This is a genomic window from Lachnospira intestinalis, from assembly GCF_040095895.1.
Classification (GTDB): Bacteria; Bacillota; Clostridia; order Lachnospirales; family Lachnospiraceae; genus Lachnospira; species Lachnospira intestinalis.
On sequence record NZ_JBBMFS010000006.1, the window covers coordinates 1 to 178567 of the forward strand.

Annotated in this window: 168 protein-coding genes, 18 tRNA genes, 4 pseudogenes and 1 riboswitch; of the genes and pseudogenes, 164 read left to right on the plus strand and 26 right to left on the minus strand. The window is 41.5% G+C overall.

Annotated elements, in window-relative coordinates:
- Positions 1–148 precede the first annotated feature (148 nt).
- From WMO37_RS07995 to WMO37_RS08105, 23 genes are all read left to right on the plus strand, one after another.
- Positions 149–220: transfer RNA gene (locus WMO37_RS07995), tRNA-Asn, on the plus strand.
- A 31-nt stretch (positions 221–251) separates the two neighbouring features.
- Positions 252–323 (plus strand) — tRNA-Glu (locus WMO37_RS08000).
- A gap of 29 nt (positions 324–352) precedes the next feature.
- Positions 353–424 (plus strand) — tRNA-Thr (locus WMO37_RS08005).
- A 5-nt stretch (positions 425–429) separates the two neighbouring features.
- A tRNA-Ile gene (locus tag WMO37_RS08010) sits at positions 430–503 on the plus strand.
- Positions 504–523: 20 nt separating this feature from the next.
- Positions 524–597: transfer RNA gene (locus tag WMO37_RS08015), tRNA-Asp, on the plus strand.
- A 34-nt stretch (positions 598–631) separates the two neighbouring features.
- Positions 632–704, plus strand: a tRNA-Val gene (locus WMO37_RS08020).
- A 7-nt stretch (positions 705–711) separates the two neighbouring features.
- Positions 712–798 (plus strand) — tRNA-Leu (locus WMO37_RS08025).
- Between the two features lie 43 nt (positions 799–841).
- A tRNA-Arg gene (locus WMO37_RS08030) sits at positions 842–915 on the plus strand.
- A gap of 195 nt (positions 916–1110) precedes the next feature.
- Entirely contained in the window at positions 1111–1677 is a 567-nt protein-coding gene (lepB, locus tag WMO37_RS08035; protein WP_349154762.1) for a signal peptidase I, read from the plus strand.
- Between the two features lie 212 nt (positions 1678–1889).
- Positions 1890–2111: a hypothetical protein gene (locus WMO37_RS08040; RefSeq protein WP_022431220.1), complete on the plus strand. Its 222-nt coding sequence runs from the start codon at positions 1890–1892 to the stop codon at positions 2109–2111.
- A 233-nt stretch (positions 2112–2344) separates the two neighbouring features.
- Positions 2345–2758, plus strand: a complete 414-nt coding sequence (locus WMO37_RS08045) for a rhodanese-like domain-containing protein (RefSeq protein WP_022431221.1) — start codon at positions 2345–2347, stop codon at positions 2756–2758.
- A 180-nt stretch (positions 2759–2938) separates the two neighbouring features.
- Positions 2939–4087, plus strand: coding sequence for a THUMP domain-containing class I SAM-dependent RNA methyltransferase (locus WMO37_RS08050; RefSeq protein ID WP_022431222.1), 1149 nt, complete (start codon positions 2939–2941; stop codon positions 4085–4087).
- Between the two features lie 29 nt (positions 4088–4116).
- Positions 4117–4713: an XTP/dITP diphosphatase gene (locus WMO37_RS08055; protein WP_022431223.1), complete on the plus strand. Its 597-nt coding sequence runs from the start codon at positions 4117–4119 to the stop codon at positions 4711–4713.
- A 21-nt stretch (positions 4714–4734) separates the two neighbouring features.
- Entirely contained in the window at positions 4735–5217 is a 483-nt protein-coding gene (locus tag WMO37_RS08060; protein WP_349154763.1) for a metallophosphoesterase family protein, read from the plus strand.
- Positions 5218–5368: 151 nt separating this feature from the next.
- Positions 5369–5443 (plus strand) — tRNA-Pro (locus WMO37_RS08065).
- Between the two features lie 17 nt (positions 5444–5460).
- Positions 5461–5531 (plus strand) — tRNA-Gly (locus WMO37_RS08070).
- Between the two features lie 4 nt (positions 5532–5535).
- Positions 5536–5609 (plus strand) — tRNA-Arg (locus WMO37_RS08075).
- Positions 5610–5623: 14 nt separating this feature from the next.
- Positions 5624–5697 (plus strand) — tRNA-His (locus WMO37_RS08080).
- A gap of 11 nt (positions 5698–5708) precedes the next feature.
- Positions 5709–5781 (plus strand) — tRNA-Gln (locus WMO37_RS08085).
- A 47-nt stretch (positions 5782–5828) separates the two neighbouring features.
- Positions 5829–5901, plus strand: a tRNA-Lys gene (locus tag WMO37_RS08090).
- Between the two features lie 415 nt (positions 5902–6316).
- Entirely contained in the window at positions 6317–6514 is a 198-nt protein-coding gene (locus WMO37_RS08095) for a hypothetical protein (protein ID WP_227089045.1), read from the plus strand.
- Entirely contained in the window at positions 6511–6741 is a 231-nt protein-coding gene (locus tag WMO37_RS08100; protein ID WP_227089046.1) for a response regulator, read from the plus strand. The genes WMO37_RS08095 and WMO37_RS08100 overlap by 4 nt, the downstream gene beginning before the upstream one ends.
- The gene (locus tag WMO37_RS08105) at positions 6690–6830 is read left to right on the plus strand and encodes a hypothetical protein (protein ID WP_081458329.1); all 141 of its coding nucleotides are present in this window, start codon (positions 6690–6692) and stop codon (positions 6828–6830) included. The genes WMO37_RS08100 and WMO37_RS08105 overlap by 52 nt, the downstream gene beginning before the upstream one ends.
- A 111-nt stretch (positions 6831–6941) precedes the next feature.
- Here WMO37_RS08105 and WMO37_RS08110 read toward each other — a convergent pair whose 3' ends face one another.
- Positions 6942–7349 (minus strand): hypothetical protein, encoded by a 408-nt coding sequence (locus WMO37_RS08110; protein ID WP_012740519.1) that lies wholly within the window; start codon positions 7347–7349, stop codon positions 6942–6944.
- Positions 7350–7477: 128 nt separating this feature from the next.
- Between WMO37_RS08110 and WMO37_RS08115 the strand changes: the two genes are divergently transcribed.
- From WMO37_RS08115 to WMO37_RS08135, 5 genes and pseudogenes are all read left to right on the plus strand, one after another.
- Positions 7478–8233: a DUF6033 family protein gene (locus tag WMO37_RS08115; protein ID WP_171029228.1), complete on the plus strand. Its 756-nt coding sequence runs from the start codon at positions 7478–7480 to the stop codon at positions 8231–8233.
- A gap of 47 nt (positions 8234–8280) precedes the next feature.
- Positions 8281–8823 (plus strand): hypothetical protein, encoded by a 543-nt coding sequence (locus WMO37_RS08120; protein ID WP_008116573.1) that lies wholly within the window; start codon positions 8281–8283, stop codon positions 8821–8823.
- A gap of 412 nt (positions 8824–9235) precedes the next feature.
- Complete coding sequence (locus WMO37_RS08125; protein ID WP_008116575.1) at positions 9236–10450, plus strand: ATP-binding protein; 1215 nt, start codon at positions 9236–9238, stop codon at positions 10448–10450.
- Positions 10451–10528: 78 nt separating this feature from the next.
- A pseudogene (locus WMO37_RS08130) lies at positions 10529–10723 on the plus strand (LysR family transcriptional regulator); the annotation flags it as partial.
- A gap of 648 nt (positions 10724–11371) precedes the next feature.
- Positions 11372–11974, plus strand: coding sequence for a Type 1 glutamine amidotransferase-like domain-containing protein (locus WMO37_RS08135; RefSeq protein WP_227089047.1), 603 nt, complete (start codon positions 11372–11374; stop codon positions 11972–11974).
- A 145-nt stretch (positions 11975–12119) separates the two neighbouring features.
- Here WMO37_RS08135 and WMO37_RS08140 read toward each other — a convergent pair whose 3' ends face one another.
- Together WMO37_RS08140 and WMO37_RS08145 are read right to left on the minus strand one after the other, a co-directional pair.
- Entirely contained in the window at positions 12120–13415 is a 1296-nt protein-coding gene (locus tag WMO37_RS08140; protein ID WP_173793351.1) for a tyrosine-type recombinase/integrase, read from the minus strand.
- Positions 13416–13501: 86 nt separating this feature from the next.
- Positions 13502–14131: a helix-turn-helix domain-containing protein gene (locus tag WMO37_RS08145; protein ID WP_003505395.1), complete on the minus strand. Its 630-nt coding sequence runs from the start codon at positions 14129–14131 to the stop codon at positions 13502–13504.
- 174 nt (positions 14132–14305) lie between these two features.
- Between WMO37_RS08145 and WMO37_RS08150 the strand changes: the two genes are divergently transcribed.
- The 7 genes from WMO37_RS08150 (at position 14306) to WMO37_RS08180 (ending at position 19246) form a co-directional block, all read left to right on the plus strand.
- Complete coding sequence (locus WMO37_RS08150; RefSeq protein WP_003505382.1) at positions 14306–14536, plus strand: helix-turn-helix domain-containing protein; 231 nt, start codon at positions 14306–14308, stop codon at positions 14534–14536.
- Positions 14537–14680: 144 nt separating this feature from the next.
- Entirely contained in the window at positions 14681–14995 is a 315-nt protein-coding gene (locus WMO37_RS08155; protein WP_041254741.1) for a hypothetical protein, read from the plus strand.
- The gene (locus WMO37_RS08160) at positions 14995–15300 is read left to right on the plus strand and encodes a hypothetical protein (protein WP_215691972.1); all 306 of its coding nucleotides are present in this window, start codon (positions 14995–14997) and stop codon (positions 15298–15300) included. Before WMO37_RS08155 ends, WMO37_RS08160 begins: the two co-directional genes overlap by 1 nt.
- Positions 15276–16997 (plus strand): MobA/MobL family protein, encoded by a 1722-nt coding sequence (locus WMO37_RS08165; RefSeq protein WP_349154764.1) that lies wholly within the window; start codon positions 15276–15278, stop codon positions 16995–16997. The genes WMO37_RS08160 and WMO37_RS08165 overlap by 25 nt, the downstream gene beginning before the upstream one ends.
- A complete protein-coding gene (locus WMO37_RS08170; protein ID WP_003505369.1) occupies positions 16975–17685 on the plus strand; it encodes a DUF6040 family protein in 711 nt (236 codons plus the stop codon). Before WMO37_RS08165 ends, WMO37_RS08170 begins: the two co-directional genes overlap by 23 nt.
- A gap of 88 nt (positions 17686–17773) precedes the next feature.
- Complete coding sequence (locus WMO37_RS08175; RefSeq protein ID WP_003505367.1) at positions 17774–18367, plus strand: type IV toxin-antitoxin system AbiEi family antitoxin domain-containing protein; 594 nt, start codon at positions 17774–17776, stop codon at positions 18365–18367.
- A complete protein-coding gene (locus WMO37_RS08180; protein ID WP_055167140.1) occupies positions 18368–19246 on the plus strand; it encodes a nucleotidyl transferase AbiEii/AbiGii toxin family protein in 879 nt (292 codons plus the stop codon). It abuts the gene before it with no gap.
- On the opposite strand, the pseudogene WMO37_RS08185 reads toward WMO37_RS08180, so the two are convergent.
- From WMO37_RS08185 to WMO37_RS08195, 3 genes and pseudogenes are all read right to left on the minus strand, one after another.
- Positions 19189–19545 (minus strand): annotated as a pseudogene (locus WMO37_RS08185) (relaxase/mobilization nuclease domain-containing protein); the annotation flags it as partial. The gene WMO37_RS08180 and the pseudogene WMO37_RS08185 overlap by 58 nt on opposite strands.
- Positions 19506–19835, minus strand: a complete 330-nt coding sequence (locus WMO37_RS08190; RefSeq protein WP_002584958.1) for a plasmid mobilization protein — start codon at positions 19833–19835, stop codon at positions 19506–19508. The pseudogene WMO37_RS08185 and the gene WMO37_RS08190, both read right to left, overlap by 40 nt.
- A gap of 201 nt (positions 19836–20036) precedes the next feature.
- Positions 20037–20393 (minus strand): helix-turn-helix domain-containing protein, encoded by a 357-nt coding sequence (locus tag WMO37_RS08195; protein WP_349154765.1) that lies wholly within the window; start codon positions 20391–20393, stop codon positions 20037–20039.
- Between the two features lie 398 nt (positions 20394–20791).
- On the opposite strand from WMO37_RS08195, the gene WMO37_RS08200 reads away from it, so the two are divergent.
- The 7 genes from WMO37_RS08200 to WMO37_RS08230 all read left to right on the plus strand — a co-directional run bounded on the left by WMO37_RS08200 (position 20792) and on the right by WMO37_RS08230 (position 25777).
- The gene (locus WMO37_RS08200; protein ID WP_003431289.1) at positions 20792–20977 is read left to right on the plus strand and encodes a cysteine-rich KTR domain-containing protein; all 186 of its coding nucleotides are present in this window, start codon (positions 20792–20794) and stop codon (positions 20975–20977) included.
- Positions 20978–20993: 16 nt separating this feature from the next.
- Positions 20994–21977, plus strand: coding sequence for a 23S rRNA (adenine(2503)-C(2))-methyltransferase RlmN (gene rlmN, locus WMO37_RS08205; protein WP_002584956.1), 984 nt, complete (start codon positions 20994–20996; stop codon positions 21975–21977).
- Positions 21978–22450: 473 nt separating this feature from the next.
- Complete coding sequence (locus WMO37_RS08210; RefSeq protein WP_002604474.1) at positions 22451–22888, plus strand: sigma-70 family RNA polymerase sigma factor; 438 nt, start codon at positions 22451–22453, stop codon at positions 22886–22888.
- Positions 22872–23114, plus strand: a complete 243-nt coding sequence (locus tag WMO37_RS08215) for a helix-turn-helix domain-containing protein (RefSeq protein ID WP_002604473.1) — start codon at positions 22872–22874, stop codon at positions 23112–23114. Before WMO37_RS08210 ends, WMO37_RS08215 begins: the two co-directional genes overlap by 17 nt.
- A gap of 458 nt (positions 23115–23572) precedes the next feature.
- A complete protein-coding gene (locus tag WMO37_RS08220; protein WP_002604472.1) occupies positions 23573–23746 on the plus strand; it encodes a transposon-encoded TnpW family protein in 174 nt (57 codons plus the stop codon).
- A 77-nt stretch (positions 23747–23823) separates the two neighbouring features.
- Complete coding sequence (locus tag WMO37_RS08225; RefSeq protein ID WP_349154766.1) at positions 23824–25497, plus strand: DUF4368 domain-containing protein; 1674 nt, start codon at positions 23824–23826, stop codon at positions 25495–25497.
- A 52-nt stretch (positions 25498–25549) separates the two neighbouring features.
- Entirely contained in the window at positions 25550–25777 is a 228-nt protein-coding gene (locus tag WMO37_RS08230) for an IS3 family transposase (protein WP_055167138.1), read from the plus strand.
- A gap of 211 nt (positions 25778–25988) precedes the next feature.
- On the opposite strand, the gene WMO37_RS08235 is transcribed toward WMO37_RS08230, so the two are convergent.
- Complete coding sequence (locus tag WMO37_RS08235) at positions 25989–26228, minus strand: DUF6061 family protein (RefSeq protein ID WP_003505342.1); 240 nt, start codon at positions 26226–26228, stop codon at positions 25989–25991.
- 564 nt (positions 26229–26792) lie between these two features.
- Between WMO37_RS08235 and WMO37_RS08240 the strand changes: the two genes are divergently transcribed.
- The 5 genes from WMO37_RS08240 (at position 26793) to WMO37_RS08260 (ending at position 32755) form a co-directional block, all read left to right on the plus strand.
- Entirely contained in the window at positions 26793–28016 is a 1224-nt protein-coding gene (locus tag WMO37_RS08240) for an SGNH/GDSL hydrolase family protein (protein ID WP_349154767.1), read from the plus strand.
- A gap of 40 nt (positions 28017–28056) precedes the next feature.
- Entirely contained in the window at positions 28057–29547 is a 1491-nt protein-coding gene (locus WMO37_RS08245; RefSeq protein ID WP_227089049.1) for a sensor histidine kinase, read from the plus strand.
- A 41-nt stretch (positions 29548–29588) separates the two neighbouring features.
- Positions 29589–30272, plus strand: coding sequence for a response regulator transcription factor (locus WMO37_RS08250; protein ID WP_349154768.1), 684 nt, complete (start codon positions 29589–29591; stop codon positions 30270–30272).
- A gap of 82 nt (positions 30273–30354) precedes the next feature.
- Positions 30355–31842: a sodium-dependent transporter gene (locus WMO37_RS08255; protein WP_349154769.1), complete on the plus strand. Its 1488-nt coding sequence runs from the start codon at positions 30355–30357 to the stop codon at positions 31840–31842.
- 79 nt (positions 31843–31921) lie between these two features.
- Entirely contained in the window at positions 31922–32755 is an 834-nt protein-coding gene (locus tag WMO37_RS08260; protein ID WP_022431943.1) for an Mrp/NBP35 family ATP-binding protein, read from the plus strand.
- 271 nt (positions 32756–33026) lie between these two features.
- On the opposite strand, the pseudogene WMO37_RS08265 reads toward WMO37_RS08260, so the two are convergent.
- The 3 genes and pseudogenes from WMO37_RS08265 to WMO37_RS08275 form a co-directional block, all read right to left on the minus strand.
- Positions 33027–33272, minus strand: a pseudogene (locus WMO37_RS08265) (site-specific integrase); the annotation flags it as partial.
- A gap of 17 nt (positions 33273–33289) precedes the next feature.
- Positions 33290–34447 carry a HAMP domain-containing sensor histidine kinase gene (locus WMO37_RS08270; RefSeq protein WP_349154770.1) on the minus strand — a complete coding sequence of 386 codons (1158 nt, stop codon included), beginning with the start codon at positions 34445–34447 and terminating at the stop codon, positions 33290–33292.
- Positions 34444–35124, minus strand: coding sequence for a response regulator transcription factor (locus WMO37_RS08275; protein WP_022024520.1), 681 nt, complete (start codon positions 35122–35124; stop codon positions 34444–34446). The genes WMO37_RS08270 and WMO37_RS08275 overlap by 4 nt, the downstream gene beginning before the upstream one ends.
- A 93-nt stretch (positions 35125–35217) precedes the next feature.
- On the opposite strand from WMO37_RS08275, the gene WMO37_RS08280 reads away from it, so the two are divergent.
- The 58 genes and pseudogenes from WMO37_RS08280 (at position 35218) to WMO37_RS08565 (ending at position 90002) form a co-directional block, all read left to right on the plus strand.
- A complete protein-coding gene (locus tag WMO37_RS08280) occupies positions 35218–35361 on the plus strand; it encodes a CD1871A family CXXC motif-containing protein (protein ID WP_349154771.1) in 144 nt (47 codons plus the stop codon).
- On the plus strand, positions 35354–36241 hold the full coding sequence (locus WMO37_RS08285) for a 4Fe-4S binding protein (RefSeq protein ID WP_009263529.1): 888 nt from the start codon (positions 35354–35356) through the stop codon (positions 36239–36241). The genes WMO37_RS08280 and WMO37_RS08285 overlap by 8 nt, the downstream gene beginning before the upstream one ends.
- A 41-nt stretch (positions 36242–36282) precedes the next feature.
- A complete protein-coding gene (locus WMO37_RS08290) occupies positions 36283–37185 on the plus strand; it encodes a TlpA family protein disulfide reductase (protein ID WP_349154772.1) in 903 nt (300 codons plus the stop codon).
- Between the two features lie 58 nt (positions 37186–37243).
- Positions 37244–37405 (plus strand): annotated as a pseudogene (locus WMO37_RS08295) (radical SAM mobile pair protein B); the annotation flags it as partial.
- 262 nt (positions 37406–37667) lie between these two features.
- Entirely contained in the window at positions 37668–37985 is a 318-nt protein-coding gene (locus tag WMO37_RS08300; protein ID WP_227089427.1) for an ArsR/SmtB family transcription factor, read from the plus strand.
- A gap of 26 nt (positions 37986–38011) precedes the next feature.
- Complete coding sequence (locus WMO37_RS08305) at positions 38012–38230, plus strand: cation transporter (RefSeq protein WP_022431448.1); 219 nt, start codon at positions 38012–38014, stop codon at positions 38228–38230.
- Positions 38231–38239: 9 nt separating this feature from the next.
- Positions 38240–40123, plus strand: coding sequence for a heavy metal translocating P-type ATPase (locus WMO37_RS08310; RefSeq protein WP_349154773.1), 1884 nt, complete (start codon positions 38240–38242; stop codon positions 40121–40123).
- Positions 40124–40246: 123 nt separating this feature from the next.
- On the plus strand, positions 40247–40480 hold the full coding sequence (locus tag WMO37_RS08315; protein ID WP_349154774.1) for a hypothetical protein: 234 nt from the start codon (positions 40247–40249) through the stop codon (positions 40478–40480).
- Positions 40481–40588: 108 nt separating this feature from the next.
- Positions 40589–40668: transfer RNA gene (locus WMO37_RS08320), tRNA-Leu, on the plus strand.
- Between the two features lie 225 nt (positions 40669–40893).
- A complete protein-coding gene (locus WMO37_RS08325) occupies positions 40894–41787 on the plus strand; it encodes a DegV family protein (protein ID WP_227089061.1) in 894 nt (297 codons plus the stop codon).
- 203 nt (positions 41788–41990) lie between these two features.
- Positions 41991–42911: an AEC family transporter gene (locus WMO37_RS08330; RefSeq protein ID WP_022431452.1), complete on the plus strand. Its 921-nt coding sequence runs from the start codon at positions 41991–41993 to the stop codon at positions 42909–42911.
- A gap of 29 nt (positions 42912–42940) precedes the next feature.
- Positions 42941–44116: an MFS transporter gene (locus WMO37_RS08335; RefSeq protein ID WP_022431453.1), complete on the plus strand. Its 1176-nt coding sequence runs from the start codon at positions 42941–42943 to the stop codon at positions 44114–44116.
- Positions 44117–44191: 75 nt separating this feature from the next.
- Positions 44192–45058, plus strand: a complete 867-nt coding sequence (locus WMO37_RS08340) for an aldose 1-epimerase family protein (protein ID WP_227089062.1) — start codon at positions 44192–44194, stop codon at positions 45056–45058.
- A 213-nt stretch (positions 45059–45271) separates the two neighbouring features.
- Entirely contained in the window at positions 45272–46213 is a 942-nt protein-coding gene (gene pfkB, locus WMO37_RS08345) for a 1-phosphofructokinase (RefSeq protein ID WP_227089063.1), read from the plus strand.
- Positions 46210–48126, plus strand: coding sequence for a PTS fructose transporter subunit IIABC (locus WMO37_RS08350; protein ID WP_349154775.1), 1917 nt, complete (start codon positions 46210–46212; stop codon positions 48124–48126). Before pfkB ends, WMO37_RS08350 begins: the two co-directional genes overlap by 4 nt.
- Positions 48127–48285: 159 nt before the next feature.
- The gene (locus WMO37_RS08355; RefSeq protein WP_227089065.1) at positions 48286–48543 is read left to right on the plus strand and encodes an HPr family phosphocarrier protein; all 258 of its coding nucleotides are present in this window, start codon (positions 48286–48288) and stop codon (positions 48541–48543) included.
- 31 nt (positions 48544–48574) lie between these two features.
- Positions 48575–50224, plus strand: coding sequence for a phosphoenolpyruvate--protein phosphotransferase (gene ptsP / locus WMO37_RS08360; RefSeq protein ID WP_022431458.1), 1650 nt, complete (start codon positions 48575–48577; stop codon positions 50222–50224).
- 2 nt (positions 50225–50226) lie between these two features.
- On the plus strand, positions 50227–50970 hold the full coding sequence (locus tag WMO37_RS08365; protein ID WP_022431459.1) for a DeoR/GlpR family DNA-binding transcription regulator: 744 nt from the start codon (positions 50227–50229) through the stop codon (positions 50968–50970).
- 182 nt (positions 50971–51152) lie between these two features.
- Complete coding sequence (gene glnA, locus WMO37_RS08370) at positions 51153–52487, plus strand: type I glutamate--ammonia ligase (RefSeq protein WP_349154776.1); 1335 nt, start codon at positions 51153–51155, stop codon at positions 52485–52487.
- Between the two features lie 45 nt (positions 52488–52532).
- A complete protein-coding gene (locus tag WMO37_RS08375; RefSeq protein ID WP_022431461.1) occupies positions 52533–53084 on the plus strand; it encodes an ANTAR domain-containing response regulator in 552 nt (183 codons plus the stop codon).
- A 167-nt stretch (positions 53085–53251) separates the two neighbouring features.
- Positions 53252–54139 carry a diaminopimelate epimerase gene (gene dapF / locus WMO37_RS08380; protein WP_349154777.1) on the plus strand — a complete coding sequence of 296 codons (888 nt, stop codon included), beginning with the start codon at positions 53252–53254 and terminating at the stop codon, positions 54137–54139.
- Position 54140: 1 nt separating this feature from the next.
- Positions 54141–54767 carry a cyclodeaminase/cyclohydrolase family protein gene (locus tag WMO37_RS08385; RefSeq protein WP_349154778.1) on the plus strand — a complete coding sequence of 209 codons (627 nt, stop codon included), beginning with the start codon at positions 54141–54143 and terminating at the stop codon, positions 54765–54767.
- An 88-nt stretch (positions 54768–54855) separates the two neighbouring features.
- Entirely contained in the window at positions 54856–55695 is an 840-nt protein-coding gene (locus tag WMO37_RS08390) for a bifunctional 5,10-methylenetetrahydrofolate dehydrogenase/5,10-methenyltetrahydrofolate cyclohydrolase (RefSeq protein ID WP_227089070.1), read from the plus strand.
- 27 nt (positions 55696–55722) lie between these two features.
- Positions 55723–56436, plus strand: a complete 714-nt coding sequence (locus tag WMO37_RS08395) for a LytR/AlgR family response regulator transcription factor (protein ID WP_349154779.1) — start codon at positions 55723–55725, stop codon at positions 56434–56436.
- Positions 56437–56449: 13 nt separating this feature from the next.
- Entirely contained in the window at positions 56450–57742 is a 1293-nt protein-coding gene (locus WMO37_RS08400) for a GHKL domain-containing protein (protein WP_349154780.1), read from the plus strand.
- A gap of 473 nt (positions 57743–58215) precedes the next feature.
- The gene (locus WMO37_RS08405) at positions 58216–59583 is read left to right on the plus strand and encodes a methyl-accepting chemotaxis protein (protein WP_227089072.1); all 1368 of its coding nucleotides are present in this window, start codon (positions 58216–58218) and stop codon (positions 59581–59583) included.
- Between the two features lie 495 nt (positions 59584–60078).
- Positions 60079–61824 (plus strand): aspartate--tRNA ligase, encoded by a 1746-nt coding sequence (aspS, locus tag WMO37_RS08410; protein ID WP_022431470.1) that lies wholly within the window; start codon positions 60079–60081, stop codon positions 61822–61824.
- 466 nt (positions 61825–62290) lie between these two features.
- On the plus strand, positions 62291–62584 hold the full coding sequence (gene gatC, locus WMO37_RS08415) for an Asp-tRNA(Asn)/Glu-tRNA(Gln) amidotransferase subunit GatC (RefSeq protein ID WP_022431471.1): 294 nt from the start codon (positions 62291–62293) through the stop codon (positions 62582–62584).
- A 40-nt stretch (positions 62585–62624) separates the two neighbouring features.
- Positions 62625–64067 carry an Asp-tRNA(Asn)/Glu-tRNA(Gln) amidotransferase subunit GatA gene (gatA, locus tag WMO37_RS08420; RefSeq protein WP_349154781.1) on the plus strand — a complete coding sequence of 481 codons (1443 nt, stop codon included), beginning with the start codon at positions 62625–62627 and terminating at the stop codon, positions 64065–64067.
- 4 nt (positions 64068–64071) lie between these two features.
- Positions 64072–65505, plus strand: coding sequence for an Asp-tRNA(Asn)/Glu-tRNA(Gln) amidotransferase subunit GatB (gatB, locus tag WMO37_RS08425; protein ID WP_349154782.1), 1434 nt, complete (start codon positions 64072–64074; stop codon positions 65503–65505).
- A gap of 78 nt (positions 65506–65583) precedes the next feature.
- Positions 65584–66942 carry a glycoside hydrolase family 28 protein gene (locus WMO37_RS08430; protein WP_227089074.1) on the plus strand — a complete coding sequence of 453 codons (1359 nt, stop codon included), beginning with the start codon at positions 65584–65586 and terminating at the stop codon, positions 66940–66942.
- Positions 66943–67099: 157 nt separating this feature from the next.
- Positions 67100–67894 carry an ATP-binding protein gene (locus WMO37_RS08435; protein WP_349154783.1) on the plus strand — a complete coding sequence of 265 codons (795 nt, stop codon included), beginning with the start codon at positions 67100–67102 and terminating at the stop codon, positions 67892–67894.
- An 83-nt stretch (positions 67895–67977) separates the two neighbouring features.
- Positions 67978–69420, plus strand: coding sequence for an amidophosphoribosyltransferase (purF, locus tag WMO37_RS08440; RefSeq protein ID WP_022431477.1), 1443 nt, complete (start codon positions 67978–67980; stop codon positions 69418–69420).
- A 177-nt stretch (positions 69421–69597) separates the two neighbouring features.
- Complete coding sequence (purB, locus tag WMO37_RS08445) at positions 69598–71031, plus strand: adenylosuccinate lyase (protein ID WP_496111647.1); 1434 nt, start codon at positions 69598–69600, stop codon at positions 71029–71031.
- Positions 71032–71157: 126 nt separating this feature from the next.
- On the plus strand, positions 71158–71904 hold the full coding sequence (locus WMO37_RS08450) for a CPBP family intramembrane glutamic endopeptidase (protein ID WP_022431479.1): 747 nt from the start codon (positions 71158–71160) through the stop codon (positions 71902–71904).
- A gap of 44 nt (positions 71905–71948) precedes the next feature.
- Positions 71949–72593, plus strand: coding sequence for a DUF1287 domain-containing protein (locus WMO37_RS08455; RefSeq protein ID WP_349154785.1), 645 nt, complete (start codon positions 71949–71951; stop codon positions 72591–72593).
- A gap of 184 nt (positions 72594–72777) precedes the next feature.
- Positions 72778–74037, plus strand: coding sequence for an ATP-binding protein (locus WMO37_RS08460; protein WP_349154786.1), 1260 nt, complete (start codon positions 72778–72780; stop codon positions 74035–74037).
- Positions 74038–74169: 132 nt separating this feature from the next.
- Positions 74170–74673 (plus strand): AAA family ATPase, encoded by a 504-nt coding sequence (locus WMO37_RS08465; RefSeq protein WP_227089080.1) that lies wholly within the window; start codon positions 74170–74172, stop codon positions 74671–74673.
- Positions 74674–74948: 275 nt separating this feature from the next.
- Positions 74949–75782: an alpha/beta hydrolase gene (locus WMO37_RS08470; protein ID WP_227089081.1), complete on the plus strand. Its 834-nt coding sequence runs from the start codon at positions 74949–74951 to the stop codon at positions 75780–75782.
- Positions 75783–75882: 100 nt separating this feature from the next.
- Positions 75883–76245 (plus strand): hypothetical protein, encoded by a 363-nt coding sequence (locus tag WMO37_RS08475; RefSeq protein ID WP_349154787.1) that lies wholly within the window; start codon positions 75883–75885, stop codon positions 76243–76245.
- A gap of 102 nt (positions 76246–76347) precedes the next feature.
- Complete coding sequence (locus WMO37_RS08480; protein ID WP_349154788.1) at positions 76348–76935, plus strand: helix-turn-helix domain-containing protein; 588 nt, start codon at positions 76348–76350, stop codon at positions 76933–76935.
- 246 nt (positions 76936–77181) lie between these two features.
- Positions 77182–77502, plus strand: coding sequence for a TfoX/Sxy family protein (locus WMO37_RS08485; RefSeq protein WP_349154789.1), 321 nt, complete (start codon positions 77182–77184; stop codon positions 77500–77502).
- A gap of 62 nt (positions 77503–77564) precedes the next feature.
- The gene (locus WMO37_RS08490) at positions 77565–78044 is read left to right on the plus strand and encodes a hypothetical protein (RefSeq protein WP_227089083.1); all 480 of its coding nucleotides are present in this window, start codon (positions 77565–77567) and stop codon (positions 78042–78044) included.
- Positions 78045–78451: 407 nt separating this feature from the next.
- Positions 78452–79108, plus strand: coding sequence for a hypothetical protein (locus WMO37_RS08495; protein WP_349154790.1), 657 nt, complete (start codon positions 78452–78454; stop codon positions 79106–79108).
- Between the two features lie 36 nt (positions 79109–79144).
- The gene (locus tag WMO37_RS08500) at positions 79145–79948 is read left to right on the plus strand and encodes a hypothetical protein (protein WP_349154791.1); all 804 of its coding nucleotides are present in this window, start codon (positions 79145–79147) and stop codon (positions 79946–79948) included.
- A gap of 142 nt (positions 79949–80090) precedes the next feature.
- Positions 80091–80163: transfer RNA gene (locus tag WMO37_RS08505), tRNA-Val, on the plus strand.
- 16 nt (positions 80164–80179) lie between these two features.
- A tRNA-Met gene (locus WMO37_RS08510) sits at positions 80180–80253 on the plus strand.
- 159 nt (positions 80254–80412) lie between these two features.
- Complete coding sequence (gene ispF / locus WMO37_RS08515) at positions 80413–80955, plus strand: 2-C-methyl-D-erythritol 2,4-cyclodiphosphate synthase (protein ID WP_022433029.1); 543 nt, start codon at positions 80413–80415, stop codon at positions 80953–80955.
- 31 nt (positions 80956–80986) lie between these two features.
- Positions 80987–81649 (plus strand): serine O-acetyltransferase EpsC, encoded by a 663-nt coding sequence (epsC, locus tag WMO37_RS08520; protein WP_349154792.1) that lies wholly within the window; start codon positions 80987–80989, stop codon positions 81647–81649.
- 121 nt (positions 81650–81770) lie between these two features.
- Positions 81771–83177: a cysteine--tRNA ligase gene (gene cysS / locus WMO37_RS08525; protein ID WP_349154793.1), complete on the plus strand. Its 1407-nt coding sequence runs from the start codon at positions 81771–81773 to the stop codon at positions 83175–83177.
- Positions 83162–83635 (plus strand): Mini-ribonuclease 3, encoded by a 474-nt coding sequence (locus tag WMO37_RS08530; RefSeq protein ID WP_022433026.1) that lies wholly within the window; start codon positions 83162–83164, stop codon positions 83633–83635. The genes cysS and WMO37_RS08530 overlap by 16 nt, the downstream gene beginning before the upstream one ends.
- Positions 83632–84375, plus strand: a complete 744-nt coding sequence (gene rlmB, locus WMO37_RS08535) for a 23S rRNA (guanosine(2251)-2'-O)-methyltransferase RlmB (RefSeq protein ID WP_227089086.1) — start codon at positions 83632–83634, stop codon at positions 84373–84375. The genes WMO37_RS08530 and rlmB overlap by 4 nt, the downstream gene beginning before the upstream one ends.
- 97 nt (positions 84376–84472) lie before the next feature.
- Complete coding sequence (gene sigH, locus WMO37_RS08540; protein WP_349154794.1) at positions 84473–85084, plus strand: RNA polymerase sporulation sigma factor SigH; 612 nt, start codon at positions 84473–84475, stop codon at positions 85082–85084.
- A 181-nt stretch (positions 85085–85265) separates the two neighbouring features.
- Positions 85266–85940: an extracellular solute-binding protein gene (locus WMO37_RS08545; RefSeq protein WP_349154795.1), complete on the plus strand. Its 675-nt coding sequence runs from the start codon at positions 85266–85268 to the stop codon at positions 85938–85940.
- A 74-nt stretch (positions 85941–86014) separates the two neighbouring features.
- The gene (locus tag WMO37_RS08550; RefSeq protein ID WP_349154831.1) at positions 86015–86518 is read left to right on the plus strand and encodes an extracellular solute-binding protein; all 504 of its coding nucleotides are present in this window, start codon (positions 86015–86017) and stop codon (positions 86516–86518) included.
- 48 nt (positions 86519–86566) lie between these two features.
- Positions 86567–88297 (plus strand): methyl-accepting chemotaxis protein, encoded by a 1731-nt coding sequence (locus tag WMO37_RS08555; protein ID WP_349154796.1) that lies wholly within the window; start codon positions 86567–86569, stop codon positions 88295–88297.
- 116 nt (positions 88298–88413) lie between these two features.
- Positions 88414–88485: transfer RNA gene (locus tag WMO37_RS08560), tRNA-Thr, on the plus strand.
- A 221-nt stretch (positions 88486–88706) separates the two neighbouring features.
- Positions 88707–90002 (plus strand): adenylosuccinate synthase, encoded by a 1296-nt coding sequence (locus WMO37_RS08565; protein ID WP_022433021.1) that lies wholly within the window; start codon positions 88707–88709, stop codon positions 90000–90002.
- Positions 90003–90074: 72 nt separating this feature from the next.
- Here WMO37_RS08565 and WMO37_RS08570 read toward each other — a convergent pair whose 3' ends face one another.
- Entirely contained in the window at positions 90075–90281 is a 207-nt protein-coding gene (locus tag WMO37_RS08570) for a hypothetical protein (RefSeq protein WP_022433020.1), read from the minus strand.
- Between the two features lie 388 nt (positions 90282–90669).
- Between WMO37_RS08570 and WMO37_RS08575 the strand changes: the two genes are divergently transcribed.
- From WMO37_RS08575 to WMO37_RS08625, 11 genes are all read left to right on the plus strand, one after another.
- A complete protein-coding gene (locus WMO37_RS08575) occupies positions 90670–92199 on the plus strand; it encodes an amino acid adenylation domain-containing protein (protein ID WP_349154797.1) in 1530 nt (509 codons plus the stop codon).
- Positions 92192–93436 (plus strand): alanine racemase, encoded by a 1245-nt coding sequence (locus WMO37_RS08580; RefSeq protein WP_349154798.1) that lies wholly within the window; start codon positions 92192–92194, stop codon positions 93434–93436. The genes WMO37_RS08575 and WMO37_RS08580 overlap by 8 nt, the downstream gene beginning before the upstream one ends.
- 108 nt (positions 93437–93544) lie before the next feature.
- Positions 93545–93772 carry a phosphopantetheine-binding protein gene (locus WMO37_RS08585; protein WP_022433017.1) on the plus strand — a complete coding sequence of 76 codons (228 nt, stop codon included), beginning with the start codon at positions 93545–93547 and terminating at the stop codon, positions 93770–93772.
- 87 nt (positions 93773–93859) lie between these two features.
- Positions 93860–94645, plus strand: a complete 786-nt coding sequence (locus tag WMO37_RS08590; RefSeq protein ID WP_349154799.1) for a flagellar filament capping protein FliD — start codon at positions 93860–93862, stop codon at positions 94643–94645.
- Positions 94646–94672: 27 nt separating this feature from the next.
- Positions 94673–95179, plus strand: coding sequence for an SEC-C metal-binding domain-containing protein (locus WMO37_RS08595; protein ID WP_022433015.1), 507 nt, complete (start codon positions 94673–94675; stop codon positions 95177–95179).
- A gap of 82 nt (positions 95180–95261) precedes the next feature.
- On the plus strand, positions 95262–96032 hold the full coding sequence (locus tag WMO37_RS08600) for a class I SAM-dependent DNA methyltransferase (protein ID WP_349154800.1): 771 nt from the start codon (positions 95262–95264) through the stop codon (positions 96030–96032).
- Positions 96033–96237: 205 nt separating this feature from the next.
- Positions 96238–97116 (plus strand): Hsp33 family molecular chaperone HslO, encoded by an 879-nt coding sequence (gene hslO, locus WMO37_RS08605; protein WP_227089093.1) that lies wholly within the window; start codon positions 96238–96240, stop codon positions 97114–97116.
- A gap of 24 nt (positions 97117–97140) precedes the next feature.
- Positions 97141–97668, plus strand: a complete 528-nt coding sequence (locus tag WMO37_RS08610; RefSeq protein WP_349154801.1) for a shikimate kinase — start codon at positions 97141–97143, stop codon at positions 97666–97668.
- 194 nt (positions 97669–97862) lie between these two features.
- The gene (locus WMO37_RS08615; RefSeq protein ID WP_349154802.1) at positions 97863–98804 is read left to right on the plus strand and encodes a magnesium transporter CorA family protein; all 942 of its coding nucleotides are present in this window, start codon (positions 97863–97865) and stop codon (positions 98802–98804) included.
- Entirely contained in the window at positions 98801–99481 is a 681-nt protein-coding gene (locus WMO37_RS08620; protein WP_349154803.1) for an HAD family hydrolase, read from the plus strand. Before WMO37_RS08615 ends, WMO37_RS08620 begins: the two co-directional genes overlap by 4 nt.
- Before the next feature lie 25 nt (positions 99482–99506).
- On the plus strand, positions 99507–100160 hold the full coding sequence (locus WMO37_RS08625; RefSeq protein WP_022433009.1) for a potassium channel family protein: 654 nt from the start codon (positions 99507–99509) through the stop codon (positions 100158–100160).
- Positions 100161–100229: 69 nt separating this feature from the next.
- On the opposite strand, the gene WMO37_RS08630 is transcribed toward WMO37_RS08625, so the two are convergent.
- Positions 100230–100391: a hypothetical protein gene (locus tag WMO37_RS08630; RefSeq protein ID WP_022433008.1), complete on the minus strand. Its 162-nt coding sequence runs from the start codon at positions 100389–100391 to the stop codon at positions 100230–100232.
- A 161-nt stretch (positions 100392–100552) separates the two neighbouring features.
- Here WMO37_RS08630 and WMO37_RS08635 point away from each other — a divergent pair, with 161 nt between their 5' ends.
- From WMO37_RS08635 to thiC, 6 genes are all read left to right on the plus strand, one after another.
- Positions 100553–101686, plus strand: coding sequence for a metallophosphoesterase family protein (locus WMO37_RS08635; protein WP_349154804.1), 1134 nt, complete (start codon positions 100553–100555; stop codon positions 101684–101686).
- A 40-nt stretch (positions 101687–101726) separates the two neighbouring features.
- The gene (locus WMO37_RS08640; protein WP_349154805.1) at positions 101727–103406 is read left to right on the plus strand and encodes an ATP-binding protein; all 1680 of its coding nucleotides are present in this window, start codon (positions 101727–101729) and stop codon (positions 103404–103406) included.
- Positions 103407–103512: 106 nt separating this feature from the next.
- A complete protein-coding gene (locus tag WMO37_RS08645) occupies positions 103513–105318 on the plus strand; it encodes a sensor domain-containing diguanylate cyclase (RefSeq protein WP_022433005.1) in 1806 nt (601 codons plus the stop codon).
- Positions 105319–105463: 145 nt separating this feature from the next.
- The gene (gene nrdD / locus WMO37_RS08650; protein WP_022433004.1) at positions 105464–107644 is read left to right on the plus strand and encodes an anaerobic ribonucleoside-triphosphate reductase; all 2181 of its coding nucleotides are present in this window, start codon (positions 105464–105466) and stop codon (positions 107642–107644) included.
- A gap of 112 nt (positions 107645–107756) precedes the next feature.
- Positions 107757–109475 (plus strand): methyl-accepting chemotaxis protein, encoded by a 1719-nt coding sequence (locus WMO37_RS08655; protein ID WP_349154806.1) that lies wholly within the window; start codon positions 107757–107759, stop codon positions 109473–109475.
- Between the two features lie 34 nt (positions 109476–109509).
- Positions 109510–109630: riboswitch (TPP riboswitch) on the plus strand.
- Between the two features lie 197 nt (positions 109631–109827).
- Positions 109828–111147, plus strand: a complete 1320-nt coding sequence (gene thiC, locus WMO37_RS08660; protein WP_227089098.1) for a phosphomethylpyrimidine synthase ThiC — start codon at positions 109828–109830, stop codon at positions 111145–111147.
- A gap of 209 nt (positions 111148–111356) precedes the next feature.
- On the opposite strand, the gene WMO37_RS08665 is transcribed toward thiC, so the two are convergent.
- Entirely contained in the window at positions 111357–112025 is a 669-nt protein-coding gene (locus tag WMO37_RS08665) for a phosphatase PAP2 family protein (protein ID WP_022433001.1), read from the minus strand.
- 382 nt (positions 112026–112407) lie between these two features.
- Between WMO37_RS08665 and WMO37_RS08670 the strand changes: the two genes are divergently transcribed.
- The 6 genes from WMO37_RS08670 to WMO37_RS08695 all read left to right on the plus strand — a co-directional run bounded on the left by WMO37_RS08670 (position 112408) and on the right by WMO37_RS08695 (position 121050).
- On the plus strand, positions 112408–113085 hold the full coding sequence (locus WMO37_RS08670; protein ID WP_022433000.1) for an ATP-binding cassette domain-containing protein: 678 nt from the start codon (positions 112408–112410) through the stop codon (positions 113083–113085).
- The gene (locus WMO37_RS08675) at positions 113072–113890 is read left to right on the plus strand and encodes a hypothetical protein (RefSeq protein ID WP_349154807.1); all 819 of its coding nucleotides are present in this window, start codon (positions 113072–113074) and stop codon (positions 113888–113890) included. Before WMO37_RS08670 ends, WMO37_RS08675 begins: the two co-directional genes overlap by 14 nt.
- A gap of 93 nt (positions 113891–113983) precedes the next feature.
- The gene (locus tag WMO37_RS08680; protein ID WP_022432998.1) at positions 113984–115456 is read left to right on the plus strand and encodes a WD40/YVTN/BNR-like repeat-containing protein; all 1473 of its coding nucleotides are present in this window, start codon (positions 113984–113986) and stop codon (positions 115454–115456) included.
- A gap of 119 nt (positions 115457–115575) precedes the next feature.
- Complete coding sequence (locus tag WMO37_RS08685) at positions 115576–116649, plus strand: carbamoyl phosphate synthase small subunit (protein WP_022432997.1); 1074 nt, start codon at positions 115576–115578, stop codon at positions 116647–116649.
- A 3-nt stretch (positions 116650–116652) separates the two neighbouring features.
- Entirely contained in the window at positions 116653–119865 is a 3213-nt protein-coding gene (gene carB, locus WMO37_RS08690; RefSeq protein WP_022432996.1) for a carbamoyl-phosphate synthase large subunit, read from the plus strand.
- A 150-nt stretch (positions 119866–120015) separates the two neighbouring features.
- Positions 120016–121050: an SseB family protein gene (locus WMO37_RS08695; RefSeq protein ID WP_349154808.1), complete on the plus strand. Its 1035-nt coding sequence runs from the start codon at positions 120016–120018 to the stop codon at positions 121048–121050.
- Positions 121051–121263: 213 nt separating this feature from the next.
- Here the strand turns inward: WMO37_RS08695 and WMO37_RS08700 are convergent, their stop codons facing one another.
- On the minus strand, positions 121264–121587 hold the full coding sequence (locus WMO37_RS08700; protein WP_022432994.1) for a cupin domain-containing protein: 324 nt from the start codon (positions 121585–121587) through the stop codon (positions 121264–121266).
- 187 nt (positions 121588–121774) lie between these two features.
- Between WMO37_RS08700 and WMO37_RS08705 the strand changes: the two genes are divergently transcribed.
- The gene (locus tag WMO37_RS08705) at positions 121775–122578 is read left to right on the plus strand and encodes a YdcF family protein (RefSeq protein ID WP_349154809.1); all 804 of its coding nucleotides are present in this window, start codon (positions 121775–121777) and stop codon (positions 122576–122578) included.
- Here the strand turns inward: WMO37_RS08705 and WMO37_RS08710 are convergent.
- Complete coding sequence (locus tag WMO37_RS08710; protein ID WP_022432992.1) at positions 122540–123391, minus strand: patatin-like phospholipase family protein; 852 nt, start codon at positions 123389–123391, stop codon at positions 122540–122542. The two genes, WMO37_RS08705 and WMO37_RS08710, sit on opposite strands and share 39 nt — an antisense overlap.
- A gap of 162 nt (positions 123392–123553) precedes the next feature.
- Here WMO37_RS08710 and WMO37_RS08715 point away from each other — a divergent pair, with 162 nt between their 5' ends.
- The 14 genes from WMO37_RS08715 (at position 123554) to WMO37_RS08780 (ending at position 145497) form a co-directional block, all read left to right on the plus strand.
- Positions 123554–124372, plus strand: a complete 819-nt coding sequence (locus tag WMO37_RS08715) for a DNA alkylation repair protein (protein WP_349154810.1) — start codon at positions 123554–123556, stop codon at positions 124370–124372.
- A 12-nt stretch (positions 124373–124384) separates the two neighbouring features.
- A complete protein-coding gene (locus WMO37_RS08720; RefSeq protein ID WP_349154811.1) occupies positions 124385–125038 on the plus strand; it encodes an ECF transporter S component in 654 nt (217 codons plus the stop codon).
- A gap of 68 nt (positions 125039–125106) precedes the next feature.
- On the plus strand, positions 125107–125895 hold the full coding sequence (locus tag WMO37_RS08725) for a type III pantothenate kinase (protein WP_227089428.1): 789 nt from the start codon (positions 125107–125109) through the stop codon (positions 125893–125895).
- A gap of 9 nt (positions 125896–125904) precedes the next feature.
- Positions 125905–127116: a bifunctional phosphopantothenoylcysteine decarboxylase/phosphopantothenate--cysteine ligase CoaBC gene (coaBC, locus tag WMO37_RS08730; protein ID WP_349154812.1), complete on the plus strand. Its 1212-nt coding sequence runs from the start codon at positions 125905–125907 to the stop codon at positions 127114–127116.
- Between the two features lie 22 nt (positions 127117–127138).
- Positions 127139–128827: a CvpA family protein gene (locus tag WMO37_RS08735; RefSeq protein WP_349154813.1), complete on the plus strand. Its 1689-nt coding sequence runs from the start codon at positions 127139–127141 to the stop codon at positions 128825–128827.
- Between the two features lie 445 nt (positions 128828–129272).
- The gene (locus tag WMO37_RS08740; RefSeq protein ID WP_349154814.1) at positions 129273–130256 is read left to right on the plus strand and encodes an RpnC/YadD family protein; all 984 of its coding nucleotides are present in this window, start codon (positions 129273–129275) and stop codon (positions 130254–130256) included.
- A 488-nt stretch (positions 130257–130744) separates the two neighbouring features.
- The gene (locus WMO37_RS08745; protein WP_349154815.1) at positions 130745–137737 is read left to right on the plus strand and encodes an FMN-binding protein; all 6993 of its coding nucleotides are present in this window, start codon (positions 130745–130747) and stop codon (positions 137735–137737) included.
- An 89-nt stretch (positions 137738–137826) separates the two neighbouring features.
- A complete protein-coding gene (locus tag WMO37_RS08750) occupies positions 137827–138861 on the plus strand; it encodes a heme-binding Shp domain-containing protein (RefSeq protein WP_349154816.1) in 1035 nt (344 codons plus the stop codon).
- Positions 138862–138873: 12 nt separating this feature from the next.
- A complete protein-coding gene (gene isdE / locus WMO37_RS08755; RefSeq protein ID WP_349154817.1) occupies positions 138874–139788 on the plus strand; it encodes a heme ABC transporter substrate-binding protein IsdE in 915 nt (304 codons plus the stop codon).
- Between the two features lie 103 nt (positions 139789–139891).
- Positions 139892–141028: a glycoside hydrolase family 88/105 protein gene (locus tag WMO37_RS08760; RefSeq protein ID WP_022432983.1), complete on the plus strand. Its 1137-nt coding sequence runs from the start codon at positions 139892–139894 to the stop codon at positions 141026–141028.
- A 268-nt stretch (positions 141029–141296) separates the two neighbouring features.
- Positions 141297–141632, plus strand: a complete 336-nt coding sequence (locus WMO37_RS08765) for a cupin domain-containing protein (RefSeq protein WP_349154818.1) — start codon at positions 141297–141299, stop codon at positions 141630–141632.
- Between the two features lie 33 nt (positions 141633–141665).
- Positions 141666–142181 (plus strand): hypothetical protein, encoded by a 516-nt coding sequence (locus WMO37_RS08770; protein ID WP_349154819.1) that lies wholly within the window; start codon positions 141666–141668, stop codon positions 142179–142181.
- A gap of 166 nt (positions 142182–142347) precedes the next feature.
- Entirely contained in the window at positions 142348–143562 is a 1215-nt protein-coding gene (locus WMO37_RS08775; RefSeq protein WP_022432980.1) for an LL-diaminopimelate aminotransferase, read from the plus strand.
- 306 nt (positions 143563–143868) lie between these two features.
- Positions 143869–145497, plus strand: coding sequence for a glycoside hydrolase family 43 protein (locus tag WMO37_RS08780; protein WP_349154820.1), 1629 nt, complete (start codon positions 143869–143871; stop codon positions 145495–145497).
- 95 nt (positions 145498–145592) lie between these two features.
- Here the strand turns inward: WMO37_RS08780 and WMO37_RS08785 are convergent, their stop codons facing one another.
- Positions 145593–146732 (minus strand): cell wall hydrolase, encoded by a 1140-nt coding sequence (locus WMO37_RS08785; RefSeq protein ID WP_349154821.1) that lies wholly within the window; start codon positions 146730–146732, stop codon positions 145593–145595.
- Between the two features lie 370 nt (positions 146733–147102).
- Between WMO37_RS08785 and WMO37_RS08790 the strand changes: the two genes are divergently transcribed.
- The 4 genes from WMO37_RS08790 (at position 147103) to WMO37_RS08805 (ending at position 151983) form a co-directional block, all read left to right on the plus strand.
- Positions 147103–149757, plus strand: a complete 2655-nt coding sequence (locus WMO37_RS08790; protein ID WP_349154822.1) for an ABC transporter ATP-binding protein/permease — start codon at positions 147103–147105, stop codon at positions 149755–149757.
- A gap of 49 nt (positions 149758–149806) precedes the next feature.
- A complete protein-coding gene (locus tag WMO37_RS08795) occupies positions 149807–150853 on the plus strand; it encodes a transglutaminase domain-containing protein (protein ID WP_022432976.1) in 1047 nt (348 codons plus the stop codon).
- Positions 150854–150877: 24 nt separating this feature from the next.
- Entirely contained in the window at positions 150878–151582 is a 705-nt protein-coding gene (locus WMO37_RS08800; protein WP_022432975.1) for a phosphatase, read from the plus strand.
- Positions 151583–151668: 86 nt separating this feature from the next.
- A complete protein-coding gene (locus WMO37_RS08805; RefSeq protein ID WP_349154823.1) occupies positions 151669–151983 on the plus strand; it encodes a YerC/YecD family TrpR-related protein in 315 nt (104 codons plus the stop codon).
- Between the two features lie 179 nt (positions 151984–152162).
- Here WMO37_RS08805 and WMO37_RS08810 read toward each other — a convergent pair whose 3' ends face one another.
- Complete coding sequence (locus WMO37_RS08810; RefSeq protein ID WP_022432973.1) at positions 152163–152855, minus strand: DUF1836 domain-containing protein; 693 nt, start codon at positions 152853–152855, stop codon at positions 152163–152165.
- 241 nt (positions 152856–153096) lie between these two features.
- Between WMO37_RS08810 and WMO37_RS08815 the strand changes: the two genes are divergently transcribed.
- The 10 genes from WMO37_RS08815 to WMO37_RS08860 all read left to right on the plus strand — a co-directional run bounded on the left by WMO37_RS08815 (position 153097) and on the right by WMO37_RS08860 (position 162995).
- Positions 153097–153780, plus strand: a complete 684-nt coding sequence (locus WMO37_RS08815; RefSeq protein WP_022432972.1) for a PspA/IM30 family protein — start codon at positions 153097–153099, stop codon at positions 153778–153780.
- A 29-nt stretch (positions 153781–153809) separates the two neighbouring features.
- The gene (locus tag WMO37_RS08820; RefSeq protein WP_022432971.1) at positions 153810–154781 is read left to right on the plus strand and encodes an SPFH domain-containing protein; all 972 of its coding nucleotides are present in this window, start codon (positions 153810–153812) and stop codon (positions 154779–154781) included.
- A gap of 242 nt (positions 154782–155023) precedes the next feature.
- A complete protein-coding gene (locus WMO37_RS08825; protein ID WP_349154824.1) occupies positions 155024–157546 on the plus strand; it encodes an ATP-dependent helicase in 2523 nt (840 codons plus the stop codon).
- 58 nt (positions 157547–157604) lie between these two features.
- The gene (locus WMO37_RS08830; protein WP_349154825.1) at positions 157605–157883 is read left to right on the plus strand and encodes a DUF4366 domain-containing protein; all 279 of its coding nucleotides are present in this window, start codon (positions 157605–157607) and stop codon (positions 157881–157883) included.
- Positions 157873–158013 carry a hypothetical protein gene (locus WMO37_RS08835; RefSeq protein ID WP_349154826.1) on the plus strand — a complete coding sequence of 47 codons (141 nt, stop codon included), beginning with the start codon at positions 157873–157875 and terminating at the stop codon, positions 158011–158013. Before WMO37_RS08830 ends, WMO37_RS08835 begins: the two co-directional genes overlap by 11 nt.
- Positions 158010–159662 (plus strand): 23S rRNA (uracil(1939)-C(5))-methyltransferase RlmD, encoded by a 1653-nt coding sequence (gene rlmD, locus WMO37_RS08840; protein WP_349154827.1) that lies wholly within the window; start codon positions 158010–158012, stop codon positions 159660–159662. Before WMO37_RS08835 ends, rlmD begins: the two co-directional genes overlap by 4 nt.
- 31 nt (positions 159663–159693) lie before the next feature.
- Positions 159694–160065: a TnpV protein gene (locus WMO37_RS08845; RefSeq protein WP_005348469.1), complete on the plus strand. Its 372-nt coding sequence runs from the start codon at positions 159694–159696 to the stop codon at positions 160063–160065.
- Between the two features lie 170 nt (positions 160066–160235).
- Positions 160236–161567 (plus strand): AAA family ATPase, encoded by a 1332-nt coding sequence (locus tag WMO37_RS08850; RefSeq protein WP_148486446.1) that lies wholly within the window; start codon positions 160236–160238, stop codon positions 161565–161567.
- 276 nt (positions 161568–161843) lie between these two features.
- Positions 161844–162770 carry a hypothetical protein gene (locus WMO37_RS08855; RefSeq protein WP_055195118.1) on the plus strand — a complete coding sequence of 309 codons (927 nt, stop codon included), beginning with the start codon at positions 161844–161846 and terminating at the stop codon, positions 162768–162770.
- Positions 162771–162995: a DUF2188 domain-containing protein gene (locus WMO37_RS08860; RefSeq protein WP_349154828.1), complete on the plus strand. Its 225-nt coding sequence runs from the start codon at positions 162771–162773 to the stop codon at positions 162993–162995.
- Positions 162996–163087: 92 nt separating this feature from the next.
- On the opposite strand, the gene mobQ is transcribed toward WMO37_RS08860, so the two are convergent.
- The 6 genes from mobQ to WMO37_RS08890 all read right to left on the minus strand — a co-directional run bounded on the left by mobQ (position 163088) and on the right by WMO37_RS08890 (position 168220).
- Positions 163088–164797: a MobQ family relaxase gene (gene mobQ / locus WMO37_RS08865; protein ID WP_055195116.1), complete on the minus strand. Its 1710-nt coding sequence runs from the start codon at positions 164795–164797 to the stop codon at positions 163088–163090.
- Between the two features lie 137 nt (positions 164798–164934).
- Positions 164935–165156: a DUF3847 domain-containing protein gene (locus WMO37_RS08870; RefSeq protein ID WP_005362330.1), complete on the minus strand. Its 222-nt coding sequence runs from the start codon at positions 165154–165156 to the stop codon at positions 164935–164937.
- 170 nt (positions 165157–165326) lie between these two features.
- Positions 165327–166184: an ATP-binding protein gene (locus tag WMO37_RS08875; RefSeq protein ID WP_055195114.1), complete on the minus strand. Its 858-nt coding sequence runs from the start codon at positions 166182–166184 to the stop codon at positions 165327–165329.
- Positions 166181–166897 carry a replication initiator protein A gene (locus WMO37_RS08880; RefSeq protein ID WP_349154829.1) on the minus strand — a complete coding sequence of 239 codons (717 nt, stop codon included), beginning with the start codon at positions 166895–166897 and terminating at the stop codon, positions 166181–166183. Before WMO37_RS08880 ends, WMO37_RS08875 begins: the two co-directional genes overlap by 4 nt.
- Before the next feature lie 18 nt (positions 166898–166915).
- Positions 166916–167299 carry a hypothetical protein gene (locus WMO37_RS08885; RefSeq protein WP_015560111.1) on the minus strand — a complete coding sequence of 128 codons (384 nt, stop codon included), beginning with the start codon at positions 167297–167299 and terminating at the stop codon, positions 166916–166918.
- 3 nt (positions 167300–167302) lie between these two features.
- On the minus strand, positions 167303–168220 hold the full coding sequence (locus WMO37_RS08890) for a ParM/StbA family protein (protein ID WP_349154830.1): 918 nt from the start codon (positions 168218–168220) through the stop codon (positions 167303–167305).
- A gap of 220 nt (positions 168221–168440) precedes the next feature.
- Between WMO37_RS08890 and WMO37_RS08895 the strand changes: the two genes are divergently transcribed.
- From WMO37_RS08895 to WMO37_RS08915, 5 genes are all read left to right on the plus strand, one after another.
- Positions 168441–169115, plus strand: a complete 675-nt coding sequence (locus tag WMO37_RS08895; protein WP_118737430.1) for a response regulator transcription factor — start codon at positions 168441–168443, stop codon at positions 169113–169115.
- Positions 169103–170281 (plus strand): HAMP domain-containing sensor histidine kinase, encoded by a 1179-nt coding sequence (locus WMO37_RS08900; RefSeq protein WP_174087650.1) that lies wholly within the window; start codon positions 169103–169105, stop codon positions 170279–170281. Before WMO37_RS08895 ends, WMO37_RS08900 begins: the two co-directional genes overlap by 13 nt.
- Positions 170282–170397: 116 nt before the next feature.
- A complete protein-coding gene (locus WMO37_RS08905; RefSeq protein WP_009265790.1) occupies positions 170398–171468 on the plus strand; it encodes an ABC transporter permease subunit in 1071 nt (356 codons plus the stop codon).
- The gene (locus tag WMO37_RS08910) at positions 171465–172121 is read left to right on the plus strand and encodes a hypothetical protein (protein ID WP_008705633.1); all 657 of its coding nucleotides are present in this window, start codon (positions 171465–171467) and stop codon (positions 172119–172121) included. The genes WMO37_RS08905 and WMO37_RS08910 overlap by 4 nt, the downstream gene beginning before the upstream one ends.
- 3 nt (positions 172122–172124) lie before the next feature.
- The gene (locus WMO37_RS08915; RefSeq protein ID WP_005348496.1) at positions 172125–172997 is read left to right on the plus strand and encodes an ATP-binding cassette domain-containing protein; all 873 of its coding nucleotides are present in this window, start codon (positions 172125–172127) and stop codon (positions 172995–172997) included.
- 37 nt (positions 172998–173034) lie between these two features.
- Here the strand turns inward: WMO37_RS08915 and WMO37_RS08920 are convergent, their stop codons facing one another.
- A complete protein-coding gene (locus WMO37_RS08920) occupies positions 173035–175281 on the minus strand; it encodes a tetratricopeptide repeat protein (protein ID WP_055287785.1) in 2247 nt (748 codons plus the stop codon).
- Between the two features lie 250 nt (positions 175282–175531).
- Between WMO37_RS08920 and WMO37_RS08925 the strand changes: the two genes are divergently transcribed.
- On the plus strand, positions 175532–175666 hold the full coding sequence (locus tag WMO37_RS08925; RefSeq protein WP_005348500.1) for a hypothetical protein: 135 nt from the start codon (positions 175532–175534) through the stop codon (positions 175664–175666).
- A 47-nt stretch (positions 175667–175713) separates the two neighbouring features.
- Here WMO37_RS08925 and WMO37_RS08930 read toward each other — a convergent pair whose 3' ends face one another.
- Together WMO37_RS08930 and WMO37_RS08935 are read right to left on the minus strand one after the other, a co-directional pair.
- Positions 175714–176322: a hypothetical protein gene (locus tag WMO37_RS08930; RefSeq protein ID WP_005348504.1), complete on the minus strand. Its 609-nt coding sequence runs from the start codon at positions 176320–176322 to the stop codon at positions 175714–175716.
- A complete protein-coding gene (locus tag WMO37_RS08935; protein ID WP_014080774.1) occupies positions 176315–176500 on the minus strand; it encodes a hypothetical protein in 186 nt (61 codons plus the stop codon). The genes WMO37_RS08930 and WMO37_RS08935 overlap by 8 nt, the downstream gene beginning before the upstream one ends.
- 337 nt (positions 176501–176837) lie before the next feature.
- Between WMO37_RS08935 and WMO37_RS08940 the strand changes: the two genes are divergently transcribed.
- A complete protein-coding gene (locus tag WMO37_RS08940) occupies positions 176838–178523 on the plus strand; it encodes a recombinase family protein (RefSeq protein WP_117738697.1) in 1686 nt (561 codons plus the stop codon).
- The last annotated feature ends 44 nt before the right edge of the window (positions 178524–178567 follow it).

Genomic DNA, 178567 nt, shown 5'->3' on the forward strand with positions numbered 1-178567 from the left:
CTTAACCGAAGAAGGTTAGGTTTGCAAAAAGAAACGGATAGAACGAGAGTTATCCAGAGGATAATCGGATGAAAAAGGTATTGCAAAAGCAGTTCCTGTATGATATATTTAATGTGCAGTTTTGAAAGAACAGTTTATTCTTTCATATTCCTCGATAGCTCAATGGTAGAGCACTCGGCTGTTAACCGAGTTGTTGTAGGTTCGAGCCCTACTCGGGGAGTTTATAAGAAATTTTATATTCTTATAAGTCTGGCTCCATGGTCAAGCGGTTAAGACACCGCCCTTTCACGGCGGTAACAGGGGTTCAAATCCCCTTGGAGTCATAAGTAGATTTTAGATTTAGGTACCATATGCCGACATGGCTCAATGGCAGAGCAGCTGATTTGTAATCAGCAGGTTGTTGGTTCGACTCCGACTGTCGGCTTCTTTGGACCTTTAGCTCAGTTGGTTAGAGCAACCGGCTCATAACCGGTCGGTCCTGGGTTCGAGTCCCCGAAGGTCCACTAAAATCTACTATATATATGGCCTGGTGGCTCAGCTGGTTAGAGCGCCGCCCTGTCACGGCGGAGGTCGTGGGTTCGAACCCCATCCGGGTCGTTTTATTTGTAAATAATTTGTAGATTAGAATTTTGGGATCATAGCTCAGCTGGGAGAGCATCTGCCTTACAAGCAGAGGGTCATAGGTTCGAGCCCTATTGGTCCCACTTATTTGCCGGCGTGGCGGAATTGGCAGACGCACAGGACTTAAAATCCTGCGGGACTTATACTCCCGTACCGGTTCGACCCCGGTCGCCGGCATTTATCACAACAGCAGTTGTGATTATTATGGAATATTCCATACGTACGTGTAGCTCAGCTGGATAGAGCGTCTGGCTACGGACCAGAAGGTCGCGAGTTCGAATCTTGTCACGTACATGAGTCCTATCTAAAGTGATTTAGGTAGGGCTTTTTTGTTATATATTTTGTTATATAAAAAGGGGATATTTGTCAAAAACAGAGTAAAAAAGAGGCTCTTTGTTAAGAATGGGGGTAAAAAATGGTGTTTTTTCAAGAGTGGTTTTAAAACTTACCCCCAAGTAAAGCATAGAATTGGAAATGGAGGGAAAAGCTATGGGGAAATTTTTTAAAGAATTGAAAAATCAAAGCCGCCCAAAGACAGTATTGATGGAAATGTTTTCCTATATTAAAATTTTTAGTGCTGCGATTCTCATTGCATTTGTGCTTACAAGATGTGTAATTGTCAATGCAGAAACGCCGACAAGTTCAATGGAAAATACGATTATGACCGGAGACAGATATTTTGGATTGAGAATCTCGTATCTTTTTGAAGAACCACAAAGACAGGATATTATTGTTTTTAAATTTCCGGACGATGAAAGCCGCGTATTTGTAAAGCGGATTATCGGTATACCGGGAGATATTGTTGAAATAAAAAATGATACGGTATATGTAAACGGAGAGCAGTTAGAGGAACCATACTTAAAAGAGCCGATGGCTTTGGGGCAGAATATGGTATTTGAAGTGCCTGCAGATTCTTATTTTGTTATGGGTGATAACAGAAACATTTCAAATGATGCACGGTATTGGAATAATACTTATGTAAAAAAAGAACAGATAATAGGCAAGGCAATGGTAAAATATTATAGCGGAAAAGTTACATTTGAAGTGCTGAAGTGATATTGCGGTAAAAGATATTAAACGATATTTTAGTTTTAGTGTTATATCCAACAATTCTGAAAAGGTACATTTGGGTTTTAAGTGATTTTTGAAAGAATGTCAGGAATTTTTTTATGATAACACCATATTGTTGTCATTCTGTTTATGAATAATTTCAAAAAAATAAGAGATACTATGCAATGTAATCTAATATAAAAGGAGGACATTTCAGTATGTCTAAGAATTATTCTAACAGCACAAATTCATCAAATGCATCAAACAGTTCAAAGAATTCAAGCAACGCATCTAACATGAGCAATGCTTCAAATTCAAGCAACGCATCAAATGCATCAAACAGCTCAAAGAACGCATATAACAAGAATTCTTCAAAGAATTCCTACAGCAATGCTTCTGATGAAAGCAACATGTCTGATGCAACAGACTGCCACAGATAATTCGTAAAAGTAATGCAAAGACCGGCGGAAACAAATCTGCCGGTCTTTTGTCATTTATATAATAGCAGATTTTGTATCGGAAATATAATCACTTTAATATAATCAGAAGGCAATTTTGAAAATTCAGGCAGGAAAGACCAAAGTCAGCAGGCTTAAAATTCACATCAGACAGGCACGGGACACGCATCATCGAATATACTAGAGTAAGCACTTGATTAAAGGTTTAAGAAAATATGAGATGCGAAAATATCAGTACCGGGCGGCTGGATTACTATGTGGAAAATTCAGGAGCCGTTTTTATAGATTTAAGAAGCAGACAGGAATATGAAAAAATGCACATTAAAGATGCAGTCAATATTCCGTTCGAGGAAATGGAGCGGCAGCTCCAGAATAATTACAGCAACAGGAATGCAGGTTTTTATGACAACAGTAATGATCGCAGCCGTGCAGGCGGAATCGTTTTAAATAATATATTTTATGACAGAAATACGGTTTTTATCGTGTATTGTGACAGGGGTTCCAAAAGTATGATGATTTGTCCGAAGCTGGCGGCAAGAGGATTTCAGGTGAAGACAGTTGTCGGCGGGATTCATCAGTATCACGGAAAATATCTTGTCTATCATACAGATTTTTATAAGGATTTTTAAAAGGGTTGTGAAAGACTGTTATAAAGATTAAAAAAATTTCAGGAGAGGCTTTTCAAAGATTTCAGAAGAAAGGAAAGGGATTCTGAAAGAAATCTGAAAGCCGTAATATTATTGTAAAGCACCGGAATATATGGTATATTGAAGAAAAGAGGTAAATGATTATCGGAAATGAGGAACAGTATGAATACATATGAGTTAATTGCACCGTGCCATTTTGGACTGGAGGCAGTTTTAAAGAGAGAAATTTACGATCTGGGATATGAAATCGTTTCGGTAGAAAATGGTAAAGTGACCTTTACAGGTGATGCAGAAGCCATATGCAGAGCCAATATTAATTTAAGAACAGCAGAGAGAGTTCTTTTAAAGGTAGGGCAGTTTAAAGCGGTGACATTTACAGAACTTTTTGATAATGTTGCAGAACTGCCGTGGGAAGAATTTATACCGGAGGACGGAAAGTTTTGGGTTACGAAAGCAAATTCTGTAAACAGTAAGCTGTTTAGCAGTTCCGATATTCAGTCCATTGTCAAGAAAGCGATTGTAGAGCGGTTAAAGAAGAAATACCAGACGGGCTGGTTTAAGGAGAATGGCAGTGACTATCCTCTGCGTGTCACGATTATGAAGGATATTGTTACGATTAGTCTGGATACGACAGGGGATTCACTGCATAAGCGCGGATACCGTCCGGCATCGGGCAAAGCACCGATTTCAGAAACGCTGGCGGCGGCGCTGATTATGCTGACACCGTGGCATAAAGACCGCATTTTTGTGGACCCGTTCTGCGGAAGCGGTACATTTCCAATAGAGGCGGCCATGATGGCGGCAAATATTGCACCGGGCATGAACCGGGAGTTTACGGCAGAGCAGTGGGAAAATCTGATACCGAAAAAAGAGTGGTATATGGCGATAGAAGAAGCAAATGACAATATCTGCATGGATATTGAAACAGATATTCAGGGTTTTGATTTAGATGAAAATGTGATTAAAATTGCAAGGCAGAATGCGGTCAATGCGGGTGTAGACAAGCTGATTCATTTTCAGGCACGAGATGTACGCCAGTTAAGCCATGCGAAAAAATACGGCTTTGTGATTACCAATCCGCCATACGGTGAGCGTCTAGAGGAAAAAGAAGCGCTTCCGGCATTATATACGGCGCTGGGACAGCAGTTTGCAAAATTAGATTCATGGTCGGCGTATGTGATTACTTCCTATACGGATATTGAAAAATATTTCGGCAGAAAAGCTGACAAAAACAGAAAGATTTATAACGGTATGTTAAAAACGTACTTTTACTCATTTTTAGGCCCGAAGCCGCCGAAAAAGAATGTATAATGCAGTGTGCCTGCGGAATGGAGATTAAAATGACAAAGATTATTCTTGCATCGAATAATAAGGGGAAAATTAAAGAAGTGAAAGAAATCTGCAAAGATATGCAGGTTGAGATTGTATCCATGAAAGAAGCCGGAATTGACATTGATATTGAAGAAAATGGTACGACATTTGAAGAAAACGCACTGATTAAAGCGGAAGCGGTCATGAAATTGACAGGGGAACTTACGATTGCAGATGATTCGGGACTGGAAGTAGATTATCTGAATAAAGAGCCGGGTGTATATTCTGCAAGATACATGGGACATGATACATCGTATGATATCAAAAATCAGGCGATTATTGACCGCCTTGCGGGGGTAGAAGACAAAGACAGAACGGCTCGTTTTGTATGTGCAATGGCGGCTGTATTTCCGGACGGAAGACATTTTACCACAAGAGGAACAATGGAAGGGATTATCGCTCATGAAATCAAAGGGGCAAACGGCTTCGGTTATGATCCGATTGTGTATCTGCCACAGTACGGAAAGACTTCGGCAGAACTGACGCCGGAGGAGAAGAACAAAATCAGCCACCGCGGAGAGGCATTGGAAAAATTGAAGGCACAGCTTGCACAATATTTAAATTAGCGTGAAATATGGAGGTCAGATATGCAGAGAATTCTGATTGTAAGTGATACGCATAAGCGCCTTGGCAATCTTTATGAGGCATTGGAAAAAGAGGGCAGCGTAGATGCAATGATTCATCTTGGGGATTTGGAAGGTGATGAAGATATTGTCAATGAGATGATACCGGGACCGGTCTATATGGTGCCCGGCAATAACGATTACTATTCGCAGGCACCGCGCGAACTGGAAATACAGATTGCCGGAAAAAATGTACTGCTCACGCACGGACATTATTATTATGTATCGCTGGATTTGCAGACCATCCGTCAGGAAGGAATTGCAAGGGGGATGGATATTGTGATGTTTGGACATACCCACCGTCCGGTGATTCAGGTGGAAGATGAGATTACATTAATTAATCCGGGAAGCATTTCTTATCCGCGCCAGCAGGATGGAAAATGTACGTATATTATAATGGAAATTTCAGATTCCGGGGAATTTACATTTGAGTTAAAAAGCGTGTAAGGCCGTATTTATGCGGCTTTGCGCACTTTGAAACTACGTGTCGAAAAAAAATGAAAAAAATTCAAAAAAAGTGTTGACATTATGCAGATCATATAATATAATAATCCATGTCGTTGCGGAACAGACAACAAACGGCAACACAAAACACCAACGGGGTGTGGCTCAGCTTGGCTAGAGCGCTTGATTTGGGATCAAGAGGTCGCAGGTTCGAATCCTGTCACCCCGACTTTCAACTGAATATCTGCGGGTGTAGTTCAATGGTAGAACACTAGCCTTCCAAGCTAGATACGTGGGTTCGATTCCCATCACCCGCTTCGTGTGTTCGTAGCTCAGCTGGATAGAGCAACGGCCTTCTAAGCCGTGGGTCGAGGGTTCGAATCCCCCCGGGCACACTTCTTTTTATATGGTGGGTATAGCGCAGCTGGTTAGCGCGTCAGATTGTGGCTCTGAAGGCCCAGGGTTCGAATCCCTGTACCCACCCTGGCTATTATTGGGCTATCGCCAAGCGGTAAGGCACAGGGTTTTGATCCCTGCATCACGCTGGTTCGAATCCAGCTAGCCCAGCTGGATTCCAAAAGTAATCCAAAGTAGACTTACAATTTATTCAATGAGGGCTCATAGCTCAGTTGGTAGAGCACTGGACTTTTAATCCAGGTGTCCCGGGTTCGAACCCCGGTGGGCTCATTAAGATGGGAATGGTTGAAAAGCCATTCCCTTTTTTTCGTGCCTAGTGACTAGGAGGGGAACGGTCGTCTTGTGAAGAAATTCATTCTTTATTATTTCCATGCATTAATTATTGTGATTTTGAAAACCCGCATAAACACTGGGAATGTTTGTGGGCAAGTTGGGCACTTTTGTGGCACTTGGTGTCAGAGGGAGAGGGATGATTGAGAATAGGAGTTTTAACTTGGTTGAGTTTTGTGTTATAATGGGTAAAACAAATCGCGATTTGTCGTTTTATTAATTTACATATATGCCTTTTACATAAAAAAGTGTTATTTTAGTTCCGCAACCGTTCGCAACCAAAGAAATATCGTGATAGTTGGTGGTAGCAACCATGAAATTTCGCTATTATGAAGTCACGAAAGGAGGTAATTAAGTGAAATATGATTTTTTAGGAGTTATTGTTTTTGGTATTGTACTGCTAATCGGGGTGGCTGTGATAGCGGCATTTATCACTGTGGGAATTTTCCTCATAAGAGCATTGAGTAGATATGTCAAATCAGGCAATGTCAGAAAAGAAAAGTCCAGCATCAAGAAATCTCTCGGTGAGGTTTTGAAGGACTATAATTCATGAGCAGAATACTTTTGTTGGAAGATGACACAATGATTGCTTCGGGGATTCTGTATGCACTTGAGTCAGAAGGTTATGAAACAAATCATGCCACACGTATAAAAGATGCCAGAAGTTTAATTGAATTCTTAGAACTGATAGGGTATCTCCAGAAACTGCAAATCATGATGCATGCCGGATGGAACATACAATCAGCGAAGAATCTTTCCAGAAGATTCAGGAACTGGTGAAGAAGATAAAAAAGAAGATTCATCAAAGGAACAAATGGAAAAACAATGGCAATGCCATTAAGTCAGTTGTTCGAAGTTTTGTTCGATAGCTCAGTTGTTGTCAAATATCCGATATTTTGAACTCAAAAAGCCAAAAACAGGTATGCCAAAAAGACAGATGCTATCCATCTGCCAAAAAGAAGGATATTCAGTTGCAGAACTTACCGATATCCAAAATGAATTGCGCTGATTCCACGGAGAGGCCGTTGAAACTGCCGGAACCTGTCTTTCACTGCGTGGACATATTTCATCATCAGCCGGATAATATCGATGTGCCTTCCAGAATCCCTGCGCATGAAGAACTTTCTGGCTGTTTTTAATGCTGAAGAAAAGTCAAGTTCATAGAGATACTTGTTGCTGCCATCCCGTTTCTTTTTCAGGTTTTCTTCTGCCGCTTCGTTTGCGATAAAAATGCCGAAATTGCATTGGAACAATTGGTGCCTGACACAATAAACTTGCAATAGGCTGCTTTTTTCTGTTGAGCAAGAAGTATCTTTTAATTCATATTTAGGTGGTTTGTCAATAGCAATAATATTTAATGCATAATCTGATTTAAGAGTGAATTTCAAATTTTAGATTTTCAATAATCATGGGATAAAAATAACAGGGAGGATTATAGTTTTCGGAATAAAGCCGATATATAATATTAGAAACAATAAATAATAAAGAACGGATTCAGAGAAGGAGGACAAAGGATATGTCAATGAATGTGAATACAACGGGTACTGTTTATGGAAGTTATCAGAATACCTACAAGGCAGGTACAGTAGATAAGAAAAAAGAAACAGCGAAAACAACAGAAAATGATAAGGTCAAGAAAAATGTGACAGAAAGTATAGCCGAAAAAAATCTAAGTAAAGAGGCACAAAAAATGCTTAAAGATATGCGTGGCTCAAGAACAGATATGGACTTTATGGTTGCAGATTTTGAAAATGGTGATAATGCTAAAGATATTTTAGCACAAAGTGATAAAGAGTTTACGGTTATTTTCTCAAAGGAAGAAATGGAGAAGATGGCATCCGATCCCAAATATTATGCTGAAAAGATGCATAGTATTGAAGGTGCTTTGCGTATGTCGGATGAAATCAATGCTCAGTTTGGATTTGAAAGAGCATTTGGTAAGACAAACGGAATAGAAAACAGTGCAGATACTGATACAAAAATAACAAAGTTTGGTATTTCTTTTAATAGTGATGGAACTACAACATTCTTTGCTCAATTAGAAAAAACATCAGCTAGTCAGAAAGAATATCTTGAAAAAATTCAGGAAAAGAAAGCTGCGGAGAAGAAAGAGGCGAAGAAAAAGGAACAATTAAAGCAAATTGAAGTAAAAAAAGCTACTGTTCAAGCAAATTCAAAAGATGAACTTTTGGATAAAATTAAAAATATTGAATGGAATTCTATCAAACCAGAGGATAATAAAATCGGTGGAAGATTTGATTTTTCAATTTAGTATATTTAGATGGGGATGATTACATAAAGTATGGAGGTAGATTCATTATGAGAAAACGTTTTTTTTCTATTATTGTATGTGTTGTCATGCTTTTTACAATGAATGTCACAGCTTTTGCGGCAGAAACTCAGGAAAATTATTCGGAGACGGAGAAAACAATGACATTTGAAATAACTCCGACAGCATTAACTTCTGGATCATCACGACATTCTGTTGGAATGTTAAATTCCTTTTTTGGAACAAATGATACAGTGGCAACTTCCGCTCTTGGTTCTTTTACAATCAGCAGCACATCTGTTCCGTCAGGCTCCACAATCAGTAAAATAGTGGTTACATCCACAAAAAGTAGTGGAAGTAGTGGAAACATCGAATTATTTGTTGCTAAAGATGAGGATAATGGAGATGGCACATTTGACAGATATACAGACAGCAAAAGTTGGAATAGTTCTCTTACTTTTGCAGATTTTGGCAATTATAATTTAAGCCCTGTTGGAAATTATTATGTTCAATTTGAATCTACAAGGTATTCAACGGGAACTGTTGCAGCAGCAACATTAAAAAATATTTATGTCACAGTATACTATCATTAAAATTTTATAATCCCCATTCTAAACAAGCAAAGATGTTGTTATTCAGTTAGCAGCATCTTTGCTTTTAATTGTATAATTGATATGACTATTGAGTTAGAATGACATTGATAGCGATAGAAAGCTATATATTACAGAAGCAGACTTTGATAAAAAAGCATTTGAGAGATTATATAAATTGAATATTATATAATCAGAGGTATATAGAACATGCACAGAGACACTATATTTCAATATGAAACAATGGTGCCTGACACAATAAAAACGCATAGCCAAACTTCGCTCGGTATAACTGCCTGATTGTGTCGAAATTCGTATTTTATCAATTATATCTGATAAAACTGGATTTGCGGTATTGAAAATCAGTTATAGCCGTGGTACCATATAGACAGTTTCAGAAGGGAGGCTGGTCTACATGATTAAACGAGAAATTTATATGAGCCGTATCCGTCCTTTTATCGGAAATGAGCTGATAAAGGTTCTGACAGGGATTCGCCGTAGTGGAAAATCTGTCATGCTGAGCCTGATCCAAGAGGAACTTGCCCAAAACGGGGTCCAACCAGAACAGTTTATTTCCCTGAATTTTGAGAACATGAGCAATGCACACCTTTGTACGGCTGTTGCATTGCATGATGAAATCCTTCGCAGAACAAAAGAAATCAGCGGCAAGGTTTATCTGTTCTTCGACGAAATCCAAGAGGTGGCTGATTGGGAAAAATGTATCAACTCTTTCCGGGTGGAGCTGGATTGTGATATATACATTACCGGTTCCAACGCCAAGCTGCTTTCCGGTGAGCTTGCCACTTATCTTGCCGGACGGTATGTGGAGTTCGTGATTTACCCGTTTTCATTCAGAGAGTTTATGGAGCTGTATCACACCGTTTACGAAGGTGCAGACGAAAGACAATGCTTTACAAAATATCTGACGCTGGGAGGAATGCCCTATTTGAGCAACCTTCGCTACGACGATGCCGCCAGTCGTCAGTATTTGCGGGACTTGTTCAACTCCGTAGAGCTGAAAGATATTATCAAGCGAAACAATATCCGTGATGTGGATATGCTGGAGAGAATTATTGCTTATATAACTTCCAACATCGGCACTACCTTTTCTTCCACAGCCATTTCCAAGTATCTGAAAAGTGAAGGGCGCTCCGTTTCACCAGAAACGGTACTGAACTACATCAAAGCCTGCACGGACGCATTCCTGTTTTATCAGGTGAAGCGCCAAGACCTCCAGGGAAAGAAAATCCTGACCGTCAACGAGAAATACTATGTTGCAGATCATGGTGTCCGGGAAGCCGTGTACGGTGGCAACATGAAGGACATTAACCTTGTCCTTGAAAATGTTGTCTACATGGAGCTGCTGCGCCGTGGTTATTCTGTGACTGTTGGGAAAGTCTCTGACAAGGAGATTGACTTCGTATGTGAAGATCATGGGAAAAAGCTGTATGTTCAGGTTTCCTATCTACTTGCCTCGGAGGAAACCATCCAGCGTGAGTTTGGGGCGTTTGCCGGTGTTCGTGACAATTTCCCGAAATACGTTGTAACGATGGACGAACTGGATATGAGCCGAGATGGAATCAAACACCGCAATATTCGTGACTTCCTGCTGGCAGAGGAATGGAACTGAAATGTTCTTCTTTCACCAGAAGATATGCAGAAGTTCTTCCAATGCCGAGAATGAAAAAACAATGGTGCCTGACACAATAAATATTATGATATGTCTGTATTTAACCGCTGTATAGAAACCGGGAATGTTCTCTTAATACTGGAATGTTGGCAGGATGTCCACCCGGCGCTTGTCAGTATCCCAGTGAAATGGGAATACAGCTCGCCGTATGGACTTTTGTATGCTCTGAATCCGCCGGATGATGTTATGCAGTTTGAAAACAATGGTGCCTGACACAATAAATATTGTATAAATGTCAATGCTGTTGTGGTACATGTTGTATTCTGCGTAAATGGTATTCATGTTGTGTCTCCTTTAAACCAATAAAAATATAGAAGCATTTCAATCAGTTCACAATGTCACTTTTATTTTGTGTTATACTGTTTTATATAATTTTCTTGCCCTTGTTTTTGCCCTTATCAGAGTTCGTAAACACTGGTGGGACGATATAACGCAAGGGAAACAATAAGGGAAAGCTCACCTGCGATAAACTTTGTGTTTTCAAGGGATTGAGAGATATTTGATAATAAAATATAACAGTTATTAAATCCCTTGGAATATATGAAATCTCAATTCAAGTTTGTCGCACTGATAAAATCCCTTTAGGAACTAAAGGGCGCACTTCTATACTCTCCTATCGGGAGTATGTGCGTCCTGCGGAGCTTCATTCCCAGTCAGCAGAAGAAAACTGCCCGACCGAGAATGTTTCGTCACTTCGTTCCGTCAAGGGAGCTACACTCCCTTGCGCCGCTTATGCGGCTATCCCTTGTGGACTTGCCGTCTGCAAACAGCATAAAATGCTGTTCGCCGCCAGCAAGTTTGAAGGCGAATAAAATGAATTTTATGGAACAAGCAAATCGGAATTTATAAAGGAGAATATTGATGAAACTATTTTTATGTTCGCACTTTTCAAGTGTAGGAAGTCTGATAAAGGAAGAAATTGAAAATAAGAAAGTCGCATTTATTCCAACAGCTTCGTTGCGTGAAGGCTACACCGGTTATGTCGGCTCGGCTCGAAAATTATTCAAAAAGTTGGGAACAATCGTAACTGAAATTGATATTTCAACGGAGGCTTATTCAACGATACAGTCCGTTTTTGAAGATGCGGATGTGATCTATTTTACTGGTGGAAATTCTTTCTTCCTTATGGATCAGCTCCGTAAAACGGGAACGGATGAGCTATTGAAGAATGAATTGGAAAAGGGAAAACTGATGATCGGTGAATCTGCGGGTGCGATTATATGCGCTCCAACTATCCAATATATTGAACAAATGGATGAAAAGCCGGAGGACTACTCACAAGAAGATGATGCAGGGCTTGATTTGATTGATTTCTATGTTCTTCCGCATTATCTTACAGCACCATTTAAGAAAGTTACTGAGAAAATAATGACTGAATTTTCGGATTTGAATCTATGCCCAATTAACAACCGTCAGGGAATTGTAATCGATGGTGAAGGTTCAAAGGTTATTTGCAAAGACTAATTTGAAAATTCCAGTTTGCCGAAATATATTTCTAACTTTCCCTATTTTATAGGCTTTCCAGCCTGTGCATTAGCGAAACGATATGTATTTTCCCTTATTTTTGCCCTTATGAGATAATCGTAAGGGAAATAAGGGAAAGTTTTATTTAGTCATTGCCTGCCACTTTATCAAGTAACCTTGCAGATTCCCGCTTGGCTTTTCTTGTAGAGTGTGCATAGACATTCATGGTGGTACTGACATCTGAGTGCCCTAACAGTTCCTGCACATCCTTTGGTGCTGCTCCATTTGCCAGAAGGTTGCTTGTGTAGGTGTGTCGCAACTGGTGAAAATGAAATCCTTCAAATCCATCCAGTTTCTGAGCAATCTTCCTGCAAACAATTCCTAACGTGCTTGGCAGTTCCAAACTTCCATCCGGTCTTAAGCAGACAAAGGATATTTCCTTATAATCTTCTGGAACATTCTCTGTTCCGTCCAGATGATAGAACTCATAGTAAACTCTGTTTTTGTCTTTTACTTCTCTGTAGTAGTTTTTATGGTAAAGTTCTCCGTACTGCATTCGGTTTTTAAGTTGTTCCTTTCGGGCATTGCGAAGAATCTCTGCCAGTGTATCTCCAAAATCAACAATCCTTACCTTTTTTCGTTTGGTTGGTCCGATGATATTCTTGTGCCTTGAACCATCATATCGGATACTGCGTCTGATTGTAAGGCACTGTTCTTCAAGATTCACATCCTGCCATGCCAGACCACAGGCTTCACCGATACGAAGTCCTGCATAATAAGCTATCTGGATTGGAAGTATTGCCGGTGGATTGTAGTTCTGTAGAAATTCAATCAGTCTTTCATAATCCTCTCGTGGAATTGGCTGTATATCGCCATCCATGTCATCATCGGAAAACAGGTCAACCTCATCCGTCTGGTATTTCAGCTTAATATACTGCATCGGATTGAAAGTGATATATTGCTTTGGTGATACTGCAAACCGGAATGACTGCTGTAATACTGCCGAGAAAGAACGAATGTAATCTTTGCTATAACCTTTTCTTTCTGAACCATCTGGATAAGTGCCACCAAAGGAAAGCAGATCGAAGAAGGCTTGTAAATGCTCAGATGTTACATTTTTCAACTTTCTCTCTGAAATTGGATGCTTCTTGATGTTGGTAATTGCACCGAGGTAATTCTGGACTGTCCCATTACTGAGAGTACCGGTCTTTAATTCTTCCTCTGCCCATATATCAAGTAATTCTCCAACTGTAATATTTTCCGACTTTGCAATGAATTTTTTGCTTTCGTAATCGTCCATTGCCTGACGGAGCAGTTTTTCCGTTTCACTTTTGCTTTCTGTTCCAGCGTATTCTTTCTGAACTAGATTGCCGCTTGCATCTTCTACATAGAAGCGGTAGTACCATTTCTTTCCTTTTTTTCTTACAGATCCTTTTGCCATAATCGTGTGTCTCCTTTCGATATCAGACAATCGGAACTGATGAAATGCTTCTTGCGTGTAAGTATATCATAACTCCGGTTGTCGTTCTATACCGAATCGGAATCCTCATACAAAACTTCTGATAAAAGATTTTCAAGCCTTTGTTCTGCCATTTCCGGTTTCTTGGAATAAAGCCTTACGATATCTGCCATGTCGTTAAAGGCATTAACAGTGTGGGTGATCTCCCGGAGAAACATAATCTCGTTATATTCATCATTCGATTCAAACCCCATTACTTTTGCAATATCAGCTTCATTCGTGTTGCCCTTGTAATTCTTGCAGGCAAACTGGAATGATTCCAGAAACAGGTTATATTGCTTTAACATCAACAGCAGTAAATCTTTGGAAAAAGCATCTTCCTTTTTACTAAGGTCGAGAGGTAACTGTTTGAGAATATCGCCCATTGCATCACGAATCTGTAATTCTTTCTTATCCGTAATATCGGTTTCGTATTCATCGGTTTCCCCTCTGAGCCATTCAATAGATACATGAAGTGCTTCCGAAAGACCTTCCAGCACCATCTTTTTGGTATTGTCAATCGAACCATTCTCATAACGCAGGATTGTGGAAGCTGTAACTCCCATCTTCTCTGCAACATAAGGCTGTGTCAGATTTAATTCCAGACGACGCTGTTTTGCCCTGCTGCCTATCAGCTTGCGTAGTTCTTTATCTTTCATGCTGATTGCCTCCTTTTTCGGTATGTATGAATTATAGCATGTACCTCACATAATTGCAATATGCAATATAATAATTATTTTTAAAATTTCATAACGCTTGACAACACAATATAAAACCGCTATACTAACAGCACAACATAAATTGCATAATGCAATTTAATAGGAGGTGACAAGATGACGGAAAGAAAGATTGCATTATCCATCGAGGAAGCAGCCGACTATACAGGAATTGGCAGAAATACTTTGAGAAAGCTGGTTGAATGGAAGAAGCTTCCGGTATTAAAAGTCGGAAGAAAAGTCCTTATTAAAACTGACATTCTGGAAAAGTTCATGGAAGCCAACGAGGGGCGAGATCTGAGGGATAAAGGAAATGTAAAAGCTGTCACAAGAAATGTGGCAACTTAAAAAGGCGGCTTCCTACGAAACCGCCAAAGGTTCTATCAGACCGAAGCCATGATATACCTACACGCAAGAGGATTATACCATGTGCTTCTCCTGATATGCAACCGGGAACTGTTGTTTATCGGAAAAAGAGAGGATGAAGACGATATGGCGAAATCAACAAAGACTTATGAAGAAAGAATACGTGCATTAGAGAAAAAGGAACAGGAAAGCATTGAAGCTACAAAAAAGCTCATAGCACAGCGGAAGGAACTGGAAAAGAGAAAGAAAGCGGAAGAAAGTAAAAAACGAACCCACAGGCTCTGTCAGATTGGAGGAGCGGTGGAATCGGTTCTTGGCTGTCCGATTGAGGAGGAAGATTTACCAAAGTTGATAGGATTCTTAAAAAGGCAGGAAACAAACGGGAAGTTTTTCTCAAAAGCGATGCAGAAAGAATTAGTTACAGACATGGAGGAAGTGTAATGGCGGAGGGAGTGGGTTTTCCATTCCCTTCATTGCCTTTGAATGAAGGGCGCACTTATGGACAACCAGAGGTCGTCCTTATAAGTTTGCCACAAGTGGCAACCGGTCTGCGCTTACGCTTGCCGGGCTCGTTCCGTCGGCGGGGCTTTCAGCCAGACCTGCTCATGCCGCAGGTGGCACTCTTGTGCAGAGGGCGTTCCGACAGCTTCACTCCTGCAAAACCAGAAGAAGATGCTGTCGGAAATCAATGCCGGATACGGCAGAAAGGGGGAATCGTATCATGGCGATATTTCACTTTACAGTAAAGATTGTCGGGCGCAGTAAAGGAAAATCTGTCATATCCGCATCGGCATATCTTAATGGAGATGTGATGAAGAATGAGGAAACAGGCAGAACCAGTTACTATACTTCCAAAAAGGAAGTCGTCTACACCAGTCTGATGATGTGCGAAAATGCACCTCCTGAATGGCTGCATGTACCGGAAGAAAATATAAAAAGGTTTCAACAGTCTATCCGTTATAAAAGAGCGGATGATAAAGATGCCGCACTGGAAAAGTTTAAAATCACATTTCAGAAACAGCGTCTATGGAATGAGGTATTGAAGATAGAAAAAAATGCAGATGCACAGCTTGGACGCTCATTTGAATTTTCCCTGCCGAAAGAATGGAGCAGACAGGAACAGATTGATTATACAACCGAATATATTCAAAAGACTTTCGTGGATAAGGGAATGTGTGCCGACTGGAGCATACACGATAAGGGCGATGGAAACCCACATGTGCATTTACTTGTAACCATGCGACCATTCAATCCGGATCATTCATGGGGCAGCAAAGAAGTCAAGGACTGGGATTTTGTCAGAGATACTGACGGAAATATCGTGGTTGATGAATCCCACCCGGACTGGTGGCAGGATAAGAAAAATCCTGACCGGCATGGAATCCGTATTCCGGTACTTGATGAAAACGGAGTACAGAAAGTCGGGGCAAGAAACAGAAAACAATGGAAACGTGTTCTGACCGATGCTACCGGCTGGAGTAATCCAAAGAATTGTGAGTTATGGCGAAGCGAATGGGCTAAGACGTGTAACCGACATTTATCCATAGACAATCATATTGACCACCGCTCTTATGAAAGACAGGGTAAATTAAAAGTTCCTACTATCCATGAGGGTGCAGATGCAAGAAAGATTGAGGAAAAATATCTCACCGGACAGATAAGGAAAGGTTCATGGAAGGTTGAGGAAAACCAGATGATTAAAAAACAAAATGCACTATTGCAAAAGGTAATTGAAACCTTTGGTAAGGTATCCGGTGCATTGTCGATGTGGAGGGAGTGGTTGAATGACATTAGAAGAAAGCAAAGAAGTAATTCCCATGATGGAAGCAATGATTACACAGATAGAGGAACAGCAGAATATCATGGCAGAGATGCTTCAGGAGATACAGGAAAAGGACGAGAAGCTGATGTGTTTTCAGGAGCAGGAAGAACGATTGCAGCAATTAGAGAGCGAATTATCAGAGCTGCTACAAATCTTACCGAATACAGAAGAACTGTTGATGCTTCTGGAAGAAAAGACAGACCAGATACAGAAACTCACAGACGAAAATCAGCAATGGCAGGAATTGGCACAGAAATTAAACAGCGAGAACCGGCTATTGCAGAAACAGAACAGCGAATTGTTGAACTTGAACAGCAATTAGAGAAAGGAAGGTCGATTGATGAACGAATTAAGAAACTCAAAGAGCGACGATCAACTGGAAGAGTTGCTTCTGCTGACAGAGCAGATGCAGGAAGAACTCGACCAGAAAGACAGGACTATCCGGGAACTGAAAATGTAGCTCGACGAATCGCTGACCTTGAACGAGAGGTTAAACAGCGAGAACAGAGCAGGGAACATTCAAGCCTTAAAGAACGACTTGAGGAAAACAAAAGAATTGTTGCAGAGCGAGAAAGAGAAAACGCACGCTGCCGAAATCATGACAGAGGAATGTCAAGATAAGCTAAGGCAGGCAGAACAGGAACGGGACTATGCACTCTCTCATCAAAAAAAAGTAGAGATACCGGTTGAAAAGCCGGTACTCTATCAAAAGTGTGGGAACTGTAACCTGACAGCTTATCTGAAAGCAAAGGAAAAGTATGATACGCAGAGAGAAAAACTGGCAGGCAGATATAAAACAAAAACAGCCATGTATGAAGCATTGATGTTTCTGCTGATATGGTATTCCGTATCAACTACTCTTTTTCAGATGATACGGTCAAAAATATTTATTTCTGATTGCGTGGTATTCTTTGATACAATCGCCACTTTTATACAGACCATTGCAGGGTGGATTATACTGACAGGAAAGAACATGGCACAGATTAGTAATGGAATATCCAATCCTGTCGTTGCCGGAATTGTATATTGGCTGATAAGAATACTGATCTGCGGTGGATGTTTGGTGGGTGCTGGAATACTTGTAGCATTTATAGAGATAAAGATTGCAGAGTTATATAAGAAGTGCTGTTGGGATATGATTACCATAATGGTAATACTTATAAGCATGGCAACAGCTATCTACTTTGGGAAGTGGATAAAGACAACATTGCCAATCAATCTGCTATTTCTCTTATTATTCGTGCAACTGGTATATGTTGGAATCAGGTGGTATGTAAAGGGATGGCGAGAAACAAGGGGATATCATTAAAACAAAAATACCGATATTTTATTGGTACTATATGTCTTTACTTTCGTGCTAATATATATTATCATATTAGCACGAAAGGAGAAAGCATATGACTCAGTTTGAAAAATTAGATTTGTTGTTGCGTGAATGTGGAGGGACAATTCAGACATTTCAAGTTCTAAATAATGGAATTAGTAAGTCTGTGTTTTATGCATATGTGAAGGAACGAGGATTAGAACAAGCTGCTCATGGTGTGTATGTATCGCCGGATACGTGGACAGATGCAATGTACCTTTTGCATTTACGTTGTGGTCAAGCTGTATTTTCTCATGAAACTGCATTGTTTTTTCATGATTTAACGGACAGAGAGCCTTTGAAATACACCATAACAGTAAGAACTGGATATAATCCAAGTCGTTTGCAGGAAGACGGTTTTCAAGTGTACACAGTAAAAAAGGATTTACATGAAATAGGAATCATAGCTATGCAGACATCATTCGGACATTCCGTTCCCGTTTATGACATGGAGAGAACAATTTGTGATCTGCTTCGTAGCAGAAAAAATGTTGAAATGCAGGTCTTTCAAGACGCATTGAAACAATATGCAAAACGTAAGGATAAAAACTTACGGATGCTTATGAAATACGCAGCTATGTTTCATGTTGAAAACATACTTAGACCATATTTGGAGGTGTTACTTTAGATGATAACAACGGCAAGACAATTAAAGGATTTAATTCGTAATATGTCAAAGAAAAAATCCGCAGATGCACAGATTTTGATGCGGAATTATATGATGGAACGTTTTTTAGAACGAATTTCTTTATCAGAGTATAAAAACCAGTTTATATTAAAAGGTGGAATGCTTGTGGCGGCAATGGTTGGTCTGGATGCCAGAGCTACTATGGATCTGGATGCTACCATAAAAGGCACTAATGTTAGTGTGGAGGATGTAGAAATGATTATATCCCAAATTATATCAATTCCACTGGACGATGGTGTTTCATTTCGGGTCAAACGGATATCGGAAATCATGGAAGAAGCAGATTATCCTGGTGTTCGTGTAAGCATGGAAACGAAATTTGATGGTGTAATCACACCATTAAAGATTGATATTTCTACAGGGGATGTAATTACACCAAGAGAAATCAAGTACAAATTTAATCTTATGCTTGAAGACCGCACTATTGAGGTATGGGCATATAATCTGGAAACGGTATTGGCTGAAAAATTGGAAACTGTTGTTAGTCGAAACGTTACAAATACACGAATGAGAGATTTTTATGATATTTATATTTTACAAAAGTTGTATGGAGAACAACTCCAAAAACAAGTTTTATGGACTGCACTTGTGGCTACAGCCAAAAAAAGGGGAACATTAGACCTGATAGAAGCTGAGGATATAAGAGAAATATTTGATGAAATTGAATCAAGTCCGGTTATGGAGACCTTATGGAAAACATATCAAAAAAATTATTCTTATGCTGCTGATATTTCATGGCATGCAATTGTGAAGTCAATCTGTGCATTATATGGAAGTATATTGGAGAATATGTATGACACATGGTCTTTATCGACGTGAGTTGTCAAAACAAACTCATACTTGCCGCCTAATACCGCCCCGGCAAGTTCCATGCCGATTTTGTGCGCTTCTTCCGGTGTGGTTTCTCCCACCGCAAAGGATTGTATCAAGTGCCGCCCTAAATGTGTGCCGCGATCTCCGGCAGCTTCCCGCGTCCATGCAAACTCAATATCGGCGGTTTCCAGCCCGCAGCCGAAAGAGGACGCAAGCAGCTTCCCGTCTGTCTTTTCGGGATTTAAGATATAGTCTATCGCAGCCTTTAAGGTTGATTTAATAGGGTGCGTCTTTGTAACCGCCATATCTCGTCCACCGCCTTTTTAATGTCCTCTATATCCTGCCTGTAAACCGTCCCCGTCGCATTGGCGCGTTTTGCAATTTGGTTGATGTTCCGGCTCACCGCTTGCAGTTCCCGGATATATGCTTTTGTGTCGCTTCGGTCAACGACAAGAATATACCCGTCTATCGCCATTTTACGGAAGTATGCCCCATACTGCTTTATGGGAAGCTGCTTCATCTTCTCGTCGATCAGCCGCTTTTCTTCTTCCGTAACGTAAAACTTCATCTGTATATTTCTCTTTCGGTTTTCCATTTCCGCACCGCCTTTCGGTATAAGGGTTTGGGATTATCCCAACAAGCATTTTCCGCAAACGGGTACTCGTTTGCTGTGCTTGCTATCTACTCCATACCCCCACCGAAAGGCGGTATTTGTTGCGCGTTCCTTTGATTTTGGACGCAAAAAAAGATTGCAGCCGCCATGCGCTGCAATCTCCCGATTTCTCATATTGTGAGGTTAATCCTCTGCTTTTTCGACTTCCGTTATCTCCCTTGCTGTTGCGGTTACAATCCGTATGCCTTTATCGCTCATACCGTCCAGCAGCGCGTCAAGCTGCCGCCGCCCGGTGGATTTCTCCGCATTGCTGTTCGGGAAGAAAAATTGATCTACCGAAATATGATACCGGGTTACAAGGTCATAGAATACCTGTAAACTCGGCTGTTGTCCCTTGTTCTCGATATTCGCAAGGTAGCGCGGGGAAATATATAACTCGTCGCTTACCTTTTTGCGGCTCTCGCCGTATTCATTTCTCGCGGCTTTTATAGCTGCCCCGAAAGCCTTAAAGTCGTACAATGGTACGGGTTTTTTTGCCATTTTCATTCACCCTGTTACATTTTACAGTTCACCTTTCTTTTTGGATATGTCCACACAATTCATATCATTAGGTTAAATACTTCCTGTTGTGTATTGACAGTAGACTGATTTTCTGATAAAATAAAATTCATGTAAAAGGAGGCGGCGTTTATGTTGCATAGCATGCGTATTAGATAAGCATTGAAAAAAAGGATTTTCCCATTTTCAACATGGGCTTTTTTGTCATGCTTATTTTGCGGATGCTATACAAAAAACTAACGACGTATAGATATAGTATAGACATAGTGCAAGCTATGCCTTAGTTTTGTTGTACTGCTCTGTGCATTATAAATGCAGGTCAATGCTCATGTTGAGGATTGACCTGCATTTTTTTGTGTAAAAAGGACGAGTGAAATATAATGCTTAAAAAATATTGGATAAAATGTCCGATTTGTAACGGAAAGACGAGAGTTCAAGTATTTCATAATACTGTATTAAAAGATTTTCCTCTTTTCTGCCCTAAATGCAAATTGACGCATATCATTGATGTAGAAAAATTAGAGATTGTAATCAAAAATACAGAAAAACAAACTTTTATTATTTAGAAGAAAGGATATAAAAATGAAACGTTTACCTAAATATACGCCTGCGGAAGTACGGAATGATCCATACGGATTTACTTACAAAGAAATGTCGGAAGTTATTGGCGAGAATGAAGCAAAAGCCTTATATGAAGAATTATATAAGCAATTACCACGCAAAAAAAATCTATCAATGTTGGTAAAAAATATTTGCAAAAGCAGTGATACTGAAAAGTATGTTTACGAACTGAAAGACAACAAATACATTGAAACGGTTTTTATCAAGCGGCGAGATGGTGGAACTGTTTGCGTGAGCACACAAGTCGGTTGTCCTGTTGGTTGTATTTTTTGTGAGTCCGGGCGAAATGGCTTTGTTCGTAATCTAACATCGTCAGAAATCGTACAACAGATTATATTGTTGCGTCGAAAAGTAAACCGTATCGTTTTTATGGGTATGGGAGAGCCTTTATTCAATTATGACAACTTGATAAAAGCAATCCATATTCTCCGAGATAGATATGGGCTCAACTTTCCAACCGACGGCATTACCATATCAACAGTTGGTCCGGTCGATCAATTAAAAAAATTGCGCGAGGAACATCTTAAAATTCAGTTGACAATATCTTTACACGCAGCAACACAATCTGCAAGAAATCGTATTATTCCTCACATGCGCATATATGCTATTGAAGATGTTGTTAAGCAAGCCTTATCCTATTCTGAAAGGCATAATCGCAAAATTGTCTTTGCGTATTTGCTTTTACCGGGTATAAATGACCGGCCCTCAGATGTAAGACAACTTGCAAAATGGTTTCGGGGCAAAAAAGTTATGATTAACGTGTTACAATACAACCCAACAAGCAATTCAAGAATTAAAGCACCACAGAAACGGGAAATAGTTGCATTCAAACATCAATTAGAGCAAGCAGGACTTGAAGTTACTATGAGAGTTTCTCATGGCAGAGAGATTAACGCGGCTTGTGGACAGTTAGCTAACACATATAATAAATTCAAAAAAAAATGATTAAAAGTGCCAGACGCATAGACGCAGAGCCGATAACGCATTAGGTCAAAAAACCTATGTGTTATCGGCTTTTTTATTTAATATTGCGCAAAAGCCGCTGTTCCCTATTATAGAATGGATTGCGGGTAGTGTATTAAAGTCGCCCTTTTTTAAGGATACGGCGGTATCGGGGAGGTATCGCCGTGTCCATTTTTATTTACTGTAACCCGCCTAATGCTTTGCGGTCAAAAAAAGCTATGCTCCGCAAGCGGGATATTCCGGCTATGAATGTGAACTGTCAATACATTTAGCTACTGCTTACATTTCCTTTGCGCCCGTCCGCGTCTTGCGGACGGGCGCATTTTGCTTTTTTCAACTTTTTTCTGAAAAGCGCACTCAAGAGCCATCTCCCGAACGGGTACGGAGCGAAAGGGGCAGAGAGGACAAGCCCTTAACTCCCGTCCTCTACTCCACGCGGGAAGGAGGTGAACTCTATGGAGCTATCTTCTTCCGACAAGGAAAGAATACAACATCAGTACGACGCATTAGCAAAGAAAACTTTGGTCGGCGAAGCGAAAAGCCACCGCCGCACTCTTGCGAAACGCGCAGCACGCGAAGTTACTTTTTCGGATTTGAGCGAAAGCGAACTCGCGCAGCTTTTCACAACGGACGAATACGAAAGCGATTATTTCCGTTTTCAAGTGTCCGGCTTTGATGTACTCGTCAAAAATGAACTGCTTGCCGAAGCCCTTAACGCTTTGCCCGAAAGGAAACGCGACATTATCCTTTTGTCCTACTTCTTGGATATGAGCGACGCGGAAATTGGCGAACTGCTGAATGTTGTACGCACGACGGTTTTCCGGCACAGGAAATCCGCGCTTGCGAAAATCAAACAGTATTTGGAGGGAAAAGCAGATGATGAATACCGTTAGGAAGTCTGAAAATCTGTTGCCGTTCCCTGTCATTTCCGCAGCGGCAAACGGCGACACAACCGCCATGTGCGCGATCTTGAAGCACTACGAGGGTTACATAGCGAAACTTTGTACCCGCACGCTGAAAGACGACGCGGGCAATACCTATTCCTATGTGGACGAGGAAATGCGTAACAGGCTGCAAGTGCGCCTTATTACCCGCACCCTTGCTTTTCATGTAGGATAATCTTTTAGCCCATGCGGGGAGCGTGTCCCCTTTCCACGCTTCCCGTTATGGGCTATTTGTCGTTCCGCAAAAGCATATCCGCTGTTGATGTGCTTTTGCAGGCCGACAAAGCCTATTGTTCTTTGACAAAGAAAGCGGCCTTTGGTGCGCAGCATAACAGGCAAACGGGTACATTCCGTCTGTACCGAGCCAGTCGGCGGGTACGCCATGACAGCTTTTCCCCATAGGGGAAAAGCCGAGCGAGAACTACCGCGCCGTAAAACAGGTTTAGCAGCTTGTGGGCGACGACATACAAGGCGGCACAATGATACTCCCGCGTTGAACACCCTCAAAGTATTGCGCGGCGCACCCATAAGCATGGGCCGGGGTGAAACTCCCGTGAGGTTGCAGCTAACAACCGCCCGTTTTTGCCTTTTGACGAATATAGTTTATCCATACAGGAAAAGGAGGTTTTTCTAATGGATAAAAAACAGACAATTACAACCGAACGCAAAATAGGGAAAATCACCTATCTTGTTCAAGCGTTGCCGAGTGAAAAGGCAACCGATACAATCCATAAAAAGATTGAGAAACTCATTGTAAAGGATTTGCAGAAAAAGCCCGGAAATCCGGGATTTTTAGCGTCCGAGTAGTGCATTAGGCGGCGGGATATGGTATAATGATAGCAACACATTATACCTGTTTATTCGGCTGTCGGAAAGGAGGACTAATGTTACAGTCGAATAAAATCACCGCCCTTTACTGCCGTTTAAGTCAAGAGGATATGCAAGCCGGAGAAAGCGGAAGCATACAGCACCAAAAAATGATACTTCAACGCTATGCGGACGAACACCATTTTTTGAACACAAAGTTTTTTGTGGACGACGGATTTTCCGGCGTGAGTTTTGAGCGCGAGGGGCTGCAAGCGATGTTGCAGGAAGTGGAAGCCGGACGAGTGGCGACGGTCATTACCAAAGACCTTTCCCGTCTTGGCAGAAACTATCTGAAAACGGGCGAACTCATAGAGATTGTATTTCCCGAAAACGGAGTACGCTATATCGCGATCAACGACGGAGTTGACACAGCGCGGGAGGATAACGAGTTTACCCCCTTGCGGAACTGGTTTAACGAGTTTTACGCCCGCGACACAAGCAAGAAAATCCGCGCAGTTAAACAGGCACAGGCGCAAAAAGGCGAGCGCGTCAACGGGGAATATCCATACGGCTATATCCCAGACCCGAACAACCGCCACCACCTTATACCCGACCCGGAAACCGCGCCGATTGTCAAACAGGTTTTCGCTATGTTTGTTAGCGGCGTGCGTATGTGCGAAATCCAAAAATGGCTTGCGGAAAACAAAGTCTTGACGATTGGAGCGTTGCGCTATCAGCGTACAGGACAGGCGCGGTATCAGCGGGCAATGATCGCCCCCTATACTTGGCCGGACAAAACGCTCTATGACATATTAGCAAGGCAGGAATATTTAGGGCATACCATAACCGCGAAAACTCACAAGGTATCCTACAAGTCGAAAAAGACCCGGAAGAACGAAGAAGAACAACGCTATTTCTTCCCAAACACCCATGAGCCGCTTGTTGACGAGGAAACCTTTGAACTTGCGCAAAAGCGGATTGCTACCCGCCACCGCCCGACAAAAGCAGCGGAGATTGATATTTTTTCCGGCTTGCTGTTTTGCGCTGGTTGCAGACATAAGATGTATTACCAACAGGGCGTAAATATCGAGCCGCGCAAGTTTTCCTATTCTTGCGGCGCATGGCGCAACAGGGCAAGGACAGGCAGCGAGTGTACCTCTTATTATATCCGCAAAAACGTACTTCTTGATTTAGTGCTGGAAGATATGCGGCGGGTTTTGCGGTATGTTAAGGAACACGAACAGGACTTTATCTGTAAAGCTACCGAGTACGGCGACATGGAAGCGAGAAAGGCATTAGCGCAGCAGCAAAAGGAACTTTTCAAAGCACAGGCGCGTATGACCGAACTTGACACGCTTTTCCGCAAGCTGTATGAGGACAACGCATTAGGCAGACTGACAGATGAACGGTTTGTGTTTCTAACTTCCGGCTATGAGGACGAAAAGAAATCCCTTGCCGCAAGGATAGACGAGTTACAACAGCAGATCGCAACCGTTACCGAGCGAAAAAGGGATATATCAAGGTTTATTCAGATTGTCGGGAAATACAGCGACATACAGGAATTGACCTATGAAAACGTCCATGAGTTTATCGACCGTATTTTGATACATGAATTAGACCGGGAAACCAACACCCGGAAAATCGAAATCCATTATAGCTTTGTCGGACAGGTTGATACCGAGCAGGAGCCGACGCAAGTTGTCAACCATGACCGCCGCAACATGGTAGATGTAAAAAGTATCGCTATCTAACCCCAGCAAATATACGTCCAGGGCATTTCATCATAAACTGGAACAAGCTGGAATGACTCAAAGTATGTCACGTGTTGCTCATTGTACAGACAATGGTCCAATGGAAGGGTTCTGGGGAATTTTAAAACGAGAAATGTATTACAAGAAGAAATTTCATAGTAGAGAAGAATTAGTCTCCGCGATTGTTGAATATATAGATTATTACAGAAATGACAGACCTCAACGAGGTCTCGGTATTCTAACGCCAATGGAATACCATGACATGCTTATGGCAGCATAAAAATGCTACCCAGCATGATCTGGGTAGCAAAAAACCTATATTTTTTTAATTGTCTACTTGACGGGGCGCACACCACACATTTTCACGCGCCTATGAAACGGCGGCTTTGATTTTCAGAGCCGCCGTTTCTTTGCATTTGCACAAACCTATGATGAATTTTCCGGAAATATTGTGGTTAATAGCGATTTAAACTGTTGTATTTGTTTAAAAATTAAAAAATATCTAATGAGTCTTCCGCATCTACCCACATCTGCAAATTTCCATCAAGATATAATTTGGCATATTCAAGAGGTTCATCAATGGCGAGTGCGTTTAATGCACAGTCTGATCCTGGTGTGGTTTTTAAGTTCTTTTCAGCTTCCCAACAGTCAATGCGGAGCATATAGCCAACAGAGGTGTAAACATCAATACTGTTGCGCTTGGGATTGTATTCTGCAAATATTGTTCTCATCGTATCAAATCTCCTTATCGTTAAATCAATCATTTGTTGCAAAAATCAGAAGCATTTCAATCAGTTCACAATGTCACTTTTATTTTGTGTTATACTGTTTTATATAATTTTCTTGCCCTTGTTTTTGCCCTTATCAGAGTTCGTAAACACTGGTGGGACGATATAACGCAAGGGAAACAATAAGGGAAAGCTCACCTGCGATAAACTTTGTGTTTTCAAGGGATTGAGAGATATTTGATAATAAAATATAACAGTTATTAAATCCCTTGGAATATATGAAATCTCAATTCTAGTTTATAGATTACATCTTACAGAATATCCGTAAACAACCCACATACAACCATATATAATAACTTTGATACAAAGAAACAGAGCAAGTACTTGAGTAACAAAACTTAAGTGCATGCTCTTATTTTATTTAATAGAAGCGAAACACCCCGCATCCTCCTTCGTATAAAGAAGTAAGAACAAAAATACTTCTTAAGAAATCTAAAGATTTATACTGAATAAATTTTTATATTTGGCTGTTAAGATAAAGCCACCAAAACGGAGGAGGGATGCGTCATGAAAAGGAATATAAAATTAATCGTCAGCTGCATTGCGTTTATTGGATTGGGAATCGGTATCATCGGTGCCGGTGTTAATTATTTTTTTAATCATTCTGTTTTAGGAATGGAACAGGGACTTGCAGGCAGCACTCAGAACAGTAATGAAGCAAATCAAGTCTGCTATATAACACCGGAAAATCCGGATGCTGACATGACCTTAGAAGATACTACAGAAGCGGATTTGCAGGCGGAACAGTACGCACAGCCGGAAACACTGCTGGGACAGCACACAGTTTCACTGGGAACGTGCGTGTTTCAGCAAAAAAAGATTGCGTGCTGGGGCGATTCGATTACATTTGGATATGGATACAGTGATGAAGCACAGCTTACAAATGGCGGACAGATTATGGATATTTCCGGCTGGACTTATCCGGATACATTACAGTATTACACAGGAATGGACGTATACAATCTCGGTGTGTCAGGCGAAACTTCTTATGAAATAGCCACGCGTGAGGGTGGACTTACGATGTTTGTCGCAAAAAATGTTACGGTAAAAGCAGGCAAAAGCGTTGAAATCAGTATTGTAGACGCAGATGGTAACAGTGTTATGCTGGACAATTTTAACGGATATGGTGGAGATAATAATCAGGCAGAAAATCTGGTGTATATTAATGACCAGTTATTCCAGCTGGAAAAAAGAGATGAAAAGCTTTATATTAAAACTTACGGAAACACACAAAAAGGCAGTGTTAAGTTAAAGAAGGGCATGCAGGTGGTTACACAGGCGGCACATGATGTAAATGCCGATATACTGGTGATTCAGATGGGCAGTAACGGCGGCTGGGACAGCTATGATGAATTGATTGCACAGTATCAGGCAATGATTGAAAAGTCCGGTACACAATGTTATATTATTATTGGTGATACAGATAACCCGACAGAGGCATATGATTCCGAACAGTATGAGAGTGATATTGAAGTCGGAACAAAGGATAATGTGTGGGAAACGGCATTGAGGGAAGCATTTGGCGAACACTTTATCAATATGAGAGCCTTTATGATAGAACATGGACTTGAAACGGTCGGATTAGAGCCGACAGAACAGGATTTGGACGACCTGGCAAACGGCAGGGTGCCGGAGCAGTTAAAGGACGATTATACACATTTTAATTCATATGGATATTATGCAATGGGTGCGGCTGTATACCAGAAGGGCGTGGAATTGGGATACTGGTAAAAGGTATCCGATTACTGCCGGATAAGGAGTCAGAGGTGTCATGGGTCATAATCAGACGGGCAGAAAGATAGGAATTTATAAAGAACTGGCAGTTGGCATTTTAGTGTCGGTTGCGATTGCGATAGCGGTGGCAATGGGCGTATTTTATATCTGTAAAAGCAGGGGAATCCTTATTGAAGTGGAGGAAGACTGTTCGCAGTATAAGAAAAAATGCGATTTACAGGTTATGGAACTGGTGCGTGAGTTAGACAGTGCGTTAAATACAGCGATGGAAGAAATTGAAAGCACGGAATCGCAGGAAGAAAATATTACCGATGCGATGCGCTATCTCATGCAGAATGATAAAATGCCGTTTGTATCCGTACAAGACGGCGAAAATATGTTGATTACGATTGCGAGTAAAAAGGGCACGGTGCTGTGGAAGAATAACAGTGATGACGAAACCATGCCGGGAAAGGGCGGACACATTGAGGTTGACGAACTGGTGTCTGATTCGTATGATGAGGAATGTGGCGAATATATTTTCGTGTATACAAAGAGCGTGGAAAAGGTGCTGTACTACATTGTATTCCGGACACCGGCGTATCCCGAATACATTTATCATGATATGCAGTTACGGGCAGCCTGTCTTGCATTGGCGGCGGTGCTGTTTTTGATACTGGTACTGATATTTTCAAAGAGCAGAATCAGTTACATACGGTATTTATCCGGTGTGGTTGACGAAATTTCGAAGGGGAATCTGCATACACAGATTGATAAAAAGGGGTATGACGAGCTGACGACGATTGCGGAAAGCATTGACGATATGCAGCATAACCTTGATAAAATGATGAAAGAAGAAAGGGAGAATGAGCGGAAAAACAGAGAGCTGATTACGAATCTTTCCCATGATATTAAAACACCGATGACCATTATTACAGGGTATCTTGATGTGGTTATCAGCGGAAAATATGAAGATGAATCCGAGCGGGATTTATATATAAAAAAAGCATTTGCGCAGGTAGAGAAAATTAACGGAATGATTCAGAAAATATTTCTGCTGGCAAAAAATGAAATTAAAGTAGAACAGGACAATACGGTGCGATGCAACTTTTCTATGATGGTTAGTCAGGATGTAGCGGAGTTTGAAGGTATTGCACAGAAACAGAATAGAAATTTTGTGACCGATATACCGGAAAAGCCGCTTTATGCCAATATTGTCATTGAAGATATGCGCGAAGTCCTGGATAATATTCTGATGAATGCTATCAAATATTCAAAGCCGGAAACCGATATTCTGGTAAGCATGGAAGAAGAAGAAAGTACGATACACATTATTGTCAGCAATGTGTCAGAAGAAGTAAAAGAAGCAGACTGTACGCGGATTTTTGATAAGTTTTACAGGGCAGACCATGCAAGAGGTTCTGATATTGCCGGCAACGGGCTGGGGCTGTCGATTGTGCGTGAAACGGTGGAACGCAGCAAAGGAAAGGTCTGGGCAGAGTATGCACAGGGGTATTTCAGCCTGCATATCCGTCTGCCGAAAGCGTAAAAGATAAGGCTGTAGAACATAAATTACAGAAAGGAGTAAACATGTCAGTCATATTGGTAGTGGATGATGAGGAAGACATCCGGGAACTGGTTGGAATTTATCTGAAAAATGAAGGCATGCAGGTCTGTAAGGCGGCAAACGGCAAAGAGGCGCTGGAATGTCTGGAGAAAATGGATATTGATCTGGCAATTTTAGATATTATGATGGCAGATATGGACGGCATTACGCTCTGCATGGAAATCCGCAAGAAAAGTAATCTTCCGATTATTATGCTGTCGGCAAAGGATCAGGATATGGACAAGGTGCTGGGACTGACGGCGGGGGCAGACGATTATCTTGCAAAGCCGTTTAATCCCATTGAACTGGTGGCAAGGGTCAAAGCGCAGCTGCGCCGCAGTAAGGAATTTAATCACAGTGTGGCAAAAAATGTTCTGGAATATCTGGATTTATCCATGAATCTGGAAACACACCGTGTCTTTTTAAATGCAAAAGAAGTCTTTTTAACACCGAAAGAATTTGCCATTTTAGAACTGCTGTGGAAGAATAAGGGAAATGTATTTTCCACGGAACATATTTATAATACACTGTGGAGTGAGGAAGAAGCATATGATACGAATAATGTGGTGATGGTGCATATCCGGAATCTGCGCAGCAAAATTGAAAGTGATGTGAAAAATCCCCGGTATATTAAGACAGTATGGGGTGTCGGATACAAATTTTCTTAGGTTGCTTTTCTTGTTCAAAATCGGTATAATATAGCTATTATGCTTATATGAAAAAAGGTTTTCCAAAACAGATGGGAGGATTATGCAGGAGAGAGAAAAATTTCAGTCACGGCTTGGCTTTATACTGGTATCGGCAGGCTGTGCGATTGGATTGGGGAATGTATGGAAGTTTCCGTACATTTGCGGTGAAAATGGCGGGGCAGCATTTATTATGATATATCTGCTCTTTCTGGCAGTTTTAGGCTGGCCGATTCTGATGGCAGAATTTGCCGTGGGACGAGGCAGCAGACGAAGTATTGCGCAGTCATTTTCAATATTAGAATCAGAAAAGAGCAACTGGCATTGCTTTAAATGGTTCGGCATTGCAGGAAATTATCTGCTGATGATGTTTTATACCATGGTAACAGGCTGGATGATGTATTATGCGTGGCTTGCCGTATCAGGGCAGCTTGAGGCAAACAGTAAGGTGCAGAGTACGACAGAACAGTTTGCAGATATGCTGGCCAATCCGGGTACCATGATTTTATGGACAGTGATTGCAATTGCGATTGCGTTTGGCATTTGTGCGTTAGGATTGCAAAACGGTGTGGAAAAGGTGACGAAGGTCATGATGCTGCTGCTCATAACATTGATGATTGTACTGGCAGTCAACTCTGTTATGCGGGATACAACAGGTGAAGGTCTGCGTTTTTATCTGATACCGGATATTGAAAGAGCCGGTCAGAAGGGCTGGGGAAATGTAATTTTTGCGGCGATGACTCATGCATTTTTTACACTGAGTGTCGGCATGGGTTCGATGAGTATTTTCGGCAGTTATCTGGAAAAAGACCACAAGATTACAGGTGAAGCGTTAAATGTCGTGATTTTGGATACTTTGATTGCGATTATTGCGGGCATTATCATTATTCCATCCTGCTTTGCTTACGGAATTCAGCCGGATGCGGGACCGTCACTGTTATTTATCACACTGCCGAATGTATTTCGTCATATGCCGGGCGGCAGGGTATGGGAAACGCTGTTTTTCATATTTATGACATTTGCGGCACTGTCAACAGTTATTGCCGTATTTGAAAATATTATTGCGATTACCATGGAAATCTGGAACATCGAAAGAAAGAAGGCAGTTAAAACCAACATGGTGATGCTGATGCTGCTTTCAATGCCTGCGGTTTTAGGATACAACCTGTTGTCGGGAATCCAGCCGATGGGCGCAGGCACAACGATTATGGATTTGGAAGATTTTTTGGTATCTTACAACATTTTGCCGCTTGGCGGACTGGTCTTTGTCCTGTTTTGTACAAAGAAAAATGGCTGGGGCTTTGAAAATTTCAGAAAAGAAGTCAATACCGGTGTGGGCTTTGCACTGCCGGGCTGGATTCGCGGATATATGAGTTATGTACTGCCGCTGATTATTATTTTAGTTTATCTGAAAGGCTATTATGATATGTTTAGCAGTCGTGAACCTGCGGTATTCTTATTCTGGATGCTGGTGGCAGTTGCATTTTTACTGCTGGTTATCAGCTTCTCGCTAAGAGCCGGAAAGCGTGCGGGACAGAAAAAACAGGCATAAATATATATTGGATATTTGTGTTATAATAAAATGCCGGGGATTAAAGTCTCCGGCTATGATACAGGAGGAATAAGGTAAAATGAGTGAAGCATGTACACATGACTGCGGAAACTGTAGTTCAGACTGTGGAGAACGTACAGCACCGCAGAGTTTAAATAATGCCAATAATAAAGGTGTAAAAAAGGTGATTGCGGTTGTCAGCGGAAAGGGCGGTGTCGGTAAATCGTTAGTGACATCGATGCTGGCAGTCAGCGCGGCAAAGAAGGGCTTAAAGACGGCGATTCTCGATGCGGATATTACAGGTCCGTCTATTCCGAAGTCTTTCGGCGTGCATGAAAAGGCAACCTGCGATGAGGCGGGAACGGTGATGTATCCGCCGGTTACAAAATCCGGCATTAAGCTGATGTCGTTAAATCTTCTGGTTGAAAATGAAACAGACCCGGTTATCTGGAGAGGACCGGTCATTGCAAGTGCCGTTAAGCAGTTCTGGGAAGAAGTTGACTGGGGCGATGTGGACTGTATGTTTGTAGACTGCCCGCCGGGAACAGGTGATGTGCCGCTGACGATTTTCCAGTCCCTGCCGGTGGACGGAATAGTTGTAGTGACATCTCCGCAGGAGCTGGTATCCATGATTGTCGATAAGGCAGTGAAAATGGCACAGATGATGGATATTCCGGTACTGGGCATTGTTGAAAATATGTCTTATTTTAAATGTCCGGACTGCGGCAATGTGCATTACATTTACGGAAAGAGCCATGTGGACGAAAAGGCTGCTGAGCATGGCATTGACACGGTTGCCAAGCTGCCGATGGACCCACAGGTAGCCGCAAAGGTAGATGCAGGCTGTGCAGAGGACTTGGACGTATCCGAGCTGTCAGCCATTGCACAGAAAATTGAAGATATTCAGAAGTAATAAAAATGAAATGTGAAGCGGCGGAAGACTGCAACAGATCGGAATTTGTGGAGAGATTTCCTGAACTTTCCTTATTTTTCAAGGCTTTCAGCCAATTAGATAGTGAAATGATATGTATTTTCCCTTATTTTTGCCCTTGTGAGATAATCGTGAGGGAAATAAGGGAAATTTCTTTTAGTCATTGCCTGCCACCTTGTCGAGAAGCCTTGCTGAATCACGCTTAGCTTTTCTGGTGGAGTGAGCATAGACATTCATAGTGGTACTTACATCTGAGTGTCCCGGTTTTTAGTTCTTCTTCTGCCCACATGTCCAAAAGTTCACCTACGGTAAGGTTATCTGCTTTTGCAACAAATTTATTATCTTCATAATCTTCCAGTGCCTTGCGGAGAAGTTTTTCCGTCTCACTTTTGCTTTCGGTTCCGGCATATTCTTTCTGAACCATTTTGCCGCTTGCGTCCTCTACATAGAAGCGGTAGTACCATTTCTTTCCTTTCTTTCTAACAGATTCTTTTGACAAATGTGTAAAATGGAACGCTACATTGAATGCTGTGCAAAAGTCACCTCGAAAATCGTTCCCCCAGTCTTGCCTGATTTGATACAAATACTGCCATCATGTACTTTAACGATTTCACGGACAAAAGCAAGACCTAGTCCTACGCCACCCAGCTCCCGGCTTCTGGATTTATCCACACGGAAGAATGGCTCGAACACTCTCTCCCTAAGCTCCTTTGGTATTCCGCTTCCCGTATCTTCTACAGACAGATAAACATGCTTGTTTCTCTGATATGCGGTTACTGTAACCTGTCCGAGCGGATGATTATATTTGATGGCATTCTCAACCAGATTGTATACAAGCCTGTAAATAAGGATATCACTGCCTATCATAGTGGCATCCTCACATTTTCCAATCAGCTTTATATTCTTTTCCACGGCAAGAGGCTCAAGGTCTGCCAAAACCTCTTCAACAATAGCATCCAATATAATTTTATCATCCCTTCCCACCGTCTGAAGCTCACTCATGTCAAGAAGAGTCTTTACCATCCTGTTTAATTTATCATTTTGTTCCGTAACCATTTTTATGGTCTGCAAAGTGTCTGCATCATTTCCCGGGTGAGAGGCAGAATTATATAAATCAAGCTGTACCTGCATTAACGCTAATGGAGTACGCAGCTCATGTGCTGCATTTGCAGTAAACTGTCTCTGTATCTCAAATGCTTCCGACAGACGCTCAAGCATCTTATTATAAGAAATACCCAGCTGGTTCAGTTCCTTAACATTGTTTTCCTCTATTCTTGAATCAGACAGATTCTGAGCCTGTACCTCTTCAATTTTATCTGAAAACTCCCTGATTGGTCTGAGTGCATGCCCGCTTATAAAATAAGTGACGACACCTCCCAAAAGCGCCAGCAAAATCGTGATTATCAGACTGTTTCTTTTATAGTCGGCCTTATTATTGTACACCTGAACCGAAAATTCATCCGCAAACTCATCCCACTTATCGTCCGGTATGCTGATATATATTTCATCTGATTTGTTTCCTTTTTCATCCCCCTGTGACTCTACCGCATCCTGCAGAGAATCGATGTAATGCACACCATTTTTATAGACAAATATAGTCAGGCAGCCACATATAATAGCAATACACAATGTAGTAATGCACGTAAGTCTCCACTGTAGCGACATTCTTTTCATCTGTCAGACTCCTCCCGTATTTTATAGCCTTCACCTACCTTGTTCTGAATGGGATCATATCCCAGCTTCGCCTTAAGCTTTTTTCTAAGTGAAGACATATGTACCCTGATTGCTCCGCTAAAGCTGTCTGCCGTGGCATCCCACACATGCTCTATCAGCTCCTCCTGACTCACCGGTCTGCCTATATTGATAAGTAAATATTCCAAAATACCATTCTCTTTTCTTGTCAGTGGAACCGGCTCTTCCTTTGCATATGCCTCGCGTTTAATCGTATCAAACTTTATTTCTCCGCATTTAAGACATATATCATTCTGTACAAATTTCCTTCTTGTCAGGCTTCGGATACGTGCCTCAAGCTCCTGCAGATGGAATGGTTTTTCCATGTAATCATTTGCTCCTGCATCCAGTCCCTCTACCTTATCAGCAATCTGACCTCTTGCAGATAATATCAAAACCTTAGTTTCATCATTGTATTTTCTAAGCTCCTTAAGAAGCTCCATGCCATCCATCCCCGGCAGATTCAAATCCAAAACTATCAGATCATAATTCTCCGACAGTATACATTCAAGAGCCTCTTTCCCATCATAACAGGTATCCACCTCATAACCGGCAGCATACAGACTCTTTGCAACCATATCACATATTTGTTTCTCATCCTCAACAATTAATAATCTCAAAATGTTCTCCTGATTCTTAACAATAATTTTACAACCTATATTGTATAATACCAAAGTCAGCTGGTCAACAATACAACAAAAAGGAGCAACATTATGTTGAAATACCAAAGAACATGTCAAATCATTCTGCTTATCCTTGGTGTATCCATGATAAGCTATGGTGCAGTCAGAGGTGAGGCGGCTACAGTGCTTGGTAAAGCAATAAAACTATGTCTGGAGTGTGTCGGAATTGGATAAGGAGAAGAAATTACTATCAAGAAAACTGGCAAAAATACGTGGCTGGATACAGGCCGCAGCAACGCTGCTGACCAATATTCATATTCCAAATTTATTTAAGGGTAAAATATATCAGGGCAATGCAAAAACAGTATGCGTACCCGGATTAAACTGCTACTCCTGCCCTGCCGCGACAGGAGCCTGTCCAATAGGGGCATTTCAGGCAGTTGTCGGATCATCAAAATTTAAGTTTTCATACTACATAACCGGATTTTTTATTTTACTCGGTGTAACTCTCGGCAGATTTATATGTGGTTTTTTGTGCCCATTTGGATGGTTTCAGGATTTACTTCATAAAATCCCCGGAAAGAAATTATCCACAGCCAAACTAAAGCCTCTTAGGTACCTAAAATATGTCATTCTTATTGTTTTCGTTATACTTCTTCCGATGCTTGTAACGAACTCTATAGGAATGGGAGACCCGTTCTTTTGCAAATATATCTGTCCTCAGGGCGTTTTAGAGGGTGCTATACCGTTATCTATTGGAAATGCTGCTATCCGTTCTGCGCTGGGAAAGCTTTTTTCTTTCAAGTGTATGATTTTAATTGCAGTAATTGTACTAAGTATCTTATTTTACAGGCCCTTCTGTAAATGGATTTGTCCGCTTGGAGCAATCTACTCATTATTTAATAAGGTCAGCCTGCTCAAAATCACCGTTGATAGCAGCAAATGTGTCGGATGCGGTCAATGCTCAAAGGCATGTAAGATGGATGTGGATGTGTGTAAGACACCGGATCACCCCGAGTGCATACGCTGCGGTGCCTGCATAAAGGCCTGTCCGAAGGACGCCATCTGCTACCGGTTTATGGGAAAATCATGTCAAAAAAATGACAACAGATAACTATTAAACATTTTACTATTATTTTAAAGGAGAAATTACTCATGAAAAACAAATTATCATTTATTTCTATTTTTACACTCTGCATAGCATTATCACTTACAGCATGTGGCGTAAAGCAAGCTTCCACAACAGATTCTAAGAACACTCAGACTGAAGCCGGCTCAGAAGCATCCGGCAAATCAGATTCCAGGCTTGATGATTTATATCAGCAGGAAAATCAGCTTTTTGCAGATCACGCTGATGTGTGGAACAAGGCATTTGGCATGATGAACAAAAGTGCCGCCAATCCAAATGGAAATTATGCTGATTATCTTGCCGGTACCGTAGAATCAAACAAGAATTCATTCACAGACGATGAGCTTAAAACACTTAATGAGGATATTGAAACCATACGAAAAATCGAGGAACAGATAGCAGAGCTTGAAAACAAAAATACATCATCAGACGATAACAAGAAGGACAGCTCTAAAGCCTCATCTGTATTCAGTGATTTTTCCGGTGAGGATTTTGATGGCAATAAGGTTGATGACAGCCTGTTTTCCGGTAATGCAGTAACAGTCGTCAATTTCTGGTTTACCGGCTGCAAACCATGTGTCGCTGAATTATCCAAGCTTAACGAATTAAATGATGCTATCAAATCAATGGGCGGAGAAGTTGTTGGCATCAACACTGAGACCTTCGATGGCAATAAAACAGCTATCAAAGAGGCTGCCTCTGTTCTTGAAAGCCAGGGTGTCAAATATCGTAATCTGTCAATTGACTCCTCTAGTGCTGCCGGTAAATATGCCTCAGAAATCATGGCCTTTCCAACAACTATACTTGTTGACAGAAATGGCAATATTGTAGGCAAACCAATGCTCGGCGGAATTGATAACAAGGACAACTATGATGCCCTTATGAAGCAGATTCAGTCTGTAATTGATGCAGACAGCACAAATAAATAGAAGCCTGCATATAAAAAGCTCCTGTGCATTGCACAGAGAGCTTTTTTTGAACATTAATGTTGAAGTAAAAGCTGAGGAAATGGCTAAGAAGTATGATTGTCCCTTTGTGGATAATGAAATGCCTTATGGCAGAGACCCGCAGGGACATCCGGTGATCGTGGATTATTTCTATCATGAGGAAATCCGAGGGTCAGAAAATACAGGAATAAGAAATTGTTAAATAAAGCCTTAAATAGAACTAAAAACAGTAGGTGTCTTTTCAAATTACAATGGAGGGGAGATATATTTTGGCATTGACGAATTATGTTAAAAATGTTATTTAGTGTTGCATTTCCACATAGACTATGATATAGTGAACATATGAACAGATATTCATATGTTCATAAGATAATAACAGGAGGCGTTCAGACGTGAATACCGAGGGAAATAAGGCTCTGGAAGCAGAGGCAGAATGTTGTGAAAGTTTTCAAGTGCATAGTGATATGGTAGAGGCCGTGCGGTGTCATATGCCGGAAGATGAGCTGCTGGACAGTATTTCAGATACCTTTAAGGTATTTGGCGATAAGACGAGAATTAAAATACTGTATGTATTGCATACATGTGAGCTCTGTGTATGTGATATTGCACAGCTTCTGGATATGAACCAGTCGGCGATTTCCCACCAGCTGCGTGTGTTAAAGCAGGCAAAGCTGATTAAAAGCAGACGGGAAGGCAAATCTGTATTTTACTCGCTTGATGACTCTCATGTGCGAATGATTTTAAGCATGGGTATGGAACATGCAAAAGAACAAATATTATAATAAAAAGTAGAAAGGTGGAAAAAGTTATGAAAAAGAAATTTAAGTTACAGGATTTAGATTGTGCAAACTGCGCAGCAAAAATGGAGGATGCAATTAAGAAGATTGACGGTGTACAGGATGCAACTGTAAGCTTTATGACTCAGAAGATGACAATAGAAGCAGATGATGCACGCTTTGATGACATCATGAAGGAAGTTGTATCTGTATGTAAGAAAGTAGAACCGGATTGCGTTATTTTAATGTAGGAGTTGCGTATGACAGATAAGCAGAAAAAAGTTTTATACCGTATTATTGCTACAGCACTGCTGTATGCGGTGCTGCTTGTAATGGAACACATCGTAAAGCCTGCCTTTATGGAACAGTGGTATGTGACACTGGTATTATTTCTGATTCCGTATTTTGTAATCGGCTGGGACATTATGTACAAAGCCGTGAGAAATATATCACACGGACAGGTATTTGATGAAAATTTCCTGATGCTGATTGCAACAATCGGCGCGTTTGTGGTCGGAGAATATTCCGAAGGTGTTGCGGTAATGCTGTTTTATCAGGTCGGTGAACTGTTCCAGAGTTATGCAGTCAACCGTTCCAGACAGTCTATTACGCAGTTAATGGACATTTGTCCGGAATATGCCAATCTGGAAGAAGACGGCAAAGTCAGTCAGGTTGACCCGGATGATGTAGAAGTCGGCAGTATTATTGTTGTAAAGCCGGGTGAGCGTGTGCCGCTTGACGGGATTGTCATCGAGGGTGAATCCATGGTGGATACTTCATCCCTGACCGGTGAATCCGTGCCGCGCCGGGTGGCAAAAGACAGTGAGATTATCAGTGGCTGTGTGAATGGCAGTGGGCTGTTGCGTGTAAAGACGACAAAAGAGTTTGATGATTCTACCGTTACAAGAATCCTTGAACTTGTTGAAAATGCAAGCAGTAAGAAGGCAAAGGCAGAAAACTTTATTACAAAGTTTGCAAAATATTATACGCCGGTCGTTGTAATCGGTGCGCTGCTTCTGGCAGTGATTCCGCCGATAATCTTTGGTGGAAATTTCTTTGACTGGTTACAGAGAGCCTGCATTTTTCTTGTAATTTCATGCCCGTGTGCGCTGGTTATTTCAGTGCCGCTTAGTTTCTTTGGCGGAATCGGTGCGGCATCTGCGTCCGGTATTCTGGTAAAGGGCGGAAATTATCTGGAAGTGGCAGCAGATTTGGATACGATTGTATTTGATAAGACCGGTACGTTGACAAAGGGTGAATTTGAGGTCAATGAACTGCTGACGGCAGACGGCGTGTCCGAGGCGGAACTGCTTGAAGCTGCCGCATATGCGGAAAATTTTTCAGACCATCCGATTGCTGCTTCAATTAAGCGTGCATTTGCAAAGGAAGGAAATGAAATTGCCGCAGAGCGCATTTCTGATGTAAAGGAAGTGGCAGGTCACGGTATCCGCATCCTGCTTGACGGTGCAGAAGTATTTGCGGGAAATGAAAAGCTGTTAAGTGACAACAGCATTGCGGCAGTACCGACTGAAAAGCCGGGAACGGTTGTTTATGTGACAAAGAGCGGCAGCTATATGGGCTGTGTAATTATTTCAGATACGATTAAGCCGGAAGCAAGGCAGGCAATTAAGAGCTTAAAGCAGGCAGGTGTAAAGCAGACGGTTATGCTTACGGGCGACCGCAAAAAAGCGGGGGAAGCCGTTGCAAAGGAACTTGGAATCGATACGGTTTATACCCAGCTTTTACCGGCAGATAAGGTGGCAAAGGTTGAGGAACTGTTAGCACAACACACGGATGGAAAAGGCAAGGTTGCCTTTGTCGGTGACGGTATTAACGATGCGCCGGTGCTTTCCAGAGCGGATATCGGTATTGCAATGGGCAGTATGGGTTCCGATGCGGCGATTGAAGCGGCGGATATTGTGCTTATGGACGATGACACCACAAAGATTGCCAAGGTTGTAACAATCGCAAGAAAGACTCTTGTGATTGTAAGACAGAATATCGTATTTGCACTGGCAGTAAAGGCATTTATCCTGATTCTCGGTGCATTCGGACTTGCCAACATGTGGGAAGCGGTTTTTGCAGATGTCGGTGTATCCGTGATTGCGATTTTAAATGCAATGCGTATGTTGCGTGTAAAATAAAGCTTTCATTAAGCTTCAATTAAACTTTAATAAAGTTTGTGTTCTTTTCCAGACATCTATTGCACAATGAAAGAAAGTGTATTATAGTGTAACCTCGAACAGGAAAAATGGAGGAAAAGAACAATGAGAAATTTTAAGAAACTTGCACTTGTCGGTGTATTTGCAGTAGTAACAGCATTTTCCGTAACAGCATGCGGTTCATCAAACGGCACTACACAGGAAGCAACAACTGTTGACAGCCAGGCAGAACAGGACAGCAAGAGAGCAGCTTACAGAGAAGAACAGTCAAGACTTGCAGAGTCTAAGGCAGCAGCTGCTGCAGAAGCAGAAGGCACAGCAACAGAAGCTGCAAAGTAATATAAATTAAAACAGGCAGACAACCGGAATAAGGGGACAGTCCTGCGCAGTGGCGTGGGGCTGTCCCTTGACTTTGTCTGTAAAAATATGGTACTATATACATTGTCTGCGGGTATGGCGGAATTGGCAGACGCGCCAGATTTAGGTTCTGGTGGGAGACCGTGCAGGTTCAAGTCCTGTTACCCGCATTAAAATAACAATTAGGTGTGATAAAGACGGCGGTATCGAAATATAAAGATGCCGCTGTTTTGTTATTTTAAAAACTTATAAAAAGTTTATAGATTTATCCGGTAAAAAGTGGATTTTTGACTTGAAATATAGTAGTATATGTAATATAGTATTTAATACTACGTAATGCAGATTGGCATTACATGATATGAAGTTAATGTGATACACGGAAATGAGGATGAATTATGGAATATAAAATTATAGCAGACGGGGCATGTGATCTTTACGGTGAAAATGCAGATAAAATCGGAGTTCAGATTGTACCGTTTTATGTTGCGTTTGAGGAAAATGTATATAAAAAAGAGGGTGCGGAAATTGAAGTCCGCCACTTCTATAAAGAAATGGTAGAAAATCCGACGGTTTTCCCAAAGACATCCATGCCGTCCGTACAGGACTATGTAGATGTTTTTACACCGATTGTTAAAGCAGGCGAGGGCGTGCTTTGTATCTGTATTACCACAAAGTTCAGCGGCTCTTATAATTCAGCGGTCAATGCCAGAAATATGCTCTTGGAAGATTATCCGGATGCAAAGATTGAAGTGATTGATTCTACATTAAATACGGTTGAGGAAGGAATTTTTGTCAGGGAAGCTGCGCGGATGAAAGCGGCAGGACTTTCGCTGGAAGAAAGTGTGCAGGCACTGGAACGGATTAAATCAACCGGCAGAATTATCTTTACGGTAGGCAGTCTGGATTATCTGATTCACGGCGGAAGAATCGGCAAGGTGCTTGGCGGTGCGGTCAATATGCTCGGCATTAAGCCGATGATTGTCATGCAGGACGGCGAGATTTTCTCAAGCGGCATGGCAAGGGGCAGAAAGAAATCCATTGACAAACTGCTCGTGCAGATTAAAGAGCATTTTACGAAAAACAACATCAATGCCAATGATTATGAAATTGTGGTGGGTTACGGTTATGACTATGATGAAGCGGTGTCCTTCAGGGACAGACTGCTGGAATCCGTGAAAGAATATTCGGATATTACATCAATCGACATTTATCAGATAGGTGCAACAGTCGGCGTGCATACAGGACCGTATCCACTGGGTGTCGGACTGTTAAAGAAATATGATGCGTAAGGTAGAAAATGCATACCGATAACCGAAAGGCATATCGGGCAGAACGAACAAAACAGGCAGTGCCGCAGGAGAATTCTAAAAAGAAAAGTCCTGCGGCACTTTTTGTATAAAAGAAGACTGGACAACCATGCTTTCGGGTGCTATACTCACATTGCAAACAAATATATAACAAACAATGAAATATATAACACAAGGAGATTATTATGGAACTGGCGTTGATTACAGTGAAACAGGTGGTTGTTTTATTTATTTTGATTTTTGCGGGATTTGTCTGCGTAAAGACCAAAGCGGTTAAAATGGAAGGGAAAAAAGCATTTTCGGATTTACTCTTATATCTGATTGTACCGGCAATGGTTATCAATTCGTATATGATGGAATTTAATATTGACATTCTCCATAATCTCTTGAAAGCGTTTGAACTTAGTATTTTACTGCTGCTTATCGGACTTTTTATTACGCTGGCATTGACGGCAAAGCACAAAAGTCCCGATTTGCCGATTATGCGGTTTGCCTGCATTTTTTCCAATGCGGCATATATGGGATTTCCACTGATTCAGGCGCTGTTTGGCTCGGAAGGACTGCTTTATGCCAGCGCATTTGTGACGGTTTATAATATTTTACTGTGGACGGCCGGATACGGCATTGTCAGTAAAAAGGTTCGTGCAAAAGAGGTTTTGCGTACAATCTTTACCAATCCGGTGCTGATTTCAGTTGTGGCAGGACTGCTTATTTATCTGTGTCAGATTCCTGTGCCGGACATTATAAAACAGCCGGTCAGTCTGGTTGGCAATATGAATACACCGCTGTCGATGTTTATTACAGGCATGATTATTGCGGGAAGTGACGTAAAAGGACTGGTTTATAATAAAAATATATGGTATATTATTCTGGTGCGTCAGCTGGTGATTCCGGCGGTGTGCTTTGGCGTATTTTCGCTGTTTCATGTGACAGGCATGGCGGCGCAGGTGGTACTTTTGCTGGAAGCCTGCCCGAGCGCGGCGATTACGTCTGTGTTTGCAGTGCAGTTTGGGTATGATGAAAATCTGGCGGCAGGAGCAGTGGTTATCACTACATTTTTTAGTATCCTGACACTGCCGGTCTGCGCAATGCTGCTGACAGCTTAAATAAAAGGAAATGGAGATAGAAACAAGAGATGAAATCAAAATGGAAACTATTTTTTCCGTGCTATTTTGCATTTTTTGTAAATGGCGCGATGGTGCTTCTGGTAGGGGCAATTCTGCCATATCTGATTGAAGAAGCGGGTATCAGCTACAGTGTGGCGGGCGGACTGCTCTCCGCATTTGCAATCGGAAATCTGCTGGCAAGCTTTGTCAATCCTCCGCTTGCGGGTAAAATAGGCAGAAAGGCAACGATTGTGAGCATGTCGGCACTGATTCCGCTGATGTGGCTTATAATTACATGGATTCCGCCGGTGCCGGTATTATATGCGGCATTTGTACTGCTTGGTATTGGCAGGGGTTCGGTCAGCATTATCAACAATGCGGTTGTCAACGATAATTCGGATGGAAAACCGGCGGCGTTAAATCTTTTGCATATGACATTTGCAGTCGGTGCATTTTTATCGCCGTTTTTAACATCACTGTATATCGGTGCAGGCATGGGATGGCGTGCGGTTGCGTACACGGTTGTTACAGGTTCGGCGCTTGCCTGCCTGTTTTATGCATTGATGGAGCTGGATTATAACTGGCCGAAGGAATCCAAAAAGGCACAGCAGGAAAATAAGGAGCAGTCGAAAGAAACATTTTATAAAAATCCTGTATTTTATATTATGGGATTTCTACTGTTTTTGTATCTGGGACTGGAAAACTGTGTCAACGGCTGGTTTGTAACGTATTTTAAGAGTATGGGCATTATGAGCAGTGCGTATGCGACAAATCTTGTATCTGTCACATGGATTATGGTAATGCTCGGAAGGCTGCTTACGGCAAAGCTTTCCACAAAAATTGATAAAAATAAGCTGATTTTTTCATATTGTATTGCTACAGCCGCATTTTTTATCCTGTTATTAGCGACACACAATCTTGCAGTCATTACCGTAGCGATTGCGGGACTCGGATTTTTCTTTGCGGGCATTTATCCGACCAGCGTATCCAGCGCCGGTGCGGTATTGAAAGGCTCAAACACAGGAATGTCCATGTTTCTTGCGATTGCAGCACTCGGCGGTATCGTAACACCGCAGATTGTCGGCGTGCTGGCAGATTCTTTTGGCATGACGGCGGCAATTTTGGTGCTGTTGTTTAATGCGGCAGGCATGTTTGTATTGTCATTGGTGAATTTAAAGGTAAACAGTAAAAGCAGACTGTTTTGATGACAGATGAGAAATCGCCTGCGCGAATTTCTCATCGTCACTTCGCGATATAAAATCACTCAGTATGGAGGGTATATGGAATATAAAATTGAAAATGAATTTTTAGAGGCGGTGGTTTGCAGTAAGGGCTGCGAACTGGTTTCCGTAAAGACCAAAAAGGACGGCGCAGAGCATATCTGGCAGGGGGATCCCGATGCGTGGAAGCGCCATGCGCCGGTGCTGTTTCCGTTGGTCGGAAAGTATAAGGACAACAAAACAGAATATCAGGGAAAGACGTATGAAATGTCCCAGCACGGTTTTGCACGGGATATGGAATTTGTACCGGTGTCAAAGACGAAAGATTCGATTGTGATGAATTTAACAGATACCAAGGAAACACTTGAAAAGTATCCGTTTCATTTTGAATTACAGTGCAGTTTTACGTTAAAGGGCAGCAGTATTGAAGCAGGATGGAAGGTCATCAATTCCGATGCGGAAACGATGTATTTCAGCATTGGCGGACATCCGGCATTTATTTGTGACGACAGACAGTCGATGGCAGGCTGTGAGGTGGTTTTTGGGACGAAAAAGCCGGCATTATCCTATAAGCTGTTAAATGAAGACGGTTTGGTGGAAAATGAAGCGCATGAAATGAAGCTGGATGAAAGCAAAGTCACCGTCACGGAAGACTTTTTTGACAAAGACGCATATATTTTTGAAAACAGCGGCTGTCGGGAAGTTTCAATTCAGGCAGACGGTAAAGCGGCTGTCACCGTGACCTTTGATGCGCCGGTATTCGGGCTGTGGTCGCCGGTCGGTAAAAAAGTGCCGTTTATCTGCATTGAGCCGTGGTACGGCAGAGCCGATGCGGCGGATTTTGACGGAAACCTTCAAAAACGTGCATGGCAGAATGAATTAGAACCGGGAAAAATTTTTGAAAAAGCGTATACAATCGCATTTTAAGTATATAATAAATACAAGGCAAAGGCAGAATTGTAAAGAAATATTTACGGTTCTGTCTTTTTTTTGTGCAAAATACACTAAAAACGGTCAAAATTTTTGCGGTTTTGGCTGATTGATTTTGACTGAATTTGACGGTATAATCAGATTAACAAAAGGAACAGTGAATGAACAATTAAAAAGGCAGCGCAGGACGTTTGCAGAATGGAGAAGAATATGATTTATACAGTGACGTTGAACCCTTCGCTGGATTATATCGTTTCTGTAGAGCATTTTAAACTGGGGCTGACAAACAGAACCGGTTTTGAACAGATTCTGCCGGGTGGCAAAGGCATTAATGTGTCAATTGTGTTAAAGAATCTCGGAATTGCCAGTACGGCACTGGGATTTACGGCAGGCTTTACAGGGGATGAAATTATCCGTGAACTGGAAAATACCGGAATTTCACAGGAGTTTATCCGGCTGGAGGAAGGCATTTCAAGAATTAATGTAAAGTTAAGGTCCATTGACGGAACGGAAATCAATGGCAGAGGCCCTGAGATTAAAAAGGAACGGTTAAAGGAACTGACGGACCGGCTGTGCCGGTTACAGCGGGGCGATGTATTATTTTTGTCCGGCAGCATTCCCGTATCGGTGCCGGAAAATATTTACAGCACGATTATGCAACAGTTGAAAGACAAAGGTGTGATGATTGTTGTTGATGCGACAAAAGATTTACTGATGAATGTACTTCCATATCACCCATTTTTAATTAAACCCAATAATCATGAATTAGGAGAAATATTTGGCGTAGAATTAAAGACAAGGCAGGAAGTTGTGCCATACGGAAAGAAACTTCAGGAACTTGGCGCGGAAAATGTACTGATATCCATGGCAGGAGAAGGGGCTGTACTGATTACAAAGCACGGTGCGGTTTACAAAAAGGAAGCACCGGAAGGAAAACTGGTAAACGGCGTTGGTGCAGGGGATTCTATGGTGGCAGGATTTATGGCAGGATGGCTTGAAAAACAGGATTATGAATATGCATTTCATATGGGGATGGCGGCAGGAAGCGCCAGTGCATTTTCAGAAAATCTGGCGACAAAAGCAGAAATTCAGGCAGTATATGAGCAGGTAACAAGGATAAATTTACAGGAACAGACAGGAGGGATTTTATGAGAATTACGGATTTACTTGATGCAAGAAGCATTTCCTTACAGGCAGCACCGGGGAATAAGGAAGAAGCACTCAATCAGGCAGTAGAACTGATGACACAGCGGGGAAATATTTCAGATAAAGCAGCATACCGCAGACAGGTTGGGGAACGTGAAAAGGAAAGTACAACGGGAATTGGTGAAGGCATTGCGATTCCACATGGGAAATGTGCAGCGGTATCTGCTCCGGGACTGGCAGCGATGGTGATTCCGGGCGGTGTGGATTTTGATTCGTTAGACGGAGAACCGGTTACACTGCTGTTTTTGATAGCAGCACCCGATACAGAAGACAATATCCATCTGGATGTACTCGGTAAGCTGTCCATGCTGTTAATGGATGAAGAATTTACACAGCGGTTACGCGGTGCGGGCAGTGTAGAAGAATTTATAAAAATTATTGACGAAGCAGATGAAGAAAAAGCGGGAATTGAAGAACGGCTTGAAACAGCAGGAGAAACCAAAAAGAGCAGTGAAGGCGGCGTAAAGATTCTGGCAGTAACATCCTGCCCGACAGGAATTGCACATACGTACATGGCAGCAGAGGGGCTTGAAAAGGCGGCAAAAGGGAAAAACTGCACGATTAAAATCGAAACGCGGGGTTCGGGCGGTGCTAAAAATGTGCTGACAGAACAGGAAATCAAGGAAGCCGATTGTATTATCGTGGCGGCAGATGCCAAAGTGCCGATGACACGTTTTAACGGCAAAAAAGTGATTGAGTGTCCGGTATCAGACGGTATCAGTAAGGCAGATACATTAATTGACCGGGCAATAAAGGGGGACGTTTCCATATACCATGCGGGGGAAGAAGAGCAGGATACAAAAAATGAAGCAAAAGGCGGGATTGCACATCAGATTTATACACAGTTAATGAACGGTGTATCGCATATGCTTCCATTCGTAGTCGGTGGCGGAATCTTAATTGCCATTGCATTTTTAATTGATGGTCTGTGTGTGGATGTCGGTGCATTGACCGCAGAACAGCGTTCTAATTTCGGTACGATTACACAGGCGGCAGCACTGTTTAAAGGTATCGGTGGTGTTGCCTTCGGATTTATGCTTCCGGTGCTGGCAGGGTATATCGGCATGGCAATCGGGGACAGACCGGCACTGGCAGTCGGTTTTGTCGGCGGCATGATGGCGGCAAACGGAAAATCGGGATTCCTTGGCGCACTGGTTGCAGGCTTTGCGGCAGGATACATTATTCTGGGACTGAAAAAGCTTTGTGTGAAACTGCCGGAAACAATTGAAAAACTGACACCGGTATTGATTTATCCGGTAGCGGGTATTTTAATCATTGGACTGCTTATGCAGTTTATTGTAGAACCGGTGATGGGCGGCATTAATACCGGATTAAACAGTGCGTTAACCGGCATGAGCGGCACAAGCAAGATAGCACTCGGATTTATTCTTGGCGGCATGATGGCGGTTGATATGGGCGGACCGTTTAACAAAGCGGCATATGTATTTGGTACGGCCTCCATTATTGCAGGCAACTATGATATCATGGCGGCAGTTATGATTGGCGGTATGACACCGCCGTGTGCAATCGCACTGGCAACGATGTTGTTCCCGAACAAGTTTACAAAGCAGGAGCGGGAAGCAGGACCGACCAACTTTATTATGGGACTGGCATTTATTACCGAAGGTGCAATTCCTTATGCAGCATCCGACCCACTGCATGTCATACCGGCATGTGTCATTGGTTCGGGGATTGCAGGAGCAATGTCTATGGCATTCAAATGTACACTGATGGCACCGCACGGCGGCATCTTTGTCGTACCGGTAATCGGGAATCCGTGGATGTATCTGATTGCACTGGTTGTCGGAATGGCGGTTTCAACGGTGTTACTCGGAGTATTAAAGAAAAAGATAAGATAGAAAAGGCGATAAGTGTGAAAAATCACACTGATGTGCTGATTTTTCACACAGCACTTTGCTTTTGAGCAAAAACAAAGTGCTATGGTGGCAGATGAGAAATCGCCTGCGCGAATTTCTCACCGCCGCTTCGCAACAAGTTGCTCAGAAAAGGAGAATATTATGAAAGAATTTCAGTACACAATTACAGATCCGGAAGGGATTCATGCAAGACCGGCAGGAGAGCTGGTTAAGGCGGCAAAGGCATTTACAAGCAGTATTAAGATTGTAAAAGACGGAAAAGAAGGCGACTGCAAAAAGATTTTTACGGTTATGGCACTGGCAGTAAAAAAAGATAATGAAGTGACAATCCGTATTGAAGGTGAAGACGAAGATGCCGCATTTACGGCAATGGAAAAATTCATGAAAGAAATACTTTGATTTAAAGTGTGCGGATTAAGGAGGTGCGGCGATGCGTGTATATAGTGGAAAAAGTGTTTTTGGCGGCATTGCAATCGGAACGATACAGGTTTATAAAAAAGGGGAGCAGCAGGTCAAAAGAAGAAAGATTGAAGATGTTCCCGCAGAAATCAGACGGTATCGCACGGCAAAGCAGACAGCGTTGGAACAGCTTCAGAATCTGTATGACAAAGCGTTAAAAGAAGTCGGGGAAGCCAATGCGGCAATTTTTGAAATCCATCAGATGATGTTAGAAGATGACGACTACAATGAATCCGTAGAAAATATCATTGAAACGCAGAGGGTCAATGCAGAATATGCCGTCGCCGTAACCGAAGATAACTTTGCGCAGATGTTTGCTTCCATGGAAGATGAATATATGCGTGGAAGGGCGGCTGACGTGCGGGACATTTCCGAGCGGCTGGTATCGGTGTTGAGCGGAAACGCAGGCGGCGGTGTGCAGACCGAAGAACCGGTCATTATTGCGGCACAGGACCTTGCACCGTCAGAAACCGTGCAGATGGATAAGCAGAAGGTGCTTTCCTTTGTGACAATAGACGGTTCTATGAATTCCCATACGGCGATTCTTGCAAGAACCATGGGAATCCCAGCACTTGTCGGTGCATCAGTTCCGCTTGACGATACGATTGACGGCAGGCTTGGCATTGTAGACGGAGTCAGCGGCGTGCTTTATGTAGAGCCGGATGAGGAAACACTGGCGCAGATGAAAGAAAAGCAGGCACAGCAGGAAGAACAGAAGCGGCTTCTTGAATTATTAAAAGGCAGGGAAAATAAGACGTTAGACGGAAAGACCATACAGCTGTATGCCAATATCGGAAACAGCAAAGATCTGGCGGCCGTGCTTCAAAATGATGCAGGGGGTATTGGATTATTCCGCAGTGAATTTATCTATCTGGAGCGGGAAGATTTTCCGACGGAGGAAGAACAATTTCAGATTTATAAGACGGTTGTGCAGACAATGGCAGGAAAACGTGTTATTATTAGAACACTGGATATCGGCGCAGATAAACAATGTGAATATTTTCACATGGATAAAGAGGACAATCCGGCAATGGGGTGCCGCGCAATTCGCATCTGTCTGACGCGTCCGGAAATTTTTAAAACACAGTTGCGGGCATTGTTTCGGGCAAGCGCCTTTGGAAAACTGGCAATTATGTATCCGATGATTACCAGTGTGAAAGAAGTGCGGGCAGTTAAACAGATTGTTTCAGAGGTAAAAGAAGAATTAGACCGGCAGGGTATTGAATACAACACACCGGAGCAGGGCATCATGATTGAAACTCCGGCGGCAGTTATGATTAGTGATGAGCTGGCAAAAGAAGTTGATTTTTTTAGTATCGGAACGAATGACCTGACACAGTATACACTGGCAATTGACCGTCAGAATACAAAACTGGAAGCATTTTACGATGCACATCATCCGGCAGTTTTAAAGATGATTGAAATGACGATTGCCAATGCACATAAGGCAGGAATCTGGGCGGGTATCTGCGGCGAACTGGGGGCAGATACACAGCTTACGAAAGAATTTCTTGCAATGGGAGTTGATGAACTCTCTGTTTCACCGGCAAAAATTCTGCCGGTGAGAAAGGTTATTCTGGAAACAGATGTAGAAGCATATCGCAGAAGAAAGCAGGAGTAGTCATGTTGACAGAACAGCGTTATGAAATGATATTAAATCTGCTGGAAGAAAACAAAAGTGTTACTGTAACACAGATTAAGGAACTGCTTCATATTTCAGAGTCTACGGCACGCCGGGACATTACGGCACTGCATCAGGCAGGAAAGCTGATAAAGGTTTTCGGTGGCGCAGTGGCGCTGGAGGGTGAAGTGATTTCAAGGGAACCAACCGTACAGCAGAAGGAAAATGTAAACAAAGAACAGAAAATACGCATTGCAAAGTATGCGGCATCGCTGATTGAGCCGGATGATTTTGTGTTTATTGATGCGGGAACAACCACGGCATATATGATTGACTATATTACACAGAGAAATGCCACGTATGTGACCAATGCAGTATTACATGCGAGAAGACTTGCCGCGGCGGGATTCCGTGTGTTTTTAACCGGCGGCGAGTTAAAGGGCAGTACGGAGGCACTGATTGGAACGGAAGCAGTCGGAGCATTACAGCGGTATCATTTTGTCAAAGGTTTTTTCGGTGTAAACGGTATCACCTTAAAATGCGGCTTTACGACACCGGATATTCATGAAGCATCGGTGAAGAAAGCAGCGGTGGCACAGTGCCGTAAATGCTACATACTGGCAGATTCGGAAAAATTCAACCGTGTCAGTCCGGTGACCTTTGCACCGTTTTACGGTGCAAAAATTATAACGGACAGCATTCCAATGGAATATGCGGAGTATAAAAACATTGTAAAATGCGGGTAAAGCCGAAGAATCTTAAATAAAAATATCTTCCGGAATCAGAATATAAAGCTGGTTCCGGAAATTTTTTTATAAATGAATTGTATGCAATTGAGAACTGTACAAAAACGTACCGGATGTTGTATGATAAAAGCAGTTTGTTACAGAAAACAACGCAGTCAAAAACGGCAGAGAGAGAGGTCATCATGAGCAGATATACAAAAAATGATATTTTCAGAATGGTAGAGGAAGAAGACGTTGAGTTTATCCGTTTACAGTTTACGGATATTTTCGGCGTGTTAAAAAATATTGCAATTACGTCCAGCCAGCTTGAACGTGCATTAAATAACCAGTGTATGTTTGACGGCTCGGCAGTGGAAGGCTTTGTGCGGATTGAAGAATCTGATATGTATTTGTATCCTGATTATGACACATTTGAAATCTTTCCGTGGCGTCCGCAGCAGGGAAAGGTCGCAAGACTGATTTGCGATGTCTATACGGTGGACGGAAAGCCGTTTCAGGGTGACCCGCGAAACGTTTTAAAGAGAGCAATTCAGGAAGCTGCTGATATGGGGTATGTCTTTGATGTCGGACCGGAATGTGAATTTTTCTTATTCCATACTGATGATAATGGACTGCCGACAACGCTGACCCATGAAAAGGGCGGTTATTTTGATTTAGGTCCGATTGATTTGGGTGAAAATGTAAGACGTGATATGATTCTGACACTTGAAGATATGGGCTTTGAAATCGAAGCTTCCCACCACGAGGTTGCGCCGGCACAGCACGAGATTGACTTCCGCTATGATGAAGCGTTAATTACGGCGGATAACATTATGACCTTTAAACTGACGGTCAAGACGATTGCTAAAAGACACGGTCTGTATGCAACCTTTATGCCAAAACCGAAATACGGCATCAACGGTTCGGGCATGCATGTCAATATGTCCCTTGCAACATTGGACGGCAGAAATATTTTTACAGATGAAAATGATGAACGCGGACTCTCGGAAGATGCGTATCATTTTATTGCGGGACTGATGGCACATGCAAAGGGCATGACGGCAATTACCAATCCACTGGTCAATTCTTATAAAAGACTGGTACCTGGCCACGAAGCGCCGGTTTATATCGCATGGTCGTCTGTTAATAGAAGTCCGTTAATCCGTATCCCTGCAGGCAGGGGCGAAACAACCCGTGTGGAATTAAGAAGTCCGGATCCGGCAGCCAATCCGTATCTTGTACTGGCGGCATGTCTTGCGGCAGGCTTGGACGGTATTAAAAGAAAGCTTACCGTGCCGGACAGCGTAGACCGCAATATTTTTGAGATGACACAGGAGGAACGTGATAAGGCAGGCATTGAAAAGCTGCCGGAAAATCTTTACGAAGCTATACAGTGCATGCAGGAAGATAAAGTCATCTGTGATGTTTTAGGAGAACACATTGTATCCAAATACGTCGAAGCCAAGTTAAAAGAGTGGAATGATTACCGCACCCGGGTTTCCCAGTGGGAATTAGATGAATACCTGTACAAGTTCTAAGCAGGAATAAAGACAGCCAATACAGTAAAAACGGAGGAAAGGAAAATGGCAACACTGATTGTAGCATTTCCTAAGTTAGAAGAAGCAAAAGCTGTCAGAAATCTGCTGGTCAGGAGAGGTTATGAAGTCGCTTCGGCATGTACATCAGGGGCACAGGCAATCAATATGGCGGACCGCCTGTCAGACGGAATTATTATCTGTGGATATAAGCTTTCAGATAATATGTTGTATTCCGAACTGTATGAGTATAAGCCGAAAAGCTTTGAAATGCTGCTTGTGGCATCGAAAAATCTGTGGGATGACTGCCAGGACAATGACATTGTCTGTGCGGCAATGCCGATCAAAGTCAATGACCTGATAAATACAATAGAAATGATGCTGCAGGTACAGGTGCGCAGGCGGAAAAAGAAACGCATGCAGCCGAAACGCCGCAGCCCGCAGGAGCAGAAGGTAATTGACGATGCAAAAGCAATCCTGATGGAAAAGAACAATATGACAGAACCGGAGGCATTCCGCTATATTCAGAAATGTAGTATGGACAGCGGAAACACAATGGTAGAATCCGCTTCAATGGTAATAGGAATTTATTCAGAATAAATATATCAGAAATGTGGAGAAGTGTGAACAAGCCATAAATCTAAGCTTGTTCACACGGAGATTTGTTTCTGAGCGAAAACAAATCTCCCTGATTGCAGATGAGAAACCGCCTGCGCGAATTTCTCATCGCAGCTTCGCGGCAAAGTCGCTCAGAAATGAGGAGTAGTATGAAATTTACAAAAATGCAGGGAGCAGGAAATGATTATGTCTATGTGGACTGTACCCAAAATGAATTAAAAAACGTGTCAGAAGTGGCAGTTGCGGTCAGTGACAGACATTTCGGAATCGGTTCGGACGGACTGATTCTGATAAAAAAATCCGACAAAGCAGATTTCTTTATGGAAATGTATAACGCAGACGGTTCACAGGGCAGCATGTGCGGCAACGGTATTCGCTGTGTCGGCAAATATGTATACGACAACGGACTGACAGACAAGGCGGAAATTACCGTGGAAACGTTATCCGGTATTAAGACATTACAGCTTTATCCGGGTAGTGACGGCAAAGTAAAGACGGTCAGGGTCAATATGGGTGCGCCGATATTACAGCCGGAACAGATTCCGGCAGACATTCATGCTTTTAAAAATGCAGAAATCCTTAAAAATGTGGACAGGCTTGTTGCACAGCCAATCAGCGTAGACGGAAAAGACTACGAAGTGACCTGTGTATCCATGGGAAATCCGCATGCAATTGTTTATTTAGACAAAAATGTGGATTTAAAAGCATTTGAACTGGAAAAAATCGGTCCGATGTTTGAAAATCATCCGGCATTTCCGGACAGGGTAAATACTGAATTTATTCAGGTGTGCGACAGTGAAAACTTAAATATGCGTGTGTGGGAGCGCGGCTCCGGCGAAACGTTTGCCTGCGGCACAGGTGCGTGTGCAAGCCTTGTGGCAACCGTGTTAAACGGCTTGTGTAATGATACTGCTACACTGCATTTGTTAGGCGGCGATTTAAAAATTACATGGGATAAGAAAGAAAATACCGTATATATGGAAGGACCGGCAGAAACGGTATTTACGGGAGAATGGCTGTTAAAGGAGGAAAACTAAAATGATGGCAGAACAGAATATGCAGGAATTTATTGAAGTGCTTTCATCTAAGGCAGCAGTACCGGGTGGCGGCGGCGCATGTGCATATGTGGCGGCAGCAGGTATGGCACTTGGCGCAATGGTTGCCAATCTGACAACCGGCAAGAAAAAGTATGCGCAGTATCAGGAAGAAATCGAAGAACTCTTATCAAAGGCGGAGCAGCTTTCTAAAGAATTGATGACATATATGGATAAGGATGCCGAAAGCTTTGAACCGCTTTCAAAAGCTTACGGACTTCCAAAAGACACAAAAGAACAGCAGGAATATAAAGAAGCGGTTATGGAAAAGGCATTAAAAGAAGCGAGCCTGACCCCGGTTGCCTTAATGGAAAAGATATTGGAAGCATTAAAAATCCTAGAACGGTTGTCTGTTGTGGGAAGCCGTCTTGCCATCAGTGATGTCGGCGCAGGTGTACAGCTTTGCAAGGCTGCATTAAACGGCGCTTCTTTAAATGTATTTATCAATACAAAGCTGATGAAAGATACAGAAACGGCAGAAGAATTAAACACAAGAACTGATGCACTGTTAATTGAAGGCAATGAACTGGCAGACAGAATTTATGAAGAAGTCGTGGATGCGATAAGATAATTGGATTTGCAGGCGGTACAACAGAAATGTAGGGATAAAGTATTGCCTATGGATACGGAACTAAAAAAAAGTTTGGAAAAGAGGAAACATGGAATTATTAAAGGGAATAGATGTTGCAAATGCAATCAATGAAAAATTAATCAAAGAAAGTGCGGATATGGGCGGCAGAGTACCGAAGCTTGCCATCATCCGTGTCGGTGAGCGTCCGGATGATATGTCTTATGAGCGCGGTGCAACCAAGAAAATGGAAAAGGTAGGTTTTGCTTGTGAATCCTTCGTTTTCCCGGAAACCATCGAAAATGAAGCCTTTCAGAAAGAATTTGACACAATTAATGATAACCCTGAGATTGACGGTATTTTACTGCTTCGTCCGCTTCCAAAACACTTAGATGAAGAAGCGGTGGTGGGCAGAATTTCCCCGGAAAAGGATTTAGACGGCATTTCCCCGGTCAATTTAGCCAAGGTTTTTGCAGGGGATAAGACAGGCTTTGCACCGTGTACGGCAGAGGCAGTTGTTGAAATGCTGGATTTTGCGGGAATTGATGTCACAGGGAAAAGAGTCACGGTTGTCGGCAGAAGCCTTGTAATCGGGAAACCGGTATCCATGCTGTTATTAAAAAAGAATGCAACTGTGACAATCTGCCATACAAAGACAAAGGATATGAAAGAAGAATGCCGCAGGGCAGACATTTTAGTAGCGGCGGCAGGTGTCGCAAAGATGATTACCGCAGAGTATGTCGGCAAAGGTGCCGTTGTGATTGATGTGGGTATTAATGTGGATAACAACGGAAAATTATGCGGTGATGTGGATACAGACGGTATTTCTTCGCTTGCATCCGTGGCAACACCGGTTCCGGGCGGGGTAGGTTCGGTTACAACATCGGTGCTTGCAAAGCATTTGTTACAGGCAGCAAAAGAAAACAGATAAAAATTACAAAAAGTGAAAGGTTATGGCATGAAAGTTGCAATTTGCGATGATAGTGAACAGGATATTGCAGATCTGAAAGAAAAACTATTAAAAATCATTGAGGGACAGATAGAAAATTGTGAAATTCATGTATATACGGATGTTACAAAATTCTTAAAAGAGATTCATACAATTTCTTTTGATGGAATATTTTTGAATATTGATATGCCGCAGATGACAGGAATACAGGCGGCACAGCGGGTCAGGGAGGCTTTGCCGGATGTTGGCCTGGTTTTTGTGTCGTCCTGTGAAAGCATGGTTTTTGAAGCGATTAAAACCACACCGCTTCGGTTTATCAGAAAAGCGCGGCTTGAAGAAGAACTGGAAGAGGCAGTTACGGCATTATTAAACAGATATCATAGCTTGAAAAACTACTATGATTTCTGCGTCAATGGCAATACCGTGCGTTTAAAGTTGTCAGAAATTTACTATTTTGAAAGTGCCAAGCACTATGTAAAAATAAAGACACTTCAGGAAGATTATATGGTTCGTGCCAAAATGGCAGATTTAGAACAGATTTTTAATGAAAAGGGATTTGTGCGGGTTCAGTCAGGATACATCGTTAATCTGCGCCATGTAGACAGAGTCCGTTACAAAGATGTGCTGATGAATAACGGGGAGTGTATTTCCATCAGCAGGGACCGTCTGGAAGACCTGAAATTAAAACACCTGGAATTTATCCGGCGTGAAAATAATTTGTGAGGCAGATTTGTAAATGTTAAAGTTGGATATAGTAACAAATATTGTTTCAACATTGATTGAATGTACAATTTATACGGCAATTTTAAATGCATACTGGAAATATGAGAGCAAGTACCGCTATGTTGTCAGTACGCTTGCAGCAGCACTTTTTTTTGTTGTTGGATTTTTCTTTTCTGACAGTCCGGTGCTTCAGATGGCACTGGGCGTTGCCGTAATTATCGGATACAGTATGATTGTGATGCATGGCGGGCTGTGGCAGTCTGCTACAATTGCGCTGGTGCTGCTGATTAATACACTGCTTGTCAATCTGGCGACCAATCTGTGCGTGGAAATTTTATCGTGGTACCGCGGTGCGGAACAGATTATCAACACCGCTGCTTCCCAGATGGCATATGTGGCATTAAACCGGATTGTATTTATTATTACCTTTTATATCTGGGGCAGACTCCTTGCCAAAAGGCGCATAATTAAAAGAGAAGAATGGCTGATGCTGGCAGTTTATTTTATTGCGGACAGTGTTGCTGCGGTAGCGCTGATTTTATGGACCTATGTGCGCCACTTTGACGGACGGGATTATATTTATGTTCTTGCAATTGAAATTGCCATCATTGTAATGACTGTTGTACCGCTTGCGATTGCCAATTCAATCAGTTATAAAAATGATTATGAAAAACGCAATGAACTGGCAAATTTAAAGCTGCAGGCACAGCGTGCGGATATTATCCGCATGGATAAAGAGTATCAGGATATCCGCAAAATCCGCCACGATATGGTGAAACATCTTAATATTTATATGCACCTGTTAAATGATGGAGATTACGAAGGATTAAGGCAGGCAATCGGTGAACATATTGAAGACTGTGGACAGAATAAGTATGTTTATGTGGCGGGAAACAATCTGGTCAATTCCGTGTTAAATGAAAAAAAAGTATTATGCGAACATGAAAATATTAAAATGCAGGTAGAAGTGACGGCTTCTGTGGACGGAGAGCGGGAACTGGATATTGCGGTGATGCTTTCAAATCTGCTGGATAATGCGGTAGAAGCACAGAAAAAAATCACACCGGATAAGCCGCGCAGCATTTTTCTCAAAATTTTCTCATATGAGAATAAATATTCAATTCTTATAAAGAACACCGTTGCAAAATCAGTGTTGCAGAATAACCCGCGTTTTATTACTGATAAAGCCAATCGCTATCTGCATGGAATCGGCATGAAAAGCATTGAACATACAGTAGATAAAAATGGCGGATATATCCAGCGGTATGAGGAAGACGGGATGTTCTGCGTACATATTTTGCTGTAAAACAACGCAGATTATGCCAAAATAACGTGAATTATGCCACCTGACTTGAATAAAAATGCACAGTAAATTATAGTATAAGTGACAGGAACACATATGAAGGACTTTTCTTTTCCGTTAATATTCACTGGGGAGAGTAAGAATATGAACAGCAGCCGGAATGCGGGTTTAGGCTGCTGGGATAAGTATCGTGAGAGAGTTTTAACTTTATACGAATTGAGTTTGTGCGGTTGTTATAAAGCTAGGTGTTTGCAAGAACATACAAAGAGGGATTGTAATAAGAATACAAACGATAAGAGAAAGAATTGGTAAGTGTCTTCAGTCATAAATGTATGGGATATTGGTGGTTGTGAAAATAGGAACGTGTATAATTTAGTGTGTTAACAAAAAAGGATTAGCAGGACAGGGCTAATCCTTTTTTGACTAAAAGAAAGAAAAATATACCACCGAATCGGAAACCGGGAGGAATTGTAGTTATGAAAAAGCACATTGCATTTAAAATCATGTTACCGTTAATTGTTATTTTTATTCTGACTGTGACGGTCAATGTCAGTACGACAAGCCAGTTCCAGTCATTCCGTGAGGTCTGCGAGGGAATGTCTAATACCACAACAGAAGTGCCACAGGAAATCCGGGATACGGCGGGCAGCATGGCAGAAGGAATTACGGCGGGATTATCAAGAAATGGCGTGATTTCATCTTTACAGCTGGCAATGGTTATTGTAACGATTATCGTAACGTATGTTTCGGTTGTAAAGCCGCTGCAGAAGACACAAAAACAGCTCAACGATATGATTGAAAAGCTGGAAAAGAATGAAGGCAATCTTGAAGAACGGATTGAAACGAAAAAAGAAGATGAAATCGGACGTCTGATTTTCGGTATCAATATGTTTTTGGATAAATTACAGGTGATTATGAAGCGGATTGAAGACCATTCAATTTCACTTGATGGGGCATCCGGCAATATTATAAAGAAGGTAGAATCCTCAGCAGAAAGCGCAGGGGAGTTATCGGAAGAAACAGCAAAGCTTTGCAATGAAATTGATGCAATTTCAGACGCAGTTGAAATGATAACAGGGGATATGAAGCAGCTGGAAGCAGGCAGCAGTGAAATCGAAAAAGCGAGTGCTGACGGTAAAGAATATACAGTCCACATGAAAGAAAGAGCCAATGAAATCCAGGCACTGGCAGGAAACAGCAAGAATGCTTCCAAAGAAATTACATCTTCTTTAGAGAAAGATTTAAGAACATCTGTTGAAAGCAGTAAGAGTGTCAATGTCATTAAGACACTGACAGAGGATATTTTATCCATTGCAAGCCAGACCAACCTCTTAGCACTGAATGCTTCCATTGAAGCAGCAAGAGCCGGAGAAGCAGGAAAAGGTTTTGCGGTCGTAGCAGATGAAATCAGACAGCTTGCGGATAACAGCCGTAACACGGCAAACAGTATTCAGGAAATCAGCGAAGAAGTGGTATCTTCCGTAGAACAGCTTGCAGTTTCATCCGATAAACTCTTAGAGTATGTCACATCGAATGTACAGGCAGATTATGATAAGTTTGTAACAGCTTCTGCACAGTATTTAGAGGATGCAGATACACTCGAAAATATGATGGCTGATTTTGAAAATAAGACCAGTAACCTATTAGAATCATCGGCGCATGTCGGAAGCAAGATTGTGGAGATTTCCGATACGATTGAGGAAGAAAAGAACCGTGTAGAGGCATTTTCCGGTTCAGTGGACAAGGTCCTTTCCAACATGGATGAAATACAGGAATGTACCAATGTCAATGAGGCAGTATCAAAGGATTTAAAGAAAGAGATTGCAAAATTCAGTGTAATCTGATTTAATTCTTGCATTTTGCCTGACCCTATGGTATTATCAAAATTATCAAAGATAGGAAAAGGCAAAGAAGGAGACTCTTTTTCATGGAACCTGACAGGAAGGCGGTGTCATCGACTGAGAACCCGCTAAGGGAATTGTTAAAGGGAACGCTCCGGAGCTGGATTGTTGAAAGCGGTTAAAGCCGTCGTAGGCAGTTCCGTATGCGCGCGTTAAGCGGTTGAAGGAGTGCTTATTTTAGTACTTGAAGCGGGTGGTACCGCGGATAAGATGAATTATCTGCCCCGGAATATTTCTTGAAAGAGAAGTATTCCGGGGATTTTTTGGTTTGAAGAAACTGTTATGCAGTATTCGTAAGAAAGCCCGAATGTTCCGGTACACAGACTGATGATACGGCATAAATATTGTGCGCGTTTTACTTTTTCACACAAAGCGGATAGCTTGTGAAATAAATGACAAAAATATCTATAAATTTAAAGAAAAGGAGTCAAAAAAAGAATGGGAAACATTTACAGAGATACCACATTGAACAATGTGAGTGAACAGGACATCGGAAAGGAGTTAAAGGTTGCAGGCTGGGTTGAAAATATCCGTGACCACGGCGGAGTATCTTTCATTGATTTAAGAGATATGTATGCCGTATTACAGGTTGTTATCCGTGACCCTGAACTTTTAAAGGGCATTAAGAAGGAAGAGTGTATTTCTATCGAAGGCGTGGTAGAAAAAAGAGATGAAGAAACATACAATCCGAAGATTCCGTCAGGAACAATCGAACTCGAAGCAAAGAAGATTACAATGCTCGGACAGGTTTACTCAACCATTCCTTTTGAAGTTATGACTTCTAAAGAGGTTCGTGAAGATGTCCGCTTAAAATACCGTTATCTGGATTTAAGAAATGAAAAAGTAAAGAACAACATGATTTTCCGTTCACAGGTTATCGCATTTTTACGTCAGAAGATGACAGAAATGGGATTCCTTGAAATTCAGACACCGATTCTTTGTGCTTCTTCACCGGAAGGCGCAAGAGATTATATCGTACCGTCCAGAAAATATAAGGGTAAGTTCTACGCGCTGCCACAGGCACCACAGCAGTATAAGCAGCTGTTAATGGTATCCGGTTTTGATAAGTATTTCCAGGTTGCACCGTGCTTCCGTGATGAAGATGCAAGAGCAGACCGTTCACCGGGAGAATTCTATCAGTTAGACTTTGAAATGAGCTTTGCAACACAGGAAGATGTCTTCCGTGTGGGTGAAGAAGTGCTGACAGCCGCATTTGAAAAGTTTGCACCGGAAGGTTATGAAGTAACAAAGGCACCGTATCCGATTATCAGCTACAAGCAGGCAATGTTAGAGTTCGGTACAGATAAGCCGGATTTAAGAAATCCGCTTCGTATTATTGATGTAACAGATTTCTTCCAGAGATGTACATTTAAGCCGTTTATCGGAAAGACAGTCCGTGCCGTAAAGGTTCATGCAAATATGTCTAAGGGCTTCCATGAAAAGCTGTTGAAGTTTGCAACAGGCATTGGCATGGGCGGACTGGGTTATCTGGAAGTTCTTGAAGATTTATCTTACAAGGGACCGATTGATAAGTTTATCCCGGACGATATGAAGAAGGAATTCTTAGAACTTGCAGGACTTGAAGCCGGAGATACAATTTTCTTCATGGCAGATAAGGAAGAAAGAGCTGCATACTTTGCAGGACAGATTCGTACAGAACTTGGTACAAAGCTTGACTTACTGGAAAAGAACGCATACCGTTTCTGCTACATTAATGACTTCCCAATGTTTGAAAAAGACCCTGAAACAAAGAAGATTGGATTTACACACAACCCATTCTCTATGCCACAGGGCGGTCTTGAAGCATTAAATACAATGGACCCGTTAGATATCTTAGCTTACCAGTATGATATTGTCTGCAACGGTGTAGAATTATCATCCGGTGCCGTAAGAAACCACGATATGCAGATTATGGTAAAGGCATTTGAAATTGCAGGCTATGATGAAGAAGTATTAAAAGAAAAGTTTGGCGCACTCTACAATGCGTTCCAGTTCGGTGCACCGCCACACGCCGGTATGGCACCTGGTATCGACCGTATGATTATGTTACTGCGCAACGAAGAAAATATCCGTGAAATTATTCCGTTCCCAATGAGCGGTACAGCACAGGATTTAATGTGCGGCGCACCAAACGAAGTAACAGAACAGCAGTTAAGAGAAGTGCATATCAAAGTGCGTGATTAAATATTGACCTGCGACGCATAACGCCTGCGGATTGGAGAGAAGTGTGAAAAAGCCATAAATTAGAGCTTTTTCACACTGCTATTTGCTTCTGCGAAGGCAAATAGCTTTGATGGCAGAAGTGAAATCGCCTGCGCGAATTTCACTTCGCCGCTTCGCGACAAAGTCGCTCAGATTGGAGAGAAGTGTGAAAAAGCCATAAATTAGAGCTTTTTCACACTGCTATTTGCTTCTGCGAAGGCAAATAGCTTTGATGGCAGAAGTGAAATCGCCTGCGCGAATTTCACTTCGCCGCTTCGCGACAAAGTCGCTCAGATTGGAGAGGAGTGTGAAAAAGCCGTAAATTACAGCTTTTTCACACAGATATTTTGTGGAGCAGGCACCACAAAATATCTTTTATCGCAGGACGGATATGAAAATCCGTCCGCGAATCCTCCGGCGCATAACGCCTGCGGAATGGAGAGGAAATATGGCAAATGTAATTAGTGACGAAACCATTGAATATGTCGGCATTCTGGCAAAGTTAGAGCTTTCTGACGAGGAAAAGGAAGCAGCTAAAAAAGATATGGCAAGCATGTTAGACCATATTGATAAGTTAAATGAACTGGATACAACGGGCGTTGAACCGATGTCCCATGTATTCCCGGTTGAAAATGTGATGCGTGAAGATGTCGTAACCAACGGGGACGGCAGTGAAGCCACACTTGCAAATGCACCGGAACGGAAAGAAGATGCATTTGTTGTGCCAAAGACAGTCGATTAAGTAAAACGGTAGCGTGAAACGCTTCGGAATGGAGATAAATATGAGTTTGTTGGAATTGACAGCCGTGGAACTGGCAAAAGAAATCAAAGCCGGTAAAACCACAGCAGTAGAGGCAATGAAAGCAGTGTTGGAACAGATTGAAAAAACAGAAGAAACGTATCACTGCTATATCACGATAGATAAAGAAAAAGCAATGCAGGCAGCCAAAGAAGTACAGGAAAAGATTGAAGCCGGAACACTGACCGGACCTTTAGCCGGTGTGCCGGTTGCCATTAAGGACAACCTTTGTACAAAGGGCGTTGTGACAACGTGTGCATCAAAGATTCTGGAAAATTTTGTTCCGCAGTATGATGCAGAAGCCGTTGTGAAATTACAGGAAGCCGGTGCGGTTATGATTGGTAAGACCAACATGGATGAATTTGCCATGGGTTCTACCACAGAAACCTCTGCATATGGCGTTACAAAAAATCCACGCAACCCGGAACACGTACCGGGTGGTTCTTCAGGCGGTTCGGCAGCAGCGGTTGCGGCAGACGAGTGCTTTTTTGCATTGGGTTCTGATACAGGTGGTTCTATCAGACAGCCTGCATCTTACTGCGGTGTTGTCGGCATGAAGCCGACCTACGGAACCGTATCCCGTTACGGACTGGTCGCTTACGGTTCATCCTTAGACCAGATTGGACCGCTCTGCAAGGACGTAACCGATTGTGCAACGATTATGGAAATCATCGCTTCCCATGATTTAAAGGATTCTACATCGGTAGAGCGCAAAGATACCGATTTTACAAGTGCGCTGGTTGATGATGTAAAAGGCATGAGAATCGGCATTCCAAAGGATTACTTCGGGGAAGGCTTAGACCCTGATGTCAAGGCATCGGTGCTGAATGCAGTTGAAGTCTTAAAGGCAAAGGGAGCAATTGTTGAAGAATTTGATTTGAGCCTTGTAGAATATGCAATTCCTACGTATTATACGATTGCGGCAGCAGAAGCCAGTTCCAATCTGGAACGTTTTGACGGTGTAAAATACGGATACCGTGCAAAGGATTACGAAGGTCTGCACAATATGTACAAAAAGACCCGTTCCGAGGGCTTCGGACCGGAAGTTAAGAGAAGAATTATGCTGGGTTCTTTCGTATTAAGCTCAGGCTATTACGATGCGTACTACTTAAAGGCACTGCGTGTTAAAGCGCTGATTAAAAAAGCATTTGACGAAGCATTTGCAAAATATGATGTCATTATCGGACCGGCTGCACCGACAACCGCACCGAAGCTTGGCAGCTCTTTAAGTGACCCGATTAAAATGTATTTAAGTGATATTTACACCATTTCCGTAAACCTTGCAGGTCTGCCAGGCATGACCGTGCCTTGCGGAACGGATAAGAACGGTCTGCCGGTCGGTATGCAGCTTATCGGCAACTGCTTTGAAGAAAAGAAACTCATTCAGACAGCTTATACGTATGAACAGAGCAGAAAGGAGAACTAAAACTATGGCAAAAGAATATGAAACCGTCATTGGTCTGGAAGTCCATGTAGAACTTGCAACCAAAACAAAGATTTTCTGCGGCTGTTCTACAGCCTTCGGAGGTTCTCCAAACAGCCATACATGCCCTGTCTGCACCGGTATGCCGGGTTCGCTTCCGGTATTAAACAAGCAGGTTGTGGAATATGCGGCGGCAGTCGGTCTTGCAACCAACTGTACGATTACACAGAATTGTAAATTTGACCGTAAGAATTATTTTTACCCGGATAATCCGCAGAATTATCAGATTTCACAGTTATATCTGCCAATCTGCCGCAACGGTCATGTTGATATCGAGTTAGAAGACGGCACGACAAAGCAGATCCGGATTCATGAAATCCATATGGAAGAAGATGCCGGAAAACTGGTTCACGATGAATGGGACGATGTATCTTATGTGGATTACAACCGTTCCGGTGTGCCGTTAATCGAAATCGTATCCGAACCGGATATGAGAAGTGCAGAGGAAGTTATCGCTTACCTGGATAAGTTAAGACTGATTATCCAGTATCTGGGTGCTTCTGACTGTAAGCTTCAGGAGGGTTCTATGAGAGCCGATGTCAACCTGTCTGTCAGAGAAGCCGGCAGTGAAGCCTTCGGTACAAGAACCGAAACAAAGAACTTAAATTCCTTCAGTGCCATTGCAAGAGCCATTGAAGCGGAAAAGAACCGTCAGATTGACCTGATTGAATCCGGCGAGGCCGTTGTACAGGAAACAAGAAGATGGGACGACAATAAGGAATATTCATATGCCATGCGTTCAAAGGAAGATGCGCAGGATTACCGCTATTTCCCGGATCCGGACCTTGTACCGGTGCATATCAGTGATGCGTGGTTAGAGGAAATCCGTTCCCGCCAGCCGGAATTTAAGACGGAAAAAATGGCAAGATACAAAGAAGAATTTGGAATCCCGGACTATGATATCGGTATTCTTACAGATTCCAAAAAGCTTGCGGATTTATTTGAAGCCACCACGGCAATCTGCAACCAGCCAAAGAAGGTTTCCAACTGGTTAATGGGCGAAACGATGCGCATTTTAAAGGAAAAGGAAATGGAACCGGAAGACATTACATTTTCACCGGAAAACCTTGCAAAGCTGATTGGTCTTGTTGAAGCAGGAACAATTAACGGTTCAGTTGCAAAGGAAATCTTTGAAAAGATTTTCGATGAGGATATTAATCCGGAACAGTACGTGGAAGAACACGGCTTAAAGCAGGTCAATGACGAGGGCGCACTCCGTGCGACAATTGAAGAAGTCATTGCGGCAAATCCACAGTCCGTTGAAGATTACAGAAACGGTAAGGAAAAGGCAATCGGATTTTTAGTCGGTCAGACAATGAAAGCCATGAAGGGCAAAGCAAACCCGGGCATGGTCAATCAGATTTTAAAAGAATTATTGTAAAATGTATGCGCGGTAAATTTAGTTTTGCCGCGCATATCACAAAATAGCGGCTGTATGCAGGCAGAATGGAGTACATAAATGACAGGAGCAGATTTTTTAATTACCCTGCCGGAATTTCCGGATAAAAAGGTGAGCATTAAAGATTTCGGTGCAGTGGAAAATCAGACAGACATTGCAGGAAGCAAAAGAAATGCGGCGGCAATCAATAGTGCCATGAGTGTTATTTCAAACGAGGGCGGCGGAACGGTTGTGATTCCGAAAGGAATCTGGATTACCGGACCGATCCGTCTGCAAAGCAATGTGTGTCTGTATTTAGAGCACGGCGCGGTTGTAAAGTTTTCAAAAAATATAGAGGAGTACCCGCTGATTCTGACCAATTACGAGGGACAGGAGTGTATCCGTACTGTTTCACCGGTTACGGCAGACCATGCAGAAAATATTGCAATCTGCGGTGATGGTGTGATTGACGGAAGCGGCGACTTATGGCGGCCGGTCAAACAGTTTAAGATGACGGAGCGCCAGTGGGCAGAGCTGATGAAGAAAAACAGCAATGTCCTCGATACCAAAGAGGGGGGAATCTGGTTTCCGACAGAATCAGCATTTCTGGGCAATGAAAAGAATATCCAGAAGGACGAAAAAGATGCTTTAAAGAAAGCGGAACAGCATTACGACTTTTACCGTCCGGTTATGGTAAGCCTTGAATACTGCGACAGGGTGCTGCTAGAGGGCGTGACCTTTATGAATTCACCGGCATGGAATATTCACCCGTTTTTCTGTACGAATCTGACGGTAAAGGACGCAGTGATCCGCAATCCGTACTATGCGCAGAACGGTGATGGCATCGATGTGGAATCCTGTAACGGTGTTGAAATTTATAATTGTACGTTTGAAACGGGTGATGATGCAATCTGCATCAAATCCGGTAAAAATGCAGAGGCGCGTACCTTTGAAGGCCCTTGTGAAAATGTGTATATCCATGACTGCCTTGTCAATGAAGGACACGGCGGCTTCGTTGTGGGAAGTGAAATGTCCCGCGGCGTAAAGCACGTTTTGGTGGAAAACTGTACATTTTTAGGTACGGATGTCGGTGTGCGCTTTAAGAGTGCCATGGGACGCGGCGGCGTGGTAGAGGATATTGAGGTAAGCCATATCCAGATGACCGGTATCAAGCATGAGGCGGTGATTCTTACAATGTCTTATGTGCTTAATCTTTTAAACCGCGAACAGGGTGCAGAAGGATTTTCAGAAGACGATATTCCATATTTTAAGAATATCACCATGCACAATATCAACTGCATGGGCGCAGAAACAGCCGTAAAAATTGAGCCGATGCAGGGAAAACCGGAAACAATCAGTGATATTACAATCAGGGATTCATGGTTTGAAGCAGAAAAAGAAAATGTCATTGACGGTGTGAATATCCACATCGAAGCATAATAAATATACGACAAATGGCTGTGTAAAAATGTCTTTTAAAAAGCGTTTTTACACGGCATTTTTAAAATAAGAGCAGGAAAAAGCATGGAATATCAGATTTTAATTGTGGATGATGATAAGGATTTATCGTGGATAATTGCAGAAATGTTACAGGATTATGGGTATAAAGTATTGTGTGCCGCAGACAGTGCATATGGATACGACACCCGAAAAGCGCATGAAATTTGCCGAAGTTATTATCAGAAAATGCGATGAAGTATCGGCGCTGACCAATGACTTATTTTTACACGCGCTTTCCGATATGGACAAATTGGAAATGAATATGCACGAAGTGAAGCTGTGCGCGTTTATGCGGAAAGCGATGGCAGAGCCTATAAGTGATATGGACAGTGTACGGCTTTACCTGCCGGATTCGGAATGGGTGATTTCGGCTGATGAAAAAAGGCTCATGCAGCTTACGGAAAACATTTTAAATAATGCGGCAAAATATGGGGAAATGCCGGTGGATATTACGATACGGCAGAAAGATAACGATACGGTGCAGATAAATTTTAAAGATTACGGAAATGGAATGAAAGACGAAGACATACCGTTTGCACTGATTGTGGTTATCATGTTCTGTCACAGAATGTTTTTGCAGGAAAAAACGGATATCGGCATTTTAAAGGCAATGGGACTGACATCCATACAGCTTCGGTTGTCGTTTGGACTGCGCTTTTTAATGCTTGCGGTATCGGGAGCAGTGCCGGGAGTGATTTGCTCTGTTCTTTTGTCGGGAAAGCTTCTGACTGCAATATTAAAGCCAATGGGGATTACACATTTAATCATTTCACTGCGCCCGGCTTCGGTGCTGTTTCCGATAGGACTTATCTGTGTCAGCTTCTTTTTATTTGCGTTTTTGGTATCCCGCGGGATAAAAAAGCTTTCCGCTACTGTACTAATTGCGGAGTAGAAATGAGATTTTCTATATTGATTTTGCCAAAAGTGTGTTATATAATTTTATAGTTAATACAGCAAAATTTTATGGAGGAGTCAATGAAGAACTATCTTAATCAGACCGACAAAACGGTTGAAGATGAATTACATGATGAATGTGGTGTTTTCGGCGCATATGATTTCGACGGAAATGATGTAGCATCAACGATTTATTATGGTTTATTTGCATTACAGCACCGAGGACAGGAAAGCTGCGGTATTGCAGTCAGTGACACAGAAGGCCCGAAGGGAAAAGTCCTTGCACACAAGGATATGGGACTTGTCAATGAAGTGTTTAATGCAAAAAATCTTGAGAATTTAAAAGGAAATATCGGTGTTGGACATGTCAGATATTCCACAGCTGGAAGCAGTGTCAGAGAGAATGCCCAGCCACTGGTTTTAAATTATGTAAAAGGAACACTGGGACTTGCTCACAACGGTAATCTTTTAAATGCACTGGAATTAAGAGAAGAACTTTCTTACACAGGAGCAATTTTCCAGACTACCATTGATTCTGAAGTAATTGCATATTTAATTGCCAGACAGAGATTAAAGGTTGGAACCGTTGAAGAGGCGGTAAAGGGTGCAATGCAGAAGTTAAAAGGTGCATATTCCCTTATTGTCATGAGTCCCAGAAAGTTAATCGGCGCAAGAGACCCGTTTGGCTTTAAGCCGCTTTGTATCGGCAAGCGTGACAATGCGTATTTTCTGTCATCAGAAACCTGCGCACTTGATACGGTCGGTGCAGAATTTGTTCGTGACGTGCTTCCGGGTGAAATCGTAACGATTACAAAGGACGGTATTGCATCGGATACCAGTCTTTGTCAGGAAAAGAAAGCAAGATGTATTTTTGAATATATCTATTTTGCCCGTCCGGACAGCGATATCGACGGCATGAGCGTTTACGAATCCCGTATCAATGCAGGAAAGATTCTTGCAAAGACACATCCGGTAGAAGCAGACCTTGTTGTCGGTGTGCCTGAATCCGGAAATGCGGCGGCACTTGGCTATTCTATGCAGTCCGGTATTCCATACGGCAATGCTTTTATTAAGAACAACTATGTAGGACGAACCTTTATTAAGCCGAAGCAGGAGCAGCGCGAGTCCAGCGTAAAGGTAAAGTTAAATGTTTTAAAAGAAGCGGTGGCAGGCAAAAGGGTTGTCATGATTGATGATTCCATTGTGCGCGGTACAACGAGTGCAAGAATTGTCAGCCTGTTAAAGAATGCAGGCGCAGCAGAGGTGCATGTAAGAATCAGTTCTCCTCCGTTTAAGCACCCATGCTACTTCGGAACGGATATTCCGTCAGAAGACCAGCTGATTGCTTCAGGACACACCGTAGACGAAATCTGCAAGCTGATTGGTGCAGATTCCCTCGGCTATCTGGAAGTAGACCGTTTAAGTGAAATGATTAACGGACAGAAAGATTACTGTGATGCCTGCTTTACCGGAAATTACCCGATAGAGCCGCCGACACAGGATATCCGTGGCGAAATGGGCTAAACAGACAGAGAAGTAAAGCTTTCTTCGATCGGTTTGATGAAACGGCACGAATGGAGAATGAGAATATACAGACTGTATATAATATGTGATATATAAATACACTCAGTACATAAAGTATGAAAGATGTATAGAATGTGTGCAATATATAGAGTGATGTAAAAAAGAAAGGCGGATTAAATCATGAACGACAGATACCAGACACCGCTTGCAGAACGTTATGCAAGCAAGGAAATGCAGTACATTTTTTCACCGGATATGAAATTTAAGACATGGAGAAGACTTTGGATTGCACTTGCCGAAACAGAAAAGGAATTAGGACTTGATATTACAGACGAGCAGATTGCCGAATTAAAGGCACATAAAGACGATATCAACTACGAAGATGCCAAGAAGCGTGAAAAGGAAGTACGCCACGATGTAATGTCACACGTTTACGCATATGGTTTACAGTGTCCGAAAGCAAAGGGCATTATCCACTTAGGCGCAACTTCATGTTACGTAGGCGATAACACCGACATTATTATTATGACAGAGGGCTTAAAACTGGTTCGTAAAAAGTTAGTCAACGTTATCAACGAACTTTCAAAGTTTGCGGACAAGTACAAGGCACAGCCGACACTGGCATTTACACATTTCCAGCCTGCACAGCCGACCACTGTCGGTAAGAGAGCAACACTGTGGCTCAATGAACTGGTTATGGACTTAGAAGACCTCGACTACGTGCTTTCAACTATGAAGCTGCTCGGATGTAAGGGTACAACCGGAACACAGGCTTCTTTCTTAGAGCTGTTTAACGGCGACCATGAAAAGATTAAGCAGATTGATAAAAAGATTGCACAGAAAATGGGCTTTGAAGCATGTCATCCGGTATCAGGACAGACTTATTCAAGAAAAGTAGATACAAGAGTATTAAATATTCTTGCAGGCATTGCGGCAAGCGCACATAAGTTCTCTAATGATATCCGCTTATTACAGCATTTAAAGGAAATCGAAGAACCGTTTGAAAAATCACAGATTGGTTCATCAGCCATGGCTTATAAGAGAAATCCGATGAGAAGTGAAAGAATGGCATCTTTAGCAGATTATGTCATCTGTGATGCGTTAAATCCGGCAATCGTATCTTCTACACAGTGGTTTGAAAGAACACTGGACGATTCAGCCAACAAGAGATTATCCGTTCCGGAAGGATTTTTAGCAGTAGACGGTATCTTAGACCTTTACTTAAATGTTGTAGACGGACTGGTTGTATATGATAAGGTTATCAACAGAAGACTGATGTCAGAGCTTCCGTTCATGGCAACCGAAAATATCATGATGGACGCTGTAAAGGCAGGCGGCGACAGACAGGAACTGCACGAAAGAATCCGCGAGCTTTCTATGGAAGCAGGCAAGCGTGTAAAGCAGGAAGGCTTAGACAACAATCTGCTTGAATTAATCGCAGCAGACCCGATGTTTAACGTAACGCTTGAAGAATTACAGGCAAAATTAGACCCGATGAAGTATGTCGGACGTTCTAAGGAGCAGGTTGAAGAATACTTAGCAGAAGTGATTCAGCCGATTCTTGCTGCAAGCAAAGACGAGCTGGGCATGACAGCAGAGATTAACGTATAAAAAGAAAAAAGAAACAGCTGATAACGGCATTGTATATTGGTAGACAGCGATATACAGTGCCGTTATTTTTATGGTATAATGCAGGGGAGTTGTTAAATCGTAATTTAATTATTTAAGGGATGAATAATGAATAATAAGTCAATTATCAAAGGTTTTTTATTTCCGACATTACTTCAGATAACTGTTGTTGCGGCACTGGTTGGGATACTAAAAGCAAAAGGGTATGAATTGGGATACAATTCGTTTTTGGGAATGGTTTTTATTATATTTGGCGGTGTGTCATCTGCACTTTGGGGTGTATTTTACCAAATCAAATATAATGCTAAAAGACCGTTAAGTATATTAAAAGATTTTTTCGATATAAAGCAATCAATTAAAATCTATGCAGTAGTACTGGTATTTTTATTTATGGATTTTTGTTCTGTGATAGTAAGTAAAGGATTTAAAATAGAAAGCTTACTGATTCTGTTGGTTCTTTTTTTTAAGGCAATAGTGTTTGGCGGAATAGAAGAAATAGGCTGGAGATATTCGTTTCAACCTTGCCTAGAGAAAAAGATTCCATATATTGCTGCAACGATTATTACTTTTTTGTGTTGGAGCATATGGCATTTCCTGTTCTTTTATATTGATGGCAGTATAGAAATTGTCAATGTTCCGTATTTCTTATTGGGATTATTAACAAACTGTTTTATTTTTTCGGCGTTGTTTGCATATTCAAATAGTTTGTGGATATGTGTAATGACACACGCATTAATTAATACATTATCCCAAATTACTGTAAATGATAATGCACTTATAGGTAATATATTCAAAGTGGTATGTATATGTTTTGCGTGTTTTTTATTTCATGTATCAAAGAGGAAAAGAATATAAGTTATTGTATCCCTGCAGATCGGAAGTTGTTTAATGGAGAATGTATGAAGAAGAGAATAACGCTTATTGTTTTTTCGGTGCTAATAATGGTTGCTTTATATGTGTTGTATTGTTTTAATTATATTCCACATAAAAAATATACAAATGCAGATTTCAATATAGAAGCTTACAAGAGCAATATTGATAAAGACAATGATGGTATAGATGACCAAACAGATATATTAAATAATGCAAATAATTACATAAAAACTAATCCAAAATATAAAAGCAAATATTACAATACAGGTTATCCAAATGATGAATATGGGGTTTGTACTGATGTAGTAGCTTTTGCTTTAAAAGATGCAGGATATGATTTGATGGAATTAGTAAATGAGGATATAAAAAACAATCAAGAATTGTATGATATAGATGCCGTTGATAAAAATATAGATTTTAGAAGAGTTAAAAACTTAAAAGTATATTTCGATAATAATGCAATAAGTCTTACTACAGATATAAATGAAATAGAAGAATGGCAAGGTGGAGATATTGTTGTATTTAAAAAACATATAGGCATTATATCTGACAAGAGAAATCGAAAAGATATATGTTTTGTTATCCATCATGCAAATCCATATCAAATATATTATGAAGAGGATATACTGGAACATCGTGATGATATCATAGGACATTATAGAATCAGTTAAACAACTTCCGGTTTGCAATGCAAAAGTTTTTAACAGCAATGATTATACAGAATGATTGTAAAACAATTATAAAGCCTTAAATATAACTAAAAACAGTTGTAAATTCAATCGTAAAAAAATACGATTGAATTTATGGCTGTTTTTGCGTATAATAAATATAACAAATTGGAAAGGAATAAATGGTATGCGTGAAACAAGGATAATAGAATTTAAAGAAACAATTACAAATACATTTTTAAAAACAGTAAGCGCCTTTTCAAATTACAATGGAGGGGAGATATATTTTGGCATTGATGATAATGGGAATGTCAAGGGAATAGCAGATGTAAAACAATCCTGTCTTGATATAGAAAATAAAATTAACGACAGTATTTCGCCACAACCGGATTATACACTTGAAATACAAAACGACAGTACGATAAAGCTTACTGTAAAGAGTGGAATTCATAAGCCGTATCTATACAAGTCAAAGGCATATAAGAGAAATGATACTGTAACGATAGAGGTAGATACATTAGAGTTTTCACGTCTTATATTGGAGGGCAAAAATATAAGATTTGAAGAATTACCATATAATGAACAGAAATTAACATTTGAAGTTTTACATCAAAAATTAAAAGAAAGCATTCAGATTGAAACTTTTAATAAGGATACTTTAAAAACACTTAATTTATATGATAATAATAATGGATATAATAATGCAGCAGGACTTTTAGCGGATAGAAATCATTTTCCCGGCATTGATATTGTAAAGTTTGGTCAAAATATCAGTGTTATTCAAAAAAGGGCAACGATTGAAAATATATCCATATTAGAGGTATATGATAAAGCAATAGATATGTTCAGAGATTATTATCAATACGAAATAATAGAGGGGGCAGAGAGAAAAAATGTAGAAAAAATACCGGAAGCAGCTTTTCGTGAAGCGATTGCAAATGCTTTAATTCATAGAGCGTGGGATATAGAATCACAAATAAGAGTTCTGATGTTTGATGACAGAATTGAGGTTATTTCGCCCGGAGGTCTGCCATCAGGAATAACAGAAGATGAATACTTATCAGGTAAAATTTCTGTTTTAAGAAACAGGAATCTTGCAAATGTATTTTATAGGCTTGGGTTTGTTGAGATTTTTGGAACCGGAATTACAAGAATAAAGCAATTATATGAAAGTGCATTAAGAAAACCTGATTTTGAAGTATCAGAAAATACGATTAGGATTATGCTTCCTGTTTTTGGAGAAAATATAAATTTAACGGAAGATGAAAAGCAGGTGTATGCGCTGTTAAGCACGACAATGCTCAAGCCTATCAGTGAAATAGCACCCTATACACCATTTGGGAAATCAAAAACAACACAGTTATTGAAAGAAATGAGCCAAAAGGGAGTGGTAGAGGTTAAAGGAAAGGGCAGAGGCACAAAGTATATAATAAAACGTATGAATTAATACAAATGATTTTTATTTGCTGCAAAATTAGTATCAGAATACCTGTTTTATGTTTTCTGACAGGGACAAAATACAATGAAAATAAGTGAACATATGGATTGTGATATTTGAATTTAGGGAGGATATTGACTGATGAAAATACGTATTATTGGTTGCAGTGGTTCTGGAAAAACCTATTTAGCAAATGCACTTTCAAAGAAGTATAATATTTCTCATTTCGACTTAGACGATATTCAATGGGATAACAACGCCAAAGAATATGGAAAAAAGAGACCGCTTGATGAACGAAAAGCGTTATTACAAGAAATATTATATAATAATGATGAGTGGATAATTGAGGGGGTATATTATGCCTGGGTACAGCAAAGTTTTGATGAAGCTGATAAAATATATGTTTTAGATATGCCTGGTTATTTATATAAAAGTAGAATTATTATGCGCTTTATAAAAAGAAAATTGGGGCTACAAAAAGGGAAAAAAGAAACTTTGAAATCGGTCTATAACCTTTTGAAATGGACTGAAACTTTTCAGAATAAAAATTTGAAAGAAATAAGAAGTATTTTAGATAGATATGACAATAAAGTTGTATGGTTATCAGGGAAAAAGGATGTAGAGAAAATAATAAAGGCGGTATGATAACTCCCAAGTTGGCGCAGTTGAGGCAGAATGTTTTCCGCCTGCGGAAGCAGCAACAGAAAAGGAATTTGTTGAAAGGGTAAAATACTACGGAAAGCATTTTGGACTTATGTATGAAAATGTGGCTATGCACAATGAAAAACGGTGTGTGGCAGATGATTTTTCTGAGAAAGGTACATAAAATGAAAATAATATTGATAATTTTTGCGGTCATTGTATTATTTGTGATAGTATCTTTTGTCCGCCATAACGTGTGCAGTGCAAAGGAGAGGAACTTGCTGACTCCTTTGGGCGAACTTGTAGAAGTCAACGGTCACAACATGAGTGTATATACGGAGGGCGACGGTGACAAAACATTTGTATTTATGTCAGGAAGCGGAACATGCTCGCCTATATTGGATTTTAAGTCACTGTATTCGCTGTTGAGCAATGAGTACAAAATTGCAGTAGTGGAAAAATTCGGCTATGGTTTCAGTGATGTGGTAGATAAAAACAGGGATATTGATACAATATTGAGCGAAACCAGAATGGCGCTTGATAAGGCAGGAATAGAACCGCCGTATGTGCTTTGCCCACATTCAATGTCCGGATTAGAAGCTTTATACTGGGCTCAGAAGTATCCGGAAGAAGTTGAAGCTATTGTCGGTTTGGATATGGCTGTGCCGGACTATTATGATGAAATGAACATCAATATTCCTATAATGAGATTAGGACAGTATTGCGCCGGATTGGGAATTACAAGATGGATACCAAGCCTTGCGGAAAGTAATGCCATCAAATCGGGAACGCTCTCTCAAAAGGAAAAAGAAATTTACAGGGCTATATTTTACCAAAAAACCGCAACTGTAACGATGATTGACGAAGCAAAAGCGGTAAAAAAGAATGCGGGTGTTGTAAAGGAAAAGGGCATCCCACAAGTGCCGATGTTATTGTTTATCTCTGACGGTTCCGGTGGAACAGGTTTTACAAAAGAAAAGTGGAGAAGTATTCCTAAAGAATATATTTCAAACCACAACAACGCAAGTTGTATTGAACTGGACTGTCCTCATTATATTCACGACTACGAATATCAAAGAATAAGTGAAGAAATCAGAAGCTTCATCCGGTGAATTAATAAGGCAATGAGTAAGACCGCTTGTGGTTGATACGGAATGCTCGCAAATTCATTATTTGTCAAATTGGGAAATTAAAAATTAGGGGAAATTGATAATGACAATAGAAGAAATTTTTAGTGATTTATATGATAAATATGATGAAGATTTTAACTGGTATATGATTCCATTAACACAGGCTGACGGAGTATTTGTTACTGAATTGAAAAATGAAATCGGGGAAGACCACTTCTTATATGACAAAAGAATTTGGGCAGCAGCAAAGTGTGAATCGAATGATGATGTGTTATATGTTATTGACAACGGAAGAAATGTGGACATCTACTATATTTTCCATTTGACTTACTCAAAGCATAATCCTGCCGGATTTCCGCGATATGAAGAATTAAAAGATGTATATGCAGTAAAGGCATTTATTGAGCAGTCCATAAAAACAAAGCAGGAGTTTGCGGATTTATAGTATGTAAAACAATTTTGACACCCGGAAAACACAGATGTCAATACACTTTGATAGCAAAAATACTGCTTTGCGATTAACATGAGTATGCAAGGAGGTGACGGAATGGAACTTGGAAAACAAATAAAAATGCATCGTCAGGAAGCAGAGTTATCCCAAGAGGAATTAGCCAATCGTGTTTATGTTTCAAGACAGACAATTTTAAATTGGGAAAACGATAAAAGTTACCCGGATGTGAACAGTTTGGTATTACTGAGTGAAATTTTTCAAATCTCTCTTGATAAGCTAATCAAAGGAGATATTGGTGTTATGAAAGAGGTAATTCAAAAAGAAGAAATTGAAAAAATGAAACGCTACGGAAGAATCTACACTATAATGTTGATTGTGACTGTTGTTTCTGCGGTTCCGCTATTTATGTGGCTTGGTGTCTGGGCATTTATTCCGTGGGGAATCATTTGGGCAATTTCTATGTACTTTGCCTTAAAGATTGAAAAGGTAAAAAAAGATAATGATGTCCAGAGCTATAAAGAAATTGTTGCATTTTCTGAGGGAAAACTTTTGGATGATATTCAAAAGCAATGTGAGATAGGAAAACGTCCATATCAGAAAAATCTTTTAGTTATAGGTAGTATGCTGATAACATTAGCTGTCTGTGTATTAATTGGCTTTCTGATGCACGTCTTTTTGAATTAATAGTGATATTGCGTTTTAAAATTCAGAAGGTCAATTCTAAAATGAGGTTATATACAGCCGCAAATTCAATTGCAAAAAAATACGATTGAATTTACGGCTGTTTTTACATATAATAATTATAATTAATTGGGAAAAATTAAAATTATGTGTGAAACGAGGGGAATAAGTAATAGAATTTGAAGAATTACCATGTGATAAGCAGAAATTAACATTTAATGGTTTAAATTCGGGATTTGAGGAGGAAATATGGCATCAAGCAAGGAATACTTAGAGTTTATTTTAGGGCAGCTATCTGAGTTAGAAGAAATTACTTATCGAGCTATGATGGGAGAATTTATTATTTATTATCGTGGCAAGATTGTAGGCGGTATCTATGATGATAGATTACTTGTTAAACCAGTAAAATCGGCAATTAGTTATATGCCGACAGCTCCGTATGAATTACCCTGTGAGGGAGCAAAAGAGATGTTGTTGGTAGATGAAGTTGATAATAAGGAATTTTTGACAGGCTTGTTTCATGCAATGTATGATGAACTGCCAGCCCCAAAACCGAAAAAGAAGAAATAGACAACTTAACAATTTGTAAAAGAGCATTTCGTTAGATTTTATAGGGGGGAATATTTATGCTAATGAATTATGATGAAAGCATCCGTGCCTGTCAGCATATTGACGGTTGGAAATTTGTAACGAGTTTTTCTGTTGGAGGTTTTGAATGGCTTGGGTTTTCTAAGAAAATTTCAAATAAAATGATTATCATTTCTTCTCAAAAAACTACTATTCTGGATTGTGACAATGGAAAAATTGAAAATTGTATGATTGATTATGATGAAGAAGAACTTATTGCAATTTGTGATAAATTACCGGACGAACAGATTTTAATAGCAGGAGAATACGGTGGAAACTTACCTGATACAACAAATAAGGGCGAAAGGGTTCTTATTCAGAAAACAAAAGAGTATATTACGACTATAACTTTTATTCCTGGTCAAAGTGATGAAATAAAAGTTTATGAAAATTATGGTGCATACATCTGTGGATTTAGCTACGATGGAAAGTATTTTGTTATTGCAAATGATGGAGGAATTATTGTTATAAAGAGATGTTGCTAACTTTTCAATTAGTATGTTAATATAATTTTGGCACTGCCATTCACGGTAGGCGGTTTAGTCGATACCTTCGAGAGGAGGTGAGACTATGGTGACTTATTCAGATATGTTTACATATACATTAGTATTATGTGCAGTCGCAACGCTTGTTGCTTCCATTTGTAATAAAAAGCCCAAAAAATAACCGCCCCAGTCTGGTCAACTAAGCGGTTATTTTTTAATCCTTATTTGTAAAGGCTAAACCGTCTATCGGCAGTGCCTTTTTATATATTCATATTACTCTATTTCTATATTTATGTCAAATTTATATTGAAAATCTGTTTTACAACAAAAACATTTAGACAGTGACAACACCAAAATGTTATAATAAAAGCACATATTATAATGGTAATAATGGGGAGGGAGAAAACATGGACAGAGAAGTAAACGCAATGGGCTACGGGATTTGTATATTTTCCGCAGATACCGTACAGGACTTTTTGAAACGTGAAAAAATCCGGAAAAGAAAGCTGTTAAGTCTTTTACAAAAGGATAAAGAACTTTATTTGTCTACGCAGAAAGAGGGCATTTTAATTGCGTTAGTAGGAATTAATGCGTATAATTACGCAATCCGGCTTGAAGGACGGGACGAGCCGTTTGACGACCGGTGGGTGCAGAAAATAGATTATGACGGATTTAATCTGGAAATTAAAGACGGGCTGTGGATTTCCAATATCCGTCAGCTTGAGCCTTTTGAGCCGAAAATATATCATGAAAAGGAAGAAGAATTTTATACCACGCCGGGACAGTTTGAACCGGTGGAGCGGTACCGCTCGCCATGGGAACGGTGGTATAAGGCGGAAACGGGAAAGGGAGAGCTTGTTAAAATTTATACAGATATCAAATATGATGTCCCTGCCGGAAAATATCTGCTGTCTATCAAAGGTTATGTCCGAAAGGAAAAACAGAAGTACCCTGTTCCGAATTGTGGCTTTTATCTTTCGCTGACGAAAGTGGAAGCATTTGAAGGCTTTAAAAATCCACGGGAAGCAGATGAGTACAATTTTAATATAGGAAGCATGGAGTAAGGCACACATATAATTTGCACAGAGAGAAGGGAAAATATGATATTTAAAACAGCAGGTGACAAATCAAAACCGGCAATATTATTTTTTCATGCAATGGGAGTGACGGGTGACAGCAGTATGCCGGTAGCAGAGTGTCTGGAACAGAAATATTACTGCATTATGCCGACTTCGACAGTATATTGTGCCGGACAAAAATATCGCAGTAAAACAGATGAAATACAGCAGATAATGACATTTTTAAAAGAACAGGGAATCCGTGAGATAGAACTTGTGGTGGCTTCCTCAATCGGCGCAGACCTTGCAATGGCATTTCTAACCAATACACAGATACCCGTAAAACATGTCTTTTTTGACGGCGGGCAGTTTGCACAGATTGGAAAGACATTGAGAAAGATAATGGTTCCGTTCATATATCTGGCAATAAAAAGCATTTACCGGTCAAAAGGAAAAACATTAAAAAAAATCATGTGGTGCGATGATGATAATATAAAGCCGTATTTTATAGAAGCAGGCAGAACGATAACATATGGAAATTTAAAAAGACAGCTTATGGACAGTCTGGAGGATAAAGCATTCCCGGATTTGCCCGAAGAATTACAAAAAAGTACATATTGGGAGTTTGGCAGTGTGGAAGACCATTTAAAATACAGAAATGCCGTTATGCAGACTTATAAATATGGGAACTTTCCGGTTTTTAGCGGATTTAATCATATGCAGTATCAGATTCGTAATTCGAAAGAATTTGCCGAAATGTTGGAATCAATCATAGAAAAGAACGAATTACCGGAGCTGCCATTCCTTTACAAAGCCCCTGTTTCTGTGGGTTTGCAGAAAAAATAAAAAAATCTCAAAAAAAGTTGAAAAAAGTGCTTGACATTTACGCGGTTATCGTATTATAATAACCAAGTCAGTTCACGAGAGAACAAAAACAAACAACACAGCGCAAGCGGTTGTAGCGATTGTTTATCATGAATTTGAATATGGGATCTTAGCTCAGCTGGGAGAGCATCTGCCTTACAAGCAGAGGGTCATAGGTTCGAGCCCTATAGGTCCCATACATGAAAAGAATATGGCGAGATAGCTCAGTTGGCTAGAGCACACGGTTCATACCCGTGGTGTCGGGAGTTCGAGTCTCCCTCTCGCTACTACATGGACACCTTGAACAGAGGTGTCCTTTTTGCATATACAGGGAGAATACCGTAAAACACTGCCAAAGCGGAAATATTTTCACTTGTACAATTCATAGAATAATGGTATTCTTTTACGGGAAAATAAAATGATAGCAGTCAGAAAGGAGAATGAAAATGCGCGTTGGAATGGGGTATGATGTACACAGACTGGTGGAAGACAGAAAGCTGATTATAGGCGGAGTGGAAATTCCGTATGAAAAAGGTCTGCTGGGACATTCTGATGCGGATGTCCTGCTTCATGCGATTATGGACGCACTGCTCGGTGCGGCGGCGCTTGGAGATATTGGAAAGCATTTTCCGGACAACGATGACAGATATAAAGGCATTTCCAGTCTGGAACTGTTAAGACAGGTTGGAAAGCTTTTAGATGAAAAGAATTATGTCATTGAAAATATTGATGCAACGATTATTGCGCAGAAGCCGAAAATGCGTCCGTATATCGATGAAATGCGCAAAAATATTGCAGACACCTTAAAGCTTGACATCGACCGTGTCAATGTAAAGGCAACGACCGAGGAAGGACTTGGCTTTACCGGTACGGGAGAGGGCATTTCTTCCCAGGCGGTTTGCAGCTTAAATGACGTGACTAATTATATCTATGGCGATTCGGATATGACAAATTGTTGTGGCGGATGTGGCGGTTGTTCCGTAAAATAAAGTAACAGCAATCAGACATTGAGGAGTAGACATGGAGTTTTTTAAATATGTAAAACAGGAAATTGCGGTCATAAAGGACAGGGACCCGGCAATAAAATCAACGATGGAAGTGTTTTTATATCCGAGTTTTCATGCAATTTTAAAATATCGCAAGGCGCATAAACTGTACCTGAAAAAGCATTATTACCGCGCGCGCCGCATTTCGCAGAAAACGGCAAGAAAGACCGGTATCGAGATTCATCCGGGCGCCCAGATTGGTGAAGGCCTGTTTATCGACCACGGACATGGCGTGGTTATTGGTGAAACAGCCATTATCGGGGATAATGTAACACTGTATCAGGGGGTAACGCTTGGCGGAACCGGAAAAGAAAGCGGCAAGCGCCACCCGACAGTGGGGAATAACGTATTAATCGGTGCGGGAGCAAAGGTGCTTGGTTCATTTACAATCGGAGATAACTGTAAAATCGGTGCCGGTTCGGTTGTTCTTGAAAATGTGCCGCCGAATTCAACGGTTGTCGGCGTGCCGGGTAAAATCGTCATTCAGAATGATGTACGTGTCAATGACGATTTAGACCAGGTACATCTGCCGGACCCGGTACAGACGGAAATGGACGATTTAAAGAGTGAAAATGCGCGCCTTCGGGTACGTCTTGATAAGTTAGAGAAGGCATTGGAAAGTGTGAAAAATCCATAAATTTAAGATTGTTCACACAACTATTTGTGCCGTAGATGCCACAAATAGATTTATCGCAGGGTTGAATGGATTCAGCCCGCGTACCGCCGACACAAAGCGTCTACGGAAAAGAGGAGCAATAATGAAAATTTATAATACACTGACAAGAAAAAAAGAAGAATTTCAGCCGCTTGAAGAAGGCAAGGTAAAAATGTATGTCTGCGGACCGACCGTATACAACCTGATTCATATCGGAAATGCAAGACCGATGATCTGCTTTGATACGGTAAGAAGATATCTGGAATATAAGGGGTATGATGTCAATTACGTATCCAACTTTACGGATGTCGATGATAAGATTATCAAAAAGGCCAATGAAGAAGGTGTATCTGCCGAAGAAATTTCACAGCGTTATATCGCAGAGTGCAAAAAGGATATGGAAGGCATGAATATCAAGCCTGCCACAACACATCCGCTTGCAACACAGGAAATCGGCGGCATGATTGACATGATTCAGACATTGATTGACAAAGGCTATGCCTACAATGTTAATGGTACGGTTTATTACCGCACCAGAAAGTTTGAGGGCTACGGAAAGCTTTCAAAGAAGAATATTGATGATCTGGAAGCCGGACACAGAGATATCAAGGTTGCCGGAGAATCCGAAAAGGAAGACCCGTTAGACTTCGTATTGTGGAAGCCGAAAAAAGAAGGCGAGCCTTACTGGGAATCACCGTGGAGTGAGGGAAGACCGGGCTGGCATATTGAGTGCTCTGTCATGTCTAAGAAGTATCTGGCAGACGAGATTGATATTCATGCGGGCGGTGAGGATTTGATTTTCCCACACCATGAAAATGAAATTGCCCAGTCAGAAGCTGCAAATGGTGTACCATTTGCAAAATACTGGATGCATAACGCATTTTTAAATATTGACAATAAGAAGATGTCTAAATCTCTCGGTAACTTCTTTACTGTAAGAGATATCAGCAAAGAATACGATTTACAGGTACTGCGTTTCTTTATGTTAAGTGCGCATTACAGAAATCCGATTAATTTCAGCCATGACCTGATGGAATCCGCAAAGAACGGTCTGGATAGAATCGTGACGGCAGTCGGCAATCTGACACACCTTGCGGAAAATGCACAGGCTGGTGCAATGACAGATGAAGAAAAGGCACTGCTTGAAAAGACTGCGGAAATGACAGCGAAATTTGAAGCAGCAATGGAAGATGATTTTAATACGGCAGATGCGATTGCAGCTGTATTTGAACTTGTTAAATTTGCAAATTCCAATTCATCGGCAGACAATACCGCAGAATATCTCAATGCGTTAAAGGCAAAGATTACAGCTTTGACAGATGTACTGGGACTTATAACGGAAAAAGAAGCGGAGATGTTAGATGAAGAAATCGAAAATCTGATTGCACAGCGTCAGCAGGCAAGAAAAGACAGAGATTTTGCAAAAGCAGATGAAATCAGGGATACTCTTTTGGCAAAGGGCATTGTGTTAGAAGATACAAGAGAAGGCGTAAGATGGAAAAGAGCTTAAATTTTGAAGAAAATCTGACACGGAATATCTGGCAGAATTTAGAGCTTGCACAGGTAGAACCACGGCAGTTATCACCCCTGGTGCTTGCCTATATCGGCGACAGCATTTACGACCTTGTGATCCGCACCTATTTAATCAGCCTTGGCAACATGCCGGTCAACAAAATCAACCGGCATGCGTGCAGGCTGGTCAAGGCGGAAACGCAGTCTAAACTGATTGGCATCCTTGAAGAACAGCTGACGGAAAATGAATTGTCAGTCTATAAAAGGGGCAGAAATGCAAAGTCGTATACTTCTGCCAAAAACGCGACAATCGGTGATTACAGACGTGCAACCGGTTTTGAAGCCTTAATGGGATATCTGTATCTGGACGGGCAGTACGACCGACTGACAAAGCTGGTACATACAGGTCTAGAGGCAATCGGGGAATGGGAACACCATAGAATGGAGAAAAAATGAGATATAAAGAATTTATTATAGAGGGCAGAAATGCCGTGCTGGAGGCATTCCGCGCAGGAAAGACCATTGACAAGCTGTTTGTGTTAGACGGCTGTCAGGACGGTCCTGTAAAAAGTATTTTGCGGGAAGCCAAAAAGACGGATACCATTATCAATTTTGTGGATAAAGAACGGCTGGACAGACTGGCAAACAGCGGACATCACCAGGGCGTTGTTGCGCAGGCGGCAGCATATGAATATGCGGAAGTCGAAGATATTTTAAATGCAGCAAAGGAAAAGGGTGAAGCCCCTTTTATTTTTATTCTGGACGAGATTGAAGACCCACACAATCTGGGGGCAATTATCCGTACTGCAAACCTTTGCGGGGCACACGGTGTTATTATTCCGAAGCGCCGTGCCGTGGGACTTACGGCGACCGTAGCAAAGACCTCTGCCGGAGCGGTTAACTATACACCTGTGGCAAAAGTAACCAACATTGCAAAGACCATTGAAGAACTGAAAAAAGAAGGCATGTGGTTTGTGTGTGCCGATATGGACGGACAGACGATGTATGATTTAAACCTTACAGGACCGATTGGACTGGTTATCGGTAATGAAGGTGCGGGAGTGAGCCGTCTTGTAAAAGAAAAATGTGATTTTACGGCATCAATTCCGATGAAGGGCGATATTGATTCGCTGAATGCTTCCGTAGCGGCAGGTGTGCTGGCATATGAGATTGTGCGCCAGCGTTTAAAGGCATAGGTAAAACAGATACTGGCGGAAAAGGTGTAAGCGGATAAAGCCGGATGCCGCTCTGTGTGAAAACGCTTAAAATAAAGCGTATTGGGGAGAATAAAACATGGATTTGAAACAGTGCAGTGATGAAGAATTGATTGTACGGTACCGCGATGGAGATACAGATGCAATGGATTTTATATTTGAACGGTATAAACATCTGGTGCGTAAAAAAGCAAAAGCCATGTTTTTAGCCGGCGGTGATAATGACGATTTGATTCAGGAAGGCATGATTGGGCTATATAAGGCAATCCGGGATTATAATACAGACCGGGAGGCTTCTTTTGCGACCTTTGCAAGTATGTGCATCAATCGTCAGATGATTACGGCGGTGGCGGCATCAAACCGTAAAAAAAATATGCCGCTGAATACCTATGTTTCATATGATATGCCGGCCGGCGGTGATGAAGACAGTGATATGTGTCTTGTTGATATTTTGCAGTCGCAGACAGAGCTAAATCCTGAAAAACTGCTGATAGACAAAGAGCATAACTGGGACTTAAAGAGCCGTTTAAAAGAAGTACTGAGTACCTTTGAACAGCAGGTGCTGACTTATTATCTGGAAGGAATGGACTATACAGCAATTGCAAAAAAAATGCAGAAGCCGCCGAAGTCAGTTGATAATGCCCTGCAACGGATACGCAGTAAAGCGGCCCGTCTGACCTTAGAAAATTAAGTGATTGATGTTTGACAGGAAAAGTAGTATGCTGTTTATAGATAAAAAGTATTGTATGGCGGTGACGGATTTATAGGGGAATTAAGTGCAATGTGATACGGAATGACTGCGCCGCAGGCATCGCAGCAGTTCAGTCTTAAAGGTTGTTAATCAGGGAAATGTCTGCAGAATGGAGTTTACTATGAAAAAATGTTTGAAAAGGGTTATGGCACTTTTTATGACCTCATCACTACTGTTATCAGGGTGCGGTGCAGCAGAAAGTGCAGACGACCGGAAACAGGAAACAGAAGGTACAGAAACGGTAGAGCTTACGGTATGGGGAGAAAAAGATAATACAGCAACGCTTACAAAGATGATAGACAGTTTTAAAGAACAGTATAAGGGACAGGCGGATTTTAATATCACACTTGAAACACAGGCGGATTCAGGGGTAAGAGATGTGATGCTTACAGATGTCCACGGCGGGGCAGATGTATTTTCGTTCCCGGATGACCAGCTTATATCGCTTGTTGCAGGCGGGGTGCTGGTTCCGGTTCCTAATGCAGAAGAAGTGTCGGCAGAGAATATAAAAGAGTCAGTGGATGCTGCAACTCTTAATGGAAAATTATACGGATATCCAATGACGGCAGACAATGGATATTTTATGTATTATAATAAGGACTATTTTACGGAGGAGGATGTAAAGTCGTTGGATAAAATGCTTTCCGTAGCACAGGCAGCGGGAAAGAAAGTGGCGATGGAATTTAATTCGGGCTGGTATCTGTATTCTTTTTTTGGTAATACGGGTCTGAAACTGTCATTGAATGAAGACGGGTTACAAATGCCTGTAACTGGAATGATACATCCGGTGATATAAGAGGTGTTGATATAGAAGAGGCGTTAAAAAGGATTACATCAAATGCCGGTTTTTTAAGCTGCCCGAATGGGGAAATTGCGGACAAGATGAAATCGGGAGAAGTAATAGCCGGTATCAGCGGTGTATGGGATGTTATGAATGCAAAAGAAGCGTGGGGAGCTGACTATGGAGCGTGTAAACTGCCAGCTTATACATGTGCCGGAAGAGAAGTGCAGATGGCTTCATTTACGGGATATAAAATGATGGGTGTCAATGCCTATTCTAAAAATAAAGACTGGGCATGCAAGCTTGCAGACTGGATGACAAATGAAGAAAATCAGAAAATACGTTTTACAGAGCGTAATCAGGGACCGTCAAATATTAATGCAGCTGCTTCACCGGATGTTAAAAAGGTAGCAGCAATACAGGCTGTAATTGACCAGTCAAAGTATGGTACACTCCAGAGGGTTGGAAATAGCTACTGGGATGCCTGTAAATCGTTTGCAGATACGATTCTTAGTGGAAACACAGGTGGTCTTTCGGAACAGGAGCTTATGGATGTGCTTGTAGACGGGATTACGGCGTCAACGGTAAAATAATAACCGGAAAAGCTGTTTTGGGATTACGCATAAGAAAAGAGGGTTTATATGAATAAAAAAAGAACAAGCCTGAAGGCGCTGATACTGGTGCCGGTATTTATATTAGGAATATTATCTGTACTGTCAAATGTTATGGCAGTTAATAATATAAGAAAGGTAAATCGGAATGCTTCACGTATTGCAGATGATTGCATGAACAGCATTTCCGAGCTTTCTGCCATTGAGAACGAAACACAGTCTATACATAAGCTGGGTTTGTCCCATATTATAGCAACGGACCTCAATACAATGATTTCCATTGTTGAAGAAATGCAGACAGAACAGGAAACGTTAGAGCAGGAGCTTGAAGATTACAGAAAATATGTAGAGCCGGAGGATGAAAGCTCCTATGAAATGGTTGTGTCCAATTATGAGACGATGAAGTATGAGCTTGGTAATCTGATGGCATACAGCGCACTTGGGAAAAATACCGAGGCTTATGCACTGGCAAATGGAGTTGTCAGTGAAAGCAGCATGGCAATTCAAAATGAAATTAATGTCATGAAGGAGCATGCGAACACTGCGGCATCTGATGCGCGAGAAAGACTATCGGATGTTTATCTGGGGGCATTGGTAAGCAATGGCATAATTATTGCTATTAGTGTCACGCTTCTTATGGTGGCGTTATACTGTGTAATACGTTTTGTGATTAAACCGATTCTTGCCACGAATAAGGACATTAGGGACATTATCAGCGGAATTGATAAAGGTGAAGGAGATCTGACCAGGAGAGTTGCTGTTTTGTCAAATGATGAAATTGCTGATCTTGGAAATGGTATTAATCTGTTTATGGATAAACTCCAGCAGATACTAAAGATGATTATCGAGAACACGAATCATATGGAGAATGTGGTACGTGAGGTAGGAGAAAGTGTTGCAACGTCAAATGACAGTGCAACAGATTTATCGGCGATGACAGAAGAGCTGTCAGCAACCATGCAGGATGTAGGACATTCGGTCAGTGTTATTAATAATAATACTGAAAATGTACGCGGTGATGTTGAGATGATAGCACACAAGTCCGGTGAAATTAACGAATTCTCAAAAGAGATGAAGGCCAATGCGGATAAGATGGAGAGCGATGCAAGAAATAATATGGATAAAACCAATGAAACCATTGGAATTATATTAGAGGGACTTGGAAAGGCGATTGAAGACAGCCACAGTGTAGGACAGGTAACCAGCCTGACGGATGAAATTTTAAATATATCAAGCCAGACCAACCTGCTTGCATTAAATGCGAGCATTGAAGCAGCGAGAGCCGGCGAGGCAGGAAAAGGTTTTGCAGTTGTAGCGGATGAAATCCGCGGTCTGGCGGATTCAAGCCGTGAAACGGCAAACAGAATCCAGCAGATAAATTCCGTTGTTGTAGCAGCTGTCAATAATCTTTCGGATAATGCCAATGAGCTTGTGGGTTATATACAAAATGCCATATTACCGGAATTCGAAGCATTTGTAGAAAGCGGTGTAAAATATAGGGATAATGCATCCTACATTGAAAATGCAATGCAGGAATTTACGGCAAAGACAGATATGTTAAAGAAAAATATCGATGAAATTGCATTGTCTATCAGTGCCATTACAACAGCAGTGGACGAAGGCGCAGAAGGAATTAATGGAGCTGCAAAAAGCACGCAGAATCTGGTTGAAGATATCGTAAATATCAGTGACAAAATGAATGAAAATAAAGTAATTGCACAGACATTGCAGAAAAGTACACATGTCTTTGCAAACTTCTAAAAAGAGTGTTCTCTGCGGTAATAGTCTTCTACAGGAAGTTTTATCGCAGAGAAAATAAAAAGTTGACTTGACAAATAAAGTGAGGTATAATATTATAGTTCTTGCGTAGAACGCAGGCTGTTGTAGCTCAGTGGCAGAGCACTTCATTGGTAATGAAGAGGTCGGGGGTCCGACTCCCCTCAACAGCTTTATAAAAAGAAAGAAAGACATTGAGCGGATTTTACAAAGTAGTCTGTTCAATGTCTTTTTGTATATTATTTTTGTATTTTATATGAAATAACCGTTGCCTGTACTCCTATAGATGTGGTATTATAACAACGTGTGGTTTTTGGGAAAACAAAAATTTTCCTACAGGCACGATGAATACGTTTTATGCAGGCTGGTAAGAATCAGCGGAATGGAGGAAACTATGGTAAAAGCTATTGTTGGCGCGAACTGGGGTGACGAAGGTAAGGGTAAGATTACAGATATGCTTGCTGAGGAGTCAGATATTATCGTAAGATTCCAGGGAGGAAGCAACGCAGGACATACAATTATTAACGATTATGGTAAGTTTGCACTGCATTTGCTGCCATCAGGTGTTTTCTATAATCATACAACAAGTATTATCGGCAACGGTGTTGCTTTAAATATACCTTATCTGGTAAACGAATTAAAAAGTCTTACAGACAGAAATGTTCCGATGCCTAAGATTTTAGTGTCAGACAGAGCACAGATTCTTATGCCATACCATGTGGATTTTGATACCTATGAAGAAGCAAGACTTGCAGGAAAGTCTTTCGGTTCTACAAAATCCGGTATTGCACCATTCTATTCAGATAAATACGCGAAAATCGGTTTTCAGGTGAGCGAGCTTTTTGAAGAAAAAGACAAGCTGATGGAAAAAATTGAAAATGTCGTAACTTTAAAAAATGTGATGTTAGAGCATCTTTATCATAAGCCGTTACTTAACGCGGAAGATATTTACAATACATTAATGGAATATAAAGAAATGATTAAGCCGTATGTAACAGACACTTCCGCATATCTGCATCAGGCATTAAAGGAAGGCAAGAAGGTTTTATTGGAAGGACAGCTTGGTTCTTTAAAAGACCCTGACCACGGTATTTACCCGATGGTTACATCTTCTTCCACATTAGCACCTTACGGCGCAATCGGCGCAGGTATTCCGGCAAGCTCCATTCAGGATGTTGTAACGGTTGTTAAGGCTTATTCATCAGCAGTCGGTGCCGGTGCATTTGTCAGTGAAATCTTCGGAGAAGAAGCGGACGAATTAAGAAAGCGCGGCGGTGATGGCGGTGAATTCGGTGCGACAACAGGACGACCAAGACGTATGGGATGGTTTGATGCCGTTGCAACACGTTATGGTGTCAGAATGCAGGGAACAACAGAAGTTGCATTGACTGTTATTGATGTATTAGGTTATTTAGATGAAATCCCGATGTGTGTCGGATATGAAATTGACGGTAAGGTGACAAAGGATTTCCCGACAACTGCACAGCTTGAAAAAGCAAAGCCGGTATTAAAGACATTCCCTGGCTGGAAGTCAGACATCAGAGGTATTACAAAGTATGAAGACCTTCCGGAAGCATGTAGAAATTATATCGAAGCCATTGAACAGGAAATTGAAGCACCGATTACAATGGTATCAAACGGACCGGGAAGACATGAAATTATTCACAGAGTAAGCAGTTATTCAAAGTAAAATAAATTGCAAAAAGGGGCTGTCACATGAAGAAATATGAAAATATTTCAACCGTGTGACAGCCGTATCCTTTTAATCGTCGGATTTGTGGGAGAGAATACGGTATACGAGCATCATGGCATAAATCACGATTGGAAAGATAATATCCGTAAAAATCAGACCGTTAAACAGTGTACGGGCAGAATCTGTATTGATAAAAGCTGTAATCAGTGTTACAAGCAGTAAAAGCCCCCATGCAATGACAGCAGTGAGTGCGGCAATGCGTTTGATTTTTTTCATTGTATCATCCTTTCTAGGTAATTATGATTTATTTAGTGTAACATAAAGTGAAAGAGAAAAAAAGAAGTCATTCAGAATATGAAATGGTGGAATGGAGATTAGTGTGAAAATATGCTATTAAGCATATTTTTCACACAGCACTTTGTGCCGCAGGCGCCACAAAGTCGCTTTTTATCGCAGAGCCAAATAAGATTTGGCTCGCGATTCCTCCGGCATTAAAATGCCTGCGGAATAGAGAATAGTGTGAAAAATAACGCTGATGCGCTTATTTTTCACACTGCTATTTGTTTCTGAGCGAAAACAAATAGCCATGATTGCAGATGAGAAATCGCCTACGCGAATTTCTCATCGCATCTTCGCGACAAGTCGCTCAGAAATGGAGATTATTATGATAAAAAATGTTTTAGAGTATCTGGAGCAGTCTGCGGCAAAATCGCCGGATAAAACAGCGGTGGCAGATGAACATAATGCCTTTACCTATCAGGAACTGCTGGACAATGCGCAGAGAGTGGGTGCGGTACTGCAAAAGGAAACACCGGTGCGTACCGCAGTTCCGGTTTACATGGAAAAGAGCTGTAATGCATTGGCAGCATTTATGGGAGCGGCAAAGGCAGGCTGCTTTTACTGCCTGTTAGACCCCACACAGCCTGTAGAACGTATCCAGATGATTCTTGCAACACTGGGTGCAGAAATTATGATTATAGATGAAAAGTCTGCAAAGAAGCAGGAAAAGTTAGGATTTTCCGGTAAAGTATTAAAGATTGAAGAATTACTGGAACATACACCAGACGAAAAAGAAATGAAGCAGCTTGATATCATCCGTGAAAATGCGCTGGATATTGATCCACTGTATTCGATTTTTACTTCCGGCTCAACTGGTGTGCCAAAGGGGGTTATTGTAAACCACCGTTCAGTTATTGACTTTATTGACTGCTTTACAGATACGTTCCACATTACGGAAAATGATGTCATCGGCAATCAGGCGCCGTTTGACTTTGACGTATCGGTAAAGGATATTTATTCAACCTTAAAGACCGGTGCAACGATGCAGATTATTCCAAAGAAGCTGTTTTCATTTCCGATGCCGCTGATGGATTATCTGGACGACAGAAAGGTGACAACCCTGATTTGGGCGGTATCGGCACTCTGTATTGTAACGACCTTAAAAGGCTTTGACTATAAAAGACCGGGGTGCATTAACAAAGTTATTTTCTCCGGAGAGGTTATGCCGGTGAAGCACTTAAATATCTGGCGGGAAACGTATCCGGAAGCCATGTTTGTCAATGTGTACGGTCCGACAGAAATTACCTGTAACTGCACCTATTACATCGTAGACCGTGAGTTTGCACTCGATGAAACACTGCCAATGGGAAAAGCGTTTCCGAATGAACGCGTCTTTTTATTAGATGACAATGACAATCTGATTACGCCGGATATGCCGGATACAACCGGTGAAATTTGTGTATCGGGTACGGCGGTGACACTTGGATATTATAATAACAGGGAAAAGACGGATCAGGCATTTGTACAGAATCCGTTAAATGACAAATACAACGAAATTATTTACCGTACAGGTGATTTGGGCTATTACAGCAAGGCGGGCGAGCTTTATTTTTCATCACGCAAGGATTTTCAGATTAAGCATATGGGACACCGCATTGAGCTGGGTGAAATTGATATGGCAATCAACGCGGTGGAAGGCTGCGTGCGTGCCTGCTGTATCTTTGACAAAGACAACAATAAGATTATCGGATTCTATGAAGGAACACCGGATAAGAAGACGATTACCCATGAGCTGATGAAAAAGCTTCCAAAGTTTATGATTCCGCAGGAATTTGTTCAGGTGGCATCCATGCCGGTTACAAAAAACGGTAAGATTGACAGAAATGCCTTGATGGAGGGAAGAAAAAATGCTTGAGATTGCTAAAATTGTAGAACTGGCAAAGGAACATGCCACGCCGATGTATCTTTTTGATTTGGACGAATTACAGTCCAGAGTACAGGCAATGAAAGAAATTTTAGGAGAAGACATCCGGCTTTGTTATGCGATGAAAGCCAATCCGTTTCTGGTAGACAGCATGAAGCAGGCAGTTCACAAGTTTGAAGTCTGTTCACCCGGAGAATTTGCAATCTGTGAAAGAGAGCAGGTCGCAATGGCTGATATTGTACTTTCGGGTGTCAATAAAGAAAAAGCAGATATTCTTCATGTGATGAAGGACTGCGGCGGCGTGGGTGTGTATACAATCGAATCCCGTACCCAGTTAGAACTGCTTCAGGCATGCGCAAAAGAAACGAATCTGACAATCCGCGCACTGATCCGCGTGACAAGCGGCAACCAGTTCGGTGTTGACGAATCAGAACTGGAAGATATTATTGCAAACCGCACACAGTACCCGAATATTGACTTTTACGGTATCCAGTGTTATACAGGCACGCAGAAGAAAAAGATGAAACAGATTGAAGAAGAACTGACACATTTAGACGGATTGTGCGACAGCCTGAAAGAAAAGTACGGCTGGATGGCAAAGGAATTCGAATACGGACCGGGGCTTTTAGTTTCTTACTTCGGAGAAGAAGCATTAAATGACGGATTTGACGAATTAAAGGAATTCGCGGCGCTTCTTGCACCAATCCGCGGCAAATATGAAATTACGCTTGAAATGGGACGTTTTATCGCAGCTTCCTGTGGTGTGTTTGTTTCATCGGTAGTGGATTTAAAGACGAATAAAGAGCAGAATTACTGTATTATTGATGGCGGAATCAACCATATTAATTACTATGGTCAGACTATGGCAATGAAGATTCCGGCATATACTTATGTAAAGGCAGACGGCAGCATAACGGCAGGCTTTGACATGGCAGCACGCAGGAAGCTTGCACAAGCCGGAGCAACCGAGAAATGGACAATCTGCGGCTCACTGTGTACGGTCGGTGATGTCATTGTAAAAAATCTGCCGGTAGTAAAGCCTGAAATCGGGGATCTGATACTATTCTATAATATCGGTGCATATTCTGTGACAGAGGGAATTTACCTGTTTTTAAGCAGAAGAATGCCAAAGATTGTGGCGTACTCAAAAAAGGAAAAAGCCGTTGTATACAGAGATGTCATGGCATCGGACACAATAAATTCACGGATGAGCCTGGTACGGAAATAAAAAAGGTACTTGACGAACATAGTGATGTGTTGTATTTTAAATTCGATACAGACAGCAGGTCTGTAAAAAAAGGAATGAATTTGAAAACAGAAAGGTTAGGTTTTACAGATGGATCAGTTAATGGAAATTTTAACAGAGGTTAATGCAGATGTAGATTTTGAAACATGTGATACACTTATTGATGACGGGATTTTAGATTCTTTTGATATTGTATCTATTGTTGGTGAATTAAACGATACATTTGATATCGATATCACACCGGCAGATATTGTTCCGGAAAATTTCAATTCTGCAGAAGCAATGTGGGATATGATTCAGAGACTTCAGGATCTTTAAGATTAATTTTATTTGATATCTTGAAAATGTGTGTTATAATATTGATATAGGAGCAGTCCAAGGGTATTTTTAAGGAAGGTGGTTTGTATGTCATCTATTTCATTTTATAATTCAGAGTCCATTAATATGCTGCTTTCATCCGGTTCAACGACCAGAAAAAGCAACAGTATTTTTGGCAGTCAGGGTTACGCATTTTCAGGGATTGATTTATCCACATTGTCATCAATCCGGAATGGCTCTTATCACAAGCTGTTAAAGTCTTATTATGAAAAAGAGGACAATGACGGCACAACGGCGGATAGGACCAATAAGAAAGACACAACGGCGGATACGGCATCACAGAAGTTAAACGGCGCAGCAGTCCGTGATAAAGCGGCCGATGTGGTGGATTCCGTATCTGATTTAAAGAAGACGGCACTCTGGGAGAAAAAGAGTGTAACGGATAAAGAAGGCAATACCACAAAGGAATATGATACCGATGCGATTTATAAAGCTGTATCAGACTTTGTTTCCAATTATAATTCGCTGGTAGAAAAGACGGGTAAGTCTGACGATAACAGCGTATTAAGAAATGCATCTTCCATGGTAAGCTATACAAAGGCAAATCAGTCATTGTTGAAGAGTATAGGCATTACAATCGGAAGTGACAATAAGCTGTCTGTAGATGCAGAAAAGTTCAAACAGTCAGATATGGCAGTTGTAAAATCTACATTTACAGGAAGCAGTTCTTTTGGACAGACTGTATCAAGAAGTGCTTCATCGCTTTACTCGTCTGCTGTTTCGCAGATTGCAAAGCTGGATTCAGCGACAACATATTCAAGCACGGGTTCATATTCTTATGTAACCAGTGCAACCTATAACAAATACTTATAATACACGAGAGGCAGGAAAAAGATAAGCATGGCATTACTTGAAACATGGCGTAAGTTAGCATATGAAACAGAGATGAATCAGAATCAGGCGACGGAATTCTGGAACAGTTATTTTGTACAGGAAAAGGCAATTTATGAGCAGATTCTTGCAACACCGGATGCACCGGTATCCGGCACAGTAAAAGAACTGGCTGATAAGTTTGGTGTAGAAGTATTAATGATGACAGGATTCCTTGATGGTATCAATGACAGTTTAAAGAATCCGAATCCGATTGAAACAATGGAAGAAGATACGGCGGTCAGTCTTGATTACGATAAGGAAAAGCTTTACTATAACATGGTTGGCTGCAAGGCAGACTGGTTATATGAGCTTCCTGCATGGGACAATCTTCTTTCAGAAGAAGAAAGAAAGGCACTTTACAAGAAGCAGAAGCTTTCAGGAACAGTTGTCAAGGCAAAGAAAATCGGAAGAAATGATCCATGTCCTTGCGGCAGCGGCAAAAAGTACAAGAAGTGCTGTGGAAAGAACGCGTAATAGCAGGTAATACAGAAAAGCGGAATGCGGGATTGTTGTGTGAAAGCATATCAGTTCCGCATTTTTAAAATGGAGGGATACAATGCAGGCATATACAGGATTTGCGTATGTTTATGATGAATATATGGATAATATTCCTTATGAGGAATGGTGTGAATATTTAGTGGAGCGGTTAAAGGAACAGGGCGTTACACCGGATATGGAAATTGCTGATTTAGGCTGCGGAACGGGTACGGTGACACAGCTTTTAGATAAGGCGGGATACAGTTGTGTCGGTATTGACAATGCGCCGGATATGCTTACGATTGCCGCAGAAAAACTCTATGAGAGCGGACAGGAAATCGTCTATAGTTTACAGGATATGCGCGATTTTGAACTGCCGTATGAGGTTGATGCCATGGTGAGCATTGCGGATTCCATGAATTATATTACCAGCAAAGAGGATATTACATCGGTTTTTGAGTGCGTAAAAAAAGGCTTAAAGCCGGGTGGTGTATTTATCTTTGATTTAAAGACGATTCATTTTTTCAGGGATGTCCTTGCGGAAAATACGTATGCGGAAAACCGTGACGATTCTGCCTTTATCTGGGATAACTACTATGATGAGGAAACACGCAATAACGAATATGACCTTGCGGTGTTTATCAAAAATGAAGATGAAAGCTTTATCCGTTACGAGGAAAATCATTTCCAGCATGGATTTTATATGGAAGAAGTACTGGAAGCGGCAGAAACGGCAGGCTTGGAAGTTGAAGCCGTCTATGATGCATTTACAACCGATGCACCGAAGGAAGACAGTGAGAGGTTATACTACATATTAAGACGCCGGTGCGCAGCACGGAGCAATCCGTAGGCGGCTTAGTTGGGGCTTTTGCCTCAACATCAAAAAGTTAATAATAAGAGGAGAATAGTGTGAAAAATAACGCTGATGCGCTTATTTTTCACACGGCTATTTGTTTCTGAGCGAAAACAAATAGCCATGATTGCAGATGAGAAATCGCCTGCGCGAATTTCTCATCGCAACTTCGCGACAAAGTCGCTCAGAAATGAGGATTATAATGAAAGATTATATTGTAAGAGCGATTGCGGCAGACGGACAGATTCGTGCTTTTGCTGCAACGACAAAAAATATGGTAGAAGAAGCGCGTACCCGTCACAATATGAGTCCGATTGCGACAACGGCACTGGGCAGACTGATGACAGGCGGTGCAATGATGGGAACAATGATGAAAAGTGATGCGGACGTGCTTACCATTCAGATTAAGGGTAACGGCCCTATCGGACAGATGACCGTGACTGCCGATGCAAAGGGCAGGGTGAAAGGATTTGTGGCAAATCCTGAGGTCATGCTTCCGTTAAAGGACGGTAAGTTAGATGTAGCAGGAGCAGTTGGAATCGGTGTGTTAAGTGTTATTAAAGACATCGGTTTAAAAGAGCCGTATGTCGGTGATACAATTTTAATTACCAGTGAAATTGCAGATGATTTAACATACTATTTTGCAACGAGTGAACAGGTGCCATCTTCTGTCGGACTGGGTGTGCTGATGAATAAGGACAACACTGTGCATGAAGCAGGCGGATTTATTATCCAGCTGATGCCGGATGCAACCGAAGAACTCATTGACAAGCTCGAGCAGCGTATTAAGGAAATTACTTCCGTTACGGAAATGTTAGAGCAGGGCATGACACCGGAAGAAATTTTAAATCACATTTTAGGGGATATGAACCTTGAAATTTTAGATACTGTACCGACGGAATTTTACTGTAACTGTTCAAAAGACAGAGTCAGTAAAGCAGTTATGAGTATCGGTGCAGAAGAATTACAGAAAATGATTGATGATGACAAGCCGATTGAAGTCAACTGTCATTTCTGCAACAGCCACTATACCTTTACAGTGGAAGAATTAAAGCAGATGTTAGAAGCGGTGCGCAGATAAAAAGTAATAGAAATGAGGAGAAACTTGAAGAATATTATTTTGATAGGAATGCCCGGAAGCGGTAAAAGTACCATTGGGGTTGTGCTGGCAAAAAAGATGGGATACCAATTTATCGATTCAGATATTGTAATTCAGCAAAAGTACGCAAAGACCTTGGAACAGTTGATTGATGAACACTCAGATGCAGGATTTATTCAGATTGAAAATGATGTGAATAAAGAAATTAAAGCGGAACATACAGTCATTGCAACCGGCGGCAGCGTGGTGTACGGCAGGGAAGCCATGGAACATTTTAAAAAGACCGGTGTAGTTGTATACTTAAAAGTGCCGGAAGAAGAATTAAAAAAACGTCTTGGCAGCTTAAAAGAACGCGGTGTGGTTTCAAACGGCAAGGCAACTATTGCAGAGATTTTTGAAGATAGAAAGGCATTGTATGAGCAGTATGCGGACATTACCGTGACCTGTGCAAATGAAATGCTTCGTTATTCTGTAGAAGATGTTTATGCGAAAATCAACGCGTATTTTGCTGAAAACTACGTTACAAAAGAATAAAAATATGGTATCATAGTCAGGGACATACGTGAGTAGTGTGAAAAAGCCTTAAATCAAAGCTTTTTCACACAGCATTTGTGCCGCAGGCGTCACAAAGTCGCTTTTTATCGCAGAGCCTGATAAAATCAGGCTCGCGGTTCCTCCGGCATTAAAATGCCTGCGGAATACGTGAGTAGCAGGGAAGGAGACATCCGATGATCAATATTTTTAAGACAGAGCAGTCGGTTATCCGCACAATTGATGCATTTGAAGACGGCGCATGGGTACAGATGGTTGATCCGAGTGTACAGGAATTGAATAAAGTTTCGGAAGCATATGATATTGAAGTCAGTGACCTTGCGACTGCATTGGATGAGGAAGAAAGTTCACGTATCAGTCTGGAAGACGGCTATACCTTGATTTTAGTGGATATTCCGTCCCCGGAAGTCCGCCATGAAAAGAAAATGTATACAACAATTCCACTCGGTATCCTGATTAAGCAGAATGCGATTATTACAATCTGCAAAGAGGATACACCGGTGTTACAGTATTTTATCCGTAACAAAGTACGGGAGTTCAGTACTAAGAAAAAGATGCGTTTTATTTATCAGCTGCTGCTGCGCTCAGCAGCGCTGTATCAGGCGTATCTGCGTGGAATTGATAAGAAACGTATTGAAATAGAAGAACGCATTGACGGCGATACACAGGATGTTGATATCATTGAACTGCATGAACTGGAATCCACACTGGTATACTTTGCAACGTCCCTGCGTTCAAACAGTATCGTACTGGAACGTCTGCGCCGGTACAAAAGACTGGAACAGTACCCGGAAGATATGGAACTGCTCGAAGATGTTATGGTCGAGTACCAGCAGGCGATAGAGATGACCGCTATTTACAGGGATATTATTGATGGTACAAGGGAACTGTTATCATCAGTGGTTGATAACAGGCTGAATAATGTTATGAAATATCTGACGTCGATTACGATTGTCATGGCGATACCGACAATTATTTCCGGCATTTACGGAATGAATGTATCGGGTATCGGTATGCCTCTGGCATCGTCACCGTATGGGTTTGGCATTATCTGCGTGCTGATACTGCTTATCTGTGTAGCGGCGTTGTGGATTTTAAAAAGGAAGAAAATGTTATGAGTCAGGAATTAGAACAGGAAACGGCAAAAAAGAAGATTCAGACGGTTATTTTCGATTTGGACGGTACACTGTTAAATACGATTGAAGATTTAACGGATAGTGTCAATGCAGTCTGTACGCAGTATGGCTATCCGGTATATCCGGTTGAAACAATAAAAAGTTATGTTGGAAACGGTATCAGAAAGCTGATTGAGCGTGCAATTCCGCAGGGGGCAGAGAATCCACAGTACGAAGGAGTTTATGAATCATTCTGTGCATATTATCAGAAGCATTGCTGTGTTAAGACAAGACCGTATGACGGAATTTTAACCATGCTTAATACGTTAAAGGCGCAGGGGATTGCAGTCGGCATTGTATCCAATAAGAATCACAACGCGGTTGTGGAATTAAGGGATACCTTTTTTAAAGATGTGATACCGGCAGCAATCGGACAGAGTGATACCACAAGAAAAAAGCCTGCACCGGATACGGTGTATGAAGCGATGAAACAGCTTGGCGCGCAAAAGGAAACAACCGTTTATATCGGGGATTCCGAAGTGGATAAGCAGACCGCAGATAATGCGGGGCTGCCGTGTATTCTGGTCAGCTGGGGTTTCAGGGAACGTATAGCATTGGAAAAGCTGGGAGCATGGGGAATTGCAGATACTCCTCAGCAGATTCTTGAAAAAATAGTATAAAGTGAAACAGGTAGTGGAGAAGAAGATGAAATCAATATTAGTGATTGGAGTAGGAAAGTTTGGACATCATCTGGTAAATAAGCTTTTGGAGCTGGATAATGAAGTTATGATTATAGATTCCAATGAAGACCATATCCGGGATATGTTTACAAAAGTAAACAGTGCCAGGGTGGGGGACTGTACCAATGTTGAAGTTTTAAAAAGCCTTGGAATCCGTAATTTCGACGTGATTATTGTCTGTATTGCAGAAGATTTCCAGAATAGTCTGGAAGTGACAAATCTTGTAAAAGAGCTGGGCGGCAGACATGTTATCAGTATGGCAAGCCGCGATATTCAGGCGAAGTTCCTGTTGAAAAACGGTGCGGACGAGGTACTGTATCCGGCACGTGACGTGGCATATAATCTTGCTGAAAAATGCAGCGCAAATCATGTATTTGATTATATCAAAATGACCGATGAGTATTCCATTTATGAAATACCGATTATTGAAAGCTGGGCAGGAAAGACAATCCGTGAAGTAAATGTCAGGGCAGAATATAATGTTAATATTATTGCGATAGTGTCCGGCGGGGAAACACTTATTATGCCGTCTGCCGAATATGAATTTCAAAAAGGAGATCACATTAAAGCGCTTGGCAAAAAAGAATGTATTGATAAAATAGTGAAAGAAATTCATTAAAAAAGCTGTCTGGGAATGCCCATCAACATTCTCAGACAGCTTTTTAGTACACCTTGCGGCACACGTCAATTATTTATAAATTTCCTGCCAGCGGGATACCATCTCTAAAGCATCAGACTCGGAAGAAACTTTTGTTACAATGACACCGTCAAGATAAATTTCATATACTGGAAATTTTTTCTGACTGTCACCATGACAGACCTCTACTTTGTTATACTTTACACGTTCCATCAGGGTAAAAACCTCCTCAAAGTAAATTAATGTAGCTGCTGTGATTCCGGACTTAACAACATCTAGAAGTTTAGCATATTAGAAAACAAAATGAAAGTCACAAAATGCAAATGGTACTAAAGGATTATTTGTGAAAAAATAGAAAGGTAAACGTAAGAAAAATGAAGCTGATTCATTGTGCAGACATTCATCTGGACTCGGCGCTCGCTACCAGTCTTACAAGGCAGGAAGCACGGCGGCGCAACGATGAGCTGCTTGAAACATTTATAAAAATGATGGACTATGCACAGCGGGAGAAGGTGCGTGCAGTCCTTGTAGCAGGAGATTTATTTGACAGTGAAAACGGGCGGGAAGCCGTGAGAAAAAGGATACTCGAAGCAGTGGCGGCACATCCGCAGGTGGATTTTTTAGTGCTTTCCGGCAACCATGATGGGGAACAGCTTTTTAACACAGCCCCAGACAGTGGTTTCAATATGACCGTGAATGGGAATTCACTGCCAAAGAATCTTAAATTGTTTCCGGGAGCAGGAAAGGCATACCGTTACGGAAATGTGGTGATTACAGGCTTAAACAGTTTAAAACTGCCGTCAAATCTGCATTTAAAACCGGAAGATACCAATATTGTCATGATGCACGGACAGATTGACCGGTTCGGCAGTTTTGCCGGGAGAAATATAGATTATTTGGCACTGGGGCATATCCACAAATATAAAAAGGGAAGCATTGACAGTCGCGGGGTATACTGTTACAGTGGCTGTCTGGAGGCACGTGGTTTTGATGAATGTGGGGAAAAGGGATTTGTCCTGCTGGATACCGCAGCGGCAGTAAGCGGCAGTGCCGGAAGCGGCACAGAAAACATCGCGGCAGAAAGCCCGGAATGTGGCACGGCGCGTAAGATAGCAGCTCGTTTTGTGCCTTTTGCCAAAAGAAAGGCGTGGGGAATCACAGTGGACTGTACGGATATTGTGACGACACCGCAGTTATATGAAACGGTAAAAACGCAGATTGCAAAGAGGGCATTGGAAGAACAGACAGAGCCGGCAGACAGCCAGGATATGATACGGGTGGTTCTTACCGGTGCAAAGCAGTCACAGGCGGCATATGATATGGATTATATCAAAAAATATCTGGAACAGGAGTATTACCTGGTGCGGCTTAAAGATGAAACCGCCAGTGTGCGGGAAGAGAGCGGATTTGAGGCGTATTTGGAAAAATATATCATGGACAGTGATGAAACAGAGGATATGAAGCAGGAGATACTGGCATGTGTAAAAGCAGCGCTGTCGCAGAACTGAAATAAATTCGGTTCTTAATTCCTCCGGAAAGGCGAAGAAGATGAAGATTCAGGAGTGTTATGTGGAAAATTTTGGCGGGCTGAGTGGGTATCATTTCTGCCCGGAAGAACCGTTGGAGTATCTGTGTGCGCCAAACGGCAGCGGTAAAACGACATTTGCAGCATTTGTGTGCGCCATGTTTTACGGGCTTGGTTCAGCAAGAACCCGTAAAAATTTAGAAGAAGTACCGCGTAAAAAGTATAAGCCGTGGCAGCAGGGAACATGGGGCGGATGGATTCGTTTTGCAGCAGGCACAAAGCAGTACCGGATTGAACGAACCTTTTCGGAAAAGGAGCGGGAGGATACTTTTGCGCTGATTGATTTAGATACCGGAATGGTATCACAGGATTACACGGAAAATATCGGGGAAGAACTGTTTGGCATGACAAAAGCGACGTATCAGGCAACAGCATTTATGAGCTGGAATCATATGCGGGTAGAAGTCAATGAAAATATGCGTATCGGCTTTTTTGACGGCACGCAGGATACGGGATTGTTAAAAAGCAAACAGGCAGCCGCCGCAATTGAAGCGGAGTACAGGGAATACAAAAAAACGGGAAACCGCGGGGAGCTTGCGCAGGTTACGGAAGAATTAAACCGTCTTTCCATGCAGGAGTGGGAGCTTGAAAGGCAGAGGAAGCAGTTGTCAGAGCAGAAAATGCCAATATCTTTACAGACGGAAAATACAGGGGAGGACATACAGGAGGAAAAGCCCGGCAGTAGTACAACCGGACTTACGGCAGAGGAAGAAGAACGGCTGGCATTTTTAGACGACTATTTTGCAGCCGGTTTAAACCACACAGACGGATGGGAAGAAAATCTTATAAAACTCCGGGAACAAAAAAAAGAGTGCAGATCAAAAATCCGGCAGGCAAAAAGACTTTCCGTTGCGGCGGTTTTTCTGGCAGCGGCAGGGGTTATACTCGGTATTTTATCAATGGCAGTGCTGCAGAAGCAGCCGGCAGCAGTCTTTGGCGGGCTGGCCGGAATTGCCGGTGTGGCAGTGTTTTTTTGGCTGCGAAGGCGCACGGCACAGTATAAAGAGCAGCTTGAAGGATTAAACGGTGCAGAAGAAAAGGAACGCACCGGCGCTGCCTATGCAAAAGAGTATCAGACCCTTTCACAAAAGGAAGAGTTTTATAAGCAGATACATCATGCTTTTCAAGAACAGCAGCGGGAAGAAAAGTGTAAAATGCTGGAGAAGCAGCAGATACAGGTTTTACAGAAAAAACGGCAGACCGGACAACAGAAAAAGCAGATAGAACATCGTATGGAGGTGCTTGAAAAGAGCATGCAGTATCTTACAGAGGCAAAGCAGGCATATATCAGTCATATGGCAAAAGATTTATCAGAACCTTTTTATGCGTATCTGTCCGCATTTGATGAAGAACTGGGCAGGAAAGTGCAGTTAAACGACACCTATGAAATTGGAATTGTTGACCATGGAATTCTGCGGCAAATGGATTATTACAGCAGCGGAATCAAAGACGTTATCTGGTTTTGTGAGCGTATGGCATTTATACAGAGGCTTTCTGTAAAAGAAAAACCGGTGATTGTTCTTGATGATATCTTTCTGGCACTGGATAATCAAATGCAGAAAAAAGCATTTAATATGATTGGAAGAATTTCACAGGATTTCCAGATAATATATTTATCCTGCCATGAATATGCTGTACTATAAAAAGTAAATGGGAAATATGCTTGTTAAAAATGACGGCATGAAGTATAATTAATTTAGATTTTTTGTGCTTGTTGTCACATGGGGGTTATTAAAGGAGTTCGTAGGTATGCAGGAATCAAAAGATGTTTTAAATTATGAAAAAATGCATAGCATAGATAAAAGACGTGCTGCCATTGACAGCAGATACCGTGCATTTGTTACGAATAAGGCGTTTACGGATTATTTTGAATATGAGCATTTTTATACAATTACTGATTTTGTGCATCCGGATGAGGTCGGACGGTTAAAGAAGTTTATCGATGAATTTGCGGGAGATACGCAGGAACAGGTTTTCCGCTTCCGTTTTAAAGATGGCAGTTACCGTTACAATCTCTTACGGCTGCTTTGCAAAAAGACAGGAATGGACGGCTTGGATAATATTGACATTGAGATGATTGATGTACAGAGCATAGAAGCGGTCATTGAACATTTGACATCGGATGTATCAAGACTGCGCATGTTTCTTGGCATGACACAGGAGTATGCATTTTCCTATAACCGTTCAGACAATATCATCTGTATTTTCCGGTATGAGCAGTATCAGAAGGTTACCATTTATAAGATGGATATTGATGAATGGAAACAGGAGATGATTGATAAATCGTATATTGATCCGGAAGAGTATTCGCTGTTTGTGACGATGGTCAGCGATATTAAATCCTATGTGCAGTCGTTTAAGATTAAGATGAATTCGTGTCTGAGAACGCAGAGTAATATTATGGAACGGCTCTGCTTCTGCGGCAATCTTTTTAACGGTGCAGGTCATGAACGAATGATGGTCGGCAGAATCATACCGGAAGATACCATCGCCCAGCAGAAGGCAATTGAAGTCATTGATGAGCTGCACTATGATTCACTTACCAAAGTCTATAATAAAAAGACGATTACGGATTATGCCAAAAAGACACTGGCAAAAGCAAAAGAAACCCGGGTGACACTGGTAATTCTGGATATAGACCATTTTAAATCCGTCAATGATACCTATGGACATCTCTACGGTGATAAGGTGCTTTCAAGAGTCGGGTATAAGTTAAAAGAGATTGTCGGGGACGACGGCGTCGTAGGACGTATTGGTGGCGATGAATTTTTAATTGTAATAGATAATATTAATGATGATCAGATTCTGCGGGGAATGCTGCGTGCGATCCGTACCCAGATTAAATGGGAATTTGCAGGGGATTTTGAGGATTTTGCCATTACCTGCTCTATCGGTGCATCAATTGCACCAAATAATGGAAAAGAATTTGAGGATTTGTTCAAAAAAGCGGATTACTGCTTGTATATTGCCAAAGAAAAAGGCAGGGACCGGTATGTATTTTTCCGTGATGAGCTGCACCGTAAGTCATATGAAGAATCAATTACGCGTGTACAGCATGTGGGTACAAATGGCAGAGAAATTCAGGAATTAAAGGCAATTGCGAAATTTATGTCCGATGTGACAGAAAATCAGGCATTGGCATACCGGGAGATTCTGCAGCATATGCTTGAATCGTATCAGCTGGATACCATTAATATTTATTATGGAGAAAATTTATCAAGAGTTTATACAGTGGGGTTTGAACAGAACTATTCGGACAATGCACAGTATGTAAAGACACAAGAATTTAAACAACTGTTAGAGGAAAAGGATTATATGGAAACGAGCTTTGTTGCCGGCATGTTTAACAGTGCACCACAGTTTTGTGCCGCCATGAAGCAGAAAAGAGTTTTTTCAACCATCCAGTGTATTATCGGGACACCGGATGATATCAAGGGGCTTGTCACTTTTGATAAATGCAAAGAATCCGGGACATGGGCAGACTATCAGATTGATTGTGCCCGTATATTTGCATCATTTTTAAGCATGCAGGCAATGGGAATCCGGAAGAAGTAAGGAACAGTTTAACAACTATTTCTTCACTATATGTTGTGTGCTTGCATTGACTTGATATGCTAGATATAGTATAATTCGTCTTGCCCGTGAGAGCGGGCAGGACTTTTTTAACGCAATTTTGTGAGAAAAGGAAAGGATTGGAAAAATGAAAATTATTAAGCGTAGCGGAACAGAAGTTACATTTGATATTGCAAAGATTATGGCAGCTGTTTCAAAGGCAAATAAAGAAGTTGTACACAGTGAAAGACTTTCAGATGAGCAGATCAAAAAAATTTCTGTGAATGTAGAAGAAATCTGTCAGGAGATGAACCGCTCTTTAAGCGTAGAAGAAATTCAGGATCTGGTGGAAAACCAGATTATGAATCTGAGAGCATTTGCAGTGGCAAGAAAATATATTACGTATCGTTATAAAAGAGCGCTGGTACGTAAATCCAATTCAACAGATGAACAGATTTTAAGCCTGTTAGAATGTAATAATGAAGAAGTCAAACAGGAAAATTCCAATAAAAATCCGACTGTTAACAGCGTTCAGAGAGATTATATGGCAGGTGAGGTCAGCAAAGACATAACAAAGCGTCTGCTCCTGCCGCAGGATATTGTAGATGCCCATGAACAGGGACTGATTCATTTCCATGATGCAGATTATTTTGCACAGCATATGCACAACTGTTGTCTGGTAAATTTGGAAGATATGCTGCAAAATGGTACGGTTATCAGTGAAACCATGATTGAAAAGCCACACAGCTTTTCAACGGCATGCAATATTGCAACACAGGCAATTGCACAGATTGCAAGTTCCCAGTACGGCGGACAGAGTATCAGTCTTGCCCATCTTGCACCGTTTGTACAGGTCAGCCGGGAAAAATTTATCAAGCAGGTTCGTGAAGAATTTGACAAAGTGGGTCTGGCATACACCGAAGAAAAGGTGCGTGAGGTTGCGGAATTAAGAGTGCGTGATGAGATTAAACGCGGCGTGCAGATGATTCAGTATCAGGTTATTACACTGATGACAACCAACGGACAGGCACCGTTTGTGACGGTGTTTATGTATCTGGACGAAGTGCCGGAGGGTCAGACAAGAGATGACCTTGCGATGGTTACGGAGGAAGTACTCCGCCAGAGAATCCAGGGGGTTAAAAATGAAAAGGGTGTATGGATTACACCGGCATTTCCAAAGCTTATTTATGTGCTGGAGGAAGATAATATCCATGAGGATTCAAAATACTGGAACCTGACACAGCTGGCGGCGGAATGTACTGCAAAGAGAATGGTTCCGGATTACATTTCCGAAAAGAAGATGAAGGAATTAAAGGTTGATAAAAACGGTGAAGGACACTGCTATCCGTGTATGGGCTGCCGAAGCTTTTTAACACCTTATATTGATGAAGAAACCGGTAAGCCAAAGTATTATGGCAGATTTAATCAGGGTGTTGTAACAATTAATCTGGTTGACGTGGCATGCTCATCAGGCAAAGACATGGACAAGTTCTGGAAGATTTTTGATGACAGACTGGAACTTTGTAAGCGTGCGCTGATGTGCAGACATTACAGATTAAAGGGTACGCCGTCTGATGTTGCACCGATTTTATGGCAGAATGGTGCACTTGCACGTTTAAAGAAGGGTGAAACAATTGATAAGCTGCTCTATGGCGGATATTCTACCATTTCATTAGGATATGCCGGCCTTTGTGAGTGTACAAAATATATGGTCGGTGTTACCCATACACAGCCGGAAGGTACAGAGTTTGCCTTAAAAGTAATGCGTCATCTGAATGAAATTTGTAAGAAATGGGCAAAAGAAACGAATATTGATTTCAGTCTGTACGGTACACCGCTGGAATCGACAACATATAAATTTGCAAAGAATCTGCAGAAACGATTTGGTAAGATTCCGGGTGTAACCGATAAGAATTATATTACAAACAGCTATCATGTACATGTAACGGAAGATATTAATGCATTTGACAAGCTGAAATTTGAATCACAGTTCCAGGAGCTTTCACCGGGTGGCGCAATCAGCTATGTGGAAGTGCCGGATATGGTTGATAATATCCCGGCGGTATTGTCTGTCATGCAGTATATTTATGAGAATATTATGTATGCGGAATTAAATACCAAGAGCGATTACTGCCAGGTATGCGGCTACAATGGGGAAATCCGGATTGTAACCGATGAAGATGGCAAACTTATCTGGGAATGCCCAAACTGCGGCAACAGAAATCAGGATAAGATGAATGTTGCAAGAAGAACCTGCGGTTATATCGGCACGCAGTTCTGGAATCAGGGACGTACACAGGAAATTAAGGAACGTGTACTGCATCTGTAAGAACAAAAAATATGTTTTTTTTGAGTAAATATGCGATTTATCCGCTTGTACAAAAGAAAAAAATGGTTTATCATATGGTGAATCAAGAGGCAGAAGAAAGGAGTTATCGGATATGAAATCAATTAAAGTAAAGATATTAGGACCGGTTGCGGTGCTTGCCGTACTGGTTCTGGTTACAAGTGCGTTTAGTATTTTAGGTGCAGGCAACATTGAAAAAAAGGGGCGTGTTATTTCTGACGAGTATCTGGCAACAATACAGGATGTATCTGCAATGTCGAAAAATACACAGACACTGATGCGTTTATCGTATAATTATATTCTGGCACAGGGCGATGCAGCAGAGAAAAAGGTGGAAACTTCCATCAGCCAGACTAAGCAGACACTGGAAAATCAGATGGCAGATTTTTCAAATAATCTGACACCGGAAGAAACAGAAGCATTCCAGAAGTTCCAGAGTGATTATCAGGCATACCTTTCCAAGTATAATGCTATGGTAAAATATGTACAGACCGACCAGAATGAAAATGCTTCAATTGTTGCCAACAACGATCTGGTTGAAATGAGCAGCCAGATTGAAACAGATTTGGAAAATATGATTGAACTTGAATCATCACTGGCAGATCAGGCAGTCGCAAATATGGAGAGTGCCTATGCGTCATCAATGGGTGTTGGCATTGTATGTCTGCTGTTAGGCATTGTTGCACTTGTCGCAGCCATAATCATTTCAAACCGCATGGTTGTAAAACCAGTTGTTGCAGCCAATAAAAAGCTGGGAGAAATCGTATCGCTGATCGAAGAGCACAAGGGTGATTTAACAATGCGTGTGGAATCCGGTTATCAGGATGAAATTGGTGCGCTTGCAGATGGGATTAATCTGTTTCTGGATAAGTTACAGAGTACGATGGGTGTGATTGTAAGCGGTACACAGAATCTGACCCGGGTTGTCAATATGGTTACGGAAAATGTGTCGGCGTCAAATGACAATGCACAGGATGTTTCCTCAGCAATGGAAGAACTGTCTGCAACGATGCAGGAGATTGCCGCAACGGTACAGACAGTGACGGAAAATACAGAGTCTATCAGCGGTGAAGTAAATGATATTGCAGACAGAACCGGGCAGATGAATGCATACTCTAAAGAAATGCAGGAGCGTGCAGATACGCTTGCAAAGAATGCTAATGAAAATAAAGTACAGACTGATGCAATGGTTGGAAATATCGTCGGTACATTAAAGCAGGCGATAGAAGAAAGCCGCAGTGTAGAAAAGGTCAATGAACTGACAGGCGAGATTTTAAATATTTCAAGCCAGACCAATCTGCTTGCATTAAATGCATCGATTGAAGCTGCAAGGGCAGGCGATGCCGGAAAAGGCTTTGCGGTAGTTGCGGATGAAATTCGTCAATTGGCAGATTCAAGCCGGGATACGGCAAATAATATCCAGGCAATTAATGAACATGTTACAAAGGCGGTTCATGCATTAATCGATAATTCAAATGCGATGATAGCATTTATAGAAGAAACGGTGCTGCCGGATTACGGTACATATGCGGATTCCGGAGAACAGTACAATGAAGATGCAAGCTATGTCAGTGAAGTGATGAATGAATTTACGGAAAAGACAGAAAACTTAAAGAATATTATGAATAATGTCGTAGAGTCCATTGAGGGTATTGCAAAAGCAGTAGAAGAAAGTGCCAATGCGGTTACAAGCTCCGCGATGAGTACCGGTTCACTGGTAGAAGATATGCACACCATCAATGAACAGATGGGCAGCAGTAAGGAAACCGTGGAAAGCTTAAAGGCAGAAGCGGATGTTTTTAAAAAGTTTTAAATTGACTTCTTGTCAGACAATGTTATAATAAAGTTAATATTTTCCGGGGAGCAAAAGGACCGCGGCGAAAGCCGCGGTACTGCTGAGAGGGAATCGTATCCGACCCGTTACCTGATGTGGATAATGCCACCGTAGGGAGTTCTTTTTTAATGACAGAATACCGTATCTTTTAAGATGGAGGATATGCTGTCGGAAAATAGCGCATTCTTTAGGACTATCAGGAAATTTCGGAAAAAAGTTCCCTATTTTTACATAATAGTAAAGTGAAATATTTAAATCATAATAATGATAATATGGATAAACCCGGCGATATATCTCCCACGGAAAAAATCAGCATGTACAAGGTACAGGAATGGAGGCTGTTGTGAGTTATACGACACAGATGGATGCTGCAAGACAGGGGATTGTCACCCCTGAAATGGAAATTGTTGCAGCAAAAGAAAATATGGGCGTTGAAAAATTAAGAGAACTGATTGCAAAGGGACAGGTGATTATTCCTGCCAATAAGAATCATCAGGCATTAAGCCCGAATGGTATCGGTTCTGCCTTAAAGACAAAGATTAATGTCAATCTGGGTACATCAAGGGACTGCGTAGACCTGGATATGGAAATGGAAAAGGTGAACGAAGCCGTAGCCATGGGCGCAGAGGCTATTATGGATTTAAGTTCTTTCGGCGATACACAGAAGTTCAGAAGAAAGCTGACCGCAGAGTGTCCGGCAACAATAGGAACAGTTCCTATTTATGATGCCGTGGTATATTACCACAAACCGTTAAAGGATATTACAACCGAAGAATGGCTTTCAATTGTTGAAATGCACGCAAAAGATGGTGTGGATTTCCTGACAATTCACTGCGGTATCAATAAGAGTACAGCAAAGCGTTTTAAGGATGCAAAGCGTCTTACCAACATTGTATCCAGAGGCGGTTCTATCATTTTTGCATGGATGGAAATGACAGGAAAAGAAAATCCATTTTATGAAAATTATGACTGGGTACTAGACATCTGCCGCAAGTATGATGTTACCATAAGTCTTGGTGATGCATGCAGACCGGGCTGTATCGAAGATGCTTCCGATATTTCACAGATTGAAGAGCTGGTAACACTTGGTGAACTGACAAAACGTGCATGGGAAAAGGATGTACAGGTTATGATTGAAGGACCGGGACATATGCCGCTGAACCAGATTCAGGCAAACATGGAAATCCAGAAGACCATCTGCAAGGGCGCGCCGTTTTACGTATTAGGCCCGCTTGTAACAGATATTGCACCTGGCTATGACCATATTACATCGGCTATCGGTGGTGCGGTTGCGGCAACTTACGGCGCATCCTTTTTATGCTATGTAACACCGGCAGAGCATTTGCGCTTACCGGACTTAAATGATGTAAAGGAAGGGATTATTGCTGCTAAAATCGCAGCCCATGCAGCCGATATTGCCAAAGGTATTCCGGGGGCATCCGACTGGGATAAAAAGATGAGTACGGCAAGAAAGAAGCTGGATTGGGAAGAAATGTTTGATCTGGCAATTGACCCTGAAAAAGCAAGAAGATACAGAGAATCCGCAAGACCGGAAAAGGAAGATACCTGCTCCATGTGCGGTAACTTCTGCGCCGTAAAGAACATGAATAGAATCTTAGACGGCGAAATCGTAAGCATTTTTGACGAATAAAAAATTAATATAGAAAAATACACCGAAGCCAGACACCACGGCTCGGTGTATTTTTCGTTATAATAAAGTAAAGAAACAGCCACTTGAAACGTACCGTCTGAGAGGTTTCAATACAGGAAAATAAGCCGAAGTTAAGTAACACGTTGAGGCGTTTTTCCTGTATTGAAACCATCTTCCGATAGTCGGGTTCAAGTGGCTGTTTTTTAAATTTACTGCATTTCAATTTCCTTGTCGCGGCTTTTTTTTAAAAGGCGGCTGTAGTCGGTGGCGTACACGAGGGTGTACATCACTGCCATTAAAATTGAAGCGCCGATAACATCTGTAATGGAGTGCTGTTTTAAAAGCACGGTTGACATGCAGATGGATACACAAAGAATCAATGAAGCAATGTCAAATGCCTTATGCTTTTGAAACCATTCGCTCCGGTGCAGTGCGATGTGGACGGCAAGGGAGTTGTATACGTGGATACTTGGGAATACATTGGTTGGTGTATCACTGGCATAAATCGTATTCAGCAGCATGCCGAAAAAGTTGTCCGGTACGTCATTCGGGCGCAGTGTCAGACCGCTCGGATAAATCATGCAAATCAGTAAGGATACGGACATGCCGATTGTCAGACATAATGCGAAACGCAAAAATTCCGTATCGGATGCTTTAAACAGCATATAAATACAGGCACCGATGACATAGATAAACCACAGCATATACGGAATGATAAAATACACACAAAACGGGATCATGTCATCAATGGCATTGTTGATAATGTGCAGGTTCGGTGTTTCCATGGTAATCTTTTTTTCAAGGTAGAAAAACCACGGCAGGTATATAAAGATATAACAGCCGAAACACAGCCGCCAGTTTTTTTTCAAAAAATTCATAAGAATCCTCATTTCTGCGCACAAATCCTGCCATATAAAGAGGAGCGGTTTTTGTGCAGGCAAAAAGCACATACCGGATCCTAAAATGGCAGAAAACGAAAACGTGCCAGGTGCGCATTGACACAAAATCGTATTTTACTCATCGTGTAGTATTATTTTAATCCATAGATTAATAAATTATACCATGTTGCAGGCAGTAAAACAATTGTAAAATACAAATCTTATCAAAACAAGCAGACAATTCTAAAAAAAATCTTAACAGAAATCTTTGCACGGGCGATTCACAGATTTACAAATACCAATTTACAAATGCCATAAATATGTAATATAATAAAGTACATATGCCAGACTGTAAAAAAGCTGGCAGGATTGGAGAAATGATATGTTACAGATTCATCATCTGAAAAAATCCTATAATAAAAAAACAGAAGTACTTTCTGATATTGATTATACATTTGAAGAAGGAAGGGTGTATCCGGTCCTGGGTGGTATCGGTTCCGGCAGGACAACATTGTTTGACTGCCTGTCAGGGGATTTGCCAGTCGATGCGGGAGAAATTGCAACAAAGGAAAAGACAACCATTTTCCATGCAGCAAAACAGAGCATCCTGCCGATGTACATAACGGCATATGAATATATTCATTTTTTGTGTGATTTAAAAAATGTACCCGTTCCCGCAGACGAATTTCTTGATAAAGTCGGCATGGAAGAAAATGCCAAGGATACGCTGATTTGTGAACTGAGTTTTGAAGATAAAAAACGTGTGCAGCTTGCCGCATTTTTAGTGCAGAAGCCCTATGTTATATTATTTGATGAGCCGTTTGACTATTGCAGTGAGAATTATATCCGTACCTTTTTGCAGGTATTGCAGACGGTAAAAGAAAACCATATTATATTAATATCCACGGGACTGCTTGAAATTGCCAAACAGATTTCAAATGAGATTCTGCTGCTGCATAACGGCAGATTTGAGGTTGTGCCGTCAGAAACCTTACAGGTACAGGAACTGCGCAGAGCGGTACTGGATATTATCGGGGAGGCAGATCATGGAAATCTTTAAAAAAATGTTTGCAGAAAAAATTTTGAGTTTTCACGAAGGCACGAACAGAAGTCTGGAAATTCTGACAAAAATGCCGCTGGTGGGAGAATATATCAGCAATCAGGTGATTCATAAGAGAAATTCAAAGATGCGCATGACCATTGGTGTCATGGCAGTGCTTGTGAGAATGATTGTGCAGTTTATTAAGAAATATTTATACGTGGCAGTTTTTATTTATTTGCCGTATCTGTTTATGGCACAGTTTAATCCATTAATCCGTGATCACAAAGAATCTGCGGTATTGTTTATGTTTTTTATGCTGTCTACGATTTGCGGAAGCCTTGCCAACAATACACTGCTTGCCATGGGTGACAGGGATTATCTGATGGTGCGCGTGGTGCTGGTAAGTCCGTATATGAATTTCCTTGGCAGGCTGGCAGTTAAAATGGTCACAGATTTTGTGTATTTCACGATTATTTTAAATTTATTTGGTGTATCGTTTGTACACAGCCTGCTGTTAAGCCTTGTGACGATGTGTATCCGTCCGGCAGGTGAGATGATAGCGGTGCTTTGTTTTGACCAGATGCAGTCGATGTATAACAATAGAAATGCTTTTAACGGAACGGTGATTGCACTCAGTGTTTTTGTGGCATACGGTATGCCGCTGTTAAAGCGGCAGATCAGTTCAGACTGGCTGTTTTTCATTCATCCGGTTTTTGTAGTGGCAGCACTGTTTATCGGTGTGTTTTCAGTGTATTATTTATGGGATTATCCATCTTACAGAAAAATTATGCAGGAGGCGCTGCATATTAAAAGAGAAGTATAAGAAAGCCCGGACAAGCGGCAGAGATGGCGTGTATATTGTAAAAATTAAGAAATGTAACGGAGTGAATCAGTAATTAGGATAGGAGTGGACAGGATGAAAATAAAATTTAGTAAATCACCGGTAATGATGCTGGCAAAGCTTGCACTTGCGGGACTGTTGTGTCTTGTTATTGTGTTCATTGTTCATTCCAATTATAAGAGCAGACAGGGAAGTCGGATTGAGTTAAAATCCCGTTATACATTTTCTGTTCGGATAGACAGTGACGGAAATGTACTGGATGAAGCGTATAATGAAGGTGAGAAAAGCGAATATCAGGAATTTGAAACGCCGCAGTTAAGTAAAATGGCAGACATCTGGCTGACACAGTTTACGGGACAGTTTACCCAGAAGTATCTGCCGTGGTCAAAGGCACTGCGAAAGGTTTCATGTAAGGATTCCAAAGTGCTTGACCGTGAAACCGGCACGGTGCTTATCAGCTTTTCGGCAGTTTTAAAGGATAGTACGTCGGAGTATTTCCAGTCGTGGGACGGCGTGCTTGACAACGGCAGAATGGAATTTGAATGGGTTGTGACATTTGCACTGGACAACCACTATGACGGTACGGCAACGATTTATGTGGAGAATATTGTGACACCGGAAGAATACGGTATTTCACAGTATAATGAAAGCTTAAAAGACAGCGTAACCGGCGGCTCGGAATCGGCAACGGCGGCTTCTTCCAATACGCTTACAAAGTATGAAATTAAAGAAAATACGTTACAGATTACATATGACGGTGGTGCAAAATATGTCAATGTTCCGGTAGACTGTACGAATCTGCCGCTTGTGGAAAATTCATCCACACAGCTTATGGATGGAAGCTGGCAGTTAGACACGAATAAAGCAGCGTTTCTTTACGGCGGCAAAAATGCAGAAAACGGTAGGGTACCCCTGACGTTGTTGTTTTCCAATGATAAAGGCAGTAACTGGGTTACTAGTGAAATTGATACGATTTATGATGCCAATTATTACTATGTAAAGTTTTTTGATGAAATGACAGGCGTAATCGTTATCGGTTACGGTAAGAATGGCAGTCAGCAGGCATCGCGTATTTATACAACAACAAACGGCGGTGAAAGCTGGATAATGATAGGCAGCGGACCGGCATTAAATGTATTAAAGGGCGTGGTCTTTGCAGATGCAGATACAGGATTTTTCTGCTATAACTATGTAGATGGCATGGACAGTAACCTGTATATGACAAAAGACCTTGGAAAGACGTTTTCAAAAGTGACACTGGACCCGCAGGAGTTAGACAGCACGGCGGCAAATGCGCAGACAACGGAAAGTGACAGCACGCAGCAGGAAACAAAAGCCGAGGAAGAAACAACGGCATCAAAACTTTCGTGGAGTGACGTTTATAAAGAGGCACTGGTGCCGGTGGTAGATGATCAGGGCATGATTACCGTTTATCTGACACAGGGCAGCAACGGTGTGTATAACAGTGGTAAAACAGCGGCGAAATATCAGTCATCGGACGGCGGTGAAACATGGAAATATATCGGGCAACTGGAAATTACCTCTTGAAATAAAGGTTATAGTGTGATAAAATTTATTAAATTTGAGAAAAAAAGACATTTTTGTGTCTTTTTTTTTGCGCAAAAGTAGCAAAATTTAATAATACGAAAGGAAATTAGGTGGCATTCATGAAAGCATTTTTAATTCTTGAAGATGGAACAGTGTTTAATGGAACGAGTATTGGTTCTACCCGCGAAGTAATCAGCGAGATTGTCTTCAACACATCAATGACAGGATATCTGGAGGTACTGACAGACCCTTCTTATGCAGGACAGGCAGTAACCATGACATATCCTTTAATTGGAAACTATGGCGTATGTTATAAAGATATGGAGTCTTTAAAAGCATGGCCGGATGGATATATTGTCCGAGAACTTTCCAGAATGCCGAGTAACTTCCGATGTGAAGACCCTATCCAGAAATTCCTTGCAGACAATGATATACCGGGTATCAGTGGAATCGATACCAGAGCGCTGACAAAGATTTTGCGTGAAAAAGGTACAATGAACGGTATGATTACGACAAATGAGAATTATAATCTTGATGAAGTTCTGCCAAAGATTAAGGCATACTCTGTAAAGGGCGTCGTTGATAAAGTAACATGTAAAGAAAAGAAAGTCCTGCCGGGCAAGGGATATAAGGTTGCGCTGATGGATTTTGGTGCAAAGAACAATATCGCAAAGTCCTTAAATTCAAGAGGCTGCGAAGTTACAATTTATCCGGCACGTACAACGGCAGAGGAAATCTTAAGCACGAATCCGGATGGAATCATGCTTTCTAACGGCCCTGGCGATCCAAAGGAATGTGAATTTGAAATTGCAGAAATTAAAAAACTCTATGACAGCAATGTCCCGATTTTTGCAATCTGTCTGGGACATCAGCTGATGGCACTTGCAACAGGTGCAGATACGCATAAATTAAAATACGGACACAGAGGTGCAAATCATCCGGTAAAGGATTTACAGACAGGAAAGGTTTACATTTCTTCACAGAATCACGGTTATGTCGTAGATGAAACGACACTTAATCCGGCAGTCGCAAAACCGGCTTTTGAAAATGTCAACGATAAGACCAATGAAGGTCTTGAATATATCGGAAAGAATATTTTTACTGTACAGTTCCATCCGGAAGCATGTGCAGGACCACAGGATACAGCGTATCTTTTTGACAGATTTATTGAGATGATGAAGAAGGAGGACTAAAAAATGCCAAAGAATCCGAATATTAAAAAAGTATTGGTAATTGGTTCAGGACCGATTATTATTGGACAGGCAGCTGAATTTGACTACGCAGGTACACAGGCTTGCCGTTCTTTAAAAGAGGAAGGAATCGAGGTTGTTTTAGTAAACTCCAATCCGGCAACCATTATGACAGACAAGGATATTGCTGATGAAGTTTATATCGAACCACTGACTGTTAAAGCGTTAGAGCAGATTATTTTAAAGGAAAAGCCGGACAGCATTCTTCCGACACTGGGCGGACAGGCAGGATTAAATCTTGCCATGGAAATTGCCGAAACGGACTTTTTGGAAGAACACAATGTGAAGTTAATCGGTACAACAGCGCTGACAATTAAGAAAGCAGAAGATCGTTTAATGTTTAAGGAAACCATGGAAAAAATCGGTGAACCTTGTGCGGCTTCCTTAGTTGTTAATAATGTAGAAGACGGTGAAGCATTTGCAGCTAAAATCGGTTATCCGGTTGTACTGCGTCCGGCATATACACTGGGCGGCAGCGGCGGCGGTATCGCACACAACGTTATGGAATTAAGGGAAATCCTTGAAAACGGTTTAAGACTTTCACGTGTCGGTGAAGTTTTAGTAGAACGCTGCATCGCAGGCTGGAAGGAAATCGAATACGAAGTAATGCGCGATGGTAACGGCAACTGCATTACTGTATGTAACATGGAAAATATTGACCCTGTCGGCGTGCATACCGGTGATAGTATCGTAGTTGCACCGTCACAGACACTTTCCGACAAAGAATATCAGATGCTTCGTACATCTGCTTTAAATATTATTGACGAACTGGGTATCACAGGCGGCTGTAACGTACAGTATGCCTTAAATCCGGACAGCTTTGAATACTGTGTAATCGAAGTAAATCCGCGTGTAAGCCGTTCTTCAGCACTGGCTTCCAAGGCAACCGGTTATCCGATTGCAAAGGTAGCAGCTAAGATTGCATTAGGCTACACACTGGATGAAATTAAGAATGCCATTACAGGAAAGACTTATGCAAGCTTTGAGCCGGCACTGGATTACTGTGTTGTAAAGATGCCGCGTCTTCCGTTTGATAAATTTATCTCTGCAAAGAGAACACTGACAACTCAGATGAAGGCAACCGGTGAAGTTATGAGTATTGCCAATAACTTTGAAGGCGGTCTGATGAAGGCAATCCGTTCTCTGGAGCAGCACGTTGACAGCCTGATGTCGTATGACTTTACAAAGCTGACAGACGAAGAACTTTTAGAAGAGCTGGCTGTTGTTGATGACAGAAGAATCTGGAAGATTGCAGAAGGTTTAAGAAGACATATTCCGGCAGCCAAGATGCATGAGATTTCAAAGATTGACTTATGGTTTATTGATAAATTACAGATTATTGTCGATATGGAAAATGCTTTAAAGAGAGGTCCTTTAACAAAAGAACTGCTCACAGAAGCAAAGAGAATCGAATTCCCGGATAACGTTATCGGTGAACTGACAGGAAAGACAGAAGCAGAGGTTAAGGCACTGCGTGACGAATATGGAATTCATGCGGCATTTAAGATGGTTGATACCTGTGCGGCAGAATTTGCGGCAGAAACACCGTATTATTATTCAGTATTCGGCAGTGAAAATGAAGCGGTTGAAACAAAGGATAAGAAGAAGGTACTCGTATTAGGCTCCGGTCCAATCCGTATCGGTCAGGGTATTGAATTTGACTTCTGTTCTGTGCACTGTACATGGTCTTTCAAGAAGGAAGGCTATGAAACGATTATTGTAAACAACAACCCTGAAACAGTTTCAACGGACTTTGATATTGCCGATAAGCTGTATTTTGAGCCGCTGACACCGGAAGATGTCCAGAATATTGTTGATTTTGAAAAGCCGGACGGCGCTGTTGTGCAGTTTGGCGGTCAGACAGCAATTAAGCTGACAGAAAGCCTGATGAAGATGGGCGTGCCGATTTTCGGTACAAAGGCTGAAGATGTCGATGCTGCGGAAGACAGAGAGTTATTCGACGAAATCTTAGAGCAGTGCGGTATTCCAAGAGCCAAGGGTCAGACCGTATTTACCGTAGAAGAAGCATTAAAGGCAGCCAATGAATTAGGCTATCCGGTACTTGTAAGACCTTCTTACGTGCTCGGCGGACAGGGCATGCAGATTGCCGTATCTGATGAAGACGTTGTTGAATTTATGAATATCATCAACAGAATTAAGCAGGATCACCCGATTCTTGTTGATAAGTACCTTATGGGTAAGGAAATTGAAGTTGATGCGGTATGCGATGGTGAAAATATCCTGATTCCGGGTATTATGGAACATATCGAAAGAGCCGGTATTCACTCAGGTGACAGTATTTCCGTATATCCGGCGAAGTCACTGACACCTAGAATTACGGATATGATTGTTGATTATACAGAAAAGCTGGCACGTTCCCTGCATGTAAAGGGTATGATTAACATTCAGTTTATCGTATACAATGATCAGGTTTATGTCATTGAAGTCAATCCGCGTTCAAGCCGTACTGTACCGTATATCAGCAAGGTAACCGGTATTCCGATTGTACAGCTTGCAACAAAGGTTATTACAGGAAGCAAAATTACAGATTTAGGATATGAACCGGGCTTACAGAAGAAGTCAGATTACTATGCAATCAAGATGCCGGTATTCTCCTTTGAAAAAATCAGAGGCGCAGATATCAGCCTCGGACCGGAAATGAAGTCTACAGGTGAGTGCCTTGGTATTTCAAAAGACTTTGATGAAGCATTGTATAAGGCATTCCAGGGAGCAGGAATCAATCTTCCGAAGCATAAGCAGATTATCATGACACTCTGCGATGCAGATAAGGAAGATGGTGTGGATATTGCACAACGTTTTGAAAAGCTGGGCTACAAGATTTACGCTTCCCGCGGTACAGCAAAAGTATTAAAGGAGCATGGCGTCAATGCAATTCAGGTCAACAAGATTGGTCAGGAAGCACCGACACTCTTAGATTTAATCTTAGAGCATAAGATTGACCTTGTGATCGATACACCGGAAAATGGTATCGAAAGAGCTGGCGACGGTTTCTTAATCAGACGTTATGCGATTGAAACAGGTGTACACTGCCTGACAAGCCTTGATACAGCGCACGCGCTGATTTCAAGCTTAGAGCATGCGTTTAACAATAAAGACCTTACAATTGTCGATATTGCAACGATTGATAACAGAAAGTAGATACCAGGGGTAGTTGCCCCAGCATCATAAAAATAAAGTACCCGGCAGAGGAGATTTTAAAAATTTCTTTTGCCGGGTGTTTTTTATTTGCGCAGGATATACGTACAAGCAGTCATATGCGTGAAACAGCGTTGCATTTTCAAGGTAAATATGATACAATTTAAACAGTATTTTGTTCCTGTACAGATACAGGAAACGACATTTTGCAGGGAAGGAACAAGGACAATGGATGCAAGACGGGCACAGGATATATTAAGACATATTATTAATGATGAAGATTACGGCGCAGCGATGTTAGATAAGATTTCAGTTACTGAAAGTATTGAAGTGCTGACCAAGATGCTGCCGGATTGTGTGGCAACGGCACAGAATGATAACAATATCAATGATGCGGGATTTTTCAGCCAGATGATTCATAACTACTATCCGCTGATACTGGATAAAATTAAGAATGCAGAGCATTTATGGGTGGTTTACAGTGACAACACCGGCTATCCGTACATGATTGACGGTGATTTGTTCGTATTATATGATTATGCAAATCATGCGGAGCTTGAAAAGAAACTTAATACAGCAGGGTATCAGGTGGCACTGGAAAGTGTGACACCTACAGATTTCCGAAATGAAGTGGCGCATATGTACCGCAACGGCTATGAAAAAATCCGCTTTACAGACGGAAAGGGCGAACCGTTTGTTGTTGCCAAGGAAGATTTATACAGCTTTGAGGATTTCTTCAATGAAGAATACATGACCAATCCGGGGCTGCAGCGTGCAATGATTGAATTTTTCCAGGAATTCCGTAAAAATACGGCAGCAGATGCAGGGCGTGAGGAGATTTTAAAGAAGCGTGAAGATGCGATGATCCGCACAATGGTACACGCAGAATATATGGTGCCTTGTATCAAAGAGGAAACAGAAGACATGGTTGAGATTTCACATCCGTTTATTGATTTGACAGACCGGATTCAGGATAAGGAAGAAGGCGAGCGTGTGATTGCCATTCCAGCATTCACGGACGGTTTTGAAATGGATAAGTGCTACGAAGGACATCATGAGAATATGCTTTATCAGTATGACGAACTGGTAAATCTCGTGGAAGAACTCGGCGCATCCGGTGTTATCATAAACTGTCTGGGTATCAGCTACTATATGAAGCTGGAACTGATGCACAAAATTAATATGTAGGATACTATGTGCCAGTGGCACATGTTTAGCACGGACCGAAGCAAAGCGTAGACGTGGGAGTGCGCAGCACGGAACAATCCGCAGGTATCCCAGTTAAGAACGTTCGTTCTACAATATTATAAAGAAAGCTGCCGCAGGCACATATTTCATTATAAATATGTGCCTGCGGCATTTTTTGTCTGACGGGGGATAAAACAGTCCTGTTTAACCGTCTTATTTTAAAAAGTCCTGACGCATCGGATTAAAGACATCGACCAGCTTGCCGTCTTCAAGGGCAGTAACACCGTGTTCGACGTTGGAAGGCATATAGACACTGTCGCCTTTTTTCACAACCTTGGTCTCCCCGCCGATTGTAAATTCGAAGCTGCCTTCTGCCACGTAAGTAATCTGCAAATGTTCATGGTGGTGGAAATTTCCTTTAGAGCCTTTTTTAAATGTAATTTCACACATCATCAGTTCGTCGGAATAACATAAAATTTTTCTGGTAACACCCGGTTCGCAGTCGGTCGGTGTTACATCTGCATTAAAACGAAACATACTTAACTCCATTCTGAGAACGCAAATTTGTCAGTAATCTGCGGCGTTCACGGCACAAATTACTATTACTTCAATGTACTACAAAATAAGTGGTTTGACAAGAGGATTGCGGGGTTATTATAATAAATGGGAAACACAAAAAAGCTATGCTGGCAGGCATTAAAATGCCTGTGGAATGGAGAATAATATGTATAAATTGTATTATATATGGCTGGTGCCCGCGGTATTTTGTCTGGTTTATTATGTCTGCTGCGTGGAATATGCGGGCTTTGCATCATCTTTTATTACGATATGGCCGGTAACGGCAGTCTTTTTTGCAGGGATTTTTGCGGTGCGTTATGCACAGAATAAAGGTATTCTTATACTTCCAATGTGGATAAATGTGCTGTCTGCGGCAGGTTTATTAATACTTATCAGCTCATTTTGTCTGGTTCAGGCATTAATAACCGTGCAGATGAAGCAGAAACCGGAACCGGATTGTGAATATCTGCTGATTTTAGGCTGCCGCGTGCGGGGACTCGAAATTACAAAATCACTCCGCTACAGACTTGATGCGGCACTGGCATATCTGGAACAGAATGAAAAACATAGCAAAGATAATACCCAAAACAAAACGATACGTATTATCGTATCGGGCGGTCAGGGACCGGGAGAGGATATATCCGAAGCACAGGCGATGAAAGACTATCTGTGCGCACATGGCATAGAAGCTTCACGGATTTTTATGGAAGCTCAGTCCACGGATACGGAAAAAAACATTGCCTATTCGGCACGTTTTATTCCGGATAAAAATGCGAAAATCGGGGTGGTTTCCAATGACTTTCATCTGCTCCGTGCCGGAATGCTTGTCCGTGCGAAGGGTTTTCACAATGTCAGCACGATTGCGGCGCGGTCAGATGAAGTATTGTTTTTAAATTACAGAGTACGCGAATATTTCGGTGTATTAAAAGATTTATTTGGTGTAAAATTCTTTCACTTTATCGGAGAATAACAGACCCTTTGTGTAGCCGTCATGGTATAAGGCTTTGATTTTCTCCTTGTCTTTTTCCAGACGTGAAAAGCCGTCGGTGTTATCCGGACGGATTACAATGACCTTCTTTTCCTTTTCAAGCTGTTCGAGCTTCTTTAAAGAACGGTTGTAGCAGTCAGCACGGGAAAGGAGGTCTTTCCCGAGTTCCGGATACTTCCAGAAAGCATGCGCCAGAGCCTTTGTGGTGGCGCCGGTTTTCTTTTTGTATCCCTTCTGGCGGGTTAAGACGACAACAACGCGGTCACAGCCGTCTGCGAAAGCCCGCTCATACGGAATCGAATCGCTTAATCCGCCGTCTAAGTACGGAGTATCATTTAAGTAAATATATGGGAAAAGGGCAGGGAGCGCACACGTTGCCTGAAGCAGCTTGTTGGTGCGGTCCTCGGTTGTATAGCGCATATATTCCGGTTTTCCGGTTAAAACATTGGTAACGACTGCGTAAAATTCGCCGCCCCACGCATTAAAGGTATCGTAGTCAAACGGAACCAGTTTATTCGGAATCGTGTCATAGGCAAATTCCAGTCCATAGACACTTCGGTTTGTCTTATCGGTCATATTGTGCATACTCATGTAGCGTTTATCGTCACGGTAATCTAAAAGAATCTGTAAATTTCTTCTTTTTTGTCTGGAAGCGTAGGAAACACCGTAGGCTGCACCGGCAGATACACCAATCATATAATCCGGCATAATATCCCGATCTAAAAATGCATCCATAACACCGCAGGAAAAAATTGTGCGGAATGCGCCGCCCTCAAATACAATTCCAGTTTTCATAATTGTCCTCATTTCTAAATGAATTTATTGTAATGTTTTTTGCCATCAGGCTGTAATTCCTGAAATTACAGTAACATTTTAGTACATTTGATGTGAAATTTCCATATGAAAATACAGATAAATATGATATGATGATGTAAAAGTTGAAAGAATGAGGAAACTATGACACAGGAGATAAGGACACGCCTGCTTTTGATGGCAGATGCACAGTACGGGAGTTTTTCCAAAAGTCTGATTCCTGAATGTAAGCCGCTGTTAGGTGTGCGGCTTCCGGCACTTAGAAAAATGGCGCAGGAATTTGTAAAAAATAAAGAATGGAAAGAACTCGTACAAACAGACGGCGCAGACGATGCTTATTTTGAAGAAGCCATGCTGCGCGGTATGCTGATCGGTTACGGCACGGCAAAAGAGCAGGACAATGAAGAAGCAATGCGGATGTTTGATAAATTTGTGCCGTTTGTTGATAACTGGTCGGTGTGCGACAGCTTTTGTAACAGCATGACAATTGTTTCGGCATACCGGGAAGAATGGTGGGAACATTTACAATCCTTTTTAGCTTCCCAAAAAGAATTTGAAGTGCGCCTGTCTTTGGTCTTATTGCTGTCGCAGTTTTTAAAATGGGACGATGCGGGCAGAAAAATCCCCCGCAGGCGCGTGATTACAGAGGCGGATATTATGCAGAATATTGCATGGAAATCAAAAAAACAGGCACAGAATGACAGCACGGAGGATTCAGGCAATCCATATCTGGAAAAAATTTTTCCAGTGCTTGACAGACCGTTTACACAGGGGTATTATGCACAAATGGCGGCGGCGTGGCTGACGGCGGAATGTTTTGTCATGTTTCCGGCACAGACCATGCGGTTTCTTATAAAATCCGGCATGGATGATTTTACATATAATAAGGCACTGTCTAAAATATGTGAATCCAGAAATCCGGCGCCGGAAGTAAAGGCACGGATAAAGAGCATGAAAAGATGATGTAAAAAGGAAATGGAGAAAAAGATGAGTACATCAACGACAAAAACAAAAGATATGGTAACAACGGCAATGTTTGTGGCAATTATTCTTGCAATGTCGTTTGTGCCGTATTTAGGCTATATCCCGCTGGGATTTATGAATGCAACAATTATTCACATTCCGGTAATTATCGGAGCGATACTGTTAGGACCGGCGCGCGGTGCATTTTTAGGCGGTATTTTCGGACTAACCAGCATGATTAACAACACATTTAACCCGAACCTGACTTCTTTCGTATTTTCACCGTTTTACAGCCTTGGAAATGTGCATGGAAATTTTAAGAGTCTGATGATCTGCTTTGTGCCGCGAATTCTGATTGGCGTTGTGGCATATTATGTATATACAGGGATTGTAAAGCTTGTAAAGAAGAAGAAAAACGACGGAAAAGGCAGTGCTGCTGCACTGGCGGCAGCCGGTGCGGCAGGAGCGCTTACGAATACACTGCTTGTTATGAACGGCATTTACTTTTTGTTTGGAAGCAGTTATGCCAATGCAAAGGGAATTGCCACAGATGCCCTGTACGGTGTGATTCTTGGTGTGATCGGAACACAGGGCGTACCGGAAGCGATTGTGGCGGCGGTGCTGACTGCGGCAATCGGAAAAGCACTGCTTCATATCAGACGGTAACAGAAATGTTAATATTTTAAGAAACAAAACAAAAGGAAAAGAAAATGAAAAGACAAAATCAAAAAGGCATGATTCTTGCGATTGATATGGGGAATACTAATATTGTAATCGGCTGTGTAGACGATGAAAAGATTTATTTTGAGGAACGGCTCTGCACGGATTATTCAAAGACGGAATTAGAGTATGCAATCGGTTTTAAGACTGTTTTGGAGTTATATAATATTGAAAGTGAACAGATTCACGGTGCAATCATTTCATCGGTCGTACCGCAGCTTGTAAACGTTATCAAGTCGGCAGTTGAAAAAATCATCGGCATTACGCCGTTAATTGTAGGACCGGGTGTGAAGACGGGATTGAATCTGTTAATGGACCAGCCAAAGCAGGTCGGTACGGATATGGTTGTAGATGCAGTTGCGGCTATTCACGAATATGGTGCACCGGTGCTGATTATTGATGTGGGAACGGCAACGACCATCAGTGCGGTTGACGACAAGAAAAATTATGTGGGAGGTGCGATTCTTCCGGGTATCCGCGTATCGGTGGATTCACTGGTATCCCGGACAGCACAGCTTCCGCGAATCAGTCTGGAAGCTCCAAAATCCGTGATTGGAAAGAATACGATTGCGTGTATGCAGAGCGGTGCGGTTTACGGGAATGCAAGCTGTATCGACGGCATGGTTGACAGAATCCGTGAAGAACTGTGCAAAATGACGGGTGCAGAACAGGAACAGGTCAAAGTCATTGCAACCGGCGGACTGGCAAGGGTGATCGTGCCATACTGCCACAATGAAATTATATTAGATGATAAACTGCTTTTAAAAGGTTTAAAAATCATTTACGATAAAAATGTGGAATAGGAGAGGACTATGTTAAAAGGGAAAAACGTACTGCTTGGCGTAACCGGCAGTATTGCAGCATATAAAATCGCAACACTTGCCAGCAGCTTAAAAAAGCTGGAATGTAATGTAGATGTCATGATGACACAGAATGCGACCAATTTCATCAATCCGATTACATTTGAATCCTTAACCGGTAATAAATGTGTTGTCGATACATTTGACAGAAATTTCCAGTTTCAGGTAGAGCATGTATCCCTTGCAAAAAAGGCGGATATTGTGATGATTGCACCGGCGAGTGCCAACGTGATTGGCAAGCTGGCATCGGGAATTGCAGATGATATGCTGACAACGACATTTATGGCGTGTACATGCAAAAAAATGGTCGTTCCGGCAATGAATACCAACATGTATTACAATCCGATTCTACAGGATAATATTGCAAAGTTAAGAAGGTTTGGCATCGAAGTGTTAGAACCGGCAAGCGGGTATCTTGCGTGCGGTGATACAGGTGCGGGAAAAATGCCGGAGCCGTCTGAACTGCTTGAATACATTTTACGCGATATTGCCCTGACAAAGGATATGAAAGGATACCGCGTGTGCATTACCGCAGGTCCGACACAGGAAGCGATTGACCCGGTGCGCTACATTTCCAACCATTCAACAGGAAAAATGGGATATGCGCTGGCGAAAAATGCGATGCTGCGCGGGGCAGAGGTGACACTGATTGCAGGTCCGACAAACCTTCCTGACGTGCCGTTTGTTAAAATGGTGCATATTACATCGGCACAGGATATGTATGAAGCGGTTACAGAGGCGGCAAAGGAATCAGACATTATTGTAAAAGCGGCAGCAGTTGCGGATTACAGACCGGCATCAGTCAGTGATGAAAAAATCAAGAAAAGCGACGGAGAGATGAGCATTGCCTTGGAGCGGACAAAGGATATTATCGGAACGCTCGGAGCGATGGAAAACAAACCGTTTTTGTGCGGATTTTCAATGGAAACGCAGAATGTACTGGAAAATTCCAGAAAGAAGCTGGAAAAGAAAAATCTGGATATGGTGATTGCCAACAATCTGAAAGTAGACGGTGCAGGATTTGGAACGGATACAAACGTGATTACGATGATTACAAAGACGGATTGTAAGGAATTTCCGAAAATGAGTAAATTTGAAGTGGCAGGCTGTATTTTTGATGCGATTATAAAGAATATGAAAGCACGGAGAACAGACGAAAAATAAAATATCAGGAAAAGGGGAGTTTATGAGCAAAAAAGCAAAATTACTTACAGGGGTGTTATCAGTGGCGGCAGTGCTGCTGGTTGCATTTGCCTATTATTATGTGGTGCTTCCGCCAATCAATATCCATGCACCGGGCTTCTGGATATTTGTCATTGTGCTGGCGGCGGTATTTACGGGTGTTGTCGGGCTTTGCAGTATGACAATGACAGAATACTACAAGGAATGGGCAGGCAGACAGTGGAAGCAGTCAAAGCCTGAATTTAAGAGCAAAAAGGCAGAACGTTTTTTCTATTTATGTGCGGTACTTACAGCGGCACTGGTTGTTATTTTTCTAATAGGCGGACTGCTGTCATCTGAAATTGTTAATGCTTCGGCTTACCAGAAACTGTTAAATGTGGAAACCAGAAGCTTTACCGATGATATTCATGAGGTGTCCTATGACCAGATTCCGGTGCTGGATAAAGATTCGGCAACGACCATAGGCAACCGTGTTATGGGAACAATGGTGGATATGGTTTCCCAGTTTGAAGTCAGCGATATGTATACACAGATTAACTATCAGAATAAGCCGGTGCGTGTGACACCGCTTCAGTACGGCAGCCTGATTAAATGGTTTACCAATCACAGTGATGGAATTCCTGCGTATATCCGTATTGATATGACGACACAGGAAGCGGAGTGCGTGCGTCTGGAGCAGAAAATCCGTTATTCGATGAGCGACCATTTTGGCAGAAACATTTACAGACATCTGAGGTTTGCGTATCCGACCTATATGTTTGATGACATCAGCTTTGAAATTGATGAGAGCGGTACACCTTATTGGATTTGTCCGGTGAAAAAATATAATATCGGACTGTTTGGCGGTGTGACGATTGGCAGGGTGGTGCTTTGTAATGCAGTCACCGGGGAAATGACGGATTATGCCGTGGAAGATGTTCCGCAGTGGGTAGACCGTGTGTATTCGGCAGATATGCTTATTTCGCTGTATGATTACCACGGTACGTTAAAGCACGGTTATTTTAACAGTGTGTTAAGCCAGAAGGATTGTCTGGTAACGACAGACGGCTATAATTATATTGCACTGGACGATGATGTGTGGGTGTATACAGGAATTACCTCAGTCGGACAGGATAAATCCAATGTGGGCTTTGTGCTGATGAACCAGCGGACAATGGAAACGCGCTATTATGTGATTTCCGGTGCAGAGGAAAATTCGGCGATGTCTTCGGCAGAGGGAAAGGTCCAGCATTTAGGATACAAGGCGACATTTCCACTGCTTATTAATGTGGGCGGACAGCCGACATATTTTATGGCATTAAAGGACAGCTCGGGACTGGTAAAATCTTATGCCATGCTTAATATTGAAAAATATCAGACGGTGGCAATCGGCGATTCAGTCAATGAGTGTGAGAAAAATTACCGTCAGCTGATGGTAGACAGCGGCATTGTAGATGAAGCTGAATCAGAAATGAAAAAGGAAAGCAGGCAGATAACCGGCAGAATCGAAAAAATGGTGCAGACGGTATTGGACGGCAATTCGCATTTTTATATACTCTTAGAGGGTCAGTCCCGTATCTTTGATGTGCCGTTATCGGATAATGCGGATATTGTACGGTACAATACAGGCGATACTGTTACATTTTCATATCATGAAAACGAGTCATTAAATGAAGTGACGAAGGTGGAAGCCGCACAGCAGACCGTGCAGTAAAGAGGAAAAATCAAAAAATTAGTGGAAAAGTGTCTTTTGTATGCAGGATTGTGTGTATAAAAGGCACTTTTTTAAAACAACTTAGAATTAAGGAGTAGTATATAAAGAATAAATAACACATATTTTAAATAATTAAACAAAATTTATAATAATAATTGCAATCTGAATAGAATTGTGATATTCTTCTAATAGAATATATTCTAAAAATAAAACCGCAAACAACGGTTGATTTCTAAAACTTGAAATTTTGATTAAGGTTTTATCCGCGTTTTAGGGATGAAATTTTGATTAGAACGGATAGTTTATCCCAAGTAGTATTTTCTATTGACATTTTTATGGGTTCATCTGTTTAATATCCCTTAAAATCCAAAAAGATTTAGAAAATTCATGAAAATCCTTGCCGGCAGTTCAAGTAGTCTATTATAATAAAAGAAAGGAAGAAAGCATGGTAAATACACCTTACGATGATGTGTTCCGTACCCTGTTAACGGATTGTACGGCACTGATTATACCGGTTGTAAATGAACTGTTTCACACAAGTTACACCGGAAAAGAAACAATACATCTGCTTCAAAACGAGCACTTTATAAAGCTGCCGGACGGCAGTGAACAGGAGCGCATTACGGATTCCAGCTTTGAAATCCTTGGTAGAGAAAGAAAGCGTTATCATGTTGAGTGCCAGAGCACGGAAGACGGAAGCATGATAGTACGTATGTTTGAGTATGATACACAGCTTGCATTGGAAAACAGAGAAGTTACAGCGGGTGCACTGGTAGTTCATTTTCCTGATTCCGCAATCGTAGCCCTGCGCCATACGAAAAATACGCCGGAGGTGATGACGGTAATGATACGCACACCGGGCGGGGAAGTATCGTATGCTGTTCCGGTATTAAAAGTCAGACAGTATACAGTAGAAGAAATCTTTGAGAAAAAGCTGTACTTTCTGATACCGTTTCATATTTTTGTTTATGAAAAGAGTTTTAAAGAACTGGAAGAAAACAGCGAAAAATTAGCGAAGCTGGAAGAGGAATATACAGCAATAGTAAACCGTCTGGAAGAAGACCGTAAGAACGGTGATTTAAACGAATACGAAAAGGTTACAATTCTTGAAATGTCAGATACAGTAATAAAACATCTGGCGGCAAAATATGAAAAGGTCAGGAAAGGAGTTGGAGAGAGTATGGGTGGAAAAGTATTAGAGTATGAAGCAAAGGATATATTAAACCGCGGTCGTGCCGAAGGACGAGATGAAGGACGTCGTGAGGGACGTGCCGAAGGCGAAATCACCGGAATGAAAAAAGCCAAAATGCAGTTAGCCGTAAAATTATTGCAGGCGGGGAACAGCGTTGCATATGTGGCAGACCTGACGGAACTGCCGGAAGAAACGGTGCAAAAGTTGTCGCAGGCAGTCGAGTGTGAAGATGAATAGGAAAAATAAAGCATTTTATCAAAGTAACAGGCGGCTTATCTGAAACAAAAAAGCCGCCTAACTCTTAAGTCTCTATTTTCCTAGTACCAAAGTAGGAATTTCGCAAAAACAGTCTGGAAAAATCTCATTTTAAACAATAAAATTTATCAATAAGACTTTTTTGTTGCACTTGCGCAACAAATTGGGAAAGCAGGAAATCAAAGGGATTGTTAAAGAAAACAGGTAAAAAATACCGTTGTTTGTTGCAGGTTTGCAACAAAAATGTCTGCTTGCCAAAAACAAATGTCTGTGGTACACTGCCACTGCAAACGAAAGATAGGCTTTGAAGCCTATTTTTTTAAGTGCCACAGTTAGACAAGACTAATGGAAGTTATCAAAACAAAACTATGCCATAAAACAAAAAACAAAACAAAGCATTAGTACATTCGTAAAATCAACAAGGCACGATAGAAACAAGTAAACAGGGACAAAGCAGAAAGGAAAGAAAAATGAGAAAGACCAGCTTTAAGTTATTATCTGCTTCATTAGCAGTCGCAATGACAATGAGCAGTATGCCGTACAATGTATTGGCGGCAAGCCCGGAGCAGACATTTGCACAGGCAGTACAGCAGGCACAGACAACAGAAGCGGACGGCTTTGAAACAGCCGCACCGGCAGAGGAAAATCTCGTAACAGCAGATGCAGAAAGCACAGAAAAAGTAACCTACACAGTTACACCGGGTATTTCATACGGAAAGGGAAGTATCAAATTAATCTCAGGTGTGACAGAAAGCACCGGTGATGATGGTGAAAAAGTATACACGGCTGAAAAAGACAGCACAATTACATTTGAAGCTGTACCGGAGGACGGCTGGGCATTAGATTCTGTTATGTACATGTCATCAAGCTTTACAACACCGGACTTAAAGATTACAAAGGTAGACGGCAAAGAGAACCAGTATACATGCACAATTCCTGACGATGCATATGCTTACGGCTCAGTAGGAACATTTATGATATATGTGCAGTTTGCACCGGTTCTGGAAGAAGGACAGTATGAGATAAAATCAACAGGCGAATATTTAAGTGTAGATAAGTATGGTGCAAAGCCGGGTGAAACCGTAAAGATTACATCAACAAGTGACAGTTCAACAAGAAATTATGTGCCGACTGTTGCAGATGAAGACGGAACCGGTATTGATACAACACTTGAAAGTACAGTGATTGATGAAGATAAGATTGTACAGGTATACACCTTTGTAATGCCGGAGAAAAAGGTTACAATCACAGAAAAGAGTAACCGTTATTGTGCAATTACATTAGAAACCAATGACGACAGTAAATTTGCAAGCCATGTAAGTTACAGCAGCCGACAGATGATGAGTGGTAATATGAATGTTGTAGCAGACAGCATTATCGATGGCAAGTATTATAAGCATACAGTAACAGTAACCGGTACACAGGGAAATACAACAGTAAAGCCGGGAGAATTATCATCACTTGCAAGCGGAAAAGCAACATATACCGTAGCAAAGAAATTCCCGGTAGCCGTTACTTTAAGAGTAGACTTCGTTGAAACAGATGCGTATAACATTACAAACCAGTCTGCAAATATTGAAGGTGCCGATTTTACCGTATCAAATGGTGAACTTGCGGCAGAAGGCGATACCGTAACATTACTGCTTTCCACAAATACAGCAGACGGATATTACTATGACGGTACAACACTGCCAAAGGTAACAGACGCAGACGGCAACGAAGTAACCGTAACAGCAGATGCAGGAAACACAACATCTTCTGCAAAGTTTACATTTACAATGCCTGAAAAGGGTGTCACAACAAGCTTTGATGGTTCTGCAATTACACAGAAAGAATTAAAGGCTGTTACCGTTGCAGATGAAGCAAAGTCTTATATTGCACTGGATAAAGCAGAAGCAAGAGAAGGTGAGAATGTCACAATTACTTTGACAGACGAAGCAAAAAAGGTTTTATTTATCAAAGTGATTAAGGAAGACGGCAGTGTCGAATATATAAGAAACTCTGCAACGAGCTTTACAATGCCGGCAGGCGCAGTGACAGTATCGGTAATTGCACCGGACAACTGGTTTGAAGAAGGACGTTATGATACAGATGTATATGCGGCAACATCAAGCACACTGATTGTTTCCGATGCGGCAGACCTTGCGGCTGTCGGTAAATTAATGCGTGATAATCCAAGCGCACTTACGGATAAAACCATTAATATTGTAAAAGATATTGATATGAGCGCATATACATGGGTGCCGATGACATATACAAATTACAATAATACAGTAACCTTTAACGGAAACGGACATACCATTAAGGAACTGAATGTAGAAGGCATGACAGGAACAACATCAAGTTCATGGGTATATTCAAGTGCATTTATCGCACAGATAGGCAGTTTCACAGATGTCACTATCAACGACCTGACATTTGAAGGAACACAAAAAGTCCATACCGTTGCAGGCACATTCTGCTATTTAGGTGGTATTGCTTATGGCGGCGGTTCTTACAACAAGGTCGTAAACAATATGAATGTGACCATTGACGGTGCGACAGGCGGTACGGTATTGCATTACCCTATTACAAATAGTGCAACACAAATTGTAAACGGTGCGGTAACCGGCAAGACAACACTGGAAAATGTAAATTTAACCGGATATTATTCATATTATGGACTTTCAGACAGAGCAGTCAACAGCTATGATATTTCAGAGATTACCATGGGTGAAAATGCAAATCCGGCAAATGTATCTTATTACGGTGTGGACTCTACTTTACAGGCAAAAGATAAGACTGCAAACTGCTACACAGGTACAACATTAAATAATTTCCCTGAAAATGCCCAAATTTACGGAATTGCAAAGACTGTTACAGGAGAGAATCTGGATTCTCTTAATCAGAACTTTACATACATCACACCGGTAACAGCCGAGGGTTATGAAAATGACAACTTAATGTCTGTTGACAGCACAACCAACAAGGTCGGCAGGATTGCACTGGTTACATACTTAAACAGCTGGGTTGATGAGAACCAGACAGAGGATAACAAGTATTGCAAGTGGGAAACAGACAAGACAACAGGCAGACCGGTATTAAAGGCAGCCGAAGAAACGGTTGTTTCACAGAAATATGCAATCACTTCAAACGTAACAGGCAGTGAATACGGCGAAACAACCGTTGACGAAGAAGCCGCAGAAGGCAGTAAGGTAACTGTATACACAGCACCGAAGTCATTCTGCAAAGTAAAGAGCATTTCCGTAGAAACAGCAGACGGAAAGAAAGTTGACGTAACAGACAACGGTGACGGAAGCTACAGCTTCACAATGCCGAAGTCCGCAGTAACCGTAAGCACAGAGTATGCACAAGACTCTTATGTAATTACAACAGAAACCAACGGCGAAGGTACAGTCAGCGTATTAACGGCTGAAACAAAGTCTTCCGATAAGGCAAAATCAGGCGAAACCGTAACCGTTACCGTAACACCGGACCGCTTAAAGTATTACACAATGGACAGTGTAACCGTAACAACGGCAAGCGGCAAGACGGTTGAAGCCACAACAACGCAGGCAATTAACGGAACAAATGCCCATGAGTATACATTTACCATGCCGGAAGAAGCTGTAACGGTTATGGCAAACTTCAAAGACGTCAGCAGCTACTACAACGAAGACGGTTCTTTAAAAGAGGGTACATACAAAATGCAGGCAGTATTCGGCAGTACCTATTACATTGACACCGACAAAATCGAAGGTGCAATGGGCTATGAAGAACAGTACACAGACATAACCGTAAGCGTTGATGCAGAAGGCAATGTAACCGTAGACGATTATGAAATGCCGGGTGTAAAAAGCCCGATTGGATACGCAGGCGGCGGTGAACTCTGGATTAAGTCCACACCGACACCGGATGCTAATGATAACGGCAAGATTAAGGGTGCAGATGATGCAGGCGTTGCAGAATCCAGCGACTATGCCGAAAAGTATGAAAACTATACAAAGGTATACACCATTTCACCAACCGTTACAAAGACCGGTAAGATTAATCCGTCAACCAACGTAAAGACAGAAAACACAGGCGATTTCTACTTTACAAAGGTTATGCAGGGAAGTAAGCAGGTCGGCGGCTTCTATAACAGTGAAAATGTAGAATCCGTTACATTGGATAAACTCGCTTCATCAACAAGCAGTAAGGTAGCACCGTTTAACCTGACATTCTCCGGTATCAATTACATTAAAAACGATGCGGACTATGCAAACCAGAATGTGTTATTTACAACATACATCACAGAAATGGCTTACATTTCAGAAGTATTGTTCCGTATGGACTTCTCAACGATTGAAAAAGTCGGTGATACAGACCAGGGAGAAGAAACAACACAGGCATTAGATGTATCTGTTTATACAGCGTGCGAACCGGGTGCCACAAAGACACCGCCTGCAAACATTGATGCAATCAAGAGTGCAACACTGGTAACAAAGACAGACGGAAGCAGACAGCTCGTATTTGACTTAGGCGAAACAATCGTATTCGGCTTACACGGACATATGGGAAGCCTTCGTGTATACAATGCAGACAGCATGGAAAATGCATTTAAGGCAATCTCAAAGAATGATACAAGCGGCTTAAAGTCAGCAATTTACAGCGATTGGTATACAGACAAGATTAATTCCGAAGCAGACAGCGTGGCATATGATAAGACACCTGTAGAAGTAACAGACAGCAGAGGATATGTATACTACACAACAGACGGAACAGAATTTACAGCGACATCCACAACAACAGACCTTGAAAATGCGCTCGTATATCCGGGTAAGGCAGTTGTAGATGTACCGGACTATTTCGACCTGACAGACAACAATGAAATTTATCTGACAGGCTTTATCGACGGTATGTCAAAGGATACGAACTTAAAGTTAAAGCTGACAGCAAAAAATGAAGACAACACACCGGTTGTAAAGACAGGTACAGCCCATATTTCACAGTTCGGTGAATATGATGTTACTGTCAACGTAACAGTTACAGATGATGTTATCACAGACATTGAAGTAACAGGTGCAAATTTTGCGGGAACTTATGCTGAAACCAATAAGATGATGCTTGAAAAGGCAGTCAACGGCTTAAAGGGCAGCTACATCAATAAGTCCGCAACCGATGTAAAGGAAATCACAGGTGTTGATGCGGTTTCAGGCGCAACGTATTCATCCAATGCAATCCGCGATGCGATTTTAAATGCACTCGAACTAAAGCAGGAAGAAGAAGTCATTAACCTTCCGACAGAAAAGCTTGCAGAAGGCGAATACAGCGTAGACATTGCATACTACACAGATAAAGTAAAGCACAGTCTTGTGGAAAATGACAAGACAAAGGCAAAGATTGTCGTTGATAAAGACGGCAGCATGACACTCGTAACAGACATTATTAACGGAACATCAAAAGAACCGTTATATATCTATGGCTTCAACGGCTACTATGAAGGCAATGATACTTCTAAGAGCTTAAAGGAAGCTGCGGTCGAAATGAATGACATTCAGTACAGCGATGATGTATTCGGTGAAGATGAAAAGGTTGTAACAAAGGTTTCCTTCCCGTTAGAAGGTGATTTTGCGGCAATCTACAACACCAATGCAGATATCTATGTACCGGCAATGAAGAATTTAAACGGCTTCGTTTCAGGCATTGACTTCAAGCAGGGACGTTTCAGCGCAGACTGCTTCGTAAAGGTTTACTGGGACAGCTTAACAAAGACATCATCTGATAATAATAAGTCCGATGATACAACAAAGGAAACAACTTTCGGTTCAGCAAAGACCACTCTGACAGCAGGTACTTATTCAATCCCTGCAAGCTTAAAGAATGCCGGAAATGTTTCACAGGATTCTATGGCGGCAGGCTGCATTAAGAGTGCACAGATGACTGTTGCGGCAGACGGAACAGCAGCTGTAACCGTAGATTTACAGTCCGTATCCTTTGCGGGACTGACAGCTTACGCAAGCAACTGGAAGATTTATCAGGGAACGTCAGCAGATGGTAAGACTGTAGATGCACAGTACACAACAGACGAAGAAGGCAGAGTGACACAGATTACATTTACACTGCCGGACAACAGCTATGACGGTGTTTATGTCAACATGTTTGTCGATGCGATGAATTACAGCCCGGATGCTTATCTGGCACTGGATTATGCAAATGCGGTAAAGACAGCAGAACCGGACCCGGCACCAACACCGGACCCGGTAGTACCGGACCCAGACCCGACACCGGAACCGACTCCGACTCCTGATCCGACACCGGATCCGGAACCGACACCAACTCCGACACCGGACCCTTCTGACAATAAAATTGCTGACGGTAACTACTATGTACCGATTGCATTGTGGAATGCGGTATCCGATAAGGCTTCTATGGGTAATGCGGCATTTGAAAAGAACAGCAGTGCTTTAATCACCGTAAAGGATGGCAAGGTTGTAAAAGTTCAGATTGCCATGAATCCGGTAACCGTAACATCAATCTACAGCGCCGTTACGGCATTTGAGGTAGATGGCGTAACTGTTACAATAGACAAGACAGAAAAGATTACAACTTCCGCAGGAAATGAAGTCGATGCAATCAGACTGGTAACATTTGAACTTCCTGAAGGTGCACAGCCTTCCGTTGCAGATATTACTTATGCAGATGTAAGCTTTAAAGTACCGGATACACCAATGGGCGACACCATGATGAGTGCGAGATTAAGATTCGACTGGTCAGCACTGACAGCAACAAGCGATACTTCTCTTGTACCGGCAGAAGACCAGACAGAAGAAAAGTCACCGGCAGTTGATGTGACGGATGAAAAGACAGGCATTCATGTATCAGCCGCAGAAGGTGTCCTTCCGGAAGGCTCTGAGTTAAAGGTAACAAAGGTCAGTGCAGGAACAGAATATACAAAGGCGGCAAATGCACTTGTAGATGTCGGCAGCAGCTTTGAACTGTATGAAGTTCATTTTGAAAAGGACGGACAGGAAGTTGAGCCAGACGGCAGTGTTGTTGTGAAGTATCTCATTCCGGCAGGCATGAATGCAGACAACGTTGTTTTATACCGTATCAATGATGACGGTTCAAAGACCCTCATTAAGGGCAGTGTGGAAAACGGCTATTATGTTGTGACAACAAAGGGCTTCAGTTATTACGCACTTGTTGAAAAGGCATCAACAGATAACGGCAATAAAAATAATAACAACATTGATAACAATGGTAACAACAGTGGTAATAATAACAGCGGCAATGCAGGCACAACCGACAACGGTTCGGCAGCAGGCGGTAATTCAAATACGGCAGGCGGCTCAGCCAATACGGCAGACAACAGCAACAGCGGCGTAAAGACAGCGGATTCTTCCGCAATGGGCATGTGGGCAGCAGCATTCTTTGCTTCCTTAAGTGCTGCAGGTCTTGCAATCTTTAAAAGAAAGAAAAGACCGGAAGAAAAAGAAGACTAAGCTGTAAAAAAGACAAAACAACGGCATCCGTTCCGAAAAGGGGCGGGTGCCTGTTTGTCACATATAAAAATGAAAGCAGGAGTACAGACATGGAACAGAAATTTAAAATGCAGATTCAGCGGCTTGTAAAGCATGCAGCGGCAGTATTGACGGCAGTCACCGTGGGCATTTTATCGGCGGCGGCAGTATTTTCACAAAACAGTAATCCGGTATATGGAGCAGAAAACGGCATTTATCTTGCCGGTGCAAATCCAAGCTATCGTAATCCGTCCACCGGTGCGATTGAAGATTCCGGCGGAGAGGGTTCGGCGGTTCTGGGACAGTCCATGACAGAGAGCGCGACTTACGGCAGGGCACTTATCGAGGTAGACCCGGCGGGAAACACTTATGCCACAATCCGTATGCAGTTAATGGACAATATCGAAAATCCGCAGTTTCAGGTAGATGGAAGTCCGGTATCCGCAACGTTAATGCAGGAGGATTACTCAAGCAATACCGCAGATTACAGATTCCGCATCAACAGTGAAAATTCGGTTGTACGTGTAAATATGTACGTAACTGCCATGGGTCGTGATATTATTTACTATATTACATTTTCGGGACTGAGTGAAGGCGCAGGCGACTTTATTACCAGTGTGACCGTTGAAGAAAAGGGCGGCAGTGCCGGTCCGGACAGCGCAGAGGGTGGCAGTGAAGAAAGCAACCCGGGAGAAAGCGGTTCAGGAGAGCGCGGTGTAAGTGCGCAGGCTGAAAATACCGAACCAGGCACGGACAGCTTATCGGGTGAAACCGGTGTGTCAGCCGGAACAGACGGCAGTCAGGAAAATGCCGGAACACAGAGCATAGAGCAGGCAGAGGGTGAAAGTGCAGAAAGTACGACAGAAGCCGGACAGACTACATCAGCAGAAGCAAATGCCGTACAGGCAAAGACTGCAGAAAACACACAGACGAAAAATGCCGGAATTCAGGAATATGATGCGGCAGGAAAACAGGTCAATGCAGAAGCGCAGGAGAGCAAAAAAAACAGCAGCACCGGCATTTTTATCGGAATGGGTGTTGTAATTGCCATTGTTGTGACAGGTGCGGCATGGTACATGCTTATGTATCGTAAAAAGAAAAACTAAAGGAGCAGACAAATGAAACGACAGGTAAAAAAGATTGTTCAAAAAGGACTTTGTATGCTGCTTGCAGGCATCGCCGTACTAACCGCCTCAGTTTCACTGACAGCCTGCGTAGACCAGCACCCGGATTCCACAGAGGGACAATCACAGGCAGACAGTGTGCGTCTTGTGGCAACGTCACCGGCAGCTGCACAGATTTGTGACAAATTGGAATTAGATTTAGTGGGCGTATGCCAGACCTCCGGTACACTGCCGGAGCGGTATAAGGACGTTACACAGGTCGGAACGGCAATGTCGCCGGATATGGAGATTTTAAAATCTTTATCGCCGGATTATGTGCTGTCCCCGAACAGCCTGCAAAGCGATTTACAGCCGAAATATGCGGCAATCCAGGTGAAATCCCTGTTTTTAAATTTAAAAAGTGTATCCGGCATGTATGCTTCAATTGCAGATCTCGGTGAAAAATTTAACAGACAACAGCAGGCACAGGCAATGGTAGACGAATTTAACACATTTATGCAGGAATACAAAAATAAAAATGCAGGAAAAGAAGCCCCGAAGGTTCTGATTCTGATGGGATTGCCGGGTTCTTATATCGTGGCAACCGAAAACAGCTATGTCGGCAGCCTTGTGGAAATGGCAGGCGGACAGAATGTATACGCAGGTACTGATGAAGAATTTTTAAGTGCTAACACAGAGGATATCAAAACGAAAGAACCCGATGTGATTTTACGGGCATCCCATGCAATGCCCGAGCAGGTACAGCAGATGTTTGCCGATGAATTTGAAAAAAACGACATCTGGAAGCATTTTGCGGCAGTACAAAACGGCAGGGTGTACGATCTGGATTCGTCCCTGTTCGGCATGAGTGCAAATTTTTCATATCAGCAGGCACTCGAAGCATTACAGCCGATGTTGTATAACAACTAAAATTCTGTAGTTTTTCATAAAATAAAAAATAATCGGTTGCTTATCTTTTTTTTGTAGTGTACAATAATAAAGACACAGTACATATTTAATAAGGAGAAAAGCCGTGGATATTATAGTAAAGTATATTGATGAATTGTTGGAAAAAAGCACGCCGGAAGCGCCGATGTGGAATATTGAAAAGCTCAAGCAGGGCTTAAAGTCTAAGTGGAATTACATTGACGGTTGTATGATTAAAGCCGTACTTGAGATGTATGCCATTTCAAAGGACGAGAAATATTTAAAGTTTGCAGACGATTTCATTGATTATCGTGTAGCAGAAGACGGAACAATTGACGGATACAGCATTGGTGAAAAGAATATTGACAATGTCAATGCCGGCAAGACTTTATTTGAATTATATGATATCACCGGAAAAGAAAAATATAGAAAGGCAATCGACCTTGTATATTCTCAGATTGCTATTATGCCTCGCTGTGAATCCGGCAACTTCTGGCACAAGGATATTTATCCGAATCAGGTATGGCTGGACGGAATGTATATGGGACAGCCGTTTTACATGGAGTATGAAACAAGATTTAACGACCGAAAGAATTATGATGATATTTTCTCACAGTTTAAATTCGTTATTGAAAACATGAAAAATCCGCTCAACGGTCTGTACTATCATGCAATCGACACATCAAAGCAGATGTTCTGGTGTGACAAGGTCACAGGTCTTTCACAGAATATCTGGCTGAGAGCAATCGGCTGGTACTCTATGGCACTGTTAGATACACTTGATAAGGTGGACAACTCTGACCACAAGTATGACAAAGAGTGCAGGATGTTACAGGATGCATATGTAGATTTAATGAATGCGATGATCCGTTATCAGGACGAAAGCGGTATGTGGTATCAGGTTGTCAACTTCGGCGGCATGGAACGCAACTATCTTGAAACAAGCGGAAGTTCTATCATGGCATATTCCCTGTTAAAGGGTGTACGTCTTGGCTTCCTGCCTGAAAGCTACCGTGCATACGGTGAGAAAGCCATTGACGGTATCTGCAAGCGCTATTTAAAAGAAAAGAACGGAGAAATGTCACTTGGTGGTATTTGTCTGGTTGCCGGACTTGGCGGTAAAGACAATCGTCCGGGTACATATGATTATTATATGTCAGAACCGGTTGTAGAAGATGATGCAAAGGGTGTCGGACCATTTTTACTTGCCTATACAGAATTATTACGTTACAAGAAAAATTAGTAAAAAGATACGAGGGAGTCTGACAAAAGCAGGCTTCCTTGTTTTTTCATGCCGCAGAGCCAAATCTGACATTTGGCTCGCGATTCCTCCGGCATTAAAATGCCTGCGGGATGGAGAATAGTGCGAAAAATCACACGGATGTGCTGATTTTTCACATAGATGTTTGCTTTGGAGCGAAAGCAAACACCTATGATGGCGGATGAGAAATCGCCTGCGCGAATTTCTCATCGCTGCTTCGCAACAAAGTCGCTCAGAAACGAGGATTAAGATGAAACCGTATATTACGAAAAAAGAAGTAGAAGAAATACAAGGGAAGGATGCACGGACACAGCGCTTTTTGACGGCAGAAAACGGCTGCCTTGGCGGTTGTACTTCCGGGACAACGGTTTATGCCGGCTATGAGTTTAGTGCGCATCCGGGCGTGCATGAAGACCAGGAGGGCTTTTATGTGCTTGAGGGTGAGGGCTATGCCAGACTTGGTGATCTGGAGTTTCCAATTGAAGCAGGTGATTCATTTATTGCACTTCCGGGTGTGCCGCATACGATTAAGACAAAACCGGGCTGTCAGCCTGTCAAGGTATTTTGGTTTCACAGTGCAGTCTGATGCGGACTGCTGCTGATAAAGGAGTGTGTTTGTTTGAACAATGAGGAATTGGAAGAAAAAAAGAAATGGTTTTTTAAAGAAAATATCCGACTGGAAGAACTACGGAAAAATCTGGAGCAGCAGCAGGGAAAGCTAGAGGAAGAAGAGCAGGTTGTGGAGATTCAGAAGCAGATGCTGGAAAAGCAGAAACGCAGTCTGGATTTGCTAAGAAAGCAGTTAGATAATCAGAAGCATCTGTTTGACCAGCAGTGGCAGATTCTGGAACGGGAAACCAGACAGCTTGCTATTGACCGCGAAAAATTTAAGCGCGACAAGCTGATGTACCGCGATGAGGTGTACCGTGAGGCCAGAAGAAAGTTTGCCATGGTACAGAATATCAGTCATAGCGGTGTAAATCTCTTCTTTAAAGGTGTTGACAGCAGTGCAGCATTAAAAAAGCGCTATAAGGCATTGTTAAAAATTTATCACCCGGACAATGCGGGCGGTGATAAAGAAGTGTTACAGGCAATCAGCGCAGAATATGAAACATTAAGCAGGAATATTGAATAAGATAAGAAAATAAAGCAATTCATGCAAAAAAAGCCGGATATATTGATAAAAATACTCATATTTATAAGTTGTTGTCTGTACGAATATGGTGTATAATTCAGACATAACGGCTTGTCGGACGAACAGGCAGCTACGTTTAGAAGTACACGAAATGAAGGAGAATGAGATGTTTAAGATTAATGACAATTATTTAAAGCTTCCGGGAAGTTATCTGTTTTCCACGATAGCCAAAAAGGTTCAAGCCTTTCAGGCTGCTAATCCGGACAAGGAAATTATAAGACTGGGTATCGGTGATGTAACGCTGCCGCTTGCGCCGGTTGTAATTGATACATTACACGGTGCAGTTGATGAAATGAGCAAGGCAGAAACATTTCACGGTTATGCACCGGATTTAGGGTATGATTTTTTAAGAAATGCAATTGTAGATTTTGATTATAAAAGACGTGGTGCCGACATCAGTGCCGATGAAATTTTCGTCAGTGACGGTGCAAAGTCTGATTCAGGAAACATTGGCGACATTTTTTCAGTAGACAATAAAATTGCAGTATGTGACCCTGTATACCCGGTATATGTAGATACCAATGCAATGGCAGGAAGAACCGGGGATTATTTACCGGATCAGCAGAAGTGGAGCAATGTAATCTACATGCCGTGTACGGCAGAAACGAATTTTGCGCCGGAGCTGCCAAAGGAAACACCGGATATTATCTATCTTTGCTTTCCAAACAACCCAACCGGTTCTACGATTACAAAGGACGAATTACAGAAGTGGGTTGATTATGCAAATAAAGTAGGTGCGGTTATCATCTATGATGCAGCTTATGAAGCATACATTTCAGAGGAAAATGTACCGCATACGATTTTTGAATGTGAAGGTGCAAGAACCTGTGCCATCGAACTGCGCAGCTTCTCAAAGAATGCCGGATTTACGGGAACAAGACTTGGATTTACCGTTATTCCAAAAGATTTAAAGAGTGGTGATGTGACATTACACAGTCTCTGGGCAAGACGTCACGGCACAAAGTTTAACGGTGCGCCATATATTATCCAGAAGGCGGGTGCAGCTGTTTACACAGAAGAAGGACAGAAGCAGACCGGTGAGCAGATTGCATACTACATGAACAATGCAAAGACAATTCTGGAAGGCTTAAAGTCCGCAGGCTATACCGTATCAGGCGGTGTCAATGCACCGTACATCTGGTTAAAGACACCGGATAACATGACATCTTGGGAATTCTTTGATTTCCTGCTTGAAAAGGCAAATGTTGTCGGTACACCGGGTTCAGGTTTTGGTCCAAGTGGTGAAGGCTACTTCAGACTGACCGCTTTCGGTTCTTATGAAAATACCGTAAAGGCACTTGAAAGAATTAAGGCAATCTAATTGTTATCATAATATTAAATACACACACCCGCGGGAACAGGCTGAAAAGCCGGAGATTTCCGCGGGTATTTTTATAAATTTTTATAATCCTGATTTGTGGATTTTTATGTATGAAGCGGGATACAGTACGGCATAAAACATTAAAAACAAAATAGTGAAAAAACTTTTATAAAAGAATTTTGTAAAATGAATAGCAATTTCCGGGAAAATAGTGTATGATAAGGACAGTGCAGAAATGCAGAACATAAAATAAAGCATGTAATAATGAAAAGCAGTAAATCAAACAGTAAAAATGGAGGTTTCAATATGTGGCAGGCAGATTTAGGAAATGGAAAGTACCGCAACCCGATTCTATACGCAGATTATTCAGACCCGGATGCAATCCGTGTCGGTGAAGATTATTTTATGATTGCATCAAGCTTTTGCAATGCACCGGGGCTGCCGATTTTACATTCAAAAGATTTAGTCAACTGGAAAGTAGTCAATTATGCATTGGACGAGTTACCGGAATTCCGTTACCGCAATCCGATTCATGGCTGCGGGGTATGGGCACCGGCAATCCGGTATCATGAAGGAACCTATTATATATGTTTTCCGATGCCGGATGAGGGCATTTACATGACAACAACAAAAGACCCGTTTGGCAAATGGAGCAAGCCGGTGAATATCCGTCCGGGAGCAGGCTGGATTGATCCGTGTCCGTTCTGGGATGATGACGGAAAGGCGTATCTGGCAGCAGGTGTTGCAAAGAGCCGTATCGGATACAAGAGTGTACTGCATATGGTAGAAATGCAGCCGGACGGTATGGGATTAATCGGCGAAGAAGTCAAGATTTTTGACGGCAATGAAAATGATCAGGTAACAATTGAAGGCCCGAAAATGTACAAGCGCAACGGCTGGTATTATGTATTTGCTCCGGCAGGCGGTGTAAAGACCGGCTGGCAGACAGTACTCCGTTCTAAAAATCCTTTTGGACTGTATGAATATAAGGTCGTAATGCGTCAGGGTGATTCACCGGTCAACGGTCCTCATCAGGGTGCATGGGTGGACACGGTGACAGGTCAGGACTGGTTCTTACATTTTCAGGATGTCTACGCAGGCGGAAGAATTGTTCATTTACAGCCAATGCACTGGGAAAATGACTGGCCAATAATTGGTATCAATAAGCCGGGCAATGATTACGGCGAACCGGTTATGGAGTACACAAAGCCGGATATCGGAAAGAGTAATTCATATCCGGTTTGCGAGCCGGATACGAGTGATGACTTTACATCGGATAAACTCGGTATGCAGTGGCAGTGGAATGCCAATCCCCAAAAGGACTGGTATGAGCTTACCGGATCAAAGTTAAAGTTAAATGCACTGGATACTGTGCCGCTCCGCCCGGTTAGTGATTACCGCAATCTGCTGTTACAGAAATGGCCGGCACCGGAATTTACCTGTGTGACAAAAATGCAGCTTTCCGGCATGGAAAACGGCGATGTGGCAGGCGTTGTATCACTGGGAACGGAATACGGCGCGCTGGCGGTTGAAAAGCGGGATAACAAATATACGGTCAGACAGATTTTGGGAACACAGTATTTTGACTGTGATATGCCGTATACAACACAAAACAGCAATGATTTTGAACTGTCCGAAAGTGATTTTAAGGATACCGGGAAAACAGTGACATTCCGTTACACGGTAAAATGCACCGGTCATATTGACCACATGGAGTTAAATCTTCCTGTAAAAGCAGCACCGGTCGAGGAATTAACACTGGAATTAAGTTTTGACGGCAAAAACTATGAAAAAGCCTTTTCATTTGCCTCCAAAGCAGGCAGATGGGTCGGTGTGAAAAACGGCATTTTCTGTGCCCATGACAACACTGTAAAAAATGACAAGACAGGATATGTACTTGTAGATTCTGTGGAATATATGCCAAAAGAAGATTAGTAGAACGATATTTTATAAAGCGGTCCTTTGCAAAAGAATGAGCCAAAGTCAGATGATAATGGAGCATTTCTTTTACAAAGGACTTTTTTATTCAATCAGTAGAAAATATGGTCGCCAATCACCGTGCCATAGGTGTCGATACCGCTGCGGTATACGTGGAAATACAGCGCATTAATCGTAACATTTCCGTTTAAAACCTCCTGCGCCGCCTGAACGCACGAAGCGGAAGCACCGCGGGAGAGCACAATCGTAAAACGGCCGCTGGCAACCGGTGTAAATTGTCCAGAAGCATAGATGACACCGGAAATGGAGTTGGCAAAACGTGGGCTGTTGACACGGTTTACAACAACACTTCCGACAGCTAACTTACCCTCGTAAGACTGGTTGCCCGCTTCACATTCGATAATTGCGGCAAGCATGGCAAGGTCAGAGGTGTCATATGAAATCGGTGTTTTATTAATATTAGAAGTAATGTCACCGTTGCCGGAATTATTATTCCCTGCGGCGGCAGCCGCGCGGCTTGCAGCCTCGGCTTCTGCGCGTTCCTGTGCCAGCTTTTCTTCTTCAAGCTTCTTTTCATAGGCAAGTGCGGCAGCTTCGGCCTCGGATACGTTGTTGGAAGACGTATCAAAATCCTGCTGGGTTTTTGCAAGCAGTGTCTTTAAATTTTCCTGTTCATTTAAAGCAGCTTCCCGTAAGGACGACAGTTCGGAAACCTCGGTATCCAGCTGTTCTTTTGCTGCCTGCTGGCGTTCATAATTGGCTTCCATCTCATCTAACATATCACGGTCATACTGTGATAACTGGTAAATGTATTCGCTTTTTAACAAAAGTTCACTCATACTTTGGGAAGTTAACAGCAGTTCAATCACATCCGAGCTGCTGCGTTCATACATATACCGGATACGCAGTTTCATGGAATCGTACTGTTCGTCCATTGTCTGGGACAGCGACAGCAGTTCTTCATTTAAGGCATCAACATCTGCCTGTTTGTCATCAATCTGTTCTTCTAAGGAAGATAAACGGCTTCCGGCGCTCTGGAGCTGACTGTCAATTTCGGATAAATCCGCAGACAGACTCTGCTGTTGTGCCTTTAAGCTTTCCAGTTCCCGGTTGGCATTGTCTAAATCGTCCTGCGTGGTTGCATAGGACAGATAAGGAATGGTCAATGCGGTACTGCAAAATACACAGCACAGACAAATCATGAATTGTTTTAACTTTTTCTTATTATTCAATGCAAATCTCCTGTTACAATCTAATCGTTATTCCAATCATTTATGCTGGTATCAGTATAAAATGCAGACCGCAAAAATGCAAGCGTCAAACCACTTTTATGCTTTATGGGGCGGGGTTCGATTTTTTTTTCACCGGCGGACAGGCACATGTGGGTTTGGAACTTTTAAACATGGTATTATTTATATCACGATACATAATAAAATATTACAGTAAAATATCTCCTGTTTTAAGAGGAAATTCATAAAAAATAATAAAATTAAGCATTATTTAGGCAGAGGCATAGACATTTCAGCAGAAACGTGAAATAATGAAGAAGTAAGTTGTTAGAAAATCAAAATAAACCGAAAAAACGTAAAGAGAGGAAAAAAGATGCTTGAATTAAACAACATCGTAAAGGATTATATTTCCGGAGATACCAGGGTAACGGCATTGAAGGGAATTAATCTGCGTTTCCGCGACAGCGAATTTGTATCAATTCTGGGACAGTCCGGCTGCGGAAAAACAACTATGTTAAATATCATCGGGGGGCTTGACCAGTATACAAGCGGTGATTTAAAGATTAACGGACGTTCTACGAAGAAATTCAAGGACCGTGACTGGGATGCATACCGCAATAATTCGATTGGATTTGTCTTCCAGAGTTATAACCTGATACCGCACCAGACCGTGCTTGCCAATGTCGAACTGGCACTGACTTTATCCGGTGTATCCAAGTCAGAGCGCAGAAAGCGCGCAATAGAAGCACTGGAAAAAGTAGGCTTAAAGGAACAGATTCACAAGAAACCCAATCAGATGTCCGGTGGACAGATGCAGCGTGTTGCGATTGCAAGAGCATTGGTAAATGACCCGGATATTTTACTGGCAGACGAGCCGACAGGAGCACTGGATACAGAAACCAGCGTACAGATTATGGAGATTTTAAAAGAAATTGCCAAAGACCGTCTGATTATTATGGTTACGCATAATCCTGAACTGGCAGAGCAGTATTCCACAAGAATTATCCGCCTTTTAGACGGACAGATTACAGACGATACCGATGCTTACAGTGAAGAACAGATGAAAGCGGATATACAGGAAAAGGAGCAAAAGCTTTCAGATGCACAGACAGGAAAGAAGAAAAAGAAAGCAAAGACATCGATGTCCTTTTTTACAGCGCTTTCTCTTAGTATGAATAACCTGATGACCAAAAAGACCCGTACCCTGCTTACCGCATTTGCCGGAAGTATCGGTATTATCGGCATTGCGTTGATTCTTTCCATTTCAAATGGTATTCAGGACTATATTGACAGGGTACAGCGCGATACACTGTCGAGTTATCCGGTCCAGTTACAGTCCCAGACCATGGATATCAGCAGCATGATTGAAATGATGGCCGGGTCTGATAAGGATTCTGTTGACCATGACAAGGATAAAGTGTACAGTAATATGATTATGTCGGAAATGATGAATACCATGATTTCCGATGTGAAAAATAATAATTTAAAATCCTTTAAAAAGTATATAGATGATAATAAAGATGAGATTTCAACATATGCAAGTGATATCCGGTACAGCTACAATGTTGATATCAATATTTACGATACAGACACAAGCGACGGTGTGACACAGCTAAATCCAAGCACTATTATGAATACGATTTACGGTACGAACACTTCACAGGGCAGCATGAGTGCGATGTATACCAATGCAGATGTATGGAACCAGCTGCCGGGCAATCAGGATTTACTGGATTCCCAGTATGATATGGTAGCGGGAAGATGGCCGCAGCAGTACAACGAAGTGGTGTTAGTTGTTGATGAGAACAACGAAATTGATGATTATACCCTGTATTCACTGGGCTTTAAAGACCCTGACGAGGTAACGGCGATGTATAAGCGCATGATGACAGGCGAAACCTATGACACCGAGGAAACAGAGTATACTTATGATGAAATTTTAGATAAGAAATTCCAGATGATTCTGCCAACCGATTATTACCGGTACAACGCAGAAAAAGACATCTGGGAAGATATGCGTGAAGATGAAACGTATATGAAAAATGTAGTAGACAACGGCACACAGATTCAGGTGTGCGGTATTATCCGTCAGAAAGAAGATGCGGTCAACACGGCAATCCGGAGCGGTGTAGGTTATACAAAGGAACTGATGCAGTATCTGATGCAGGGTGTCAACGACAGTGAAGTGGCAAAAGCTCAGCTTGCCGATGAAACAACCGATATTTTTACGGGAATCCCGTTTGACAATGACAAGGATACACCGATTACAATGGATGATGTCAATGCATATGTTGCAACGCTTTCAGAGCAGGAACAGGCACAGATGCAGGCTTATATGAGCCAGATGACAGAAGAACAGATTTTGCAACAGTTTTCGCAGTCTTTAAAGGCACAGACAACAGAAGCCACATTTGAGGGCAACAAAGAAAAGTTAGGCATTACAAACGAAGACAACCCGTCAGAAATTGATTTATATGCTGCAAGCTTTGAGGCCAAGGAAAAACTGGAAGATATTATCAGCGATTATAATAAGAAAGCAACTGATGAGGGCAGAGATGAAGATGTGATTAATTATACCGATTATGTTGGCATTATGATGTCTTCCGTCAGCACGATTATTACGGCGATTTCAGCGGTACTGATTGCGTTTGTTGCGATTTCACTCGTTGTTTCTTCTATTATGATAGGTATTATTACGTATATTTCCGTACTTGAAAGAACAAAGGAAATCGGTATTTTAAGAAGTATCGGTGCGTCAAAGAAAGATGTTTCCCGCGTATTTAATGCCGAAACACTGATTGAAGGCTTTGTATCCGGTGCACTGGGTATTGTGATTACACTGATTTTGTGCATTCCGGCGAACCGGATTATTGAAAATGTGACAACAATTGCAGGAGTTGCAAAACTTCCTGTTGCAGGTGCCGTAATCCTTGTTATAATAAGTATGGTGCTGACACTGATTGCCGGATTTGTTCCGGCGAAGATGGCAGCGAAAAAAGATCCGGTAGTAGCACTGCGTACAGAATAATAAAGCATTTGCGATACGCACGGAATTATTAGGAATAAAGGAAGCAGTCATGAGGAACGTTTACAAATTTTTAAGAGCCTCAATACTCATTTTAATACTGGTTGGCGGGACATATTTTATTGCGCAGGAATATTCAGCCGGTATTGAAAATGCAGTCAATACATCAGCAGGCGGTCAGAGTCTTACAAAGGAAACCATAACCAATCTCGGAGATGTCTTAGCGACGGTAGAAGCAGAAATCGCCGGCGGAGCCGGAAGTGAAAAAACGAATGATACGGTAAAGTCTGATTATCAGCCGGTACAGGGAACCGGACAGCTTGTGGAAGACAGCAAATCCCAGCAGACGGATACGACACCGGCGGCATCTTATGATTTTCCGGAAAATATGTATCCGTACAGAGCCATGCTTTCGGATACACAGAAGGAAGTTTATGACCAGGTGTACGGGGCAGCACTGGAATTAAAGGAAAGTGTGACACTGTGCCGTCAGCTTGACCAGAGCAGTATTAAAAATGTCATGAATGCGGTCTTTAACGATCACCCCGAGCTGTTCTGGCTGGATACCGGCTACAGCTACGGGTACACCAGCAAGGGAGCGGTCATTTCCGTGATGTTAAAATACAATGAAACGGCACAGACACTGCAGTCTGCCAGACAGAAGTTTTTAAATGCGGCGGCGAAGGTGATTAACGGCGCCAGTTCGCTTACGACCGACCTTGACAAGGAACAGTATGTTTATAAAGCCCTTCAGAATATGTGTGTCTATGATGAAAATTCAGACATGAACCAGAGTGCATACAGCGTATTCATTAACGGAAGCTCGGTGTGTGCCGGATATTCGAGGGCATTTCAGTATATTATGCAGCAGTTAAATATTCCGTGTTATTTCTGCACCGGATATGCTAACGGCGGTTATCACGCATGGAATATTGTCTATATTGACGGAAAGTATTATAATGTGGATTTGTCGTGGGACGACTCTCTTGGAGATGTATCCAATACATATTCCTTTGCGTACTTTAATCTTTCAGATAAAGCAATTTCTGTAGACCATACGCGCAGGGAACTGTCGGTGAATCTGCCGGAGTGCAAATAAAATGTCTATGGAACGGAGATTAAAATGAAATATTTAATTGATACACATACGCATACGATTGCAAGCGGACACGCTTATAACACAATAGATGAAATGACAAGAAAGGCAGCACAAATCGGGCTGCCTGCTATTGCGTTTACGGAGCATACGCCGAAAATGCCGGGCAGCTGCGGCAAACTGTATTTCAGCAACTTTAAGGTCCTGCCGCGGGAAAAATTCGGCGTGCGCCGTCTGTTTGGCTGTGAAGCCAATATTATGGACTATGACGGAACACTGGATATGCCGGACACACTGCTTGAAAAAATGGACATTGTTATTGCAAGCTTTCATATTCCATGTATCTGCCCCGGTACAAAGGAGCAGAATACGCAGGCACTGGTGCAGGTTCTTGAAAATCCGCTGGTTGACATCATAGGGCACCCGGATGACAGCCGGTATCCGGTGGACTTTGAAACGGTGGTGCGTGCGGCAAAGCAAAACAACAAGTTTCTCGAATTAAACAATACATCATTAAAACCTGACGGACCGCGCAGCGGCGCACGGGAAAATGACCTCTGTATGTTAAAGCTGTGTATGGAACACGGTGTCATGATAACACTTGGCAGTGATGCCCATGTCGAAGAGGATATCTGCAATTTTTCGTATGCGGAAGAGCTGTTAAAAGAAGTGCATTTTCCGGATCAACTGATTGCAAATTTGGATTTGGACAGATTTACTGCTTTACTATAACGTGCTAATGTGTTAAAATATCGGTATTGTTTGGAACTTTTGAAAAAATGCTGATGCGAGTTTATCAGCACAGAAAAGGGGCAGTTATGAATAGTAAATTAAAAACACCTGCGGTAGAGCAGTTATTTGATGCAATTTTAAGTCTTGAGAATAAAGAGGAGTGTGCTGCATTTTTTGAAGACCTCTGTACAATTAATGAATTGCTGTCACTTTCACAGCGTTTTGAGGTGGCAAAGATGCTGCGTGAAAAAAAGACTTATCTGGACATTGCGGAAAAGACAGGCGCTTCTACAGCAACCATCAGCCGTGTAAACCGCTCGTTAAATTACGGCAGCGACGGTTATGAAAAGGTATTTGAGCGGTTACAGATTCCGGAAGGCGGAGAAGGACAGCAGGAATAAAACATTACGGAACAGATACATATTCTGCCCGGAGAAAGGATTGAACGTCAATCTCCGGCAAGGCTATAAAAACGGAATGTGAAGAAGCACAAAACTTATCACATTCCGTTTTTGGTTGTTCCGTAAAAATTCTGCATGATTAAAAGCGGCTTTCTTTCCATGCTTTATATTTTTAAATTTTATTTTTCATTTCTGCGGCTTTTCTGCTCGGCTTTTTCGGCTTTGCGTTCCGCCTTTTCCGCCTTGCGCTCAGACTTTGTGTGCGGCACTTCCTGCTGGCTGCGCGAAGCAAAGTCGTCAATCAGACTTTCAATAATATTTTTCTTCATATAAACATCAAAACTTAGTAAAGATACCAAAGAAAAGAACTGTAAAAATTCGCGGCTGTCCGTATCTTCAACGGTAGAAAAGGCTTCCTCCGAAAGATGCGCTTTTTCAAGGACATCTTTTGAAATGCCGGAAATCTCTCCCTTGCACAGATTATAAATCTGCTTGTAGATGTCGTCTAAGCTGCCGGTATCATTTCCTTCAAAAAACTGTTCAGTCAGTGGATTTAACAGGGTCTGTATATCACTGATAGAGAGCAGATTTTTAAAGTAATAAATAAATGTCAGGACATATAAATGCTCCTTGGAATATTTCTTTTTTACCGGCGGCGGCAAAAGATTGTTTTTGGTGTAATTATTAATCATGGTTTTAGTCAGAATCTTATCGTCTTCGCGGCGTTTGCAGTCGCTTAAATGTTCGTCCATAAAGGTCGTGACCTGATCCATATAGAGGTCGATATTCGGCACCTCGCCCGGTTTGATATAATTTAACTTTGCCAGCCGCTTTAACAGCGTAGCAACAAATTGTGTATATTCAGTATTCATAACTTGTCATCTCCATTCACATAGCAGTAACTATATGACATTATATAGTATTTAAAACTAGATAGCAAGGGGCGGATATAAAACACCTGTAATTGTTTGAAAAATTGTTATAAAATTAATGAAATTTATGCAATATTGCGTGACAAAATAGGGGAAATATAATATACTGTAATTCATGGGGCAGATAGATAAGTGCCCGGTAATAATTGTGTACCAATGGGTAGAATGGAGGATATTTACTATGGGAATTTTAACAAGATTTAAGGATATTATGTCTGCGAACATCAATGCTTTACTGGACAAATGCGAAGATCCGGAAAAGATGATTGACCAGTACATGCGCAACCTTGAAAGTGATCTGGGTAAGGTAAAGGCAGAAACAGCTTCTGTTATGGCAGAGGAAACAAGAGCCAAGAGAGAACTTGACGAATGTACAGAGCAGGTTAATAAAATGCAGTCATATGCTGAAAAGGCACTGACAGCAGGGAATGAAGCAGATGCACGTAAGTTTCTTGAAAAGAAGCAGCAGCTGGTATCTACACAGACAGCATTACAGCAGTCTTATGAAGCGGCAGCAGCCAATGCGGCAAAGATGCGCCAGATGCATGATAAGCTTGTAAAGGATATTGAATCCTTAGAATCAAGAAAGGCAGCAATCAAGGCAAAAGTTGCGACAGCTAAGGCACAGGAACGTTTAAACAGCATCGGTTCAAGTGTGACAGGTGCAAACAACAGTATGGCAGCTTTTAGCAAGATGGAAGCAAAAGCCAATAAGATGTTAGATGAAGCCAATGCAATGGCAGAGTTAAACCAGTCACAGGAAGATTCTGATATTGACAATCTTGCAGCAAAGTATGATTCAGCACCACAGGATGCAGCAGTAGATGATGAACTGGCAGCATTAAAGGCAAAGATGGGCTTATAATATAAATAACAGCAGAATGGAGAAAAGTCATGGGGTTATTTGGAAAACAGCTTGCAAATGTTGTAGAATGGGAAGAATACAGAGATGACTGTATTTTCTGGAAATGGACGAACCGTGAGATTAAAAAAGGAAGCCGCCTGATTATCCGTGCAGGACAGGATGCCATTTTTATGTACAATGGTAAGATAGAAGGTATTTTTAAGGATGAAGGAAGCTTTGATATTGAATCCGATATCATTCCGTTTCTGTCAACTTTAAAAGGCTTTAAGTTCGGATTTAACAGCGGTGTGCGTGCAGAAGTTCTTTTTGTGAATACAAAGGAATTTACCGTAAAATGGGGCACAAAAAATCCGATAGCCATTCCGGCACCGTCACTTCCGGGCGGTATGCCAATCCGTGCGTTTGGTACATTTAACATTAAGGTCGATGACTATCTTGCATTAATTGATAAAGTGGCGGGTGTGAAGCAGATGTACACGGTTGACGATGTCAGGGAACGTGTTGTTGCTGTTTTAGACCAGCTTCTGATGAAGTGGATTTCTAAAGAAGGCAAGGATATGTTTAATCTTCAAGCCAATGCGTATGATATCTCAGCAGGGATTAAAGAAGACCTTGATATGCAGATGATTAAGATTGGACTGACCATTACCGACTTTAACATTTCAAGCTTTTCGTATCCGGAAGAAGTACAGAAGATGCAGAACAAAGCCGCTTCCCAGTCTATGGTGGGCGACATGAATAAGTATGCACAGATGGCAATGGCGGACAACATGAGCAATGGTAAGTCCTCTAACATCGGTGTGGATATGATGAATATGCAGATGGGATTACAGATGGGCAGACAGATGATGGACAGCATGAACAGCATGAGCAGCGCGCCACAGAGTACAGGTGCGGCACAAAGCAGTACGTCAGGCAGTGCACCGAAGTTCTGTCCGGAGTGTGGTTCACCGACAAACGGTGCAAAATTCTGTTCCAACTGCGGACATAAATTAGTATAAAAATCCGGCGGCGGCTGTTTTATTTTCGCGAAAGCGGACAAATGTGCAGTCAAGCGGGGAAAGCTCTTGATAAGGGTGATATAAAAAGAGCTGTTATGCATAAAAGTATTTTTGGAATACTTGCATGACAGCTCTTTTTTGTTTATAATGACACATACTTGAAACAGTGCGTATGCAGTGTGTACATCTTTGGGCAGGATAGTCATAAAGAAACTGTATACACGCAGGAATGGAGGAACGGTTTGAATTTAGATGGATTAAATGACTGCCAGAAAAGGGCGGTAAAACAGACAGAGGGGCCGGTGTTAATTATTGCCGGGGCAGGTTCGGGAAAAACACGTGTTTTGACAAACCGCATTGCATATCTGATTGATGAATGTGGAATCAGCCCATATAATATTTTAGCAATTACATTTACCAACAAAGCCGCCGCAGAAATGCGTGAACGTGTGGAAAAGGTAACGGACTGCGGCAGTCAGGTGTGGGTAAGTACCTTTCATTCGACCTGTGTGCGGATTCTTCGCCGTTACATAGACAGAATCGGGTATCAGACCAATTTTACGATTTATGATACGGACGACCAGAAAAGCGTAATCCGGGATGCCTGTAAAAAATTAAACATCGATACAAAAATGCTGAAAGAGCGCACAATTATGAGTGCGATTTCATCTGCCAAAGATGAAATGATTTCGCCGGATGAAATGGAAGTGAATGCCGGGGGCGATTACAATGCCAAAAGAATTGCCGGTGTATATAGAGAGTATCAGAAGACACTTAAAGCAAATAATGCGCTGGATTTTGACGATTTGATATTTAAGACGGTTGAACTGTTAAACCGTGATGAGGAAGTGTTGGAAGCGTATCAGGAGCGTTTCCGTTATATCATGGTCGATGAGTATCAGGATACGAATACATCGCAGTTCCGCCTGATTAGCAAGCTGGCGGAAAAATACGGCAATCTGTGCGTGGTTGGTGATGATGACCAGTCCATTTACAAATTCCGCGGGGCGAATATCAGCAATATTTTAAATTTTGAAAATACATTTCCGGGTGCAAAGGTAATCAAACTGGAACAGAACTACCGTTCGACACAGACGATTCTTTCTGCGGCAAATGAGGTGATTGTGCATAATATCGGAAGAAAATCCAAGAAGCTGTGGACGGAAAACGGCAAAGGGGACAAGATTCATTTCCGCATTTATGAAGATGCTTATAAAGAAGCGGAAGGCGTGGTGGAAAATATCTGTGCCTGCGTGCGCGACGGCTGGAATTATAACGATATTGCAATTCTTTACCGTACCAATGCACAGTCCCGTCTGCTGGAAGAAAAACTGATAGTCAGAAATGTGCCGTACCGCATTTACGGCGGCATTAACTTCTACCAGCGAAAAGAAATCAAAGATATTCTTGCCTATTTAAAGACGATAGATAACGGTATGGACGGGCAGGCGGTGAAAAGAATTATCAATGTACCGCGGCGCGGAATCGGTGCGACAACACTGGAACGTGTACAGGAGTTTGCCGATGCCAATGATATGACGTTCTGGGATGCCTTGTGCAATGCCGCAGAAATTCCGAATATCGGCAGGGGACTTTCAAAGATTGAATCCTTTGTGACACTGATTCTGGGATTTCAGGCAAAGAAGCAGTTTTTGTCTATCCGCGAGCTGACAGAAACAATTCTTGAAGATACGAGGTATATGGAAGCACTTGCGGAAAACGAAACCAAGGAAGAAGTTGAAGCAAGACAGGAAAATATCGATGAATTTATGAATAAAATCATCAGCTATGAGGAACAGACCGAAGGTGATTTTTCAGAAATGCAGACAGACAGAGAAAATCCGCAGGCAGCTCCGACACTCAGCGGATTCCTTGAGGAAGTGGCGCTGATTGCAGATATTGACAATCTGGATCAGGACGGCAATCAGGTCATGTTAATGACCCTGCACAGCGCAAAGGGGCTGGAATTTCCGATTGTATACATGACAGGACTGGAAGACGGACTGTTCCCAAGCTACATGACGATTATGTCCGATGACCCGACAGAAGTCGAGGAAGAACGCCGATTGTGTTATGTCGGCATTACAAGAGCCCAGAAGGAATTAAATATCAGTGCGGCAAAGACACGTATGATTCACGGCGAAACACAGATGAATAAGGTGTCGCGTTTTGTAAAGGAGATTCCTGAAAATCTTTTAGAAGTTGAAAATCACAGCTACGGCAGTAAGAAAAGTGCCATTTCTTTTGGCGGCAAAGACAGCAGTGAATCACAGGGACACTTTGATTTCCGTGCAAATGCAAAGGCGGCGCTGTCCCGCTACGGAAGCGGAACAACCACTTACGGTCAGGGCAATAAAAAGGTTGCAATCAGTGGACAGAAAGGCATCGGCAGTGCCTATGCCACAAATTACGGCAGGACACCGACTAATTACGGTACAGGAAACTTTGCACAGCCGAATAAAAAAGTCGGTTTTGGGAAAGAATTTCCGATGGACATATTTGATTTAAAAAAGCCGGCAAAAACCACAACGTCCTATAGCATGCCATCAAAGAAAGCAGCCGGGGCAATTAAGTCGTCAGGACAGGCAGCAGGCGGGACAGGGCTTGGCTACCGGGTCGGCGATACCGTTTCCCATGTCAAATTCGGAACCGGACAGGTGCTTGCTATCGAAGACGGTATGCGTGATTATATGGTGACAGTCCAGTTTGAAGAATTTGGCACAAAAAAAATGCTTGCAGGGTTTGCAAAATTAAAAAAACAGTAGTAAATCGGGCAGGCATATGCTATAATGACAATAGAATATACGTGAAAAGAAAGGGGCTATGATGATGATGAGCAGAGATAAGATTGAGGATAAATTAGAAGAACTTATTGCAGCAAGCAGACTCAATGAGCTTTTAAACAAAAAAGAAGCCGAGGAAGAAAAGAAAAAGAGCAACTGCGTGATTGCAGTGCTTGCAGTCATCGGTGCAGTTGCGGCAGTCGCAGCGATTGCTTATGCGGTTTACAGATATTTCACACCGGATTATCTGGAAGACTTTGACGATGATGATTTTGAAGACGACGATTTTGAGGAAGATGACTTCGAGGATGAAGACTAATCCAATCGTAAGTGAAAAAGTTTACAAGGATGCCACTGGCTGGAGTATCAGTCAGTGGTATTTTTTAAGAAAATTTATGATTATGGCAGAACAGGAAAATAAAAAGAAAGCAAGAGCGAGGTATTCATGAAAAAAGGCGAAACATATACAGGACGCGTACAGCATGTGGATTTTCCCAATAAGGCGGTGGTATTTACAGAGTCGGAAAATCCTGAAGATAACGGACAAAAGGTTATTGTAAAAAATTCAATTCCGGGACAGAAGGTCCGGTTTATGGTCAATAAAAAGCGCGGCGGCAAATGTGAAGGCAGACTGCTTCAGGTGCTTGAAAATGCACCGTCAGAAACGGCAGACAGATGTAAGCATTTCGGAACATGCGGCGGCTGTGTCTACCAGAGTGTGCAGTATGAAGAACAGTTAAAGATGAAAGAAGCACAGGTTCATAAACTGCTGTCGGAAGCGGTTGACGGGGAATTAAACTTTGAAGGCATTATCGGAAGCCCGTGTCAGGAAGCGTACCGCAATAAAATGGAATTTTCATTCGGTGATGAAGTAAAGGGCGGCGAACTGGCATTAGGTCTGCATAAGCGCAACAGCATGTATGACATTGTGACGGTGGACGGCTGTAAAATCGTTGATGAAGATTATCATAAAATTTTAACGGCGGTGCTTGAATACTGCCGGAAAAAGGAACTTCCGTATTACCATAAAATGACCCATGAAGGCTATCTGCGCCACCTGCTGGTGCGCAAAGCCGTAAAGACACAGCAGATTTTAGTGGATGTTGTGACAACGACACAGATAGAGTTTGATATGGCAGAACTGGCGGGTATTTTACGGGAACTGCCGCTTTCCGGTACACTGACGGGATTTTTACATACACGCAATGACAGTGTCGCCGATGTTGTCAAAAATGAGGGTACAACGGTACTTTACGGCAGGGATTACATTGAAGAAGAACTGCTCGGACTGACTTTTAAAATTACGGCATTTTCATTTTTCCAGACCAATTCACTGGGAGCAGAGGTGCTGTATTCCAAGGCGCGTGAGTATGTCGGTACGACAAAGGACAAGGTGGTCTTTGACTTATACAGCGGCACGGGAACAATTGCACAGATTCTTGCGCCGGTTGCTAAAAAGGTTATCGGTGTTGAAATTGTGGAAGAAGCTGTGGCAGCAGCCGCAGAAAATGCAGAAAGAAACGGACTGGACAACTGTGAATTTATCGCAGATGATGTGTTAAAAGCACTCGATAATATCACAGACCGCCCGGACTTTATCATGTTAGACCCGCCGCGTGACGGCATCCATCCGAAAGCACTGGAGAAGATTATTGATTACGGTGTGGACAGCATGGTCTACATTTCCTGCAAACCGACTTCACTGGCAAGAGATTTGGCGGTGTTACAGCAGAGAGGATATAAGGTTGTAAAGAGCTGTTGCGTGGATATGTTTCCGAATACGGTGCATGTGGAGACGGTAGTTCTTTTGTCCCAACAAAAACCAGATGACACGATAGAGATCGACTTAGACCTGGACGAGCTGGATGCCACCAGTGCCGAGTTGAAAGCAACCTATCAGGAAATCAAAGATTATGTGCTGAAAGAATTTGGCTTGAAGGTTTCAAGTTTATATATTTCTCAGGTAAAACGCAAATGTGGAATTGAAGTGGGAGAAAACTATAATCTTTCAAAATCAGAAAATGCAAGAGTTCCGCAATGCCCGAAAGAGAAAGAAGATGCTATCAAGGCTGCCCTGAAATATTATGCGATGATCTAAGGACATCGCTGATTTCAAGGAGGAATAACACATGAAAAGCACATTTGAAAAAATGGGTGGAACCTACACACTTGGCGCAGACGGAATTTACTATCCGAATCTTGTCAGTACAGATGAAGAACCGCATTATGGGAAATATGGAATGATGCGGAAAACATATCTGAAAGAGCATCGTCCGGCAATGTATTCACTGTATATGCTGGAAGACAGACTGACAGAACATCTGAATACTGTGGACGATGAAGCACAGGAGAGAATGGATATTCTGGTGAGTCAGATGATGGAGAAGCAGGGCATTACGGAAGAATTGAAAGCTCGTGACCAGATGGAATGGGTTAGAGCGGTAAATAATGTCCGGAATTCTGCAGAAGAGATTGTGCGTCATGAAATAATTTATAAATAATAGCTGAGGGACTGTTGGACAGTCCCTTTGTTATTTCTTGGCAGCTAAAACTGGTGACAGGTATTAATGACATAATTCGCGTTAAATACATATATTTTATTTGATTTTTATTGAAATAAGCTATGGTAAAGCTGAAAATCGTAAAAAAATACGAAAATATAAGATAACTATTGACAGATTGGATGGGGGAAGGTATAATCCAAGATGTAGAAAGGTATGGTGTAATTATGTTTGTTTCATTTTCAGTAGGAAATACAGGTCCATTCAAGGAGATAACTGGAATCACAACCCTTGCGGAGAATTTGAAAAAAGAGTTCTTAGAGGAAAATACATTTGAAGTCTCTGGACAGAACTATAATAAAATTTCATACATTTATGGAGCAAATGGTTCTGGAAAAACAAATTATTTGGCAGCACTTACGAAAATGCAGAAGATGATAATAATGTCTACTGTGTTGGGAGCTAATAATAATAAGCTATTAGAAGTTCCTGCAATTAAGAAAGAACTAGCAGCACCAATCGAAACTTTTAAGTTTGATATTGATTGTAAAAGTAAAGAGACGTATTTTGAGATTCAGGTGATTATCGAGGAAATTTTATACACTTATTCATTTGCAATTCAGGATGGAAAAATTCAAAAAGAGCTTTTGACCAAAAAGAAGAAACGGACAGAAGTACTTATTAAGAGGACTTCTCCAAAATATGAAGACATAGTACTTCGCTCCGGATTGTCTAGTTTCAAGAATATGGTATCTGTTGTTAGAGAAGACGCATTATGCTTGGCAATGGCGGCTATGTTAAACAATCCTTTAGCAAGTATGATTCTGAATGAAATAATGAATTATCGTGTGATAAATATGGCTTCGGTTGGAAATGCACCGGATTTTGATGAAGAAAATACTAATGAGGAAGCAATAGAAAGATATCTCAAGTATTTAAAAATAGCTGATCCCACATTGACAAATTTAAAGGTTGATTTGGAATCAAAAATGGATAAACATGTATTGAGTGAAGACGATTTAGAGAACAAAGAGCTGGTCATCAAAAACATACATGTAAGTGTTCAATCACTTCATGCTACTTACAAAGATCATAAACAAGTTGGGGAGATAGAACTTCCATTTTTGAAGTATGAATCAAATGGAACTATTCGAATGCTGAGAGTTTTACCTGCTATTTTTGAGGCATTAGATGCTGGAAGTACGTTATTTATTGATGAAATAGAGAATGGTTTACATCCTAATTTAGTAAAGCTTTTAGCTGGTTTGTTTAATTCTAATGAATCTAATCCGCATCATGCACAGTTAATATGTACAACACATGACACACTGCTACTCGATGGAGTACGGAGAGATCAGGTATGGTTTACAGATAAGAACCAGTATGGAGAAACAAGCATGTGCAGATTAAGCGATTATCCAAATGTGAGAAGCAATGATAATATTGCTGCGAAATACTTACAAGGAGTATTTGGAGCGATTCCCAATACTCAGAATTTGTAATAAAAAAAGAACCAAAGCGCCAACTTTGGTTCAGGTGGTAGATATCTACCAAATGTAGTAACCATGGGCGAAATGACCATGGCGCAATATAAAATAATCCAAACCAATAATACCATGGTTACTACAAACTTTCAATAAAAATTTAATACAGGAGAGATAAAATATATGACGGAATTGTAGTAATATGGTAGCTATTGCGCCATTAAATTTATAAGTACTTTGGTCATTTCTCCTTTTCATATAGATATATTTTTTATATAAAATGGAGGAAATAATTTGATTATTAAAAAGAAAAGAATTAATAGTTTATCATGTTTGAACCATGTTGAAGAGGGAAAGAATCTGATGATGGTACTACGTGATGCAGCGAGATTTAAAGGGATATTAGTGAAACTGGGATTTTCGGAGGATTTAATTGAAGGCGAGAGAGTTTTACCATCCATGTTAAATCCGACGCTGAAGAGAAATGCAGAGCCTTTTTATATTAAGGATAAAACAAAACCGAAAGAACAGTATACACAAACTTTGTGGTGGACGCGACATGAGTGGGCAGGCCGTGGAGAGACAAGAGAGGTGACGGATTTTGTTACCATTCCTCGTGAGAGATATGCAAGAATAAAATTCGAGCCATACAGTGTGGAATTGTTCTTGAAATATGATGAACAAGGCCAGTTGATGGTAATGACGGATTTCATTTCATATTGTCATGATAATGAAAAGTTGCTGATAAATACGATTAATATTTTTCTTACTAATTTTGAAGAGTGTGAAATATTAACTGAGAATTTTGAAAATGTGATGCCTACCCGAACTATAAAGCTGAATTGGGAAGTGTTACCAAGTGGAGATTATCCGTGGAAAAGGATGCAAGATGATTTACAAAAAGTATCTGCTAAAAGTAGTAAGACTGCGAAAAAATTGCTAATTGATAAATGTGAGTTTATAAATTCTTTTCAGCCTGATTTTAGAGCATATGGGAAATCTGGATTTCATGGGTATGTGATTTTTGGATTCATGCATAGGAACATATATGTTTTGGAAAGCGTTTATCCGAACAATGCCACATATGTTTTTGGAAAAAATTGGGAAGAACTTTCAAAACTTACTAAAGCCGAAATTTTAAAAGAGAATTTGCAAGATGTACGAATAATTCATAATAATAATTGGCAACAAGAAATACGTGATTTGTTGGAGGTAGCATAAATGGGAAAAAATCAACATGTAACGCCACATAAAGAAGGTGGCTGGCAAGTTAAGGGTGAGAACAATACAAGAGCAACAGTTAGAACTGATACACAGGCTAAAGCTATACAGAGAGCACGAGAAATAGCTAGGAACCAAGAAGCTGAACTGTTTATTCATGGAAAAAATGGGAGAATTAGAGAAAGAGATTCATATGGAAATGATCCGTTTCCGCCGAGAGGATAAACTATAATAAGTAAACAAAGAGCTGAACAGATAGGACGAAAACTCCTATTTGTTCAGCTCTTGTGTTTATAAGAGGTCAAAGAAGAAACAAATTATAATTCCATATCATGTGACCTTTTCTTAGATCGAATAGGCTGATTTCGTCGCATCTCCTGTTTCCTCTGATATTCAAGTTCCCATGCACGATGAGAGAAAACATCAGGATCCTCCACATTGAGATAATCCACCTCATCGGCTGCAATATCACGGCGGTGATAGTCATAATACTTACCGAAAGTACCTTTGAGCTGTTCGATCAGCTTATCCCGAAAATCAGGACGTATCTGGATTCTGGTGTCCAGCAATTCTGTATACTGTTCAGGTTCAGGACGAAATTTTTCTTCTCGGAAAGCGGCAGCATCTTTTTCAAGCTGTTTTTTGAGCGAGATGTCCTGAGAATCTAGGATATCAAGATTGTTCTTCATCTGGTCGTATTTCTTGGATAGATTCGTCATATCTTTATCTGTAGAGCATTCTGCCTGGAAGATTAGCTGCTCTTTCCTTGATTTCAGTTCTTCGATTTCTTCGGTAATAGTGGTAAGCTGCTGATTTAATTTTATATGCTGGATGGGATTCAAAATACTGGTTTTATCCTTTTGCACATTCAGTTCTTTCCGTTCTGTAACTTTAGCTTTGAGTTTCTTTTTAACGGTGTTGTATTTATTCAGTATTGGATTAAAATGATTCATCCAGTCATGGATCACTTTTTTTTGCATCTCATTGTGGAGCAAATGATATTGTGTAAAAATCATGTGATTTCGGATTGCTTCCAATGTTTCTGCAATTATTGGAATAGACTTTTCTACAGCTTCAGCCAGTTTTGCTACTTTTGCTTTTAATTCTCGGAGCATTTTGTTATCCGCACGAATCTGACGGTTGATTTCACAGCGGTCTGCTATCATGCCTTTCTTTTCCATATTCTGGGCAATGTAGCCTTCATGGATAGTTGGCTGTTCGGTGATTCCCTGATCTGCAAAGCTGCGGTGATCAATGGTAGCATTTATCTGATTACGTGCAAGCATTTTATTTACAGCATCTGCCCAGTTTGCCCGCCAGATGCAAAGTTGTTCATCACTGTTCCATTGTTCGGAAATAGGATTCTGTCTGCCATATCGGCTGCTCTTGGGGTGTTTATCAATCCGTTCATATCCTTTTTCCTGTGCGGCAGAGGAAGTCAGATATTCTTTCTTTTTCCCAACTTTATAGCGATATTGCTTTTCCCATCCCTGTTTCTGAGCAGTTTTAAATTCAGAAGCAGTAAATCCTTTTTCTTCTCCATCTTTGATACAGAGATATTCTTTTTCTGTTTTATACTGCCATGTTCCATTTTCATTTAGTGGTCGGACAGTAAGAAGAATGTGTGCATGGGGATTGTGACCATCTGTATCGTGAATGGCAAAATCAGCACACATCCCCATATCTACAAAATTCTTTTTAATAAAATCCTGAAGAAGAGAAATATTGCTGTCTTTATCCAACTCAACAGGGAGTGCGACAACAAATTCTCTTGCCAGTCGGCTGTCTTTGGTCTTTTCGGTTTCTTCCACAGCGTTCCAGAGTTGTTCCCGGTCAATCCATTTGGATGGAGCAATTGGAGGAAGCATCACTTCCTGATAGATCAGCCCATGCTTTCTGGTATAGTCATGCTGGATATCATCATAATCATTGTACATCCGGCTACAACTCATATAAGCAGAAGCAGCAACAGCAGATCGACCGGAACCACGGCTGACGACTTTAGCTTGCATATGATAAATTGCCATATCTGGCACCTCCTTTCGATGTTGCCTGCAACAGCGGATAAAGCCCTCGGCAGAGCGCACGAGCCCCGAAGGGGATACCACTGCCTGATTTATCAGGTGGTGAGTAAGTGCGCCCTTCGGGAGTAGAACTTGTGCGTTTACATTCCCCGTAGCCGGATCATCAGCTCCCGTTTCAGGGAATCTAAATCCATTTCTTTAATATGGGGAACAATACTTTCCAGAATGGCTCCTTCCTGGACTAATCGGTGTGTTCTGGCATCACGTTCTTTTTTGCGATTTCTTGCTTCAGCTTCTTCCTGGCGGTGTCTTGCCTGTAAAAGTGCTTTTTCTTCCGGTGTCATGATTCTTTTATCTGCCATACCTGGCACCTCCTTTTTATGCCCGTATCCGGGCATTTTTGGTTTTAAAATCTTTTGGTTTGGTACTATGGTTTTAGATAACTGACAGTGGCATGTTCTTGGTGAAAAATAAGGAAAGATAGTAGTACCACTGTCAGTGAAAAATAATCATTGCGTTATACTTCTTTGAGTCAATTCTGGTTCGGAGCATGATTGTTCAACAGGATTTTTTTCGCCCGTTTTAAATTATCTGTTGCATTGTCCTGACGGATATTCCGGTTATTGATACGGACAGGAATACATCTCTCCAGAATACGGTCATAAATTCGTTTGTGTGCGATATCAGCGGCATTATTCAGCTCTGATAAAGTGAGATTGGTCGTTATGATCAGGGGCTTTTTACTGCGGTAACGACTGTCGATCACATTGAATACCTGTTCCAGTGCAAAGTCAGAGTTCCGCTCAATTCCGAGATCATCAATAATCAGAAGACTGTAGCGGTTTAAGCTGTTGATGAACTGGTTTCTGTCTTCAAAATGCATTCCGGTAAGGGTATTCAGAATCTGGGAAAAGTTGGTCATCAGTACAGGAACGCCTTTTTCCAGCAGGGCATTGGCAATGCAGCCTGCAAAAAAAGATTTTCCAGTACCGACATCACCCCAGATGAGAAGTCCGGAGGCGTTTGCTTTCATCTCTTCCCAGTTGCTTACATAATTGTGTGCCAGTTTTATTTCCGGATTGATGCCGTTATCCCTGGCAAAAGTGTAGTCATAGAGTGCTTTGTCCTGTAAGCCGCTGGTTTTAAGATGCTCTATTTCCATTTGTTTTTCATGAAGTTTTCTCTGGGTTTCTTCCTGCTCAAAGATTTCCTGCTGGCATTTACAGCGGATGGAAGGAATAAGAACCTTTCCCTGTAATTCATGCCGGCATTGTCTTGGCGTATTGCATTTGGAACAGTAGATCAGGTGGTCTGTTTCGTTAAAATATTCATCAGGCTGAAGCTCTCTGTTTGGTGTTATAGCGGTTGCTTTTTCTGTAAATCTTGTCATAGTGTTTCGTATTCCTCACTTTCGTAATTTCTTTGCCAGGAAGCAGGATGATCCTGTCTTGCCCAACTGATGATGGTAGCTGCATGGTTCTGATATTGCTTTCCGGTAGAAGCCATATAACCGGATAAGCGTTCAATATAATCCTTCCAGTCAGGGATTGTCTGCCGGATATCTTCAAGCTCTTTTTCTGACAGAAAAACATTTTGAAATTTTCCATAGGGTGAGAGTGGCTCCTTACTCCCTCTTATTGCTAAATTGTTCTTTTTTATCTCTTTCTTATTACCAGACAGTTTTCTGTCTGTATCAGGGAAAGAATCCTGTCTGTCAATAGGACAGTTTTCTGTCTGTCTTAGGGAAAGAAATCTGTCTGTATAGTGGATGGTTTCTTTTGGGAGTTTTACATAAATTCGATTGGGCTGTCCGGGTCCCTGCCGTTTTCGGAAGATAAGCTCCTGTTTTTCCAGTACTGCCAGAGCAGTTTTAATCGTCATCTGGCTTTTGTGGAGAACTTCTGCCAGTGCTTCAATTGTAAAGTAAATGAACACATGACCATCGATATCTGACCAGCCCTCATTTTTCTGGGAAAGCCTTGCCCGGTCGAGCAGGATAATATAAAGCATTTTGGCAGTTTCGTTTATTTCCATGTCCAGAAGGAAACGGGGAAACATCATATAAGATGGCAGGTTGGTGTCTGCTGTCAGAAAGTCCGTCATGTGTTCACCTCCAATCAGTTATTCTCCAAGAAAATCCCAGTCTACATCATTATCCGGCTGTGAATTTTCAGGTGTTGGAAAGGACGCCCTGATTTGGGGCTCCCTTTGCGCCATGCCTACAGTCAGTCCGGAAAGAAAAAGTGGCAATTCCTGTTTCAGACTGTTTTCCACTGCATCTACAATCTGTTTCACAAAAAGTTCTTCCCGTTCTCTTGTTTCCAGATAAGGATCAGCCTGTGTGCGGTAGTAGCGGTCAAAATAATCTACCAGTGCAAGAGAGATTACCTGACTGTAAGATTTAAAATCCTGCCTGTCCATCGTCTGTAAATATTCCCAGGCTCTCCGCTGTTGTTCTTTGTCCAGATTAAAGCGCAGGTTTGTGTTGCGGATATTGTTCTGCATGGTTTATCCCCTCCTTTTCAGGCTCATATAAGCCAGAGATTCGTAACCTTTGGCAGTGGCGCAGATGTCATCAATGATTGTGACTCGTGATTTGTCATACGTTCCGAAGTTACGGATCAGGCATCCACCGCCGCCAACCACATACAGGTGCATCAGGTCAGGATTATATTCATATTTGCGGAGCGTGGAAAAAAGTTCTGCCACATACTGTCTGGCAATAGAACTGATACAATCCAGATATGGTGCTGAAATGTCAGCTGTTCCAAACCGCAGAATCTGTTCTACTGTGGATTCTTCAATTTTCACTCCGAATTTGTCCAGAACAGCGTTCTTTGCGGCAATCATGCACTGGTTTACACCAAGTTTTTCTGTCCAGCATCGGCTTTCTTGCGCTTTCTTATTGTTAATATACAGAATGTTCATGGTTCCGTTTCCGATATCTGCAAGGAGATTAGTTCCCTTGAAATTTCCAAGGTGGTTTACAATAGCCGGATATCCCTGTGGGTAAAGGCTACATCCCGCAAAGTGGAGATGATATTCTTTGCCGTTGAAACGGTAATGGACTTCTGGATTCTGGAGCAGATAGGAACGAAAAGCTTCTCTTTGATTTCTGATCCATGTCAGAGGAAGTCCGGCAGCCAGATGAACATCTGCTTCACGGATGGAAAAGACATTCAGTTCCCTTGCAATAGCCATTAGCGTCAGAAGATAATATTCTTCGTCCATAGCTTTATCCGGGATAAATTCTTTGTGTCCTTCGCCAATCCGGTAGTAAATGCCGTTATATTCCAGGATATTTCCAGTGGAGATTGGTTCTGTTTCATAGGCTTTGATTCCGGTTGGCGTGACGGTGTTTGCTGTTTTCATATTGCCATAGCCATGATCTACAGCGATGATTTTTGTGTTTTTGAGTTCTCGCATAAAAAATACCTCCGTTTTCGTATTGATTGATTCAGCAGGTCATACCGGTGTGGTACTGCTTTGCTGTGAGATAAGCATACGAAAATCGGAGGTAAAAGACATTGAGTGGAAATTGAGCTGGAATTGAGAAAAAAGATATATTGTGCGTACATTCTTCATGTACTCTTGTTGTGATTTCATTGTTTTTTATCGTATAATATGGATACTGGAGGTGGTTTGGATGAAATACAAGATTTTAGTTGTCGATGATGATAAAGAATTGGTGAAAATGCTTTGTAGTTATTTTGATATGAAACAATATGAAACCATTACGGCTACAGACGGAATGGAAGCATTAAATAAAATAAAAATGAAACCGGATATTATTTTGTTGGATATCAATATGCCACGCATGGATGGGATTGAAGTATGTCGTCTGATACGCAGTAAAGTGTTATGCCCGATTTTGTTTCTAACAGCAAGAGTTGATGAAGATGATAAAATTAATGGGTTGCTTTCGGGTGGGGATGACTATATTACGAAACCATTTAGTCTTCGGGAGTTGGAAGCAAGGATTGTCACAAACATAAAGAGAGAAGAAAGGCATCAACAAAAAACGGAATACCGTTTCATGGATGAAATGCTGATTGATTATTCTGAAAAAATAGTAGCTATAGCCGGACACAGGATGGAGTTCACAAAAATTGAATATCAGATTATTGAATTCTTATCCATGCATCCAGGGCAGGTGTTTGATAAAGAACGTATATATGCACAAGTCTGTGGATATGATGCGGAAGGGGACAGTAGAACGATAACGGAATTAGTACGGCGTATAAGGAAAAAAATAGCGGATTATTCAGAAAAAGAATACATAGAAACTGTATGGGGGATTGGATACCGATGGAAAAAATAAGAAACTTGTCACTGAAAAAAACAATTCTGCTTTATTTTGTGATCAGCTTAACGGCAGCATTTCTGTTATCTGGATTTACAGTTCATTTTGCAGGAAATATGCAGAATAAAATATGGGAAAAATATATTGATTATGCAGATTATACGGACGTGTTTCAGCAATATGGAAAGAAATACGAGATTGAGATATCAAGACCTAATCAATCGCAGATGAATCGTTTGGACTATCATCTTTCGGAAATGTGTGACTTTATGGAAACATATTCGGTACTGATTTTTTCGATTGTTGGGAGTGTTGCTGCGGTATTCTTTTTTTATAAAAATAAGTTAAAGACACCTCTACAGGAACTAAAAGATGCCTCACAAATGATTGCAGATAATGAACTGGATTTTCATGTGTCCTATGAAAATAAAGATGAGATGGGAACTTTGTGTAAAGAATTTGAAATGATGCGAAGTGATTTAGCAGATAACAACAGAAAGATGTGGCGAATGATTGATGACGAGAAGGCTTTGCGGAATGCAATTGCACATGATATACGTTCTCCACTTTCCATATTGCGTGGGTATCAGGAAATGCTCTTAGAGTTTGTTTCTGCCGAGAGTATAAAAACAGAGGATGTTATTGATATCTTACAAACAGGCATGTATCAGATTGACCGTATAGAGCATTTCACGGAAAACATGAGAAAAATGTCCCATTTAGAACAGAGGGAACTGCAATGCTCAGAGATAGAGTTATCGGAACTGGCAAAAAAGATTGAGGCAGAAGCTGCCATGCTGTCCAAGAAGGAAAGTAAATTATGTAAGGTAGAAAGAGTGCAGGAACAAAACATTGTGAAAGTGGATGAGGAACTTGTCATGGAAGTGACAGACAACTTACTGGAAAATGCGGTTCGATATGCACAAAAAAGTATTGCTTTGCAGATAAAGAAAAAGGATGGTTTTCTTATAATTTCTGTTGAAGATGATGGAATAGGATTTGTGGATACTGAGGAAAAAGTAACAGAGCCATTTTATCATAAGAATCCACAAGATGATTTAAAGCATTTTGGCCTTGGTATGTATATTTCTCGTATTTTCTGTGAAAAGCATGGAGGAAATTTGAAAATATATAATGCCAGACAAGGCGGTGCTCATGTAGAAGCTCTTTTCAAAGCTGAATAAAAATACTTTATAAGGCTGAAATCACAAATAAAGTGGTTTTAGTCTTTTTTGTTGTGAATTTATTGAGAATTGATTTGTATGATGTTGTTAAAGAAATAAAGAAAGGAAGAGATACAATGAAAACAATCATAAAAAGAAGTATACTTGATTATTTAAAGAACCCTGTTTTGTGGATTGGCTTGATTATTATAGTTGCCAGTATGTATCAATGTCTGTCATCGTATTTGCAAATTCATTATATCAAACAGAATGAACAGATCACACAAAATGACGTAGCATTGGAAGATGCTGATGTCATGGATGGGTACATTCCCACATCTGATGATAAAGAAAGAAGAAGGGAGTGGGAAGATACGATCAAAGAGACGTTAATGGACACCTCCAAAAATGGTTTTGGATTTAGCAGGCAGGAAGCAGATCATGTAATGAAAGAAATTCAGAATATGGATGTAAAGACTGCTTCTGAGTTTTTGGAATCCCAATATGGCTATTATAATGCAATATATGCTTATGAGGACCTTGAAATTCATAAGGGGACAGCAGAAGAAATCAATCATTATATCGAGCGGAAATTATCCGAACATTCTTTTTCCTGGTACTTTGCCAAAAAATTTACGGATTTTGCAGGATTGCATATGGCCTTTTTTGCAACAGTCTTGCTATCATTTTTATTTATTCAGGATACACGAAAAAGTACCTATGAATTATTACATACAAAGCCTGTTACGGCAATCCAATATATATGTGGGAAAGTAATAAGCGGATTCATTAGTATGCTGGGAGTATTAGTGATTTTGAATGTTATATTCTTTATGCTGTGTTTGAAAACGTCTTTAGAATCGGGCTTTCCAGTAACACCAATTGATTTTTGCGTGAATTCTCTGATCTATATTGTTCCGAATCTTTTGATGATATGTTGTGTCTATACAATTACAGCATTAATATTTAAAAATCCGCTTCCGGCAGCACCAATCTTGTTTTTACACATTATATATTCAAATATGCTGACCATGAAGAATGATATTTATTATATGAGACCGTTCTCTATTATGGTGCGATTCCCTGGCAGATTTTTTGAAACACATGTAGCCAAAATGTCAAACATAAATCAGATTATTCTTGTAATTTCATCAGTTATATTAGTATGTATTTCTGTTACAATCTGGAAAAGGAGGAGGGTTCATTGAAAACGGAACTAAAAAACTGCCTGTCGTTATATAAGATTTTTTATTCATGTGCATTTATACTGATATTGTGTGCTATTCATCCGATTATATACTATGAAGAAATCGGTTCAGCGATTCAGTCGCCAATAGCATTTTTAACAATTATTTTTTGTAGTGACACATATTTGATGGAAGTAAAAAGTAAGCGTGCCGATGTATTTCATTTGTATGATCAAAAAAAGCAGTTAAAAGTAATATCGCAGAGAGTGGGCGTTCAAATATTATATTTATTAATACTTTCCTGTGTTGGATATGTTTTGTTTTTCTGGCAAAAACCGGGCAGTGTAAACGAAGGCATTTCGGGTATTCAGATATTTCTTTTATATTTCATTGCAATGTTTGGAACTATCTGGCTTTGGAGTATATGCTCTGTGATTTTGTGTACATTGCTTCGAAATATGTGGGCAGGTATTGGATGTTTATTTGGAATTGTCATTGGACTTATATCAAAAGCGGGAAGTTCATTTTTCGGAAATCTGGGATTGTTTTCTTTCAGCTTTTGTGAACCTACTCAATTAATGTCCGAGAGTTGGATTTATGGAACGCTTGTGTCTTTTATAGCGGGGCTGTTTTTATTTGCAGTATTACCAATGACTTTAAAGAAAAGGGGATAGATTATGAGTATTAGAATAAATGATTTAACAGTTAGATTTAAAAATGGTGTAGTTGCAGTAAATAAGGCATCTCTTGAAATACCTAAGGGAATTTACGGACTTTTGGGTGAGAATGGTGCTGGAAAAACCACTTTGATGAGGGTTCTTACAACTGTTTTAAAACAAACGGAAGGAATGGTTTCCCTTGATGGAATTCTGTATAACGAGGGAAATTATGAGAAAATACAGAAAAAGATTGGTTATCTTCCACAGGAAATCGACTTATATCCGAATCTTACGGTGAAAGAATGTCTTGTATATATGGGGGGACTGTCAGGAGTAGCCAGAAATGACCTCGAACAAAGAATTACCTATTATCTGGAAAAGACTTCTCTTACAGAGCATCAGAATAAAAAAATGCGGCAATTATCTGGTGGTATGAAGAGACGTGTCGGACTCATACAGGCACTTCTTAATAATCCGGATTTTTTGATTATTGATGAACCTACCACCGGGTTAGATCCGGAAGAAAGAATCAGGATCCGCAATCTTTTGGTTGATTTTTCAAAGGATAGAACTGTGCTGTTTTCCACTCATGTAGTAGAAGATTTAGCAGCAACCTGTACACAGCTTGCCATTATGAAAAAGGGAAGTTTTTTATATTCTGGAAGCGTGAGTGGGTTGCTGGAAAATGCAAAGGGCTGTGTTTGGAATTGTACGGTACAAAATGCAGAAGAAGCCCGTTTGTTAGAAGCCAATTATTCTATATCATCTAAGCAGTATGTAGAAAATGGAATTCATATGAAAGTATTAAGCAAAGGAAAGCCAAATGAGAATTGTGTCCTGGATAATGATATCACTTTGGAAGATGCATATATTTATTTGACGAATAGTTGAATATAACGGCGGGCAAGTTGCCCGCCGTAAATTATGCTTATTTTGTTAAAAGACCGGATAGATTTTTTCCAATGCAAAATCCAATCTGTGGATATAACTCCTGAATTTCCTGATATTTTGCTTCAATCATTTCTGGTTCATCAGCCCAGATCTTTTCATATATTTTGAAAGCTCTTTTAAAATGTGTTTTGGCTTGCGGAAGATTGGCAGTCATCAGATAAATGGTTCCAAGGGTTTCCTGTACTTTGGCATAATCCAGACAGTCATCGGAATGGTATTCCTTGATGATGCCGGATAATTTTTGCAATTCAGAGATGCCTCTTTCGGGTTCCTGCTGTTCTGTCAGGAACATTGCATAATTGGCAATCTGAGGTATGCTGTCATTTATATGAAGCAGGTTAAATTGGTCAAGCAGTGAGATACTTTTTTCCATGTGTTCTCTTGCAAGATCGGGATGACCGTTCATGCGGTAAAGTCCACCGAGATTGGCATGAAGGTTGGAAACAAGGCGAGCATTGTCAGCAGTGATATTTTCTATCTGGGCAAGTGCATCCTTTTCCAGTTTTATTGCTTTTTCTGGCTTGATTTCAAGAGTAGCCTGAAAATCCAGTAACAATGCCCGGTCAGAATCGGTGCCAATGTCTTTAGGCTTCAAAAAATTTTTTAATTCCTGAATGATTTCTTTCATACCTTTCTGGTAATTATAATTATCCATATATGGAAAAACATTTTCCAGAAAAAGTAGATATTTTGGTATATCATCTTTTTCAATCAATTCTATGATGTTTCCTGCTGTCTGAAACAGCTTCTTGTAATAATCGACTTCAATTCCATGCATTAAACATATTTTCTGTAAAGAATCCAGTAATATGTGACAGCTACTTACAGATGGTTTTGTCTCTGAAAGGGCAATTTCCTTAATCATAGGATGCAGGGAAATTGTGTGACGTGTAGTTGTCTGCACAAAACCAGTTTCAATCAAGTCGTTAATTTCATTTAAGGTAGGCAGTTCCAGCCATTTGGCGAATATGCGGGCAGAAATACCAGTGTAAGGAAGAAAACACAAATTGCACATGATATCCTGCTGTTTTCGGGATAAAGCATATAGTGAAAATAGAGTATGGATATGACTATAATAAGTGGCTTTACTGCTTTGACCATCCTTGATTATCTTAATTTTATCTTCATTATCGAGAGATGCTCTTTCTTCCTGAAGTTTTGCTAATAACTGACCTGGAGTTGAAATTCCATTTTCCAAAAGTTTTGCAGCCAGTTCTACAGCAAAAGTATGATAGTGTACGGTCTCTATGATTTTTTCGACGGTCGAACGATACTTGTCTGCTTCTGAATAAAATGCAGATGTCAGTTGGAAAAGAATGTTTATATCCTTTATTTCTTTTAATTGAAAAGTACAGTATTCATTCAGATTACTTCTGGTCGTAAATAAAATCTGACAGCGGTATTTTAATACTACTGACAGAAAACTGTCCTGTGTAGCTGTGACATTAAAATTATCTATGATAAGCAGAGTATCGGATTTCAGGGAACGCAGAAAACGGTTATGTCTTTGAAACCGTTCCTGTTCGCTGATTTCTGGTGGATCATCAATAAAATCCATGTCAGTAATGTCCTGATGAAGATCACCTGTATATTCTACATATAGAATGTTAGTGTAATGCTTTTTGTAATGTTTTGCGTAGGCTTTGGCAAGTTCGCTTTTACCAATACCGGCAATTCCGCAAAGAAAAACATGACGGTTTTCCTCAAGCATGGTATATAATTCTTCTAGTTCTTTATCTCTTCCGATAAAATGACGGCATGGTTTCGGAACCTCACTGTCCATAATATAATCCAGCACAATGGGTGACAGGGCACCTCCGGCAAGTAATTTTTGATTTTTAGTATCACGTTTGATAAATTGTCGCTCCATGCCAAAAGAAATCAGCTTTGCAAGAAAAAGCAGACGTGAGCTGGCTGGTTTGTACAGAGAAGCCAGATTTTTCTTTTTGGCATCGGAGATGGTGTCATCTTGTATAAATAATGTGTATATATCCTGCATAGCCATATTGCAGTCAGACATCAATGGAAGCAGATTCTGGTGAATGGTTTCTGCCAGTTTTTTCTGATTACTGGGTTTGGAATAGTAGGCAGATATTTTGGGACTGATCTTTGCTTGACCGGTCAGCCAACGACAAACCAGACCATTATCCATAGAAAAATCCTGATTTGCCGGATCATCCATAAAATCTTCAAATAATTCGTATAAAAAATCAGGCTGACTCATTTGATTACTTTCGCTGATATGATTTTTTAAGCAAGTGCTAATAGAAGAAAAATCGCATCGATTCAATAGAAATTCCCCTTTCGTAGTTAAGATTAAGTATATCTATCATAACACAAACATATATTCGATTCAAGAAAATGCGGATATTTTTAAATTGATTGTGTCAATTTACAATCAATTTCTATTCAATGTGGTTTTCCGGCAGGTTCTGTAAAATAAGCTCAGATCAAAACAATAACGGGAGGAGCTTATGCAACAGAATATTGAATTTGAGCGGTGCATTGATTTTCTGGTACGGATGATTGATAAGTACGGCGCTGAAGTCCTCCGGGAGTTGGAGGAAGAAAAACAGAATAAGGAAGAAAAAGAAGCGGCAGTTTCCTGAAATACAAAATGTAAATCAGACTGTCGCTTTTTTCATGCATTTTTAAATCAAATAAATTTTAAAAGCTGATGCAGAGTGTGTGGCTCATTATTCTGAGAAGCGGTAATACGCGTATCAAATGGCTTGAAATGATTCTGCGTATAAAAGCTCAGAAGAAATTCATTATCTTCGCATTCAAGAAACTCCATAACGCCACCTACGGAATATTTGAGACTGGATATGGTTTCCAGTGCAAATCCCAGTAGAATATTTCCAGGAATTCGTTTTTCCTTTGGAAGAGAATAGTTCTTTCCCAACTGGGCGATCAAGTAAGCTGCGGTAGTATAGGATTGTGTTTCTTCATCCAAAATACTGACACGGGACAGTTTTTTTGCCATTGTCTTGCTGATATTTGAAGCACGGACAGAGATTGGTTTTATTGTAAGTGAAAAATAACCAACCAGTGAAGCATCTTCAGCATCAAATACCAGATAAGTGATAGATTGATCTTTTTTGGTAAACTCAATCGCATTATGTAATAAAAAGTATTCCACATCGGGATTTTTGGGACAAGAAAAATCGGAGAGTAAGTCGTAAAGACTTTCCTCTCCGATATATGTCGGTTCGTCTTTATCCAAATATGCCCGAATATTAACGGTAAAATATTTATCAGACATGTTTTTTCTTCCTTTTTGACATTAAAGCTAAGATTTCCTGTGGGTTCGTTAACTGACGTCCGGGAAGTGTCTGCTTTGGTGTGCGGTCACGGTCGGCTTCGTCAATTGCTGCGACAAAACGCTTTACGCTATTTGGATTGGATACGACAAAATTATGAGTAATACTTGAAGTAGCCATACTAACACCTCCTCTTTTTTGGCTTTTTTGTGTATTTATAGTATATGCAATGTGTGATAAAAACACAATATCAAAAACAGAAATTATTTCTAAATAATTTTCAAGCCGGACATTTATTAGACGCTTCCGGTAAGCGAACAATATTTTCGAGCCAATCATTTATAAGTCGCCAATGGTGGGCGGGCAATATTTTGATAACAGAAATGCTCTGTATCTAACTTAATTATACGATTGGCGAAGAAATGCGTCAATACGGAAAATAAGTATTGAAAATAGTTGGAACAAGTACTAAAATAAGGTTGGGACAATAAAACAGAGTTATACTGCGAGGAAGATTATGAAGAATAAAAAGATTAAATGCGATATATATACCAGAGTATCCACAACCATGCAGGTAGATGGCTACAGTCTGGATGCTCAGAAAGAAAAACTCAAGAGATATGCGGAATTTCAGAATATGGAAATCGTAAATGAGTATTCAGATGAAGGTAAGTCTGGAAAGAGCGTAGAGGGCAGACCGGAATTTCAGAGAATGTTGGATAATATTGAGAATGGAACAGATGAGGTACAGTTTGTACTGGTGTTCAAGCTTTCCAGATTCGGTCGTAATGCAGCAGATGTATTAAACTCTCTGCAGAGGATGCAGGATTTTGGAGTGAATCTGATCTGTGTAGAAGATGGAATTGACAGCTCAAAAGATAGTGGAAAGCTGATGATTTCTGTTCTGTCTGCGGTGGCAGAGATCGAACGAGAGAATATCCTTGTTCAGACAATGGAAGGACGTAAGCAGAAAGCCAGGGAAGGAAAATGGAATGGTGGATTTGCTCCGTATGGTTATGAATTAGTAAATGGAGAATTGCAGATTGCAGAGGACGAAGCAGAGATTATTCGTCTGATCTATGACAAATTTATTCATACCAATATGGGAATCTCTGCGATTGCCGCATGGCTGAACCAGCATGGATATAAAAAGAAAAAACGACAGAATAATACACTGGACGCATTTGCCGCATCATTTATAAAAGGCGTTCTGGATAATCCGGTATACTGTGGAAAGCTGGCTTATGGACGAAGGAAAAACGAGAAAGTTTCTGGTACAAGAAATGAATACCGCATTGTAAAGCAGGAAAATTATATGCTGCACGATGGTATCCATGAAGGGATTGTTTCAGAAACAGACTGGGAGCTGGCACATCAAAAACGGGAAAAAACAGGTGTGAAATATGAAAAGACACATAGTCTCGATCATGAGCATATTTTATCTGGAATATTGAGATGCCCGTTATGTGGAAGTGGTATGTATGGAAACGTGAACCGAAAGAAAAAGAAAGACGGAACTTTATATAAGGATTATTTCTATTATGCCTGCAAACATCGTCGCCTGGTAGATGGTCATAAATGTGGATATCGTAAACAATGGAGTGAGGAGAAGATTAACAATGCAGTGGAAGAAGTTATTCGGAAGCTGGTGAAGAATCCTAAATTTGAAGAAGCAATTCTGAATAAAATCGGTTCAAGAATTGATACAGAAGAAATAGAAAAAGAGATTGAAGGATTGGAAAAGCAGCACAGGCAGCTGACCGGAGCAAAAGCAAGACTTGGACAGCAGATGGACAATCTGGATATCATGGATAAATTTTATGAGAAGAAATATCAGGATATGGAGACAAGGTTATACCGTTTGTATGATGAGATTGAAGGCGTGGAGAACAGTATAGAAGAAGTCAAGAACCGCCTGCTGAATATCCGGCAACAGAAAATATCAGAAGAAAACGTCTATCAATTCCTTTTATATTTTGATAAACTATATGATAAGTTCACCGACCTGGAGAAGAAAGAATTTCTTAACAGCTTTGTAGAACAGGTGGATATTTATGAGCAGGAGCAGCCGGATGGCAGATTCCTGAAGCACATAAAGTTCCGTTTTCCGGTGTATTTTGGAGACAGGGAAACACAGGAACTTTGTTGGGACAACGAAAGTACCGTTGAGACAGTCTGCCTTTTGTCAAGAAAAGCCCAATAAATCAAAGGATTTCGCCATTTTGGGAATAAAATAGATGTGTGTTT

What these genes read in the sequence shown, in the direction of transcription:
- WMO37_RS08310 (WP_349154773.1), top strand. Translation starts at nt 38,240, where the DNA reads ATGACAGATAAGCAGAAAAAAGTTTTATACCGTATTATTGCTACAGCA.
- WMO37_RS08050 (WP_022431222.1), top strand. Translation starts at nt 2,939, where the DNA reads ATGAATACATATGAGTTAATTGCACCGTGCCATTTTGGACTGGAGGCA.
- WMO37_RS08835 (WP_349154826.1), top strand. Translation starts at nt 157,873, where the DNA reads ATGAAGACTAATCCAATCGTAAGTGAAAAAGTTTACAAGGATGCCACT.
- WMO37_RS08225 (WP_349154766.1), top strand. Translation starts at nt 23,824, where the DNA reads ATGTTACAGTCGAATAAAATCACCGCCCTTTACTGCCGTTTAAGTCAA.
- WMO37_RS08665 (WP_022433001.1), bottom strand. Translation starts at nt 112,025, where the DNA reads ATGAATTTTTTGAAAAAAAACTGGCGGCTGTGTTTCGGCTGTTATATC.
- WMO37_RS08895 (WP_118737430.1), top strand. Translation starts at nt 168,441, where the DNA reads ATGAAATACAAGATTTTAGTTGTCGATGATGATAAAGAATTGGTGAAA.
- WMO37_RS08330 (WP_022431452.1), top strand. Translation starts at nt 41,991, where the DNA reads ATGGAACTGGCGTTGATTACAGTGAAACAGGTGGTTGTTTTATTTATT.
- WMO37_RS08430 (WP_227089074.1), top strand. Translation starts at nt 65,584, where the DNA reads ATGACAGGAGCAGATTTTTTAATTACCCTGCCGGAATTTCCGGATAAA.
- WMO37_RS08040 (WP_022431220.1), top strand. Translation starts at nt 1,890, where the DNA reads ATGTCTAAGAATTATTCTAACAGCACAAATTCATCAAATGCATCAAAC.
- WMO37_RS08575 (WP_349154797.1), top strand. Translation starts at nt 90,670, where the DNA reads ATGATAAAAAATGTTTTAGAGTATCTGGAGCAGTCTGCGGCAAAATCG.
- WMO37_RS08325 (WP_227089061.1), top strand. Translation starts at nt 40,894, where the DNA reads ATGGAATATAAAATTATAGCAGACGGGGCATGTGATCTTTACGGTGAA.
- WMO37_RS08195 (WP_349154765.1), bottom strand. Translation starts at nt 20,393, where the DNA reads ATGGCAAAAAAACCCGTACCATTGTACGACTTTAAGGCTTTCGGGGCA.
- WMO37_RS08590 (WP_349154799.1), top strand. Translation starts at nt 93,860, where the DNA reads ATGTCATCTATTTCATTTTATAATTCAGAGTCCATTAATATGCTGCTT.
- rlmB (WP_227089086.1), top strand. Translation starts at nt 83,632, where the DNA reads ATGAGATATAAAGAATTTATTATAGAGGGCAGAAATGCCGTGCTGGAG.
- WMO37_RS08245 (WP_227089049.1), top strand. Translation starts at nt 28,057, where the DNA reads ATGGGTCATAATCAGACGGGCAGAAAGATAGGAATTTATAAAGAACTG.
- WMO37_RS08140 (WP_173793351.1), bottom strand. Translation starts at nt 13,415, where the DNA reads ATGGCAAAAGGATCTGTAAGAAAAAAAGGAAAGAAATGGTACTACCGC.
- nrdD (WP_022433004.1), top strand. Translation starts at nt 105,464, where the DNA reads ATGAAAATTATTAAGCGTAGCGGAACAGAAGTTACATTTGATATTGCA.
- WMO37_RS08715 (WP_349154810.1), top strand. Translation starts at nt 123,554, where the DNA reads ATGACACAGGAGATAAGGACACGCCTGCTTTTGATGGCAGATGCACAG.
- WMO37_RS08800 (WP_022432975.1), top strand. Translation starts at nt 150,878, where the DNA reads ATGAAATATTTAATTGATACACATACGCATACGATTGCAAGCGGACAC.
- WMO37_RS08450 (WP_022431479.1), top strand. Translation starts at nt 71,158, where the DNA reads ATGAATAATAAGTCAATTATCAAAGGTTTTTTATTTCCGACATTACTT.
- WMO37_RS08480 (WP_349154788.1), top strand. Translation starts at nt 76,348, where the DNA reads ATGGAACTTGGAAAACAAATAAAAATGCATCGTCAGGAAGCAGAGTTA.
- WMO37_RS08635 (WP_349154804.1), top strand. Translation starts at nt 100,553, where the DNA reads ATGAAGCTGATTCATTGTGCAGACATTCATCTGGACTCGGCGCTCGCT.
- WMO37_RS08625 (WP_022433009.1), top strand. Translation starts at nt 99,507, where the DNA reads ATGAAATCAATATTAGTGATTGGAGTAGGAAAGTTTGGACATCATCTG.
- glnA (WP_349154776.1), top strand. Translation starts at nt 51,153, where the DNA reads ATGAGCAGATATACAAAAAATGATATTTTCAGAATGGTAGAGGAAGAA.
- ispF (WP_022433029.1), top strand. Translation starts at nt 80,413, where the DNA reads ATGCGCGTTGGAATGGGGTATGATGTACACAGACTGGTGGAAGACAGA.
- WMO37_RS08475 (WP_349154787.1), top strand. Translation starts at nt 75,883, where the DNA reads ATGACAATAGAAGAAATTTTTAGTGATTTATATGATAAATATGATGAA.
- WMO37_RS08455 (WP_349154785.1), top strand. Translation starts at nt 71,949, where the DNA reads ATGAAGAAGAGAATAACGCTTATTGTTTTTTCGGTGCTAATAATGGTT.
- WMO37_RS08135 (WP_227089047.1), top strand. Translation starts at nt 11,372, where the DNA reads ATGAAACTATTTTTATGTTCGCACTTTTCAAGTGTAGGAAGTCTGATA.
- WMO37_RS08300 (WP_227089427.1), top strand. Translation starts at nt 37,668, where the DNA reads ATGGTAGAGGCCGTGCGGTGTCATATGCCGGAAGATGAGCTGCTGGAC.
- WMO37_RS08060 (WP_349154763.1), top strand. Translation starts at nt 4,735, where the DNA reads ATGCAGAGAATTCTGATTGTAAGTGATACGCATAAGCGCCTTGGCAAT.
- WMO37_RS08565 (WP_022433021.1), top strand. Translation starts at nt 88,707, where the DNA reads ATGGTAAAAGCTATTGTTGGCGCGAACTGGGGTGACGAAGGTAAGGGT.
- WMO37_RS08725 (WP_227089428.1), top strand. Translation starts at nt 125,107, where the DNA reads ATGATTCTTGCGATTGATATGGGGAATACTAATATTGTAATCGGCTGT.
- WMO37_RS08115 (WP_171029228.1), top strand. Translation starts at nt 7,478, where the DNA reads ATGTCAATGAATGTGAATACAACGGGTACTGTTTATGGAAGTTATCAG.
- ptsP (WP_022431458.1), top strand. Translation starts at nt 48,575, where the DNA reads ATGCGTGTATATAGTGGAAAAAGTGTTTTTGGCGGCATTGCAATCGGA.
- sigH (WP_349154794.1), top strand. Translation starts at nt 84,473, where the DNA reads ATGGATTTGAAACAGTGCAGTGATGAAGAATTGATTGTACGGTACCGC.
- WMO37_RS08235 (WP_003505342.1), bottom strand. Translation starts at nt 26,228, where the DNA reads ATGAGAACAATATTTGCAGAATACAATCCCAAGCGCAACAGTATTGAT.
- WMO37_RS08405 (WP_227089072.1), top strand. Translation starts at nt 58,216, where the DNA reads ATGAAAAAGCACATTGCATTTAAAATCATGTTACCGTTAATTGTTATT.
- WMO37_RS08170 (WP_003505369.1), top strand. Translation starts at nt 16,975, where the DNA reads ATGACAGAGGAATGTCAAGATAAGCTAAGGCAGGCAGAACAGGAACGG.
- WMO37_RS08630 (WP_022433008.1), bottom strand. Translation starts at nt 100,391, where the DNA reads ATGGAACGTGTAAAGTATAACAAAGTAGAGGTCTGTCATGGTGACAGT.
- WMO37_RS08735 (WP_349154813.1), top strand. Translation starts at nt 127,139, where the DNA reads ATGAGCAAAAAAGCAAAATTACTTACAGGGGTGTTATCAGTGGCGGCA.
- WMO37_RS08675 (WP_349154807.1), top strand. Translation starts at nt 113,072, where the DNA reads ATGGAAATCTTTAAAAAAATGTTTGCAGAAAAAATTTTGAGTTTTCAC.
- WMO37_RS08435 (WP_349154783.1), top strand. Translation starts at nt 67,100, where the DNA reads ATGGGTATAAAGTATTGTGTGCCGCAGACAGTGCATATGGATACGACA.
- WMO37_RS08880 (WP_349154829.1), bottom strand. Translation starts at nt 166,897, where the DNA reads ATGACGGACTTTCTGACAGCAGACACCAACCTGCCATCTTATATGATG.
- WMO37_RS08810 (WP_022432973.1), bottom strand. Translation starts at nt 152,855, where the DNA reads ATGAATACTGAATATACACAATTTGTTGCTACGCTGTTAAAGCGGCTG.
- WMO37_RS08570 (WP_022433020.1), bottom strand. Translation starts at nt 90,281, where the DNA reads ATGAAAAAAATCAAACGCATTGCCGCACTCACTGCTGTCATTGCATGG.
- WMO37_RS08240 (WP_349154767.1), top strand. Translation starts at nt 26,793, where the DNA reads ATGAAAAGGAATATAAAATTAATCGTCAGCTGCATTGCGTTTATTGGA.
- WMO37_RS08600 (WP_349154800.1), top strand. Translation starts at nt 95,262, where the DNA reads ATGCAGGCATATACAGGATTTGCGTATGTTTATGATGAATATATGGAT.
- WMO37_RS08175 (WP_003505367.1), top strand. Translation starts at nt 17,774, where the DNA reads ATGACTCAGTTTGAAAAATTAGATTTGTTGTTGCGTGAATGTGGAGGG.
- WMO37_RS08545 (WP_349154795.1), top strand. Translation starts at nt 85,266, where the DNA reads ATGAAAAAATGTTTGAAAAGGGTTATGGCACTTTTTATGACCTCATCA.
- WMO37_RS08465 (WP_227089080.1), top strand. Translation starts at nt 74,170, where the DNA reads ATGAAAATACGTATTATTGGTTGCAGTGGTTCTGGAAAAACCTATTTA.
- WMO37_RS08915 (WP_005348496.1), top strand. Translation starts at nt 172,125, where the DNA reads ATGAGTATTAGAATAAATGATTTAACAGTTAGATTTAAAAATGGTGTA.
- WMO37_RS08720 (WP_349154811.1), top strand. Translation starts at nt 124,385, where the DNA reads ATGGAGAAAAAGATGAGTACATCAACGACAAAAACAAAAGATATGGTA.
- WMO37_RS08555 (WP_349154796.1), top strand. Translation starts at nt 86,567, where the DNA reads ATGAATAAAAAAAGAACAAGCCTGAAGGCGCTGATACTGGTGCCGGTA.
- WMO37_RS08820 (WP_022432971.1), top strand. Translation starts at nt 153,810, where the DNA reads ATGGGGTTATTTGGAAAACAGCTTGCAAATGTTGTAGAATGGGAAGAA.
- WMO37_RS08055 (WP_022431223.1), top strand. Translation starts at nt 4,117, where the DNA reads ATGACAAAGATTATTCTTGCATCGAATAATAAGGGGAAAATTAAAGAA.
- gatC (WP_022431471.1), top strand. Translation starts at nt 62,291, where the DNA reads ATGGCAAATGTAATTAGTGACGAAACCATTGAATATGTCGGCATTCTG.
- isdE (WP_349154817.1), top strand. Translation starts at nt 138,874, where the DNA reads ATGAAACGACAGGTAAAAAAGATTGTTCAAAAAGGACTTTGTATGCTG.
- purF (WP_022431477.1), top strand. Translation starts at nt 67,978, where the DNA reads ATGAAGAACTATCTTAATCAGACCGACAAAACGGTTGAAGATGAATTA.
- pfkB (WP_227089063.1), top strand. Translation starts at nt 45,272, where the DNA reads ATGATTTATACAGTGACGTTGAACCCTTCGCTGGATTATATCGTTTCT.
- gatA (WP_349154781.1), top strand. Translation starts at nt 62,625, where the DNA reads ATGAGTTTGTTGGAATTGACAGCCGTGGAACTGGCAAAAGAAATCAAA.
- WMO37_RS08750 (WP_349154816.1), top strand. Translation starts at nt 137,827, where the DNA reads ATGGAACAGAAATTTAAAATGCAGATTCAGCGGCTTGTAAAGCATGCA.
- WMO37_RS08400 (WP_349154780.1), top strand. Translation starts at nt 56,450, where the DNA reads ATGTTAAAGTTGGATATAGTAACAAATATTGTTTCAACATTGATTGAA.
- WMO37_RS08900 (WP_174087650.1), top strand. Translation starts at nt 169,103, where the DNA reads ATGGAAAAAATAAGAAACTTGTCACTGAAAAAAACAATTCTGCTTTAT.
- WMO37_RS08740 (WP_349154814.1), top strand. Translation starts at nt 129,273, where the DNA reads ATGGTAAATACACCTTACGATGATGTGTTCCGTACCCTGTTAACGGAT.
- WMO37_RS08890 (WP_349154830.1), bottom strand. Translation starts at nt 168,220, where the DNA reads ATGCGAGAACTCAAAAACACAAAAATCATCGCTGTAGATCATGGCTAT.
- WMO37_RS08145 (WP_003505395.1), bottom strand. Translation starts at nt 14,131, where the DNA reads ATGAAAGATAAAGAACTACGCAAGCTGATAGGCAGCAGGGCAAAACAG.
- WMO37_RS08215 (WP_002604473.1), top strand. Translation starts at nt 22,872, where the DNA reads ATGATGAATACCGTTAGGAAGTCTGAAAATCTGTTGCCGTTCCCTGTC.
- WMO37_RS08305 (WP_022431448.1), top strand. Translation starts at nt 38,012, where the DNA reads ATGAAAAAGAAATTTAAGTTACAGGATTTAGATTGTGCAAACTGCGCA.
- WMO37_RS08460 (WP_349154786.1), top strand. Translation starts at nt 72,778, where the DNA reads ATGCGTGAAACAAGGATAATAGAATTTAAAGAAACAATTACAAATACA.
- WMO37_RS08645 (WP_022433005.1), top strand. Translation starts at nt 103,513, where the DNA reads ATGCAGGAATCAAAAGATGTTTTAAATTATGAAAAAATGCATAGCATA.
- WMO37_RS08765 (WP_349154818.1), top strand. Translation starts at nt 141,297, where the DNA reads ATGAAACCGTATATTACGAAAAAAGAAGTAGAAGAAATACAAGGGAAG.
- WMO37_RS08745 (WP_349154815.1), top strand. Translation starts at nt 130,745, where the DNA reads ATGAGAAAGACCAGCTTTAAGTTATTATCTGCTTCATTAGCAGTCGCA.
- WMO37_RS08375 (WP_022431461.1), top strand. Translation starts at nt 52,533, where the DNA reads ATGGCAACACTGATTGTAGCATTTCCTAAGTTAGAAGAAGCAAAAGCT.
- WMO37_RS08280 (WP_349154771.1), top strand. Translation starts at nt 35,218, where the DNA reads ATGTTGAAATACCAAAGAACATGTCAAATCATTCTGCTTATCCTTGGT.
- WMO37_RS08595 (WP_022433015.1), top strand. Translation starts at nt 94,673, where the DNA reads ATGGCATTACTTGAAACATGGCGTAAGTTAGCATATGAAACAGAGATG.
- WMO37_RS08905 (WP_009265790.1), top strand. Translation starts at nt 170,398, where the DNA reads ATGAAAACAATCATAAAAAGAAGTATACTTGATTATTTAAAGAACCCT.
- WMO37_RS08485 (WP_349154789.1), top strand. Translation starts at nt 77,182, where the DNA reads ATGGCATCAAGCAAGGAATACTTAGAGTTTATTTTAGGGCAGCTATCT.
- WMO37_RS08255 (WP_349154769.1), top strand. Translation starts at nt 30,355, where the DNA reads ATGCAGGAGAGAGAAAAATTTCAGTCACGGCTTGGCTTTATACTGGTA.
- WMO37_RS08290 (WP_349154772.1), top strand. Translation starts at nt 36,283, where the DNA reads ATGAAAAACAAATTATCATTTATTTCTATTTTTACACTCTGCATAGCA.
- WMO37_RS08805 (WP_349154823.1), top strand. Translation starts at nt 151,669, where the DNA reads ATGAATAGTAAATTAAAAACACCTGCGGTAGAGCAGTTATTTGATGCA.
- WMO37_RS08780 (WP_349154820.1), top strand. Translation starts at nt 143,869, where the DNA reads ATGTGGCAGGCAGATTTAGGAAATGGAAAGTACCGCAACCCGATTCTA.
- WMO37_RS08270 (WP_349154770.1), bottom strand. Translation starts at nt 34,447, where the DNA reads ATGAAAAGAATGTCGCTACAGTGGAGACTTACGTGCATTACTACATTG.
- WMO37_RS08920 (WP_055287785.1), bottom strand. Translation starts at nt 175,281, where the DNA reads ATGAGTCAGCCTGATTTTTTATACGAATTATTTGAAGATTTTATGGAT.
- WMO37_RS08585 (WP_022433017.1), top strand. Translation starts at nt 93,545, where the DNA reads ATGGATCAGTTAATGGAAATTTTAACAGAGGTTAATGCAGATGTAGAT.
- WMO37_RS08160 (WP_215691972.1), top strand. Translation starts at nt 14,995, where the DNA reads ATGGCGGAGGGAGTGGGTTTTCCATTCCCTTCATTGCCTTTGAATGAA.
- WMO37_RS08670 (WP_022433000.1), top strand. Translation starts at nt 112,408, where the DNA reads ATGTTACAGATTCATCATCTGAAAAAATCCTATAATAAAAAAACAGAA.
- WMO37_RS08885 (WP_015560111.1), bottom strand. Translation starts at nt 167,299, where the DNA reads ATGCAGAACAATATCCGCAACACAAACCTGCGCTTTAATCTGGACAAA.
- WMO37_RS08150 (WP_003505382.1), top strand. Translation starts at nt 14,306, where the DNA reads ATGACGGAAAGAAAGATTGCATTATCCATCGAGGAAGCAGCCGACTAT.
- WMO37_RS08165 (WP_349154764.1), top strand. Translation starts at nt 15,276, where the DNA reads ATGGCGATATTTCACTTTACAGTAAAGATTGTCGGGCGCAGTAAAGGA.
- WMO37_RS08315 (WP_349154774.1), top strand. Translation starts at nt 40,247, where the DNA reads ATGAGAAATTTTAAGAAACTTGCACTTGTCGGTGTATTTGCAGTAGTA.
- WMO37_RS08180 (WP_055167140.1), top strand. Translation starts at nt 18,368, where the DNA reads ATGATAACAACGGCAAGACAATTAAAGGATTTAATTCGTAATATGTCA.
- WMO37_RS08530 (WP_022433026.1), top strand. Translation starts at nt 83,162, where the DNA reads ATGGAAAAGAGCTTAAATTTTGAAGAAAATCTGACACGGAATATCTGG.
- dapF (WP_349154777.1), top strand. Translation starts at nt 53,252, where the DNA reads ATGAAATTTACAAAAATGCAGGGAGCAGGAAATGATTATGTCTATGTG.
- WMO37_RS08685 (WP_022432997.1), top strand. Translation starts at nt 115,576, where the DNA reads ATGAAAGCATTTTTAATTCTTGAAGATGGAACAGTGTTTAATGGAACG.
- WMO37_RS08200 (WP_003431289.1), top strand. Translation starts at nt 20,792, where the DNA reads ATGCTTAAAAAATATTGGATAAAATGTCCGATTTGTAACGGAAAGACG.
- carB (WP_022432996.1), top strand. Translation starts at nt 116,653, where the DNA reads ATGCCAAAGAATCCGAATATTAAAAAAGTATTGGTAATTGGTTCAGGA.
- WMO37_RS08500 (WP_349154791.1), top strand. Translation starts at nt 79,145, where the DNA reads ATGATATTTAAAACAGCAGGTGACAAATCAAAACCGGCAATATTATTT.
- WMO37_RS08830 (WP_349154825.1), top strand. Translation starts at nt 157,605, where the DNA reads ATGATGATGATGAGCAGAGATAAGATTGAGGATAAATTAGAAGAACTT.
- gatB (WP_349154782.1), top strand. Translation starts at nt 64,072, where the DNA reads ATGGCAAAAGAATATGAAACCGTCATTGGTCTGGAAGTCCATGTAGAA.
- WMO37_RS08350 (WP_349154775.1), top strand. Translation starts at nt 46,210, where the DNA reads ATGAGAATTACGGATTTACTTGATGCAAGAAGCATTTCCTTACAGGCA.
- WMO37_RS08490 (WP_227089083.1), top strand. Translation starts at nt 77,565, where the DNA reads ATGAATTATGATGAAAGCATCCGTGCCTGTCAGCATATTGACGGTTGG.
- WMO37_RS08045 (WP_022431221.1), top strand. Translation starts at nt 2,345, where the DNA reads ATGAGATGCGAAAATATCAGTACCGGGCGGCTGGATTACTATGTGGAA.
- WMO37_RS08385 (WP_349154778.1), top strand. Translation starts at nt 54,141, where the DNA reads ATGATGGCAGAACAGAATATGCAGGAATTTATTGAAGTGCTTTCATCT.
- WMO37_RS08210 (WP_002604474.1), top strand. Translation starts at nt 22,451, where the DNA reads ATGGAGCTATCTTCTTCCGACAAGGAAAGAATACAACATCAGTACGAC.
- rlmD (WP_349154827.1), top strand. Translation starts at nt 158,010, where the DNA reads ATGAAAAAAGGCGAAACATATACAGGACGCGTACAGCATGTGGATTTT.
- WMO37_RS08390 (WP_227089070.1), top strand. Translation starts at nt 54,856, where the DNA reads ATGGAATTATTAAAGGGAATAGATGTTGCAAATGCAATCAATGAAAAA.
- WMO37_RS08710 (WP_022432992.1), bottom strand. Translation starts at nt 123,391, where the DNA reads ATGAAAACTGGAATTGTATTTGAGGGCGGCGCATTCCGCACAATTTTT.
- thiC (WP_227089098.1), top strand. Translation starts at nt 109,828, where the DNA reads ATGGAGGCTGTTGTGAGTTATACGACACAGATGGATGCTGCAAGACAG.
- WMO37_RS08105 (WP_081458329.1), top strand. Translation starts at nt 6,690, where the DNA reads ATGGAACATACAATCAGCGAAGAATCTTTCCAGAAGATTCAGGAACTG.
- WMO37_RS08815 (WP_022432972.1), top strand. Translation starts at nt 153,097, where the DNA reads ATGGGAATTTTAACAAGATTTAAGGATATTATGTCTGCGAACATCAAT.
- WMO37_RS08940 (WP_117738697.1), top strand. Translation starts at nt 176,838, where the DNA reads ATGAAGAATAAAAAGATTAAATGCGATATATATACCAGAGTATCCACA.
- WMO37_RS08395 (WP_349154779.1), top strand. Translation starts at nt 55,723, where the DNA reads ATGAAAGTTGCAATTTGCGATGATAGTGAACAGGATATTGCAGATCTG.
- WMO37_RS08705 (WP_349154809.1), top strand. Translation starts at nt 121,775, where the DNA reads ATGTATAAATTGTATTATATATGGCTGGTGCCCGCGGTATTTTGTCTG.
- WMO37_RS08860 (WP_349154828.1), top strand. Translation starts at nt 162,771, where the DNA reads ATGGGAAAAAATCAACATGTAACGCCACATAAAGAAGGTGGCTGGCAA.
- WMO37_RS08925 (WP_005348500.1), top strand. Translation starts at nt 175,532, where the DNA reads ATGCAACAGAATATTGAATTTGAGCGGTGCATTGATTTTCTGGTACGG.
- WMO37_RS08365 (WP_022431459.1), top strand. Translation starts at nt 50,227, where the DNA reads ATGTTGACAGAACAGCGTTATGAAATGATATTAAATCTGCTGGAAGAA.
- WMO37_RS08935 (WP_014080774.1), bottom strand. Translation starts at nt 176,500, where the DNA reads ATGGCTACTTCAAGTATTACTCATAATTTTGTCGTATCCAATCCAAAT.
- WMO37_RS08930 (WP_005348504.1), bottom strand. Translation starts at nt 176,322, where the DNA reads ATGTCTGATAAATATTTTACCGTTAATATTCGGGCATATTTGGATAAA.
- WMO37_RS08775 (WP_022432980.1), top strand. Translation starts at nt 142,348, where the DNA reads ATGTTTAAGATTAATGACAATTATTTAAAGCTTCCGGGAAGTTATCTG.
- WMO37_RS08790 (WP_349154822.1), top strand. Translation starts at nt 147,103, where the DNA reads ATGCTTGAATTAAACAACATCGTAAAGGATTATATTTCCGGAGATACC.
- WMO37_RS08250 (WP_349154768.1), top strand. Translation starts at nt 29,589, where the DNA reads ATGTCAGTCATATTGGTAGTGGATGATGAGGAAGACATCCGGGAACTG.
- lepB (WP_349154762.1), top strand. Translation starts at nt 1,111, where the DNA reads ATGGGGAAATTTTTTAAAGAATTGAAAAATCAAAGCCGCCCAAAGACA.
- WMO37_RS08695 (WP_349154808.1), top strand. Translation starts at nt 120,016, where the DNA reads ATGATACAATTTAAACAGTATTTTGTTCCTGTACAGATACAGGAAACG.
- WMO37_RS08700 (WP_022432994.1), bottom strand. Translation starts at nt 121,587, where the DNA reads ATGTTTCGTTTTAATGCAGATGTAACACCGACCGACTGCGAACCGGGT.
- WMO37_RS08260 (WP_022431943.1), top strand. Translation starts at nt 31,922, where the DNA reads ATGAGTGAAGCATGTACACATGACTGCGGAAACTGTAGTTCAGACTGT.
- WMO37_RS08335 (WP_022431453.1), top strand. Translation starts at nt 42,941, where the DNA reads ATGAAATCAAAATGGAAACTATTTTTTCCGTGCTATTTTGCATTTTTT.
- WMO37_RS08795 (WP_022432976.1), top strand. Translation starts at nt 149,807, where the DNA reads ATGAGGAACGTTTACAAATTTTTAAGAGCCTCAATACTCATTTTAATA.
- WMO37_RS08680 (WP_022432998.1), top strand. Translation starts at nt 113,984, where the DNA reads ATGAAAATAAAATTTAGTAAATCACCGGTAATGATGCTGGCAAAGCTT.
- WMO37_RS08120 (WP_008116573.1), top strand. Translation starts at nt 8,281, where the DNA reads ATGAGAAAACGTTTTTTTTCTATTATTGTATGTGTTGTCATGCTTTTT.
- WMO37_RS08340 (WP_227089062.1), top strand. Translation starts at nt 44,192, where the DNA reads ATGGAATATAAAATTGAAAATGAATTTTTAGAGGCGGTGGTTTGCAGT.
- WMO37_RS08620 (WP_349154803.1), top strand. Translation starts at nt 98,801, where the DNA reads ATGAGTCAGGAATTAGAACAGGAAACGGCAAAAAAGAAGATTCAGACG.
- WMO37_RS08125 (WP_008116575.1), top strand. Translation starts at nt 9,236, where the DNA reads ATGATTAAACGAGAAATTTATATGAGCCGTATCCGTCCTTTTATCGGA.
- coaBC (WP_349154812.1), top strand. Translation starts at nt 125,905, where the DNA reads ATGTTAAAAGGGAAAAACGTACTGCTTGGCGTAACCGGCAGTATTGCA.
- WMO37_RS08190 (WP_002584958.1), bottom strand. Translation starts at nt 19,835, where the DNA reads ATGGAAAACCGAAAGAGAAATATACAGATGAAGTTTTACGTTACGGAA.
- WMO37_RS08220 (WP_002604472.1), top strand. Translation starts at nt 23,573, where the DNA reads ATGGATAAAAAACAGACAATTACAACCGAACGCAAAATAGGGAAAATC.
- mobQ (WP_055195116.1), bottom strand. Translation starts at nt 164,797, where the DNA reads ATGGCAATTTATCATATGCAAGCTAAAGTCGTCAGCCGTGGTTCCGGT.
- WMO37_RS08355 (WP_227089065.1), top strand. Translation starts at nt 48,286, where the DNA reads ATGAAAGAATTTCAGTACACAATTACAGATCCGGAAGGGATTCATGCA.
- hslO (WP_227089093.1), top strand. Translation starts at nt 96,238, where the DNA reads ATGAAAGATTATATTGTAAGAGCGATTGCGGCAGACGGACAGATTCGT.
- rlmN (WP_002584956.1), top strand. Translation starts at nt 20,994, where the DNA reads ATGAAACGTTTACCTAAATATACGCCTGCGGAAGTACGGAATGATCCA.
- WMO37_RS08230 (WP_055167138.1), top strand. Translation starts at nt 25,550, where the DNA reads ATGACTCAAAGTATGTCACGTGTTGCTCATTGTACAGACAATGGTCCA.
- aspS (WP_022431470.1), top strand. Translation starts at nt 60,079, where the DNA reads ATGGGAAACATTTACAGAGATACCACATTGAACAATGTGAGTGAACAG.
- WMO37_RS08100 (WP_227089046.1), top strand. Translation starts at nt 6,511, where the DNA reads ATGAGCAGAATACTTTTGTTGGAAGATGACACAATGATTGCTTCGGGG.
- WMO37_RS08495 (WP_349154790.1), top strand. Translation starts at nt 78,452, where the DNA reads ATGGACAGAGAAGTAAACGCAATGGGCTACGGGATTTGTATATTTTCC.
- WMO37_RS08615 (WP_349154802.1), top strand. Translation starts at nt 97,863, where the DNA reads ATGATCAATATTTTTAAGACAGAGCAGTCGGTTATCCGCACAATTGAT.
- WMO37_RS08640 (WP_349154805.1), top strand. Translation starts at nt 101,727, where the DNA reads ATGAAGATTCAGGAGTGTTATGTGGAAAATTTTGGCGGGCTGAGTGGG.
- WMO37_RS08580 (WP_349154798.1), top strand. Translation starts at nt 92,192, where the DNA reads ATGCTTGAGATTGCTAAAATTGTAGAACTGGCAAAGGAACATGCCACG.
- cysS (WP_349154793.1), top strand. Translation starts at nt 81,771, where the DNA reads ATGAAAATTTATAATACACTGACAAGAAAAAAAGAAGAATTTCAGCCG.
- WMO37_RS08845 (WP_005348469.1), top strand. Translation starts at nt 159,694, where the DNA reads ATGAAAAGCACATTTGAAAAAATGGGTGGAACCTACACACTTGGCGCA.
- WMO37_RS08875 (WP_055195114.1), bottom strand. Translation starts at nt 166,184, where the DNA reads ATGACAAGATTTACAGAAAAAGCAACCGCTATAACACCAAACAGAGAG.
- WMO37_RS08870 (WP_005362330.1), bottom strand. Translation starts at nt 165,156, where the DNA reads ATGGCAGATAAAAGAATCATGACACCGGAAGAAAAAGCACTTTTACAG.
- WMO37_RS08655 (WP_349154806.1), top strand. Translation starts at nt 107,757, where the DNA reads ATGAAATCAATTAAAGTAAAGATATTAGGACCGGTTGCGGTGCTTGCC.
- epsC (WP_349154792.1), top strand. Translation starts at nt 80,987, where the DNA reads ATGGAGTTTTTTAAATATGTAAAACAGGAAATTGCGGTCATAAAGGAC.
- WMO37_RS08155 (WP_041254741.1), top strand. Translation starts at nt 14,681, where the DNA reads ATGGCGAAATCAACAAAGACTTATGAAGAAAGAATACGTGCATTAGAG.